This is a genomic window from Bacillus sp. SCT118 (genome assembly GCF_058566435.1).
In genome coordinates, this window is sequence record NZ_CP191225.1 from 807399 (window position 1) to 1038084 (window position 230686).

Consider the following 230686-nt stretch of genomic DNA (forward strand, 5'->3'; position numbering starts at 1 on the left):
GGAGCCATTTACTGATGGAATCGTTTCTGTTTTTTTGTCGGAGCCATGAATGGTTGTAAGCTGTCCGTAAAACTTCGGATCATCCGCACCCCAGCTGTCATCCTCTGGTTTTCTTCCCGCTCTGAGTGCGTCTTCCTGTCCATCAATTCCGTATTTGATAAAGCTGGAATCTTTTCCATGGATTTGATAACGAGGTCCGTTTGCCGGAACGATTGATCCTCCGTATAGAATGGCTTGAAGCTTGCCATAATCCAGGGTTAAATGAAAATAGTCAACCGTTTCGGCATTTTCCCGCTGAGCCATCACGTTTGCAGTCACGGCTTTAGGCATCCCAAATAAATGCAGGGTTTGGTCTATGATGTGGGAGCCGAGATCATATAGCGTACCAGTGGCAGTGCCTTCTTTTTCCCGCCACCGCGCTTGAATTTCAGGTCTGTAGCGGTCATAGGATACTTGATATGTATTGATATCTTCAAGGGATCCCTCAGAGATCAGCTTTTTAATCGTTAAAAAATCGTTATCCCAGCGTCGGTTATGATATACGCTTAATAATACGCCTTTTTCATCGGCAGCCCTTTTTAATGTTTCCCCCTCTTCGGCCGTTGCTGTCATTGGTTTTTCCATCACAACATGTTTTCCGGCCTGTATGCATGCCATAGCATGCTCGTAATGAAGGCCGCTCGGGGTGGTGACAATGACAAGCTCAATGGCAGGGTCATTTGTGATTTCCTCAAGCTCATGCACAACCTCAGCATCTGGAAAATCCCGATTCACTTCTTCTGTCCGTGATGTCATGATTTTGCTGATGTGATACTCATCCAGAACAGCCAGCAGCGGCCCGTGAAAAACAGAACCGGACAATCCGTATCCTAATATCCCAACCTTTATTGTATCCACTTTTCTTCTCCCCTTTAAAAGCGTTTTCATCAGAAGTATATACCCTCCTGATCAAATGGTAAAACCAAACTGATTCATTTTTTGCGGCGGCATGCTTAGACAACCGTTTGGACAATCAGTATAATGGGAATTAATATCATTAAACAGAGGTGTACGCATGGAAAAGCATAACGAACATAAAACATTAAACCATAAAAGCTCGAAAGAAAAAGAACAGATTACAAACCGGCTAAAGCGGATTGAGGGCCAGGTCAGAGGCATTCAAAACATGGTGGAAAACGACAGATATTGTGTAGATATTCTTGTGCAGATTTCAGCTGTTCAGGCGGCAATGAAAAATGTGGCACTTCATTTGCTTGAGGATCATGCCCATCATTGTGTAGCAGATGCCATCAAAAGCGGAGACGGGGAACAGGCCATTTCTGAGCTTTTGGACGTATTTAAAAAGTTCACAAAATCATAAAGCGTTTTTTTATTGTAATACCCTACGGGGGTATGGTAGGATGAAAACAGAAAGAATAAACAGGAGGAATTGATATGGAACAAAAAACATTGCAAGTTGAAGGAATGTCTTGTCAGCACTGCGTCAAAGCAGTAGAAACAAGCGTAGGAGAACTGGACGGCGTCAGTGCCGTTCATGTCAATCTGGAAGCGGGTAAAGTCGATGTTTCGTTTGATGCTGACAAAGTATCAGTCAAAGATATTGCGGATGCGATAGAAGATCAGGGCTATGATGTAGCCAAGTGATTCAAGGTATCGCGCCTTTAGGGAGGCGCGATATTTCTTTCATTTTTATATACCCCCCAGGTGTATATAAAGGAGTGAGTATGTTGAGTGAACAAAAGGAAATCGCGATGCAGGTCTCTGGTATGACCTGTGCGGCATGTGCTGCCAGAATTGAAAAAGGCCTGAAGCGGATGCCCGGTGTCACAGATGCAAATGTTAATCTGGCAACGGAAACATCAAATGTAATCTACGATCCTGCTGAAACAGGGACTGCAGCGATTCAAGAAAAAATAGAGAAGCTGGGCTATCACGTCGTTACAGAAAAAGCTGAATTCGATATTGAAGGCATGACCTGTGCAGCTTGCGCCAATCGGATTGAAAAGCGGCTTAACAAAATAGAAGGCGTCGCAAACGCTCCAGTAAACTTCGCTTTAGAAACAGTTACGGTCGAATACAATCCAAAAGAAGCGTCTGTCGGCGATTTGAAAGAAGCGGTAGATAAGCTTGGATATAAGCTAAAGTTGAAGGGTGAACAGGACAGTGAGGCTGCTGCTACTAAAAAGAAAGAAGAACGGAAGCAAACGGCGAGACTGATTTTTTCAGCTGTCCTGTCATTTCCATTGCTTTGGGCGATGGTGAGCCATTTTACATTTACATCATTCATTTGGGTACCGGATATATTTCTCAATCCGTGGATGCAATTTGCGCTGGCGACACCAGTCCAGTTTCTGATCGGCTGGCCGTTTTATGTGGGTGCGTATAAGGCGCTCAGAAATAAAAGCGCCAATATGGATGTATTGGTCGCCCTCGGTACGACGGCTGCTTACGCTTATAGTCTTTATCTTACTTTTCAAAGCCTTGGCTCTCACGGGCATACAGACGGCCTTTACTATGAAACAAGCGCGATTTTGCTGACGCTGATTTTATTAGGCAAGTTGTTTGAAACAAAAGCAAAAGGCCGTTCCTCGGATGCGATTAAAAAGCTGATGAAGCTTCAAGCGAAAACAGCGACTGTTGTAAGAGACGGACAGGAGCAAATCATCCCGATCGACGAAGTGCTTGTTAATGACATTGTTTACGTCAAACCTGGCGAACGAATTCCTGTCGACGGAGAAGTGGTTGAAGGCCGCTCAGCGGTTGACGAATCGATGATTACAGGAGAAAGTCTTCCTGTTGACAAAAATCCTGGTGACAGCGTGACAGGTTCAACCGTTAACGCAAACGGTTTCCTGAAAATTAAAGCTGTCAACGTCGGAAAGGATACTGCGCTTTCTCATATCATCAAAATTGTTGAGGAAGCACAAGGGTCAAAAGCGCCGATCCAGCGTCTCGCTGACCAGATTTCAGGCATTTTTGTGCCAATTGTATTGGGGATTGCCGTTCTCACTTTTCTCATTTGGTACCTTTGGGCGGCTCCTGGCGATTTTGCTGAAGCGATCAGCAAGTTCATTGCGGTTCTTGTCATTGCCTGTCCTTGCGCCCTCGGTCTTGCCACTCCGACGAGCATAATGGCTGGATCTGGACGCGCTGCTGAATTCGGGATTTTATTTAAAGGCGGCGAGCATTTAGAAAAAACACATCGTCTCGATACCATTGTTCTTGATAAAACCGGAACCGTGACAAATGGGAAGCCGCGTCTGACGGATGCCATTCCATTCGGCCGTTTTGAAGAAACAGATTTGCTTCAATTTGCAGCGGCAGCCGAAACGGGATCAGAGCATCCGCTTGGCGAAGCGATTATTGCTGGCGTGAAAGATAAAGGGCTTGAGATACCGAAGCTTACTCGCTTTGAAGCAAAAGTCGGCGCAGGCATTTTGGCTGAAGCCGGAGGAAAAAGCATTCTCGTCGGCACAAGAAAATTAATGGAGAGCGAACAGGTCGAGCATGGGGCTCTTCTCGCCAAAATGGAAGAGCTAGAGGCAGAAGGGAAAACAGTTATGCTTGTATCCATTGATGGAGAAGCAGCTGGGCTAGTAGCGGTTGCAGATACGATTAAGGACACGTCGCGGAAGGCTGTTGCCCGTCTGAAAGAGTTGGGCCTTGATGTCATCATGATGACAGGAGACAATCGCAGAACCGCAGAAGCCATCGCGAAGGAAGCGGGAATTGCGAATATCATTGCGGAAGTTCTTCCTGAACAAAAGGCGGCGGAAATTGTCCGCCTGCAAAAAGAAGGCCGCCAGACAGCAATGGTAGGCGACGGAATTAACGATGCGCCGGCGCTTGCCACAGCTGATATCGGCATGGCGATTGGAACTGGCACGGACATTGCCATGGAAACAGCAGACATTACACTGATTCGCGGCGATCTGAACAGTATTGCCGACGCAATCCGCATGAGCAGATTGACAATGAAAAACATTAAACAAAACCTATTCTGGGCGCTTGGCTATAACAGCCTCGGCATCCCAATCGCAGCACTTGGATTTTTAGCACCGTGGATAGCAGGAGCAGCAATGGCATTCAGCTCCGTTTCCGTTGTTCTGAATGCTCTTCGTCTTCAGAAAGTAAAATAAAAAACCGGCCATATGCCGGTTTTTGTTTTTTATTGACACTTTCTTGGAAAACAACATATAATAGGTATAACTTATATATGAGTATATGCTCATATATATTAAAATGAATGCAATACTCATTGATACGTCTTGAAGAGGGAACCCTAAATCGGAAGGTAAGGTGAGACTAGTGAAACAGGAATACGTTCTGGACGGTTTGGATTGCAGCAATTGTGCCCAAAAAATCGAAAATGGAGTCAACGGCATAAAAGGCATTGACGGATGCGCGGTAAATTTTGCGGCAAGCACCTTAACTGTCTCAGCCGATGGGAAAGAAGAGCAATGGGTTACGAACAAAGTAGAGAAAAAAGTGAAATCAATTGATCCGCATGTAACGGTTCGCCAAAAGCATATAAAGAAATCAGCTGATGATGGCTATCGTAATCGAATGGTCAATATGCTGATCAGAATGGCGGCGGCTGTCATTCTCGGCGCAGCGGCATATTTGGTTCATTCGGGAACCATTGAATTTTTCCTTTTCCTTGGTGCTTATTTGATTATCGGCGGTGATATTATGATCCGCGCAGTCAAAAACATCATCCGCGGTCAGGTGTTTGATGAGCATTTCTTAATGGCTCTTGCCACAATCGGCGCCTTTCTGATTCAGCAATACCCTGAGGGGGTCGCCGTTATGCTGTTTTATCAAATCGGTGAGCTTTTTCAAGGAGCCGCGGTCAGCCGTTCCAGAAAATCAATTAGTGCGTTAATGGACATACGGCCTGATTACGCCAATCTCAAAACAAAGAACGGCATCGAACAGGTTTCCCCGGAGGACGTTCAGACAGGAGACATCATTGTGGTTAATCCGGGAGAAAGCATACCCCTGGACGGTAAAGTCGTGCAAGGGTCAGCGATGGTTGATACATCTGCTTTAACAGGTGAGTCCGTTCCGAGAAAAGCTGCGGAAGGACAAGATGTAATGTCAGGCTTTATCAATCAAAACGGCGTTCTGCATATTGAAGTCACAAAGGGCTATCAGGAATCAGCAGTATCAAAAATATTAGACTTGGTTCAGAATGCGAGCAGCCGTAAAGCCCGGACAGAAAACTTTATCACGAAGTTTGCCAAGTATTATACACCTGCTGTTGTGATCATTGCGGTATTGCTGGCCTTTGTTCCGCCGCTTGTTCTTTCTGGCGCCGCGCTTTCTGATTGGGTGTACCGCGCGCTTATCTTTTTAGTGATCTCTTGTCCTTGTGCGCTTGTTGTCTCTATTCCGCTCGGTTTCTTCGGCGGAATCGGAGCGGCCTCAAAGGCCGGAGTGCTTGTAAAGGGAAGCAATTATTTAGAAGCCTTGAATCAAGTCAAATTTGCGGTGTTTGATAAAACGGGAACACTAACAAAAGGCAGCTTTGAAGTGACGGAAATCAAACCCGCGGAAGGTTTTACAAAGGATAGATTACTTGAAGCGGCGGCATACGCTGAGCTTCATTCACAGCATCCGATTGCTGAATCTGTGCGTAAAGCTTACGGGAAAATGCTTTCCTCCGATGAGGTAGAGTCATACGAAGAAATCTCCGGCCACGGCATTTTTGCAAAGGTAAATGGAACTGAGATCCTTGCTGGGAATAAAAAGCTCATGGAAAGAGAACAAATTGAGGATGTCCCGGATGAAAATGCTGGAACAATCGTACACGTTGCTGTTGATCAACGCTATGCCGGAGCAATCATCATAGCGGATGAAGTAAAGGAAGACGCAGCACAAGCGGTTGCTGATCTGAAATCGCTTGGAATCAAACAAACCGCTATGCTGACGGGTGATTCGAAACAAACGGGAGCAGCCGTCGGAAAACAGCTTGGGATTGGTGAGGTATATGCAGAGCTGCTGCCGCAAGATAAAGTCGCGCAGGTCGAAGCATTAGAAGCTAAGCTTTTGCCTAATGAAAAACTCATTTTTGTCGGTGACGGTATCAATGATACACCGGTGCTTGCCCGCGCAGATATAGGGATCGCGATGGGAGGCCTTGGCTCAGACGCCGCGGTAGAAGCCGCAGACATCGTGCTGATGACAGATCAGCCGTCAAAAATAGCGGAAGCGATTCGGATTGCGAAACGGACACGGCGAATCGTGTGGCAAAACATCGGCTTTGCTTTAGGTGTGAAAGCGATCTTTCTTATTCTTGGTGCATTTGGAATTGCAACCATGTGGGAAGCTGTTTTCTCTGATGTCGGCGTTACACTGCTTGCTGTGGCGAACGCCATGCGCGTCATGCGTCTCAAAAACAAATAAATTGTCGGAGAGAATTCATTTTTTCGGGGTTTTCTTATCGGCGCTTGTCTTGTTAAAATAAAGAAGTGGGTCAATTGCGATCCGCTTCTTTTTTAATTTTAAAACGATGAGGTGTCGGAGTGAAAAAGAAACAGCAGTCTTCTGCGAAATTCGCGGTCATCCTTACGGTTGTGGTTGTTGTATTGCTAGCAGCCATTGTCATCATTAATAACAAAACGGAACAAGGCAATGATGCGGTTTCCGGACAGCCGTCTATCAAAGGGCAGCCTGTGCTTGGCAAGGACGATGCACCGGTAACTGTAGTAGAATTCGGAGATTACAAATGTCCGTCTTGCAAGGTGTTTAACAGTGACATCTTTCCAAAAATACAAAAAGACTTTATTGATAAGGGCGATGTGAAATTTTCTTTCGTGAACGTCATGTTCCATGGAAAAGGTTCAAGATTAGCGGCTCTTGCATCTGAAGAAGTATGGAAGGAAGACCCTGACTCTTTCTGGGATTTCCATGAAAAGCTGTTCGAAAAACAGCCGGATACGGAACAGGAATGGGTAACCCCAGGCCTCCTCGGTGATCTTGCAAAAAGCACCACAAAGATAAAACCTGAGACACTCAAGGAAAATCTTGATAAGGAAACATTCGCTTCTCAAGTGGAAAAGGATTCTGACCTTAATCAAAAAATGAACATACAGGCAACACCGACGATTTACGTCAATGATAAAGTGATCAAAAATTTTGCGGATTATGATGAAATTAAAGAGACAATAGAAAAAGAGCTGAAAGGGAAGTAACGATATGAAAAATAGAATCGTATTTTTATATGCTTCCTGGGTTGTAGCTCTTATCGCTATGCTGGGCAGCCTGTATTTCAGTGAAATCAGAAAGTTTATTCCATGTGAACTGTGCTGGTACCAGCGTATTCTCATGTATCCGCTCGTCCTGATTTTAGGCATCGCCACCTTTCAAGGGGACACACGAGTGAAAAAATATGTGCTCCCTATGGCGATTATAGGGGCATTCATTTCGACCATGCATTACTTAGAGCAAAAAGTGCCCGGCTTTAGCGGCATTAAGCCGTGTGTAAGCGGCGTGCCGTGCTCGGGCCAATATATTAACTGGTTTGGTTTTATTACGATTCCATTCCTGGCCCTGATTGCTTTTATCCTGATTATCATTTTTATGTGCCTGCTGAAAGGCGAAAAATCTGAATAACAAAAAAAGCGCCCGCGTATGCCGGGCGCTTTTTTAATTTCGCAAACTCATGTCCATCAGCAATAGCCGTATTCCCTCTAAATTTATCTTTTTTTCTCATAAAAATGTTATTGATTTTACCCTTGAGCGATTATAAAATCTAGAGGTCGTCAGAAAATTTAACAAACATAAAAGGGAGTCATCAGAATGGCTTGGGAGCTGCTCAGTGTGATTGGCATCATTGCGTTTGCAGTCAGCGGCGCAATTGTTGCGATGGAAGAGGAATATGATATTTTAGGAGTTTATATATTAGGGATTGTCACCGCTTTTGGAGGAGGAGCGATCCGCAACTTGCTGATCGGTGTTCCGGTGTCAGCGCTATGGGAGCAGGGAGCGTACTTTCAAATCGCGCTTTTATCTATTACAATTGTGTTTCTGTTTCCGAAGCTGCTGCTGAAGCATTGGAATAAGTGGGGCAATTTATCAGATGCGATCGGCCTCGCTGCCTTTGCTATCCAAGGCGCACTGTATGCCGTCAAAATGGGCCATCCGCTTAGTGCCGTGATCGTGGCTGCTGTGCTGACGGGAAGCGGGGGCGGAATCATCCGTGACCTTCTTGCCGGGCGCAAACCGCTTGTGCTGAAGGCAGAAATTTATGCAGTCTGGGCGGCTCTCGGCGGTTTAATCGTCGGCTTGGGCTGGCTGGGAAACTCGTTCGGCTTATACGTTCTGTTTTTCGTGCTCGTTGTTTGCCGGGTTTGTTCCTATATGTTTAATTGGAAGCTGCCAAACCGTTCTTTTCGCTTAGATAGTCAGTAAAATAAAAGAAACCTCTCCGTCATGGAGAGGTTTCTTTTATGGTAGCCTGCCGGGATCAAATAAAAAGTCCTTTTCGAATGCTGACCGCGCAGAGCAAAGCTATTTGAAATTAATAGGTAGCCCAAAAGGTATAACTGATGGTTTTTTTAGTTCCTGTGTTAGTGAATTTGAATCTGTATTTTGTTTTGTAGCTTTTAGAAGCTTGTTTGTAACTTAAATTTGTAGAGCCTTTTTTCGTTGCATAAAAAGTTTTAACATTTTTCCAGCCTTTATTTGTCTTTTGTTGCAGAGTTGCTGTAATTTTCCCGCTGCCTGATCCGTTTGCTGTCATGTTGGCCCAAGTTCCTCGTCCCGGATAATAAATCTGAAATGTTGGCGAGTAAGTATAGTTTTTAAATGAGCCCGAATGGTAATGAGTACTCCATATTTGCCCTTTTTTAACCCAATCTTTAGCTTCCGCTTTGTTGTTTACTAGGTCAATTGCCGTAAAACTTGTTACGGCTACGACGAATGCCAGCAACATCATAGATAGCTTTTTCTTCACTGAGTATTTCCTCCTAACTAATTCTGATTCTTTCTTCATGTTTATATCATAAACCGAGAGAAATAATGTAACATCGTCCTATTCTCCCAAATGAAAAACTTCAATTTGTTGAAATATGTCGAAATTGGATGAAAAATGACTATTTTACTGCGACTATAGATACGATAGCAAGGATGTAGTTGCTTTATGGAAGATGACAATAACAGCCAGTTTAGTCATTCTTCACGTTAGATGAACAGACAAACACGGTAAAGCTCTGCGGTGTTTTTAAAATGAAAAAGAAATATTATATCGAAGATTGAATGGAATAAGGAATCGATACTGATGAAAGAGAAGATTCGCAACCTAAGAAAAGCACCTCCAACAGTGATCAATGTGAAATCATAAGAGAAAAAACCGATTTCGAGTTGAAATCGGTTTTTTCTGCATATAAATAACCCAAACCTTGATTGGTATTGGGTGAATGTGCTAAGATAAATTGTATTTGCCAGTTTCGTCATACATTCGATATATGTATCCAATTATACTTTACAGTATTTCATCTATGTTTGTCAACTATTTTCTGGAGGTGCCGTTCATGAATCAGCAGGATAAGGAATGGAAGGAAGAGCAGTCGAGAATAGATGAGGTGCTGCAGGAGCTCGAAAAAAAAGAGCGGTTTCTGGAAACGTCTGCGGGCGGGTTGAAGCATGATATCATCGGATTAAGAAAAAGCTTTTGGGAGGATGTTAAGGTTAATTTTGATGATGCCCATGAAGCGATTGAAACGATGGCAAGCATTAAGCAGCAGGCAGAGCTGCTGTCTGATCGGGAACACAATCATCGGCGCATGGATCAGCAGCTCAAACGAATTCATCAATTAAAAAAATCGCCTTATTTCGGCCGGATTGATTTTATTGAAAACGGCGAGGAGCAGGCAGAGCGAATTTATATCGGTTTAGCTTCCTGTTTGGATGAGAAGGAGGAACACTATCTGATTTATGACTGGAGGGCGCCGATATCAAGTTTGTACTACAATTATTCCCCAGGTAAAGCGGAGTACGAGGTGCCCGGTGAAACGATAGAAGGGGAAATGGTGCTGAAACGCCAGTTTATGATCAAAAACGGCACTCTCAAGGCGATGTTTAATACCGATATGACGATTGGTGATGAAATGCTGCAAGAGGTATTAAGCCATCACTCCGATACCCAAATGAAAAACATCGTGTCTACGATTCAGAAAGAACAAAATCAGATTATCCGTAATGAAAAAAGCAAGATCCTGATCGTGCAGGGAGCGGCTGGCAGCGGGAAAACATCGGCTGCGCTTCAGCGTGTCGCTTATTTGTTATACAGGCACCGTGGCGTCATTGATGCCGGACAAATCGTTTTGTTTTCTCCCAACTTCTTATTTAACAGCTATGTCTCCTCTGTTTTGCCGGAGTTAGGAGAAGAGAATATGGAGCAGGCGACGTTTCAGGAATATATCGAGCATCGTCTTGGCCGCAAGTTCAAATGTGAAAGCCCCTTTGATCAGCTCGAATATTGCCTGACCGAAACAAAGGGAGGCGATTTTCCAACAAGGCTTGCGGGAATCACATGGAAGGCGGGTTTATCCTTTCAGCAATTCATTAATGAATACGTCACACGGCTTTCCTCTGACGGGATGATTTTTAAAAATATTATATTCCGCGGACAAAAGCTGATCACAAAGGAGCAAATTCAATCCTATTTTTACTCATTGGATCAAAATCACTCCATTCCGAATCGGATGGAGCAAACCGCGAAGTGGCTGCTGAGTGAGCTTAACAAGCTTGAGAAAAAGGAACGGCGAAAGGATTGGGTCGTTCATGAAGCTGAGCTGCTTGACAAAGAGGACTACCTGGACGTGTACAAAAAACTGCAAGAAAGGAAACGGTTCAGCGAGAGTACGTTTAACGATTATCAAAGAGAGCAGCAGCTGCTTGCCGCCATCATTGTGAAAAAAGCTTTCAAACCGCTCAAGCAGGCAGTCAGGCTCCTTGCATTTCTTGATGTTTCACAGCTGTATTTGCAATTGTTTTCTGGCTGGGGAGGGAAATTTCAGCATGAGAAGATGGCCGCGATAGGTGAGCTGACCCGTTCGGCATTTACGGATAATAAATTGCTCTATGAGGACGCGGCACCGTTTCTTTATATGCAGGATCTGATTGAGGGCAGAAAGAAAAATACGAAGATCAAACATCTATTTATTGACGAAGCCCAGGACTATTCACCGTTTCAGATGGCTTACATGAGAAGCATTTTTCCGGCTGCCAGCATGACAGTGCTCGGTGATATCAATCAGTCCATCTACGCGCATACCATACACGGGGATCAGCGTATGGATGCGTGCTTTGAGGATGAGCCTGCTGAGTATGTTCGTTTAAAGAGAACATACAGATCAACAAGGCAGATTGTCGAGTTTACCAAAGCGATGCTTCAAGATGGAGCGGATATTGAGCCGTTTAATAGAACCGGGGAAATGCCGCTCGTTTTCAAAACTGAAGGACATGAGAGCCTTTGCCAAAAGCTCGCGCAAGAAATTGGACGGCTCAAGAAAAAAGGGCACGAAACAATAGCCGTCATCTGCAAGGCTGCGCAGCAATGCATACAGGCGCACGCCCACATGAGTGAATATACAGATGTTCGCCTGATTCATAAAGAAAATCAACCATTCCAAAAGGGTGTTTGCGTGATTCCGGTGTATTTAGCGAAGGGAATTGAATTTGACGCAGTGCTTGTCTATGATGCATCTGAAGAACACTATCATACAGAGCACGACCGCAGGCTTTTATATACTGCGTGCACCCGTGCGATGCACATGCTGGCGGTATTTTATACAGGTGCAGCCAGTCCGTTTGTAACAGCTGTGCCGTCTCGCTTATATCAGAATGCTGAATGAAGAGAAGGGAGTCCTTCTCTTTTTTTTATTTACATGAAGCATAGCCGTTTTATCATTAGGATTCTTAATAGTTATCATCATGTAAATATATTTTACTTAAGCCTAGTATTCCGGTAAAGTTCAATTAGATGCAATTTTCGATCAGTTTATAACTTTGTGAGGTGGATATGTTGCAACTTCAGGTAATGAACAGTCCGTTTAATCAGGAGCAGGCAGAGCTCCTTAACCGCCTTCTGCCGACCTTGACCGAATCCCAGAAAATCTGGCTGAGCGGATATTTATCCGCTCAATCTGTTTCCGCCCAAGAAACTGCGGGTGCGCCGGCGGCAGCTGTGTCTGCGGAAGCGGCGGCACCGGCCGTTTCAAAAGAAGTGACCGTTCTTTATGGTTCACAGACGGGAAACGCACAGGGGCTTGCAGAAAATGCCGGCAAGCAGCTTGAACAGAGCGGTTTTCAAGTGACCGTCTCATCCATGAGCGATTTTAAGCCGAATCAGCTGAAGAAGGTAAACAATCTTTTAATCGTCGTCAGTACGCATGGAGAAGGTGAGCCGCCTGATAACGCGCTGTCGTTTCACGAATTTCTGCACGGAAGACGGGCGCCTAAGCTTGAAGATCTGCGCTTTTCCGTTTTGGCGCTTGGTGACAGTTCGTACGAATTTTTCTGCCAGACAGGAAAAGAATTTGATCAGCGCTTAGAAGAACTCGGCGGAAAACGGATTTCTCCGCGCGTTGATTGCGATCTTGACTATGATGAACCGGCAGCCGAATGGCTTGAGGGTGTATTGAAAGGATTAAATGAAGCTGGGGGCGGAAGCGCCGCGCCTGCGCCGGCGGCTGTGTCTCAAACCGGTGAGTCTTCGTATTCCAGAACAAACCCGTTTCGGGCTGAAGTGTTAGAAAATTTAAATTTAAACGGCAGAGGATCAAATAAAGAAACACGCCATGTGGAGCTGTCTCTTGAAGGATCTGGCCTGACTTACGAGCCTGGTGACAGCCTCGGCGTCTATCCGGAAAACGATCCGGAACTTGTCGAGCTGCTCCTTAAGGAAATGAATTGGGACCCGGAAGAAATTGTGACGCTTAATAAGCAAGGTGATGTCCGTCCGCTGAAAGAAGCGCTGATTTCTCACTATGAGATTACCGTTCTCACAAAACCGCTTCTTGAACAGGCAGCCCAGCTGACAGGGAACGATGAGCTTAGAGAGCTTTTAGCCCCGGGAAATGAGGAGAATGTAAAAGCCTATATTGAAGGGCGCGATTTGCTTGATCTCGTCCGTGACTATGGCCCATTTAGTGTATCTGCGCAGGAGTTTGTCTCGATTTTGCGAAAAATGCCTGCCCGCCTTTATTCGATTGCAAGCAGTTTATCCGCAAATCCGGATGAAGTGCATGTAACAATCGGCGCAGTCCGCTACGATGCGCACGGCCGTGAACGAAAAGGCGTCTGCTCGATTTTGTGCGCGGAACGTCTGCAGCCGGGTGACACACTGCCGGTTTATGTACAGCACAATCAAAACTTTAAGCTTCCGAAAGACCCTGAAACACCGATTATCATGGTGGGCCCTGGGACAGGCGTCGCACCTTTCCGTTCCTTTATGCAGGAGCGTGAGGAGACGGGAGCGGAAGGAAAGGCATGGATGTTCTTTGGCGATCAGCACTTTGTCACGGATTTCCTTTACCAGACAGAGTGGCAGAATTGGCTCAAAGACGGTGTGCTGACAAAAATGGATGTGGCGTTCTCACGTGATACGGAAGAAAAAGTATATGTGCAGCACCGCATGCTTGAACATAGCGCAGAATTGTTTGATTGGCTTCAAGAAGGAGCGGCTGTTTACATTTGCGGAGATGAAAAGCATATGGCGCATGACGTCCATCACACATTACTTGAAATTATCGAAAAAGAAGGCAATATGAGCCGCGAAGAAGCGGAGGCTTATCTTGCCGATATGCAGCAGCAAAAACGCTATCAGCGTGATGTATATTGATTTGACTTGAAAGGAGTTTTTCAACATGGTGACCAAAATTCTAAAAGCACCGGACGGCTCTCCAAGTGATGTTGAACGCATTAAAAAAGAAAGTGATTATTTGCGCGGCACGCTGAAAGAAGTGATGCTCGATCGAATCAGTGCCGGAATTCCGGATGATGACAACCGCCTGATGAAACACCACGGCAGTTATTTGCAGGATGACCGCGACCTTCGAAATGAACGCCAAAAGCAGAAGCTTGAGCCCGCATATCAGTTCATGCTGCGCGTGCGTATGCCAGGGGGCGTCTCGACGCCTGAACAATGGCTTGTCATGGATGACCTGTCCCAGAAATACGGGAACGGCACATTAAAATTGACGACACGTGAAACGTTCCAAATGCACGGGATTCTGAAATGGAACATGAAGAAAACCATTCAGACGATCCACTCAGCACTTTTGGATACGATCGCAGCCTGCGGAGACGTAAACCGTAACGTCATGTGTGCATCAAACCCTTATCAATCTGAAATCCACTCAGAGGTATACGAGTGGTCTAAAAAATTAAGTGATGATCTGCTGCCGCGGACGAGAGCATATCATGAAATTTGGCTTGATGAGGAAAGAGTTGCCGGCACGCCGGAGGAAGAAGTCGAGCCAATGTACGGACCGCTCTATCTGCCGCGGAAGTTTAAAATCGGTATTGCCGTTCCGCCGTCTAATGATATTGACGTCTTTTCACAAGATCTCGGATTCATTGCGATTGTCGAGGATGGCAAGCTGATCGGTTTTAACGTGGCAATCGGCGGCGGTATGGGAATGACGCATGGCGATACTGCGACATATCCGCAATTAGCCAAGGTGATCGGATTCTGCCGGCCTGAGCAAATGTATGACGTTGCTGAAAAAACGATTACGATTCAGCGTGATTACGGCAACCGTTCTGTCCGTAAAAATGCGCGGTTCAAATACACAGTTGACCGCCTCGGTTTAGAAAACGTAAAAGAAGAATTGGAAAACCGTCTCGGCTGGAGCCTGGAAGCAGCGAAGCCGTATCATTTCGATCATAACGGCGACCGCTACGGCTGGGTGGAAGGCATCGAGGATAAATGGCATTTTACGCTGTTTGTCGAAGGCGGCCGTATAACGGATTACGATGATTATAAGCTGATGACGGGCTTGCGGGAAATCGCCAAAGTTCATACAGGTGAGTTCCGGCTGACAGCCAATCAAAACTTAATGATTGCGAACGTTTCAAGCGATAAAAAAGAAGAAATCAGTGCTTTAATTGAACAATACGGACTAACTGACGGCAAGCACCATTCAGCGCTCCGCCGCAGCTCGATGGCGTGCGTCGCTCTTCCGACCTGCGGATTGGCAATGGCTGAAGCAGAACGTTATTTGCCGACCCTGTTAGATAAGATTGAAGAGATTATTGACGAAAACGGCCTTCGTGATCAGGAAATCACCATTCGCATGACAGGGTGTCCGAACGGCTGTGCACGTCATGCACTCGGTGAGATCGGATTTATCGGAAAGGCGCCGGGCAAATATAATATGTATCTTGGCGCTGCGTTTGACGGAAGCCGTTTAAGCAAAATGTACCGTGAAAACATCGGTGAAGCAGACATTTTAAGCGAGCTGCGCATCCTTCTTTCCCGTTATGCGAAAGAACGCGAGGAAGGCGAGCATTTCGGTGACTTTGTCATCCGCGCGGGCATTATCAAAGCAACAACTGACGGTACGAATTTTCATGACTGAGAAAGAAAGACGAGAGACAGGGAGTAGCTTCCTGTCTCTTTTTTCTGTAATTTGCTCTGCTGCAAAAAAGTTCACTGTGAGCATATCATGAGAAAAAATACCCTAAAAAGGGTACTATAAAAGAAGACAAGTGTGGAGGAAACTCCTGCGAAACCACGTAGCGGATGCAAGGCCACCCTAGCTCAAGGGCTTTTAGACAAACAGATTTTTTGGCTCATCATGCCGACACACAACAGACGAAGGAGGTCATGCATTTGGACATATTTTTAGTTGTGCTCGTATTATTAACGATTATTGCGATTTCTAATATCGTGAACCGGTTTATTCCGTTTATTCCGGTGCCGCTGATTCAAGTGGCTCTTGGGATTCTTGCCGCCTCATTTCCACAGGGACTTCATTTTGAATTAAACACCGAATTGTTTTTTGTTCTGTTTATCGCGCCTCTGCTATTTAATGATGGAAAGAGGACACCGCGGGCAGAGCTTTGGAATTTAAGGGCTCCCATTTTATTGCTTGCACTCGGCCTTGTATTTGCGACTGTGATTGTAGGCGGCTACACGATTCACTGGATGATTCCTGCTATTCCGCTGGCAGCGGCCTTTGGACTTGCGGCCATTCTTTCACCGACTGATGTCGTCGCTGTCAGCGCATTATCAGGAAGAGTGAAAATGCCGAAAGGGATTCTTCGCCTGCTGGAAGGTGAGGGGCTGATGAATGACGCATCAGGTCTGGTGGCCTTTAAGTTTGCGATTGCAGCGGCAGTGACTGGTGCATTTTCATTAGCACAAGCGGCTGTCAGCTTTGTCTTTATTTCTCTCGGAGGCTTGCTGTGCGGGGTTGTCATTTCATTTTTGATTATTCGTTTTCGCCTACTTTTGCGCCGCCTTGGCATGCAGGATGTCACGATGCATATGCTGATTCAAATTCTGACGCCATTTGTGATTTATTTGGCAGCTGAAGAAATCGGCGTTTCCGGCATTTTAGCTGTTGTGGCTGGCGGTATTACCCATGCGGTTGAGCAGGATCGTCTGGAATCAACGATGATCAAGCTGCAAATCGTCTCCTCAAGTACGTGGAACATTATTTTATTTATTTTGAACGGCTTGGTCTTCGTTATTCTCGGCACGCAAATCCCTGATGTTATTTCTGTTATCTTTAACGACACTGCCATCAGCAACATGAAGGTGATCGGCTATATCCTAGTCATCACATTTACGTTAATGCTCCTCAGATTCCTGTGGGTGCTGTTCTTCTGGAACGGCAAATGGTTCTTTAATAAAGATCAGAACATCTATAAACCGGGTCTTCGTTCGACGCTGTTAATTTCGATTTCCGGTGTGCGTGGAGCAGTAACGCTTGCAGGTTCTTTTTCCATTCCGTATTTCCTGGAGGACGGCACGCCGTTTCCGGAAAGAAATCTGATTCTCTTTTTAGCAGCCGGCGTCATTTTATGCACGCTTGTCATTGCTACCGTTGTGCTGCCGATTCTGACTGAAAAAGAAGAAGAGGACGAGGAACGAAACAAGAAGCTGCTGACGGCGAGACGCAAATTGATCAAAACAGCCCTTCAAACGATTAAAGAGGACATGAATGAGACAAACAAAACGGCCTCTCTTGCGGTGATAGCTGAATACAATGAGAAAATGAAAAATCTTCGTTTTCAGCAATATACATCGTCTAATCGCATCAAAAAGCACGAGCGTAAAGTCCGTGCCCAAGGGGTTAAGGCAGAGCAAGAGGCGCTGATGAAAATGCTGGAGCGGGGAGACATCCCGGAAGAAACAGCAAATGTGCTGCAAGAACGATTTAACGAGTTGGAAATTTTGTATGCGAACCCGTTTAAAGTCGGATTATCAAAAACAAGGCTCAAGAGGCTGATGTATTGGATTTTCTTCGGTGAACATAAAAAGCCGGAGATGTCGATTTTAAATGAAGCGGGATTGATACGGGCAACAAGAGTGAAAACGGCAAAAGCAGCGATAGAATATCTGGAAAAACACAAGACGGAAGAGCATAAAGAAGTGTTTTTATCTGTCATTACATTCTATAAACAGTTAATTTTCAGGCTGGAGCACAGCCATCATGAGCTGAAATCAAGCGCCCATTTTGAAAATCAGAAGCTGGAAGTGAAGCTGAAGGCTGTACAGGCGATCAGAAATGAAATTCAAACACTTTTCGAGGAAAGAGAAATTTCCCGGGACATCTCCCATGAGCTTCGCCAATACATTAATGATGTCGAAGCCGCCATGCTTGAAGGCGGCGAATAAATGCAGCAAAAAAGCTGGCGTTAGAGCGCCAGCTTTTTTTATATTAAGGGCGATGAAATGCGACAGTGCTGCCATCCCGGTCGAACCAGCCTCTGAAGGCCCAGTTGATCCAGCCGCCATCGCCTTTGTTTGTAAAGGTTCCGTCTTCAAATACCCAAATGCCATACGTAATGCCGTCGTAAACGGCTGAGCCGTAAAATTGCACACCGTTCAAATGATCTTCATATTCCTGGCTTAAATTAAAGACCATGACGTTATATTTTTGGCCGGACGCGTAGAAGGAAGACTCCATGAGGTTTTTCACAAACCCATCCCTGTTCTGTGCGGATTTGATAGCATCAGCGATCTGGTTGGCAATTCCAAGTACATCCAGGTTGACGTTTAAACCTACATCAGCGGCAGTTGTTCCAGCAGTAGTTGTCTGCGACATCTTCGGAGCAGGATTTTCTTCAGCGGAAGCAAAGGACAAAGGGGCAATTGTCAAAGCGGCACCAAGAGCAAGTGTCATTGGGATACGAATACGTTTCAAGTTGTTTCCTCCTTTGTTTTCATTTGGTTACACTACACGCATACCCTGCTCAATGTATTTGTAATCTCAATATTGTTAAAATAGGAAAAAAATAGTGTTTGAATTTGCCTGTGCTGTGAAAAAAGAAGCAAAAAGAGGGTCTTAAGCGTATTATTGGTATCGGCTGAGAGGAATGTGAGATAATATAGACGCTTACATTTCAGTGAAAGGGTGGATGTTCAAGTGCCAACAAGTTTAAAAGATACTGTAAAGTTACATAACGGAGTTGAAATGCCTTGGTTCGGTCTGGGTGTTTTTAAAGTAGAAAATGGTAATGAAGCGACTGAATCAGTGAAAGCGGCAATTAAAAATGGCTATCGCAGTATTGATACAGCAGCGATCTACAAAAATGAAGAAGGCGTTGGCATCGGGATTAAAGAATCCGGTGTGGCAAGAGAAGAGCTCTTCATCACATCAAAAGTGTGGAATGAAGATCAAGGCTACGAAACAACGCTTGCTGCCTTTGAAAAAAGCCTGGAAAGATTGCAGCTTGATTACTTAGATTTATATTTGATCCATTGGCCTGGCAAAGATAAATATAAAGATACATGGCGTGCGCTTGAAAAGCTGTACAAGGACGGCAAAATCCGCGCGATCGGCGTCAGCAACTTCCAAGTACATCATTTAGAAGAGCTGTTGAAAGATGCTGAAATCAAACCGATGGTGAACCAAGTTGAATTTCACCCTCGCTTGACGCAAAAAGAATTAAGAGATTACTGCAAAGCGCAAGGCATTCAGCTGGAAGCGTGGTCTCCGCTCATGCAGGGACAGCTTTTGGATAACGAAGTACTGACACAGATTGCTGAAAAACACAATAAATCTGTGGCTCAAGTGATTTTGCGCTGGGATCTGCAGCATGAAGTTGTAACCATTCCAAAATCCATTAAAGAACACCGTATCATCGAAAACGCTGATATTTTTGATTTCGAATTGTCTCAAGAAGACATGGACAAAATTGACGCATTAAATAAAGATGAGCGTGTCGGCCCAAATCCTGATGAGCTTCTGTTTTAATCAAAAAACTCCCCGTTGCGGGGAGTTTTTTTAGTGCGTTTTTTTCTGTTGAATGAAAAACAGCATCAAAAAGGAAATGACAACAATACAGACGACCCACGCCCAGGCAAGGGTATTGTTGCCGGAATCCAATGCGACATATATCGCCGTCGGCAGTGTTTGCGTAACACCGGGGATGTTCCCTGCAAACATGAGTGTTGCGCCAAATTCTCCGAGCGCCCGCGCAAGGCTGAGGATGCTTCCGGTCAGCAATGAAGGATAGGCAAGCGGGACGGAGATATGGATAAACACTTTCCATCTGCTTGCGCCGTCTACCATTGCCGCACCTTGTATATCGGGGTCAATGTCAGCAAATCCGGTTTTGGCTGATTGATACATAAGCGGAAAGGCTACAACAGCCGAGGCGATCACAGCGGCCCACCAGGTGAAAATGACAGGCTGCCGGAAGATCCACTCGATGGCTTGTCCGATGAAGCTGTGCTTTCCGAAAATGACGATCAAAATAAAACCGACAACAGTAGGCGGAAGAACGAGCGGAAGCATAAAACATGTTTCGAGTGCCGTTTTTCCGAAAAATGATGCCCGTGACATCCATGCTCCAGCAAGTGTTCCGAGAATAATGACAACAATTCCGGCAACTGCCGCCACCTGAAAGGAAAGCACAACGGGTGTGAAAAATTCTGAAGCGCTTATGCTACTCGGCAGTAAAGCCATATTTCTCAAATACTTTCATTGCTTCATCAGATTGCAGGTATTCGTAAAATTCCTTCGCTTCCTTACGGTGTTTTGTATCTTTTACGATTCCTAACGGATAGACAATTGGGCTGTGTGTATCTGCTTTTGCCTCGTCAATAATGTTGACCTTTTTCGAGACCAGGGCATCTGTTTTATAAACAATACCTGCGTCTACATTGCCGGTTTCAACATAAGAAAGAACTTGGCGAACGTCTTTTCCATACACAATTTTATCCTTCACTTTGTCCCATAAAGACAGCTTTGTCAGTGATTCTTTCCCATAAGCTCCTGCCGGTACGGATTCCGGGGTGCCAAGGGCGATTTTTTCTGATTCAGCCAGATTGCTGAAGCTTGTCACAGGTGAATCTCCGTTTTTCGGTACGACCAGTACAATTTCATTACCGACTAAATCAGTGCTGTCTTTTTTTGCGATATCTCCATCATCCACCAGCTTTTTAAATTTATCCTCAGCAGCTGAGAAGAACAGATCTGCTCCTGCTCCTTGAGAAATCTGTTTTTGCAAGGCGCCGGATGAGCCATAGTTATCTTGGATGGTAATATTTTGATGCTCTTTTTCATAATTTTTTTGGATTTCCTCAAGTGCATCCTGCGCGCTGGCGGCAGCTGAGATGGTTAACGTTACTTTTTTCTCGCTGTCCGTTGAAGACTGGTTTGAAGAACAGCCTGCTGCAAGCAGAAAAGCGGTTAAGGCTGCGATGAAAATAGAATACTTCTTAAACATGATTGCACCCCTTATCATTAGATATAACTAATTATAACTGATTATGTTTGGTTTATGTGGGTTTTTTTACATTCGGCGAAAAGGTATAATAAAATAGGAGAGTGATGATGATGAATGAAACCTCTTCCTATACGATAGAAGAAGTTGCAGGTCTGCTGAAGGTATCAAAGCTGACCGTTTATGATTTGATTAAAAAAGGCGTGCTGCCTGCTTACCGTGTCGGAAGGCAGATGCGTGTGGATGAAGAAGATTTAAAGCAATATAAAACGAATATGAGAATGTCTCAGCCCATAGCTGCAACAGAAGCGCCGAAACAGGTGCAGGAGGCTGAGCCGGACGGCAGACCGAATGTCATGATCAGCGGACAGGACATTTCGATGGATCTCCTCAGCAAGCATTTGGAGAGTGCCATTCAGGAGACGCCGCTCCGTAAATACAAAGGAAGCTTAAACAGCCTGATTGATATGTATCAAGGCAAGTGTGACATTGTCAGCCTCCATTTGTACGATGCTGAAACGGGCCAGTATAACGCGCCTTATGTAAAACGGATTTTGACAGGTGAACCGTTTTGTCTCATCAATGTCGTTCTCCGCAAAGCAGGACTGTATGTGCAAAAAGGGAATCCGAAAAACATTCAAGGCTGGAAAGACTTGAAAAGAGCCGATATCCGGATCATCAACAGGGAAAAGGGTTCTGGCGCAAGGGTGCTCCTTGATGAACAGCTTGGCTTGCTTGGTGTGAATCCGGCTGATGTAAAGGGATATGGCGATATCGTGACTGATCATTATGCTGCCGCTTCACAAGTTTCAAGCGGACAGGCTGACGTGGGAATCGGGGCACAGCACGCGGCACATATGGGACGTGTTGATTTTATCCCGCTCATCGACGAACAATATGATATCGTTGTTTTGAAAAAACATGAGCAGCTGCTGAAAGCCGTGAAGGAGATTTTGAATTCTGAGGACTACAAGGCGAATTTGTCTCATTTAAACGGCTATGAAACGAAGCTGACTGGCAAGGTGATATTGGAAACGTAAAAAATCCCTCTTGATAGAGGGATTTTTTCATTCGGAAAACCTGAGCAGGTCACCATTTAAAATTTTATCAGAGAGAGAAAGCTCTTCGTTTGCTTTCTCCTTATAAGGGAGGCACGCATCCTGATCTTCCAGCACTTCACCTGTTTTTTGGCTATAGCACGTGTTCTTTGTGTATATATAATCGTTCGTAATAAAGCTGCCGTTTCGCAGAACGGCGAATGGGGTGCGGTCGCCCGACAGCAAATCATTGCCGAATTGGATATCGCCTTTTGTCTCAACGCCGAGCAAATGCATCAGCGTCGGCCTGACGTCGACCTGTCCCCCGGCATCAGGGATGGTTTCCGGCTTTTGATCGGTGATTCCCGGGATATGTATGATAAACGGCACCCGCTGGAGCTGAACGTTGTCATACGGTGTGATTTCGTCTTTCCCTAAAAACTCAGCCATTGCCTCGTTATGGGCTTCAGAAATGCCGTAATGATCTCCCATAAATACGATCATCGAATTTTCGTATAAGCCTTCGTCTTTCAGTTTTTGGATAAAATGCTTCAATGCTTCATCCTCATAGCGAACCGTGGTCACATAGCGGTTTAACAGATCACTGCTTGAATCGAATTCATCTATCAGCTGATCCTTTTCATCAATCTCAAACGGAAAATGATTCGTTAACGTGATAAAACTGCTGTAGAACGGCTGCGGCAGGCTTTTCAGCTTTTCGGCGGACTGCTCTAAAAATTCTTTGTCTTTTAAGCCCCAGCTTGTCGATGTCCCGGGAGTGACATGAAAATCATCAACATCAAAAAAGCGGTCAATGCCAAACGTATCGTACATGACATCTCTGTTCCAAAATGTTTTATGGTTAGCATGAAAGACGGCTGAATAATAATCGTGCTGTTTCAGCGATTTATACATCGTATGAAATTGATGGTCGCTTTTCGTGAAAAAGACGGCGCCGCTAAGGGAAGGATACAGTGAGTTAGCGACGATAAATTCTGAATCTGATGTTTTGCCTTGTTCTGTTTGCTGATAGAAATGATCAAAGGAATAGCTTTTTTTAATGAGATCATTCATAAATGGGGTAATTTCTTTTCCATTTACTTTTTCATTCAGAACAAAGCTTTGGGTCGACTCAAGTGTTACAAAGATGACATTGCGCCCCTTTGCAAGACCGAATTTGCTTTGATCAGGCTTGCTGTAATCAGCCTCTGTGTAGTTTTTAATGGCAGTTATACTGTCTTCATCGGCAAAAGCTTTCGCGCTGATATTAACAGTCTGAGAAATTGTATCGTAAATATGGAACTGAAACAGACCGATGCTTTTGACTAGCATTTCCCGGTCAAAAGAATGTGCCAAAAGCTTCGGCTGCTGTACTTCTGCAAGTGCCAGTGTGCATAAAAGCATGCCGCAGGAAGCTGCATAGTACCGTTTGATCGTGCGGGGAGCGGCTTTTGTCTGTGGGTGTTTGGTTTTTCTGGCGAACAGCAGCAGAAAAACCAAGTCCACAAACAGGGCGATAAACAGAGGATGGAACAGTTCTTTTACACTGCTGCCCATATCGCTCATGTTGCTGGCCTGAAATAAAACCGGAATGGTAATAAAATCGATATAAAAGCCGTAAAAAATCGTATTGGAGATCAAGATGACAGTCAGAACCAGATTGGCAATCAGCAAAAAGGCCCGCTGCTTGTTTCCTTTCAGAAGCAGGCCGATCCCGAATAAAGGAAGAATAAAGCTGAGCGGGTTGACCAGCAGCATTAGCTCCTCCAACAGAGTATCGATTTGCAAATCAAAGCCGAGTTTATATATCACATACGTTTTGATCCACATAAATAAGATCGAAAAACATAAAAACCGCTGATTGTGAAAAAAGGTTCCTTTCATCAATATGACTCCTCACGTTTTCTTGATCATCTGCATGAAATGCTTCTTAAGTAAAACCTACTAAAAACAGCCGGTTCAGACAAGTCTCAGCACTCATGTTTAAAACATGCGCCCATGAAACAGCATATAAAAGTAGTAACATGAAGCAAGGGTCAGGCCGGCTAGCACGAGCTGCTCAGAAAAACTGCCTGTCTTCATATATAATGGAAGCCGAACGCGGATCGTTGAAGGGAATAATAATTTGATTCCGTTCACCGTCCAAGCGTCAAGAATCAAGTGGCTCGCCATTCCGATCATCAGGCCGGCTGATATGTTTTTATCTGGAATGTATGTAGAAGTGATAAAAAACATGATGAGCATAAACAGTAAGCTGTGTGTAAAGGTACGATGGCCAAAAACGGAGCTGACCACTTTCGATAAAATAGGAAATTTTCTCCCAATTTTGCTTTGTGTGTGGCAGATATCGGGTATTAATGCTCCAACCGCGCCTGACGCAGCCATAAGCACTGGATCAAATCCATAATAATAAGCCGCTGCCGTACAAGAAGCGATGCCTCCCATGATGTGTGTTTTTCCTGTCATTTGCCGCTTCTCCTTTTATCTTTTGCAAAAAATCTCTGAATTACAAATATATCAAGAGAATGTATGTTTGATCAACAGGACTTTGGACGATAAAAAATATCCCGCATAATTTTTCAGGAAAGAGGCATCTTAAACATGTACCTATTTTTTAAAAGAGGTGATACGAATGGGTTTCTTTAATAAAGATAAAGGAAAACGTTCCGAAAAAGAAAAAAACGTAATCCAAGGAGCTCTTGAAGATGCTGGTTCAGCTCTAAAAGATGATCCGCTTCAAGAAGCTGTGCAAAAAAAGAAAAATAATCGATAACCACATGCGGATAGGGCTTGGCTCTATCCGTATTTTCCATCTGTTCCCTTTGACAGATCATCCTTTCTTTGATAACCTTCTGGGAGTAACTGAATAATTAAATCCTCACTCTTTCTCAGTGAGGTAGAGGTTGCGCGGATGATGAGTCACACATGCCAGGCTGACAGGGGCTGTTAAACATGTGTAAAAGGCATCAGCGCCGAAGTGTGGAGAAAGCCGATCCTTCTCTATGCTGGGACTGTATCTGAATAAGTGCAGGACTGCCGCGTGCTTTTTCGCGGAGGGCTATCCGGAGATCAAGGGTGTGTGTTTCTTTAAGCATGGACTTTTGTTCAGGCTTTTTTTGCGTTTATATGATCTCGGGGTCTGGTCCGTACAAAGAATCATGGAGGTACTGGAATGGAACAGACAAAAAAATGGGGTTTTTGGTTATTAACGGCGTTTGTCGTTGGAAATATGGTTGGATCAGGAATTTTCTCCTTGCCGAGCTCGCTTGCTTCAATTGCGAGTCCGTTTGGAGCTACGTCCGCCTGGCTTTTGACAGGTGCCGGCGTGCTGATGATTGCACTTGTGTTCGGACACTTGTCCATTCGCAAGCCTGAACTGACAGCGGGACCGCAAAGTTATGCAAGAGCGCTGTTTTCTGACCCGAAAAAAGGCAACGCTGCAGGTTTCACAATGGTGTGGGGCTACTGGGTGGCGAGCTGGATCAGTAACGTGGCAATCATCACAAGTCTCGCCGGTTACTTGACTTCGTTCTTCCCGATCTTGGTTGATAAACGTGAGATGTTTTCGATCGGCGGGCAAGAGGTGACACTCGGCCAATTACTGACGTTTGCCGTATGTACGATCTTGTTATGGGGAACGCACGCGATTCTTGTTGCCAGCATTAACGGCGCAAGTAAATTAAACTTTGTCACAACGCTTTCTAAAGTATTAGGTTTTGTCTTCTTTATCGTTGCCGGTTTGTTTGTGTTTCAAACGACATTATTCGGTCATTTTTATTTCCCGGTTCAAGGAGAAAACGGCACAAGCATTGGAATTGGCGGCCAGGTTCATAACGCCGCGATTTCTACACTGTGGGCGTTTGTCGGAATTGAATCCGCGGTGATCCTGTCCGGCCGTGCGCGCTCTCAGCGTGATGTGAAACGTGCGACAATTACCGGCTTGCTGATTGCCTTGAGCATATATATTATTGTGACTTTAATTACGATGGGTGTTCTGCCGCATGATAAGCTTGTCGGCTCTGAAAAACCATTTGTTGATGTACTCTATGCGATTGTTGGAAACGCGGGAAGCGTGATTATGGCGCTTTTGGCTATCCTTTGTTTATTCGGAACGATGCTCGGCTGGATTTTGCTTGGCTCTGAGGTGCCATACCAAGCCGCTAAAGCAGGAGATTTCCCGGCATTTTTTGCAAAAACGAATAAAAAGGGAAGTCCGGTCATTGCACTCATTATTACAAACGTCATGTCACAGGTCTTCATTTTCTCGGTTATTTCCCGGACAATAAGTGACGCATTTACATTTTTAACGACAGCGGCTACACTTGCATATTTAATTCCGTATCTGGTATCTGCAATCTACAGCTTGAAGCTAGTCATCAAAGGTGAAACGTATGACCAGCTGAAAGGCTCCCGTGTAAGAGACGGATTGATCGCGATACTGGCGTGTGCATACTCCGTGTTTGTTATCGTAACAGGCACAGCAGATTTAACGACATTTATCCTCGGCATCGGTTTATTCTTTGTCGGCTTGATCGTTTATCCATTTGTGAGTAAAAAGTTCCAGAAAGAAAAACAAGCATAATGAAAAGACACCTGATTTGCTCAGGTGTCTTTTTTATAAAATCACAATTTCTCCTGTTAGGAATCCGTTCGTTAACCTAGCTGACAGGAAAGCTGAAATCGAAAGAAAAACCTTAAGGCACAATCGAATATGCAAAAAACGTTTTTCAGTCTCTCCAGCATAAAAAAACTGATCGCGATGAGGAGGCAGCTTAATATGAATGGCTCAAAGAAAATATCTGATATGATTCAAATTGAGCCGTTCTTATAAATCAGTAAAAGAGCCGCGGGCAGGCGGCTCTTTTGTTTATTTAGTCAAGCTTTCCGTAATAAACTTCAGTTGGCCTTCTAATGAAATCGGGTCTGTGAAATAGAAGCCAATCGGATCCATCTTGTAGACATGGCCATTTTTAACGGCGTTCAGGTTCTTCCAAATGGAGCTGTCAAATACGCCGCCATCATCACCGCCTGATTGCCATGGACCCGCGAAAATGTAATCCCCGGCGAAGTCAGGGAGCTTCTCTAGTGAAATACTTGTATAACCTGGCCCCTGGTCAATGGCTTTTTCTTTTGTCAGCTTTGTAGCCTGCAGGCCGAGGTCTTTGTAAATAATGCTTCCGCCTCTTCCAAAGTCTTTACCGAATACGTAAATGTCTTTTCCGTTCGTTTGCATAATGGAAATGGTTTTGTCACCGACCGCTTTTTTGATTTTTATTTTAGCTGCCGCAACTTTTTTATCCCACTCAGCCAGCCATTTTTCAGCTTTATCTTCAGTTCCTGTCATTTTTGCAAATTCTTTCAGCTGTTCGATGTTGTCGAGCTTATCGTATTTTACTGCGACAGTCGGCGCAATTTTTTCAAGCTTTTTAATATCAGCGCCCTGTGTTGTCCAGACGATAATCAGGTCAGGGTTCAAATCAATGACCTTTTCAACCGAAGTGCCGTCTCCGATGTTTTCGACGCCGTCGGTTTTTCCTTTGTAGTAAGGGTTTTTAAATACATTCTCAGGCGCACCGACAACGTTGATGCCGAGTGTTTTGAAGTAGCCGTAATAGCCGTCTGCCATGACAACCACCCGTTTAGGATGCTTTGGGATTTTTACATTTCCGTTTTCAGCCTTGTATGTAAAGGTTTCTGCGCCTTTTGAATCAGAGGCAGAACCTTTGCTTTCTGAGTTATTCCCGCAGGCTGCCAGCGCTGCAATCAATAACAGGGCAAAAAACGCGGCTCCGAGTTTCTTGTATATATGTGTCATATCTCATACCTTCTTTCTAAAAAATAAATGAAAAAGAGAATCATTATCATCTGTGATTATACCACTGCAAGTGCCGGTTGACACGATATTTTTGCAAATGCATTTTCATTTTTGTTCAAAACACTCTATTAAATCAGCTGAAAAAAGTGATATACTGAAACAGCAATTGATAATCATTATCAGTAACAGAAAGGAAGTACGGCAGTTGAGTCAACATAAAAATATACAGACTGCATCAGAAGAAATCCAATGGACGTCAAGGACATATGGCGCGGTCATCGTCCTTATTGCAGGTCTATGCCTGCTTTGCCTTGGCGCATTTTTATCCATATCCCTCGGTGCAGCGGATATTCATTTGCGCACTGTATGGGACGCCATTTTTCATTATCAGCCGACAAAGACATCTCACCAAATTATACATGATCTTCGGCTGCCGAGAACGGCGGCTGCCGCGCTTGTAGGCGCATTGTTGGCAGTGTCGGGAGCAATCATGCAGGGGATGACGAGAAACCCATTGGCAGAGCCTTCGATTATGGGTGTGACATCAGGCTCTGCGTTTGCTGTTTCGATTGCGTTTGCCTTTTTTCCCGGGCTTTCTGCAATGGGGCTTGTGCTATGGTCCTTTGCGGGAGCGGGGTTGGGTGCATCGACGGTAATGGGCATCGGCATGTTTTCAAGGGGCGGACTTACGCCTGTAAAGCTTGCTCTGGCGGGTACGGCAGTTACTTATTTCTTTACCGGCATTTCAACTGCCATTGCAATCCGCTTTGATGTCGCTCAGGATATCAGCTTTTGGTACGCAGGCGGGGTAGCGGGTGTGAAATGGTCAGGGGTCCAGCTTTTGCTTATTGCAGGGGCTGTCGGTTTAACGCTCGCGTTTTTCATCGCCCGGTCTGTGACAGTGTTAAGTCTCGGTGACGATCTGGCAAAAGGGCTTGGACAATATACATCAGCGGTGAAACTGATTGGCATGCTTATTGTAGTGATTTTGACAGGAGCTGCGGTTTCCATAGCCGGCACCATCGCATTTATCGGGCTGATCATTCCGCATATTACCCGATTTTTGGTCGGTGTGGATTATAGGTGGATCATTCCTTGCTCGGCGGTGCTCGGTGCTGTTTTGCTTGTTTTTGCTGACATAGCGGCCAGACTCGTAAATGCGCCCTTTGAAACGCCTGTCGGCGCGCTGACTTCTCTTATCGGCGTTCCCTTTTTCTTTTATTTGGCACGTCGTGAAAGGAGAGGGCTGTAATGAAAACAAAAACAAACAAACCGCTCGTTGTAATGGCTGTGACCTTTTTGCTTATCGTGGTGGTCTTTTTTGTCAGTCTCAATTTGGGCGTTATCAAAATTGCACCGCTTAAAACGCTTCAGGTCTTTTTCGGCCAAGGAACGGCGCGTGATGAACTTGTCTTATTTGAGTTCAGGCTGCCCAGGATCATCCTTTCTTTGCTTGTTGGAGCAGGGATCTCCGTAGCTGGAGCCATTTTGCAAAGCGTGTCTCAAAATGAACTTGCCGAGCCTGGTATTCTCGGAATTAACGCCGGCGGTTCACTTGCTGTAGTGCTTTTTATATACTTTTTTCAAGGGTCAGCTTCAGATCTCAGCTTTTTCGGAACATTTATGCTGCCGTTCAGTGCTTTGGCAGGAGCAATCCTCGCTGCGTTTCTCATTTATATTCTGGCATGGAAAAAAGGCGTGACACCGATTCGGCTGATTTTAGTCGGCATAGGGGTGAATGCCGGATTCAATGCCCTGTTGCTGATTTTTCAGCTCAAGATGGACCCTCATGATTTTATGCAAGCCGCGGTTTGGATATCCGGCTCAATATGGGGGGCGAGCTGGAATATGATCTGGGCGATTCTCCCTTGGATTGTGATCTTGCTTCTGTTTACTTTATATAAGGCGCGCTATTTGAACATTATGCAGCTCGGAGACCAATTGGCGACCGGGCTGGGCACCGCTGTTGAAAGGGAAAGACGGATTCTTCTTCTGGCAGCGGTCACTCTTGCCGCTTCATGCGTGGCAGCTGCGGGGGGCATTGCGTTTCTCGGATTGATCGCGCCGCATGTGGCTAGAAGGCTGACCGGTCCACGTCACCAGACGCTGATACCGGTCTCCGCCTTCATCGGCTCATTCCTGTTTTTGCTTGCTGATACGCTGGCGAGAAATGTATTGGCACCATCAGAAATTCCGGTTGGACTTGTCATTTCCGTGCTAGGTGCGCCTTACTTTATTTATTTATTGATGAAAGCGAATTAGAGGAGGGGGCCGAATATGAATTCATTATCAACGGAACAGCTTGGAATCGGTTATGGCGACAGGGTGATTGTAGAGGATTTAAATATATCGATTCCTAAAGGGAAAATTACCACCTTAATTGGCCCGAACGGCTGCGGGAAATCAACGATTTTAAAAACAATGTCCAGAATTATGCGTTCACATGCAGGTGCCGTCTATTTAAACGGCAAAGCGATTCATAAAATGTCTACAAAGGACATTGCAAAAGATATGGCGATTCTTCCACAGACACCTGAAGCGCCGAGCGGCCTAACAGTGCACGAATTGGTGTCGTACGGCAGGTTTCCGCATCAATCAGGATTCGGCAGATTAAATGACGAAGACCGCCGGATTATCAAATGGGCGCTTGAAGAAACAGGCATGGCTGAATATGCTGAACGGCCGATTGAGGCATTGTCAGGCGGACAGCGTCAACGCGTGTGGATTGCCATGGCGCTTGCGCAAGGGACGGAACTGCTTCTGCTGGATGAACCTACAACGTATCTTGATCTTGCACATCAGCTTGAAATTCTGCAGCTGCTTGACAGACTCAACAAAGAGCAAGGGCGGACGATTTTAATGGTCATTCATGATCTTAACCATGCAGCTCGTTTTTCTCATTATATGATCGCGCTCAAAAAAGGCACGGTCATCAAGGAAGGAACTGCACTGGAGGTCATGACACCGGACATTTTGAAGCAGGTATTTCAGATTGATGCCGAAATTGTGACTGATCCCCGTACAAATAAACCTGTATGCTTGACATATGACTTGATTAAAAATGAAAAAGAGCTAGTTACTGTATGAAAAAATCCCGGTTTGAAGCCGGGATTTTTTTTATTCGGCTTTGAAAATACAATTTTTCTATTTGATTCCGTCATTTCAATAAAAAGATTGCAAGTCTTTTTGAATTAATAGATAATATTGGTTAGAATGTTTCGAAAATATTACATAGTTTACAGAAAGAGGAGATCGTTGTGTCCAAGAAGAAAAAATGGCTTATTGGCGGTGCGATATGTGCCGGTGTGCTTATATTGGCTGGGATCGGCGCTGGCGGTTTTTACTTTTTTACTCACATGAACCAAGTTGCCGTATCATCGGAGCCCTATGCTGAATCGGTAGCGGTATACATGGGAGGAGATTCAGAATCAGGCCAAACGTTTTCTGGAAAGGTTGAACCTGAGAAACAGCAGAAAGTATACATAGATTCAGAAAAAGGCAGCATTAAAAAAACATACGTCAAAGAAGGCGATCAGGTTAAAAAGGGCGATAAGCTTTTTGAGTATGAGGGCGAGGATCATTCTGATGAAGTGGAGCAAGCCAATTTGCAAATTGAAATGACAAATCTGCAAATCAACCGTTTGCAAAAATCAATAACGGAAACGGAAAAGAAGCTGAAAGCGGCAGGAAAAGAAGAGAAAACCCAGCTTCAAGATGAACTTGATCAGGCCCATTTCGATTTGAAAACAAGCCAGCTTGAACTGAAGCAGCATCAAAAAGAACTGGCTGGCCTGACGAAAAACAAAGGTTCCAATGTCATTACAAGCAAGCATGACGGAATCGTTCAAAGCGTCAATCAGGATATCGCTGACGGTGCAACAGGTGACCAGGCAACGGGCCCGTATATCCAGATTGTTTCGACGGGCAAATATCTGGTCAAAAGCCAAATCAATGAGCTGTTAATGGACACGATCAAAAAAGGCAGCAAAGTCAGGGTCACGCTGAAAACAGGCGGTGAGGGCGAGTGGAAAGGAAAGGTCACCTCGATCGGCAAGCTTCCAGCGGGAGCAGGCGAGGGTGAAGAATCAGAAAGCTTTGCTGATGAAGAAATGAATCCCCAGTCCTCTAACTATCCTTTCACCATTTTATTAGACAGCCATAAAGGTCTTGAAGTCGGCTATCATGTCAACATCGAAGTGATGAGTGACAATGCTGATGCGGATACGATCAAGCTGCCGTCCGACATGGTCATTCAGGATGACGGCGAACCGTACGTGTGGAAAGCTGATGAGAATCAGAAAGCGGTTAAGCAGCCTGTTGAAATCGGAGAGACTGATGAAAATGACATGGTGGAAATTAGGAGCGGCCTGACGCCGGAAGATTATGTGATCTATCCTGATCCCGCGGTCAAGGAAGGAAAGCAGGTTACAGTCAATGCTGACACTGAATAATATTTCGAAGTCGTACAAGCTGGGAAAAGAAGAAGTTCCAATCTTGAAACATATCAATCTGACTGTTCAGGCGGGGGAGTTTTTAGCTATTATGGGGCCTTCCGGTTCTGGAAAGTCAACGTTAATGAATATTATCGGCTGTTTGGACAGGCCAACCTCAGGAACCTATACGCTTGACCAGATCGATATATTGAAAGGGAAAGACGGAGCTTTAGCCGAAATTCGCAATGAATCAATCGGGTTTGTGTTTCAAACTTTCCATTTGCTGCCGCGTCTCACCGCGCTACAAAATGTCGAGCTGCCGATGATCTACAATAAAGTGAAGAAAAAAGAGAGAAGGCAACGGGCATATGAAGCGCTGGAAAAGGTCGGATTAAAAGACAGGGTCTCCTACAAACCGCCTAAGCTGTCCGGCGGCCAAAAGCAGCGGGTGGCGATAGCGAGGGCCCTTGTCAATCAGCCGAGGTTTATTTTAGCTGATGAACCGACCGGGGCGCTTGATACCAAATCAAGTGAACAAATTTTGTCACTGTTTTCCGAACTGCATCGGGAAGGCAAAACCATTATTATGATAACCCACGACCCGGACGTCGCCAAAAAAGCTGACAGAACCGTTTTTATCAGAGACGGAGAGCTGGTATTAGATGAGAGAGGGGATATCAGCCATGCTTGAACATATTCGAATCTCCTTTCAATCCATTTTTTCTCATAAATTAAGATCGATTCTGACAATGCTTGGCGTGATTATCGGCATAGCGGCAATCATCGCGATTGTTTCAATGCTGAAGGGCCAAAGTGAGCAATTAAAGCAAAGTATGATCGGCATGGGAAACAACGCCATCAACGTTGTCTACCAGCCGTCTGGCGGAGAAGAGGAGAGCGGCGGCCCTCAGGTGTCGTATGCGTCCGCGCCGCCTGTAGCGGAAGAAACAGTAAAGGCGATCAAATCCGATCCGATTGTCAAAGGATTATCCTTATATTACTTGTCAGAAGGCGCGAGCGTTTTTCATTTAACAAACGTTTCGTATCCCCAAGTGTATGGAGTGGACGATGATTACTTCGACATGTTTCCAATCCGAATAACCGAAGGGAGAAAGCTGACGGAAAACGATTTAAACAGCACACACCAAGTAGTGATGATCAATGAAGCTGTCAGAGATGAACTGTTTCCAGACGGAGAAGCTCTGCATAAAAACATTGAGATGAATGGTGTGCCGTTTAAGGTCGTCGGTGTTTTTAAAGAAAAAAATCAACAGGAAAGCATGTTTGAAGGCGACTATGCGAACCCGGTTTTGTACGTGCCGAAAAAAGTGTGGCCGCTTATTGAAGGGTTTGACGCGCCAACGCAGATTGCCGTGCAGGCTGATTCTTCTGAGCATATCCAAGAAGCGGGTGTAATGACTGCAGATCTTTTAAATCAGGGACTGTCAGAAGCTGAGCTGGAAAAAGCAGAGTACAGTGTAATGGATCTTCAGGAGATCGCGCAGGAAGTGGAGTCCTTTAATCAGTCATTTGCATTGCTGCTTGGCGGAATCGCCAGTATTTCACTTTTGGTGGGCGGTATCGGCGTCATGAACATTATGCTCGTTTCCGTAACGGAGCGCACGAGGGAAATCGGAATTAAGAAAGCGCTCGGTGCTAAGCGGCGTGTGATTTTATTTCAATTTTTAACCGAGGCTGTTGTGCTGACAAGCATTGGCGGAATACTCGGTGTGCTGGCGGGCTTCGGCATCGCCAAGCTGCTGACGGTCATTTTTCCGATGCCTTTTATCGTCTCCATTCCAGCTGTTGTCGGAGCACTCATCTTTTCAATGGCAGTCGGCATTATCTTCGGCTTGCTTCCGTCTATCAAGGCTTCGAAGCTTCAGCCTGTAGACGCGCTTCGCTATGAATAAAAAGAACGCATCCAATTGGAATGCGTTCTTTTTTTAGCTGGGAAGAGCCGAGTTGCATTTGTCTAAAATCAAAAAAACGGCTGCGACAATCATTTCTTCTGTGGTGGACAGCCAAATGTCGCTGATCAATTGGTCTGTTGTATGAGCAGTCATCCACAAAAACAGCAGCTGTACGATGCCGGCAAGGAGAATGAATAGACGTTTTCCTGTCTTGAAAAATGTAAAGCTATGTATCATCAGCCTTTCAAATGGTTCAAAGCATAATCCGAGAACAAGGAATACCACGGCAAAAAGCAGGACATGAGCTGCTGAGCGGTAGCTCGTTCCCGCTAAAGAAAACAATATATAGATGACAGCAAAATAGGTCAACACCACTGCTGCTGCGGCCAGCAAGTACTTTATGGAGAGCCGCAATAAGCGTTTTGAAGGGTTTTGATGTTTCACTGGTTCAGCTCCTTATGAAGGCTTGCAGAGAACGAGTGCTCTCTGCAAGCCGCAAGTCTTTTATTTACTGCATTTCTTTTTCACTACTGGGTGCTTTTCTTTTGAAAGCACATCAGTAAAGTCTTTGCCCAAGTCAAGGTGCGCTTGAACAAATTTTTCAGGAAGCATGGCAAGCCATTGGTTTAAAGATACATCAGCATAATGGTCGTCTTTGAAGATTTCTAAAAAGACAAGCGGTTCATCCCCGATATTTTCAACGTAATGACCCATTGCAAATGGTACATATCCGACATCACCGGCTTGGTAATTAAACGTTCTGGCATGGCCGTCAGATGCAAAAACGGTCATTCTAGCTTTACCGGAGATGTAGTATTGCCATTCGTGGGTATTCGGATGCCAGTGCAGTTCTCTCATGGCGCCGGGTTCTACTGTTACGAGCGCTGATGCGATGGTTTTAGACACTTTGAAGTTTGTCGAATCTGCAATGTATACTTTTCCTCCCTCAGATTCGATCGGCTCTTGTTCAAGAAGGCGGTAAGTAAATGGATAAGGCACTTCGCCATTCGGCCCTTCCACAATATCATCTTTTAAACTGCCAGGAAGTTGGTTTTCAAATATATATTTTTCTTTGCCTGGCAAATTCGCAATCTCTTCTTTTGTCACGCCAAAGTTCGCAGCAATGACTTCTTTTGGAGTGTGGGCAAGCCAATCTGTCAGCTGGAACGTGCTGTTTTCAGAGAATGATCCATCGTCAAACACGAGCAGGAACTCAGCTCCCTCATCCAGCGCTTGGATGGAGTGCGGCAGGCCTGACGGGAAGTACCAAAGGTCTCCTTCACCTACATCGTCAATAAAGCTGCGCCCTTTTTCATCTACAATTGTGACTCTTGCACTTCCGTAAATCATATAAGCCCATTCTGCTTCTTTATGCCAGTGAAGCTCGCGAATCGCGCCTGGCTTCAGCCGCATATTTACGGATGCAAGGTTTTCTGAAATCGGCAATTCACGTACTGTCACTTCACGGGCATATCCGCCTTTTTCTAATCGGTTATGAGTATCAGAGAACGAAAACTTCATATTGCTGACGGTGCCATGATCGGTTTCAGGCGGAACGAGCATATCAGGGTTTTGCCGGTCTCTTTCAATATTGCGCGGGATTTTTACCGTTGCTCCTTTGTCTCCTCTAATTGGCTGCGGAATGTCATTTTGTTTTTTCATGAAATGTTTCCTCCTTACATTTAAATGTGATAGCAGAAAGAGAAGGTGAAAGGCCTTTCGTTTTCCCTTCTGTTTTGTTAAGTGAAAAAAACCAGTGAAAAGTCAACTTCGATTGAAAAATTATTTTTTTGCATGATCTTTCAGTTCTGTCATTAGTTCTATTAGTTGATCAAACTTCTTTTCGAATCGGGTCAGCAGATACATTGCAATCAGCGCGGGAAACCCCAAATTGCCGATCTGTTTTACGACTTCCTCTATAAAAACCTGATCCATTGGAAAATACCTCCCTTCTTTTTCTGCAGTCATGTATGTAAGTGAAGGAAATCCGATAAAACGTAAACTGCTGCAAAGTATTTTGGAAGACACTAGTCGGAAAGTAGTAGTTTACTTTTTTTTGCTTTCCTTCATTTAATTTAGTAGGGAGGCGGTTTGATGGACTATCAAAGTCTTTTACGGTCAAAATGTAAGGAGATAATGAAGCATCCCATCGTGAAGCATTTTTTGAGCAATCCTCAGCATTACCGTTTGTTCAAAAACGTAATGGAAAGCCCTAACGAAAAAGATGCAAAATCATTGGACGAGCTATTTAAGCAGTTTTATAAAGAAATCCGCATCGTCAAGTATATGAATTCAATGATTCGCATCTTTTCTATTGATTTTGATAAGCGGGTTCGCAAAAATCAAAAACGGTATCCGCTGACGGTTGATCATCCGGAGGCAGGAGATCGGCTTCCTTCCGAAACAGGAAGCGATGCATTTGAAGAATTTTTAGACAGGCAGGATGATTTGAGCCAGCATGTTCAGGATTACCAGCTCTACCAAGCGATTCAGAAGCTGACTGACAAACAAAAAAGTGTGCTGACGAAAGTGTATCTTCACGGTGCCACGATGCAGGAGATTGCAGATTCATTAGGGGAGTCCCGACAAAACATCTCCAACATTCATAAAAAGGGGCTAGAGAATATCAGAAAGCAGCTAGCGGCGCAAACAAAGGGGGAAAAGTAAGCTGTGGACGGCCAGTTTGAACAAAAAAAGAGACAAAAAGACGAGACTTATGACATTGAGCACCTGATTGCATGCTTTTCACCGATGATCAGAAAAAAACTCAGCAATACGTCCTATCAAGAAAGAGAAGATTTAGAGCAAGAGCTGAAGATCAAAATGTTTGAAAAGGCTGATATGCTTTTGTGTCAGGATGTACCGGGGTTTTGGGAGTTTATTTTGTACATGGTAGATGAGAACTCATAATATTTTTCATATGAAAGGGAGCGCGTGTTTGCTCCTTTTTTGCTGTTTTGATTTGCCAAGCTCCAATGTATTCAAAAATGTACCATAAATAAACGATATAATGATAAGATGAAAAAAACAGTGACAGAAAGGAACATAAAAGTGGAAAATGCGTCAATTTTAATCGTAGACGATGAGAAAGCGATTGTGGACATGATCAAACGCGTTCTCGAAAAAGAAGGTTATCGAAATATACTGGATGCGGCAAGCGCAGAAGAAGCGATTCCCGTTGTGAAGGCCAATAAGGTTGACTTGATTGTGCTGGATGTCATGATGGGCGGAATGTCCGGTTTTGAAGCCTGCACATTGATCAGAGAGTATTCAGACGCTCCGATTTTTTTCCTGACGGCAAGATCATCCGACGCGGACAAATTATCGGGCTTTGCGGTTGGAGCTGATGACTATATCACAAAACCATTTAATCCGCTGGAATTAGCGGCGCGGATCAGAGCGCATCTCAAGCGTACATATCAATCGAAAGAAACGAGTTCAAATCAAACCTACACATATGATTATTTTACTTTTTCTCCGCAAAATGCCGAGCTGATCGTAGGCGGGGAAGCCGTTGCCTGTTCAGCCCAGCTTCTGCAGCTTTTGCAGTATTTTTGTGAACACCCTAACGTGGTGCTTTCCAAAGATCAAATATATGAAAAAGTATGGGGCTATCCTTCCTACGGTGACAACAACACCGTCATGGTTCATATTCGCAAGCTTAGGGAGAAGATTGAGCGCGATCCGAGCAATCCGGAGTATATTGTAACCGTTCGAGGTCTCGGCTATCGTTTTATCCCAAATCCTGAAGGCAAGCGGTCATGAGGTTAAGATGGAAGTTTTTGTTTCACTTTTTCGGCCAGATGCTGATTGTGATCCTGCTGCTTACGGTTATGCTTGTTGCGTCGTTTTTCTATTTAGACGCTCGTTTTAGCGATGCGGAATCCAATTCAGGGCTGACGAAGGCAACGACCGACACACTTGAGGCGTATCTCGATGTAAACGAAGACGGGACATGGGAAGTGGATAATTTCCTGAAGAAATCTGTTGATAAACAGCACGGCTGGATGCAAATCATTGATTCGGAAGGAAACACTGATTATTCCTACGGCGTGCCAAAAGACGTGCCGGGCACCTATACCAAGAAAGAGCTTTTGTCTATTTATAAAACCAAAAAGCTTCATAACTATAAACTGAATTATTGGGCCATCAATATTGAAGATAAGTCGTATCTTCTATTGTCCGGCTGGAAATCAAAAAGTGAACAGCTCCTGACTTCCGTTGAAAAGCGCGAACAAAAGATAGACTCACTAGCGCACTATAAGTCCAGTACCATCGACTATATTAAACGGAAAAAAGGCGCCATTTACCTGTTAGACAGCAATGGAAACATTCTCGACAGCATCAACAGCACAAAAAGCGAAAGAAAAACGATGAACCAGCTGGAGCTGCTTAAATACAGCTCTAAACCTTGGAATTATAAGCGGGAAATTTCCGTTAAGATCCTCAATAAAGACAGATGGATGGTCGCTACGGTGCCGAACCCAGTCTATGTAACCGATCAGGAGTTTAACAAATCATTCCTGAAGGTTGTATTAAAAGCGATGTTTCTCGTGATGGCCGTTTTGTTCATGTATATCATTTGGATGACCGTTTGGTATATGTTCCGATTCGGGCTGCCGATTTTTCACACGATTAGATGGCTGGTCAATCTGTCAAAAGGGAAGCTTGAGGAGCCCAGAAACCGGGAAGGCCGTCCTGTCAGCAAAAATAAAAAGGGAAAAATCAAACAGCCGTACCGCTTCTTCGGTGAGATATTTGAATCAATGGATCAGCTGACTGAAACGCTGAGAAGGGATAAAAGAAACAGAGAAAAAATCCAGGCGACAAGGGAAGAATGGATTGCCGGTTTGTCACATGACTTAAAAACACCGCTCAGCAGCATTTACGGCTACAGCATGATGCTCGAGTCGAAGCAGTATGACTGGTCGCCGGAAGAAGTGAAAGAAATGGGGCAGGTTGTCAGAGAAAAATCTGAATACATGTCCAAGCTGATTGAAGATTTAAATTTAACGTATCGGCTGAAAAATGATGCTCTTCCTATTGAGAGAAAGCTCACTAGCCTTATCCCGTTTTTTAAAAATGTCATTGAGGACTTTAAGAAAAATCCGTTTTCTGAAGGCTATGATATCTCGTTTGTATCCAAAGAAGAGCATATTGAATTTGCCCTTGATGAAGCGTGGTTCAGGCGCATATTAGAAAACCTCCTTGGGAATGCCGTGAAGCACAACGGCAAAGGAACAGAGGTTCAAGTCATTCTGGAGCAAACAAAAAATCATATTTCTTTAAAGGTGAAGGACAATGGGAAAGGAATGGATGAAGAAACGATCACCCATTTGTTTAACCGTTACTACAGAGGGACGAACACAAAAGATTCAACTGCCGGAACGGGTCTCGGGCTCGCGATTGCCAAGGAGCTTGTTCATCTGCATAACGGAACGATACATGTGAACAGCAGAATGAACATTGGAACAGTCATTACCATCCTTTTTAAAAAACAATAAACATCAAGTGGTTTGGACACCTCTTTGCCGGGAATAACAATATATAGACTGAAGCTAAAGAGGTGTAACACATGGATGCAGTATTGGAAGCAGACACTCGGGCAGTGATTGGAGAAGGCCCGTTATGGGATGAAGAAAACGGCCGCTTATATTGGGTTGATATCCTGGGGAGCGAGCTCCACATCTTTGACCCTGAAGAAAAAATCAACCGATCGATCAAATTCAAATCCTTTGTGACGGCGCTTGCGAAATATTCAAAGGATGAACTGATTATGACAATGAAGGACGGGTTTTACCTGTATCATCTTCGGGATCACAGCTTGGAAAAAATTAAACAGCCGAAGGACATGCATGAGAGCCTGAGATTTAATGATGCTAAATGTGACCCGTATGGAAGGCTTTGGGCGGGGACGACGAGCATGGAAGGCGAGCAAAAACAGGCGTCGCTGTACCGTTTGAATCTAGACGGCAGTCTTGTCAAAATCAAGGATCAAGTCTCTACCTCAAACGGTTTGGATTGGGATCGCGAGCGGAATTTGATGTATTACATCGACACGCCGACGCAGGAGATTGTGCGTTACAGCTATGATCCTCAAAGCGGAGATGTTTCGAATCCAGAACCTGTCTATCGTTTTGATCAGTCAGACGGATTGCCGGACGGCATGACAATTGACCAAAATGGTATGCTGTGGGTGGCGCTGTTTGGCGGCAGCCGCGTTGTTCACATTGACCCGTTTCAGAAAAAAGAAATCAATTCAATCAGCGTGCCGGCGAAATATGTCACGTGCTGCGCGTTCGGCGGCAGAGACTTAAAAACTCTTTACATTACAACGGCAACAGAACAAATGACAGAAAAAGAGAGATACGAGCAGCCTCACGCTGGAGGGTTGTTTTCAGCACAACTGGAAACAGGCGGATATCAGACGGTACCATTTGCTGGAGACGTATAAAAAAACGCATCCGATAGACGGATGCGTTTTTGCATGTTATAGAGAACGGATAATGCCGCCTTCCACACGCTGTGCAGTGCCGTTAATGGCGGATGCGGCGTCAGACGCGAGGAATACGATTGTGTTGGCGACTTCTTCTGCTGTCGCGTATCGCTGAATAAGCGAGGTTGGCTCATTGACCTTGAAATAGTCTTTGATAAATGTATCTGTATCCTGGCCGGCTGCTTGTGCGGCGCCTTCCATATAGGATGCCACGCCCTCTGTCCAAGTAGGTCCCGGGAGCACTGAGTTGACCGTCACATTTGTGCCTTTTGTCATTTCAGCCATTCCTCTTGAAAGGCTGATCAGCGCCGTTTTTGTCATTGAGTATGGAATCATCGTTGGGAGCGGTTTGACGCCTGCTTCACTTGCGATATTTAAAATACGGCCGCTGTTTTTAGCAAGCATTTTTGGAAGGAAGTGACGGCTTGTCCGAACGGCGCTCATCACGTTCACTTCGAAATATTGATTCCACTCTTCATCTGTCACATCTGCGAAGTCTTTTACCTCGAAGAAACCAAGGTTGTTGACAAGGATATCGATATCACCGATTTCATTTACTTTTTCGATAAAAGCCGCTGCTTCATCTGTTTTTGACAAATCGGCAGCAGCACCGTGCACTGTTCCATAGCCAGAAAGCTCTTCAATCGTACGATCGACAGTCTCCTGTTTGCGTCCGTTGACAATGACTGCCGCACCCTCTTGCAGAAAGCTTTTTGCGGCGGCTTTCCCGATACCGGACGTCGAGCCGGTGATTAAGACGAGTTTGTCTTTTAGCTGTAAATCCATAAGAATCATTCCTTTTGATAGATGATGGTATTAAGTATACAAGATCAAATTTAGTGTTTACGAGGATTTTGCTCCCATACATAATACGGGGAAAAGTCATTCAGGACGCATATACAAGCCTGTCAGTCATATAGTATAATTACTCCGAAAAAAGGATACGAATGTCAAATAGGTGCCGGTCCGTGAACAACAGCCGGCTTAATAGGGAAACCGGTAAAAGCCGGTGCGGTCCCGCCACTGTAATTGGCCAAGCGCCAAGAGCCAGGATACCTGCCTGTTTGATCAGCACGAAGTCTGCGAGGACAGATGATGTGTAAACAATAGGCTTTTTTGTGTTGTTTACAGCATCTTTACCGTCGTAGAGATGCTTTTTTTAATTCGTTTAGGAGGAAAGGTTTATGAAAAAACGAGCCGGGATATGGACTGCGCTCCTGTTGGCTGCTGTTATGCTGGCAGGCTGCGGCAATCCTGCGGATCAGAAGGATTCAAAGGCAAAACAAAAAACAGAAGCGTTCCCTGTCACCATTGATGACGCGTCAAACCAAGATGTAACCATCAAAAAAGAGCCAAAAAAGATTGTTTCATTAATGCCGAGCAACACAGAAATTACATACGCACTCGGCCTTGGTGACAAAGTGGTCGGTGTCACCACAAACGATACCTATCCAAAGGAAGTCAAAAAGGTTGAGAAAGTCGGAGATATGAATGTAAACGTTGAAAAAGTCATTTCTTTAAAACCAGATCTCGTTCTGGCCCATGAGTCTTCCATGTCAGCATCAGCGGATGCCATCAAACAGCTGAAGGACGCGGGCATTACAGTGCTGACTGTCAATGATGCACAATCATTCTCCGAGGTGTACAAATCAATCGAAATGATCGGAGAAGCTGCCGGGGCGGAGAAAAAAGCCGATCAGCTCGTGAAAAGCATGAAATCAGATCTAAAGGATATTCAAGAAAAAGCGAAAACCATTTCAAAAGACGAGGAGAAAAGCGTATTTATCGAGGTTTCTCCTGATCCTGACATTTATACAACCGGAAAAGATACGTTTATGAATGAAATGCTGAATGTCATCCATGCTAAAAACGCAGCTGCGGATCAGACAGGATGGGTGCAAATGACAGATGAGGCGATCGTAAAACTCAATCCTGATGCAATTGTTACAACGGACGGTGTGAAAGCGAAAGCTGTGGAAAAACGCGATGGCTGGAGCGAAATCAATGCTGTGAAACATCATCATGTATATGATGTGGACCCTGATCTTGTGACACGTTCCGGTCCCCGTCTGATCGAAGGGGTCGAAGAACTTGCGGAAAGCATTTACCCGGATACGTTTAAGGAATAATCGTTATGCCGCATATATCATTGGTTTCTCATTTTTAGCCGTGAGCATCATCTTAGGAATTTCTTGCGGCAGCCTGCATATTCCTATTCCCGCTGTTTTTCGTGTCTTTTGGCATCAAGGTTTCGGCGGCTCTATCGGTTCTGATGATCCGATGTACACTAATATTATGATGAATATCAGACTGCCGAGAGTTGTGCTGGCCGCCCTTGTGGGGGCGGCTCTTTCTATTGCAGGGGCCGCTTTTCAAGGATTATTGAAAAATCCACTTGCTGATCCCTATACGCTAGGTGTGTCATCCGGTGCTTCAGTCGGAGCTGTTGTAACTCTGTTCTTAGGTCTGCACCTTCCTGTCATTGGAGGGTTTACACTCCCGGTTGTGAGTGTAGCCGCTGCACTTGCCACGATGGCGGCAGTCCTTTTCTTCAGCCGCCTCGTTCATGCTTCAATGTCTGTTTCCACCCTCATTTTGACCGGTGTCATCACTAACTCTTTTTTGGGCGCATTTATTTCTCTTATCATCGCCTTGACAGGAGACAACCTGCTTCCGATTGTGCATTGGCTGCTTGGCAGCGTCTCAATGAGGGGCTGGAGCTATGTTATTTTGTTTCTCCCGTTTTTTCTTTTGGGAACCATTTTATTGATTATAAACGGAAGGGAACTGAACGTGATGACATATGGAGAAGATAAAGCAAAGCTTCTTGGAGTCAGCGTTCAACAGAGGAAGATGATGATTCTAATAGCCGGATCTCTTTTGACGGGGAGCGCTGTGGCAGTATCGGGTACGATTGGCTTTGTCGGCCTTGTGATTCCGCATATCACAAGGCTTTTGTGGGGAACGGACCATCGGCATTTACTGCCGCTGTCTGCCTTGCTTGGGGCAGGGTTTCTCGTTTTAGCCGATCTGCTTTCCAGAACCATCATTGAGCCGATTGAACTGCCGATCGGGATCATTACGTCCTTGGCGGGAGCGCCTGTGTTCGCTCTTATTTTAATTCGGCAGCACCGCGGGGGGAGAAACTTATGATGAAGGCAGAAGGGCTGTCGGGAGGATACGGCGACAGCCGCCTAATTAACAATGTCAGCTTAACAGTGGAGAAGGGAGAATTTCTCGGAATTCTCGGCCCTAATGGAAGCGGAAAAACCACGCTTTTGCACTTGCTGACAGGTACGCTGCCGGCCAAGGAAGGCAGCGTTTATCTGGCCGGAAAACTGCTGGCGGACTATAAACCGAAGGAACTGGCGCAAATCATGGCCGTCCTGCCGCAAAAAACGGATCAAGCCTTCACCTTTACCGTCGAAGAAACTGTAGCCTTTGGCAGATATCCATTCCAAACGGGGCTGTTCAGACAGCAGACTGAAAAGGATGAAGCCATTGTACAGGAAGCAATGGAGCAAACAGGAGTGGCCAATTTTGCGCAAAGGCCGATTCGCGAACTAAGCGGAGGGGAACAGCAGCGGGTGTATTTGGCACAAGCTTTGGCGCAGCAGCCGCGTATTTTATTTTTGGACGAGCCGACTAATTTTCTCGATCTGGCTTTTCAAAAAGACCTGCTGGATCTGATCAAACGCCTGACGAGAGAAAGCGGATTGGCAGCTGTCAGCGTTTTTCATGATCTGAATACCGCAAGCCTGTACTGTGATGAGCTCATGTTTATGAAAAACGGTACCGCCGGGCCTAAGCAAAAACCGGAATATGCTGTCACAGAACAAAGCATAAAGGCGGTGTACGATACAGATGTCACCGCCTTGGTTCATCAAAGCTCACCTAAACCGATGATTGTGATTCAGCCTGAAAAAGATAGCGTGAAGCGGCAGTCTATCCCATTTGAAGCATTGCTCCAAGCGGGGCGTGATGACATTCTTCTGCAAACGGAAATCCCGCTTCGAACATTGTCCTCGACGCCTATCGGTGCAGGGTTTTCGTGGAGCAGGACGCTGATCCATAAACGGCTGCCAGATCAGCCAGATCCGATAGAAGGACTTACGGCCTGTCTTTCAGAAAGCGGTTTTCAACTGAAGGAGACGTGTGCGATGGCTTCTTCAGAAAGACTTGACCGTTTCGTGTATCGAACTTATGAAGTCGGAGAGTTATCCGTTTTCATATGCGTTCAGACCGGCTTTTCGATTTGGATTTTGATTAACGGCTATGCGGCAGATCAATTCTTCATCAAGGCTCTTATGGCTGCCGAAGCAGAACGGACGAAAGTGCTGGGAGACGGAAGAGGCACAGGTGATATTCTCATCGCCGCGACTCAAACTCAGCAATCCGAAAACATAGAACAGCGGCTGAATCAATTGATAAAGAAAGGGACAGCTGAATGTGTAAAAGAGGCTGCTGAGTTGTTTGAATAAGTCTGTAAAGGAGATTCAGGGTATGAAACTATATACAAAAACAGGCGATAAGGGACAAACGGGCTTAGTCGGGGGCAGAACGGACAAGGACAGCCTACGCGTAGAAAGCTACGGCACGATTGACGAGCTTAACAGCTTTATCGGGCTTGCTTTGGCAGAGCTTTCCGGGCAGCCCGGCTTTGAAGATCTGACAGCCGAGCTGCTGACCATCCAGCATGAGCTGTTTGACTGCGGAGGCGATCTGGCAATCGTCACAGAAAGAAAAGACTATAAACTAACGGAAGAATCTGTTTCTTTTTTAGAAACGCGCATTGATGCCTATACAGCAGAAGCGCCGGAACTGAAGAAATTTATTCTACCAGGCGGATCAAGGGGTGCTTCGCTTCTCCATATCGCCCGCACCATTACAAGGAGGGCAGAACGAAGAGTGGTGGCGCTGATGAAATCGGAGGAGATTCATGAAACAGTGCTGCGTTATCTCAATCGTCTGTCCGATTATTTCTTTGCCGCCGCCCGGGTTGTGAATGCAAGAAGCGGTATTGGCGATGTAGAATATGAAAGAAGTGCCATTGTGTTTCGGGACCGAGACAGCAGTGAATCATAAAAAGTGAAAACGAAAGCCAGCGTGTCAAAATACATGCCGGCTTTTTTGTTTTTCACTCTGTCAATTTCCCATTATACGACAAAAAATGAACCTTATGAATTATTGACTGAAAAATGGAAAAATGAGATATTGTAATAAATAGATGTAAAAAATAGGCAGTGGGGGGCTCTGATGGATGGTGAATTTAATTGAAAGTGATAGCATCTGGAAGAGAAATTTCAATTATCTGTTTTTCTCAAGAATAGTCAAGATATCCGGCGATATGTTCGCATTTAATTCAATATTATGGTTTTTAATTTATGACGGCAAAGGTGCGATCGGCACTGCTTTATTGATTGCGGTCACTTTTTTGCCGGAAGCCGTTCTGGCGCCTGTGACGGGGCCTTTTATGAAACAGACCACGCTGAAATTTTGGATGTACTTTTCAGATCTGACAAGGGCGGCGATTGTTTTGATTATCCCTCTATGTCATTTTGCGGGCTTCTCTCCGCTGTGGTTTGTCATGACGCTTATGATTGTGCATTCAGCCACTGGAGCTGCCTACAATCCCGCCTCTATCGCTTTGATTCCTCAAATCGTCAATGAACAGGGCATTCAAAAAGCAAACGCTGTGCTGCAATCCTCCGCTCAAATTGTCCGGCTTGGGGCTGTCACATTATGCGGCGCTTTTCTTACATTTATCAGTCCTTCTTATACCATGCTTATCGCACTTGTGCTCTATTTGGTGTCAGGTTTTCTCGTTCTTTTTATTAAGTACACTGCGGTTGAATCTCAATCAGAGTCTGCGGTTGTTACACAGAGAGGCACATATATCGGAAGACTGAAACGCGGCTTTAGGCTCGTCAGAAAACACCAGATTTTATATCCGCTCGCCATTTACTGTATCTTTATGAATTTCGCGGCTGCCCCATGGGAAGCGCTCTCTGCCGTATACGTTGCGGAAGATTTAAACGGTCAGCCGATCGTATACTCGCTTTTAAAGGCCACCACCGCCGCGGGCGCGTTTTTATTAGGGTTTGTGCTGGCGAAAGTCAAGGTAAACAGGTACGGCTTGTTATTCGTCACTGCCGGCATTATTGAAGGATTTGCTTTCTTTATTACCGGGATGAATACCTTTTTGCCGCTCGTCTTTTTCGCTGCTTTTACCTTTGGCGCCGCAGTCAGTGCTGTTAATGTTCCTGAGTACACGATTATCCAGACGTCTGTGGATAGTGAGGATCAGCCGCAGGTTTACGCCGTTATACATATGATCTCAAATATTTCGATTCCTGCCGGAGCTGTCATTTGCGGGTATGCCGCTAATGCTTTCGGCTCAGGTAAAGTGATCGCTGTCGGCGGGATTGTAGAAATTATTGCGGGTATCGGAATCTTGCTGTTTACAAAACTGGCCAAAGCAGAAAGGTCCGACCTGATTAAAGAAAGGGAAGCAAGTGTTCATCTATAAAGGGTTTTGAAACGCCATGCCTCGTGCATGGCGTTTTTTTGTGCCGATGGGTCCGGTGCCAGATACGACTCCGGTCTTATATAAAAATCAATCTCTGATTCGTTTTGCATATCTTCCAACTTGTATAAGATGAAGACAAGGAAAACGAAAGGAGGATCTGCATGAAGATAAACAAGAAAACAATAGGCGGATTCTTATTAATTGTATTTGGGATCTCTGTCTTTTTTGGAGGAGGAAGCTTCGGCTTTATCATCCCGCTCGCCATCGGGAGCTTAATGACATACGCAGGAATCAAAAGGTTTGCCGCGGGAAAAACCATCACGGGAATCATCGTGGGCGGTATCGGAGCCATTATGCTCATCTGCTCACTTCCGTTTGTCGTCGGAATCGCATTGGCAGCCGCTATGGTGTATTACGGCTGGAAGCTGATGAAAAACGGATCAGCTGATAACGGTGTATCATCTTTTGATCCTGAACCGGCTTCTGCTGCCTACCAATCTCACTTTGATGACGAATGGGAAGAATTTTTGAAGAAAAAATAATATCAATATATTAGGAGGAATTAGGTATGGTATTAAAAAGAATCAGAGACATGTTTGTTGCGTCAGTTCATGAAGGACTTGATAAAATGGAGAATCCAAAGGTGATGCTGAATCAATATGTACGCGATATGGAAAGCGACATCGCAAAAGCAAAGCAAACAATTGTGAAACAGCACACGATTGCCTATCAATTTAAGAAAAAATATGAAGAAGCCGCTGAAGTGGCTGGCAAACGGAAAAATCAGGCACAGCTCGCATTTGACGCGGGTGAAGAAGAACTGGCGAAAAAGGCGCTGACTGAAATGAAGTATTTAGAAGGGAAGGCGGCTGAGCATAAAGCTTCCTATGAACAGGCAAACAGTCAGCTGGCTGATCTGAAAGAGCAGCTGGCTGCACTTGAAACAAAGCTTCAGGACGTAAAGGATAAAAAACAGGCGCTGATTGCGCGGGCAAATGCGGCGAAAGCTAAAGAGCATATGAATACGACATTTGACAAAATTGACAGTGAAAGCGCGTATCGTGAATTTTTACGTATTGAAAATCGTATTGAAGAAATGGAAATCCGCGCGAATTATTCAAAGTCAGCGGAAGCCGGCACAGAACTTACACGTAAAGAATTCGCAGACGATGTGGAAGCGGAGATTGAAAAAATGCGGACACTTTCACTGCAAAAATCAGACCAGACACAAGCGGCAAATGAATAAGCGGAACGGGGAAGGATTTGCGGTCAAGTCCTTCCCTTCCGCACGTATCAATTCGCAAGCTTTTCCTTTATAATAGAATGAATGAGAAGGATGAAACCGAATGAAAAAAATGCTTGGCAAACTGTTGATCACTGCCGGTATTCTGGTTTTTTTCGCCGTTGTCGTAAAAGATGTGTTTGCTGCAGGCCTAGGTTTCATAAATGGCACAGAAGCCGATTCAGCCAGCGCATCGCCGCGGGACATTGACAGCATGGTCATTGAGTCGGATAGCAAGGATGTCCGGATTATAGCGGAAGAACGAAGTGACATATCGGCAGGCATTTCAGGAGACTCAGGAAAGTTATTTGTTACTGAAAACAAAAGAAAACTGGAGCTGACCGTAAAGGAAAAAGAATTTCAATTTTTGAATGGGTTTAACCGTTCAACTCTTATCGTCAGGCTTCCGTATGATTATAAAGGTGATCTGGCAGTACGAACCTCAAGCGGCGACGTGTCTGTGGCCGGGAATGACCATCTTGCGCTTTCCGGGCTGAACGCAGTATCCGCGAGCGGAAATACGAGCGTGACGGACGTTCGCCTTCAAGACCTGAAAGTGAAGGCATCATCGGGGGATGTTTCCATTTCAAATACCGTCTCCAAAACAACCGGCATTGATTTAGCTTCAGGGGACGCAAATCTGGTTCATGTATCAGGCTCTCTTGATGTGAAAATGACTTCAGGAGATTTTAATGCTGTATTGAAAAAGGTAACCGGTCCCGTATCTGTCACGCTGACAAGCGGTGATGCTAATTTAAGCCTTCCCCAAAACGGCAGCTTTGCAGTCAGTGCTTTATCAGCAAGCGGTGACGTCAGTTCGCCGTATTCATTTGCTGATAAAGCACATAAAGAACAGCATCACATCACAGGCACGCAAGGAAGCGGCCGGCATCCAATCGACATCAAAACGGACAGCGGGGATCTAGCGATACGGTAGCACCAGGCAGAAGAAAGGAGGCGGACACCAGGAATGACAAAAAAACAGCTTCTCGGATTGATCATTGCTTTATTCGGCATCAGTATGTTTTTGCAAATTATCGGAATAGGCGATCTGCTGTTTTGGCCGCTCTTTTTTCTGATTGCCGGCTATTTCCTTAAAAAATATTCCCGTGATTGGCTTGGCTCCGTCATGTATATCTTTGCCGCGTTTCTATTTTTGAAAAACCTCTTCAGCATCACCTTTAATTTATTCGGCTATGCGTTTGCCGCATTTCTGATTTACGCCGGCTACAGGCTTATCAAAGGGAAGCCGATATTTGAACCGAATGAGAAACAGGTCACTCTCAATAAAAAAGAACATCATGAGCCGCCAAAAGATGTAAAACATCCCGACATGCGCAGCTTTTTTATCGGAGAGCTGCAAATGATGAAGCAGCCGTTTGACCTGAATGATTTAAATGTCTCTGGTTTTATCGGTGATATCAAAATCGATTTGTCTAAAGCGATGATTCCTGAGGGAGAAAGTACAATCGTCATTAGCGGAGTCATTGGAAACGTTGATATTTATGTACCATCGGACCTTGAAGTGGCTGTCAGCTCGGCTGTTTTTATAGGAGACATCAATCTGATCGGCTCGAAGAAAAGCGGATTAAGCACGAAGGTATATGCCGCGTCAACCGATTTCAGCGAGTCAAAGCGCCGGGTCAAAGTGTCCGTTTCCTTATTTATCGGTGATGTGGATGTGAAGTACGTATGAGAAAAAAAATGCTTGCCAGCCTCCAATGGCGCGCCATCCGCATGACAACGGGAATCAGCCTGCTCCTTTTTGTCTGCCTGATTTCCTTTATGATGTTTTACTATCGGCTCGATCCGCTTGTTTTGCTGTCATCGAGCTGGTTCGGAATTCCATTTATCCTGATTTTGCTGCTGATCAGCGTGACCGTCGGTTTCGCCTCAGGGTATATGTACGGCAATCGGTTGAAGACAAGGATTGATACATTAATTGAATCCATTTTAACCTTTGAAAACGGCAATTTCGCTTATCGGATACCGCCGCTCGGTGATGATGAAATCGGCCTGGCCGCCGATCAGCTGAACGAAATGGCGAAGCGCGTGGAGCTTCAAGTCGCATCCCTGCAGAAACTTTCCAATGAACGTGCGGAATGGCAGGCGCAAATGAAGAAGTCGGTTATCTCAGAAGAACGCCAGCGATTAGCCAGAGATCTTCATGATGCGGTCAGCCAGCAGCTCTTTGCAATATCGATGATGACATCAGCCGTGCTGGAACATGTCAAGGATGCTGATGACAAAACAGTCAAGCGGATCAGGATGGTCGAGCATATGGCAGGCGAAGCCCAAAATGAGATGAGGGCGTTGCTGCTCCATTTACGGCCTGTTACCCTTGAAGGAAAAGGGCTGAAGGAGGGTCTTACGGAGCTTTTGGACGAGTTCCGAAAAAAGCAGCCGATTGATATTGAGTGGGATATACAGGACACAGCGATATCCAAGGGTGTTGAAGACCATTTGTTCAGAATCGTGCAGGAGGCTCTTTCAAACGTATTTAGACATTCAAAAGCGTCAAAAGTAACCGTGATTCTGGGCATAAAGAACAGCCAGCTCCGTCTGAAGGTGATTGATAATGGAAAAGGCTTTAAAATGGACCAGGTAAAAGCATCCTCATACGGCTTGAATTCTATGAAAGAACGTGCAAGTGAAATCGGCGGGGTCGCCGAAGTGATTTCAGTAGAAGGAAAAGGCACCCAAATCGAAGTGAAGGTCCCGATTTTCCCGGAAGAAAAAGGAGAGAACGAACGTGATTCGAGTATTATTGATTGATGATCATGAAATGGTCAGAATGGGGCTCGCGGCTTTTTTGGAGGCGCAGCCCGATATTGAAGTCATCGGCGAAGCATCGGACGGCAGCGAAGGTGTTCGGCTTGCTGCGGAACTGTCGCCTGATGTCATTTTAATGGATCTTGTCATGGAGGGCATGGATGGCATTGAAGCTACAAAGCAAATTTGCCGGGAGCTTTCCGACCCGAAAATTATTGTGCTCACTAGCTTCATTGATGATGACAAAGTGTACCCGGTTATTGAAGCTGGCGCGCTCAGCTATCTGTTGAAAACCTCAAAAGCGGCAGAAATCGCCGATGCCATCCGCGCCGCAAGCAAGGGAGAGCCGAAGCTGGAGTCAAAAGTGGCGGGAAAAGTATTATCCAGGCTGCGCCACTCAGGTGAAAACGCGCTCCCGCATGAATCACTTACGAAACGGGAGCTCGAAATACTCTGCCTGATCGCAGAAGGAAAGACAAACAAAGAAATAGGCGAGGAACTGTTTATTACGATTAAAACAGTCAAAACACATATTACCAATATTTTATCAAAGCTGGATGTCAGTGACCGGACGCAGGCGGCGGTGTACGCACACCGAAATCATCTCGTAAATTAGGCGGCTGCTATTTGTTTGCGCCTTTCGTTCCGAAGTCTCTGACAATCACATTGACCCGGTAGTCTATTTCCGCATTGCTGAAATAATCATCATCCCATTTTCTTGAAATCTTTTTCCACTTTTGAGGATAATGAATTCTGACCTCGTTTCCCAGCCCGGTGACGTCCGCTTTGATCTCTTTCTGGAGTTTCCCTGTAATAAATGCTGTTACTGTATCGTGTACCCGTTTTTCAACTGTCTTTTCAATATTTTTGATATATGAATCCTTAAACGAATCTTCATTGGGATTCCAGTCTTCAGATAGACGCCCTTCAATATTGCGGGTGACAGTGAATTTGAACTTTCCGTCCTTATAGGCCGTCTTGATCTTCCGATTGCTCGAATATACTTCATAAGAAAAGAGATGGCCATCGCGCTTCAAGTCAATGACGCCTCCCTCGACAGTGCCTGAAAATAAGTTGATATTTTGAACCTCAATCGGGGTGAGATCCCGGTGCCATAATTTATTTTTTATAATAGTGGCTCCGTTTATTGCGAGCTTACCGTTTTCCTCACCGACATGAGGGATGAGGAATGAATCGTCAGAGGTTAAGTGTTCTGAAATCTCCCCCAATGTAACAGGCTCCATCATTCTGATCGTAACCTTATTATTCTCTGTCAGATCATAAATCACATTGGATGCGGGCTCGCCTTCATCATTCTTTTTAAATATATCCTTAGTTCGGCCGTCGGTGATAAAGACGTACGAACTCCTCCTTGTTCCGTTGTCTCTGACAAACTGGTTAATGATCGCATCCATTCCAATCTCATCCGCAATCACGCTCTTGGAAAGCAGAATGAGACGCAAATGCTGTGAAAACGTAGGGTTATGCTTTAATGCAGATGTTCTCATCATTTGATGGACAGTTTCACCCTTTGTGATAGAAAGCTGTGTCGGGTCAGAAGAAGTGCCCTCCTTGGAGCTGATTTTTTTCGGCACGAGAATTTGCTGTGTCAGCTCTAAATTGTCATCGTCAGGCTTGTCTAGCCCTACTCCGATCACTAAGCTTAATTCCTCGATATTCTCACTGTCCCAGCATCCGGACAGCAATAGGGTGCATATAAACATACATAAAATCCGGATTTTCATTTTGCTGTAATCCTCCTCTTGAGAGCTACAATGAAAAAGAGAATGAAGGGAAGCAGAAACAGGGAGACAAAAATATAGCCAAGATAATCGCTATACATCATGACTTGATTGGCGTCATCCGGCCAGAGAGAAAAATAAAAGACCGTTATGCCGATAATCACCATGCTTGTTTTAGTCGATAATCCGAATGTCTTCTTTAGCCCGTTAGCGGCAAAGTATCCGTAAATGACAAATGTGGTGAAAAACTGGATGATCCAGACCACCAGTAAAAACGATTCAAACCGTTCAATGAATATGCCTTTAAGCTCAAAGGACTGAAAGAGAGAAATAGTCGGCCAAATCAGCGTTTTCACCTCGGGAGCGGTCAAAGCTCCGACAACGATAATATACGTCAGGATATATAAGATAATCGGAATCAAAAATCCTAGAGACGCATATCTGAACGTGTATTTCTTTTTCTTCATATGTTCAGGGAGAAACAGCATTACTTCCATTCCTAAAAAAGAGATGGAAACGACGGTAAGGGAGTTTGCAATGGGGCCAAGGCCTTGGCCTAAAACAGGACGCAAATTATTGATATCAAAAATTTTAAAACTGATTCCGAATACAATCAGCAAAATAATAATGGTTACCGTTAAATAAAAGGGAAACAGCCGCGACACATCACTTAAACCTCCAATTATTAAATAAATACCGCAGCAAATAAACGTTAAAATAATGACTTGAATTGGGGTTCTCTCCAGCAGGAAAAACTTCACCATTTCAGCCATTGCCCGGGTCTCGAAGCTGGCTACGCCGAGGAAATAGCCGCAGATCAAAAGGCCAATGATGCTGCCGATCCATTTCCCAAGCCCTTCCTGCAAATACTCAAAGAGTGAAGGGTATTGATGTTTTTTCTGAATGAGCGTGTTTAAATAAATGAAGAAAATAAAAATGAAACCTTCTAATATCAGCGTGATCCAGCCGTCAGGCGTATTAGCCTTAGTGGTCAGCGCTCGCGGCAATGTTAAAAGTCCGGCCCCAAGCATTGTATTTGCAACAATAGAAATACCTTGAAAGGTATTAAGTTTCAGTGGAGTCTGTTTTTGGCTCATTTGGATTATTCGCCTCTTTTGGTTTGTTTTTAATGGGGAGACGGATAATGGAGTCACTCGTATTTTTCAGGCTGAAGAATCCATTCGGCGAAAAATACGGAGACCCAAAGCTCGTTTGTCTCGTTAAGTGCGTATATACGACAAGCATAAATAAAATAATCCCATACAGCCCTAGAATAGCGGCGGAAAACATCGAAATAAAACGCAGCACCCGAAAAGATAGACCCATTCCGTATTGAGGAACGGTAAAGGATGCCAGGGCAATGACACTGACGACAATGACCATAATCGAACTGACGAGATTCGCTTCTACAGCCGCCTGTCCGATGACTACGCCCCCGACGAGACCGATCGTCTGTCCGAGCGGATTGGGGAGACGCAGCCCGGCTTCCCTCAGCAGCTCGATGGTTACTTCCATCAGCAGGGCTTCAAATATCGGAGGGAACGGCACGTTTTCCCTGTTTGCCGAAATCGTGACGGCGAGCGCGGTTGGCAGCAGCCCTTGATGGAAGGAAACAAGTGCAATATAAATCGATGACAAAAACAAGGTGATAAAGATAGAAGCAAAGCGCAGCGACCGGATAAGAGATGCTGAAATCCAGCGTTCATAGTAGTCATCCGGGGACTGCATCAGGATGCCGAGAGAAACCGGCACCAGCAGCACAAATGGTGAACTGTCGACCAAAATTGCCACACGGCCGTTAAACAGGGCTGAAGATACTTTGTCAGGTCTTTCCGTATTTTGAATCTGCGGAAATGGTGAATATTTATTATCTTCAATGAGCTCCTCGAGCGTTCCGCTGTCCTGGATATCTTCCAGCTGGATATTTTTAAGCCGCGCCTTCACTTCTTTTATGACGGACTTTTTTGCTTTGCCTTCAATGTACATAATGGCTGCAGGCTTCAACTTGTTTTCGCCGATCATGATTTTTTTGGTGATCAATTTGGGATGAGAGGTTCTTTGTCTGATCAGAGCGAGATTTGTATCAATATCCTCTACAAACGCAACTTTTGGGCCGCGTACCACTTTTTCAGTTGTCGGCTCTGTCAGGCTTCTTGTTTTTTTCTTTCCTGTGGTCAGAATATAGGCTTTATCCAATCCGTTGATAAACACAGCACAATTGCCGTTGAGAATCGATTCAATCGTTTTTTTTGCGGTTTCAATAGGTCTTGCGTCAAGCTGGTCAAGGCGTTTTTTGACCTGGTCAAGCGTTAAGGTCTCCTCATCTTTAATCAAAGTTTTAATGGCTTCTGACACCTTATTCTCATCAGTCAGTTCACTGAAATAGAGATAGTAAAAAACCAGTCCGTTCGCAAGCATTTTTTTGTTTTTCACCAGATCATCGTTTTCTTTTAATTTTGGCAGCACCAATGCTAAATTATCGTGTATATATTCCTTAAACTCTGTTTGTTCCAATGAGGTCACCTCTTATCCAAAACCTTAGTAGAGGTTATCTTTTCCTGTTAAAAAAATGATATACTGTGTTAGAGTATTTCATGGAGTAAGTTTTTTTATGAAAGCGGAGGATACGAAGTGGCACAGGTAAGGCTAGCTGGAAAACAAGAAGAAATTGAACAGCTCATTAGATCATTTGAAAAGCATTATGATGTCTCTTATACATCAAAGGAGTACGGAAGGACGAATCCAAAATACAAATATTCAAAGGATTCCCGCGTATATCTTGAATTAAAATTAAAATCTGCCAAGATCGAAAAATAAAAAGGATTTTTTGTGTCATTGGCGAATTATGATCTATTGAAGCAACCGTTATGGAGGGATACATAAATGGAATACAGAATTGAACGAGACACCATGGGAGAAGTAAAAGTTCCTGCTGATAAATTTTGGGGCGCTCAAACACAGCGAAGCAAGGAGAACTTTAAGATCGGTTCTGAAAAAATGCCGATGCGTGTTGTGAAGGCGTTTGCAATCTTGAAACGAAGCACTGCTCTAGCTAATAAACGCCTCGGCAATCTGGATGCTGAAAAAGCAGAAGCGATTGCAGCGGTTTGTGATGATGTGCTCAAAGGCAAGTATGATGATAACTTCCCGCTTGTCGTATGGCAGACCGGAAGCGGCACACAAAGCAATATGAACATGAACGAAGTGGTAGCCAACCGTGCGACTGCTTTATTAAAAGAGAAGAACTCTGATCAAACGATTCATCCAAATGATGACGTGAACCGAAGCCAAAGCTCAAACGACACATTCCCGACTGCGATGCATGTTGCCGCTGTTTTGGCTGTTTACGAGCAGCTTGTGCCGGCGCTTGATCAGCTTCGCAATACACTGGATGAAAAAGCAAAAGCATACAATGATATTGTCAAAATCGGACGCACGCATCTTCAGGATGCTACGCCACTGACCCTCGGACAGGAAATCAGCGGATGGGTTCACATGCTGGACCGTTCGAAGGAAATGATTTTGGAAGCGACAGATAAAATGCGTGCGCTTGCAATTGGTGGAACGGCTGTCGGAACGGGTATCAACGCCCACCCAGAGTTTGGAGAGCTTGTCTCAGAAGAGATCACTAAGCTGACCGGCCAAACGTTCAGCAGTTCGCCGAATAAATTCCACGCGCTGACAAGCCATGACGAAATCACTTATGCGCATGGCGCATTAAAAGCGCTTGCGGCTGACTTGATGAAAATCGCGAACGATGTCAGATGGCTCGCCAGCGGACCTCGCTGCGGCATCGGGGAGATCGTCATTCCTGAAAATGAGCCGGGAAGCTCCATTATGCCTGGTAAAGTCAACCCGACACAAAGCGAAGCGTTAACAATGATCGCAGCGCAAATCATGGGTAACGATGCGACAATCGGCTTTGCGGCGAGTCAGGGGAACTTTGAACTGAACGTGTTTAAGCCTGTTATTATTTACAACTTCCTGCAATCTGTGCAGCTGCTCAGTGACGGCATGAATTCATTCCATGATAAATGTGCTGTCGGTATTGAGCCTAATAAAGAAACCATTCAGGAAAACCTGTCAAATTCATTAATGCTTGTTACGGCGCTGAACCCGCATATCGGTTATGAAAACGCGGCGAAAATCGCCAAGCTTGCCCATAAAGAGGGATTGACGCTCAAAGAAGCAGCTTTGAAGCTTGAATTGCTGACAGAGGAGCAATTTAACGAAATGGTTAAGCCGGAAGACATGGTAAAACCAAAGGCGTAATAGAAAGAAAAAACGGCTGCTTTTTAAGCAGCCGTTCTTCTAAATATGTTGCTGTTTTAATAAATATTTAAGCTGCTCCGCATCTTTGGCGAGAGCTTCAGACTCCGTCAGATTATGAATCATTCCTTTTATGATCGCCAGCTTCGGTGTTTTTTTCTTCATTTCTGCTTCAAGTATGTCCAAGCTCTCCGATAATTCAAGAGAGGAGTTTGTGTTTAAGCTGTTAATTTTGTCACGTAGGCTTTTCACAATCGATTCAGTCAGCGGGTCAGGCCGTCCGTGCGTAAGAGGCCCGAATAAAGAGCTCGCCTCTTCCAATGTGATGAAAGGCTTATCGTTTCGTTCAGACATGCCTTTTACCATATCATCAATTCGATTCATAATGATATCAGCTAATTGAGACGGCTTCACAGTGTACCCTAGCAAAATCATGCATTCCAGGTAAATCTGGCTGATGCCCTCTATTAAAAAACAAAGCTCTGCAGTGTACGGTTCCGCTTTTTTTCCATAGATGTTCAGCAGGCTGTCGATATGAAATTGAAGTGAGGACTGGCGGATTTTTTTTGCGCATTGCTCCACTTCTTCTGTGTAAGGCAGAGAACCCTCCTTCAACTGCATGCTGATAAAATCTTTGTGTTCAAGAATGTTTTCATAGAGGACGGTCAGCTGTTTACGGTAAGCCGTTCTGGGGCTGTCGCCCTTCGTTTTAATATTTAAAATTCGGGTAAACGTTTTATCATAATAGTAGTTCAGCATAGAGAGAAGAAGCGCTTCTTTCGAAGGAAAATAAATATAAAAAGCGCCTTTAGATATTTTGCATTCTTTTGCGATTTCCTGGACTGATGTTGAGTTGTATCCTTTTTGGGCAAATAGTTTTAAGGCTGTTTCAATAATCAGTTTTTCTTTTTCCTTCAATGGTTCCACCCTTTCGGAGCCCGGAGGCCTGCTAGGATATGACCATATAGTCACACCGTCTGTTATAAAATTAACCTTATTGTAACTTGTTTTTTTATCATGTATTATTTATATTATAAATTGAGATGACCGAATGGTCAAAGCTCAAGCGAAAGGGTGAATCTAGAATGAGAGAATTGGACGAAATGATCAGCCGCTTGCGAAACAGAGGAATCAAAGTGGAGAAAGTCAAATATCCGAAGCAGACCTTGTCAGAGAAAAAATGGGTTCATCAATGCAAACAGCCGCTCAAAACAAATTACAGAGATTTTAACGGCTATTCTTTCACATAAAAAAATAGACTGCAAAACATCTACAGTCTATTTTGGCACTGCTATGCGGTATGTTACACCCGTTTTGTCATTTTCAATTGAGATAGATGCCTTATGAAGAGTTAAAATTCGTTTTACGATGCTTAGACCAATGCCGAATTCGCCTTTCTTCCCTTTATTAAAAGGCTCATAGAGGCTGGAGAGCATCTCATCTTCAATATGCGGACCGTCATTTTTAATGGTGATCACGATATTTCGATCATCTTGTTTCATGCTGATTTCTATTTTTGTCTCAGCATAGCGGATTTGATTTTCCAGAATGTTTTCAAGGAGTTTGTTCCATTGCTCCGGATCGCCCGGCATCAAAATATCCTCTTCAACATCAATTTCCCACGATAGTTCTTTCCGCGCCCACTTCAATCGTTCGATGACTTCTTCTGTCACTTCCACAATACTGAACATGTCGTGCTGCACTTTTTGCTTCGCTAAATAATCCAGCTTCGTTAAATATAATAAATCCTTTATTTTTTTCTCCAGCTTAAGAGCTTCGCATTCAATAACATCTACAGTGTTTTCAAGGTCTCCTTTAGGAAAAATCCCGTCTTTAATTGATTGTGTATAGCCTCTGATGACCATGACCGGCGTTTTTAAATCATGAGAGATATTTTGCAATAGAGTTCTTTCTGTTTCATCCTTTTGCACAAGCTTTTGGCGCATCTCTTCGATGGTATGGCCCAATTTGCCGATTTCATCTTTCCGATCCACTTTTACTGGGTCATCCCAATCCTGTTCAGAAATCCGTTTGACGTGTTTTTCAAATGATACAAGAGGCCTTGATAAATACTTTGCAAGCCAAATAGCCGGAATCCAGCTTAATAAAATGACGACAGCTATAATAAACAGAAGTTGTTTGAACAAGGTATAGGCCAAATCGTCCCGATAAGAATCAAGTGCGTAAGAGAGCATCATCGCTGATTGTCCATTGACGGAAAGTCCCTTTTTAATGACAAAAAACACTTTCTCTCCATTGACGTCGGCGCTGTAACGTTTCTTTTTAGCTTCCTGCTTATCAGCCAGCTTGTACACCTTGTGGATAAATGAAGATGACAGAATGCTTAAATCCTTGTCTGAAGAAGCCTCTTCATTTTCAGGAAGGAGCACGTGCTGTACGGAGCGGACAGTTGTCGGCGCCGTCGCTTCCTCGCTGTAATAGCGCCTTTCAATCGAACCTGGCAGGCGGTACTCTGTCAGAACATGCTGCTCATTTTCAATCGTCGTATACGTTTCATTAGTGAAAAAATCTCGCAACGTGTTTGAAAATAACACAAGCAGTAAAATCGATATCGCTAACAGGATGCCGGATATGACAACCCATATCTGAAACGCGAGCGGCTTGTTTTTCATGATGACATCATCCTGTAGCCGAAACCGTAAATCGTCTCCACCTTCAATTCAGGCATCTTTCTGCGCAGTCTCCGGACGAGATCATCAACGACCCGGTCTGTTCCGAAGTAGTCATGCCCCCACACTTTTAGGAGGATATCCTCACGAGAGTACGGATGCCCTTTATGATGGATAAATAATAGCAGCAGATCAAATTCCTTTGACGTCAAATTGATGATATTCCCGTTTTCGTCATAGACCTCGCGGGCGTCTTCAGCGACCCGATACGAGGAGACGGCAATTTCATTTTTTTGTACAGGAGGAGCTTCCTTATATACGAGCTGCAGCAGCTTTTGCACACGGATAATCAGCTCCCGCGGCAGAAACGGCTTTGAAATGTAGTCATTGCTGCCAAGCTCTAAGCCAAGCACTCTGTCAATATCCGCATCTCGGGCGGAAATAAAAATGACCGGCACGTCAGGATCTTTCGCCTTGATTTCTTTTATTAATGTATAGCCGTCGGTATCCGGCAGCATGATATCGAGAATCCATAGGTGGGGAGACGGTGTCATGTTCTTTCTGGCGTCTTCACCTTTCGTAAAAGATGTAATGTTCCAGCCCTCATTCTCTAAATACTTCGTCAGCAGTTCATTCAGGTTATCCTCATCTTCAACTAGATAAATGGTGTATGACAAGGCTCTTCACATCCTTTCAACGTCATTATAAACTAGTTTTAACATACGGCAGGCAATTTTCATAATTTCACATATTCTTTTCATTTTTATCCCACAATGTTTGTTTATGATATGTATAAGGGAAGAAAGGAAGAGAAAAAGAGCGAGGAAGATGTAGGATGATCAAACATATTCTATTTTGGTGCTTTGCTTTTCTCCTCATTATTGGGACAATTGAACTTGTACATGCGATGAATATGTAACGATAAATGAATAACCGTTAAAGGAGTGGAAGAACATGGATTATCGACGTGATGGCCAAAACGATCAACATCAAACTGAACCTTCACATACAGAACAGCAGAATACAGAAAACCAGAAACTGATAGGACATTCTGAACAAGAATTGCTTGACGCGCCTGTGTCGTATGAAGCGGGACGGCAGGAAACGGCTTCTGCTTTAGAAATGGAAAAGCAAGAAACGGCTGTGAAAAAAGAAAAGAAACGGAGAGCCGCATGGCTGAGCCCGATTTTAGGCGGTATTATCGGCGGGGGCCTCATGCTTGGCATCGCGCCTTATCTGCCGTCAGACCAAAATCAGGCGACCGAGACCGCTTCCGCAAATAAACAGGTGCAGTCTGATAATTTTACAACGGCGCCGATAACGAACGCATCAAACATCGCTGATATGGTAGAGGATTTAGAGCCTACGATTGTCGGAATCTCAAATATCCAAACCTCTCAAAATAACACATTCGGCACGGGAGGAGGCTCTAGCTCAGAAAGTGAAAGCGGAACCGGGTCAGGTGTTATTTTCAAAAAAGACAGCAATAAAGCGTATATCATTACAAACAACCATGTCGTTGAAGGCGCGAACAAGCTGACTGTTACGCTATACAACGGAGAAACGGAAACTGCCAAGCTTGTCGGCAGCGATACCATTACTGATTTGGCAGTTTTGGAAATCAGCAGCAAGAACGTCAAAAAAGTGGCGAGCTTTGGTGATTCTTCACAGCTGCGCACGGGCGAAAAGGTAATCGCTATCGGTAACCCGCTCGGACAGCAGTTTTCCGGTACGGTGACACAAGGCATCATTAGCGGATTGAACCGGACAATTGATGTGGATACAACACAAGGGACGGTGGAAATGAACGTGCTGCAAACTGATGCAGCGATCAACCCGGGGAACAGCGGAGGCCCATTAATCAATGCAAGCGGCCAGGTCATCGGCATCAACAGCTTGAAGGTGAGCGAAAGCGGCGTGGAATCACTTGGATTTGCGATCCCAAGCAATGATGTCGAGCCGATTGTTGACCAGCTGCTGCAAAACGGGAAGGTGGACCGTCCGTTTTTAGGCGTGCAGATGATTGACATGTCACAAGTTCCTGAAACTTATCAGGAAAATACGCTGGGCCTGTTTGGAGATCAATTGGGCAAAGGTGTTTATGTAAAAGAAGTTCAAGCAAATTCACCGGCAGAAAAAGCAGGTATTAAATCTGAGGATGTCATTGTCAAACTAAACGGTAAAGACGTGGAAAGCAGTGCGGATATCCGTCAGATCCTTTACAAAGACTTAAAAGTCGGAGATAAAACAACAATCCAAGTGCTGCGAAAGGGAAAAACGAAAACGTTGAACGCGACACTGACCAAGCAGACAGAAAGCCGTTCAAGCTAAGAAAAAAACAAAAAGCTGAACCCAAATAGGGTTCAGCTTTTTTTATCCTAAGTAAGAGGAAAGCATCCACACTTGTTTTTCAACTTCTTCAATTAATCCGACAAACAAGTCCGCTGTCGCATTGTCTTGATTTTCTTCAGCCAGGCCGATCACGAATTTAGATTCGCTGCTGATTTGTTTGTAGTCGTTTACCAATGCTTGTACCATTTCTGAAGCTGATGTTTCGTTTCCACCGTCTGTGATAGATGCATGCTCAGTGTATTCTTTCACTGTGGCAACAGGCTGTCCGCCAATCGCCAGCAGGCGCTCAGCGATGGTATCGACTGTTTCAGCCGCATGGTCATAAAGTTCTTCAAATTTCTCGTGCAATGTAAAGAAATGAGGCCCTTTCACATACCAATGGAAACGGTGGAGCTTAGAGTATAAAAGAAACCAGTTTGATAATTGTGTGTTCATTGAATTCTCAACTAATGTTTGATTTGTTTTTGCGTTTTCAGTTTTCATAAGATAACGTCCTCCTTGTGATCTGTTGTTTTAATTATATCATATACTAAATAAAAATCAATACTAAATTATAATTATTATAATTTAGGTCATCTGAATAGCTTTTTCTTCAGGATAGACTCCCACGCAGACCAAGGAAAAAGCGATCGGAATAGCAGGGTGAGCCTGATGCCCTTTCCGATCGGGTATCGCAATTTCTTTATGTGCTGTTTTGTTGCCAATTGGTAAATGAGGTCGGCAACCTCTTGGGGATCTCCGCTTTCTTCTCCGTTTTTTTGAACGTAGGAAAGGATCTTTTTATAGTATTGATGATAGGCTGAATCGTCAGCAGGCACCGACATAAAATTTGATAATGACGTTGTCCAGATCGATGTCTTGTATGAGCCCGGCTCGATCAAAGCGGTTTCGATACCGAACGGAAGCAGCTCGATACGAAGGCTTTCAGAAAAACCTTCCAATGCATGCTTGGAAGAAACATATGGTGACAGCGCTGGGAATCCGGTCAGTCCGCTGATGCTGCTCACGTTTATAATCTTTGCGCCGCCATGCTTTCTTATGTAAGGCAGAACGGTTTTTGTCACATGGATCACACCGAAGACATTCGTTTCAAATTGTTGTCTGAAATGTTCCATCGGCACATCCTCGATAAATCCTCCATAAGCCGTTCCGGCATTGTTAACGAGTAAGTCGATCGGGGCGTAAGCACTAACGGCTTTTCCGAATGAGACTATAGATTGTTCATCGGTGACATCGAGAGCAGTAATGTGAATAGAATCAGACACATTGTGTGCTGCAGCCAATTCCCGAAGCTGTTCCGCTTTTTCAGGCTGTCTTGATGTGGCTATCACGAAAAATGATCGGGCAAGCTTTACAGCTGCCAGCAGACCGAAGCCGCTGGACGCTCCCGTTACGATTGCTATTTTTTTATTCATCCTATACCTCCTATTAAACTGCTACAGCTATTGTACAATCCTGAACAGGAAATGGCGTCTGTAAAAGAAATTTTTATACAACAATTCAGAATTGTTCTATAATAGAACGAAAGAAGGAAAGGGGTTTTGTGATATGGCGCTGCAAGGGGTAGGCCAAAGATGGGATCTTGATTCATTTTTTAAGGGCGGGAGCCAATCAGAAGAATTCAAAGGATATATTGAGAAGCTGTCACAAAGTCTGCGTGCATTTCAAGACAGGACTGATGCGTTTCAGGTGCCTGAATCGCCTGAAGAGGCTGAAGGGCTGACCGCGTTGCTTGATTTATTCGAACAGACATCCGTCAAGCTTCAGCAGGCCGGCGCTTTTGTTGCTTGCCTCCAGGCCCAGAATATCAATGATCAAAAGGCTATAGAGCATTGGGCACTCATGAACCGGCTTTCCGCAGATTTTCAATCGTCGCTCGTTACATTAGATCATAAACTTGTGGACATTGATCAAGACGTGTGGAATGAATTGTTAACAAAACCGGGATTGCGCGATGTATCTTACATATTAAATGAAAGAAGACAGAGGGTTGCCGAAAAGCTTAGCCCCGGTAAAGAAAAACTGATCGGAAACCTTGCGGTGGACGGATATCACGCTTGGAGTGACTTATACAATATGGTTGTCGGGAAAATGACGATCACGTATGAGGAAAACGGTGAAAACAAGCAATTGTCTGTCGGTCAGGCGGAGAATATGATGGACCATCAAGACCGTGCTGTCAGAAAAACAGTATATGAACGTTTCCGCCAAGCTTGGGAGAGCAAGCAGGATCTTTTCAGCAGCACGCTGAATCATTTGGCGGGATTCCGGCTTGAAACCTATAAAGCGCGCGGCTGGGAGAATGTCCTGAAGGAACCGCTGCAAATTAACAGGATGAAAAAAGAAACACTTGATACGATGTGGCAGGTCATCACTGAAAACAAGAAGCCGTTCGTTCAGTTTTTGAACCGGAAAGCATCCATGCTCGGCCTTGAAAAACTCAGTTGGTACGATGTCGAGGCACCGATCGGTTCTGACGGAAAGGTCTATTCATATGATGAAGCCGCAAATATCATTACCAGCCAGTTTTCAACGTTTGGCAAAAAGCTGTCCTCATTCACTGAAAAAGCGTTTCGGGACGGCTGGATTGAGGCGGAAGACAGGAGTGGAAAAAGAGTCGGCGGCTTTTGCACGAGCTTTCCAGACAGTGGGGAATCCCGGATTTTTATGACATTTTCGGGCAGCGCCTCAAATGTCTCTACTCTTGCGCATGAACTCGGGCACGCGTTCCATCAGGAAGCAATGCTCGACGTCAGGCCGTTAAACCGTTCCTACGCCATGAACGTTGCAGAAACAGCTTCAACGTTTGCAGAGATGATAGTGGCGGACGCGACTGTCCAGCAAGCCGAGACCAGGGAAGAAAAGATTGTTCTTCTGGAGGATAAAGTGCAAAGAAGTGTTGCGTTCTTCATGAACATTCACGCAAGATTTCTATTCGAAACGAGATTCTACGAGGAACGAAAGCGGGGAGTGGTACCGGCCAGCCGCTTGAATGAGCTGATGGAAGAGGCGCAAAGAGAGGCATACTGCAATGCGTTAGAAGAATATCATCCGCTTTTTTGGGCATCAAAACTTCACTTTCACATCACGAGGGTGCCGTTTTACAATTTCCCTTATACATTCGGCTACCTGTTTTCTCTTGGCATTTACGCGCTGGCGCTTGAAGAAAAAAACGCATTCGAAGAGAAGTATATGGCGCTATTGCGAGATACGGCTTCTATGACAGTGGAGGATTTGGCCATGAAGCATTTGGGGGCTGACATCACGAAGCGCGATTTCTGGGAGAATGCCATCAAGCTGGCTGTGCGTGACGCCGAAACCTTTTTGCAAATGACCGAATCTTAAAGAAAAGCCGTGGCGTTATATGCCCCGGCTTTTTCAATTCTTCTCTGAATGAGGATTTCATTCTCTGGATATACCTAAAATAAATGGAATCCTACAGGGGGGAAACATATGCATTTGGTCAGAGCAGCCGGGGCTGTATGTCTCGCAGTGGTTCTGATTGCGGGCTGCCGTCTCAATGAAGACCAGCAGCAGGCAGAAGGAGAAAATACAGCCGTCACCCAGCTGAAATCCGTTCCCTACAGCAATTTTTCGCTTCGTGTGAGCTACGGGGATGGTGAGCATAACCGTTATGAAGGAATCTATACAAAGAACGGGACTCAGGAAAAAGCGGAAATACAGGATAAGCTCTCTGGTGTCAATCAGGAGGGAGAAGAAGCATTGGATGAGATGAAAATGATTTTGAGCGAGCTTTCCGTGACAGACCAAATGGCTGAAACAGAAGTGATACAAAGTGTGCTGGCAGCATTTAATCTGGACAGTCATTATGATCATATCGATTTAAAATTGAAGCTGAAGGACGGCTCCATCAGAGAAATCAAGAAGTAATATTGTGATAAAAAACCCATAAACGTCAATTATGTCCATAAAACTAATTGAAAATGATTTTCAAAGTCAGTGTTTTCTGCTACAATGAGGGATATATGACCATATCAAATGGCTGAATATCGGAATCACTTGCATTGATGACAATTGACTTAAAAGCATGTATATAGAAAACGTGCAATACATAGTGCTGCTAAAAAGCCAGCAAAAAGGAGCGGTTATGGGTATGAGTGCAATTTCTACAGAAACGCTGAGCTTAGGATACGGGGATGCCGTTATTATTGATGAGTTGAATTTAACAATTCCCAAAGGTGAAATTACCGTATTTATTGGCAGCAATGGCTGCGGAAAATCGACACTTTTACGTTCATTAGCGCGCCTGATGAAGCCGAGAGGCGGTTCAGTACTGCTGGAAGGAAGAGCCATTGCCAAGCTTCCGACGAAGGAAGTCGCAAAAGAGCTCGCAATCCTGCCCCAAGGTCCTTCGGCTCCAGAGGGGCTGACGGTGCATCAGCTGGTGAAGCAAGGAAGATATCCTTACCAAAACTGGCTGAAGCAATGGTCAAAAGAGGATGAGGAAGCAGTTGAAAGAGCGCTTAAAGCAACAAAGCTTGAGGACATGGCTGACCGCGCCGTTGATTCTTTGTCAGGCGGACAGCGCCAGCGGGCTTGGATCGCGATGACGCTTGCCCAGGAAACGGATATCATCCTTCTTGACGAGCCGACGACGTATTTAGACATGACGCATCAAATTGAAATTCTTGATTTGCTGTTTGAGCTGAATGAAAAGGAAGACCGGACGATTGTTATGGTTCTCCATGACTTAAACTTGGCGTGCCGCTATGCGCATCATCTTGTGGCCATAAAAGACAAACGGATTTATGCAGAAGGCCGTCCGGAAGAGGTCATCACTTGTGATCTTGTGCAAAATGTGTTTTCTATGAACTGTCAGGTTACACAGGACCCGCTCTTTGGAACGCCTCTTTGCATTCCTCATGGCAGGGGCAGATGCATTGTCCAGGAAGCGGCTTTCACATCACATGGATAAATAACGCAGCGAAGGAGCTTTCAATTGAGAAAGCTCCTTGCTGTTTTTTCGAAAGGAAGATGGAAAATGGAACAAAAACTTCAGGAGCAGCTGGATGGATTGCTGGAGAAGTATACTGAGCTTCTGCTTGGTGAAACAAACGATGAGCTAAAAGAAGAAGTGAAGCAATGGATTTTGTACACCCATATAGCCAAAAGCATGCCTCCGCTCGCTAAGCATTGGAATGCGACATACCCCGACGCAAAGCAGGGCATTAAAGAGATCATTCAGCATATTAAGGAGTTAAATGAAGCGCATCGAAACAAACAATAGCCAAAAAGCAGTCTGTTCATTATAGCAGACTGCTTTTTTGTGATTCAGCCGTTTTATCTGGCGCAAAGGAATCCATAAAGGTTCTCAGCGCGCTGCTGATAAACGAATCTTTTCGAACAATAAACTCTGTTTTCATCTGGCTGAGAGCTTCAGGCAACGGGTACAATCGAATTGATCCTTCTGCTTCATGTTTCTGCACAACCGTTCTTGGCAGCAACGAGATGCCAAGACCTGCTGTAACCCCGCCGATAATTGCTTCAAGCGTCCCAAATTCCATAATGACCGGCTGTGTGACACCGACGGAGCGCAGCCATTTTTCAAGTGTTTCTCGATACGAGCAGCCTGTGCTGTATACGAGAATCGGCTTTGTGATGGCTTCCTCAACATCGGGCACGGAGGCAGCCGAAACAACTACTGGTTCTTCCTCAAATGCAGGATAGGATTCGAGCTCAGGATGATTGCATTCGCATCCGATAAACGCGCCGTCCAATTCATAACGAAGAACTTTATCAAGGAGAAATTGCGTATGTCCTGTTGTTAAAGACAACTGGACGTTTGGATGTTCTTCATAATAAGATGCCAGTAGCTTTGGTAGCCTTACCGCGGCTGTTGTCTGAGTGGAGCCGATCATAAGCGGCCCGCTTGGTTCTGCGGAGGATGAGAGCGCTTTAGACGCTTCATCAAGAAGGCCAATAATTTTATTTGCGTAGTCCAGCAGTAATTTTCCGCTTGCAGAAAGTGTCATGCCCCGATTATGGCGCAAAAACAGTGTGGTACCCAGTTCAGCTTCCAATTGCTGAATTCTGGCCGTGACATTCGATTGCACATAGCCAAGCCGCAGGGCTGCTTTCGTAATGGTCCCTTCAAGGGCTACCATTTGAAACACACGTAAATCTCCGCTTTCCATTTTGAACTCCTCCGTTCGTTTGCTATCAATCTGAGTGATATCTAGTATCTTTAACAATCATTATACGTAACATCAAAGCTGGATTACAATGGAATCAGAAATATACTTTAGTCAACAGCAAGGAGTGGCGGCAATGAATGTCTTGAACAAAATAGCTCTCGTAACGGGGGGCGGCACAGGAATCGGAAAAGCAGCCAGTATGGAATTGGCAAAGCGCGGGGCGATTGTGGCGGTGAATTATTCACGCTCGCAATCAGAAGCGGAGGAAACAGTGGAAATGATTCAAAAAGCTGGCGGGCAAGCCTTCGCCATCCAAGCAGATGTATCCAAAAACAGCGGCGTGCAGGAAATGATTCAAGCAATCGTGAACACACACGGCACGGTTGATATTTTAGTCAACAATGCCAGCATTACACGGCATATTCCAATGGATAATCTTGAGGCTGCGACAGAAGACGTCTGGGATGAGCTGTATGCCGTCAATGTGAAAGGGATGTTTTTCTGCGCGAGAGCAGTGGTTCCGTTCATGAAGAAAAGCAAGGCCGGGGCGATCGTAAACGTCGGCAGCATCGCAGGGGTAACTGGTGCGGGCTCATCTATGCCTTATGCAGTATCAAAATCGGCGGTGCACGGTTTAACGAAATCATTGGCCCACGCCTTAGCGCCTGAAATCAGAGTGAGCGGTGTAGCACCAGGAGCTGTGGCAACGAGATGGTGGGCTGGCCGGGAAGAAAAAATGAAAAGCATGATCGGCTCTTTGCCGCTGCAGTGTATTGCTGAACCAGATGATGTTGCCAAATTGATTTGTTCACTAATTGAACAGGAATCACTCACAGGCCAAATTATCACAATTGACAGCGGACAGACGCTGTAAAGAAAGGGATGCAGGGAGATGCCATTTGTACAGATTCATTTACGGTCGGGAAGAAGCGAAGCGTGGCTTCAAAAACTGAGCAGGACTATCCACCAATCGATGATTGAAGAAATCAATGTGCCGGAAGATGACTATTTCCAAGTCATCAGACAATATGAAAAAAGCGAATTTTTTTATGATCCATTTTATCTCCAAGTCGAGCGTACTGATGAACTGATATACATTCATTTTACACTGAAACAGTCAAGAACAACTGAACAGAAAAAAGCACTTTACCGCTCAATCGCGAGTCGGATTCATTCCGAGCTTGGTGTCAGAAAAGAAGATGTGTTTATCATGCTGGCCGGAAATCAGGCTGAGGATTGGTCTTTCGGAAATGGAAGAGCCCAGATGATTGAATAAAAACCCCCGCGGATTGATACCCGCGGGGTGCTCTATTAATGGGAAGGTGATTCAACGGCTTTTGCCGCTTTCTCTTTTTCTTGTTGGTCTTCCGTTTTCTTATTTGATAGCTTGATAGGTTTTAAGAACAAGGTGAATACGGCTCCGACTGCGATAAAGATCAGGCCCGTATAAAACACGCTGTGGAGCGAATCCATCAACGATGTTTTTAAAATCGGCACAATATGGGATGAGAAAGCCGCAGGGATTTGTTTGACTGCGTCCGGACTGAACAGTGATTGCAGCAGTCCTTGCGGATTTGTATCAATCATACCCTTTAGCTGGGCGGCAAACGAGCTTGCCTGTGCCGGAAGAGAGTCTAAATATGGCACCAATTTATCTGTTAATAGATTTCCTGATCTCGCATTCATTACGGCTCCCAGCATGGTAATGCCGAATGTTCCGCCGATAGAACGGAAGAATTGGCTGGATGAAGTGACAACTCCAAGCTCCTCCTTCGAAAAGCTTTCCTGTAAAGCCAATGTCAGAATCGGCATAACAAGACCCATTCCCAGACCAATAATCGCCATAAAAGATGTAGCGACAAGCTTGCTTGTATCGAGATCCAATGTCGTTAACAGCAGGAATCCGCCGGCCATAACCAGCATGCCTGTAATGATTTGCGGTTTAATCCCAATTTTATAAACAAGCTGTCCGCCGATGATACTTGTGATAATCATAGAAATCATCATCGGTGTCATAATTGTACCCGATTCAGACGCACTTACACCGACAATTCCCTGCATAAAGAAAGGAACAAACGTAATGGCGCCAAACATACCGATACTCATAAAGAAGCCGATCAAGTTTAGAAATGTAAATGTTCTGTTTTTAAATAAATACATTGGCAGGATTGGCTCTTTTGCTTTTGATTCTACGATGATAAAGCTGACAATGCCGATCAGTGCGAGAGCGAACAATCCAAGAATCTGCCATGAATCCCATGCATAATCTTTTCCGCCAAAGCTTAAGGCGAGCAGGAGGCTGACCACCCCGACAATCATTGTGAAAATACCAGCGATGTCGAAGTTGATCGGACCAGTCTGCTGGCGTCCCTGTAATCCTCTGGCAATAAAAATAACCGCAATAATTCCGACTGGCAGGTTAATATAGAAAACCCATTTCCAGTTTAACGAGTCTACAATCCAGCCGCCGATTTGCGGCCCAATCACTGAAGCCAGCCCGTAAATTGCGCCAAAGACACCTTGGAATTTAGCACGCTGTTTTCCTGTGAACAAGTCACCGATGACAATCATCGCCATCGGCATCATGATGCCTCCGCCGATTCCCTGCAGTCCACGGAAGATAATCAATTCTGTCATGTTGTTGGCCATTCCGCACAAAGCAGAAGCGGCCATAAAAATAATCAAACCTGATACATAGACAATGCGGCGTCCCAATAAATCAGCCAGTTTACCGGCAATTGGAACAATGGTTGTTGATGTTAACAAATATGCAGTTGTCAGCCAGGTCATCATGCTTAAACCGCCCAGATCACCGACAATTTTCGGCATGGCCGTTCCGACAATGGTACCGTCAAGGGCTGAAAAAAACATGGCAATAATTAAGCCTGTTATTAATAACGTTCGTTTTGATTGTTTGCCTTCTTTACTCATTTTCATCCATTTCCTCTTTTCATGTTTTGCTTTTCATCCGTTTCTGCTGCTGCTTGTGCGAGCTTTGCTGTAATATGCGCCGCCTGCAGCATCTCCTCCTCCGTCAAAAAGGAAAGATAGCGCGCCATAATGGCCTTTCTGCCTGCCAAAATCTCCTCGAACTTTCTGTCTCCTTCGTCAGTAAGACTGAGATCAATTACTCGCCTGTCTTTTGTGTTGTGTGTTCTGGCGATAAGATTTTTTTGTTCAAGGCGATCTGCCATCAGCGTCACTGCGCTTGGCTTCACCTCCATACGCTCGGCAATTTCAGAAATTTTGAGGCTGCCGTGTTTCTTTAGGCTGGCCAGCACAAACAGCTGCGCTGGGGTGACACCTTGTTTCTCCATGCTTTCCAGCATTTCAGGCTGTATCTTTTGAAAGAGCGCCTGAAGCGATAATTGGATATCGGACATTAACTGATCCGCACTCTTCATATTCAATTCCCCTCTGTTACATACACTGTATATATATTTTGATAACAAAATAGTTAATGCTTATTAAATATAAATAAGCGTAAATGAAAAGTCAACTGATTTTACACAAAAAAAAAGGATAGATGCCCGAAAGAACATCGTATCCTTTTACTGATATTGTTATTGCTGATAAGGAGACTGCTGCTGAATGGTCTGCTGGAATTTTTGATAGGACTGCTGCAGCTTTTGTGCATCCTCCGCTTCAACAGAATACCATCCATATTGGAACATGAGGTCATACAGTTTTCTTTGCGCTTTTTGTGACTCATCAAAAATGGATTGAATATCCTGATAAAGAGACTCGTGGCTGAATTCGTGCAAGGCAGTGCAATAAGCTGTTGTCATGTATTTTTCGGTTGTCAGCAGTTCGTTGACGAAATCTCTGTCATTCATTTCCGATGTTGTCGGTACAGGTGTCTGCGGGTTGCTGATTTTTTGATTTTGCTGATTCATTCTGGCGCCTCCTTATTGGATGTAGCCGGACTGCTGCTGGCCTGGCTGCAGATGCTTTAATATTCTTTGATAGTGATCATGATGCATGTGTCCGACGCGGTCGAGTTCTTGTTTTAACGTTTGATCCTGGCACTGCTGCGCCATGAAATGCGCTTTTTTCATCGCGAGCAAATTCCAGTTCAGCATGTCATTGAGATACAAATGATCCTTTGTCGAAATAACGGAAGGCGGCATTTGAGATTGCTGCTGATTATCCATTGTGATCCTCCTTTGGTTTCTGTTCATTTTATAGTTTCCTTCAGACTGGGAGTTATATACAGGTGTTTTGAAGATGACGGCGGGAGGGAGTCGGATGTTGAGACATGTGTTTTTATTCTTATCTCAAAATAAAACACTTACCAAGTTCGCAAAAGCATACGGAACGCGGCTTGGAGCACGAAGGTTTGTCGCAGGGGATACGATTGAATCGGCGGTTAAGACCGTCAAAAGGCTAAACAGATCCGGTTTGTGTGCAACAATTGATTATTTAGGCGAGTATGCAGCTTCGGAAAAAGAAGCGAACCAAGTCGCAGAGGAATGCAAGAAAGCCATTCAAGCCATTGCCGAACATCAATTGGATTCAGAGCTTTCACTTAAGCTGACCTCAATCGGGCTCGATCTTTCAGAAGAACTTGCTCTTACTCATTTGCGCGCCATTCTTTCCGTTGCGAAGCAATATGATGTTGCTGTGACCATTGATATGGAAGACTATTCCCATTATGAACAGACACTTTTTATTTACAGGCAATGCAAACAGGAATTTGAGAAGCTCGGCACGGTCATTCAGGCGTATCTGTACCGGGCGGCAGAAGATATCAGAAAGATGCGGGACTTAAAGCCGAATCTCAGACTTGTAAAAGGCGCTTATAAAGAATCTGCGGCTGTAGCGTTTCCTGACAAAAGAGGAACGGACCTTCATTTTCAGAGCTTAATAAAGCTGCAGTTGTTAAGCGGGAACTACACGGCAGTCGCCACACATGACGATGACATCATTGCATTTACGAAACAGCTCGTCGCCGAACATCAAATCCCCGCGTCGCAATTTGAGTTTCAAATGCTATACGGCATCAGGCCGGAGCGTCAGAAGGAACTCGCCAAGGAAGGCTACAGAATGCGTGTGTATGTCCCATATGGAACGGACTGGTTCAGCTACTTTATGAGAAGAATTGCCGAACGGCCTGCCAATGCAGCGTTTGTGTTAAAAGGAATTTTGAAAAAGTGAAAGCAGCCGCGGGAAGCAGCTGCATTATGATTGTTCCATGTTATGTTTTTTATACTGCTGATTTTGACTTGTCCGTTTTCCGCCGCCGTAATGCTGAGTCGGACCGGCATCTCCCTTTACGCTCGCCGCGCTGACTGCCGCTGAAGACGGATTTTTTTTCTCTCGTACCATTCCCTTCACCTCCGGGCTTAAGTTGCCCGACTTTTATAGGCTTCATACAAAAAAATAACAAATTAGCTATTGAAGTCGAACCGGAAATCTTTTAAGATGAAAGAAGAAACGGGTTTTATTTTTTTTGGTCAAAAAATGAATGACTATTCATTCAATGTTCAAGGGGGATATCTCATGCACAAACACATTCGGAAGGCAGCCGTTTTAGGATCGGGGGTAATGGGTTCCGGGATAGCGGCGCATTTGGCTAACATCGGAATTCCTGTCCTGCTGCTAGATATTGTGCCGAACGATTTGACAAAGGAAGAGGAAAAAAGGGGGCTGACGAAGGACAGTCCGGAGGTGCGCAGCAGGCTGAGCCGGCAGGCGGTGAAAAAACTGCTGAAACAAAAGCCCGCTCCCCTCACATCAGCGAAAAATACCTCCTATATTACACCTGGCAATCTGGAGGATGATGCAGAAAAACTGAAAGAAGCAGATTGGATTATTGAGGTCGTTGTCGAAAACCTTGAAGTCAAAAAGAAAATTTTCGCTCTTGTGGATGAACATCGAAAGACTGGAAGCATCGTTTCAAGCAACACATCCGGCATATCAGTGCAGGAAATGGCTGAAGGCCGGTCGGATGATTTTAAAGCCCATTTTCTCGGAACGCATTTTTTTAATCCCGCACGCTATTTAAAGCTGCTGGAGATCATCCCAATTAAGGAAACCGATCCTGATATTTTAAAGTTTATGACAGCTTTCGGAGAAAATGTCCTCGGGAAAGGCGTTGTTACAGCAAAGGACACACCGAACTTTATCGCAAACCGCATCGGGACGTACGGGCTTCTCGTGACAGTCCAAGAAATGCTGAAAGGCGGTTATCAGGTCGGGGAGGTTGATTCGATCACAGGACCGCTGATCGGCAGGCCGAAAAGCGCCACCTTTAGAACGCTTGATGTGGTCGGCCTCGATACATTCGCCCACGTTGCCCGAAATGTGTATGACAAAGCTGATGGCGATGAAAAAGAAGTGTTTCGCCTTCCAAGCTTCATGAACGATATGCTGGAAAAAGGGTGGATCGGAAGTAAGGCCGGCCAAGGCTTTTATAAAAAAGAAGGAAAAACGATTTATGAGCTTGACCCAGTGACGCTTACTTACGGCGAGCGGACAAAAATGAAATCACCGGCACTTGAAGCGGCAAAACAGGCAAAAGGGACAAAAGCCAAAATGAAAGCGCTTATTTATACGGATGACAGAGCGGGCAGATTGCTGTGGAATATCACTTCTCAAACCCTGCTTTACTCAGCCGAGCTGCTTGGCGAGATTGCCGATGATATTCATGCGATTGACCAAGCCATGAAGTGGGGATTCGGCTGGGAACTGGGACCTTTTGAAATGTGGGACGCCATCGGCCTCAAGCAGTCAGCGGAAAAGCTTGAGCAGCTTGGAGCAGATATGCCTGGCTGGATAAAAGAGATGCTGGATAAAGGAAATGAAACCTTCTACATCAAAGAGAACGGAACGGTATTTTATTATGACCGCGGCGAATACAGAGCCGTGAAAGAAAACAAAAAACGAATTCATTTACAAGCACTTAAAGAAACAAAAGGCGTGATTGCGAAAAACAGCGGAGCAAGCTTAATTGACCTTGGAGATGATGTGGCCCTTCTTGAATTTCATTCGAAAAGCAATGCGATTGGCCTTGATATCATTCAGATGATCCACAAAGGGTTAGAGGAAACAGAGCGGAATTATAAGGGGCTTGTCATCGGCAATCAAGGGAAAAATTTCTGCGTCGGCGCGAATCTTGCCATGATCTTAATGGAAGTCCAAGACGACAACTTTTTGGAAGTTGATTTCGTGATACGCCGTTTTCAGGAGACGATGATGAAGATCAAATACAGTGCGAAACCGGTCGTCGCCGCGCCATTTGGCATGACGCTCGGCGGAGGAACGGAAGTATGCCTGCCGGCGGCGCGCATTCAAGCGGCAAGCGAAGCCTATATGGGACTTGTGGAATCCGGTGTCGGCCTCATCCCTGGCGGAGGGGGTAACAAAGAGCTGTACATCAACCATCTTCGCCGCGGCCTTGATCCGATGAATGCGGCAATGAAAACATTTGAAACGATTGCGATGGTGAAAGTGTCCGCTTCCGCTCAAGAGGCTCGTGAGATGAACATCTTAAAAGAAACGGATCAGATCAGCGTGAATCAAGACCACCTGTTATACGATGCGAAGCAGCTGGCCGCATCTTTATACGATACCGGCTGGCGGCCGCCTGTAAAAGAAAAGGTCAAGGTGCCGGGAGAAACCGGTTATGCGGCACTCTTGCTTGGCGCTGAGCAGATGAAGCTGTCCGGCTATATATCTGAGCATGATTTCAAGATCGCGAAAAAACTCGCTTATGTCATTGCGGGCGGAAAAGTGCCGTTTGGTACAGAGGTAGATGAAGAGTATTTATTGGAGATCGAAAGAGAAGCGTTTTTGAGTTTGGCAGGAGAGGCAAAATCTCAAGCGAGAATGCAGCATATGCTTGTGAAAGGTAAACCTTTACGGAATTAGGAGGGAGCTTATGAAAGAGGCAGTCATTGTGTCAGGTGCAAGAACACCGGTTGGAAAAGCAAAAAAAGGATCGTTGGCCACCGTTCGCCCGGATGATTTGGGAGCGATTTGTGTAAAAGAGACACTGAAACGGGCAGGCGGCTACGAAGGCAATATTGACGATTTGATTATTGGCTGTGCAACGCCTGAAGCGGAGCAGGGGCTTAATATGGCGAGAAATATCGGTGCGCTCGCGGGCTTGCCGTACACGGTTCCAGCGATTACAGTTAACCGTTATTGCTCTTCAGGCCTTCAGTCTATTGCATATGCAGCAGAAAAAATTATGCTTGGCGCCTACGATACAGCGATCGCCGGCGGAGCAGAATCCATGTCGCAAGTTCCGATGATGGGGCATGTTACCCGTCCGAACCTTGCTTTGGCAGAAAAGGCACCGGAATATTATATGAGCATGGGGCACACAGCCGAGCAAGTCGCGAAAAAATACGGCGTCTCCCGTGAGGATCAAGACGCGTTTGCCGTTCGCAGCCACCAAAACGCCGCTAAAGCCCTTGCAGAAGGGAAATTTAAAGATGAGATTGTACCTGTCGAAGTGACGGTGAGAGAAATCGGAGAAGACCATAAGCCTATGGAAAAACAGTTTGTGTTTTCTCAGGATGAAGGTGTTCGCCCGCAAACGACTGCAGACATCTTATCGACATTGCGCCCGGCCTTTTCCGTTGACGGGACGGTGACTGCGGGCAATTCCTCGCAGACGAGTGACGGAGCGGCGGCTGTCATGCTGATGGACCGGGAAAAAGCCGATGCTCTTGGCCTGGCGCCGCTTGTGAAATTCCGGTCCTTTGCGGTAGGCGGCGTGCCGCCGGAAGTGATGGGAATCGGACCGGTGGAAGCGATTCCGCGCGCTTTGAAGCTTGCCGGACTTCAGCTGCAGGACATCGGCTTGTTTGAACTGAATGAAGCTTTTGCCTCACAAGCCATTCAAGTAATCAGGGAATTGGGAATTGATGAAGAAAAAGTGAATGTCAACGGGGGCGCAATCGCGCTTGGACACCCGCTTGGCTGTACGGGCACAAAGCTTACACTCTCACTCATCCATGAAATGAAACGGAGAAACGAGCAATTTGGAGTCGTGACCATGTGTATCGGCGGCGGGATGGGAGCGGCCGGTGTATTTGAATTATGCTAAAGGGGGAAAAACAAATGGCAAAAAAAGCGGCTGAAGTACAAAAAGGCGGCGGATTTTTAATCGAGGATGTCACATACGATCAAATGTATACACCGGAGGATTTCACTGACGAGCATAAAATGATTGCGAAAACAACAGAGGATTACATCGAGCAAGATGTTCTTCCTCATATAGATGATATCGAAAACCATCAATTCGAGCATTCTGTCAGACTGTTGAAGAAAGCGGGCGAACTAGGGCTGCTTGGCGCCGATGTGCCGGAAGAATACGGAGGGCTCGGCCTTGATAAAATCAGCTCGGCACTCATCACTGAGAAATTTTCGCGTGCGGGAAGCTTTTCTCTTTCTTATGGCGCGCATGTCGGTATCGGTTCCTTGCCGATCGTCTTTTTCGGATCAGAAGAACAAAAGAAAAAATATTTGCCTGGACTCGCTTCAGGCGAAAAGATCGCCGCTTATGCTCTGACTGAGCCTGGCTCTGGGTCTGATGCACTTGGAGCAAAAACAACAGCTGTGCTGAATGAAGCAGGAACCCATTATGTATTAACAGGGGAAAAACAGTGGATTACCAACTCTGCCTTTGCCGATGTATTTGTGGTTTACGCTAAGGTAGACGGCGACAAGTTTTCAGCCTTTATTGTAGAAAAAGAGTTCCCGGGTGTCTCGACGGGACCGGAAGAAAAGAAAATGGGAATCAAGGGATCATCGACAAGAACCCTCATTCTGGATCAAGCTGAAGTGCCAAAGGAAAACCTGCTCGGAGAAATCGGCAAAGGGCATGTCATCGCCTTTAATATTTTAAACATCGGCCGTTACAAACTGGCGGTTGGCACAATCGGCGCATCTAAACGCGTCATCGAGCTGTCTGCGGCATACGCAAATCAGCGCCGCCAATTTAAAACGCCGATTGCTGGTTTTTCATTGACACAGGAAAAAATCGGGACAATGGCCTCAAGGCTGTATGCGATGGAAAGCTCTGTATACAGAACCGTCGGGCTGTTTGAAGACAATATGAGCCAGTTCACGGCTGAAGATCTCAAGGACGGCCGGCAAATTGCCAAATCGATTGCGGAATACGCCATCGAATGCTCTCTGAATAAGGTATTCGGCTCTGAAACGCTTGATTATATCGTTGATGAAGGCGTGCAGATTCATGGAGGCTACGGCTTTATGCAGGAATACGAAGTAGAAAGGGCCTATAGGGATTCAAGGATCAATCGGATTTTTGAAGGCACAAACGAAATCAACCGGTTAATCGTGCCAAGCACCTTCCTGAAAAAAGCGCTTAAAGGCGAGCTGCCTTTATTCGAAAAAGCGCAGTCGCTGCAGGAAGAACTCATGATGCTTATGCCTGAAGAGCCTGGAAGCGGCGTCTTAGAGCAGGAGAAATATATCGTCAAGCAAGCCAAAAAAATTACGTTGTTTGCTGCCGGCCTAGCCGCGCAAAAATACGGAAAAGCGATCGATCGTGAGCAAGAAATTCTCGTGAACGTAGCGGATATCGTCAGCAATGTATACGCAATGGAATCAGCCGTGCTCAGAACGGAAAAGGCCATTGCCGCACAAGGCGCTGAAAAAGCAGCGCAAAAGGTGCTGTACACAGAAATTTTCGTTCAAGAGGCCTTTAACGAAATTGAAGCGCATGCGAAGGAATCCCTTATCGCAATGGAAGAAGGAGATTCACTCCGCATGATGCTTTCCGCTCTGCGCAAGCTGACACGCGTAACGCCTAAAAACGTGATTCAGAAAAAACGCGAGGCGGCGGCAGGCATTTTTGAGGCTGAGAAATATATTGTCTGATTGGCCATGAGCTCCGCATGCGCGGAGCTCTTTTTTAAGAAGCACTGTTTTAGGTTTTTAAAACAAACTGTGTTAAAATAACCTCGATTATTTTATTGAGGGGGAAGAAGATGTCGTTAACTTTTTACTGGTACCCTAAATGCGGAACGTGCCGCCAAGCAAAGAAGTGGCTTGAAGAGCATGGGAAAGAAATAAACGAAATACATATTGCTGAGCAGCCGCCAAGCAAAGAAGAATTAAAAGCGCTTTATGAAAAAAGCGGGCTGGATCTCAAGAAATTTTTCAACACGAGCGGCATGAAATACCGCGAGCTCAATCTCAAGGAAAAGCTGTATCACATGTCAGAGGACGAACAGCTCGAGCTGCTGGCTTCAGATGGTATGCTGATCAAACGCCCGCTTACAACAGACGGCGAAAAAGTGACTGTCGGATTTAAAGAAGACCAATTTGAAGAAAACTGGGCTTAATGTAAATTTTTTTTGAAAAGTGTGGTATCTTCTAATTATAGTGCTGTAAAAAATGGAGGGATTCAATTGAGCATACCAAAAGATTTGCGTTACTCAGGAGAACACGAGTGGGTAAAAGTTGAAGGAGAAAAAGCCAGAATCGGAATTACGCATTTTGCCCAGTCCGAATTAGGCGACATCGTGTTTGTCGAACTTCCTGAAGTGGGCGCTGAAATCAAAGCGGACGAGCCATTCGGCAGTGTTGAATCCGTTAAAACGGTATCTGAGCTTTATGCACCGATTAACGGAACGGTTGTGGAAGTAAACGAAGATCTTGATGACAGTCCGGAATTCGTCAACGAATCTCCGTACGAAAAAGCATGGATGATCGTCGTTGAGCCATCTGACGCTTCTGAAATTGAAAAACTGATGACAGCAGAGCAATACGAAGAGATGACACAAGAAGACTAAAACAGGATAGCCGTAAAAGCAATTGGACACGCTAACGTTATGGGAGGTGTCCAATATGGCTTTCGACAAACAAAAGCTCGATGTCACCAATGACGTGACAGGCCGCTTTCAAAATGGCCGGCTCTCGTTATATCATGATAATGAGATGATCGGCCAAATGACAAGCATGAATGAATATGAGCTTAAGTCCGGTTATTCCTTTGAAAATGAGAAATTTTATAAGACAGCCGATGTGGTCTCTGGAGACGACGCAAAATATGTAGATTGTGACTACGAAAACGGCTGGTGTTAATGTTGGCGGTGAATTTCACTGCCTTCTTTTACAATCTGAACGTTTCAAATTTGACGCGGCAGGTGAACAAGATGAAGATGGATGAGCTGGAAAAGGTTATGATTGTCGAGGGGAAATCAGATAAAGAGAAAATCGAAAGCGTCCTGAATGAGCCGGTGCGCATTATCTGCACAAACGGAACAATCAGCCAGCTGAGGCTTGAGGAATTGGCTGACGAGCTTTATGATAAAGACGTCTATATATTAGTTGATGCTGATGAATCAGGTGAGAAATTGAGAAAACAGCTGAAGCGTGAATTTAATGAAGCCTGCCATCTCCATATCGACAGAGCCTATAAGGAAGTAGCGGCTGCGCCCAGGCACCATGTCGCCTCTGTATTGCTGCGTGCGAATCTGAATGTCCATACTATTTTTCTTGAAAGAAAGTCCCGAGGTGTATAGCATGAAAGAACTCCAAGAACACGAACTTGACCACATTGAAGATGATGTGTACCTTCTATATTTATATACTCCGTTTTGCGGCACCTGCCAGCTTGCAAGCAAAATGCTGACAGTGGTGAAAGAAATGCTGCCTGATGTCGCCTTCTATCAAAACAATGTCAATTACTCTCCGACATTCGCAAAAGCGTATCAAATTGAAAGCGTCCCTTGTTTTCTGCTGTTTAAAGGCGGAAAGATGGTCGAAAGAGGATATGCATTTCATTCCGTTTCTTATTTATATGAGCTGATCAAACAAAAATCATCTTCCGCATCCCATTTATGACATATTTCTCAGCATATCCAATGAAATTGTCGTTCGTTTTATAAAGGGGTTCTTGCGACAAAGAGAGAAATGTGTATGTATGACCAACAAATAGGAGGTTGTACATATGGAGAAAGCGGAAGTTTTAGAAGATGAGTATCAGCATCTGTTTTTAAAACCCCTTTTGAATGCCTCAACATTGCTCATTACCTTCCAAGGAGAAGCAGAAGCCTTAACCGTCTCAATAAACGAACAGGGAGAAATGAAAAAAGTTTCCCCGCCCCAAACGTCCAACCTGACCTTTTACGGAAACCAAACGGAAATTATTGATTTATTGCACGGAGACATTTCCCTTCAGCACCTGATTCAGAGCGGAAGCCTCAAAGTAAAGGGATCATTCAGGGCCCTGTTAAAACTGGAAGCCATTCTCTGGCTGACAAATGGATTTTTTCAGAGGATTTTAAAAAATTAAAAAATAATAAATTATTATAATAGTAAAAGTTGACATCATTTATTTTATTGACATTTAATCATTCGCCGTGCTATTCTACATTAAGAATTTCCGGACGAAAAAGACTATATATTTCTCTTATCAAGAGAGGTGGAGGGAAGTGCCCTATGAAGCCCGGCAACCATCAACGCTGTTGAAATGGTGCCAATTCACACGAAGCGTTCAGCTTTGAAAGATGAGAGAAAGGCATTTTATATAAGCCTTTCTGCTCAAGTGTGCAGAAAGGCTTTTCTTTTGCAGAAAAAACCGGAAGATTTCTTAGAATAGTGTTAAGGCAGGTGATTGCTTTGATCAATCTTCAGGATGTTTCAAAAGTTTACAAATCGAAACATGGAGATGTCAATGCTGTCCAAAATGTCTCGCTTTCCATTAAAAAAGGTGAGATTTTTGGAATTATAGGATATAGCGGAGCTGGTAAGAGTTCCTTAATCCGTCTGCTGAACGGCCTTGAGAAACCAACCTCAGGAACCGTGGAAGTGGCGGGAACCAAGATTAACGAAGTAAATGGACGCGGTTTAAGAAAAGCACGCCATGAGATCAGTATGATTTTCCAGCATTTCAATTTGCTTTGGTCGCGGACTGTCAGAGATAATATCATGTTTCCTTTAGAAATTGCCGGGGTGAAAAAGAGCGAGCGGATCAAGCGCGCCAATGAACTGATTAAACTGGTAGGTTTAGAAGGAAAAGAAAAATCATATCCGTCCCAGCTGAGCGGCGGTCAGAAGCAGCGTGTCGGAATTGCCAGAGCGCTTGCAAACAATCCGAAGGTTCTCCTTTGTGACGAAGCGACATCAGCATTAGATCCGCAAACGACAGATTCAATTCTGGATCTATTGTCCGATATTAATGAAAGACTCGGTTTGACGATTGTGCTGATTACGCACGAAATGCATGTCATCCGTAAAATCTGCAACAGAGTCGCCGTCATGGAAAACGGCAAGGTGGTCGAAGAAGGCGAGGTTCTCGATGTCTTTAAAAATCCAAAGGAACAAATGACAAAACGATTTGTTCAACAGGTGACAGAGCCGGAAGAAACGAAAGAGACGCTTCAGCATCTTCTTGATGATACAGCATCAGGAAAAATGGTTCAGCTCACATTTGTCGGTGAGTCAGCTGAACAGCCTCTGATTACAGAGATGATCAGAAACTTCAATGTCAGCGTTAATATTCTGCAAGGGAAGATTTCGCAGACGAAGGATGGGGCTTACGGTTCACTGTTCATCCACATTGACGGAGACGAGGAAGAAGTGCAAAACGTGATCCGATTCATTAATGACAAACAGGTGAAAGCAGAGGTGATCACGAATGTTTGAAAAATACTTCCCGAACGTTGATTTAACTGAATTATGGAACGCGACATATGAAACACTTTATATGACGCTGATTTCTTTACTGTTTGCTTTTGTCATCGGGGTCATCCTCGGCTTGCTGCTCTTTCTGACGAGCAAAGGAAGCCTCTGGCAGAATAAAGCGGTCAACTCTGTGATTGCGGCCGTTGTTAACATATTCAGATCGATTCCATTCCTTATTTTAATTATTTTACTATTAGGTTTTACGAAATTTTTAGTCGGCACGATCTTAGGGCCAAACGCCGCATTGCCGGCGCTGGTAATCGGCTCGGCACCATTTTACGCGCGCCTTGTTGAAATCGCGCTACGTGAGGTGGATAAAGGTGTGATTGAAGCCGCTAAATCAATGGGCGCGAAAACGTCTACGATTATTTTCAAAGTGCTGATTCCGGAATCAATGCCTGCTCTTATTTCTGGCATTACGGTTACTGCCATCGCTTTGATCGGCTCAACGGCAATTGCCGGAGCCATTGGTTCAGGAGGCCTTGGAAACCTTGCGTACGTAGAAGGATATCAGTCTAATAACGCTGATGTTACCTTCGTTGCTACTGTGTTTATTTTAATCATCGTGTTTATTATTCAAATCATCGGTGATCTAATAACAAATATTATAGACAAACGATAAGGGAGGATTTACATTGAAAAAGCTATTTTTGGGTGCATTACTGCTTGTATTTGCAGGAGTTATGGCTGCCTGCGGTTCGAATAACGGCGCTGAATCCGGCAAGAAAGAAATTGTCGTTGCGGCAACGAAAACACCGCATGCGGAAATTTTAAAAGAAGCTGAACCATTGCTGAAAGAAAAAGGCTATACGCTGAAAGTGAAAGTGCTTAGTGATTACAAAATGTACAATAAAGCTTTAGCTGATAAAGAAGTGGACGCGAACTACTTCCAGCACATTCCTTACCTTGAGCAAGAAATGAAAGAAAACACAGATTACAAACTTGTGAATGCCGGTGCTGTTCACTTAGAGCCATTCGGTATTTACTCTAAAACATACAAATCGCTGAAAGACCTTCCAGACGGTGCGACAATCATTCTGACAAACAACGTTGCTGAACAAGGCCGTATGCTTGCAATGCTTGAAAACGCTGGATTAATCACTCTTGATTCTAAGGTGGAAACAGTTGACGCAACATTGAAAGACATTAAGAAAAACCCGAAAAACCTTGAATTCAAAAAAGTAGCGCCTGAATTAACGGCAAAAGCATATGAAAACAAAGAAGGAGACGCGGCCTTCATCAATGTAAACTATGCGATCCAAAATAAATTAAATCCTAAAAAAGATGCAATTGAAGTAGAATCAACGAAAAACAACCCATACGCTAACATCATCTCAGTAAGAAAAGGGGAAGAAGATTCTGCAAAAATCAAAGCGCTGATGGAAGTTCTTCACTCTAAAAAGATCAAAGACTTCATCGAGAAAAAATACGACGGAGCTGTGCTTCCTGTATCTGAATAAGACAGAAACCCCGGATGAGAAATCCGGGGTTCAATTATTGACAAAGCCCTAAAACGATATTCGTTTTAGGGCTTTGTCATCTTTTCAGCGTGATTGAAAACCCTTGAAGTCTAGGAAGGCCGAGCATTGGAGCGGAGCGAATGTTGTAATTCGTGAGCACCAACGCGCAGGTCTGACAACGAATGCGAGGGTTTGCTGACACGGTGAAACCCCGGATGAGAAATCCGGGGTTTTCTTCGCGTATTTTCCTAAAAGCTGTTCATAATAAAAAGGAATGTTAAACAGATGGAGGGATTTTCTTTGAATCAAGACAGAGGAAGCATGCAGGACGCGTTAAAACAATATAAACATGGTTTAGGCACATTTGAACAAAAGATGCCGCTGATGGGACGAAAATTTAACGAATTTACTGAACAGTGCTTTGCCGGGAATTCTCTGACTGAAAGAGAAAAACAGCTGATCGCCCTCGGAATTGCCATCAATGCTCAGGACGAATATTGCATGATCTATCATACAAAAGGCTGTCTCGATCAGGGAGCGACAGAAGAAAACATTCTCGAAGCCGTCAGTGTGGCAGCGGCATTTGGAGGCGGCGCAGCTTTCAGCCAAGGCGTGACAGTCGTTCAACAGTGCATTGAGGAATTCGGAAACACCACGCATTAAGAGAAGGAATATTCCGAAAAACCATTCTCATTTGAACTGAGTGGATGCTTTCGTCTCATCTGCTGCTATTTCAAGCCATATCCTTTTTGCGGCATCCAACGAAGCACTGATACAATAGAAAGCAAATATATGAAGGGATTGATTCATTATTTGCAGCAGCCAGGACAGACTGAACCTCGATTATACGTCAGAAATGGAAAAAGCGATGCAGCTGTCACATGGAATTGGATACGAGGAATACGGACGCCGGCTGGAAACAAGAATGAAAGTAGAGCGGCAGAGAGAGCTTGATTATCAAAAAAGCAAGCGGATTTCTGCGGGCGCTTATTGAGAAAATCAATCTTTTAAAAAAGGGTGGGAATCCACTCTTTTTCTTTTTCAATGGCTTTAATAAAGTGCCGATCTTTGTTAAACTTGAGGAATGTGCGAGGCACGATAAAAAGTTGTATTTACTTTTCATTTGTTATAAAATTAGAATGAGAATAAAATGAGAATAATGATTATATATTTTTGGAGGTATAGATATGGCTGCTTCAACATTAACGATCAAAGATCTTCACGTTGAAATCGAAGGAAAAGAGATCTTAAAGGGTGTAAACCTTGAAATAAAAGGTGGAGAATTCCACGCAGTAATGGGCCCGAACGGAACTGGTAAATCCACTTTATCAGCTGCTATTATGGGGCATCCTAAATATGAAGTAACAAAAGGCAGCATCACGCTTGACGGCAAAGATGTACTGGAGATGGAAGTGGACGAGCGTGCGCAGGCAGGCTTATTCCTTGCGATGCAGTACCCAAGTGAAATCAGCGGTGTGACAAATGCCGACTTCCTTCGCTCAGCAATCAACGCGCGCAGAGAAGAAGGCGATGAAATTTCTCTTATGAAATTCATCCGCAAAATGGACGAAAACATGGAGTTCCTTGAAATGGACCCTGAAATGGCTCAGCGCTATCTTAACGAAGGTTTCTCAGGCGGGGAGAAAAAACGCAACGAAATCCTTCAATTAATGATGATTGAACCGAAAATCGCCATCCTTGATGAAATCGACTCAGGTCTTGATATTGACGCTTTGAAAGTTGTATCTAAAGGAATCAACAAAATGCGCAGCGAAAACTTCGGCTGCCTGATGATCACTCACTATCAGCGCCTGTTAAACTACATCACTCCGGATGTTGTTCACGTTATGATGCAAGGCCGCGTTGTAAAATCCGGCGGTGCAGAGCTTGCACAGCGTCTTGAAGCAGAAGGTTATGACTGGATCAAACAAGAACTTGGCATTGAAGACGAAACTGTTGGCCAAGAAGCGTAAGCGTTAGGGGGATTAATATGACACTAGGTACAAAACTATCCGTAGATCAGGAGTATCTCAAAAGCTTTTCCGAAAAGCACCAAGAACCTGCCTGGCTGAAGAACCTGCGCTTACAGGCTCTTGAACAAGCTGAGGATCTGCCGATGCCGAAACCTGACAAAACAAAAATCACAAACTGGAACTTCACGAATTTCGCGAAGCATACAGTTGATAACGAACCGCTTTCTTCATTAGAAGATTTGACTGATGAAGTGAAAGCGCTGATCGACGTTGAAAACGAAGATAAAACATTATACGTACAGCGTGACCAGACGCCGGCACATCTTTCTCTTTCTCAAGAATTGAAAGACAAAGGCGTCATCTTCACTGATATTCTGACTGCTGCACGTGAGCACAGCGACTTGGTGGAGAAATACTTTATGAAGGATGGCGTGAAGGTTGACGAACATAAGTTAACTGCACTTCACGCGGCTCTTGTTAACGGAGGAGCATTCCTTTATGTTCCGAAAAATGTTCAGGTGGAGACGCCGGTTCAGGCTGTTTATGTCCACGAAAGCAATGATACAGCTCTATTCAACCACGTGCTGATTGTGGCTGAAGACCACAGCTCTGTAACATATGTAGAAAACTACATCAGCACTGTAAACCCGAAAGACGCTGTCTTCAATATTATCAGTGAGGTCATCACAGGTGATAATGCCAGCGTGACATACGGTGCGGTGGATAATCTGTCAAGCGGTGTGACAACTTATGTGAACCGCCGCGGTGCTGCGCGCGGACGCGACAGCAAAATCGAGTGGGCTCTTGGCCTGATGAACGACGGCGACACGATTTCCGAAAACACAACAAACCTTTACGGTGACGGCACATACGGCGATACGAAAACGGTTGTTGTCGGAAGAGGAGAGCAAACAGAAAACTTCACAACACAAATCATCCATTTCGGTAAAGCTTCTGAAGGCTATATCTTGAAGCACGGTGTGATGAAGGATTCCGCTTCTTCTATCTTTAACGGAATCGGCAAAATCGAACATGGCGCTTCTAAAGCGAATGCGGAGCAAGAATCACGCGTGCTGATGCTTAGCGAAAAAGCACGCGGAGACGCAAACCCTATTCTTTTAATTGACGAAGACGATGTAACTGCAGGACATGCGGCATCTGTCGGCCGTGTGGACCCTATTCAGCTTTACTACCTGATGAGCCGCGGAATTCCGAAAGAAGAAGCAGAACGCTTAGTCATTTACGGATTCCTTGCACCGGTAGTAAATGAACTTCCGATTGAAGGCGTTAAGAAACAATTAGTTTCTGTTATCGAAAGGAAAGTGAAGTAATGAATATCACAGATATTCGTGAACAGTTCCCGATCCTTCATCAGCAAGTGAACGGACATGATCTCGTTTATCTCGACAGCGCGGCGACTTCCCAGAAGCCGCGTGCTGTCATTGAAACACTGGATAAGTATTATAACCAATACAATTCCAATGTTCACCGGGGCGTCCATACACTTGGAACCAGAGCGACAGATGGTTATGAAGGAGCGCGTGAAAAAGTCCGCAAGTTTATTAACGCGAAGTCAATGGCTGAGATTATTTTCACAAAAGGCACGACCACATCACTGAATATGGTGGCGTTAAGCTATGCGCGCGCCAACCTGAAACCTGGTGATGAAGTGGTCATCACCTACATGGAGCATCATGCGAATATCATTCCGTGGCAGCAGGCTGTAAAAGCAACTGGCGCCACATTAAAATACATTCCGCTGCAGGAAGACGGAACGATTTCTTTAGAAGACGTCAGAGAAACGGTCACAAGCAACACAAAAATTGTTGCGGTGTCTCATGTATCTAATGTCCTCGGCACGGTCAACCCGATTAAAGAAATGGCGAAAATCGCTCATGACAATGGGGCTGTCATTGTGGTGGACGGTGCACAAAGCACACCTCACATGAAAATTGACGTGCAGGATCTCGATTGCGACTTCTTTGCGCTTTCTTCCCATAAAATGTGCGGACCTACCGGTGTTGGTGTGCTGTACGGAAAGAAAGCCCTGCTGGAAAACATGGAGCCTGCCGAATTCGGCGGTGAAATGATCGACTTTGTCGGGCTTTATGAATCAACTTGGAAAGAGCTTCCGTGGAAATTCGAAGCGGGTACGCCGATTATTGCAGGAGCAATCGGCCTCGGTGCCGCCATTGATTTTCTCGAAGAAATCGGTCTTGATGAGATTTCCCGCCATGAGCACAAGCTTGCAGCTTATGCGCTTGAACGCTTCCGCCAGCTTGACGGCGTAACGGTTTACGGGCCGGAAGAGCGTGCCGGGCTTGTCACATTTAACCTTGATGATGTTCATCCGCACGATGTGGCGACTGTGCTTGATGCGGAGGGAATCGCAGTCAGAGCCGGCCACCATTGTGCGCAGCCGCTGATGAAATGGCTGGATGTAACTGCTACTGCAAGAGCAAGCTTTTATCTGTATAATACAGAGGAAGAGATTGATAAGCTTGTGGAAGCTCTTCAAAAGACAAAGGAGTATTTTACAAATGTCTTTTAATGCAAACTTAGATACATTGTACAGACAGGTGATTATGGATCATTACAAAAACCCGCGAAATAAAGGGGTTTTGAATGACAGCATTGTCGTGGATATGAACAATCCGACATGCGGCGACCGCATCAGACTGACAATGAAGCTTGACGGAGACATCGTGGAAGATGCGAAATTTGAAGGGGAAGGCTGTTCCATTTCAATGGCATCCGCTTCGATGATGACTCAGGCGATTAAAGGGAAAGATATTGAAACTGCCCTTTCCATGTCTAAGATTTTCTCGGATATGATGCAAGGGAAAGAGTATGATGATTCTATAGATCTCGGGGATATTGAAGCCCTTCAAGGCGTTTCAAAATTCCCGGCCCGTATCAAATGTGCAACCCTGTCATGGAAAGCACTTGAAAAAGGAGTCGCGAAAGAAGAAGGCGGCAATTAAAAGGATTGGAGTGAAAATGGATGGCTAAAAAAATGCCTGATATTGGTGAATACAAGTATGGTTTTCACGACAAGGACGTTTCCATTTTCCGTTCAGAGCGCGGATTGACAAAAGAAATCGTAGAAGAAATTTCTCGCATGAAAGAAGAGCCTCAATGGATGCTTGACTTCCGCTTGAAATCACTTGAGCATTTCTACAATATGCCGATGCCTCAATGGGGCGGAGATTTAAACTCACTGAACTTTGACGAAATTACGTACTACGTAAAACCGTCTGAGCGTTCAGAGCGTTCTTGGGATGAAGTTCCTGAAGAAATTAAGCAAACATTCGACAAGCTCGGTATTCCTGAAGCTGAACAAAAATACCTTGCGGGTGTTTCTGCTCAGTACGAATCTGAGGTTGTATACCACAACATGAAAGAAGATCTTGAAGCGCAAGGTATCGTCTTTAAAGACACTGACAGCGCGCTGAAAGAGAATGAAGATATTTTCCGTGAGCACTGGGCAAAAGTAATCCCGCCGACTGATAACAAGTTTGCGGCGCTTAACTCAGCTGTTTGGTCCGGCGGATCTTTCATCTACGTGCCTAAAGGCGTGAAGGTTGAAACACCGCTTCAAGCTTACTTCCGTATCAACTCTGAGAACATGGGTCAGTTCGAACGTACACTGATCATTGTTGACGAAGAAGCAAGTGTTCATTATGTTGAAGGCTGTACTGCGCCTGTTTACACAACAAACTCACTTCACAGTGCGGTCGTTGAGATCATCGTGAAAAAAGGCGGCTACTGCCGTTATACAACGATCCAAAACTGGGCGAACAACGTTTACAACCTTGTAACAAAGCGTACAGTCTGTGAAGAAAACGCAACAATGGAATGGATCGACGGCAACATCGGTTCTAAGCTGACAATGAAATATCCGGCTTGTATCCTAAAAGGCGAAGGCGCGCGCGGTATGACGCTTTCTATCGCTCTTGCAGGTAAAGGCCAGCATCAGGATGCAGGTGCGAAAATGATTCACCTTGCACCAAACACATCATCTACAATCGTATCAAAATCGATTTCAAAACAGGGCGGAAAAGTAACGTACCGCGGAATCGTCCACTTCGGACGCAAAGCGGAAGGCGCCCGCTCTAACATCGAGTGCGATACGCTCATTATGGATAACAAATCAACTTCAGACACAATTCCTTACAATGAAATCTTAAATGATAACATTTCATTGGAGCACGAAGCGAAAGTGTCTAAAGTATCTGAAGAGCAGCTCTTCTACTTGATGAGCCGCGGTATTTCTGAAGAAGAAGCAACTGAAATGATCGTAATGGGCTTTATCGAGCCATTCACAAAAGAGCTTCCAATGGAATACGCAGTTGAAATGAACCGTTTGATTAAGTTCGAAATGGAAGGTTCTATTGGTTAATGATGAAAACTCCTTTGTTTATCAAGGGGTTTAGAGATAGTTTTTAAAATGGCCGGCGTGCCGAATTTGATTGTAGAAGACGAACTTTTGAAGTTCGTCTTCTTTTATTTTTCAGAGACATATCCACTGTTATTTTAATGGTTTTAATTCCTTATCGATTAGAATATTTCAGACCTGCGCCGGATAGGTTCAGTTTCTATATCACGCAATCATACAGTTGCTTATACTTGACATGCAACCAATGAGTTGCTTATACTCAATATATGAATTGGAACAAAGACGCTATATTCAAAGCACTCGGCGATTCGACTCGGCGGCTTATATTAGACGAATTATCTGAACGCAACGAGCTGACGTTGTATGAACTTACGATACGTCTTATTACAAAGTACGACCTTTCTATTACGCGACAGGCGATAGCTAAACACCTTTCTGTACTGGAGGATGCAGGACTCGTAACATCAAAACGAAAGGGAAAATATCGAGTACTTATATTCAACAACGAACCGCTTAAAAATTTGCTGAAAGGATGGATAGAGTAATTTTATAAAACCAGTACTGAGTTTCTTACAAATGTTGGTTTGTTTTGCTTGAAGCCGGATTGTTTGCACAGTACCATGCACCATAAATATCAAAGGAGGCAACAACAATATGAAAATCATTGTGACTAGTATATTCGTGCAAGATCAAGACAAGGCACTGAAGTTCTATACAGAAAAACTGGGGTTTGTAAAAAAGGAGGATGTTCCCATGGGGAAATTCAGGTGGATAACGCTTGTTTCTCCAGATGATCAAGACGGAACCGAGCTTTTACTCGAACCGAATGAACATCCTGCCGCTAAGGAGTATCAAAAGAAGATATTCTCCGAAGGCTTCCCGGCCACAATGTTTGGCGTTGCAGATATTCAAAAAGAGTACAACCGATTAAAGGAAAAAGGCGTGACGTTTACGATGGAACCGACAAAAATGGGCGAAGTCACAATAGCTGTCTTCGACGATACATGTGGTAACCTTATTCAAATTGTACAGAAGTAACCGATTCAGTCGCGTCCTTTTTGTATGCAGAAGAAAAACCGCTGGCCGAGGGCCCGCGGTTTTTTACTCTTCTTCTGTCTCCTGATTGATAATTTGCTTTACAGATGATCTGCTGTTATTTTCTCTGTTCATCTCTCGCAATTGAGTATAAGCCATATCGAATTCCTCTTTTGTCATCTGCTTTGCGGCTAATGCAGAGCATAATATAGCAAAAGCAATTGGCATTGTATCAATGTGAATGTCGATATGGACCTCTGAGTTGCCGCTGTTTTTGATAACAGATTCAGTAGTGGGTATCTCTTGAGTATGTCTGTTGAGAGGAATGATGTTTTCGTTCATTAGTCTTCTCCGTCTTGTGACTGCGCCTGTGCCTGATCCTGATCTGTATTCACGTTGACCACGACTTTTGCATTACCGCTGTTTTGGACTTTTGCGACTGCCGCATCGCGTCTGTTTTCTTCATTTTCATGACGATTTTCGCTCATGGTATCATCCTTTCTCTATTGATAGTGACAGGATATTCGATAGGAGAGTAAAGAGATTGGACGAACTTCGCGGTTTTTCCACATTAGGGCAAAAGGTCGAAGGAAAGCATTTGATTTGGTAAAATGAATAGACATTATAATAGAAAAGGTGTTTGCATATGAATTCGTATATCATCGTCGGCGCAGGGATTCTGGGTGCGTCGACGGCTTATCATCTCGCAAAATCAGGCGCTTGCGTTACTGTCATTGATCGGAAAGAGCCGGGACAAGCGACTGATGCGGCGGCGGGGATCGTCTGTCCATGGCTCTCGCAACGCCGTAATCAGGATTGGTACCAGCTTGCTAAGGGGGGAGCGCGGTACTATAAGGATTTAATCCATCAATTGGAAAAAGACGGTGAATCGGATACAGGATACAAACGTGTCGGTGCCATCAGCATTCATACTGACGCGTCTAAACTCGATAAAATGGAGGAGCGGGCGTATAAGAGACGGGAGGATGCGCCGGAGATCGGCGACATTACCCGCTTGTCCGCAAGTGAAACGAAAAAGCTGTTTCCGATTTTAGCTGATGACTATGAATCAGTTCATATCAGCGGTGCCGCCCGTGTGAACGGAAGAGCGCTGTGCCGGTCGCTTTTAAGCGCTGCAGAGAAACGCGGCGCAACGGTCATCAAAGGAAATGCATCTTTGCTTTTTGAAAACGGAACAGTCACCGGCGTGCAAACAGATACAAAGCAGATTGCGGCTGACGCGGTCATTGTGACGGCGGGAGCATGGGCCAATGAGATATTGAAGCCTCTCGGCATTCATTTTCAAGTGTCATTTCAAAAAGCGCAGATTATGCATTTTGAAATGACAGATGCAGATACAGGATCGTGGCCGGTTGTAATGCCGCCGAGTGATCAGTACATTCTTTCGTTTGATAACGGCAGAATTGTAGCCGGCGCCACACACGAAAACGATGCCGGTCTTGATGATCTTCGTGTGACAGCCGGAGGCCAGCACGAAGTATTGAGTAAAGCGTTAGCCGTTGCACCGGGTCTTGCTGATGCGGCTGCTGTTGAAACAAGAGTGGGCTTCAGGCCGTTTACACCGGGATTTCTGCCGGTCGTAGGGGCCGTGCCGAATGTTCAAGGCCTGTACGCTGCAAACGGTTTGGGTGCTTCTGGACTGACGATGGGGCCGTTCTTGGGTGCAGAGCTCGCAAAGCTAGTTCTCGGAAAGCAGACAGAATTAGACCTTAGTCCTTATCATCCAGCCGGAGCACTTGCATAATAAGTAAGAGCATAACAAACAAATATAATAAAGCTGTTCTAGCTTTTCTTTTCTGTATGTGTTAGCATTTATCTTTAATGAAAAAGAGGACGTGAACTGATTTTGATAAAAATTGATATACCCGCACCGAATGTCACCATCACTGAACGACAGCAGTCAGCTAATGATAACGAGCCGAAAATAAAGGCGATTTACGGCTTCATTGACTTTCACCAGATCCCAAGGGACAAAGGCGGCATTTTTATGTTTTACAACATTCATGACGAGCTGCTGTTTGTCGGTAAAGCTAGAAAGTTAAGACAGAGAATTAAGAAGCATTTCGAAGACACTGTTTCACCGATCAAACATCACAGAGATGAAGTATATAAAATTGAGGTATGTGTAGTTGATGATCCAATGGAAAGAGAGATTTACGAAACATATATCATCAATACACAGCAATCGAAGTACAATATAGACAAGGTATTTTTTAAATAAGACGTCAGTCTGCGGATTGAACAGCGAAGCCAGAGCTTAAGTCAAGTTCTGGCTTTTGATTTGGGCATTTTTTCGCTTATAGACCCTTTGTCTATCATTTGAATAAATTATTGAGAAATTTCAGAAAATAATGTTGACAATCCTACCCGCGGACTTTAATATAACAATATATAATGTTATATAACGTTATATAATAAAAACGGGGAGTGAAGGATTTGAGTCAGGCCACAGCAAAAGTAAATCGTGAGGTTCAAGCTTTCTTGCAGGATTTGAAAGGGAAAACCATTGATCATGTATTCTTTGTCGCATGCGGAGGGTCTTCTGCCATTATGTATCCGAGTAAGTATGTGTTTGACAGAGAGTCAAAATCAATAAACTCCGACCTCTACAGCGCCAACGAATTTATTCAGCGCAACCCTGTACAGCTTGGTGAAAAGTCTCTTGTTATTTTGTGCTCGCATTCGGGAAATACCCCGGAGACAGTCAAAGCTGCTGCGTTTGCAAGGGGCAAGGGCGCACTTACGATTGCGATGACGTTTAAACCGGAGTCTCCTTTAGCGCAGGAAGCGCAATATGTTGCCCAGTACGATTGGGGTGATGAGGCGCTTGCGATCAATACAAACTATGGCGTTTTGTATCAAATCGTTTTTGGAACCCTGCAAGTATTAGAAAACAATACGAAATTCCAACAAGCAATTGAAGGCTTAGATCAATTGCAGGCTGTATATGAAAAAGCCCTTAAGCAGGAAGCTGACAACGCCAAGCAATTTGCAAAAGCCCATGAAAAAGAAAGCATTATTTATACCATGGCAAGCGGTGCAAACTACGGTGTCGCTTACTCCTACAGCATCTGCATTCTCATGGAAATGCAATGGATTCATTCCCACGCCATTCATGCCGGAGAATATTTTCACGGACCGTTTGAAATTATTGATGAATCCGTGCCGTTTATCATCCTGCTCGGTTTAGATGAAACAAGACCTCTTGAAGAGCGGGCGCTTACCTTCTCGAAAAAGTATGGCAAAAAGCTCACTGTGCTTGATGCTGCATCTTACGACTTCACTGCAATTGACGATTCAGTTAAAGGCTATCTTGCTCCGCTCGTTCTCAATCGTGTGCTGAGAAGCTATGCAGACGAGCTGGCAGAGGCGAGAAATCATCCTTTATCTCATAGAAGATACATGTGGAAAGTTGAGTATTGATCTGAAAATGAGGAACCATTATGCATTAGACTATAATGTTATATAACATTATAGTCTAATGTCCAGAGGAGGCCAACCCTTTGAAGAAAATGTTGTTGTTCTTGATCATTGCAGCTGTCAGTATGTTCACCATTGCAGGCTGTTCGAGCCAAAGCAGTTCAGCGGACGGAAAGGTGATATTGAAATTTTTCCACAGATGGCCGAAGGAGCCGGAAAAAAGTTATTTTGAAGAGGTTGTTAAGGAATTTGAAAAAGAACACCCAGATATCGATATTCAAATTGAAGCCGTTTTAAATGACTCCTATAAAGATAAAATTAAGGTCATGCTGGGAACCACCAGCCCTCCTGACATTTACTTCTCTTGGAGCGATGAGTTTGCTTTTAAATTTATCAGAGGCAATAAAGCACTTGATCTCTCGTCCTACTACAAAAATGACATCGATTGGTCATCACAGCTCGTTCAATCGCAAATTACACCATTTACTTATGAAAACAAGCAATATGGCGTGCCGTGGCAAATGGACGCTAAATCATTCTTCTATAATAAAGACATTTTCCAAAAGCTGAATCTTGATCCCCCGAAGACGTGGGATGAATTAATCGATGTGTCAAAAAAGCTGAAAGAACATGGCTACACACCGATCAGCTTCGGAACAAAGGCGACTTGGACAATCTCGCACTATATCGGCACGCTTAATCAGCGGATGGTCGATGAAAAAACACGGGAAAAGGACTATAACGCCAAAACGGGTGAATTTACTGATGAAGGCTATGTAAAAGCCCTTGAAAAGCTTCAGGAGCTGATGCCTTATTTTAATAAACATGTAAACTCCGTCGACCACGAATATGTGAGACAGCAATTTAAGAGCGAAAAGTCGGCGATGATATATGCGGAAACAGCGGAAATCAAGCTGGTTGAACCGGTTAATCTCGGGATGTTCCCATTTCCTAAAATCAGCGGACAAAAAGGATCTTCAGAAGCGTTAACGGGAGCGCCGGAAGGCTTCATGATTTCCTCAAGAACAAAACATCCGAAGGAAGCGATGGAATTTTTGCAGTTCTTGACGTCGAAAAAAATGGGCGAAAAGCTCGTGAAAGATGTCGGGAAATACAGTGCAGTGCAAGGTACTGCTACTGAAGAAAATGCAACAGCCATACAGCGTGAAGCCGTTCAGCATATTGTTGATGCCAAATCAATGGTTCCATGGTTTGATATGGATGTCGATGTTGAAGTCGCAGATGCGTACCTAACGGGCGTCCAGCAAATGCTTGGCGGCGACATGACACCGCAGCAGGTGATGAAAGCCGTTCAAAAGGCAGCAAAGCAGGTGAGGGCGTCAGCTGAATAAATCAAAGAAAAGGTGAAGCTTCGCACCTTTTCTTTTTATAAAGGAGATGAGATACCCTTGGTCAATCAGAATAAAATAATCCCCTATTTGTTTTTGGTGCCCGCTCTCGTTTTTTTACTTTTCGTTTATATCCCGATTTTTGAGAATGTATTCCTCAGCCTGTTTCAGTGGAGCTCATTTTCTCCGGAAAAAACGTTTATCGGCTTAAAAAACTATGTTGAATTATTTCATGATCCTGTCTTTTATCAGGCACTTACCAATAATGTGCTTTATGCAGTGATCTCAATTGTATGCCAGGTATTTGGCGGTTTGATTTTGGCGGCGGTGCTTGAGGATAAGCTGGTCAGAAAATGGTCGCCGTTTTTTCGTACCGTTTTCTTTTTGCCGGTTGTCATCTCAATGACGGTGATCGCGCTTTTGTTTGATTTTATTTACAATCCGGAGACAGGGCTTTTGAATCAGCTGCTTCAGGCCATCGGTCTTGATCAGCTGACGAGGGCCTGGCTCGGGGATGACAGCACAGCTATGCTTTCTGTCATTTTTGTGTCCCAGTGGCAATCTGTCGGTTATATTGCGATGCTGTACATCGTGTCGATTCAAAAAATACCGGATGAACTGTATGAAGCGGCCCGGCTTGACGGCGCTGGTAAAATTCAGCAGTTTTTTCATATTACTGTTCCCCAGACGAAAGAGATGTCTTTTGTTGCGGTGGTCATGACGCTGACCGGGGCCTTTACGGTCTTTAATGAGCCGTACATTTTGACAGGCGGCGGGCCGGGAAACGCGTCAGAAGTCTTGAGCACGTTTTTATATAAAAGCGCCTTTACAAAGGATATGATGGGCTACGCCTCAGCGATTGCCACTGTCGTGTTAATCATTACGCTTGCATTATCGCTCATGCAAATGAAGTTCTTTAAAACCGGAAAGGAGGAGTAACTGATGCTGCCTCAGAAGAAGACAGATTCGTTCAGGTTGGAGCCTGTGCCTGACCAGCACATTGAGGTGAAAAGAAAGCCTAGACGAAAATGGTATATCGGAGAAACGTCTGTGTGGGTTTTTCTGTTTCTTTATCTGATTGCGATTGCCTATCCGCTTCTCTGGATGGTGTTGAGCGCCTTTAAAAACTCTGACGATATTTTTGAGCACAGCTGGTCGCTGCCGTCTTCGTGGCATCCGGAAAATTTTGTTTCCGCCTGGAACCAGGGGATTTCTTCTTATTTTATGAACAGTGTCATCGTTACGGCGCTGACGTGTGTGATCACTGTCTTTATCAGTGCATGGGCAGCGTATGGCCTTTCCCGGTTTGAGTTTAAAGGAAAAGGATTCTTTTTGGTACTATGTCTTGGCGGATTGATGCTGACGCCGCAGGTCAGTCTTGTGCCGCTTTATTCTATTATTCAGTCGCTTGGCCTGTACAATACGTATTGGGCGTTAATCCTGCCGTATGCGGCTTATCGGATCCCATTCACCATCATTTTGATCCGCTCTTATTTTCTTTCTATTTCCAAAGAATTGGAGGAGGCGGCCTATTTGGATGGGTGTACAAGTTTTGGAGTATTTTTCAGAATTTTCTTACCAATGAGCGTGCCGATTTTGGTGACATCCGGCATTTTGACGGCTTACCATACATGGAATGAGTTTATGTTTGCGATTATTTTCATAGATGATGAGAATTTGCGGACCATTCCAGCCGGGCTGATGCAGTTCAGAGACGCGCTGCAGACAGACTGGGGCGTCCTGCTGGCGGGGTTAACGATTTCAGCCGCGCCGATTATTATTCTATTTTTATTGATGCAGAAATATTTTGTCCGCGGGATTGCAAGCGGCAGTGTAAAAGGATAAAGGAGGAAGCGCTATGAAATTGATTGCGGTTGGAGATAATGTTGTAGATTACTACCAGGATCAAGAAACATTTTACCCGGGAGGAAATGCCTTAAACGTTGCTGTGCTTGCCAAGCGGCTCGGGCATGAGTCTTCCTATATCGGAATCGTCGGCAATGACGAAGCCGCGGCGCATCTGTTGAACGTTCTCAAGCTGGAGCAGGTTAATGCAGATTATATTCGCCAGGCGCACGGAGAAAACGGGATGGCGATTGTCACCCTTGATGAACAGGGGGACCGCATTTTTGTCAGATCAAATAAAGGCGGCATTCAGTCTCGGCTTCGCCTCGCGTTTCAGGAGAAAGATGTATCTTTTATCAGCGGGCATGATCTGCTGCATACGAGCGTGTACAGCAGGCTTGAGAACGATCTTCCGCAGCTGTGCGGGCTTGTCCCTGTCTCATTTGATTTTTCAACCAATCGGGAGGATGATTATTTGAGGAGGGTCTGTCCTTATGTGACGTATGCGTTTTTTTCAGGAAGCGATTTGAGTGAGTCGGAATGCGGTGAGCTTGCCAAAACAGCTCATGGGTACGGAGCCAAAATGGTTTGTATGACCCGAGGGGGCCAAGGAGCAATCCTGTCTGCGGGTGAGCGAGTCTATCATCAGCCGATTGTGGAAACTGATATAATAGATACACTTGGAGCGGGAGATTCTTTTATAGCAGGCTTTTTGACTGCCTTTTGCGTGAAGCAGGATATAACGTACGCTTTGCGCCAAGCCGCCGAAACGGCTGCGAAAACATGCGGTGTGTACGGTGCTTTCGGCTATGGCTATCCTTATCGCTTGGAGGACGGGGGAAGCAGTGAAAAAACGAGAATACTATAAGCAGTGTCTCGTTTTTTATGCCTGTTATGTGTAGGGGCTGTTGATGGTAAAAGTGACACGGTTTGTGTGCATCAAAAACAATGAGCAATAGATTGGCTGGTCGTTTGATGTAAAAGCCGTTTTATCAATTTCAAACAGCGCATCCCCGATATCACAATCCAGGTATTTGCTTTCCTCCTGTTGGGCATATACAACGTTTAATAGCTTCGTATTGTGCGTGGGTACAACTTTGTACTGCTGTTTCAAAATATCATGCATGGAGACGCCGTCAGCAATAAAGGTATCAATGCCGGGAAACAAATCAAGCGGATAATGCGTCACTTCAAAGGTGAGAGGCTGATCATCATTATATAAAATCCGTTTTAATTCAACGACAGGGCTCTCGGGATGGATTTGAAGCTTTTCAGCGATGGGTTTTGACGCTGGAATGATGTCATGGGACAGCACATGATGCTTCGGTTTTTTGCCGGTTGATTCCATAAATTCCGAGTAGCCGTTTACAGCGATCAGCTCTCGTTTTAATTTAGGGCTTTTAACGAACGTTCCCTTTCCCTGCTGCCTGATCAGATAGCCTTCTTCGACTAAATCGAGAATGGCTTTCCTGACGGTGATGCGGCTGACGTTATACTTGGTGCAAAGCTCGTTTTCGGTAGGCAGCTTGGCGGTTGGGGAATACACGCCCTTTTTGATGTCATCAGTGATGATTTGTTTTAGCTGAATGTATAAAGGTGTAGAACTTCCGTTGTTTAACAAAGAGTAGCCTCCTTTTAACCTATTATTTATATTATAATGTATTATGACGTTATAATACAAATTTACATTTTTTATTTTAGAAATATAGCAAAAATAGGAATCGATTACTCTAAAAATAACAGAAAGACCAAGTTGTTTCCAGTGACGAAATAACGGGTCAAAAGATAGGGGGACTTTTCTGATGGCTTCATTAACATTTGAACACATCAAAAAATCATATCACTTACAATTAACCGTGAAGGACTTTGATTTAGATGTAAAGGATAAGGAGCTTTTGGTGCTGGTGGGGCCGTCAGGATGCGGAAAATCAACAACGCTGCGGATGGTGGCTGGATTAGAAAGCATTTCTGAAGGAAATCTTCTTATTGATGGGGAGCGGGTCAATGATCTTCCGCCGAAAGAACGTGATATTGCGATGGTATTCCAGAACTATGCGCTTTATCCGCATATGACGGTTTTTGATAATATGGCGTTTGGATTAAAGCTCAGAAAGATGGCGAAACAGGAAATTGCCGAGCGGGTTCATGCGGCAGCCAGAATTTTAGAAATTGAACATTTGCTGAAGAGAAAACCAAAGGCGCTCTCCGGCGGGCAGCGGCAAAGGGTGGCGCTTGGCAGATCGATTGTGAGGGAGCCGAAGGTCTTTTTAATGGACGAGCCGCTTTCTAATCTGGATGCAAAACTAAGAGTGACGATGCGGACAGAAATCAGCAAGCTGCACCAGCGATTAGAGGCAACGATCATTTATGTCACGCATGACCAGACCGAAGCAATGACAATGGGAGATCGGATTGTCGTCATGAATGAAGGGGAAATTCAGCAAGTGGCGAAACCTCATGACATTTATCATTACCCGGCCAATTTGTTTGTCGCAGGCTTCATTGGCTCTCCCGGAATGAACTTTTTGAAAGGCATCATAGAACAGCAGCATGGCGAGCTGTTTTTCACAAATTCTTCGATCCGGCTTCATATTCCTGAAGAAAAAGCAAAGCGGCTGAAGGAAAAGGGATATGCCGGAGAACAGATGATTGCCGGTGTACGGCCGGAGCACATCACACAAATGACAGGAAATGACCAGTTGTTTGATTCAGTGTTTCAAGCGAAGGTGGAGGTGAATGAAAATCTGGGCTCGGAGCTCATAGTGCATGTCATGGCTGGGGACGAGCGGCTCAAGGTCCGCCTGGACGGAAACACGCGAATCGATGCAGGCGATTCAATCCAGCTCTCAGTGAAAATGGACCACGTCGTCTTTTTCGATGCGGAAACGGAAGAGGCTGTGTATTAGAAAAAGGTGCTCCTTAAAAGGAGCACCTTTTTCTTACGGCCAAATCTCGTCCGCCCATTCAGGGTGGTCGATAAATGGATTGCGGTTATGCTGATATTTTTCATAAATGATTTCATTTCTTTTCCGCTCGCGGTCGTCAACCGGATCCTGCTTATTCCATTCGAGCAGGACAGATTGTTTGCCATGATAAGGAGCTGAGCCGTTGCCTGTCTTATCATTAAGCTCAAGATCAGGATAGCCGTCATCACCCTCGTAACGGACAGCCATGTAAAACAGCATGCGGGCAACATCGCCTTTCACATCATCGCGGGGCTCCCATGAATCGCCGTCATAATAATTTCCGGGTGCCTTCGCATATTCAGTGCCGCCATTATCAAAATCCATATTTCCTCTGGCGCTGTTCACTTGAACATCAGCCGGGCGCAAATGATGAATATCAGTACCAGGTCCCTTGCTCGTACCAAAATCGCCATGGGATTTCGCCCAGACGTGCTCGCGGTTCCAATCGCCGACATTGCCGCCGTTCAGGTTTTTGGACCGCGATTCTTTCGTATAGAGCAGGATGACGTTATTCGGATTTCTCGGGTCTTCATCCGTTTCTTTCAGCGCGCTCCACACTTCGCTGTAGGACAGCATCGTGTGTCCGCTGATAATACGGTGCAGGGTGCTTTTTAGCGAGTCTCCTGTTTTACCTTCAGCCCCTTCATAATAGGTATCTGTGTCAGCATAGGGTGCAGCGGGGGCGGCTAATGAGAGAAGGCTTCCTGTTCCTGAAGGGGAAGACGCCAATCGGTCATTAAGGCTTAATGCGGTTTGCGCGCTTGCTGAAGCTGCCGGCGCAAGCCATCCGGAAATCAGTAATACACAGACGAGCGGCAGAAACCATGCTTTTTTTGTCATCACTTGCCCTCCTTTTATCAGATCATGTCTATTATCTAAAATTGAAATAAAGGATAGAAGTGTCATTTTGTATATTTTTCATTAAAATTGTAAATTAGTCCCTTTGGAGGAGACGGAAATCTCCTGTTCCCATATCTTTAGGTCCTGTTTTTTGCGAGCTGCCGGCATTTCCGTTTTCATCCGTACCGCAAACATCGCCTCTCCGGCAAGCTGAGCTTGTTCATATGAAAGGCATTTTGACCCTCTCTTTCGCTCTTGCTGGCTCTCTTCCTAACCGTGTTTTCTTTTGACCTTTACATCAAAATAGTTGTGACATGTAGGGTGAATCTGGTTGCTGGATAGATACTGTGACTAAAAAATAAACGTTTTTTTGGTTAATCTGTCAATGAACTATCATGTTCCTCCTTCTATAATGAAGTCACCATAGCGGCCAGAGGGGGGAGTACATGGAAAAGCAGAAGCTTTCAGTAAAAAACAGCATCACAGATTATATTGAATGGCTCGCCCAATACGGTGCGTCTGCGGATGGCGGCGTAACGAGGCTTTTATACACAAAAGAGTGGATGGACGCACAGCTTGCTGTGAAAACGGAAATGTCTTCTTTCGGGCTTGACACAAGATTCGACGATGTCGGCAATGTGTTTGGAAGGCTTTCGGGCACCCAGTCTCCGGATGAAGTCATTGTAACCGGTTCACATATCGATACTGTCATCAATGGGGGAAAATACGACGGCGCCTATGGTGTTCTGGCGGCAATGCTTGCGATAAAGCGGCTCAAAGAGACATATGGATCGCCGAAAAAAACACTCGAAGCGGTATCCTTATGTGAGGAGGAGGGCAGCCGTTTTCCAATGACCTACTGGGGATCAGGGAATATGACGGGTGTTTTTTCATTACAGGATGGAGCAGAGCCAAGAGACGAATCAGGAGTCTCGCTGCAACATGCGATGCATGAGAACGGTTTTGGCAAAGGTGTGTTTCAGGCAGCATATCGGACAGATATCAGCGCTTTTGTTGAGCTCCATATTGAACAGGGACAGACATTGGAAATGTCAGGACGGGATCTCGGGATTGTGACAAGCATTGCGGGGCAGAGGCGATATCTCGTCACGCTGGAGGGGGAATGCAATCATGCGGGAACCACCTCCATGAAATGGCGCAAGGACCCGCTCGCAGCCAGCAGCCGTATCATTCATGAGCTGCTGCTGCGGTCGGAGGAGCTGCCGGAGGAGCTCCGTCTGACATGCGGAAAAATAACGGCAGAGCCCAATGTAGCCAATGTCATACCGGGCCGCGTCCAGTTTTCAATCGATATTCGCCATCAGCATCAGCATGTGCTGGAGCAGTTTCATCAAGACATGGTTGCTTTGATCAATGGCATTTGCCATCAAAAAGGAATTCGCGCCGTGATTGATGAATATATGCGGATAGAGCCTGTGCCGATGGACGAAAGGCTGAAGGCTGCGGCTTTTGAAACAGCATTAGAAAACGGCTTCAGCTGTGAGGGAATGGTGAGCGGAGCAGGGCATGACGCGCAAATGATCGGAAGGCGCTATCCTGCTTGTATGCTGTTTGTGCCAAGCCGAGGCGGTGTCAGCCACTCACCGAAGGAATATACGTCAGCCAGACAGCTTGAGATCGGCGTCCGCGCACTGACTGATTTATTATACAAACTGGCTTACTGAAGGAGGAATGGCTGTGTCAGGCAGAAGAGAATTATGCACCCCGTTAAGAACGATTATGACGCCGGGGCCTGTTGAGGTTGATCCGCGTGTATTAAGAGTAATGAGCACCCCGGTTGTCGGCCAATTTGATCCGGCGTTTACAGGTATTATGAATGAAACGATGGAGATGCTTCGGGAGCTGTTCCAAACAAAAAACCACTGGGCATACCCGATTGACGGCACTTCACGGGCGGGAATTGAAGCAGTGCTGGCTAGTGTGATAGAGCCGGAAGATGATGTGCTCATTCCCATTTACGGCCGTTTCGGTTATTTGCTGACTGAAATCGCCGAGCGATATGGGGCAAATGTTCATATGCTTGAGAGCGAATGGGGAACGGTTTTTGACCCGGAGGACATCATACGGGAGATAAAAAAAGTGAAGCCGAAAATTGTGGCAATGGTGCATGGAGAAACATCGACAGGACGGATTCACCCGCTGAAAGCCATCGGCGAAGCCTGCCGCACCGAGGATGCATTGTTTATCGTCGATGCAGTCGCAACGATTGGGGGCTGCGAGGTTAAAGTCGATGAATGGAAGATTGACGCTGCCATCGGCGGAACGCAAAAATGTTTATCTGTGCCTTCAGGAATGGCGCCGATTACATATAATGAGCGGGTGGCGGACGTGATTGCAGCCCGCAAAAAGGTGGAGCGGGGGATTGCGACACAAGCTGACAGGGAAGCGCTTTTGGGAAATCGGCCGATCACAAGCAACTACTTTGATTTGAGCCAGCTTGAGGATTATTGGAGCGAAAGACGGCTCAATCATCATACAGAAGCGACGACGATGCTGTACGCCTTACGTGAGGGAGTCAGACTGGTGCTTGAAGAAGGTCTTGAGACACGTTTCGAGCGGCATCGGCACCATGAAGCCGCATTAGCAGCAGGGATAGAGGCAATGGGGCTAAGATTGTTTGGAGATGACAGCTGCAAAATGCCTGTTGTCACCTGTGTCGAAATTCCCGGCGGCATTGACGGCGAGTCTGTCCGTGACATGCTGCTGGCACAATTCGGGATTGAAATTGCCAGCTCATTCGGCCCGCTCGCAGGGAAGATCTGGAGAATCGGCACGATGGGGTACAGCTGCAGAAAAGAAAACGTGCTATTCGTGCTTGCCGGGTTAGAGGCTGTGCTTCTCAGACATAACGCAGGAATCGAAGCAGGAAAAGCGCTCCAAGCAGCGCTGGATGTGTATGAAAACGCTGGCCGCCAGGCAGCGGTGTAAAGAAAAGCTTGCGGAGTTCCGCAAGCTTTTTAACGATATGATTTCGTGTTTTCTCCAATCTGATTTTCTTCGTTTGACTCTTTTTACAAATCCTCTTTCTATGTGTTTTATTTTCTGACAAATCATGAGTCATTTTTTCTTCCATCGTCTATTCTTTATACAAGTTACCCATAAAACGCTGAATTAGTTGTTTTTTTCGAGAGGAGGATGCAGCATTGGGAAATTTTCACACGGTGTTAGACGCGCTTCTGGAAGACCAGGAGGGGGCTGTGCTGGCGACCATTGTTCAGGTTGAAGGCTCCGCATATCGAAAAGCAGGTGCTTCTATGCTCTTTAGGAAAAATGGCAAGCGGATTGGCTTGCTGAGCGGCGGGTGTGTGGAAGAAGATGTATTCCAAAGAATCAGTGCGCTGGGCGAACAGCTCACATCAGCGCTGATTCCCTACGACATGCGGTCGGAGGACGATCTTTCTTGGGGCATGGGAGCCGGGTGCAATGGCATTATTCATGTTCATGCAGAGCGAATCACTCTGGAAAAAAGGCGGCACTATGAGAAAGTGAGGGACTGCCTTCATTCAGGCAAAGCTGTCACTTCCGTTATAAAAATTGGATCCTCCCATTATTTATTTCTGACGGAGAACGGGCATTTTGGGAACTGGCCGGACGCGCCTCTGCAAGATATTCAACGTGCTGTTTCAACGCTTCATTTACCGCATTTCGATCCACCCACTAACATGTTTATTCAGCGAATTGAACCGAAGCCGCGTCTCATTCTGTTTGGAGCGGGACCGGATACTGTACCGCTGGCCAATTTGGCGGCTGACACAGGGTTTTCTGTTATCGTGACGGATTGGCGGCCCGCTTATTGTACATCCTCTCTTTTTCCAAAAGCGGATCAGCTGATCATCGCTTTTCCGGAACAAATGCTTAGCGAATTTCAATTTTTTCCGCATGATGCAGCTGTTGTGGCAACCCATCATTATGAGCACGATCAAACGATCATCAACTTCTTATTTTCTCAAAACCTCCATTATATTGGACTCTTGGGTTCGGCAAACCGCACGAAACGGCTACTGAACGGAAAACATCCTCCGTCTCACTTTTACAGTCCGGTCGGGCTGAAAATCGGTGCGGAAGGTCCCGAGGAAATTGCGGTAAGTGTAGTTGCAGAAATTATTCAAACAAGAAAACGGCTGGCGGTTGTATGAGAAACCCCTATCTGATCGGCGTGTTTCTCGCTGCCGGCAAAAGCAGAAGAATGGGTCAAAACAAGCTGGCTTTGCCGCTAAAAGGAGAAAACATCGGCTCACTTTCTTTGAAAACTGCTCTGTCGTCCCGCCTTGATCACGTGCTGGTCGTCGAGCTGACAGAACATGCTTCCCTTGAGTGGATAGGAGCGCCGTATCACGCTCCGCCTTTTCAAAAACGCTGGAGCCTGCACGTTTGCCAAGACGCAGAAAAGGGTCAGGGGCATTCAGTCAGCAGCGGGGTGAGAAAAGCAGAAAGCATGGGGGCGGACGGCGTTGTCATTTTGTTAGCCGACCAGCCTCAGCTTTCCGTCGATCATCTCAATGCCCTTATGGCACTGGCTCCTGAGTCATTTGCCGTGTCATCGTTTTTAGGGGCGTTCACCCCGCCAATCTACTTCTCGTCGGCTTGTTTTCCTTATGTAAAGGGGTTAACGGGAGATGAAGGGGCTCGCAGGCTCCTGAAAAGCGGACAGCTTGGAGCAGGAGCGGTTTTGGAGGCAAAGGATAGCGGCGAGTTGGACGATATTGATACACCCGAGGAATATGACATGGTAAGGAGGGCGATGGCTTGAACGGCCAAGTGACAAAAGCAAGGATGAATATTCAATTATGGAGGCCGGCAGCGCTTGATGAGGCCTATTCGCTTTTAGAGAAGCTTGCTCCGGATGTGTGTGCCGCATCGGGAAGCACGCTGCTTCAGCTTCTGTGGGACAAAGGAACTCTACCGAAACAGCACCTTGTCAGCCTTGAAGGGATTGACGAGATGCGAGGGATCAGCGCCAGTGACACCCACGTGTCGATCGGGGCGCTCACATCACTGAATGAATGCAGAAAGAACCCTTTGATCAAGAGCGCGCTTGGCTGTTTCAGTGACGCTGCTTCCGCTGTCGCTGCACCGGGGATTCGCAGCCGTGCCACGATTGGCGGCAACATAGCGAGTAAAATAGGTGATTTCATTCCGCTTCTGCTTGTGCTTAGTGCTGAGCTTATCGTATATCAAAAGGAGCTAATCAGGCTGCCGCTTAGCGCTTGGCTCAGTGAGGAAGACTTTAGAACGGCTATCGTCACGCGTGTCATCATCCCGCGGGCGGAGGGAGAGCGTGTATTTTATCACAAGCTTGGAAGGCGCCAGGCTTTTACAGGAGCGGCTGCTGTTGCAGCTGGACGTTTTTTGAAAGACGGCGGCATTCGCCTCGCCGCTGGCCATGCCGATATCACTCCTAGGAGATTATTGGACAGTGAAGCGAAATGGATGGCACCAGGGTGGGACTCGCATGAGCTGTACAAAATACTTATCCATGAGCTGCCGTTTTCCTCAGATGCTTTTATGTCAGCGGCATACAGAAAAAAAGCCGCTGCCAACGTCATCATGGCAGAGCTGATGGCTGAGGGAGGGGAATAAATGATCATCAACAAACCGTCAAAAGTCAGGCCGGATGGAAGGGGTAAGGTCACAGGGGAATTGAAATATATGACCGATCTCAGCTTTCCAGGAATGCTGTATGGCAAGGTGCTGAGAAGTGCTTATCCTCATGCAGAGATTGTGTCGGTTTGCACCATAAAAGCTGAGAAAATGGAAGGCGTGCAGGCCGTTGTCACACATAAAGACGTTCCCGGGTTAAACCGATTTGGCATTGTCATTCCTGATCAGCCGGTTTTATGTGAGGACAGGGTGCGGTATGTCGGGGATGCGATCGTCGCAGTTGCTGCAGAATCGGAGGAAATCGCGGAAGCGGCGCTGGAGCTGATTCACGTTGAATATAAAGAGCTGGAAGTCATGGATTCACCAGAAAAAGCGCTTCGGCCGAATGCGCAAAGACTGCATGAGGACGGGAATATCCTGCACCACGCATTTTTTTTAAACGGCGATGTGGAAGAAGGGTTTCAAGCATCTGACACAGTCCTTGAAGAAACCTATGAGCTGCCGCGGCAGATGCATACGTATATGGAAACGGAGGGAGGCGTAGCCGTTCCGGAAGACGACGGGGGTTTTACGATGTATGCAGGAACCCAGCACGGCTATAAAGACCGTTTCCAGCTTGCCCGTATTTTTGACATTCCTGAAGAGAAGATAAGGATTGTGTCAAGTCCGATGGGCGGCTCGTTCGGAGGGAAGGATGAGCTGAATATTCAGCCGTATGCCGCGCTTTTGTCACTGAAAAGCGGACGTCCTGTCAAAATCCATCAGACACGAAAGGAATCTGTACGTTCTGGCATTAAGCGCCATCCGATGAAGATTACGATAAAAACGGGTGCGGATCATTCGGGAAATCTATTGGCGCATGACGTGAAAATTGTGGCGGACACAGGCGCATATGCTACGCTCGGACCGGCTGTTCTTGATTTTTCTGTCGAGCATGCCGCGGGGCCGTACCGTATTCCGAATATCCGGACTGAAGGAATATCAGTATTTACGAACAACGGGGTGGCGGGGGAATTCCGAGGCTTTGGCGGCAATCAAATCACATTTGCACTCGAAACCCATCTCGATCGTCTCAGCGGCATGCTCGGCATCGACCCGCTGGAGCTGAGAAGAAAAAATATCAGAAAACCGCATGACTTGGGACCGCTTGAGCATCGAATTGCACCAACTGACGGAGCGGCGCAGGTGTTGAATGCCATATCTAAATCTCCCATTCTTACAAGAACAAGCCGGAACTGCGGGTATCTGCAAAGAGGCACGGGAGCGGCAATTACAATGCACGGCGGCGGGCTGGGATATGGCCGAATGGATGCGGCAGGAGGCCGTTTGTCCCTTTCGAGTGAAGGCAAAATCACAGCATCGTTCGGATTTGAAGAATGCGGACAGGGGATTCTAGCAGCGATTGAACATATTGTCATGGAGGAGCTGGGTTGTGCCGCAGAAGATATTTCCATTGTTATTGGGGATACCGCAAAAGTGCCGAAGTCAGGCTCCTCCACAGCATCCCGCGGCACAAGCATGGTGTGGCACGCGATCCAGCGTTTGAAGAAGCCGTTTCTAGCTCAGTTGAAAAAAAGGGCGGCAGAATGGAACGGCTGTTCAGCGGAAAACCTTATTCCCGGCGCTGCAGGCTTGCGTGACAAAAACACAAAGGCGCTCGTGGTGACGTATAAGGAGCTGGCTGAAAAAGGCCCTTTGGCAGAGGAAACGGCCTTTGACTTTCCAACAACGCCTGATCCTGTGGTGGGCGGCCATTTCCTCTACTCATTTGGAGCGGCTGCCGTTGAGGTGGAGGTAGATCTGTTAACAGGCGATGTCAAAGTGATAGATTGTGAGCATGCTATTGCGGCAGGTCCGGTTGTCAGTCCGCAGGGTTATCGAGGTCAAATTGAAGGCGGCGCTGCCATGGCACTCGGCTACACACTGATGGAGGAAGCCAAAATGACGGACGGCCGTTATGCCGCGGAAAATTTAGATCACTATTTGATCCCTGGAGTTAAAGACGTTCCTAACATGAAGGTGATCGCAATAGAAGAACTAATGAAGGGTGACGCATATGGACCGCGCGGTGTTGGCGAAATCGGAACGATCGCCATCACTCCGGCGATTGTAAAGGCAGTACATGATGCAGTCGGATGTTGGATTAATAAGCTGCCGATTTCAAGAGAAGAGCTGCTTGAAGCGATAGACAGAAAGGGGCTGAAGCAATGGACGTAAAAGAGGCCGGGCCATTTCCTGTAAAAAAGGAACAGTTCCGAATGACCGTGAATGGACAGGAGCGGGAGGTTGCTGCCGTTCCTACGACACATCTGAGTGACCTGCTTAGAAAGGAATTTCAGCTGACCGGGACAAAGGTGTCCTGCGGAATCGGCCGCTGCGGAGCCTGCTCTATTTTAATCGACGGAAAACTGGCCAATGCGTGTATGACCATGGCTTACCAAGTGGACGGCCACTCCATTACAACAATCGAGGGCGTACAAAAAGAGGAACTGGATATCTGCCAAACCGCTTTTCTGGAAGAAGGAGGCTTCCAATGCGGCTACTGTACCCCAGGAATGATAATTGCGCTTAAAGCTCTGTTTCGGGAAACCCCTCAACCTTCTGACGAAGATATAGAAGAAGGGCTGGCGGGGAATTTGTGCCGGTGTACCGGGTATGGCGGGATTATGCGGTCAGCTTGCAGGATTAGAAGAGAGTTGAACGGGGGTAGACGGGAGTCCGGCTTTTAAAAGCCGGACTTTTTTAGCCTCAGTCAGACAGCGCGGTCAAGACGCAGAAGCGCTGTGGGAAACATCACGATAAATCTCGTAGAACTTGATAGCTTCTGGATTAGAAAATGATTAGTGAATCCATAGCAAAGACGCCATAAAAACTTCTTATGGCGTCTGTCGGACAGGGAGGTGTTGGATACGGCGGAGGCAAGGAAAGTTAAACTTAATAATTAAAGATAGCTGCTCCAACAATGATCAACAAAATGAATAGCACCACGATCAAAGCGAAGGAGCTCCCGAAACCGTTTGAGTAACCAGAGTTTCCACTATATCCACCAGAATTGTAGAATCCCATAATGTCACCTCCTTTAGTGGAGATAGTATAAGATATGCCAAACGATCATTTTCGACATAGATTTAAGTCTAAAAAAGAAAAAATGAATATTTTGTCTAAAGGTGTAAGAGAGAACGCATTATCAAAACGATTAAAACCGCAGCAATTGTCTTCAAAGTATTTTTTTGAGAAGCTTCTAAGAGCTGACTTATTAGTTTGAAACCCCGATTTATAAATGAAAGGACTACAGGATGTTTTTCTCGTAGCAATTATCCTGAAAAATATTGGTGAATGTTTATTCAAGCTGTTGTTTCACTAAGCGTGGGATCACTGCAAGTACTGTCTTAGGATCAAAAGTTTATTGAAGTGCAAATAGAAACCCGCCTCACCGGCGGGCTTCCTTCTTAACTCCCCCTATACACCTGATATCCAAACGGCGACAGCAAGAGCGGGATATGATAATGTGCATCTGGATCTGAAAGCTGAAAACGGACGGTGACTATGGTTAAAAATGGCTGGTCGACCGTATTCACGTTTTTATTCGCAAAATAGTCTCCTGCATGAAATTCCATCACATACTCTCCGGACACCAGCTCTTCACCAGCCAGCAGAGGGACATTGGCTCTGCCGTCATTGTTAGTGTAAACCTCTTTCATAATACTTTCGCCCAGCCGCTTCAATTCAATTTTTACGTTCGCCGCTGGTTTGCCGCAGGTTAAATCTAAAATATGGGTTGTCAGCTTTCCCATCAGGCTTTCAGGCTCCGACATTTTTCAGCGGTTTTCTGTTTTTCTTTCTCGGCGTCTTCTCTTGTCACGGTAAAATGTTGGAAACCGTATGGCGGGCGCGGTTCGGTGTAGACTTTTCCTTGTGAGCCCGGGATTTCTACGACAACCGCATCCCACGTGTGATTTTGAGATTGGAAGCTGACATCAGTGAGCTGCGGGAACCTTGCTAATATTCTGCAGCCGATATGATAGATTAAGTTTTGGATTGAAGGGGTTTCGAGCTCGTGAAAAACGGTGCTTGCCAAGTCGCGGACTTGTTCAGCCGCGACGTAGCGGGCTGGATCAGAAGCGTATGCGTCATTTGTATTTTCATATTGCCAGCTGATGTTTAAATAGACAAACAGCGGGCGGTTGCCGTCTTCGGGAAGAGTCGTATATTCGTCCCGGATGAAGCCGACGAAGGAGTTGCCGCTCACCTTGACGAGCTGAAGATCCATGATTTCGCTGTATTGCTCTGTAATCGTTATGGTATTCCCGCTTCGTTCTGCTTTCAGCAAAGAGCGGCTTCGTTCATTACGCGATCTTCTGAAGACGAGGCGGCTTGTGCTGAGCTCTTTCTCCTCGTATGCAGGCATTGCTTCAAACGGAATGTCTTCGCCAGTCAGAGTGATCTTGTCCATATGAGAATAGGTATCTAAAAATCGGTGAGCTACATAGTGTAGGAACCCCTCGGTTGTCGTTCCTTCATAGGATGCGAGATGGCGCTGGATAAAGTTTTTCATTGAATCCGTTGCCACGACGAGAGTATTGTCTCCGTCTGTAAATGATGGCAGGAAGGCTTCTCCGCCAATTTCGCATGTCACATCAACGCCGACAACGGTATTGCTTCTCCCGGCAAAAGATGATTCTGGGATTTGCTTCACTCCAGTGAGCGGTTTTAAAAACGTTCGGTATGCAAATACATTTCCTTTGCCATAAGACATGGTTCTTTTCATTTGCGTCTCTCCTTTTTCAGTGATGATGTCAGCCAGACGAAAGCGGGCGATTCGGTAAATTTCTATAAGGGCCTGCTGGAACTCCGTTTCTCGTTCGCTCTCAAGCCTTGCCAGCAGGGCTTGGTGAATGTCCTGTTTCGTCTTTCCCTTCACCGCTAAAATAAAAGGAAAGCCGAAGCGATCATAATAGTGTTCATTCAGCATGAGAAACTCCTCGTATTCCTGCTGTTCTAATTTGCTGAGCCCCGCGTTCTGCTGCTCTCGTACCGAGTCATCGCTCATTGTTTTCTTTGTTCCGAGCCGGGGATGCTTTTTGATTAAATCAAGCTGTGTCTCGCGATCCGCGGCTTTTACTATGCCAGTCATTTTGCGGTGAAGATCAGAAAGGGACGAAAACGGCCGTAGTGCTGCGGATCTCTCCGCAATCCATGAAGAGTGTTCAAAAATAGAACCAAGTGTGCCTGTCAGTGTTTGTGTGTCCATTTGGTTCAGGTCATCCATTGTGAACATTGGCATCTTCCTTTACGTTTTTATGTCTGCGCCATTCGGCTGTTTGGTTTGAAAAAAAGCGTGCAGTGCAATGGCCGTCAAACTGCCGATCACAATTCCGCTTCCTGCCAAGACAGAGGCCGCGCCCGGAAGAGATGAAAACAACGCGGGAACTGTTGTAGCGCCAAGCCCCAAGCTGACGGAAGAGGCGATAATCAGCAAGTTGCCTTGCGAATCAAGGTCAACGCTGGATAGCATTTTGATCCCGTAAGAAATGACCATGCCGAACATGACGATCATTGCGCCGCCGAGAACTGGGGTGGGGATCACTGTTGTCAGGGCCGCTGCTTTTGGAACCAGCCCGATCGCGACCAGTATGATTCCTGTGATGGCGATGACGTTGACACTTTTCATCTTTGAGAGCTGAACGATGCCGACATTCTGCGAGAAAGCTGTATAGGGAAACGCGTTAAATAAGCCGCCCAGCAAAATCGCAAGGCCTTCTGCCCGGTAGCCCTTTTCCAGATCCTTCTCCGACAGCCTGCGGTTTGTGATATCAGCGAGGGCAAAATAAACGCCTGTCGATTCAACGAGGCTGACAATCGCAACGAGAAGCATCGTGACAACAGCCGGCAGCTCAAAGGTTGGCGGTCCGAAATAAAACAGAGACGGAACATGAAGCCAAGACGCCTCCAAGACCTCAGAAAAATTGACCTTTCCCATGAAATATGCAGCCGCTGTTCCTGCGATAAGACCGAGTAAAATCGCTATAGAGCGGATAAAGCCTTTAAAGAAATAAAACAGCAATAAGATAAAAGCTGTGACGCCAAACCCGAGGAGCACGTTGTCCAGTGAGCCGAATTCTTTGCTTCCTTCACCTCCGGCCAGGTTATTCATTGCCGTTGGAATCAGGCTGATGCCGATGATCATGACGACTGATCCGGTTACAACAGGCGGAAAAAAACGGACAAGCTTCCCGAAGAAGCCCGCGGCTAAGACGACAATCAGTCCTGCGGCGATAATGGCACCGTATATCGCTGGGACACCGTAAGTACTGCCGATGGAAATCATCGGGCCGACTGCGGTAAACGTGCATCCGAGCACAACGGGAAGGCCGATGCCGAAATATCGGTTTCTCCAGAGCTGCAAAAGAGTTGCCGCCCCGCACATAAACAAATCAATCGCGATTAAATACGTCAGCTGTCTCGCATTCAGCCCGATCGCCGCTCCGACGATCAGCGGAACGAGAATGGCTCCCGCATACATGGCAAGCATGTGCTGAAGCCCCAGCATCATCAGCTGTAAGGCATTGTGCTGTTCCTTCATCTTTTTTACACCTCTTTTTCTAATGCGAGTGTATGTTCTAATACCGGTAGTTCTGTTTGCTGTGCTGTTAATTCTTTTTTGTCGCGCAAGCTGAAAAATAGATTCAAAAAGATGGCGGTTAGGCTTCCAGTGATGGTGCCGTCACTGACCAGAATCCGGATCGGAGCGGGGAATTCAGCAAAAATCCCGGGGACCGTGCTGGCGCCGATGCCGAGTGCGATTGAGCATGCGATGGTCAGGAGGTGATATTGATTTTTGAGATCCGCTGCGCTGAGCATTTTGACGCCGGAGGCAATCACCATGCCGAACATGACGACGGTCGCGCCGCCAAGTACAGCAGCAGGAACGGCAGATGCAAGGGCGGCAATCTTCGGAATCAGTCCGAGACAGACAAGGATACAGCCTGCGGTAACGACGATGTTTCTTGTTTTCACTTTGGTCAGCTGCAATAAGCCGGCGTTTTGCGCAAAGGTATTATAAGGAAAGGCATTGAACAGCCCGCCGATGAGAATGGCGATTCCTTCCGCTCGATAGCCTTTGACGAGGTCTTTTTCAGTTAAAGATCTGCCGCATATCTTTCCGATTGCGTAAAAAACGCCGGTTGATTCCACAATTATGACGATTCCGACGATCAGCATCGTTAAGATCGGACCGATTTCAAACGTAGGGGCTCCGAAGTAAAAAGGCTTCGGGATTTGGAAGAACGGTGCTTCTGTAACAGAAGAAAAGCTGACTTTGCCCATGATCGCTGCAGCCGCTGTTCCGGCGGCGATTCCGATCAGAACGGACAGTGTTCGGGCAAATCCTTTGAGAAAGCGGTTGAGGACTAAAATCAGAACAAGAACACCGACAGAGAGAAGAAGGTTTTCGAGTGAACCGTATTCGGGGTTGGGGCTGCCGTTTATTTTTTCGCCGCCAGCCATATTTTTCACACCTGTCGGAACAAGTGAAAGGCCGATCAAGGTCACAACGGTACCTGTTACGACAGGAGGAAATAACACAGTCAGCTTGCCGAAAAAACGCGCAAATAAAAAGATGAATACACCGGCCGCGATGATGGAACCGTAAATCGCGTGAATGCCGTAATTGCTGCCGATTGCAATCATCGGTGTGACGGCCACAAATGAACTGCCAAGCATGACGGGAAGCCCGATGCCGATGTATGCTCCGCGCAAGGTTTGCAAAAGCGTCGCGACCCCGCACGTTAACAGGTCAATCGCCAATAGGTAGGACAGCTGTTCAGTTGTTACATTCAGCGCCCTGCCGACAAGCAGGGGCACCAAAATCGCACCTGCATACATGGCGAGCACATGCTGCAGGCTAAGCGTAAACACCTTAAACGATCTTTTTTTCACTATAGTCCCTCCCTGTATGTGAACTTTAGTAACATGATATCGTGCCGATCGAGGGGTGTCATTGGATACAGTAGCTGAAAAAGACAGGTGTGATTGCTGAAAGTGACGAAAAATGATTCGTTTTGTAAGAAAATGTAACAAACATTAGCTGATCAGCCGCTGCATACGTAAGGCAAGCCGCAAACGCATCGTTGTTTCAGGATCTTTTAAGCTTTTACCCAGAAGCTCTTCGCATTTTTCAAGGCGGTATATGACCGTATTGCGATGAACGTACAGACGCTTTGCCGTCTCTGAAATTTGGCAGTGTGTCTCTAAATAGACGGAAAGCGTATGAAGCAGGCTTTGATCCTCCTGCTGTTTTTCAGCGAGGCTCTGAAGCGTGGAGTTGTAAAATTTCTTCAAATCCTCAACCGGGAGCAAGCGCAGAAGCTCAGGCACATCTTTGGCGTGATACACCTGGATAAATGCGGTGCTTCTTGACAAATGCCCCGATTGCAGAGCATCAGAAGCTTCTGTGAAAGCGTCGGGAACATCAATGAGCTTTTGGCATATATTGCTGATGCCAAAGGACACGGTTCGTTTAAATTGAGCGCTGACCTGTGTTTGAAACTGTTCTAAAAAGCTGATCACCGAGGCGTGCATTTCACTCCAGCTGTCTGTCGCCTCGATTAGAATAATGCCGACATTTCCTTTCATAAAGAAGTGAGGCGGAAACGGGAAGGCTGATAGTTCACCTTCAAGAAATTCGAATACGCTGTCGGAAGCGAGCTGATTTTCTGTAAAACTGATTGATTCATCATTCCGATCGAGTTTGCCGGCAATGCACATGTATTTTTGATCCCAGCGCAGCTTGAATTCTTTCGCCCGGTTTTTGATTTCGTCATCTGAAGAAAAGGACCGCTCAATAAAATTGTTGAAAAACTCATTGCGGGCCCGCCGGCTGAACTGCTTCAGCGCATTTTCCTTCAGCAGTTCAAAGGAAATGACGTTGGCCGCTTGTTCAATCGTGAGGATCAATCCTTTGTCGCCTGCCTGCACCATGTCCGGTATCAGCAGGTAGCCGCAGTTTTTTTCGTGATTATAAATAGGCAGGACAGAATATGTTTTCTGATCTGAGATTGTAGAGAAACAAGTGAAAAATGGCCCGGATACGGTATTCAGGGTGCCTTTCAGCTTTTCGGTCTCAACTGAAATCTGATGAGACGCAGACAGCATTTTGGCATGCTGGTCAAGCAGCAGCACGGGAAGCTGAAGGAGGTCTGACACCTTTTTAAGGAGGGATTGCAGCCCCTTGCCGCTCATAATGTGGTTTGTGAATTTTTTGTGCGCGTAAATGGCTTGCTGCAGCTCGTTAGAACGCATATCGAGAATGTGGCTGAGTGTGGCATTTACAATATCGCCGAGGCGGATGTGTTCTGGAAGTTCAATGATCGGAAACGCATATGAATCGGCCAGTTCGATGATTTCCTTCGGGATATCTTCCAGATAGCGCTTTGTTTTAATGCCGAGGCCCGCGCAGCCGCGTTTTGCCATTTGCCGAATCAGTTCAGATAATTGATGCGGGTGATCCTTCAGGTGATAGGCGGTGGTGACGAGCAATTCATTCTTATGCAAAAAGTCTGCGATATCCGGAGCGTCCATCATATTGACATGCTGAACCTCTCTTTCCCCTCCTGCTTTTCCAGCGATTAAATTGGCGTTTTCAAAAGCCGGTATTTTCATCACATCAAAAATATTCATAGCGCATTCTCCTTTTCTATAAAAACATTGGTTAAGGTGAATAATTTTCAATAGGAATTCTAGCGGTTTTGCTGATGTAATACGATCATAGTAGCAGTAAACTGTTGAAAATAGAACTGGTTGTGTTACATAAACTGACATGAAAAATCGTCATCCTGACATGGGGGGATCAATATGGCTTACGATATGGTGATAAAAGGTGCGAAGGCAGTTACGCCAGATGGCGTTATAGAAGCTGAGATTGCAGTTCAAAACGGTGTCATTGCCGAGATAGGTTCTGACATTGAAGCAAGCGGGACGGAAATCATCCAGGCAGACGGGAAATACGTGTTTCCTGGTGTGATAGACTGCCATGTTCATTTTAATGAACCAGGCAGGGAGGATTGGGAGGGGTTTGAAACAGGTTCTCAAATGATGGCCGCAGGCGGTTGCACCACCTATTTTGATATGCCGCTCAACTGTATTCCATCAACCGTGACGGCAGAGCATCTTCTCGCAAAAGCTGAGCTAGGCAGGCAAAAATCTGCCGTGGATTTTGCGCTATGGGGCGGCCTTGTGCCAGGCCATATCGAGGACATCCGTCCGATGGCTGAAGCGGGAGCGATCGGGTTTAAAGCGTTTTTATCAAAGTCAGGCACTGATGAGTTCCGCTCTGTTGATGAACGGACATTGCTCAAAGGCATGGCAGAAATCGCGGCTGCAGGAAAAATCCTCGCTCTCCACGCGGAAAGCGACGCGATCACAAGCTACTTGCAGATGGTTTTGGCCAATAAAGGAAAGGTGGATGCGGATGCGTACGCCGCCTCCCGCCCGGAGGAAGCAGAAGTTGAAGCGGTGTATCGCACGATTCAGTATGCGAAGGTGACAGGCTGTCCGGTTCATTTTGTCCATATCAGCACGGCGAAAGCGGTCCGGCTGATCAGAGAGGCGAAACAGGAAGGTCTTGATGTTTCGGTTGAAACATGCCCGCATTATGTCTTGTTCAGCCATGACGATTTACGGCAAAGGGGCTCTGTCGCAAAATGCGCGCCTCCGCTCCGGTCACGGCAATCAAAAGAGACGCTGATCGAGACGCTCATTGCCGGGGATATTGACATGGTTTCCTCAGACCATTCCCCCTGCCGTCCATCCTTGAAACGGGAGGATAACATGTTTTTATCATGGGGCGGAATCAGCGGCGGGCAGTTCACTTTATTAGGAATGCTGGAACTGGCGCTTGAGCATCAGATTCCGTTTGAAACCATCGCAGAATGGACAGCGGCGGCCCCTGCAAAACGATTCGGCCTTCAGAAAAAAGGGCGGCTTGAGGCGGGGTGTGATGCAGATTTCGTGCTCGTCAGCATGGAGCCGTACACTGTTACAAGAGAATCGATGTTTGCAAAGCATAAAAAAAGCATTTACGAAGGACATACATTTCCCTGCAGCATTTCGGCCACTTACAGCAAAGGCCGGTGCGTGTACAATGACGGGGAAAAAGTCACTGAAATTGACGGAGCTCTGGTCGTTCCTTCGTAAGCCCGGCGGATTTTACCGCCGGGTTTTTTGATTTCCTCCGTTCTAGTTTTTAAAATCTCATCAACGTGGTATCTTTTTTAAAAGGAGGCGGAGGCAATGGAACATGTTAAATACATACTTAAGCAATCTTGGTCGCGCCATACGAGCTCTAAATGGACGGAAGAATGCCCGGCATGCGGCCAATGCGGCGTGACGGCATTGGTGATTCAAGACCATTTCGGCGGCACGATTTTCAAAACAAAAGTCGGTGAGAGCTGGCATTTTTATAACAGCATCATGGGTGTGATGTACGATTTTACGAGTGAGCAGTTTCAGGCGCCTATTGAATATCAGCATATTCCTTCCTCAAGAGAAGAGGCGTTTTTAGATACGAATGAGGAACAATATCAGCATCTTCGTTCTGCATTTTCCCGCCATATGTACAGCATTTCCGAGGAAACCTGAAAACACGTGTGATAAACTGGAAGAGAGGTGAATGAGTGTGATTTATATCGGACTGACGGGGTGGGGGGATCATGACAGCATCTATCCGCCGAAAACGGCCAGCCAGAAAAAATTGCAGGCCTATTCCTCCCATTTTCCGATCGTGGAATTAGACGCGAGCTTTTACGCGATTCAGCCGGCGCGCAATAATGAAAAGTGGGTGAAGGAAACGCCCGAAACCTTCCAATTTATCGTGAAAGCATATCAAGGCATGACAGGGCATCAGCGCGGCGAAATTCCCTTTGACTCAAAAGAGGAGATGTTTGATGCGTTTAAGGTGTCTTTAACGCCATATTTACATAGCAATAAGCTCGCCATGGTGCTGTTTCAATTTCCGCCGTGGTTTGACTGCAAGAAGGAGAATGTCGCCTATTTGAGATGGTGCAAGCACCAAATGGGAGATATTCCTTGTGCGCTTGAATTCAGAAACCGTTCCTGGTTCTCGCCGCCATTTTATGAGCAGACGCTTTCATTTATGAAAGCGGAAGGCTGGATTCACAGTGTCTGTGATGAACCGCAAATCGGAGAAGGCAGCGTTCCGACTGTGTTGCGCGCCACCGATGAAAACAAAACGCTCGTCAGGTTTCACGGACGCAACAAGCAGGGCTGGATGAAGCCTGATGGCGGGAAAAACTGGCGGGAGGTCAGGTACTTATACCGCTACAACCAACAGGAGCTGGAGGATTGGAAAAAGCACCTGAATGAATTGCAGCAGCAATGTAAGGATGTTTTTGTCCTGTTCAACAACAATTCCGGCGGTGACGCCGCGGATAATGGCAAGCAGATGCTTGAACTGCTTGATATCGAGTACAGCGGACTTGCTCCGAGACAGCTCGATTTATTTTAGAAAAGAGGTTTTTATTGATGTCGTTTGTGATTTTGGTCGTACTGGGATTAATCGCAGGTACGGTAGGAAGTCTGATCGGGCTTGGCGGCGGAATTGTCATTGTGCCGTCTCTGATGTTTTTAAGCACAGTGACGCAGCTGTTTCAGGATGTGACGCCGCAGGTTGCGATTGGAACTTCGCTTTTGGTCATTATTTTTACGGGCCTTTCTTCAACTTTGGCTTATATTAAATATAAAACCGTTGATTATAAGAGCGGGCTCATTTTCTTTATCGGTTCGGGTCCCGGCAGCATGATCGGGGCTTACGTGTCAAAGCTGTTCAATTCAAACTCGTTTTCCGTTTGGTTTGGCATTTTTATGATTCTGATTTCATTATCCTTAATGCTGAAAGCGAAAGCCCGGCCGGTCAATAAAGCGCACAAAGGAATTATCCGGACATTTCAGGATGATGCCGGTGAGCCTTATACGTACTCATATCAGGCCTCTGTCGGTATTGCCATTGCCTTTGTTGTCGGTTTTTTAGGCGGACTTTTCGGTATAGGCGGCGGATCACTGATGGTTCCGGCGATGATGCTGTTATTTCTGTTTCCGCCGAAGGTTGCGGTGGCAACGTCCATGTTTATTATTTTCCTGTCTTCTATGACAGGGTCTGTTTCACATATGATTTCCGGGCACGTCAATTGGCTTTACGCCCTCGCGCTTGTGCCCGGCGCTTGGTTCGGCGGAAAGCTTGGCGCCGCCATCAACAGAAAAATGCAGACGAAAACGATCGTTATGATCATGCGGATCGTATTGATTTTGATCGGCTGCCAGCTCATTTATGAAGGCATTTTCAGCTGAACGATTAGGGAGAGATATTATGAAGGAGAAGCTCCGCTTATATCATACAAATGATTTGCACAGCCATTTTGAAAACTGGCCGAAAATTGTAGATTATATCGAGCAGAAAAGAAAAGAGCATCAGTCATACGGCGAAGAGACGCTCGTTTTTGATATTGGCGATCATCTTGATCGTTTTCAATTCGTGACAGAGGCGACATTCGGAAAAGCGAATGTCGATCTCTTAAACCGCCTTCACATTGATGGAGCGGCGATCGGCAATAACGAAGGGATTACGCTTCCGCATGAAGAGCTTGCTGCCTTATATGATCATGCTGAATTTCCTGTCATCGTCTCTAACCTGTTTGATAAAAATGGAAACCGTCCGTCCTGGGCGGTGCCTTACCATATCAAATCATTGAAAAACGGTATGTCCATTGCTTTCTTAGGTGTAACTGTGCCGTATTATCCTGTTTATGACAAGCTGGGATGGACAGTAACGGATGCCCTTGAAAGCATAAAGGAAACCATTCAGGAAGTGAAAGGGCAGGCTGATATTATCGTTCTGCTGTCACATTTAGGCATTCTTGATGATCAAGCAGTGGCTGAAGCGGTACCTGAGATTGATGTAATCCTCGAATCACATACCCATCATTTGCTTGAAGATGGACAAGTGGTTAATGGGGTACTGCTGGCCAGCGCCGAGAAATACGGGCATTATGTCGGCTGTGTAGAAATCACGGTGGACAGCGTACAGCGAAGCATCATCAGCAAAACGGCTTCTGTGCAGAACATGGCGGAATGGACAGGAGAATCCGCAGAAACAAAAGCGTTTCTCAATGAAAAAGAACGTGAAGCCGAGGCGAAGCTGTCCGATGCCGTTGCAGAGCTTGCACAAGATGCTGAGGTGAAGTGGTTTGAAGAATCAGAGCTGCCTTTGCTTTTGGCGTACGCCTTAAAGGAATGGTGCGAGACGGACATCAGTATGGTCAATTCAGGTGTCATTCTCGGTCCGCTAAAAGCAGGTCCTGTGACAAAGCTGGATCTGCACCGCATCTGTCCGCATCCGATCAACCCGGTGGCTGTCCGCCTGACGGGAGAAGAATTGAAGGAAACCATTGTCCATGCCGCTTCCGAACAAGTGGAGCAGCTCCGGATCAAAGGACTCGGCTTCCGCGGAGAAGTGATGGGGAAAATGGTGTATGCCGGCGTTGAGGTAGAAACGAAACGGCTCGATGACGGGATCACCCACGTCACCCGGATCACACTGAACGGGGAAGATATTGAAAAACATAAACAATACTCCGTTGCGGTGCTTGATATGTTTACGCTCGGCAAACTGTTTCCGTTGATTCGCGACGCTGCAGAAAAAGAATATTTTATGCCGGAATTTTTGCGGGATCTGCTTGCTTGGAAGCTTGCGCAATAAGGCAGTCAGCCCACAACAAGCTGTGCCCTTCATCATAAAGTGATGAATGAAGGGAGTGGTTGACGTGGTAAATCTGACACCGATCATGATAGAAGGACAGCCTTTTACAGCTGTGACAGTGAAACTTCCAAAAACGAATTTTATGGCCGTCACCAATGATCACGGATACATTATGTGCGGCGCGCTAGATGTGGCGCTGCTGAATGAAAAATTAAAGGAGCGCGGCATTGTGGCGGGTCGCGCAGTTGGTGTCCGCACCATTGACCAGCTGTTAGACGCACCTTTAGAATCCATCACGTACGCCGCAGAAGATCTTGGCATCAAAGTCGGCATGAGCGGCAGAGAAGCGCTTTTAAAAATGGTGAGATAAAATAAATTGGCCCCGGCTATTACTATGTCCCCTCTTACAAGCATACATTGTGATATGTAAGGGGGGATTTTCTTGCCAAGATATCGCGGCCCTTTTCGCAAGAGAGGACCTTTGCCTTTCCGTTACGTGATGCTCCTGTCAGTTGTCTTTTTTATCCTGTCAACAACGGTCAGCCTTTGGATGATCAATGGCTCGATCAAACCTGTTTTAATGGACATCGGCGAGATGGAAACGAAGCGTATAGCGACAGAGGTGATCCAGGATTCGATTGAGGACTATATGTCTGACAGTGAAAATATGAAAGATATGTTTCAAATGAATTCTGATGAAAACGGAAACTTAACGACAATCGATTTTAATACACAGGTTGTAAACAGTGTGAAAACAAAAGTGACAAAGCAGCTTCAGGCTCATTTGAAAGAGATGGAAACCCATACCGGACACAGCGGCGCCAGTGAAAACATTATGATCAACATTCCGCTGGGACAGGTAACCGGCAACAGCCTTCTTGGAAACCTCGGGCCGAAAATCCCGGTCCGGTTCAATTTAATCGGTGACGCTTTTACAGATGTCAAAACTAAGATCAAGCCGTATGGCATAAATAACGCACTTATTGATATCAGCATCTTTGTCGAAATTAAAGTGAAGGTCATCATTCCATTTGCCAGCAAAACCGCTGTCGTCACAAATAATGTTCCTGTATCGATTAAAGCAGTGCAGGGCGAAGTGCCGCAGTTTTATAATGGAAGCGGCGGCTCGGGTGTCACGCCTTCTGTCCAGCTCCCGAGCAGCAAAGAAGAAGACGGTGCTGATTCAAAAAAAGAAAAAAGCAGCAAATAAGCCGCCTGTCGAAGAGGCGGCTTTTTGTTACTTCTTTTTTTGGTATTCATATCGCTCCCACGCCCTCAAATGCGGGTATGGATCAAATGACCATTCGGTTCTTCCGTTATCTTTGTACATGCCATAGTGCAGATGCGGCGGGAACTTCCCGGCGGTTCCCGGCGGGCCGTATCCGGAGCTGCCGACTGATCCGATCACTTGGCCAGGCTCAACGATTTGTCCTGTTTTAATCCCTTTGGCAAACCCATTGAGATGGGCAAAATAATGATACGTATTGTTAATGTCCCTGATGCCGATTCTCCATCCTCCGAAGCGGTTCCAGCCCTTCATTTCAACTACACCGTAACATGTGGATTTGACAGGAAGGCCGTAATGGGCAAAGATATCCGTACCTTCATGAATCCGCCTTCCTCCGAAGCCGCGGGCATCTCCCCACGTGCTTCGATAGCTGTAATCGGTTCTGATCGGAAGCGGGAATGCATGCTCGCCCAGATCAATATGGCCGTAGGCTTTAAACAGCTTCATGAATTCAGATATGATCCCCACTGTCTGATCACGCCGGTAATAATTCCAAAGCCCGATCCGGATGTTGTCTTCATCTGTGCCATACGACAGTAAGTATTGGCTGAACGTATACAAAATATCTTCATCGTTGCTGACCTCGGCTTTCCCGTCTCCATCGCCATCCATTCCGATTCCGTCAAACACTTTAATGCTTAACGGCGCATCATCTTTCGGATTCGGGTTTTCAGGCCCGCTCCAGATGTCATCGGGTATATAGATGCTGATGATTCCCGCCTTGTCAGGCAGATCTTTCCGGTTGCTCCGCACGTTTTCTTCGTACTGATCAACAGCGGCGAGCGCATACCAAGGGATCTGCGTCACAGCTTCGATTTTATGATATAATTCCATCCGTTTCGACAGCACTGGATCTGAAAGCTTTGTTCCAGACGCAGAAGGCTCAAATGCAAACAAAAGGAGAAGAAGAGCGGATAACAAAACTTTCACAAAATAATCTCCTTTCATATTGAATACACATAGTTTGCGGCAACCCGGCTTAAAAATGTCAGTAATCATCTTCCCTTGTCGAGAAATTTTTCCTATGTTAAAGTGTCTAAAGAAAAGACTTTCTTTAGTTAGAAAAACATTATTTTTGTTGCAGAACTAAAACCTGCACCTTTCTCGTTTTCAGAATGTTTCGTGTCAGAAATTGAGTATATTGGATATTGGAGATGATGGGAATTGGCAAAGAAAGACGAACACCTCAGAAAGCCCGAATGGCTTAAAATTAAATTAAATACAAATGAAAACTATACAGGGCTCAAAAAACTCATGCGGGAAAACAACCTTCATACCGTATGCGAAGAAGCAAAATGTCCGAATATTCATGAATGCTGGGCGGTCAGACGTACAGCGACATTTATGATTTTAGGTTCTGTTTGTACAAGAGCATGCCGTTTCTGTGCTGTCAAAACAGGCCTTCCAACTGAGCTTGACCTGCAAGAGCCGGAACGCGTAGCGGATTCAGTCGCGCTTATGAATTTGAAACACGCGGTCATTACGGCTGTTGCGCGTGACGATCAGAAAGATGGCGGGGCAGGCATTTTCGCGGAAACGGTCCGTGTGATCCGCAGAAAAAGCCCGTTCACAACAATTGAGGTACTGCCGTCTGATATGGGCGGAAACTACGATAACCTAAAAACCTTAATGGATACACGCCCAGACATCCTGAATCACAATATCGAAACGGTTCGCCGCCTGACGCCAAGAGTCCGCGCGCGTGCGACGTACGACCGTTCATTGGAATTTTTGCGCCGTGCGAAGGAAATGCAGCCTGACATTCCGACAAAATCAAGTATCATGATCGGACTCGGCGAAACAAAAGAAGAGATTATTGAAGTAATGGACGACCTTTTGGCGAACAACGTGGATATTATGGCAATCGGCCAATATCTGCAGCCGACGAAGAAACACTTGAAAGTCCAAAAATACTACCATCCTGATGAATTTGCAGAATTAAAAGAAATCGCGATGCAAAAAGGCTTCAGCCATTGTGAAGCCGGTCCGCTTGTCCGTTCCTCTTACCATGCGGATGAACAAGTAAACGAAGCATCTAAAAAGCGTCAAGCACAAGCATAATGCCAAAACGCCAGATCATCTGGCGTTTTTGTCATTCCTATCGATTTTCATGTCCTGACGCGTTTCTCCATTGGCATTTTCATTCTCTGAGACAGGGCTTCCTTGCGGGGAGGTTTTCATTTCTTGAATCGTCCCCGACATGATCTCTCTAATATCCCTTGAACCAGAGCCGAGATTGCTGTAATTTTCGACGGACTGCATATGGTTTGGATTATCGGAAATATACACGTGATAGTATCGCGGTATCACGGAAGCCGCTGTTTTTTTCACCTGATCGGCGGTCAGCTCCCGGTTTTTAGAATCGGTTTTGTATACGACAAGCGCTTCTCGGTCAGTCACCAATGTCGCAGCATCTTGAATATGGGGGAGCTGAACCGTTAAACTTGATATCATGTGAGCGGTTTCTTCCCGGTTCATCACCGGCGTTTTCTGCTGGTCTCCGTCAAATTGTTCTTTTTGATAGCGGACATAGCCAAATTGTTCGTTCTCATTATGCCTGTTAAAAGCCTCGTTGCGGTCCGACACATGAATGGGTTTGGTTTGATTCTGCGTCTGATTCCGGACATTTTGGGCATTATCCAATCCTGCGCCTCCGCACCCGGATAAAAGTCCAGTCAGCAGGCAGAAGCTGACAGCGGTTCGTTTCATTTATAAATCCCTCCTCATGTGTAGGGTAGCCAAATCGCATGATTTATTCTTTAGCAATTGATGGGGACGGGGCAATGAATTATGATAGGAATGAGTGAAAAAGAGGTGAGATTCATGATTCTTATTCAAAATGCCGAATTTGAATTGGTGCACAATTTCAAAGACGGCTTCAACGAAGAGGCTTTTAAAGCCCGCTACTCCGATATATTAAATAAATACGATTATATTGTGGGAGACTGGGGATACGGTCAGTTAAGGCTCAAGGGCTTCTTTGACGACCAGAATCAAAAGGCAACCTTCGAAACGAAAATCAGCACATTAGATGAATATATTTACGAATACTGCAATTTCGGCTGTGCGTATTTTGTCTTGAAACGGATCAGAAAATAAATATACACAAAGGGGATGCTGTCATGTATTTTGTTGACAGAAGCAAAATCGAGAAAACACTAGGATTCTTCGAGCACCAGCTGGCGCTATTTGACTCACAAACAGACTGGCAGTCTGAAATCGGGGGATTGGCACTTCAGCGTATAGGCCATCTGTTAATCGAATGCATTTTGGATACAGGCAATGACATGATTGACGGCTTTATTATGCGGGACCCGGGCAGCTATGACGACATTATGGATATACTTGTTGATGAGAAAGTTGTCACGGAAAAAGAGGGTGCTGAGCTCAAAAAATTGATCGCCTACCGCAAAACGTTGGTTCAACAGTATCTGCTCGCTGACAGCGGCGAGCTTTACAGGCTGATCAAGGCGCATCAAACAGCTCTTCAGGACTTCCCGAAACGGATCAGAAGCTATTTGGAAACAGAGCTAGGGCCTGTTTCCGCGTTTAAATAACAACTGGAAAGCCACAGGAGTGTTGGATATGAAAACATATAAAGGGTATTTAATTGATTTAGACGGAACGATGTACAATGGCACGGAAAAAATCGAGGAAGCGTGTGAATTTGTCAGAACGCTGAAAGATCGCGGCGTTCCTTATCTTTTCGTGACAAACAACTCTTCGCGCACACCGAAGCAGGTAGCGGACAAGCTCGTGTCTTTTGATATTCCGGCAACAGAAGAGCAGGTCTTCACGACCAGCATGGCAACTGCCCAGCACATTGCACAGCAGAAAAAAGACGCGTCTGTGTATGTGATTGGGGAGGAAGGAATCCGCCAGGCGATTGAAGAAAACGGCCTGACATTTGGCGGAGAAAACGCGGACTTTGTCGTTGTTGGCATCGATCGTTCCATTACATACGAAAAATTTGCTGTCGGCTGCCTGGCAATCAGAAATGGTGCCCGCTTTATTTCCACTAATGGAGATATTGCGATTCCGACTGAAAGAGGGCTTCTGCCGGGAAACGGTTCACTGACATCGGTGTTAACCGTATCTACAGGTGTACAGCCTGTATTTATCGGCAAGCCGGAATCAATTATTATGGAGCAGGCGATGCGCGTTCTCGGCACAGATGTGTCTGAAACACTCATGGTTGGCGACAACTACGCCACTGATATTATGGCCGGCATTAACGCGGGTATGGATACGCTGCTCGTTCACACAGGCGTAACGAAAAGAGAACATATGACAGACGATATGGAAAAACCGACTCACGCCATTGACTCTCTGACTGAATGGATTCCATACATTTGAAAAAAGGGCACCCAAAAAAGGTACCCTTACAGATTGATGACAAAATCCTAAAACGTTTTCGTTTTAGGATTTTGTCATCTTTTCAGCGTGATTGAAAACCTTTGAAGTCTAGGAAGGCCGAGCACCGGAGCACGGCGAATGTTGAAATTCGTGAGCACCGAAGCGCAGGCCTGACAACGAATGCGAGGGTTTGTCGACACGCTGAAAGGGCACCCTAAAAGGGTGCCCTTATTCTGTATGCCGCGCGCGGTGTGCAAGTCTGCTTGAAGCCGCGGCGGAAATCGCTCCGACGATGTCATCTAAAAAGGTATGGCATTCACCGGTTGATTTATCATTCAATCGTTTAAGGATTCCGGGTTTTTCTTTGTCGATGTAACCGTAGTTCGTAAACCCGATCGATCCGTAAATGTTCACAATGGAAAATGCCAGAACTTCATCTACTCCATATAGGCTTTCATCTATTTCCAGCATCGTTTGCAGCGGTTCAGACAGTTTTTTCTGCTCAGCAAGAACATCCAATTCAATGCCCGTTAAAATCGCGTTTTGCACCTCGCGTTTTGCGAGAACACGATTGACGTTCAGCGTGCATTCATCAATGGTTAAATCCGGATGATATTTTTTCTGCAGAAAAAAGACAAGCTCGGCAATGTCTGATACCTCAACGCCGCGCTCCTTCATCCGTGCTCTTGCTTTAGCTTCCATCTGACTGAATTGTTCGTTTTCTGACATCAGCTTCACCCAATCTTTTTTACTAGTTTATACAAAATGCTTGAGAAGTTTACGACTTTTTCTTGCGCCTTCTTCGGATTAAAATATGTATTCATAATTCCGGCTGTGTATGACTACGATGTGATGAGCCCTAATTCAACAGGCAGGTGATCATGGTGAAAGGTACAATAAAAGAAAAATACGGCATTCACATCAGGCAGCTTTCCATGTACCAGCACACATATCAATGCTTTCAGACGCCTAATTCATACTTTCTGATTGTTCCCGTTTCCCAATTCTCAGAAACAGAGCTGGCGGAGCTTTATTACATGAGTCAGTATTTACAAGAACAAAGTGACCCATACGTCTCGGTTTTTATCTTTACAAAAGAAGGTGAGCTGACATTTGAACATGAGGGAAAAACGTACGCTCTGCTGAAGGCGGCCCCCCCTTATTCAAACAGGGCGTTCTCCATTGGAGCGGAGCTGTCGGAATTTCACCGAAAAGGCCGAGGATATCCGTATGAGGTGAAGGCAGCCGGAAGAATCGGCCAGTGGAAGGATCTGTGGGGAAAACGAATTGATCAGCTGGAAGCATTTTGGCAGAGAAAGGTTCAGACCCCTCCGCATGAGCCATTCGATAAAAAAATGATCGAATCATTTTCATATTATTTAGGACTGTCAGAAAACGCGATACAATATTTAGTGGACACTGAGCTGGATGACAAGCCCCAAGCCGCTGATTCAGGAACGATATGCCATCAGCGGATGGAAAGGCATACATGGTCACCCGAATCACTGATCAGAATTCCGGCTGATTGGGTGTTTGACCATGCTTCCCGTGATTTGGCTGAATATATGAGGCATACGTTTTTGCATCACAGACAAGATTTTAATCAGCAGGGCTTTCTCTTTTTACAGGAATACGAGCAAGTCACACCGCTGTCTTCGTTTTCGAAACGCCTTTTATACAGCCGTCTGCTTTTCCCGCTTCATTATTTTGAAATCGTGGAAAGCTATTACATGTCATCAGAATCAGAAAAGCATTATTTTGAAGAACAGCTTGACTTCATTCTTAATGACTGTGGGCGTTATGAACAATTTCTCAATACAGCGCAGGAATTCATGAATATGCGGGCGCAGAAGCTGTTTGTTCCCCGCGTCAGCTGGCTCGGCAAAGGCAGCTCAGGGTGAGGAGAAAATCTGACAAAAATAATTAGAAAATAAAGAATCTTGTCATATCAATGCATTAAGCGTTTACATTCACAAAATTCAGCCTAGTGCTGTCTTGTCAAAACAGGAGCGGGCTTATATAATGTTTGTAACTTATATGTCTGTGTTGAGTTAACAATTGTCTTTTTCAAGAGGACAATCAAAAGAAAGGTGGAGTTTTTTTGAAAGCGATTCGTGTAGGGCTTTTAGGTTTAGGTACCGTCGGAAGCGGTGTCGTTAAAATTATTCAAGACCATCAGGATAAGCTTATGCATCAGGTCGGCTGTCCGGTTACGATAAAAAAAGTGCTTGTAAAAGATATAGAGAAAAAGAGAGAAGTAGATTTGCCGAAGGAAGTGCTCACGACAGAAGTGTATGATGTCATTGATGATCCAGATGTTGATGTCGTCATCGAGGTGATCGGCGGCGTTGAACAGACAAAACAATATTTGGTCGACGCGCTGAGATCGAAAAAGCATGTTGTCACAGCAAACAAGGACTTAATGGCTGTGTACGGCTCCGAGCTGCTTGCCGAAGCAAAGGAAAATGGATGCGATATCTACTTTGAAGCCAGTGTTGCCGGCGGGATTCCGATTCTGCGCACGTTAGAGGAAGGCCTCTCATCAGATCGAATTACAAAAATGATGGGAATTGTGAACGGCACAACAAACTTTATCTTAACAAAAATGATCAAAGAGAAAAGCCCATACGAGGAAGTGCTCAAGGAAGCGCAGGATCTCGGTTTTGCCGAAGCTGATCCGACTTCTGACGTGGAAGGGCTTGACGCCGCACGGAAAATGGCGATATTGGCGCGCCTCGGCTTCTCGATGAACGTGGATCTGGAAGACGTCAAAGTAAAGGGGATCTCCCAAATTACAGACGAGGACATCAGCTTCAGCAAACGCCTCGGCTATACAATGAAGCTGATCGGGATTGCTCAGCGTGACGGCAGCAAAATCGAGGTCAGCGTACAGCCGACACTGCTTCCTGACCACCATCCGCTTTCTGCTGTTCATAATGAGTTTAACGCCGTTTATGTATACGGCGAGGCTGTCGGTGAGACGATGTTCTACGGGCCGGGAGCCGGAAGCATGCCGACAGCGACATCCGTTGTTTCTGACCTCGTCGCTGTCATGAAAAATATGCGCCTTGGTGTAACAGGCAACAGCTTTGTCGGACCGCAATATGAGAAAAACATGAAATCGCCGTCTGACATTTATGCACAGCAGTTTTTAAGAATTCATGTAAAAGATGAGGTTGGTTCATTCTCGAAAATTACATCTGTGTTCTCAGAGCGGGGCGTGAGCTTTGAAAAAATCCTTCAGCTGCCAATTAAAGGCCATGATGAGTTAGCTGAAATCGTAATTGTCACACATCATACATCAGAAGCTGATTTCAGTGATATTCTGCAAAACCTAAATGATTTGGAAGTCGTTCAAGAAGTCAAAAGCACATATCGTGTAGAAGGGAACGGTTGGAGCTAATGTGGAAAGGACTTATCCATCAATATAAAGAATTTTTACCTGTAACAGATCAAACACCGGCGCTGACTTTACATGAAGGAAACACACCTCTTATTCACCTGCCGAAGCTGTCTGAGCAGCTCGGAATTGAGCTTCATGTCAAAACGGAAGGCGTCAATCCTACGGGATCATTTAAAGATCGCGGAATGGTTATGGCTGTGGCAAAGGCAAAAGAAGAAGGCAATGACACGATTATGTGCGCGTCAACAGGTAACACTTCCGCTGCTGCGGCAGCATATGCAGCCCGTGCTAACATGAAATGCATTGTCATCATCCCGAACGGAAAAATTGCATTTGGAAAACTCGCTCAAGCTGTCATGTACGGAGCCGAGATTATCGCAATTGACGGAAACTTTGACGATGCGCTTAAAATTGTCCGTTCCATCTGTGAGAAATCACCGATTGCCCTGGTCAACTCAGTCAACCCTTACCGCATTGAAGGCCAAAAAACTGCTGCCTTCGAAGTGTGCGAACAGCTGGGGGAAGCGCCTGATGTTTTAGCGATCCCGGTCGGAAACGCGGGAAATATCACTGCGTACTGGAAGGGCTTCAAGGAATATCATGAGAAAAACGGCACAGGCCTTCCGAAAATGCGCGGCTTTGAAGCTGAGGGTGCGGCGGCAATCGTGCGCAATGAAGTGATTGAAAATCCTGAAACAATAGCGACAGCCATTCGTATCGGAAACCCGGCAAGCTGGGACAAAGCTGTAAAGGCAGCCGAGGAATCCAACGGGAAAATTGACGAAGTCACTGATGATGAAATCCTTCACGCATATCAGCTGATCGCCCGTGTAGAAGGCGTGTTTGCAGAACCAGGTTCTTGCGCGTCTATCGCAGGAGTGCTGAAACAGGTGAAATCCGGAGAAATTCCGAAAGGCAGCAAGGTCGTAGCTGTGTTAACAGGAAACGGACTGAAAGATCCGAATACAGCGGTCGACATTTCAGAAATCAAGCCTGTCACATTGCCGACTGATGAAGACAGCATCCTTGAATATGTAAAAGGAGCGGCCCGTGTATGAACGAAGCCGACATGCTGTTCTCTGTCACTGTTCCCGGAAGCACAGCTAACCTAGGCCCCGGCTTTGATTCAGTCGGAATGGCGCTCAGCAGATATTTGAAGCTGACCGTCTTTGAAAGCGACAAATGGTCTTTTGAGGCTGAAACAGAAACAGTCGCCGGAATTCCGGCGGGTACAGATAACCTGATCTATCAAGTGGCTAAACGGACCGCAGATTTGTACGGAAAAGAAATGCCTCCTGTCCATGTGAAGGTGTGGAGCGACATCCCGCTTGCACGCGGCCTTGGCAGCAGCGCCGCGGCGATTGTAGCGGCCATTGAACTGGCTGATGAATTATGCGGCTTAAAGCTGTCTGAAGCGGACAAGCTGCATTTAGCCAGTCTAGAAGAAGGACACCCGGACAATGCTGGCGCTTCTCTCGTCGGCGGACTTGTGATCGGCCTGCATGAGGATGACGAGACCCAAATGATCCGCGTCCCGAATGCTGACATTGACGTAGTCGTTGTCATTCCTTTTTACGAAGTGCTGACAAGAGACGCGAGAGACGTGCTTCCGAAGGAGTTTCCATATGCCGATGCCGTAAAAGCAAGTGCTGTCAGCAATATCCTCATTGCTGCGATCATGTCCAAGGACTGGCCGCTTGTCGGGAAAATCATGAAGAAGGATATGTTCCATCAGCCGTACCGGGCGATGCTTGTGCCTGAGCTGTCAAAAGTAGAGCACGTCGCCGAGATGAAGGGCGCATATGGAACGGCTCTCAGCGGAGCAGGCCCGACGATTCTTGTCATGACCGAAAAAGGAAAGGGAGAAGAGCTAAAAGAACAGCTCGCGCTTCATTTCCCTCATTGTGAAGTAGACGCTTTGACCGTTCCGAAAGAGGGAAGTATAATAGAGCGAAATCCTTTATATCAAGTAAAAAGTGTATAAATCATGCCAAGCGTTCCTCAGCGTCAGCGGAGGGCGCTTTTTTTTGCTGAAGATAAAGGAGTTTTTATTTAGAAAAACGAAATACATGTAAAAAGGAGGAGATGAATATGAAAAAGCTGATAACCGCAGACGACATCACTGCGATTGTCTCTGTGACCGATCCTCAATACGCCCCAGACGGCACCCGTGCCGCATATGTAAAATCACAAGTGAATCAAGAGAAAGATTCGTATACATCAAATATATGGATCTATGAAACGAAAACGGGCGGGTCTGTTCCTTGGACACATGGAGAAAAGCGAAGCACCGACCCAAGATGGTCTCCGGACGGGCGCACGCTTGCCTTTATTTCTGATCGAGAAGGCGATGCGGCACAGCTGTATATGATGAGCGCTGAAGGCGGAGAAGCGAGAAAACTGACTGATATCCCGTATGGCGTGTCAAAGCCAATATGGTCCCCGGATGGCGAATCGATTCTGGTCACTGTCAGTTTGGGAGAGGGAGAAAGCATTGATGACCGAGAAAAAACGGAGCAGGACAGCTATGAACCTGTTGAAGTGCAAAGCCTCTCCTACAAACGGGACGGCAAAGGGCTGACGAGAGGTGCGTATGCCCAGCTTGTGCTTGTCAGCGTAAAGTCGGGTGAGATGAAGGAGCTGACAAGTCACAAAGCTGATCATGGTGATCCTGCTTTTTCTCCTGACGGCAAATGGCTTGTTTTCTCAGCTAATTTAACTGAAACAGATGATGCCAGCAAGCCGCATGATGTTTACATGATGTCACTGGAGTCTGGAGATTTTAAGCAGGTTACACCTCATCGCGGCTCATTCGGATCAAGCTCATTTTCACCAGACGGAAGGTATCTTGCTTTGCTTGGAAATGAAAAGGAATATCAGAATGCAACGCTCGAAAAGGCATGGCTTTATGATATTGAACATGACCGCCTCACATGTCTGACTGAAATGCTAGACGTACACTTAGCGGATGCACTGATTGGTGATTCATTGATCGGTGGTGCCGAACAGCGCCCGGTTTGGACAAAGGACAGCCAAGGGTTTTATGTCATCGGCACAGATCAAGGCAGTACGGGCATCTATTATATTTCGATTGAAGGCCTTGTGTATCCGATTCGTCTGGAAAAAGAGTACATCAATAGCTTTTCTCTTTCACCTGATGAACAGCACTTTATTGCCAGTGTGACAAAGCCGGACAGACCGAGTGAGCTCTACAGTATCCCGCTTGGACAGGAAGAGAAACAGCTGACTGGCGCGAATGACAAGTTTGTCAGTGAGCATACGATATCAATACCTGAAGAGATCCAATATGCTACAGAAGACGGCGTGACGGTGAACGGCTGGCTGATGAAGCCTGCACAAATGGAAGGTCAGACAACATATCCACTTATTCTCAACATACACGGCGGTCCGCATATGATGTACGGGCATACATATTTTCATGAGTTTCAGGTGCTGGCGGCGAAAGGATACGCGGTCGTTTATATCAATCCGAGAGGAAGCCACGGCTACGGACAGGAATTTGTGAATGCGGTCAGAGGAGATTATGGAGGAAAGGATTATGACGATGTGATGCAAGCTGTGGATGAGGCTATCAAACGAGATCCGCATATTGATCCTAAGCGGCTCGGTGTCACAGGCGGAAGCTACGGAGGTTTTATGACCAACTGGATCGTCGGGCAGACGAACCGCTTTAAAGCTGCCGTCACCCAGCGCTCGATATCAAATTGGATCAGCTTTCACGGCGTCAGTGATATCGGCTTTTTCTTTACAGACTGGCAGCTTGGGCATGACATGTTTGAGGACACAGAAATGCTCTGGGACCGGTCTCCTTTAAAATACGCAGCAAACGTGGAGACACCGCTTTTGATTCTGCATGGCGAGCGGGATGACCGCTGCCCGATCGAGCAGGCGGAGCAGCTGTTTATCGCTCTGAAAAAAATGGGCAAGGAAACCATGCTTGTCCGTTTTCCGAATGCATCGCACAATTTATCACGCACCGGACACCCAAGACAGCGGATCAAGCGCCTGAATTATATCAGCTCATGGTTTGATCAACATCTCTAATAAAAAAGCCAGGCTGATCAAATATCAGCCTGGCTGCTTTATTAAAAAACTTGTTCTACTTCAACGACACCCGGCACTTCTTCTAGAAGAGCGCGCTCAATTCCGGCTTTCAGCGTAATTGTTGAACTTGGGCAGCTGCCGCATGCGCCTAGAAGACGAAGCTTAACGATACCTTCATCTACGTCTACAAGCTCACAGTCACCGCCGTCACGAAGTAAAAACGGACGAAGTTTGTCCAGTACTTCCTGCACCTGTTCTTTCATTTCAACTTCAGTCATGACATTCGCTCCTTTCGTCGTCATAAAACCATTATATTCAGTGTAACAATAAAAATCTATTGTTTGGTTTGCAAAGTTGCTCTCCCTATTATAGCACATTCAGACTTCAACACAAAAACGGTTTTTTTCTATAAAAACGTCCTTTGGCTCTGTATACTTAAAAGAAAAGACTTACATAGGAGAAGGGGGCGTTTACAAGTGATGAAACCAGTCATGCTCAGCGTATACGGGGCAGAAACCGTTTGTGCGAGCTGTGTAAATATGCCGACAGCCAAGGATACATACGAGTGGCTTGAGGCTGCGCTGAAAAGAAAATATCCAAATCAGCCTTTTGAGATGCAGTACATCGATATTCATGAGCCGCTTGACAATGAACATGCGAAAGAGCTTGCGGAAAAAATCAGAAATGACGAGTATTTTTATCCGCTTGTGCTCGTAGAAGACAAAATTGTCGGTGAAGGCAATCCAAAATTAAAAGACGTTTATGAGGAAATGGAGAAGCATGGGTATACAGAAAACCGCTGACTTGATCAGCGGTTCTTCTCTATCATTAACCGTTATGGTGTTTATACATCCACAGCAAGCCGGATTTCAGCATACGCGGAACACGGCCGATCAGCGGACGGTCAGCAACAAGCCCGAAGCCGGCTTTTTTTCCGAGTGAACCGAGGACGCCTTTCAGCTTAAACTGAGGCATTGATTCAGGCAGGGCTTCTCCATTCCAGCGTTTTTGCAAGATTTGGACAATCTGCTCTGCTTGAGCCTCTGCCAGTTGGGCGCTCGGTGCATGAGGAAGGCTGGCGCAATCGCCGACAACGTACAGATGTTCATCACCTGGAAGATTGTGATGAGGCGTTAATACAATACGCCCTTGTGCGTCCTTCTCCACATCTAAGTCTCTGACGACTTTGTTTGGCTGGATGCCGGCTGTCCACACGATGGCGTCTGCAGAAATCGGATCATCGTGGTTATACACAACACCTTCTTCTACTTTTGTGATATTTGCCCTGTTAATAATGCGGACACCGTGCTCTTCGAACCATTTTTGCACATATTTGCTTAAACGCTCGGGAAAGCTTGATAAAATGAGATTACCGCGGTCGAACAAAATAATGTTCAGGTCATCACGGCTTTCTCTCAATTCACTTGCAAGCTCAACGCCGCTTAAGCCCGCTCCGACAATGGCGACGGTGGCATTAGCGCTCAGATTATTCAGCTTTTGGTAGGTTTCGCGGGACTGATCGATGGTTTGAATACTGTAGGTGAATTCAGGCGCTCCCGGCACGTTGTGATATTTATCCTCACAGCCGAGCCCGATTACGGCGTCATCGTAAGAAATCGGTTCACGATCTTGGAACAGCACTTGTTTTTGTACAATATCAATTGATGTGATATCACCGTATTGGACATCCAGGCGAGGGTGCTCTGGGAATGACACTCTGATATGATGGTCAGAAATTGTGCCTGCGGCAAGGGCATAATATTCTGTTTTCAAGCAGTGATAAGGATTTCTGTCAATTAACGTGATTGAAACATCATCAGGCAGCTGGTTTGGCAATAAGCGATGAAGAACACGCATGTTCCCGTAACCTCCGCCGATCAAGACCAATTTTTTCATTTGAATTCCCCTTTAATCCGAAGAGTATGATAGACACATTGAAGAAAATACGAACTATGTAAAATAACATCTAGAATTATATCGAATTTGATCTAAAATCACAATAATAGTTTCAAAATAACCTACAATTTAGCCTGAAAACACAAATTAGTAAAACGTTATTTGAGAAATAATATGTTACGATAATAAATTTTGAATCATCCGTTGTCTTTGACGAATAGTGAAAAATTCGCGATAATGGACATATGTGAGGTGAAACCGCATGAATCCAATGATTGAATTTTGTGTCAGCAATCTGGCTCACGGCTCTCAGGAAGCCCGGGCGATTTTGGAGAAGGATCCCAACCTTGATGTCCTTGAATATGGCTGCTTAAGCTACTGCGGGACATGCATGGAATCGCTTTTCGCTCTGGTAAACGGAGAAGTCGTCATGGGTGAAACGCCTGCCGAGCTTGTTGAGAATATATATACCTTTATTGAAGAAAATCCAATGTTTTAAAGAAAAGGGCCTGGACAGGCCCTTTTTTTATTTTGCCGTACAAAAGAACTAAAAAAATGTGTAGACATCAAAAAATATTATTGTTATCGTATAAAAGATATTTTTTTAAATAAAATTTAAGAGGTGTACGAGTATTCATGAATGTTCTGTGGGGGCTGCTGGGCGCAGTTGCGATCATTGCTATCGCGTTTTTATTTTCAGAAAAGAAAAGCAATATTAAGATAAGAACCGTCATCGTTGGTTTATGCACACAGGTGGCGTTTGGATACATCGTGTTGAAATGGGAAGCGGGACGCGCTGTTTTTTTATGGTTTTCAAGCCGTGTACAGCTTCTGATTGACTATGCGAATGAAGGCATCAGTTTTATTTTTGGACCGCTTCTAAAGGTCGGAGACAGTCCGGCATTTGCATTAAGTGTACTGCCCGTTATCATTTTCTTCTCAGCACTGATTGCAGTTTTATATCATTTGAAAATCATGCAGCTCGTTTTCCGTGTCATTGGCGGCGGATTGTCGAAGCTCCTTGGAACAAGCAAAACGGAATCTCTGGCGGCTGCTGCCAATATTTTTGTAGGACAATCAGAATCTCCGTTAGTGATCAAACCCCTGATTGCGGGGCTGACGCGCTCTGAGTTGTTTACGATTATGACGAGCGGTCTATCGGCAGTTGCGGGATCTACCTTGTTTGGGTACGCGCTACTCGGTATTCCGATTGAATACTTGCTGGCGGCCAGCTTTATGGCTGCTCCAGCTGGACTAGTCTTTGGTAAATTGATTATACCCGAAACGGAAAAAACGCAAACCGTAAAAAGCGATTTCAAAATGGATGAAGGTGAAGGCGCAGCCAATGTCATTGACGCAGCTGCAAAGGGAGCGTCAACAGGACTGCAAATTGCGTTAAACGTTGGGGCGATGCTGCTTGCGTTTGTTGCGTTAATCGCTGTAGTAAACGGTATTCTCGGCGGGGCTTTCGGCTTGTTCGGTTTAAAAGGCGTAACATTAGAATCCATTCTCGGCTATGTGTTTTCTCCTATCGCCTTTTTGATTGGCGTGCCCTGGCATGAAGCATTGCAGGCGGGAAGCTATATCGGCCAGAAATTGGTGCTGAATGAGTTTGTCGCTTATTCTAACTTCGGTCCGCACATCGGCGAGTTTTCTAAGAAAACTGCTACCATTATCAGTTTCGCGTTATGCGGATTCGCCAATTTTTCATCAATTGCGATTATGCTTGGTACGCTTGGCGGTTTAGCACCCAGCCGCCGTTCAGATATCGCACGTCTCGGCCTGAAGGCTGTTCTTGCAGGAACATTAGCCAATCTGCTCAGCGCAGCCATTGCCGGCATGTTTATATAAACGATAAAAGCTCCTTGCGTCAGTGCAAGGAGCTTTTATGTATGAAAAACGGGGGATAATTGTATTGTGTCCGCTTATAATAGCTTTTATACTAAGAAAAAGAAAAAAAGTTGGAGGCACCTATGAACTCATTTCGATTTACCAAAATGCACGGCCTGGGAAACAGTTATATTTATGTGAATCAATTTGAAGAACAGCTTCCAGAAGAAAAACTGTCAGAGATTGCAATTCAGGTTTCTTCTGTTTATACAGGGATCGGATCCGACGGAATGATCCTGATATGCCCATCAGACCAAGCGCCTGTTAAAATGCGGATTTTTAATAATGACGGGTCTGAAGGGAAAAACTGCGGCAACGGCCTGCGCTGCGTCGCAAAATACGCATATGAGCATAAGCTGGTTGAGGAAACATCTTTTCTGATTGAAACTCTCTCCGGGCTTGTGAAAGCGGAGGTTCAAGTCGAAAACGGAAAAGTGAATGTGGTCACTGTCGATATGGGCGAACCGCGCTTGACAAAATCCGAGCTCCCGATGCTTGACGGCGGGGAAGAGCGCACAATCAATGAAACGATGGCATTTGGTGAAGTAGAACTAACAGGCACTGCCGTTTCAATGGGAAATCCGCATATCGTTTTTCCGATCGCAGACATTGAACAGGCACCCTTAACGACACTGGGGCCGGTGATTGAGAAAGATCCGAGATTTCCGGAAGGCATCAATGTGGAATTCGTTGAAACTGTGAATGAACAAGAATTGCATTTCCGCGTCTGGGAACGGGGATCAGGGATTACTCAGGCATGCGGGACAGGAGCATGTGCAGCGGCGGTCGCATCTGTATTAAACGGCGTATCAAAGCGAAATCAAGACATCACGGTGCATTTAGCAGGCGGGGATTTGGTGATAAACTGGAAAGATAACGGCCATGTAATGATGACAGGGCCGGCTGAAACCGTTTGTGAGGGTGTCTATTTCTTGTAAAACACCTTGTTTGAGAATTGGGACGATCATGTTTATAATAAAAGACAGCAACCGGTTTTTAAAAGGAGGTTCACAATGATGAGCAACCCGGTAACAATTACAGAAGCAGCAGCTTTGCATATAAAAGATATGATGAAAGAGCATGAAGAAGAAAACGCGTTTCTGCGTGTAGGCGTCAAAGGCGGCGGCTGCAGCGGACTTTCTTACGGCATGGGCTTTGAGCATGAAAAGAGTGAATCAGACAGTGTGTTTGATCAGCACGGCATCACTGTTCTAGTTGACAAAGAAAGCCTTGACATCATGAACGGCACCGTGATTGATTATAAACAATCCATGCTCGGCGGCGGCTTCACCATCGACAATCCAAACGCCATCGCTTCATGCGGATGCGGTTCTTCGTTCAGAACAGCAACGAATGCAGGCAAGCCTGAAGAGTGCTAAGCACTAAAAACGGATAGCAACTATTACTGACGCTTTTCTTAGCGATAGATCATCGTTAAGGGAGGCGTTTTTATTATGGGGAAATGATGCAGAGAGTTCCGGGAACTTCGGCAAGAGAAAATCCGCATTGCTGTTTGATTTTTGTTGTAAATACATCAAAATTACGCTATATTTAATGCGGAGTATATTTTGTTGCATCTACAACAAAAAAGTTAGGGAGTTGATGATGAAGAAGGTTTTTGGAATGGTAACAAGGTCAGTATCTGTCCGTGTTTAAATATATTAAAAAGGGACACAAGACAATTGAATTTTTAATAAAGGGGCTGAATCCGAACAATGAGTGTAAAAATGAAAAAATGCAGCCGGGAAGATTTACAAACACTCCAACAATTGAGTATTGAAACATTCAATGACACTTTTAAAGAACAGAACTCACCTGAAAATATGAAATCCTATTTAGAAAGCGCATTTAACACTGAGCAACTGGAAAAAGAGTTATCCAATATGTCTTCGCAATTCTTTTTTGTTTACTTTGATCATGAAATCGCTGGATATGTAAAGGTCAATATCGATGATGCTCAGTCTGAAGAAATGGGTGCTGAATCACTTGAAATCAAGAGAATTTATATAAAGAACAGCTTTCAAAAACATGGGCTTGGCAAACATCTGTTGAATAAAGCTATAGAAATTGCGCTGGAACGTAATAAAAAGAACATTTGGCTAGGTGTGTGGGAAAAAAATGAAAATGCCATTGCCTTTTATAAGAAAATGGGGTTTGTTCAGACCGGCGCCCACTCTTTTTATATGGGTGATGAAGAACAAACGGATTTAATCATGGCTAAAACACTCATATAATATTTTTCGAAGGGTGGATGATGATGTATATTCCAAAATATTTTAAAGTCACAAATGCTGAAGACATTTGGAATTTTGTTCAAGAAAACTCCTTTGGTACGATTGTCACAACAGAACAAGGAAAACCAATTGCCACACATTTGCCGTTAGGATTCAATAAAAAAGACGATCATTACTATATTACGGGGCATTTCGCTTATGGAAATCCTCAGTGGAGAACGTTTGAAGCCTGTGAAGATGTGCTTGTGATGTTTCAGGGACCGCACGCTTATATTTCTTCTTCCTGGTATTCACGCGAAAATGTTCCGACGTGGAATTATCAGGCTGTCCACATGTATGGAAAAGCAAGTATGTTAGAGAAAGATGAATTAGCAGAAGAATTAACAATCATGCTGGAGAAATACGAAAAGCATCGTGACAATCCTGTATTATGGGATAAGCTTTCTCCAAAACTCTTAGAAAGTGAATTGAAAGGCATCGTTGGATTTAAGATTAAGGTGGAAGACATTCAAGCGGCATATAAATTAAGCCAGAACCGAAATGAAACGGATTATATGAACATCATTGAACAGTTGCAAAATGAAGAAAATCCAAATGCAAAACAAATGGCAGAACTGATGGAAAATAAATTCAAAAAGCAAATATAAGCTTACTTTGCTGAAGAAGTAGCAGAAAACGCCAACTCAAGCGGAGAACCGCTGACTTGGCGTTTTTTTATGATTAATATTTATCCCCATTAAAAATGGAATTCTTCACAATCACATAATCCACATTGCGGATGGCGTCAAGCTTTGTTCCGCCTGCATAAGAAATAGAAGATTGAAGATCCTGCTCCATTTCAATCAGTGTATCCTTGATTGAGCCTTTATGCGCCACGTGCATTTTTTTGCCTTCGACATTTTTCTTTTCGCCTTTTTGGAATTCAGAGGCTGAGCCGAAGTACTCTTTGTAAAGCTTTCCGTCTTTTTCGATCGTTTGGCCTGGCGATTCTTCGTGTCCGGCAAATAGTGAACCGATCATGACCATCGTTGCGCCGAATCGGATTGATTTTGCGATGTCGCCATGGGTGCGGATGCCGCCATCCGCGATAATCGGTTTGCTGGCTGCTTTGGCACACCAGCGCAGCGCAGCTAATTGCCAGCCGCCTGTGCCGAAGCCGGTTTTGATTTTCGTAATACATACTTTTCCCGGTCCAATGCCGACTTTAGTGGCATCCGCACCCGCATTTTCAAGTTCTCTGACCGCTTCCGGCGTTCCGACATTGCCAGCAATAACAAAGCTGTCCGGCAAATGTTTTTTAAGGTGCTGGATCATTTCAATGACAGCATTTGAGTGCCCGTGAGCAATGTCAATTGTCACGTATTCAGGAGTCAGATTTTCTTCTGCCAGCTGGCGGACAAATTCATACTCCTCCTCTTTGACGCCCACGCTGATAGAAGAGAATAAGCCGCGTGCGTTCATATCTTTAATAAAATTAATTCGTGTCTCAGGCTCAAATCTGTGCATCACATAAAAGTAGCCATTTTCGGCTAATGAAATCGCTAGTTTTTCATCTATAATCGTCTGCATATTGGCAGGGACGACGGGTAATTTAAATGTACGTCCGCCTAAACGTACGGATGTATCACATTCTGAACGGCTATTTACAATGCATTTTGCAGGAATTAGCTGAATATCTTCGTAATCAAATACGTTTTCCATGTTTTTCACTCCTAAAAACGAATATTTAAAATGATATTATATGAAATGTTCGCCTTCTATAATGTACTCTGTTTTATTTAGGATGTCAAACATTATGATTTCCTGGCAGGTATGGTGCAAGTGCCGAAGCTTGTCATGCAGGGTGAGTTTAGGTATCATAGTTTTAACGAATGGTCTTAGAGAGCGGATCAAAACGCGAATGATATACGTTCAGCAAAGCTTGGTCGTTCAGCACCAGGCTTTCTTTATGGCATGGACATGGGAAAGGAGCGAATAAGATGGCCCAAAACGAAGAAAAAACACCGAAGTCCCAAAAGATTCAGGACCGTATTATTATGGCAATGATCTGGGTAGTCGCAGCCCTTGTGATTGCGCTGGTTGTAGGAACTGCATTGAATTATATAAATATCTTCAAATAAAAAAGGAGCTGTGTCGCAGACACAAGCTCCTTTTTTATTATTTATTTTCAAAAAGACTTGTTGAGTGAAGAGGCTGTACGCGGGCTTTCGGGTCCATGTAAGCCTTGGCGTTGTTCACTGCTGTCGGTGCCTCACCGAAGCCGCTGGCAATCAGGTTGACTTTTCCTTCGTATGTACAAATGTCACCTGCTGCAAAGAAGCCTTCGATATTTGTTTCCATTGTTGATTTCACGACAATGGAATTTTTCTCGATGTCCAGACCCCAGTTTTTGATCGGTCCAAGAGATGAAACGAAACCGTAGTTGACGATTAAGTCATCAATTTCTAAAATCTCTTTGCGGTCGCCTTTCACTTCTTCAAGCACTAGCTGTTCGATTTTGTCTTCGCCGATCAGCTCCGCAGGGACGAATGGTGTCAGGACATTAACCTTCGACGCATGAAGGTTTTCCACACTGTGCTCGTGCGCACGGAACTTGTCACGGCGGTGAATGATCGATACTTCTTTTGCGATTGGCTCAAGCATAAGCGCCCAGTCAACCGCGGAATCTCCACCGCCTAGGATCGCAACGCGTCTGCCGGCGAATTTTTGCAGATCATCAACGAAGTAATGGAGGTTTTTGCCTTCATACTGCTCGGCATTTTCAAGTTCCAGCTTTCTCGGTTTGAATGCGCCGTTTCCTGCAGTGATGATGACCGTTTTAGAGTAGTGGGTTTCTTCATTTGTTACAAGCTTAAACACGCCATCCGCTTGTTTCTCAACAGATTCAACCGCTTGCTCCAGACAAATGGTTTGGTCGAATTTCGCCATTTGCTCTTTTAGGTTATTGATAAGCTCTTGCGCGCGGATTTTCGGGAATCCCGCTACATCATATATATACTTCTCAGGGTATAGGGCGCTAAGCTGTCCGCCGAGCTGAGGCAGGCTTTCGATAATTTTGACGCTTGCCTGTCTCATTCCGCCGTAAAAAGCAGTGAATAAGCCGACCGGTCCCCCGCCTATAATTGTAATATCATAAACCTTTGTATCCTCTCGCATACGAAAATTGCCTCCTAAATGAAAATTGTTATTAATTATACCATATTGCCGTTCAAATTGACGAGTCAGCAGAAAAAATCGTAAGGATCTAACGTGCCCATCCGTTCTTGAAAATATTTCCGCAGGCCGCTACGATAATAACCAAATGAAATGATCTTTTTCTGAATGTTTCTTGGGCCAGCCGGATAAACATGATAATAGTGCTATGGGTAAGGACTTCACAAAAAACTTTTCAATATATTTCATAAAATCCCGCCAATTAGCTGAAGCTAACACAAATGATGATTTTATTATGGGTCTAACAAAAGCAAAAAAAGAGAAGGTGGATGTGATGGCATTGAATAAGCCCAAAATCGTGATTTTAGGTGCAGGATATGGCGGATTGATGACGGTGACGAGGCTGACGAAATATGTCGGTCCGAATGATGCTGACATTACGCTTGTAAATAAACACAATTATCATTATGAAACGACATGGATGCATGAAGCGAGCGCGGGTACGCTCCATCATGACCGCTGCCGTTATCAGATAAAAGGTGTAATCAACCAGTCACGGGTGAATTTTGTACAGGATACCGTAAAGGCAATCAAAATTGATGAGAAAAAAGTTGTGCTTGCGAATGGAGAACTGCAGTACGATTATTTAGTCATCGGGCTCGGCGCCGTGCCTGAAACATTCGGCATTAAAGGCTTGAAAGAATATGCGTTTCCGATCGCCAACATCAACACGTCGCGCCTGCTGCGGGAACATATTGAGCTGCAGTTTGCGACTTACAATACGGAAGCGGAAAAACGGCCGGACAGGTTAACGATCGTTGTTGGCGGTGCCGGATTTACGGGAATTGAATTTCTTGGCGAGCTGGCTGCTCGCGTGCCGGAGCTCTGTAAGGAGTATGACGTTGACAGAAGTCTTGTCCGCATTATTTGTGTGGAAGCAGCGCCGACCGTTTTGCCGGGCTTTGATCCGGAACTTGTTGATTACGCCGTACATTATCTTGAGGAAAACGGAGTTGAGTTCAAGATCGGCACGGCTGTACAAGAATGTACACCAGAAGGAGTCAGAGTCGGCAAAAAAGATGAGGAACCAGAGCAGATCAAATCGCAAACCGTTGTATGGGCGGCAGGTGTCCGCGGCCATCCGATTGTAGAGGAAGCCGGTTTTGAAAATATGCGCGGCCGGGTCAAAGTCAACCCTGATCTCCGCGCCCCGGGACATGACAATGTCTTTATTCTCGGCGACAGCTCGCTGTTTATGAATGAAGATACAGAGCGTCCGTATCCGCCGACTGCGCAAATTGCAATGCAGCAGGGCATAACGGTCGCTAAAAACCTTGGCAGGCTTATTAAAGGCGGAGAGCTTGAGGAATTCAAGCCGGACATTAAGGGAACAGTGGCTTCTCTTGGCGAGCATAACGCGGTTGGGGTTGTTTATGGCAGAAAGCTGAAAGGCACGCCGGCTTCGTTTATGAAAAAAGTCATTGATAACCGCTCGCTGTTTATGATTGGCGGACTCGGACTGACACTGAAAAAAGGCAAGTTCAAGTTTTTCTAAAAACCCGCGGAAGCGGGTTTTCTTTATTAAAAAACGCCAAAATAAAAAGAGAATGAGAGGAAAATAAGTATGTTTCCGCTTACATCAAAAGATTTGTCACATGATCTGACTTTATTGTTGACAGCTTGATATGGTATATTATCAGAAAATTAAGAAAAAGGGTGATGATTAGATGAAAACTGCAACGACAACCGCTTCACATGCATGCCCATTTTGTTCAGGGAAAGGATATTTTCAATTGATTCTCGGCGGTTCAGAGACTTGTCCGTCTTGCCAGGGGACAGGAAAAGACAGTCATTCTTTTTCCAGCCGTTGACTTTATTTCAGCCCCCGCGTTACACTAAAAACAACGCAGGGGGGTGGAATAGGTTGATTAGTCTGCCAGTCGTAATCATCTCAATTGTTTTGTTTTTTGTCTTGTTTTTTGGAATCGGTTTCTTATTAAACATGCTGCTGAGAATGTCTTGGATTATGGCTGTGATTTATCCGATTGTAGTCCTTTTCATTATCAGCAAAGAAAAGCTGATCAGCTATGTCCAGTCGCCGGGAGAATCCTTTGCCAGCCTGTTTCATCGTGTCTTATCATTAGCGGCTGCCGATGTGCTGATTTTAGCCAGCGGTTTGGCCGGCGCCATCGTGTCCGGTATAGCGATCAACATGCTCAGAAAAAGAGGATATCAAATGTTTTAAATGCCGCTTTCTTCTAAAGAAAGCTTTTTTTATGTGTTCAACTCATTCATCATTTTGAATAATGCTCTCTCCACTTGGGAACAATGATTCGGAGGAGAGGTGAATGATGTTGAATATGATCAGACGTTTGCTGATGACCTGTTTATTTCTGCTTGCATTTGGCACGACATTTTTATCAGTGTCAGGAATTGAAGCGAAGGACTTGTCAAAATGGGTGCAGGAACATCAGGAAAAGCACTTGAAGCATGCAGGACTGACATTAAAAGCATTGCAGCAGAAACAAACACAAACCACGTCCGCGGCTGAGGATAAAACAAAACCGTTAGAAGAGGCATTTGATTGGGATGAATATCCAGTCCAAAGAGTAACAGCAACAGGCTACACAGCAGGAGCTGAGTCGACGGGCAAAAATCCCGGTGATCCATTATACGGGCTTACATATTCAGGTGTGAAAGTGAAACGGGATTTATATTCCACGGTTGCTGCTGACCCGTCCGTTTTCCCGATCGGAACAATTTTATTCATTCCGAACTACGGTCTCGGAGTTGTGGCCGACACAGGATCAGCTATTAAGGGAAACCGCCTTGATCTGTACTTTGAGACAGTCAAAGATGTATACAATGAATGGGGCAAAAAAACCCTTGATGTATATGTGATTAAAAAGGGAACGGGAAAGATTACCGAGGATGAGCTTGAGAAGCTCAATGAAACAAAATCTTTGCAAGTGTTCAGAAATCAATATAAAACTGTGAAAGAATAAAACGCTCCAGCGAAAGCAGGAGCGTTTTTTTACATGAAAAAGTAAGCGAGTACCAATGTCAGTAAAATACCTGTGAGGCCTCCGAAAAAGACTTCGATCGGCTGATGTCCGAGAAGCTCTTTCAGCTTTTTTTGCTTTTCTTTCTCTGCAGCCTTAGGGAAGTCCTTCGCTTCATTTACGAAACGGTTAAAATCAATGACAAGCTTATTAATGACTGTTGCCTGCTCACCGGCGTGACGTCTGACGCCAGTTGCGTCAAACATGGTGATGACGGCGAAAATGGCGGAAACCGCAAAGAGTGAGGAGTCTAATCCATGCTCCAAGGCTACGCCTGTAGAAAGCGCAGTGACCGCTGCGGAGTGAGAGCTCGGCATGCCGCCTGTGCTTGTGACCAGCGACCAGTCCAGTTTTCTGGACACGATAAACTGTATGGGCACTTTGATGACCTGAGCAAAAATAATTGCGGCCAGGCTTGATAATAAAGGAAAATTCGTTAAAAGTTCCATCGGCGACATCCTTTCTATTTGAAAAATCCTTCGTGTTTCAAAAGAAAAAAGCAAGTCTTAGACTGTTGTTTGTTAAAATAAGTATAGTGGAAAGAATGTTTTTCCTATTATACCATTGTTCATTACAAATACCCATTACGTTAGGAGTGTAAGCCTCATGTTTTATGCGGTTCAACAATCAGAGCATACAGAAACCCTTGTGGTCGGGCTTTTTCAAAAAAGCCAGCTGACAGGAAAAGCGTTGGAAATTGATGAAATGCTCGAAGGCCATCTGACACTGCTTTTAAAAGAGGGTGATGTCTCTGCGAAACCGAATCAAGTATCAAAAGTATTCCCTCCATCTTCTGCGGGTATGAAACGGATTTATTTCGTTGGTCTGGGGAGAGAAGCAAATTATTCGTTTGAACAGGCGAAGGAACGTTTTGCTCATGTTTTTCAAGCCATTCATAAAGATCGAAAACAAGAAACTGCTGTTCTGCTTGATACGTTTATTTCGGAAGACGTGCCTCCAGCCGATGCCGCTCATGCTTTAGCAGAGAGCTGCCTGCTTGCTTCCTATGAGGTGCAGGATTATAAGCACAAATCAAATGAGCCTGACAAACAAATTGAAGCCGTGTATGTTGTAACAGATGAAGATACACAGGAAGTGCAGGCGGGGCTTCGCGTCGGCCAGGCATACGGACAAGGGACAAATTCGGCTAGAACGCTTGTGAATATGCCGGGAAACATGCTGACAGCGACTGACCTCGCTTCGTATGCTGAGGAGCTTGCGGCGAAATATGATTTTGAGTGTGAGATACTGGAGAAATCAGAGATGGAAGAGCTCGGTATGGGCGGAATACTTGCGGTAAACCAAGGCTCCACCGAACCGCCGAAAATGATTGTGTTGAAATATCAGGGCAAAAAGGAATGGGAAGACGTCGTCGGACTAGTCGGGAAAGGAATTACCTTTGACACAGGCGGCTACTCCATTAAAACGAAATCTGGAATTGTCGGCATGAAATCAGATATGGGAGGAGCAGCTGCGGTTCTCGGGGCTATGGAAACGATCGGAGAGCTTCGTCCTGAGCAAAACGTGCTGTGCGTTATTCCATCAACCGATAATATGATCTCCGGCGGGGCCATGAAGCCGGATGACGTGATCGTATCTTTAAGCGGAAAAACAATAGAAATCCTTAATACGGATGCTGAAGGAAGGCTAGTGCTTGCAGATGGCATTACATACGCGAAACAGCATGGCGCGTCAGTTCTTGTCGATGTAGCTACGCTTACCGGCGGCGTCGTTGTAGCTTTAGGAACAGAAACAACCGGTGCAATGACAAATGATCAAAGCTTTTACCAGCAGGTAGCTGATGCTGCACAAGAGTGCGGCGAGGCGATCTGGCAGCTGCCGATCACAGAGAAGGATAAAAAACGCGTGAAAAGCAGCCAAATGGCGGATCTCAACAATTCACCGGGACGCGAGGGACATGCGATTATGGCAGGAACGTTTCTTGGTGAATTCGCTGAGTCAACACCTTGGGTTCACCTTGATATTGCAGGCACAGCGACTGCCAATAAAGCAACCTGCTTCGGGCCGGCCGGGGCTACTGGCGTTATGGCAAGAACACTGGCTACACTTGCGGAGCGATTTACATTGGAAGAAGATAAAAACGAGTAATCAAAATCCCTGCTGTACGATGCGGCAGGGATTTTTTTCTTCCAAAATCTTTAGTTGACTAAAGTGGAACGGTTATGATACGATACGTTCGTACTTTATTTATCTACTACATTAGCAAGCTAAAGGATTTTTGGAGGGGTATCATCATGAATGCAGTCGTCATCGCAGTCCTGCTTATGCTTGTATTAAGCCTGCTGCGTGTCAATATTGTTATCGCATTAATTATAGGCGCCTTGGCCGGCGGGTTAACAGGCGGGCTCGGTCTTGGCGAAACGGTTAAAGCTTTCACAGACGGTCTCGGCGGAAATGCCACCGTTGCAGTCAGCTACGCTATGCTTGGCGCGTTTGCCGCCGCTTTGACGAAAACGGGTCTTCCGGACGCAATGGTGGAAGCCTCCGTTAAATTAATCGGAAATAAAGAAGATTCTCGAAAAAAAGCACTTTCTAAGGTGCTGATTGTGCTGATTATTTTAATTGTATCTTGTTTTTCGCAAAACGTCGTTCCGGTTCACATCGCGTTTATCCCGGTGCTGATTCCGCCGCTTTTGAAAATCTTTAATGAACTTGAAATGGACCGCCGTCTGATCGCGTGTGTAATTACATTTGGCTTAACGGCTCCTTATATTTTGCTTCCGGTCGGTTTCGGCCAAATCTTCCAGGGAATGCTGAAGGACAATATGGCGGATGCGGGGTTAAACGTTCCGCTTGCTGATATTCCGTACGCACTGATTATTCCAGTTGCAGGTATGGTTGTCGGCCTTATTTTATCAGTGATCGTATACCGTAAACCGAAACAATATGAAACAAAAGACATTTCAGGTGCAGAAGCATCGCCATATACGAGAAAAAGCATTGGTATCGCGGTTCTAGCCATTGTCGTGTCACTCGGCGTCCAGCTTTACTTATCTCAGACTTTGGGAGTAGAAGGAATGATTATGGGGGCGCTCGCTGGTCTGATTGTTCTGTTTGTCAGCGGTGTGATGAAGCGTGATGAAGCGGACTCACTGATTACTGATGGAATGGTTTTAATGGCCTTTATCGGCTTTGTCATGCTTGTTGCAGCCGGGTTTTCAAACGTGTTGACGAAAACCGGAGATGTCGAGTCACTGGTCAAAACGTCAGCTGGTTTTATCGGACACAGTCAGTCATTAGGTGCATTGCTGATGCTCATTGTCGGCTTATTAATTACAATGGGGATCGGATCTTCTTTTGCGACGATTCCTGTTATCACAACCATTTTCGTGCCTCTATGCATGCAGCTTGGATTCAGCCCGATGGCAACGATTGCGATTATCGGAGCTGCTGCTGCCCTCGGCGATGCCGGTTCACCTGCCAGTGACAGTACGCTTGGGCCGACTTCAGGTTTGAGTGCGGACGGCCAGCATCACCACATTTGGGATACTTGTGTGCCGACATTTATATTTTATAATATTCCGCTTGTCATCTTTGGCTGGATTGCAGCGCTTGTTTTATAGGAAAAAGGCTCCCCTTTACTGGGGAGCCTTTTCTCGTTATGATAAAAAAACCGTCCAATAGAACGGTTTTACATGGACGATATGCGATTTCTGTTAAAGCCGGTTGCTTTATGAATAGAGCGGTAGATTGCTGGTGCGATAAACGACAGTATCACAGCCAGCGCTGTATCTTTTACCATAAACCAAATCATAAAGCCCCAAGCCGTCCCGTAGCTCACTGGCGTATGAATCCACAGCTTCAGTGCAAGATACATATAGGTAGTGCCGATGAGATACATGATCGCCGTTCCGATAAGTGAAGCAATGAGAAATCGAATTTTACTTGGCTGAATGTTTCGTTCTAAAAACCATCCCGCTGCAAATGCTGCCGGGATGTATGAGATAATAAACCCGCCGCTTTTCCCTGCAAACGGTGCGAAGCCTGCTGAAAATTGAGCAAACACAGGCGCTCCGGCCAATCCCACAAGTGCATATACAATCATGGCAATCGCTGCTCGTTTGCTGCCAAGAAGCAAAGCTGCCAAGAGACAGAAAAACGGCTGCATCGAAAGCGGAATGCCGGCTACTTGTAAAAAGGGTGCTACTGACGTAATGTTGGCCCCGACAGCCATAAGTGCAGCGAACATGCCAATCAGCGCCATATCTCCCGCACGAAGTTTACGTTGTTTCATCGTTGTTCCCCCTTAGGTTGACATACACAATCATAGAGTAATAAAGAACAAAAAGATTGTCAACATAATTTAAAATGAGGTTAACAAAAAGGAGGGCTCCATATGTATTTCGGAAAAACAAAACAGTCCGATCAATCTGGAAGAGTGCCGCCAAACCAAAACGTCACCACTTCATTTCCTGTGCTTCATACCGGAGATGTCCCATATTACGAAGATATGACGAAATGGAATCTTCAAGTATACGGTTTGGTTGACCATCCGATGCTGTTAAGCTTTGAAGATGTCAAAGCCTTTCCACGGTATGAATCGAAAAATGACATTCATTGCGTCACGGGATGGTCAAGGCTTGATAATGTGTGGCAAGGCGTGCGGGCTTGTGATATAGCGGAAAAAGCGGGTGTAAAAGAAGAAGCGGGCTACGTCATTTTACATTCTGAAGAGGGCTGGACGACCAATCTGCCGCTTGATGATTTCTTAGCGGAAACTTCCCTTCTGGCTTATGCGCATAATGGCGAACCTTTAACCCCTGAACACGGCTTTCCGCTGCGGGGTGTATTTCCGCATCTATATTTTTGGAAAAGCGCCAAGTGGCTGCGCGGCATCCAATTTACGAAAGAAAATCACCCTGGCTTTTGGGAGCGGAATGGCTATCACATGAGAGGCGATCCTTGGCAAAATCAAAGGTTTGCATGGGATTAAGGTTCTATTTCAAATAGGACAATCCGCATCATTTATTAGGTTTTTACTTCCATATTGATAGTCTGCAGGTACCTTATTTGATCAAGGTGCCTTTTTTATTCGGGAAAAAGTTGACTTTCTTTGGAAGAAAACCTATTATTTGAGGTGTCTAGTTGATAGTGAAAATCATTATCATACATTGCGGTTTAGTTTAAGGAGAGGAATGTCGTACTGCATGAAAGAGCAAACAACAGACCGGACAAATGGCGGGACATCAAACGCATTTACGATTCCTGGTACGGAAGTGCGTATGATGTCTTCACGCAATGAAAACCGTACCTATCACATTTTTATCTCGAAACCTAGTACGCCGCCACCACCCGCTGGTTATCCTGTGATTTATCTGCTGGATGCCAATTCTGTCTTCGGAACGATGACGGAAGCCGTTCGAATACAGGGATGCCGACCCGAAAAAACCGGGGTGATCCCTGCAGTGATCGTCGGCATTGGCTATGAGACAGCGGAGCCGTTCTCCTCAGCGCGCCACCGGGATTTTACAATGCCAACAGCCCAATCGAAGCTGCCGGAAAGGCCCGACGGCAGAGAATGGCCGGAGCATGGCGGAGCGGAGGGCTTTTTCAGATTTATTGAAGAGGATTTAAAACCGGAGATAGAACGAGATTACCAGATTGATAAAAAAAGACAAACAATCTTTGGCCATTCGCTCGGAGGGCTTTTCGTGCTGCAGGTGCTGCTAACAAAGCCCGATGCGTTTCAAACATATGTCGCGGGAAGTCCGTCCATTCATTGGAATAAACCGTTTATTCTCGAGAAAACGGACGATTTCGTCTCTCTCACCAAGAAAAACAATCAGCCTATCAATATCCTTCTTGCCGCAGGAGAATTGGAGCAGCATCATAAAAGCCGGATGAATGATAATGCAAGGGAGCTTTATGAGCGGCTGGCCGTTTTATCTGAACAAGGCATACGGGCAGAATTTTGCGAGTTTTCAGGAGAAGGACATATTTCAGTTCTTCCAGTTTTGGTCAGCCGGGCGCTGCGTTTTGCGCTTCACCCTGACGGACCGCATCTATCAATGGGCTGAGACATACTCAGCCTTGCCTTTAAAAAATATTTGTCACTGAAATTATATTTGACTGTCACATGACATTTGGATATGATTATTTTTATAATTGATAATGATAATCATTATCAATAGATTGCGTTTTTCAAGGCGCAGCAGTCTTTTTCGCTGGATGTCTGTTCGGCATTTAGAGCGAAGAAAGGAATTGATGATATGAATGCAAAGGGTATAGAGGGAAAAATTGCTTTTATAACAGGGGCTGCCCAAGGAATAGGCGAAGCTGTTGCGCGGACGCTTGCCAGTCAAGGCGCACATATTGCGGCAGTTGATTATAATCCTGAAAAGCTGGATAAGGTTGTGAGCAGCCTCAAAGCAGAAGGCCGCCATGCAGAAGCTTTTCCTGCGGATGTGAGAGACAGCGCGGCGATTGACGAGATCACGGCGCGCATTGAACGTGAAATGGGGCCGATTGATATTTTAGTGAATGTAGCGGGTGTCCTTCGCCCGGGACTGATCCATTCACTTAGCGATGAGGAATGGGAGGCGACGTTCTCAGTGAATTCGACTGGCGTATTTAACGCCTCGCGTTCAGTCAGCAAATATATGATGGACCGAAGATCAGGTTCGATTGTAACAGTTGGATCGAATGCTGCCGGTGTACCAAGAACATCTATGGCGGCATATGCATCTTCAAAGGCTGCGGCTGTGATGTTTACGAAATGCCTTGGCCTTGAGCTTGCAGAATACAATATTCGCTGCAACATTGTATCTCCCGGATCAACGGAAACAGACATGCAGTGGTCATTATGGGCCGACGAGAATGGAGCGGAGCAAGTCATAAAAGGATCACTTGAGACATTTAAAACAGGGATCCCGCTCAAAAAACTAGCCAAGCCTTCGGATATTGCGGATGCGGTGCTCTTTTTGGTTTCTGGCCAGGCAGGGCATATTACGATGCATAATTTAGTCGTAGATGGCGGCGCGACCTTAGGCGTGTAACTGAATTTAAAGGAGGTTCATGAGAATGTTGGATCAAAACGTTATAACAGAAACAAAAGCGGAGCATTTGCTTCATGAATATCAGCCGGGCGCCTTTTTCTTAGCGTCTCCTCATCGTGTACTGTTAGCGAAAGGCATATGTGAAATCGTACCGGAGGCAGACGGGCAAAACCAAATAGAAACCCTTTCTGGCCGAATTGCAGAGACGTTGCGTCAGGCAAAACAATCAGGGCAAAGCCGGCCGCTTGTTGTCGGGGCCGTTCCTTTTGATCAAGTAAAAGCAGCGCGGCTCGTTGTACCTGAGGAAGTGCGCTGGTCAGGACCGCTTCAATTTGATCATGAGGAAAAGGAACAGCAGGCTGGGCATACATACCACATAAAGCCTGTTCCTGAACCTGAGGATTATAAAAATGGTGTTGAACAAGGGCTGACACGCATTGCCGATGGAACACTCAGCAAAATCGTCCTATCCAGATCGCTGCATTTGACATCGCCTGAACCGATTCAGACGGATGAATTGCTTCGCCATCTGGCTCAGCATAACACGCATGGCTACACGTTTGCCGCAGACGTGTCCAGCCAGGAGGAAACGTCTCCCCGCCGAACATTGCTCGGAGCAAGTCCGGAGCTTCTCGTTTCAAGGATGGGAACACAGGTCGTTTCCAATCCATTAGCCGGCTCAAGGCCGCGCAGTAATGATCCTGTTGAAGACCAGCGCCGGGCAGCTGAATTGCTTTCTTCCGCAAAGGATCTTCATGAGCACGCGGTTGTCGCTGACGCGGTTGCGGCAGCGCTGAGACCTTTCTGCCGGACGCTGGAGGTTCCGGAGAAGCCTTCACTGATCAAAACGGAAACGATGTGGCACCTGTCCAGCGTGATTAAGGGAGAGCTTTCCGATCCGTCTGTAACTGCACTTGAATTGGCGGCGGCGCTCCACCCGACGCCAGCAGTCTGCGGAACACCGACTGATCTTGCAAGAGAAGCGATTCTCAGCATTGAACCATTTGACCGCGGTTTCTTTACCGGCATGGTCGGCTGGTGTGACGATGCCGGTGACGGAGAATGGATCGTGACCATCCGTTGTGCAGAGGCAGAAGAACGCTCACTCCGCCTGTATGCTGGAGCTGGTGTTGTGGCCGGTTCAAAGCCCGAGGACGAGCTTCAGGAGACGTCCGCAAAGTTTCGGACAATGCTGCGGGCAATGGGCGTGGATCACATATGAACAGAATGAATTGCTGGAGGGATACAACATGCTGAAAGGATTTACGCCTTGGCCTGATGAGTTAGCTGAGACCTATCGAAAGAACGGCTGCTGGGCCGGTGAAACGTTTGGAGATTTGTTAAGGGACCGAGCAGCCAAATATGGTGATCGCATTGCCATTACATGCGGAAACACCCATTGGAGCTATCGAGAGCTTGACACAAGGGCTGATCGCCTGGCTGCCGGATTTCAAAAGCTCGGCATTCAACAGATGGATCGTGTTGTGGTGCAGCTGCCAAATATCAAAGAGTTTTTTGAAGTCATTTTCGCGCTTTTCCGTCTGGGGGCGCTTCCAGTCTTCGCACTGCCTTCTCATCGAAGCAGTGAAATTACATATTTTTGCGAGTTTGCTGAAGCGGCTGCATATATCATTCCCGACGCATATTCCGGTTTTGACTACCGTTCGCTTGCCAGACAGGTTCAAAGCAAGCTGCCGACTTTGAAAAACATCATTGTCGCAGGTGAGGCAGAGGAATTTTTGCCGCTCGAGGATTTGCATACAGAACCTGTAAAACTGCCTGAAGTCAAATCTTGGGATGTGGCGTTCCTCCAGCTTTCTGGCGGGAGCACCGGGCTATCGAAACTGATTCCGAGGACCCACGATGACTACATATACAGCCTGAAGCGGAGTGTGGAGGTCTGCTGGCTCGACCACAGCACGGTGTACTTGGCCGCGCTGCCGATGGCACACAATTATCCGCTGAGCTCACCTGGCGTTCTCGGCGTATTATACGCTGGAGGAAGAGTGGTATTATCTCCTTCTCCAAGTCCAGATGACGCATTTCCTTTGATTGCACGCGAAAAGGTCACGATAACCGCTCTTGTTCCGCCTCTTGCGATGGTATGGATGGATGCGGCATCCTCACGCCGTGACGATTTATCCAGCCTTCAAGTGTTGCAGGTCGGCGGTGCCAAGTTTAGTGCTGAAGCCGCGCGCAGGGTAAAAGCTGTTTTCGGCTGCACGCTGCAGCAGGTGTTCGGAATGGCAGAGGGTCTCGTCAATTATACGAGATTGGATGATCCTGAGGAGATCATTGTCAACACCCAAGGAAGACCGATGTCCCCATATGATGAAGTGCGTGTTTGGGATGATCATGATCGCGACGTAAAACCTGGTGAAACAGGCCATCTGCTGACGCGGGGACCGTATACAATTCGAGGTTACTATAAGGCAGAAGAGCATAACGCCGCTTCATTTACTGAGGACGGTTTTTACCGTACGGGTGATATCGTCAGGCTGACACGAGACGGCTATATTGTCGTTGAAGGCCGGGCGAAGGATCAAATTAACCGTGGAGGAGAAAAGGTTGCGGCTGAAGAGGTAGAAAATCATCTGCTGGCGCATCCAGCTGTCCATGATGCGGCAATGGTCTCCATGCCTGACCAGTTTCTTGGTGAGAGATCTTGTGTGTTCATTATTCCCAGGGATGAAGCCCCAAAAGCCACAGAGCTCAAAGCATTTTTGAGAGAGCGCGGACTGGCGGCATATAAAATCCCTGATCGAGTTGAATTTGTCGAATCCTTTCCGCAGACAGGGGTAGGAAAGGTAAGCAAAAAGGCTCTTCGTGAAGCTATTTCCGAGAAACTTCTTGCAGGGTCAAAAAAATAAAACAACAATTTGAGAGGAAGTGTTCAAATGGCTATACCTGCCATTCAGCCGTATCAAATGCCGACAGCATCTGATATGCCGCAAAACAAAGTATCATGGGTGCCTGATCCGAATCGGGCTGTCTTGTTAATACACGATATGCAAAACTATTTTGTCGATGCTTTCACAGCGGGAGCGTCTCCGGTAATAGAGCTTTCAGCGAATATACGAAAGCTGAAGAATCAATGTGTTCAGCTTGGGATTCCTGTTGTCTATACCGCACAGCCGGGAAGCCAAAATCCGGCTGACCGGGCGCTGCTGACTGACTTTTGGGGCCCGGGATTAAACAGCGGTCCTTATGAGGAGAAAATTATAACCGAGCTGGCACCAGAGGATGATGATCTTGTGCTGACAAAATGGAGATACAGCGCGTTTAAGAGAACGAATCTGCTTGAAATGATGCGCAAAGAGGGACGCGATCAGCTGATCATTACAGGAATTTACGCCCATATCGGCTGTCTTGTTACAGCATGTGAAGCATTTATGGAGGATATTAAAGCCTTTTTTGTGGGAGATGCAGTTGCTGATTTTTCATTAGAAAAACATCAAATGGCGCTGGACTATGCAGCTGGACGCTGTGCGTTTACCGTGATGACTGACAGTCTTCTTGATCAGCTGCAGAATGCGCCGGCAGACGTTCAAAAAACGTCAGCAAACACTGGCAAAAAGAAGGTGTTTACATGTGAGAATATCCGTAAACAAATTGCTGAGCTTCTACAAGAAACACCGGAAGACATCACAGATCAAGAGGATTTGCTCGATCGCGGTCTTGATTCGGTAAGGATCATGACATTGGTGGAACAATGGCGCCGTGAAGGGGCAGAGGTGACTTTCGTAGAATTGGCTGAACGCCCAACGATCGAAGAATGGCAGAAATTGCTCACAACCCGCAGCCAGCAAGTGCTGCCAAGCGCGGATTATTTATAAAAGGAGGGTAAACAAACGGATGCCTGATACAAAAGATCTTCAATATTCTTTGACCGGGGCGCAAACTGGCATATGGTTTGCTCAGCAGCTTGATCCGGACAATCCAATCTACAATACAGCGGAATATATAGAAATCAATGGACCAATCAATATTGCTCTTTTTGAAGAAGCTTTGCGGCACGTGATCAAGGAAGCGGAATCGCTGCATGTCCGCTTCGGTGAAAATATGGACGGGCCTTGGCAGATGATAAACCCGTCTCCGGATGTACAGCTGCACGTCATTGACGTCAGCTCTGTGCCTGATCCGGAAAAAACAGCATTAAACTGGATGAAAGCTGATTTAGCAAAGCCGGTTGATTTAGGGCATGACCCTTTGTTTAATGAAGCTCTGTTTATTGCCGGGCCTGATCGTTTCTTTTGGTATCAGCGCATTCACCATATAGCGATCGACGGCTTCGGTTTTTCCCTGATAGCCCAGCGTGTGGCAAGTATATATACTGCGCTTATAAAAGGACAAACAGCTAAAGGCCGTTCCTTTGGGTCTCTCCAGGCCATTTTGGAGGAGGATACAGATTATCGCGGATCAGAGCAGTATGAGAAGGATCGTCAATTCTGGCTGGACCGTTTTGCAGATGCACCTGAAGTTGTGAGCTTGGCTGATCGGGCGCCAAGAACATCTAACAGTTTTCTTCGTCATACGGCATATCTGCCTCCGTCTGATGTAAACGCGTTAAAAGAAGCGGCGCGCTATTTCTCAAGAAGCTGGCATGAAGTCATGATTGCGGTGTCAGCTGTTTATGTGCACCGTATGACCGGCTCTGAGGATGTTGTGCTCGGCCTGCCCATGATGGGTCGGATAGGGTCTGCATCACTGAATGTACCGGCTATGGTGATGAACCTTCTCCCGCTCCGGCTGACGGTAAGCTCTTCGATGAGCTTTTCTGAACTGATTCAGCAAATTTCCCGGGAAATCCGCAGTATTCGGCGACATCATAAGTATCGCCATGAAGAGCTTCGGCGCGATCTGAAATTGATAGGAGAAAATCATAGATTATTTGGCCCTCAAATCAATCTTATGCCGTTTGATTACGGTCTCGACTTTGCCGGCGCCCGGGGCACAACGCATAATCTTTCAGCCGGTCCTGTTGATGATCTATCAATCAATGTATATGACAGAACAGACGGCAGCGGGCTGCGAATTGATGTTGATGCGAATCCCGAGGTATACAGTGAGTCTGATATTAAGCTTCATCAGCGGCGTATCCTGCAGCTGCTGCAAACGGCTTCTGCCGGAGAGGACATGCTGATTGGGCACATGGAGCTTCTGTTGCCAGAGGAGAAAGAAAAAGTCATTTCTAAATGGAATGAGACGGCAAAATCCGAGAAGCTGGTCAGCCTTCAGGACATGTTCGAAAAGCAGGCAGTTCTTACGCCAGAACGTATCGCTCTCATGTGTGATGACATTCAAGTCAACTATCATAAGCTCAATGAAGAGGCAAACCGCCTCGCGCGTCTGTTGATCGAAAAAGGGATTGGTCCGGAGCAATTTGTCGCTTTGGCGCTGCCGCGTTCCCCTGAGATGGTGGCCTCAATGCTTGGTGTGCTCAAGACTGGTGCGGCGTATCTCCCCCTTGATCCGGAGTTTCCAGCCGACCGTATTTCTTACATGCTGGAGGATGCGAAACCTTCATGCATCATAACGACTGAGGAAATAGCAGCCAGTCTGCCTGATGACCTGGCTGTACCGGAGCTTGTGCTTGATCAGGCTGTTACACAGGAGATTATAAAACGCTATTCGCCTGACAATCCGAATGTATCGGTTTCTCTTGACCATCCTGCGTATATCATCTATACATCAGGATCAACAGGAAGACCGAAGGGAGTCGTTGTGACACAGAAAAGCTTAAGCAATTTTCTGCTGTCCATGCAGGAGGCATTTTCTCTAGGAGAAGAAGACAGGCTGTTGGCTGTGACGACTGTCGCTTTTGATATTTCAGCATTGGAGTTATATCTTCCGCTGATTAGCGGAGCGCAAATCGTGATCGCAAAGAAAGAAACGATCCGTGAGCCGCAGGCATTAGGTCAAATGATTGAAAATTTCGATATTAACATCATGCAGGCGACACCGACACTGTGGCACGCTTTGGTAACGAGTGAACCTGAGAAACTTCGGGGGCTTAGAGTGCTTGTAGGAGGCGAGGCGCTGCCGAGCGGTCTTTTGCAGGCGCTTCAAGACCTTCATTGTTCAGTCACGAACTTATACGGTCCCACTGAAACAACGATTTGGTCTGCAGCAGCTTTTCTTGAAGAAGGGCTGAAGGGCGTTCCTCCGATTGGGAAACCGATTTGGAACACGCAGGTGTATGTGCTTGATAATGGATTGCAGCCGGTGCCGCCGGGCGTTGTCGGAGAGCTTTATATTGCAGGCACCGGCTTGGCCAGAGGTTATTTCCATCGCCCTGATTTAACGGCGGAGCGCTTCGTTGCAGATCCATACGGACCGCCGGGAACTAGGATGTATCGGACCGGAGACCAGGCCCGCTGGCGCGCCGATGGGTCTTTGGATTATATCGGGCGGGCGGATCATCAAATCAAAATTCGCGGATTCCGAATTGAACTTGGAGAAATTGATGCCGTGCTTGCCAATCATCCGCACATTGAACAGGCCGCGGTTGTCGTGCGGGAAGATCAGCCGGGAGACAAACGATTGGCGGCTTATGTAGTCGCTGATGCTGCTATTGATACTGCAGAGCTTCGTCGTTATATGGGGGCTGGTCTTCCTGATTATATGGTACCGGCAGCGTTTGTGGAGATGGACGAGCTGCCGTTAACACCTAATGGCAAGCTTGACCGGAAAGCACTGCCGGCACCAGACTTCAGCACATCTGTCAGTGATCGGGCCCCGCGGACTCCTCAGGAAGAGATATTGTGTGACTTGTTTGCAGAGGTTCTCGGTTTGGCACGCGTCGGTATCGATGACAGTTTCTTCGAGCTTGGGGGCCATTCTCTTCTTGCAGCCCGTCTGATGAGCCGCGTTCGCGAGGTAATGGGAGCCGAACTTGGTATCGCCAAGCTCTTTGACGAACCGACAGTAGCCGGACTCGCTGCCCATCTTGATCTGGCGCAGAGTGCACGTCCCGCTTTGCAGAGAGCTGAGCGGCCTGAAAAGATCCCGCTATCATTTGCCCAGCGCCGGCTATGGTTCCTGCATTGTCTGGAAGGACCGAGTCCTACTTATAATATTCCGGTTGCTGTCCGTTTGTCGGGTGAGTTGGATCAAGGATTGCTGAAAGCGGCACTTTATGACCTCGTCTGCCGTCATGAAAGCCTTCGGACGATCTTCCCTGAATCACAGGGGACATCCTATCAGCATATTTTAGATGTCGATCAAGCCCATCCTGAGTTACATGTTACTGAAATTGCTGAGAAGGAGCTTTCTGATCGGCTTGCCGAAGCTGTACGCTACAGCTTTGATCTTGCAGCTGAACCTGCTTTTCGTGCCGAGCTTTTTGTGATCGGTCCTGACGAGTACGTGCTGCTTCTTCTCGTCCATCATATTGTCGGGGACGGCTGGTCCTTAACACCGCTGACCCGAGACCTTGGGACGGCTTATGCAGCTCGCTGCCACGGACGATCTCCCGAATGGGCGCCTCTTGCTGTGCAGTATGCAGACTATGCGCTTTGGCAGCAAGAACTGCTTGGAAACGAGGATGATCCAAATAGCTTGATTGCCGGACAGCTTGCTTTCTGGAAAGAAACCTTGAAAAACCTGCCTGATCAGCTTGAACTGCCAACCGATTATTCACGTCCGGCTGAGCCGAGTCATGATGGAGATACGATTCATTTTCGTATTGAGCCCGAGCTTCACAAGCGATTGCAGGAGCTAGCTCGCGCAAATAGGGTGAGCCTGTTTATGGTGCTTCAATCCGGTCTCGCCGCTTTATTGACAAGGCTCGGGGCGGGCACCGACATTCCGATCGGCAGTCCGATCGCGGGACGGAATGATGATGCGCTGGGCGATCTTGTAGGGCTGTTCATTAATACATTGGTGCTCAGAACTGATACGTCCGGTGACCCAAGCTTTCGCGAGCTTCTAGACAGAGTACGGGAAGTGAATCTGGCCGCCTATGACAATCAGGATCTGCCGTTTGAGAGACTAGTAGAGGTACTCAATCCGGCTCGTTCGCGTGCGACGCATCCTTTATTCCAAATCATGCTTGCGTTCCAAAACACACCGGACGCTGAACTGCATCTTCCTGATATGGAGAGCAGCCTGCGAATCAACAGTGTCGGTTCTGCCAAGTTTGATTTGACGCTGGAAATCAGTGAAGATCGCCTTGCTGACGGGACACCAAACGGAATGGAAGGACTGCTTGAATACAGCACTGATCTTTTCAAGCGGGAAACTGCTCAGGCTCTTGCTGACCGATTGATGCGCCTGTTGGAGGCTGCCGAGTCTGATCCTGACGAGCAAATCGGAAATCTGGATATTCTTGCGCCAGAGGAACGCAACAGCATGGTGACAGATTGGCAAAGTGTATCTGAAAAGATTCCGCACGCAAGTTTGCCAGAGCAGTTTGAGAAGCAGGCTGCTTTACGTCCTGATGCTATTGCCGTTGTATATGAAGATCAGGCACTGAGCTATGCAGAGCTGAATGAAAGAGCAAACCGGCTTGCCCGAATGCTGATTAGTGAAGGTGTCGGGCCGGAGCAATTTGTGGCATTGGCACTGCCCCGATCGTTGGAAATGGCTGTCGGCCTATTGGCGGTGCTAAAAGCCGGGGCAGCTTATCTCCCTCTTGATCCGGATTATCCGGCTGATCGAATTGCTTTTATGCTAAAAGATGCACAGCCTGCGTTTATCATGACGAACACTAAAGCTGCAAATCACATTCCGCTAGTTGAAAACGTGCCGAAAATCGTGCTGGATGATCCCGAGCTGGCAGAGAAACTAAACACGTACCCTGCAGAGAATCCAAAAAATAAGGATAGGACTCAGCCGCTTTCGCCTTTGAATACGGCATATGTCATTTATACATCCGGCTCAACTGGTGTTCCAAAAGGTGTGATGATTCCTCACCAAAATGTAACACGTTTATTTGCAGCGACCGAGCACTGGTTCCGTTTCAGCTCAGACGATATCTGGACCATGTTCCACTCCTATGCGTTTGATTTTTCGGTGTGGGAGATCTGGGGTCCTCTGCTGCATGGCGGACGTCTTGTGATCGTACCTCACCACGTCAGCAGATCGCCAGAAGCGTTTTTGCGCCTGCTTGTCAAAGAGGGGGTGACTGTTCTGAACCAGACACCGTCTGCTTTCTATCAGTTTATGCAGGCGGAACGGGAACAGCCGGATCTCGGACAGGCACTCAGTCTGCGCTATGTCATTTTTGGCGGAGAAGCGCTTGAACTCAGCCGTTTAGAGGATTGGTACAACCGCCACCCTGAAAATAGACCGCAGCTTATCAATATGTATGGTATTACAGAAACGACGGTGCATGTGAGCTATATCGAATTAGACCGAAGCATGGCAGCTTTACGGGCAAACAGCTTGATCGGCTGCGGCATTCCCGATCTTGGTGTATACGTGCTGGATGAACGCCTGCAGCCGGTACCGCCGGGTGTTGCCGGAGAGCTGTATGTATCAGGAGCGGGGTTAGCACGAGGTTATCTAGGCCGGCCTGGTTTAACATCTGAACGCTTCATAGCTGATCCGTTCGGTCCTCCAGGCACCCGGATGTACCGCACTGGGGATGTGGCCCGCCTCCGCGCTGACGGTTCTCTCGACTATGTCGGCCGTGCAGACCATCAAGTGAAAATTCGGGGATTCCGGATTGAATTAGGAGAAATTGAAGCCGCACTCGTTCAGCATCCGCAGCTTGAAGATGCGGCAGTGATCGTTCGTGAGGATCAGCCGGGAGATAAACGGTTGGCAGCTTATGTCATCCCTTCGGAAGAAACATTTGATACGGCGGAACTGCGCAAATATGCTGCGGAGAGACTGCCGGATTACATGGTGCCTGCTGCCTTTGTGACGATGAAAGAATTGCCGCTGACACCGAATGGAAAGCTTGATCGTAAAGCACTGCCCGCTCCGGATTTCGCAGTGACAGGACGAGGGCCGAGAACGCCGCAGGAAGAAATTCTCTGTGACCTCTTTATGGAGGTGCTTCACTTGCCGCGTGTCGGCATTGATGACCGTTTCTTTGATTTAGGCGGACATTCCTTGCTTGCTGTACAGCTCATGAGCCGCATTCGTGAAGCGCTCGGCGTTGAACTCAGCATCGGCAACTTGTTCGAAGCACCTACTGTAGCTGGGCTCGCTGAAAGACTTGAAATGGGATCAAGCCAAAGCGCTCTTGACGTTCTGCTGCCGCTCCGAACAAGCGGAGACAAGCCTCCTTTATTTTGTGTTCATCCGGCAGGGGGACTCAGCTGGTGCTATGCCGGTTTGATGACGAATATAGGAACGGATTATCCGATCTATGGCTTGCAGGCACGGGGAATCGGGCAGCGTGAGGAGCTTCCGAAAACACTTGATGACATGGCTGCCGATTACATTAAACAAATCCGAACGGTCCAGCCAAAAGGCCCGTACCATCTGCTGGGCTGGTCCCTGGGCGGGAATGTCGTTCAAGCGATGGCCACCCAGCTGCAAAATCAAGGAGAAGAAGTTTCCCTATTGGTGATGCTGGATGCCTATCCGAACCACTTCCTTCCTATAAAAGAGGCACCGGATGATGAGGAAGCGCTTATTGCCCTTCTGGCGTTAGGCGGGTACGATCCAGACAGCTTAGGGGACAAACCGCTAGATTTTGAAGCGGCGATTGAGATTCTTCGCCGAGACGGCAGTGCGCTTGCGAGCTTGGATGAAACGGTCATTTTAAATTTGAAGAATACGTATGTCAATTCTGTCGGCATTTTAGGCTCCTATAAGCCGAAAACCTTCCGTGGAAATGTTTTGTTTTTCAGATCAACAATCATTCCTGAATGGTTTGATCCGATTGAACCTGACTCGTGGAAGCCTTATATTAACGGACAGATTGAACAAATCGACATCGACTGCCGTCATAAAGATTTATGTCAGCCGGAACCTCTGGCTCAAATCGGCAAGGTTCTCGCTGTCAAATTGGAAGAGTTGAATAAATAAGGGAGGAGAAATAGAATGGCAAATCCTTTTGAAAATGCGGATGGCACGTATTTGGTGCTGATCAATGAAGAAGGCCAATATTCCCTATGGCCCGGTTTTATAGATGTGCCGAGCGGCTGGACAGTCGTTCATGAGGAAAAAGGGCGTGAAGCTTGTTTGGACTATATCCAATCGCATTGGAGCGATATGAGGCCAAACAGCCTAAAGACTGTTGAAAATGTGTAATCGTATCAAAAAGAGACTGCTAGCCGCAGTCTCTTCAGCGTGTCGATAAAACCTCGCATTCGTTGTCAAGTCTGCGCGTTGGTGCTCACGAATTAGAACATTCGCTCCGTTCCAATGCTCATCTTTCCTAGAGTTCAAGGGTTTTCAATCACGCTGAAAACATGACAAAATCCTAAAAACGCTTTAGGATTTTGTCAACAATCTTCCGAAGAGACTGCTCGCTGCAGTCTCTTTTTCTATCTTACGCAGACGTTTGGGTATGATCACAATCCCTGACCGGGTTTCCGTTTTCATCGGTACACCAAGATTGGGATAAAAACGCTAAAAACACAGCGGCCCACTGATCTGCAAACTGAATCAGAATACCCCCGTCATGCCAAGAGCCGTTGTCTTTTTTCCAGCGGGTATCCATTGCATTCCCTTGATTCATATGGATATTGTGCATTCCGTTGGTCGGGGTAAAGCCGAATATTTTATCTGCAGCCTGTTCAGGTCCGAATTTTGAACCGAATATATAAACCGGCGCTTTCTCATCTTGTGCTTTCTTCATATAGGTTTCAATAAAATCATTTAAATCATTATCAGGTCCCGTGATTTCATGAGGCAAAGGCTTCATTTCCCGCGGGTCAAACAAATTGCCCCGCACATAATCCAGTGCCACTTCACGGTTTGCTTCATTGATCCTTGTATATCCATACGGCATGTTCGGAAGGATGGTAATTGAGCCCGAATCAAACTGATCGTCAGCCAAATACAAAACTTCAGATTCCTCAGAACTGGACATCACATTGATGGCGCACCTGTAATACGTATTCTCTTCACCGAGCATTTTGACTTGGAAATGAGGACTGTCATCATCTGTTTCCCGCTTCATGTCTAAGACTATGCCTTTTAACACGCCATATTGCTGAACAGCCATATGAATCCTCCTTTATGATCAACTTCATAGTCATAATTCGTGAAATGGTCTCTTTTTTCCTTTTAAAAAATAAAAAAGCCTGCAGAAATCTTTCTGCAAGCTCATTGTGAATTAAGCACCCGCCACAGATGATTCATCCTGTAAAGCTTTCTCGGCAGGAACATACTCATAGCCTAGATCTCTTGCTACAGCTTCATAGGTCACGTGTCCGTTTGCGGTGTTTAAACCCGCTCTCAGTGCCGCATTGTCTGCGAGCGCTTTTACTGCCCCTTTGTTCGCGATTTGCAGTGCGTATGGAACAGTAACGTTAGTCAGGGCGATTGTTGACGTACGAGGGACTGCGCCCGGCATGTTCGCTACAGCATAATGCACAACCCCGTGTTTTTCATATGTTGGCTGATCATGTGTTGTGATATGGTCGACAGTTTCGACGATGCCGCCTTGGTCGATCGCTACATCAACAATGACTGAACCAGGTTTCATTTGTTTTACCATTTCCTCAGTGACAAGAGTCGGAGCTTTAGCACCCGGAATTAATACCGCGCAAATGAGGAGATCCGCTTCCGCCACAGCATCAGCAATATTGACCGGATTAGAAATTAACGTTTTAATCTGATGGCCGAAGATGTCATCCAGCTGGCGCAAGCGGTCTGCGTTTAAGTCAATGATCGTCACATCTGCACCGAGGCCGACAGCCATTTTCGCCGCGTTTGTCCCGACAACGCCGCCGCCGATAATCGTTACTTTTCCGCGAGAAACGCCCGGCACTCCGGCAAGCAGAATGCCTTTTCCGCCTTTAGGCTTTTCTAAGAATTGAGCGCCGATTTGCGCTGCCATTCTGCCCGCAACCTCTGACATTGGCGTCAGAAGAGGCAATGTCCGGCCTTCACTGACCGTTTCATATGCGATGGCAGTTACTCCTTTATCCTTCAAGGCCTGTGCAAGCTCAGGCTCAGCTGCTAAATGAAGGTACGTAAACAGCACAAGTCCTTTGCGGAAATAAACATATTCTTCCGGCAGCGGTTCTTTTACCTTCATGACCATTTCGGCGTCCCAGACCTGTTTCGGATCAGCAATGATTTCCGCTCCTGCTGACTCATAGGCTTCATTTTCAAATCCGCTTCCAAGGCCCGCGCCTGTCTCAACCAGCACCCGGTGGCCGTTTGAAATGAGCTGAGAAACGCCCCCGGGTGTTAATGCGACACGGTTTTCATTGTTTTTTATCTCTTTAGGAACCCCTATGATCATATCTGTCTCCTCCTGTATCTGTGATATTTTTAGTGTAGCTTGATATTTTGGAAAATTCTTTGTTTGATTAAGAAAATAAAAAAACATGGATTTGTGAAATTTCACAAATCCATGTGCCGAAGTTTGATATCTAAATAGATGGTGAATTTTTGATTCACATTTTTCAAATCAATTTCAGCGATCTGGCTGATCCGCTTGAGTCGGTAATTCAACGTATTAACGTGTATATTTAACAGCTTGGAAGCGGTATTCACGTTGCTGTCCGCTTCAATAAAGCGCTCTAGCGTCTCTACCAGATTTGACTGGTGATCCCGGTCATATTGTTCCAGTTTGGAAAGCGAGTAATTATAATGGCCCGCCTGTTTCCGTTTTTCATTTAAGACATCTAAGTATTGATAAATGCCTAACTCGGAAAAGCTGAAAAGATGTTTGGTCTCTTCAGCGAACCGTTCCTTCGTTTTTAAGACGGACAATGCTTCCTGATAGGAGCGGGAGACAAAAGAAATAGAGTTGTATATTCCGCCAAAAGCGATAGAAACGTCTTCTATTTTATACCGCTCCTTCAGCTGTTTTTGCGTACTGAAAGCAAACTGTTTTAAATCTTGAAAAGGATGATCTGTTTTGGGTGAGGTTAATATAATAAGTTCATTGGAATCTACGGTCGCCAGCAGCACGTAAACCTGCTGGGTCGTTTCCTGTAAATATTGCAGCTGCTGTTCGATTTTTTCAGTCAGCTCGCCATTTATGCGGATGATCATAACGGAAAACTCTGAAGGAGCGGCCATTCCAAGCTTATGGAACCCATCCGCCATATCATCCTCCTGATGGATGTGTCCGGTCAGCATTTTCCAGAAAAATTCTTGGCTGCGTTCTTCATTTTTCGTTTTTCTGATTTGAAGTTTGAGAAGCTTATTTCTCACTGCTTTTGCTGCCATTTGCAATGTCAGCAGATCTTCATCGGACAATGTTTTTTGGATCTCAAGCGCCCATATGAAGCCAAGCACTTGCTTGTTTTTCCAAATCGAAATAGCGACGCGATTGCTCAGCCCAACTTCATCAATTTGCTTGACTCTGATCGGCTGGTCCGTTTTTAAGAGAGCTGGAATTGTCCCGTCTTTCCACAACTTGTTAATCACCTTCTCCGGTACCCTTCTGCCAATAATGGTAGACGTCCGGGCAGGGTCTGTGCAGTCGCTGTGTGTACTGTAGGCAAGCAGCTTGTGGTTAACATCCTCTATGGTGATCGGGCACCGCAGAACGTCGCTGATATGATCAGCCACATCTTCAAGTCTGTCAAAACTATATTTAAACGGATCATTCGGCATGGTCATAAATCTCCCTACTTGCTTGATTTCTCTTTGACATCTCATCCCCTTCCTTTTATTATGATTGTTGTTGTTTGTGAAAATCAACAACAAAGAACAGAAGCAAAAAAACAATTTCATGAGAGAAACGTTCTATATACATTTGGCGGTGTAATCGCCTCTTTGCAGGACAGTTGTATGCCTCATATAATACGACAGCTTATCCTATTAATCTTCTAAGAAAGTCATCGGAGGCGAGACTAATTAAGGAAAGAAAAAATTGAACCTTTCAGAAATGGTGCTGTAGCATCAAATTTTCTGAAAGGTTTTTTTTGGGAGTTGGGGAGTTATTTGGGTCTTTTGGATTATTCGGAGAATGAAGAGAAGATTAAGAAAATAAACCTATTTACTTTACATTATATGTCATTTTTAAGTGATTCGGGGTAAACCATTGGACTCATTTTGTAAAATTAAAACATATTTGTTTGACTATGCCGAAAAACTGTTTTTATAATAATGACGTTCTAAAAATAAGTGAATTAGCCCATATTTAGGCTGATGGCACAGGAGGTAATGAGGAATATGGCAGGATTAATTCGTGTCACACCCGAAGAGCTAAGAGCGATGGCGAAGCAATATGGCGTTGAAAGCCAAGAAGTATTAAATCAGGTTGATCGTTTAAACCGAATGATCTCTGATTTGAAAAGCATGTGGGAAGGTGCTTCAAGCGAAGCGTTCGCAGATCAATACGAGCAGCTCAAACCTTCATTTATCAAAATGTCAGATTTGCTTCAAGATGTGAATCAGCAGCTTGATCAAACAGCAAATACACTTGAGTCTACTGACCAAGACATCGCAAATCAAATCCGCGGATAACAGTATGAAAGGGAAGGAGCGCCTGATTCAAAAGAAGACGGCGCTCTTTCTATGTAAGGGTGATCCTAAATGTATATTGATATTACAATAGATTTGAAACATTATAACGGCAGTGTCTTTGATCTCAGATTGTCAGATTACCACCCGGTGAAAAAAGTAATTGATATTGCTTGGCAGGCCCAAAGCGTATCTATGCCTCCGCGCGAAGGGCACTGGATCAGAGTGGTGAACAAGGATAAGGTGTTTTCCGGAGAATGCAAGCTGTCTGATTGCGGCATTACAAACGGAGACCGGCTTGAAATATTATGAAAGGATCTGGTTGAATGTCAGGTAAACAAAAATCATATTTAGAAAACCAATTAGAAGCTGTTGCCGAGAAAACAGATGCCGGCTATACATTTACCTTTCAACGGGAAAAAATAAAGCTTCTCGACGGTCTTGAAGCTAACGTGATCAAAGATATAAATCCATTTTTTTATAAAGAAATCGATGTGACGGATGATGAAGTAATCATCACAATCCAACCTCCCTCCTCCTATAAAGCATTCCGCTTCATGAAAGCTAAGGATAAAAAAAGTAAATGGCAGTTTGCCTATCAGCTTGTTCAAGCCGTACAGCAGCACAATCTGTCGAGGCTGAATTTGATTGTCGCTCCTGAAAACATTGTATTCGATAAAGGGCTTACGCCTTATTTTCTCCATTATGGAGTAAAAGAAAGCATTCCTCCTTACGAGCGTGATGAGGAAAGAGTATGGCAGGAGCTGAAAGCGGCAGCGGCTTTGGCAGTTGACGGCGCTTTTGCGTTTGAAGACTACCTGAAATTCAATGAAACGCTGACGTTCTCCGCAGAGGCAAAGGCGATATTAGATGCGGAATCCTATGATGATTTGCTCGAGCTGATTCAAACCCATATTGATGAGCTCGAAGCCAAAGCAAAAACATACATACATATCCCGAGAAAGAAGTGGAACATCCAGCGATATATCGGCCTGGGGCTCATTGTTTTGCTTGTACCGGCACTTATTTATTCGATGTACGCCTTATTTTTCGCGCAGCCAAAGCACCAGGCGATAGTGGACAGCAACCGTGCGTTCTTAAACAAGCAGTACAGTGAAGTCATCAGCACACTGTCCAAGTATGATGCGGAAAGCCTGCCTGAATCGGTGCAGTATCAGCTGGCGACGTCCTATGTTGAGGTCGAAAACCTGGGGAGTGCAAAAACCAAAAATATAGAAAATAACTTAGTCACCCTTCAATCAGACCCTCAGCATTTCTTGTATTGGATTGATTATGGTCGAGGAGAATACAAAGAAGCGATCAGTATCGGCCGTAAGCTTGAATACAATGATTATATTTACTTTGCCCTAGCTAAATATAAACAGCAGCTTTTATCTGAGGATACAAATGATGAAGATATACAAAAAGAACTTGACTCAGTAAATAGTGAGCTTGAAAAAGCCCAAAAAGAACGTCAAGAAAATAAACAGTCTAATTCTGAAACATCGTTAGTCGATACAAGCGAAGAACAGACACAAACAGACGAAGAAAAACAACAAGCAGAAGAGAAAGCGGCAGAAGAAAAAGCCGCAGCCGAGGAAAAAGCCAAAAAAGAAGAACAGAAGAAAAAAGAAGACGAGAAAAAAGAAACAGAAAAGAAAGATGAGAAAAAAGATGACAAATAACGTGAGACATGAAGCACAGGTCATCGCATGCTGCCATTCGGCCGTAAGGGGGTTCGCCATTTGAGTCTATTATGGGTTTTTTACCAAAATAACGTTCAAAAATTAAATCTTTCTAACCTCCCGTCGTCTCATCCGGTGACCATAGGGCCTGATGTGAAGGATTCCGTTACGATCAGCTCCATTCCATTTAATAGCGGAGTGATTTCTCTTAAAAGAAAGGAATCCGGCGGCCAATACGAAGTTTTCCTGGGAAATGATTGTCTCGGCACGATTGAGGCGGATACATCATTTACTCTCCAAACGGATCAGCAGAATATACGCTTGATATTGACGGGCAGTGAACCTGAGAAATCCGTTTATTTTACGGGAAATCGGGATGAAATTGTATGTTCCTCAGAAAAAACGAATGCAGATATTTATCTGAATCCGCAAGATTTTGCATTTGCAGAACAAAGCACGTTTTCTATGCTTCGTTCAGGCGGTCACTGGTCGGTCCGCCCTGAAAGCGGAACGATCTTCTTGAACGGAGAGAAGATCAACGCCAATACGCCGCTCAAGCCGGGGGATGAAATATTCTGGAACTTCACGCAAATGAGGGTGACGGAACAAGACCTTTTAGAAATTGTTCATTATGCCCATTTTGAAACAGCGTTAACAGAAACGGTCAAACCGAGTACAGAGATGCAGAAAAAATATCCGCAGTACAGAAGAACGCCGCGGATGGTATACGATCTGCCGGATGACCGCGTTTCTTTCAGTTTCCCCTCTCAGGAGAGCGATCAAACCAACAGAGGGCTGTGGCTCGTCATCCTGCCTCCGCTTGTGATGCTGATCGTGATGGGCGTAGTTGCCATCATCCAGCCGCGCGGTATATTTATACTCGTTTCTTTGGCGATGTTTATGATGACTCTCATTACCTCGACAGTGCAATATTTCCGGGATAAAAACCAGCGGAAAAAACGCGAGGAAAAACGGGAGCGTGTATATAAGCTTTACTTAGACAATAAGCGGAAAGAGCTTCAGGCACTTGCTGAAAAGCAAAAGCAGGTTCTTGAATTTCACTTTCCTTCATTTGAACAAATGAAATACTTAACAAGTGAAATCAGTGACCGGATCTGGGAAAAATCACTTGAAAGCAAGGATTATCTCCAGCTGCGGCTTGGGACGGGAACAGTTCCGTCAAGCTATGAAATCAATATGAGCGGCGGAGACTTGGCGAATCGTGATATCGATGACCTCATGGAGAAATCGCAGCACATGCAGCGCGTCTATAAAGATATCAGCAATGCGCCGGTGACGGTCGATTTGGCAGAAGGTCCGATGGGGCTTGTCGGTAAATCACAAATTGTGAAAAATGAGATTCACCAGCTAATCGGACAGCTGTCGTTCTTTAACAGCTATCACGATTTGCGTTTTGTATTTATTTTTCATGAAGAAGAGTATAAAGACTGGGAGTGGATGAAGTGGCTTCCGCAATTTCAAATGCCCCATATTTATGCAAAAGGATTTATTTATAATGAGCAAACGCGAGATCAGCTCCTGTCTTCACTTTACGAATTGATCAGAGAGCGTGATCTCGAAGATGACAAAGAAAAACTGCAGTTCAAACCGCATTTTGTATTTGTCATCACGAATCAGCAGCTGATCTCTGAGCATGTCATTCTCGAATATTTAGAAGGACAGCATGAGCATCTGGGCATCTCGACAATTGTCGCAGCGGAAACAAAGGAAAGCTTGTCGGAAAACATTACAACTCTTGTCCGCTACATCAATGAGCATGAAGGCGACATTTTAATACAAAAGAAAAAAGCGGTAAGAATTCCGTTCCGTCTCGATCATCATCAGCGTGAGGACAACGAACGGTTCTCACGCACGCTGCGGACGCTGAACCACCAGGTCGGCATTACGAATTCCATTCCGGAAACGGTATCGTTCCTGGAGCTTTTTCATGCAAAGGAAGTAAAAGAAATCGACATTCAGCAAAGGTGGCTGACAAGTGAATCGTCGAAGTCGCTGTCAGTGCCGATCGGCTATAAAGGGAAAGATGACATTGTGTATCTGAACCTTCACGAAAAAGCACACGGTCCGCACGGCTTGCTTGCGGGGACAACGGGATCAGGGAAAAGTGAATTTCTCCAGACTTACATCTTGTCACTTGCCGTGCATTTTCATCCGCACGAAGCGGCTTTCTTATTAATTGACTATAAAGGCGGAGGAATGGCGCAGCCGTTCCGCAACATTCCCCACCTCCTCGGCACGATCACAAATATTGAAGGAAGCAAAAACTTCAGTATGCGTGCGCTTGCTTCCATTAAAAGCGAGCTGAAAAAAAGGCAGCGCCTGTTTGACCAGTATCAAGTCAATCACATCAATGACTATACAAAGCTGTACAAGCAGGGGAAAGCAGAAGTGGCGATGCCTCACTTGTTCTTAATTTCTGATGAGTTTGCCGAGCTGAAAAGCGAGGAGCCTGATTTTATCAGGGAGCTTGTCAGTGCCGCGCGTATCGGACGAAGCCTCGGCGTTCATTTGATTTTGGCGACACAGAAGCCAGGCGGCATCATCGACGACCAGATCTGGAGTAACTCGCGCTTTAAAGTAGCGCTCAAGGTCCAGGATGCCACCGACAGTAAAGAAATTTTGAAAAACAGCGATGCCGCAAACATTACCGTAACAGGCCGCGGCTATTTGCAGGTCGGAAACAATGAAGTGTATGAGCTGTTCCAATCTGCATGGAGCGGGGCGCCTTACTTAGAAGAAGTCTACGGTACCGAGGATGAAATCGCGATTGTTACAGATACGGGTCTGATCCCGCTTTCTGAGGTTGATACCGAAGATAACGCGAAAAAAGACGTTCAAACCGAAATCGAAGCTGTAGTTGACGAAATTGAACGCATCCAAGATGAAATGGGAATCGAGAAGCTGCCAAGCCCTTGGCTGCCGCCGCTTGCGGAACGTATTCCGCGCACTCTTTTCCCTTCAGACGAAAAAGACCATTTCCACTTTGCGTATGTCGATGAACCTGATCTGCAAAGACAGGCGCCAATTGCTTATAAGATGATGGAAGATGGAAATATCGGCATCTTCGGCTCTTCGGGCTACGGAAAATCGATTACAGCCGCAACGTTCCTGATGAGCTTTGCGGACGTATACACACCTGAAGAGCTTCATGTCTATATCTTTGATTTCGGAAACGGAACGCTGCTGCCATTAGCGAAGCTCCCGCATACCGCGGATTACTTCCTGATGGACCAGTCAAGGAAAATTGAAAAGTTCATGATTCGCATCAAAGAAGAAATTGACCGCCGTAAACGTTTGTTCCGGGAAAAAGAAATCAGCCACATCAAAATGTACAATGCGCTGAGCGAAGAAGAGCTTCCGTTCATTTTTATCACCATTGACAACTTTGACATTGTCAAGGATGAGATGCATGAGCTTGAATCGGAATTTGTCCAGCTTTCCAGAGACGGACAAAGCTTGGGTATCTACTTTATGCTGACAGCAACGCGGGTGAATGCTGTCCGCCAGTCATTGTTAAATAACTTGAAAACAAAGGTTGTCCATTATCTCATGGATCAATCAGAAGGATATTCCATTTACGGCCGTCCGAAATTCAATCTTGAGCCGATTCCGGGACGCGTCATCATTCAAAAGGAAGAGCTTTATTTCGCGCAAATGTTCCTGCCTGTTGACGCTGATGATGATATCGGCATGTTCAACGAGCTGAAATCAGACGTACAGAAACTTCAAGAGCGATTTGCTTCAATGGAGCAGCCGGCACCGATTCCGATGCTGCCTGAGAGCTTGTCGACGAGAGAATTTTCTATCCGCTTCAAGCTGGAACGCAAGCCTTTATCTGTACCGATCGGGCTTCATGAAGAAACAGTCAGCCCAGTCTATTTTGATTTAGGCAAGCATAAGCACTGCCTGATTTTAGGCCAGACTCAGCGCGGGAAAACAAACGTCTTAAAAGTAATGCTCGAACATCTGATTGATGATGAAACTGAAATGATCGGCCTGTTTGACTCGATTGACCGCGGCTTATCTCATTATGCGAAGGAATCAGATGTTTCATATTTGGAAACGAAAGAAGATATTGAGCAGTGGATTGAAACAGCAGAAGACATTTTCAAAACAAGAGAGGCCATGTATGTAGAAGCCGTCCGCCAAGGAGACGCGCAAAATCTGCGATTCTCACAAGTGGTGCTGATGATTGACGGGATAACGAGATTCCAGCAGACGATTGATACGAGAATACAAGACCGTCTCGCTAACTTCATGAAATCATACGCTCATCTTGGGTTCAGCTTTATCCCGAGCGGAAATCACAGCGAATTCTCAAAAGGCTATGACTCCTTGACGACTGAGATGAAGCAAATCCGCCACGCGATTCTGCTGATGAAAAAATCTGAGCAAAATGTCATTCCTCTCCCGTACCAAAGACAGGAGCCTGAGATTCAGCCGGGCTTCGGATATGTTGTGGAAAACGGGAAGGAGCAAAAAGTTCAAATTCCTTTATGTTCTGCTGAAAGGGAGAGTGCTAGATGACAGAACAACGAAAAAGCTTGATCAAGTTAATATCCGCCGTCATCATCATTTTGCTGCTGCCGGTGTTGTTTTTCCGATTTATCGGAGACGACCCAACGAAAAAAGCAGTCAATTCCACCCGGCAAATCGCGGTGGTGAATGAAGACACAGGCGTATTGAGTGATGAGGTAAAGTCTGATGAAGAGGACAAATCCGCCCAGTTCGGCAAGGAAGTAGCGGCCGTTCTGGGTGAACGTCCTGATTATTCGTGGACGGTCGTAAACCGAAGCGCGGCCGAGACCGGTCTCGCTTCAAAGAAATACGATGCGATCGTCTACATTCCCTCAGACTTCTCAAAAAACATTTTGAGCTATGACAAAGACCATCCTCAAAAAGCAACGCTCGAATTCAGCATTCAAGATAACCTGAATGCGGTTAACAAAGAAAAAGTTCAGCGTGAGCTTGAGGATGCCCAAAAGACAATGAACAAAAAAATGTCGGCCTTATACTGGAATTTTGTTTCACAAAAAGTGGACAACGTCAGAGGAGAATTTGACAAGATCGTCAATAAAGAATCTGAATTCCAGAATGTCATGTACAACTTTTACAAACCAAGCTCTAATGATTTAGCAGGTGAAATCAAACAGCAAAAAGACTTAATCGATGAGCTGAAGAAATCAATGAATGAAGCGCAAGGCACGACAAAAGAAAAAGCTTCTACAGCGGAGGAAGCCAAAAACACGCTGAAAGAATTCATTGATACAGTTGAAAGATACAAAGAATATCAAGAAAATCAGAAAAAGCTGCTTTTGGCAGCCCAAGATTCAACACAGCAGCAAATCCGGACAGGTCTGGATGCCATCCAAGCACAGCAAAAGGCGAATCAGTTCAGCGAACGCATGAGCGGGTTGGCAACTGGGATCAGCCAAGCGAAGACACAGCTCGGACAAACCAGTAATGTGCTGGCAAACGCCCAGCAAATTAGGGAAGGGCAAGTGTCCCAGCAGGAACTTGGCATGGCAAAAATCCAAAGTAATTTAATCGAACAATATCAGGCCGCATCAAGACAGGCTGCACTAAATCAGGTGTATGAATTGCTTGTCCCGGCACGTCAGGCATTGACAGTTGCGAAAGGGGACGACCCAGTCATAGACGATGGTTCTGACAACAATGATAAAGATAAAGACCCTAAAGAAGAAGATCCTGAAGAACTCAAAATTGATCTTGAAAAACAGCGTGAAGAACTGAAAAATATCGCTGCTGATATTCAGGATATTTCAGACAATCTGAAGGAGCCTGAAAAAGAGGACCCAACACCGGAGGACCCGGGTACTGAACCAGACGATCCGTCCACTGATAATCCAGAAAAACCTGATGACGGGGGCAGTACAAATCCCGATGATACACAGGGCGACACAGGGAACGACAATAACAGCAGTGATACCGGTAATGACGGACAAACGGACGGCAGTACTCACGATCAAGACCAGCAGAAGGGAACAGACGGTCAGGAGCAGAACGGCGATGCCTCTGATGGTGCGTCCGACAGCGGACAAACCGAAACGGGCACATCTACCGAACAGACTGCATCTTCTGATTCAGCCCTTCAATTTATCAAGCTGGCAAATGAAGGCGGAACCGGAGATTCAGGAGATACCGGTAGCGGCGGAGATACGACGGAGCCTGGGGACCAAGATCAACCAGGAAACGATGACATTTCTGATATCGCCAAAGCAAAAGAACAGCTCAGCAAAGCGTCAGAACGAATTAAGCAAATCGAAGAAGAGCTGAAGGAAAAAGAAAATACACATAATGAAGCACTGAAGAAGAAGCTTCAAGAATTGAAAGAGCAAATGGACGGTCTAAATGATGAAATAGATGATCTCAAAGACCAAGTGAAAACACTCGATGATAATCTCAAAAGACTCGAAGCGAAACGGAAGCGGGAGTTTGAAGGGATTTACAGTGCGATTCGCGAGCTTGAAAATAAAGATCAGCTTCAGTTTTCAGGAGAAATCAATACAGAAAGCATCTCCGCTTTAATGAGATACTATAAATATCTATCTGTTTATGATTCTGTATTATCCGGTACGATTGACAGTGCTGCAAAAGCCGGCGCTATTGACGGCCAGCAGGGCAACGTCAAATCAGTCCTGGCTCTCTCACCTGAAGAATCAGCCAGCTGGGAAGCTCTCAAGAACAACACGATGCAAACTGATGAAGACATTAACAGCTTCATCGACGGAATGACCAAGTTTGCGGATGACTACAGCGGCTTTATCCGTGACTCTCAAGCAGGTGTTCTCGACGAACTGACGAAAATCTCTGAAAGTGCCGCAAAAGCGTCAGAACAGCTTGTAACGGGCGCAACACAGGAATCTGCGACGTTCAGCAACGATGGGCTGTCTGGCACCATGGCACTGAGTGTCCAAGATACGGTCGGCCAGGAAGTGCTGCAAATGTCAGACATGATGGGTTCATTGTCTGATCGCCAGTCAGGCATCATTGATTACACAACCAACATGCAGCAAAGCGTCAATGATGTTCAAGCGAAAGCCGACACCTTAAACAACAACTGGGGGAAAAATGTCGCCTCCACGAAACTCGTGCGCAATGACGTATACGGCATACTCGGAAATACATTAGTAGACGGGCAAAACAATGGCTATGTATATGATTACTTGGCGAATCCGCTTAAAATCAGCGGAGAGGTTCCGGAAGAAAAAATTCAGACGGTACCTCCGGTTGTCATCCTTGTCATTGTGTTGATCAGCAGTCTGTTAATCGGCTATTTCAGCTCGTATTACCAAAACGCACCGCTTCTCGTCAAAGGAGCGTTATTCGGAATTCTGAATATCCTTGTCGGACTTATGATTAGCTTGTTCGGTTTGAATATTTATTCACTGCCGGACGATCAGACGATTAAGTGGTCGGTGTTTACGATTCTATTGCTGGTCGCAAGCTCTGCCTTCATCCGGACGGCATTCAGATTCGGATCAATCCCTGGCTGGGTTGCTTCAGCGGCAATGATTCTATTCTATGTCGCACCGCTTATTGATTTGATCATGCCGAACTTTACATTTGAAGATCCGGTTTCGAAAGTATATATCGACATCCAGTACGGTACTGGGCACTTGTTTACAATGGGAATAACAGTTCTGCTGATCATTACGGTGATTGCCGCGGCTCTGCCGCTGATTATCCGGCTGATGGCTGAACACACAGCAGAAAGCGATGAAACGTATGAAGCGTAATCGCAGCATGGAAAAGGGGATCATGATTTGTATGCTCTCCTTTTCCCTTTTCATACCCTCTGCCGCTGCTGCCCAAACTGAAGAAAATACAGATGTCGCGCCAAACCAGTATGAGAAAAAAGACATCGAAATCGATACGAATTATTTACATGAAGATACCTACTATGAAGAAAAAACAGAACTGCCTGAGGAACAGAAGGATATCACTTTTGATAAACCGAAGGACAAGGACGCCGAGCTGATAAAAGATTTGTTTACATCAACAAATGCCGAGGATTCCAACACGATTGCGGCCCAGTCGAAACAGCTTGGAATTACTTTTGCTGAAAAACCAATGACAAAGACATCATCAACGGAAACAGAAGATGAACAAGAAACATCATCATTGCTGCTGCCGATGATCTATGTCGTACTGATCCTGCTCGGAATTGCAGGCATCGTGTTCCTCATCCCAAAAGTCACAGCGCAGGAAAACAAGAAGGCGTAGGCCGCGTGCTTGTGTTGTGTAAAAGCGGTGCCGTACAATAATAACGGAAAAGGAGGTTTCCAATGGAACTTTATATCATCACCGGAGCTTCAAAAGGGCTGGGTCAAGCCATTGCATTACAGGCTTTAGAAAAGGGGCATGAAGTCCACGCCTTATCCAGAACGAAAACGGATGTCTCTCACAAAAAACTAACGCAGCATCAAATAGACCTCATCAATCTTGAAGAAGCTGAACAGCAATTTGAAACATTGCTCTCATCCATCGATCCAGATCGTTATTCTGGTATTACCCTTATTAATAACGCCGGAATGGTAACGCCGATCAAACGTGCCGGCGAAGCGTCTCTTGACGAGCTTCAGCGCCATTATCAGCTGAACCTGACTGCGCCCGTGCTTTTGAGTCAGCTGTTTACAAAACGGTTTGCTTCATACAGCGGCAAAAAGACGGTTGTCAACATTACTTCAGGAGCCGCCAAAAATCCATATAAGGGATGGAGCGCGTATTGCAGTTCAAAAGCCGGGCTCGACATGTTTACGAGGACATTCGGATTTGAACAGGAGGATGAAGAGCTGCCGGTGAACATGATTTCGTTCTCACCTGGAGTGATGGACACTGAGATGCAGGCCGTCATCCGTTCTTCATCGAAAAAGGATTTCCACCACATTGAACGATTCCGGAAATTAAATGAAACAGGAAGCCTTCGCAGTCCGGACTTTATTGCCGGCACGCTGCTTTCTTTACTAGAAAAAGGGACGGAAAACGGCCGCATTTATGATATTAAAGAGTTTTTGTAGAGCAGATATTTTCTGCTCTTTTTTTATACAAAAGGCTACAGCCAGCGCATTTTATTGAACAGCCGCATATACTGACTGAAACGCTGCTTTTAGGGTATAACAATGATGATAAGAAGATCAAAATGATGTGACATAAGAATTGAGTTTCTCTGCAAATTATGTTAGGATTCTAAAAATATCTAAAGGAGGGGTTTCCATGAGAAAGGTTACATTAATGGATGTTTTCACCCATCCAATTGCACAAAAATATCTTCAGCGTTCCGGCGTGGCACATGCGATTGCCTGCGCTTATCATGCATACAGGCTGTCTGTGAAGGCTGACATTAATCCTGATTTAGCAGCAAAAGCGGCACTGCTTCATGACATCGGCCATTATGAATGGTATACAGACGGAAAGTGGGATTATGAGAAATATAAAAGAAATGACATTCATGCCATTAAAGGGGCGGAACGGGCGCATAAGCTTCTGATTCGGCTTGGCGAGGAACCGAAAGCGGCAAAAGAGATTGCACTAGCTATTTTGCTTCATACAGATTCCTATTTGCCTGAAGGCGAATTAGATAAAAACACGCTGCAGCAGATTGTCAAAAAAGCGGACGAACTGGATGAAGAGCCGGGCGGCCACCATCATTACCGCCAAATTGATCCTTCAACCGCACGAAAAAAAATAGAAAAGCTGGACCAATTAATCGACCAAGCCCAGGCATCCGTGATAAAGCCTGTATAAGTACGGAACAGCGCCAGCTTTCTTCGCTGTCTCCGCTTCATCGATACTTCCTTTACACCCGCTTCCAAACGTATTCTCCTAAAATCTCCGCACCCCTTTGTTTTATCAGGTAAGCCTGTGTCATTATCCATAAGCGCGGCATAAGCTGAGATAAAACACACAAAGGGGATAAAAGTATGGTCAACCAAGGTAGTCCGCAACTGGTCTCTTTAGTCGATCCTTATGTCTATCAGACCATTAAAAAGCTCATCGGCTCAAGGTTCGTTATACAGACAGTACGAGATACGGTCAGAGGCAGACTGATCGATGTAAAACCTGACCATATCACAATTGAAGGAGCCCGAAATTCTGTTTGTTTGATCAGAATCCAGCACATGATTTCCGTCACCCCAGATTACAGTGAGCGGGTCTAACAGTGCTTGCGCATGAAAAATAGGCGTACAACAGGACGTCCTATTTTTCAGTTAAGCGCTGTAAAAATGTACTATGATACATTGTTCCGTCAAGGTCAAAACCGGCAAATTCCTGATAGTTACCATCTGAAAAACAGAAAGTGACGCCGTACACTGTATAGCAGGAACGGATTGAAGCATGCTGTCGGACACGAAAATGATAACCGTCTGAATCTTTTACATAAAGCCGGGATTTCCCGGTAAATGGGGCACAGAGGTGTGCTGCCTTACCAAAACATTCGAATCCGGCAATTTTGCCGTCTTGGTCGATATCCAGCAGGATACAATCATTGACCTTAAGCTCCTCAGACCGCATATTCCTGTTCTTTTCCGGAGGATGAACATAGATATAAGCCAGTTCTGAATCTGTATCGTATGTCACGGCCTTCATCACCAACACTCCTTTCATTATATTAAGAGTTCTGATATGAGTTCATTTTTGTTACAATGATGGGGTATAAGTTCTTTTATCTGACAGACAAAGAAAAACTAGGAGGAACAAAGCTTGTTGAAATCAAAAGTCCATTTTTGGACATTGCAGATTTTATTTGTTTTGCTGATTATTTATGTAGCAACAAAAGTTTCATTTGTATTTCAGCCGTTTATTGTTTTTATCTCGACATTGTTTTTCCCGATGCTGATTGCGGGAATTTTGTATTTCATATTTAATCCGGTTGTCCGCCTGCTTGAGAAAAAAATTCCGCGGACATTATCCATTCTATTGATCTATTTACTGTTTATCGGTTTGCTTGCCTTTATTTCAGCGTCAGTCGGACCTATCATCACCTCACAGGTGACAGGGCTGTTTAACAACCTTCCTGATTATATAAAACAGATTCAGGCGCTGACAAAGGATTTGTCCCATTCTCAATGGTTTACCTGGATGATGAACCAGGATTATGTATCGATATCAAAAATTGAACAGTCATTGACAAGTTTTCTCCAAAACCTGCCGCAAAATATCACGTCCAGTTTATCTGCGGTGTTTGGCGTCGTGACAAACATCACGCTTGTTATTATTACTGTTCCATTTATCCTTTTTTACATGCTGAAAGACGGACACCGCTTTCCGCATTTGGCAGTAAAAATTCTTCCGGCTTCTTATCGGACAGAAGGCTTAAAGATTTTTAAAGATTTATCCGATACGCTTGCGGCATACTTCCAGGGTCAGCTGTTAATCTGTCTTTTTGTCGGGACAGCGTGTTTTATCGGCTATTTAATTGCCGGACTGCCGTATGCCCTGATTCTCGGGATTGTCATGGCGATTACCAATATCATTCCCTATGTCGGGCCTTTTCTCGGTGCCGCACCGGCTGTCATTGTCGGTTTTATGGACTCGCCGGCCAAAGCGCTGTTTGCGATTATTGTGGTCGTCATCGTTCAGCAGCTGGACGGAAACCTGCTGTCTCCTCTTGTGATCGGAAAGCGGCTGAATACCCATCCGCTTACGATTATTTTGCTGTTAATCGGAGCGGGAAGCTTCGGCGGAATTCTCGGCATGATTTTAGCGGTGCCGGTTTATGCGGTAGTGAAGGCGTTCTTCCTGAATATTGTCCGCTTGATCAAGCTGCGCCAGCGGTCACGACTCGAGGAAAACGCAAAGCCAGCTGAATAGGCGGGCACCATTAGCGGCTCTTTGCATATGATGCTGTAAATCAATGCGGAGGTGGGGAAATGCCTGCAATTGTGGGGCCGATTTATATCATGTCAGTTACGGGTAATGCCGCGGCAAGCTTTGGAGACGTATTTGCGATTTCGCCCAAAAGCGTCGCTCATTCAGGGGCGGGGTCAGGCGCATTTCAGCTTGGTGATTTTGTGAAGATTAACAACCAAACGAGTAAAACTCTCTTCAAAGATGCCGATATCACTGATGAAACAGTTTCGTTTAACGGGTAACAGCCTTTTCACAAGAGGCTGTTGCTTTTTTATTGTATAATATGGGTAGTCTTTGAATAGAGAGGTCATGTTATGAAAATCAGAAAAGCAAATATCAATACGCAAACCGGAATGATCACGGACGTGTATCTGCATGAAAACAGAAAAGAACTGCGCACGCTTGTAGCGGTACCGCAGCTGGAGTGGAGCACGATCATTTCCTATGAAGAAGATAAAGCAACTCTGCCTGAACGGCTGGAAGCGTCGTTGCGCCGGCATACAGAGGAAACCCCTGCTGGTGAGCTGGCCAAAAAAATCATTCATTGGGTAACAGAAATGTAAGCGGCGCTTGAAAGTTTAGCTCCTGCCTGATCAGGTGATAATGAAGACAAACAAGACGGGAGGACAGGCTTTTGAGTGAAGATAAAATGGATCTCTATTTGCAGCAAGGAATGTATGGGCCTTTGGAGACAAAGCCTGACGAGCGCCATTTGTTTTTAGGTTCTTTAAGAGAAAGAGTCGTTTTGGCACTGACGAAGGGACAGGTGCTTAGAAGCAAACCGTATAAAGAGGCAGAGCACGAGCTGGAAAACAGCCATAACGTCACCCTTTTGATTAATGGAAAGCTTCAGTACCAGTCTTACTCTCCTTATATCCAAATGGCGAACCGGTACGGAGTGCCCTTCAAGATTGTATCTGATCTTCAGTTTCATACGCCTTTAGGCCTCGTCATTGCGGCTGACATCGCTGTGAATCGTGAATTGATATATATTCAGGACGACATTTATAATCGGTCAGTGCTGAAATCTTAAGAGACAAACGGACCGTTTGTCTTTTTGTTCATGGCAATTCACTTACAACTGGAGATAAGATATAATGTTCTCATACTGATGGCGGGGAGGCCGGCTATGAAAAAAGCACTTATTTGTATTGATTATACGAATGATTTTGTGGCGAGTGACGGAAAATTGACCTGCGGGGAGCCCGGCAGAATGATTGAAGAGGCGATCGTCAATTTAACTGAAGAATTCATCACAAACGGTGATTACGTCGTATTAGCAGTAGATTCTCATGATGAAGGGGATCAATATCACCCTGAAACCCGTCTTTTTCCTCCGCATAATATAAAAGGCACGGAAGGAAAAGATCTGTACGGAAAGCTTTTGCCTCTATATCAGAAACATGAACATGAACCTAATGTTTACTACATGGAAAAAACGAGATATTCTGCTTTTGCGGGAACTGATTTAGAGCTCAAACTCAGAGAGCGGCAGATTGGCGAACTGCATCTTGCCGGTGTCTGCACAGATATTTGTGTGTTGCATACAGCTGTTGACGCATACAACAAAGGTTTTCGGATTGTTGTGCATAAACAAGCTGTTGCCAGCTTTAATCAGGAGGGGCACGCATGGGCTCTTTCCCATTTTGCAAACAGCATCGGAGCGCAAGTGGCAGAGTAAGGAAGGGGAAAAACAGTGTTAGAGTACGGATTTAAAGATGACAGCCTGTCATTACATACAGACCTTTATCAGATCAATATGGCGGAAACGTACTGGAGAGACGGCATTCATGAAAAGAAAGCGATTTTTGAGCTGTTTTTCAGAAGGCTTCCGTTTGAAAATGGCTATGCCGTATTTGCGGGCTTGGAAAAAGCCATTGAATACTTGGAAAATTTCAAGTTTACGGATAGCGATTTGAGTTATTTACAGGATGAACTCGGGTATCATGAAGATTTTATTGAATATTTGCGCGGCTTATCTTTTACAGGTTCACTTTACTCCATGAAAGAAGGAGAACTCGTTTTTAACAATGAGCCGATTATGAGGGTGGAGGCACCCCTGGTAGAAGCTCAGCTGATTGAAACGGCTTTGCTCAACATTGTGAACTATCAAACATTAATCGCAACAAAGGCTGCCCGGATTAAAGGCGTCATTGGTGATGAAGTTGCGCTTGAATTCGGAACAAGACGGGCGCACGAAATGGATGCGGCCATGTGGGGAGCGAGAGCAGCCTTAATCGGCGGCTTTAGCGCGACAAGCAATGTAAGAGCCGGAAAGCGCTTTAATATCCCGGTTTCCGGCACACATGCGCATGCGCTTGTGCAGGCTTACCGCGATGAATATACAGCTTTCAAAAAATACGCGGAAACACATAAGGACTGCGTCTTCTTAGTTGACACGTATGACACGCTTCGTTCAGGCATGCCTAACGCGATTAGGGTTGCCAAGGAATTCGGCGACCGCATTAATTTCATTGGCATCCGTCTGGACAGCGGCGATTTGGCGTACCTGTCAAAAAAAGCCCGGAAAATGCTTGATGAAGCAGGATTTACAGACGCGAAGGTGATTGCTTCAAGCGATTTGGATGAGCACACTATTATGAATTTAAAGGCTCAGGGAGCGCGCATTGATGTCTGGGGTGTCGGTACGAAGCTGATCACTGCCTATGACCAGCCGGCTCTCGGCGCAGTTTATAAACTCGTTGCCATTGAAGAAGACGGGAAAATGGTCGACACGATCAAAATTTCGTCCAATCCTGAAAAAGTGACGACGCCGGGCAGAAAGAAAGTCTACCGCATTATTAATCAGTCCAACCATCATTCTGAAGGCGACTATATTGCGCTTTATGATGAGCAGGTGAATGATCAGAAGCGGCTCAGAATGTTTCACCCGGTTCATACATTCATCAGCAAATTTGTCACGAATTTTTATGCGAAGGATCTTCATGAGCTGATTTTTGAGAAGGGTATTCTTTGCTACCAAAACCCTGAGATTTCAGACATACAGCAGTATGTGCAGGATAACCTCAGCCTGCTTTGGGAGGAATATAAGAGAATCAGCAAGCCGGAGGAATACCCGGTTGATTTAAGCGAGGACTGCTGGAGCAATAAAATGCAGCGGATCCACGAAGTGAAAAGCAGAATTGAAGAAGAGCTTGAGGAAGAATAAAGAAAAACTGGCCTTTCGTTCGCGAAGGGCCAGTTTTCTTTATGTATATATTATTTTTCATGTTTAGACAATTTTCGTCAAATTATTTGATATACTTAGGGGTGAAAGCCGCGCGTATTGTAAGGGGGATAAATCAATGAGGGTGTTTGTTGCAAGACAGCCTATTTTTAATAGAAAAGAACAGGTTGTTGCTTATGAACTGCTGTATAGAGAAAGCGAAGAGAACGTGTATAGCGCTAAAGACGGCGATCAGGCAACAACAGATTTGGTGATCAACAGCTTTTTAAACATCGGAATTGAGAAGCTGACGGAAGGGAAACGCTGTTTTGTTAATTTTACGGAAAGCCTGATGTTTTCGAATCTTCCCACCTCCTTCAATCCGAAACAGCTTGTCATTGAAATCCTTGAAGATATACCGATCACGCCGGCCCTCATTTCTAGATGCAAAGAATTGAAAAAAATGGGGTATATGCTGGCGCTTGATGATTTTTATGCAATAAACCCGCAAGATGAGGACTTACTGGAAAAACTCATGAGCTATATTGATATATTGAAAATTGATTTTCTCAAAACAACACGAATGGAACGCAGAACAATTTTGCAAACCTACGGCTGTCGCGGCCTGATTTTTTTAGCGGAAAAAGTAGAGACCCGAAAAGAATATAAACAGGCGGTCCAAGACGGCTTTCAATTATTCCAAGGCTACTTTTTCAGCGAGCCGCGCATCATCAGCGGGCATGACCTATCGACTCATTTCTATTCTTACTATGAACTGCTTAACGAACTGAGCAAAGAGCAGCCTAACATAAAGCGTGTGACAGAGTACATAGAGCGGGATTTATCACTGTCCTATCAAATTTTAAAATTTTTAAACTCATCCCACAGCCGTTTGAGCCAGAAAATTGAAAGCATTCAACAGGCCATTATGCTGCTGGGATTTAATGAAATCAAACGGTGGATATATATTCTTTCCTTTAAGGATTTAAGCAGGAAAGGGCATTCCAGCAAGCACGAAATCATTAAGATTTCTTTGATAAGAGCAAAGCTTTGCGAACTGCTGGCGAGAAAGACATCCCGGCCGCAGCCTGCTTCTTATATGCTAATCGGAATGTTTTCTCTCATAGACACCCTCCTGCATAGAGAAATAGAGGAAATTGTTCAAGAGTTGCCTTTAAAAGATGAAGTCGGGCAAGCATTATTAGGCCATCAAAACGACTACTACCAAATGCTTGAGCTTGTGAAATTAATTGAAAGCAACAACTGGGACACTTGCTCGGAATTAGGCAATCAACTCGACAAAGAAGAAGCGTATGAATGTTATCTTGAGGCTCTGGAATGGTGTCATAATCTTATGGACGCAAAATGATTGCGGTCCTCTGACCACCGCAAAGCAAGAATCATTCGGCTTTGCGTTCCGATAAGGCTGATGTAGATGCCGTCGGGATTAAAGACCGTATCCACTTCATGCCGGACGCCCATTTGTTTGATCAGGCGCCTTATGGTTTGTTTATCGGACTGCTCGGCTGCGGTCAGAATGCGGCGCGAGAGCTCCCGCGAGCCCGCAATGCGGCCGAGAACGAGCTGGGCATCCGCAAATATCCCCGCGGCCTGCTTCGCTGAACGGATAAAGGTATCAATATTGTTGGCAGGAGCGGGCGGACGGCGTACCTCATACGGATACACGTAAAACCAGGGATAACGATATCTCATGGGAGCACCTCACACAAAAGGGATGTTTCTATATGTATAGATCCCTAATTGCCGAATATGACAAAGCGAAAAGGCCACAACTTTAGCGTTGCGGTCTTTTTCGGTGTTTGTCGGTCAGGAAACGCCAAGAATCGCATATTCAATTTTGAAAATACGGTATGAAGGACTATAGTCTTACTTAGTGAAAATGCGAAACACGTTAAAATCAAGGGAATTAAGAATCTTTCTCAATTTGAGCAGAAATGTAAGCTCTTGCACATAGAAAAATAGTCCCGTTCTTGTTGTGATCCCTTTGAGTATAAGGACCTATTGATGTTTGCGGTGTCACGCAGGACTTTTTTGCATACTTTTCGGTGAAAAATGAGCCGAAAGCAGATACACTATTAGTAACAGATCAAATACCTAGGACTCGTTCACCATACACAATTCATTGATCTTTCAAAAAAAGGAGTGTGGAAACGATGGAAAAGAAACTTGAAGAAGTAAAACAATTGTTATTCCGACTCGAACTTGATATTAAAGAAACGACAGATTCATTACGAAACATTAACAAAAGCATTGATCAACTCGATAAATACAATTATGCAATGAAAATTTCGTGAAAAAGACTTGGAAACAAGTCTTTTTTTTCGTTCTACCGATACAATAAATGGATAAAGTATTATATGATTGTTAAAAAACGAAAAACCTGCTGTCCTTTAAATGTCCCATTTAGTAAAATGGAATGGGAGGGGGGAAGTCGTTATTGAGCAGATATGTTTAGATTCTGTCCGGATCAAGGAGAAAATGAAGGAGATTGTAAGCCAAAAAATAATGAATCAGGACTTGGAACGATATCTTCAGAATTTTATTGAGTCTAAGGATACGTTTGAGTTTGCCGATTTGGCTCTTCATCATTATTTAGCTTTTAACGGTCAGGACCAAAAAGCAATCGAATTGCTAGCTGCCGGAATTGAATTGCTTATACTCTCATTCGATATTTATGATGACTTAGAGGATCAAGATAATGGAAGTGCTGTCTGGATGAAGATTGACTCGTCAATCGCTTTAAATGCAGTTACAGCTCTTTACACCCTAAGTATACAAGTGATGTGTCAAGCTAGTCATGAACCAGAATTTACACAAGAGATATTGAATTTTGCGTTACAATCAATTCAAGGCCAGCATGATGATATTGTGAATGCGCCGCAAACTGAAGAAGCCTGTCTTGAAATGATCAAAAATAAATCAGGAGCGCTAACGGCATTGCCCTGTGTAATGGGAGTAATGTTGGCAACAGGCAAATACCATCCCATTGTAGCTTCTTATTCTTATGAACTTGGGATTATTGCACAAATCGAAAATGATTACCAAGGTTTATATTATTTAAATAACGATTTTATTCAGAAGAAAAACACATTGGCATACTTATACTTAAATAAACGTTTTAATGCAGCTTCTGCAGAAATCTTGAGTTGGTATGAAAATGCTGAGTTGTTCTTATCATTGAATCCCAAACAAATAAAAGAAAAATTAACTGAGGCAGGCGTAGTGCAATATTTACTTGTAATGAAACACTTGTCATTACAAAAACTAAAGAAAGAAATTGCTAGATTAGAATTGCAAGAGAATAAAATAAAAAAATTAATAACAGGAATCATAAAATAAAGGAGGATTTATATGCAGGAAATAGTCGGATACTTAGTAAAAAATCCAGAAGTTTTAGATGAGGTCATGGAAGGCAGAGCCTCTTTATTAAATATAGATAAGGATCAATTGAAAAGTATAGTTGATGCCTTTAGAGGGCTGCAAATTTATACTAATGGTAATTGGGTTCCTTCGTGAGGCTTTAATAAATGAAGGCATGGTACAACAAAGTTTCAATTTTTTTGATTTTAGTTAGTTTAGTCTATGTAACTTATTTAACGTATATAAGTTCGAGTAAACTTTTAGTTGGTGCAGCAGTAGCTGAAAATCAAGACAATGAAGTTGTAATAACAAATATTGAGGAATTTTCTACGGCTTATTACTCAGGCATACAAAAAGGGGACGTCATCAAAAGTATTAATAATCATAAAGTTAAGCGTCCTCTTGAAGTTCAAAAATATAATTCAAACCATGTGAGTTCAATAGTCGTCGAGAGAGATGGAGAAAAGGTTAAAATTAAGCCTGATTTAATGAATGATGGGAATTTTACTACTTTTGTGATCCCATTAATATTTTATATAGCCTGTCTATTTTGTTGTTTCTTCATTCTAAAAATAAATGAATCGAAAAAACTACTCTCTGCTTTGATTTTAATCATTTTCTTGTTATCTGCTTCTTTAGCATACTTAAGTGCGGGTGGATCTGCAAAGGGAGATTGGTTAAGCAGATGTATAATGGTATTCACTTTAACATCTGTAATGTTTAACTATCTTCTTTTCTTGTATCAGTATTTTAAAGAACTTGGCACTGTGTTATTTAACAAAAAAGTTTTTATATTATATGCAATTCCAGTACTAAATCTAGTTTTTGAATTGTTGCGAACTCAACTTTTCTTTAGACATTATGTGCCTAAAATAAATTTACTTTCGTTCTTTATTTCATTTATAATCGTGAGCGTATATTTTGGATCTATTTTAATTAAAAGTAAGGATACTGAACAAGCACATATTATAAAAGTTCTTACCATAATTAATATCTTATCTTTTTCGCCGTTTTTGTTTTTATATATAATACCTTATGTATTCTTAAGCACTGATGGGATTTCTTCTTTTGTAGCTGCTTCATTTATGTTCCTAATACCATTCTCTTTGGTTTATCAATTTATGACAAATAAAATTTATAATGTGGATTTTATTTTAAGCAGGTTAAAATATTATGGAGTATTAGCATTAACGCCCACAATTATTTTAGTTACGGTATTCGAGTTAATAGGAAATCCAGCTGGAGATTTCTATTATTTCAGACTGGCGATTCTTATGTATATTATTATGGTGGCGGTCTTTTATTATAAGGAAGTACTTGATTTCAAATTTAGATTAAAAAGAGTTTCGGAAAAATTTAATTATCAAGACAGTATATATAAATTTACGCAGCTGATTAGAGATTCAACTTCTTTGATCCAAGTATTTGAGGAACTGAAAACTACAATACTTGAGGTTTCGCTTGTAAGCCGAGCCCATATTTATGAGGTTTCAGTTGATGGAAGTATTAAACTCTATGAAGAACTTAATCAAAATTCATTTGAAAAAGTCTATCAAAAAGAATTTAGAAAAGTAACATCCGAAATAGGGAAAATCGTTGAATTTAATAAAGGTTTTGTCATGAAAATAGGTGAACGCGGTGGTAAATCATTTGTGATCCTTTGTTTATCTAAAATGAATACGCCTCGTCTCACACTCGAAGAACTTTCTTGGCTGAAAACTTTGGCTTTTTATACAAACGTATCGATCGAAAACGTCATGAAAATTGAAGAACTGATGAGTCATTTAGAAGAAATAAAACAACAAGAATCCAACCCCGTATGGCTCAAAAAACTCATGTATACGATCGAGGAAAAACAACGCTCGGATCTCGCCCGCGATCTCCACGATTCGGTTCTTCAGGATTTGATCTCCTTAAAACGCCAGTGTGAGCTGTTTTTGGGTGATTTTAAGAAGGGTGATAATCCGTGCCGTGAAGAGGTGCAGGACAAGCTTGTACAGATGAATGAGCAGATGTCTGATGTGATTTCGATGACGAGGGAGACGTGTCATGAGCTGCGGCCGCAGCTTCTGTATGATCTTGGATTGGTGAAGGCGCTGTCGAAGCTGGTGGCGCAGCAGCAGGAGCGGGTTCCGTTTCATATCCGTTTAAATACTGGGAGATTTACGGCTTCCCTTGATCTGGATTCGCAGCTGAATTTGTACCGGATCATTCAAGAGTTTCTGTCTAATGCGGTTAAGCACTCTCAGGCGACGGATGTGCTGATTATGCTCATCAGTATTCAAAACAAAATCGTTCTTCATTATGAGGATGATGGCGTAGGGTTTGATCAGGAAAAGAATACTGAGCATTCCATGAGCATGGGGCTTTCTGGCATTAAGGAGAGAGTCAGGGCTTTAGATGGGCGCCTTCGGATTGAAACAAGTGAAGGAAAGGGCTTTAAGGCTGATATTGAAATCGAATTGTAATGGATTTATAACGGAAACGACTTGGCACAGGCCAAGTCTTTTTTATAAAATGGAAAAGAGTGAGTAAAAGGGAGGAAAACATGAAAAAGATACTAGTGATTGATGACCATCCGGCTGTCATGGAAGGCACCAAGACAATTTTGGAAACGGATTCGAATCTGTCTGTTGATTGTCTCAGTCCTGAACCGAGCGAACAGTTTATCAAGCAGCATGATTTCTCGTCATATGATCTCATTTGAATGGATCTGAATTTAGGCGGCGAGGTCAATGGGATGGAGCTTTCTAAACAGATTTTACAAGAGAATCCTCATTGTAAAATTATCGTGTATACCGGTTATGAGGTCGAGGATTATTTCGAGGAAGCGATTCGTGCGGGTCTGCACGGTGCCATCAGCAAAACGGAATCTAAAGAAAAGATCACCCAATACATATACCACGTACTCAACGGAGAAATTTTAGTCGATTTTGCTTACTTTAAACAGCTGATGACTCAGCAAAAAACAAAGCCGGCTCCTTCCTCTCAAAAAGAACAAGATGTGCTCACACCTAGAGAATGCCTGATTCTTCAAGAAGTTGAAAAGGGATTTACAAACCAAGAAATCGCAGATGCCCTTCATTTAAGCAAGCGGTCCATTGAATACAGCTTGACATCGATTTTCAATAAGCTGAATGTCGGTTCCCGGACGGAAGCGGTTTTGATTGCGAAATCAGACGGTGTACTTTAAATTAGGGGGGTGTAATGATGGATACGAAACACACATTGCTTGAAGCGCTTGGTATTGAGATTGTTGAAAACACAGCGGAACGATGCATTGCGGTTATGCCGGTGGATCATCGGACGGTGCAGCCGTTCGGATATTTGCATGGGGGCGCTTCAGTGGCCCTAGCAGAAACCGCAGCGAGCGCAGGTGCACAGAACCTGATTGATCATTCAACACAAGCTTGTGTCGGTTTGGAGATTAACGCCAACCATTTAAAATCTGTAAAGGAAGGAACGGTAAAGGCGGTAGCCGAGCCCGTTCATATCGGCAGAACGACGATTGTCTATCACATTCACATATATGACGAGCAAGAGAGGCTGATCTGTATATCCAGATGCACACTGGCTGTCATCAAGAAATAAAAAAACAGCCGGAACTCTGCCTGTCCGGCTGCTTATTTTTATAAATAAGAATCCTCTTTTCGTTTAATCACAAAGTTTCTGATTCCGTTATAGTCATCCTGTACGCTTCTCTCATCAAGCTTGACGCCGGAGTTATACGCAGCACGGCAGATCAAGTGCCCGCCGATAGGCGATGTAATAAAGATAAAGAGAATCCCAAGCAGGATTTTAGCGGAGAGCTCCCCCGTCACAAACCACAAATAGAAGAAGACACCGAGCAGAATCATATTGACACCTAATGTTGAGCCTTTAGAAGCAGCATGAGCGCGTGTAAACACATCGGGAAGGCGAAGTACGCCAAATGAAGCAATGAGGCATACAAGAGCGCCCAGCAATATGAATACAGCCACAACGACTTTAGCGGTTTCGATCATTTTCGATAATCTCTCCTTTCTCCAGGAACTTGGAAAATGCGATCGTTCCGATAAACGATAAAATCCCCAGCAGCAAAATAATATCCAAAAACGCACTTGTTTTCAGCAAAATGGAGACAAGCGCCGTGATTGCGATCAGATTGATGCCGATTGCATCCAGAGCCACGACCCGGTCAGGCACAGTCGGCCCTTTAATGACACGAATGACATACAAAAAGGTAGACACTGCCATAATGCCGAGTGCGATTTGCAGGATCAGCGTAAACATCACCGGCTCACCTCCTGTATGGCTTTTTCAAATGACTCCCGAATATCAAAAATCGCTTTTTCCGCATCCTCGATATCCATTGCATGAATATAAAGTATTGTTCTGTCATCTGAAATATCCATCACCAAGGTTCCCGGCGTTAATGTAATGAGCAGAGAAAGCAGGGTGATTTCCCAGTCCTTCGTCAGTTCAGTTTTAAAAGCAAAAATACCCGGTCTGATATTCAATTTTGGAGATAAGACTGATTTCATCACACTGACATTGGCAAGGTACAGTTCCTTTATAAAAATGAAACAGAGCTTGATGATAGAAATCAATTTCCATAGATAAAACTGGCGAGTGAAAAAGCGCCGGAAGAAAAAGAGAGAGAGCATTCCCAGAATATAGCCTGTAATGAATCCTGCGGCGCTTGGACTGTTGCTTAAGAACATCCAGCAAAAAGCGAGAAACACATTTAATAAAATTTGAAATGCCATGCGATCTACTCCTTCAGAACAGCTTCGATATATTTTTCCGGATTCAGCAGCGTCTCGGCCGCTTGATCAACGTAAGGCGACACCCATTCTGTACCCAACCCGAAGAGAAGAGACAGCAAGAGAAAAATAGCTGCCGGATAAAGAAGTCCTTTAGCTGTTCGATGATTTGGTTTTGGCGTTTCTTTTTCTTCGCCCCAAAACGCATGTATAAAGATCCTCAGCACAGAGTACAGTACGAGCAGACTCGAAAGCAGAATCAGCATGGATATCGTAAATTCACCTTCTGCGAAGCCGCCCTCTGCAATTTTAAATTTGCCGACAAATCCGCTCAGTGGCGGAATGCCTGCAAGAGAAATAGCAGAAATGAAAAACATCCATCCAAGAACAGGATAGCGTTTGATCAGCCCGCCCATTTTATGCAGGTTCGCAGTTCCAGTCAATGCGATCAGCGTACCCGCCAGCATAAACAAAGCGCCTTTAATCAGCATATCGTGAATCAGATAGTAGATCGCGCCCTGAATGGATGCGGGTGTGTGTACTGCCACACCGAACAAAATCACGCCGACAGCGGTAATAATGTTATAGATCACAATTTTCATGACATTCGAATAAGCGAGTGAACCGATCACACCAAAAATCACAGTCAGCGCCGCCAGCCAAATCATCAGCTGATGGGTAAAGGCTGTATCGTGAATAAAAATCAATGTGAAAACCCTCGCAATCGCATATAACCCGATTTTTGTCAGCAAAGCGCCGAACAACGCGGAGATTGCTGCCGGTGGCGCGTAATAAGAGCCTGGAAGCCAAAAGTAGAGGGGGAAGATTCCGCCCTTCATGCCAAATACCAAAAGCAGCAGGACACCAATCACAGTGATCAGCCCGGTTTGTCCTGTTTCGCTGATTTTCACGCTAAGATCCGCCATATTTAACGTACCGGTTACAGCGTATAAAAAGCCGACCCCTATGACAAACAGGGCAGACGATACGATATTAAACACAATATATTTAAGGGATTCCCGCAGCTGAATTTTTGTGCCGCCTAATACAATCAGCATATAGGAAGCAATAAGCAGAAGCTCAAAAAATACGTACATATTAAATAAATCGCCTGTTAAAAACGCTCCGCTGACGCCGGCAAGCAAGAACTGAACGCCGGAGTAGTAAAAGGAGCGCTCCCGTTTTTCACCGATAGAACGGAAAGAATAAAGCCCAACCAATAAACCGATGATCGCTGTTGTGAGAACGAGAAGGCTGGCGAATTGGTCTGCGGCAAGCACAATGCCGTACGGCGCTTTCCATCCGCCTAAGCTGAGTATCTGGATACCTTTTGTGAAGACAGTCTGTACAAGTATGCCGCTAATCACAATCCCGATGGCCGATGCCGCCGTGCTGAAGATTCTCATGAGCATAAGATTCTTCGTCATGAAAATCAGAAGAATAGCCGACAAAAGCGGGATCAGGATTGGCAAAATAACAAAATTATTCATGTTGATCATTTCCCCTCATTTGATCCATATCATCCGATTTCAATTCCTGATAAGCGCGAAAGGCCATGACGAGGATGAATGATGTAACGCCAAAAGAAATGACAATTGCGGTCAAAATCAGGGCTTGCGGAAGCGGATCGACAAATGATTTGGCATGCTCGCTCAAAATCGGAGCGGCGCCTTTCTTTAATCCTCCCATAGTCAAAAGCATTAAATGGACGCCATGGCTTAACAGTGCTGTTCCGATAATGACGCGAAGCAGGCTTTTAGACAGCAGCAAATACGTAGCAGCCATAAAAATAATACCGGCTAATACAGCCATTAAGATTTCCATTATTCTTCCTCTCCAATCGTTTGAATAATGGTCATCGTTATGCCTACGACAACAAGATAAACGCCTAAATCAAATATCGTCGCTGTGGCGAGCTCCGTTTTCCCAAGGATCGGCAGCTGAAAGTATCCGAATGTGTGGGTTAAAAAAGGAGCTCCGAAGACAAAGGAGCCAACGCCTGTTAATACAGCGAGCAGAAGGCCGGCTCCCGCGACATAAATGAAATTGACCGGCAAAAGGGAACGCACGGTTTTTAAATCATATGCCAGAAGCAAGAGAACGATGGAAGAGGACGTGATCAGTCCGCCGACAAAGCCTCCTCCGGGCGCGTTATGCCCTGATAAAAATAAATAGAAAGAGAAAAGCAAAATGATAAAGGATACAAGCTTTGTCGCGGTTTGAAGAATCAAATCATTTGTTTTTTGTTCATTCACCGCTTTTCCCCTCCTCTTTTACTTTTGTTTTAATCATGCTGTAAATGCCGAGAGCGGCTATCGTTAATACCGTAATTTCAAACATTGTATCAAATCCCCTGAAATCAACAAGAATGACATTGACGACATTATCTCCTCCGCCGAGATCGTGGCTGTGTTTGACAAAGAAGGACGCAATGCTGTCTTTTGTCCGCTGGCTTGAGGATGCGATACCGAGCAGAGTAACGATAATACCGACGCCTAAAGAAATGATAAAATTCGTCATCCGGAACGTTCTCGTTTTTGTTTTCAGCCTCAGTTTCGGCAAATGGTAGAAGCAAAGCAGAAACAGTGCCACAGAAATCGTTTCAATGACGAGCTGAGTCAATGCCAAGTCCGGCGCTCTGAAAATGACAAAAAACAATGCAAGTGTATAACCGACAACACCGAGTGCAATGATCGCCGTTAGTCTTGACCTAGCAAAAACAGTCGCCACTGTGGCGCTGATCATGACAAGCGTCAAAATGATTTCGTATACGCCGATTTTAGCCATGCCTTCCGTTTTAAATGAAAATCCGCCTTCAATGGCAAAAGCTCCGCCTATCAGAATGATGAAACCAGCGAAGATATACAGCAAATAATCTCTTAAAAACCCGGTCATATATTGTTTTGTGACCCGGTAAGAGCCTTTCTCCATCAGAGTCAAAAGCTTATCGTATAACCGGTTGAGTGTGAGTTTCGAAGGAAACAGTTTATAGATTCCCTTCCACTTATTCAGCGACAAATAACCAATTGTTCCGATCACAACAATACCCGCAGTCATGAGCAATTCCGTTGTAACCCCATGCCACTGTGAAATGTGAACGTGGAATTTCTCATGGCCGTCCAGCAGTGTCGGATAGATTGAGTTCATCGCAGGCTCTATCAGGCTGTACGACAATATATTCGGGAAAAAGAAGAGACTGACAGCCAAAGCGACAAGAATGACCGGTGGTACGAGCATGCCGACAGGCGCTTCGTGAGCCTGTTTTTCAAGCTGTTCAGGCTGGTAACTTCCTCTGAATGTTTTAAACAGCAATTTCATGCTGTAGATAAACGTAAATACACTTCCGATCCAGGCGAGAACAGGGAACAGAACGCCCCATGTCTGCACGTTGAACAGGTCGAAATGTGTCACGCGAAGCATGCTTGTGAAAAACATTTCTTTACTCAAAAATCCGTTAAACGGCGGTAGGCCGGCCATTGAAAATGTCCCGATTAAGGAAATGGTAAATGTAATCGGCATAATCGCCATCAGGCCGCCTAGCTTCCGGATATTCCGTGTGCCTGTTTCGTGATCGATAATCCCGACTGCCATAAACAAGCTTCCTTTAAAAGTAGCGTGGTTGATTAAATGGAAAATGGCAGCCATAGCGGCAACTGTATAATATTCTGTATGGCCGTAATGAAGGGCCGCAGCACTGACTCCGAGCATGGAGATGATCATGCCGAGCTGGCTGACGGTTGAAAACGCCAAAATCGATTTTAAATCAGTTTGTTTCACGGCATGGAATGAACCCCAAACCATCGTAAAGAGGCCAACGAGGGACACGATCCAAAACCACTGAGCTGAAAAGGCGAAAATAGGACTGAATCTCGCAATCACATAAATGCCGGCTTTTACCATAGTGGCTGAATGGAGATAAGCGCTGACAGGCGTCGGAGCTTCCATCGCGTCAGGGAGCCAGATGTAAAAAGGAAATTGCGCTGATTTCGTAAAAGCCCCTAATAAAATGAGAATCATAGCCGGGATAAACAATTCGTGGCCGGCAATTAATTGAACCTGATGAACCATCTCTCTAATACTGAAGGAATCCGTTATCAAATAAAGGAGAATAAATCCGCCGAGCATGCACAGCCCGCCGCTGACCGTAATCAAAAGTGATTTGGCTGCGCCATAGCGCGACTTTTCCCGCTTATACCAATAGCCGATCAGCAAAAAGGATGAAAGGCTTGTAAGCTCCCAGAACATGTAGAGAACCATGACATTGTCTACTAGAACGACGCCGAGCATGGCGCCCATGAACATCAATAAGTAGACATAAAAGGGCCCAAGCTGTTCTTTTTCTTTCGATAAATAAAAAATGCTGTAAAGAGTGACTAAAGAGCCAATGCCTGTGATCAGTAAGGCGAATAATAACCCGAGGCCGTCTATATAAACGGTAAAGTTAATGCCGAGTGACGGAATCCACTCTAATACCGATCGAAGTGTTTCTCCAGATTGTGTCATCCTGATCATTGGGAGAAAGTATATAAACAGCAAGACGGGCAGGATCAACACAAACCAGCCCGTATGCACTCTTTTTGCGTATTTTGCCAAGAAGGGAATGATAAAAGCAAATAAAAAAGGCGATAAAATAGCAAGATGTAAGAGCTGCAAAGATAAGACCTCCTTTTCTCGTTCTCAATTGAAAAATGCGCTATGTATGAAATATACGGTCAAACGACCTAGTCCAAATTATATCGCACTTTTCTGCAAGCTGCCACGCTTCGAACTGCTGTAATGGGTTTTTATGAGTTCTTTTGACCTCAAAATAAGTCTAACAAAAAAGAGGTTATTTGTATATTTAAAATCAATCCTGATCAAGCTGAAGGAAAGGAGCTGGTCATGTGAAAAGAAAAGTCGTGATGTGCTCAGGTTTATTCTGCTCAGTATTTGCAGGGGCATTCATGTTGAATCAATATGACGGGCGCAGCGGTGTGGCGGCTAGTGATGAGTGGGAGCTGTATTTACTGGAGCACCACCTGTCAGCCAGAATGAGTGAGACGGAATCAAAGGATCTGCCGTTTGGTCCCCGAGAGTATATTCGGATTGTGAATAAATAAAAAAAGAGTTCCGCATAAAACGGAACTCTTTCTGTTTATGAAGTGAAAAAACGAAGCAGCACTGTCGCGCAAATAACTGTGCCTGCACCGCCGAGACGGGTTGAAATTTGGGCAAACGGCATAAGGCCCATTCTTCCTGATGCCGATAAAATGGCAACATCACCCGTTCCGCCGAGGCCGCTGTGGCAGCAGGTAACGATTGCGGATTCAACCGGGTACATGTTCATCAGCTTGCCTACGAAATATCCAGAACCAATCATCGCGATAACAACTGAAATACAAATGATGACAAACGGAATAGAAATCACAGACGCTACGTCATCCAACGGAATAAAGAGGATGCCGAGACCGACCATCAGCGGCCATGTAAAGCTTGAAGAAATAAACTTATAAAGCTGGTAAGCGCCTTCTTCCATTTTTTTCGGAAGAATATTCGCATACTTGACAGCCGCAGCTGAAATAATCATTAAGATCGCGCCCGGGATGAAGATGAATTTCTCCAATAACCCGCCAAAAATAAAGAATGTACACGCGAGCAGAACTCCTGCTCCCATTAGTTTAAAATCAATTTTTGCTTCGGCTTCTTTTTGATTGAAAATCTCATTTGCTTTTTTAGATTTTACGAGACGTCCGTTCCCATTTAGATCTGGACGCTTATCGCCAAGCTTTTTCATTAAGGCTGCACATATGATAGCAAAAACGTTTCCTATAATTGCGGCTGGAACCAGCTGAGACACAAATACATCAGCGGATGAGCCCAGTATTTGTGAATAGGCGATTGAAAGCGGCAAAATTCCTTCACCTATTCCCCCGGCAATAATTGGGACAACAACAAAGAAAAAGGAATCATAGGCACTATAGCCAAAAATAAATCCGACAAGGATGCCGGCTGTAACGGCCGCGATCGTTCCTGCAACCAGTGGAACGAACATTCTGATAAACCCCTGTATTAAAACAATTCTGTTCATACCGAGGATACTTCCCACAACAAGGCAAGCGATATAGAAATAAAGGAAGTTAGACGTTTTCATCAAGTTGGTTACAGCGTCTAAAGATGTTGAATTCAGTACATTGTAAAAGACTAAAAATGAAGGAACAAACAAAGATAAAATAGCAGGGCCGCCAATATCCTTCAATATCGGTATGCGTTGGCCTATGTCTCCGAGAAACACACCAAGAATCATAATGATGGCAAACCCGCCAAGCATATTTGCCGGCAGCTCATTGTAATAGGCTGCAAGAATAATAATAACAGCTAATACTGTGTATAATGGCAGAGGAATCACACCGATTTCCCAAGACCAGATTTTTTGAAACAGGTTTTTCCCCTGTGAGTCTTTTTGCTCAGGTGATATTGTCCCCGTTTTTGGAATTGCTCCCATGTCATACACCCCCATGTATTGTTTGTTACAGTCTACAAGAAAGCGTTAACACTTCATATTTTTTTAAGTTAAAAAACTAATAAACAATTAAAATAAGGGGGTCTTTTGGATTAGAAAAAAATCCCTGAGAATCGTCTTCCCAGGGGAGAATGTTTTATCTTTTTCCTTTAATATAAGGCACGCCATTGGCTTTTGGCGCATCTGCCCGCCCGATAAAGCCCGTTAAAGCGAGAATCGTTAAGACATAAGGAGCCATCAGCATATACACATTTGGTATGTCTTTAAAAAGAGGGAGCAGCGATCCAATGATGCTTAAGCTTTGGGCGAATCCGAAAAACAGGGCGGCCCCCAGTGCTCCGATCGGATGCCATTTTCCGAATACAAGCGCTGCCAGGGCGATAAAGCCTTGCCCGGAGATGGTAGAGTGCGTGAAATCAAGCGCAATTGTGGAGGCATATACGCCGCCGCCGAGACTGCCGAACAATCCGCTGATCATCACGCCGATGTAGCGCATTTTATATACGTTGATTCCCATCGTATCGGCCGCCATCGGATGCTCTCCGACAGAACGGATACGAAGGCCGAACGGCGTTTTGAACAAGATAAACCAGGAAATAAAGGCAAGTGCTATTGCAAGAATAGACGTATAATAGACATCCGAAAAGAAGATCTTTCCCAAGACGGGAATATCGCCCAAACCGGGGATTTTTGTCTTATAAAAAGGCTCTGGAATTTTGTCTGTCTGCGCTTTGCCGTAGATCAGTTTGACGATAAATAAAGTTGCCCCAAGCGCCAGCATGTTAATGGCGACACCGCTGACTGTCTGGTCGGCGCGAAACGAAATCGCCGCTGCCGCGTGAATAAGTGAAAACAGGGCGCCTGCTGCCATGGCGGCAAGGAGCGAAAGCCAAGGTGCGGCGGCACCTAATTCCGGACCAAAAAATAAATTAAATAACACGCTGGTGAACGCCCCGATAATCATGAGGCCTTCTAGACCGATATTTACCACACCTGATCTCTCGGAAAACACGCCGCCGAGAGCAGTTAAAATAAGCGGGGCCGCATAGACGAGTGTGGCAGGGACAATGATAGATAAAATCTGCACAATGTCCACTTAGTTCGCCCCCTTTTTCTTCAATTTGCCCATGACGAAACGAATCGCATAGCTTGAAGCCACAAACAGAATAATAATGGCAATCACAATATCAACGACCTCTGATGGAACGCCTGATTCAATCGGCATATTTAATGCGCCGATTTTCAGCCCGCCAAGCAGGCATGCAGCCAGTACAATGCCGACGGCTGTGTTTCCCCCGAGAAGAGCGACAGCGATACCGTCAAAGCCTACGCCGGTAAATGCGCCTTTCACTGCTGCGTATTCAAATGTTCCTAGGCCCTCCATGGCTCCGGCAAGGCCTGCAAAAGCGCCGGAGATAAGCATGGAGGTCATGATATTCTTCCGCACGCTCATGCCGGCATACTGGGAAGCGTGCTGGTTAAACCCGACCGCCCGGAGCTCAAATCCCTTTGTAGTTTTGTTGATGATAAACCACATGATAACTGCTCCGAGAAGGGCAACGATGATTCCCAAATGCAGCCGTGAGTAATCGGTGATCTGTTCAAGAAAAGGAGAGCGGAGGGAGGCGGATTCGTGAATTTTCCCCGTCTTGTCCTGATGATCTGTCAAAACGTTTGAAATGATGTAATTGGTCATGTGCAGCGCGATATAATTCATCATAATGGTGACAATGACTTCATGAACGTAAAATCGCGCTTTCAAAATGCCGGGAATTAACCCCCATAATCCTCCTGCAGCTGCCGCTGTAATCAATGCGAGCGGCAAGTGAATATATGCCGGTCCGTCAAACGCCGTACCGACCCAAACCGCTACTGTCCAGCCGACGAGCAGCTGGCCCTCGACGCCGATATTAAAGAGTCCGGTTCGGAATGCAAAGGCGACAGCCAATCCGGATAAAATATAAGGCGTAATTTGCCGGATTGTTTCTCCGACATAATAGATTTCTCCGAATATCCCATTCCACAAAGCCGAATATCCGCTGGCCACACTGTAGCCGCTCACAAGCATAATCAACGCGCCGGCCGCAAGACCAAGGATGATTGCGATGAGCGGCACGAGTAAATGAGAGAGTCGTTTAACCATTTGCTTTCCCCGCTTCCTTTTGTGTGCTTCCGGCCATCAAGAGACCAAGCTCCTGTTCAGTGGTGTCCTGCGGATTAACGCTGGCGATAATGCGTCCTTCAAAAATAACGGCGATTCTGTCACTGAGATTCATAATTTCTTCAAGCTCAAACGAGAGGAGAAGAACGGCCTTCCCGGCATCACGCTGCTCAATGAGCTTTTTATGGACAAATTCAATGGCTCCGACATCAAGGCCGCGAGTCGGTTGGGCGGCGATTAATAAATCAGGATTTCGGTCTACTTCCCGCCCGATAATCGCTTTTTGCTGGTTTCCGCCTGACAATGCCCGCGCGTGTGTATATTCATCCGGCGTTCTGACGTCGTACTCAGTGATCAGGCTGCGTGCTTTTTTGTACATTTCGCCTTTATGTAAAACGCCCAATGCTGAATACGGCTTTTTGTAATAGCTTTGCAGCAGGATATTCTCTCCGATTGGAAAATCAAGGACGAGACCGTGTTTATGGCGATCCTGAGGAATATGCCCGATCCCGGATTCAGTGATTTTTCTTGGCGTCAGGTTTTGGATCTGTTTTCCGTTTAAGGTGATTGTTCCTGAATCTGTTTTGCGGAGTCCTGTCACCGCTTCGATCAGCTCTGATTGCCCGTTTCCGTCGACGCCGGCTATGCCGACTATTTCTCCCGCTTTGACAGAAAGAGACAAATCTCTGACTGTCTCTATTCCGCGGGTATCTTTTACAGTTATGCCGTCAATCGCAAGCACTTCCGCTCCCGGCTGAGCAGCTCTCTTTTCGGTTTTGAACGATACCTCACGGCCGACCATTAGACTGGCGAGTTCGTCTTGGTTTGTATCACGGACATCAAGGGTTTTGATGCCTTTTCCTTTACGGATAACCGTAACGCGGTCACAAATCTCCATAATCTCTTTCAGCTTATGGGTGATTAAGATGATGGACTTCCCTTCTTTGACCAGGTTCTTCATAATTTGCATCAGTTCCTTAATTTCATGAGGCGTCAAAACAGCCGTCGGTTCATCAAAAATCAGAATGTCGGCACCGCGGTAGAGGGTTTTTAATATTTCTGCGCGCTGCTGCATTCCGACTGATATGTCAGCTGCTTTTGCTTCAGGATGGATCTGCAGGCCGTATCGATCGGAAATGTCCTGCACCTCTTGGCCAGCACGCTTCCGGTCAATTCTGCCAAACTTCTTTGGCTCTTTCCCGAGAATAATATTTTCAGCAACTGTAAAGGTGTCAACAAGCATAAAGTGCTGGTGTACCATTCCAATTCCAAGGTCATTCGCTTTGTTCGGGCTGTTGATGTGCACCTTCTCGCCGCGCACCCGAATTTCACCCCGCTCCGGCTGATACAGTCCGAAAAGGACATTCATCAACGTTGATTTCCCCGCCCCGTTTTCACCGAGCAACGCGTGTATTTCGCCTTTTTTGACTTGAAGATTGATATTATCATTGGCGACGATACCAGGAAACTCTTTACGGATATTGAGCATTTCAATGACATATTCCATTGATTGACCGCTCCTTTTTTCAAAATAAAAGAAAAACAAGGGATAAGGGCTCGACCTCCTTATCCCTGCGATTCTTATTCAGCTTTGAAGGTTTTCAGCTCTTTCTCGGTTGCCGGGACTTCCAATCCGTCGATGATTTTTTTCTTCCATTTATCGACCGCTTTGATCACATCATCCGATAGATTTTGTTTAGATGGAGAAATGCCGACTCCGTCTTGATCAAGCCCGTAGGTAAGTGTTTCGCCGCCCGGGAACTTTCCGTCGCTCGCTTTTTTCGTTACATCTTCAACGACTGTATCTACTTTTTTCACCATGGAAGTGAGGGTGACGTTATCATCTGTTCCTTCTACCTGGCCTTCTGCGTATTGGTCTTTATCGACACCTATGACCCAGACATCGCGTTTTGGATCTTCTTTTTTCAGGTTTTTCGCTTCAGTAAAGACGCCTGTGCCAGTGGCGCCCGCAGAGTGATAAATAACATCTACGCCTGATTTATACATGCTTTCGGCGGTTGCTTTACCGACATCGGCTTTATCGAACCCCCCTGCGTATTTCACTTCTACAACGGCTTTAGGGTTAACTGCTTGCACGCCGGCACGGAAGCCGACCTCGAATTTTTTGATTAACTCTGATTCCATGCCGCCTACAAAGCCGATTTTTCCTGATTTGCTTGATAGGGCTGCGGCCACTCCGACGAGAAATGAGCCTTCCTGCTCTTTAAACGTAATACTTGCGACGTTGTCTTTATCGACAACAGCATCTATAATCGCAAAGTTTGTATTTTTGCGCTGGTCAGCAATTTCGCTGATTGAATCCTCCATTAAGTAGCCGACGCCGTAAATTAAGTCAAAATTCTCACGCGCCAATTTATTTAAGTTCGTTGTATAGTCTGCATCTGATTTGGATTGAAGGTAGTCGTAACCGTTTTTGCCTTTTTTCAGCCCATTCTCTTTCCCAAAGGCTTGGATGCCTTCCCAGGCTGATTGGTTGAAGGATTTGTCATCCACTCCGCCTACGTCAGTAACCATCGCCACACTGAATTTGTTTTTGCCTTCGCCTGAGCCGCTGCTTTTTTCGCTGTTTCCGCATGCTCCTAATATGGTGCCTGCTGCGATCACAAGTGACATCGCCAATCCGATTTTTCGTTTATTCAAGATATAACCCCCCAGAAAAATTTGGTTCAAAGCTGATCCGGCCAGTCATGTGATGGGCTGTCCTGAACAATTTCTTATAATCGATAAAATTTTCTGATAATAACAAATGGAATGCGCTGAGACAGTTCTATTCTTCCCTGAATAAGCGTGGTGTGAGTATTTCCTTCGAAAGGCGGGGAAGAGAAGGATGCGGAAGGCGTTCCGGGCGGAAAACCGTGACATCGTTTTCTGAAGTAAGACTTATGACTTAGTTTTTCGGGATCAACTTACCAATCATAATTTATCATTTAACTAATAAGAAATAAATAGAATTTCGCATAATTTTTTTAAAAAGTATCTATTTTTAGAATTGTTTGCTTAAAAATGTTGAAAGGCCCTTTGTTATTCTTGTATAACTTAACAACAATAGAATCAAGCATCTTGGCAAGAGATATGACAGGAAAAACGCACTGCTCAAAACAAGCAGTGCGTTTTCTTATAGATATTGCTTTATTCCGTTAAGGTTACTGTTGTTGACATTGTACTGAAACACAGGTCTTCCGATCGTTCCGTACGCCATTTCTACATTCAGAACCTGTATATCTTCAAGAAACTTTAAGTATTTTCGTATGGATACTTGAGAGATTTCTGTGTGCTTTGCCAAGTCTTCTGTCGTAAAAGATTCATTTTCAAATGACTGGATACTGGACCAGATCAGCTTCAGCGTGCTTTTTGTCAGGCCTTTAGGAAGCTGCACTTTTTCTGTTGCTTCTTTCTTTTGAAAAAGCTCGGCGTCCAGTTCTTTTTGGCTCATGTTGCGATGGGTTGAATACACCTTTTGTTTTCGTCTGTAATCAGACAGAGCCGTTTGGAATCGTTCAAATTCAAATGGTTTGATTAAATAATCAACAGCTCCGTACCGAAGTGTTTTCTTGATCACGTCAAGCTCGCTGGCCGCTGAGATGACAATCACGTCAACCGCTTCATTTTGGGCTCTCAATTCCGTCAGCAGTTCCAGCCCGTTTTTTCCCGGCATATAAATATCAAGCAAAATGAGGTCGATATGATGCTCGCCTAAAATATGCAGAGCGCTTTGAAAGGAAGAAGCGATGCCTTTCAGCTGAAAGCCATCTATTTGGCTTAAGTATCGTTTATTTAATTCACCCACCATGGGGTCATCTTCAACTATTAGTACATTAATCATGATTTTCCTCCTTCGGTTCGTACGGGATGCGAATACTGAATGTCGTTCCTTCATTCTTTTCGCTTGTGAGGATCATTTGGCCTTTTAAATTTTCGATGCTTTGCTGTGTGAAATAAAGGCCGAACCCCCGGTTTTTGCCCTTTGTTGAATAGCCTTGTTCAAATACTTTGGCTTGGTCTTCTTCGGACATACCTGCTCCAGTATCTGTAATTTCAATATCAAGTATGCTGTCATGGAAGCGCATGGACATGGTGATTTGTTTTTTCGGCATATCGGCAACGGCGTCTAAGCCATTGTTGATGAGATTTCCGATGATTGTAATGAGCTCATGGATGACAGAAGGGTCTGCCGCGTTCGGGATGACACCGTTGCATTCAATATCAAGATTTGCGCCCTGCTCACGTATAAAGCTTTGCTTTCCGAGCAGAAAACCGGCCAGTACGGAGCTTTTGACATCATTTATAATTTCACTTGTTTCTGATTTTTGCTGTATGGCTATATCTTTAATATAATCTCCAAGATCATCATACTCTTTCAGCTGGACGAGACCTAATATCACATGCAGTTTGTTCATAAATTCATGAGACTGCGCTCTCAGTGCGTTTGCATACATTTTAACACCGGAAAGCTGTTCAGCTAAATGTTTTACCTCGGTCTTGTCGCGGAAAGTTGCAATCGCTCCGACAGTTTGTCCTTTCAGCTGGATAGGAACTTCATTAAACACAAGCTCCAGCCCGTTAATGCGGACGTCTCTGTCTTGAAGAGGTTTTTTGGTCTCAATGACCTTTTTCAAGCGGCTTTTCGGCAAGATGTCATCTACATCCTGATCAATGGGATTTGTGTTGATGCCCATTTTGACGAATAGGCGTTTTGCTTCCGCGTTGGCAAGTTTAATTTTGCCATGTTCATCGACAGCGAGTATTCCTTCCTTCGTCGATTCCAGCATCGCGCTCCGTTCTTCAAGCAGAGTCGCAATTTCATAAGGTTCAAGTCCGTACATGATATTTTTCACTGTACGGGCGACGATAACGGCTCCGATCACACCGACGAAGATGCTGACGCAAATAATAAAGTAAAGCGGCCGTAAGCTATGGCTGATCACTTCATCAATTTCATTTACGGTGATGCCGACCGCGACTGCACCGACTTGTTTTCCATTCTCCGCGTAGACAGGGACGAACGCTCTCTGCGATTTCCCGAGCGTGCCAGAGGCTGTGCTGATATGGACATGCCCTTTTAATACCTCGGACTCATCACCGCCTCTGAATTTTTTTCCGATTTTGCTCGGGTCAGGATGAGTTTTGCGGATACCGTTCATATCCATGACGACAACAAATTCCGTGCCGGTAATTTTCTGAACCCGCTTTGTGTAGCTCTGCAGTTCCTTTTGTTTTTTTCCGCTTTCTAAAGCAGCGGCTGTCATCGGCGCCTCAGCTACCATTTCAGCAGTCTGCAGCGCAGTGGCCTTTTCCTGATCTCTAATTCGTTTGGTGGTTTGGGCACCGACTGTAAAAAACGTAATGAGCAATGCGATTAATACAACGATACAAACAAATATGGTGAGTCTGGTTTGCAGTTTTAATGTTTTTTTCATATAAAACTTCCTTACGTTTTATGATTCCTGCGTACTACTTTACTCTCAAAATGCTGCTTTGTGAAGATTTGGGACCGTAATTCGTAAAAAGGAGAAAAAATGGAATAATTTATCTTGTCAATGTGTTTTAAGTCCTCCATAATAAATGAGGTAGATTATAGAAAGGGACTTTTTTATATGAAAAATACTTATTTGACAGGATATTTTCCGCTGATTGCGATCCTGCTTTTTAGTTCGTCCTTATCCATCTCAACTTCACTTTATGCGTTGAAGATGCTGTCTTCATTTGGAATGTATGATGGAATGCTCGATTATTTTTCAGAGAAAGGAATCAGGCTTGCGTTATTTGCTGCCTTTGCACTTTTATATTTTATGGTTCTGTCCGCTCTGAAATTAATTGCAAATACCGTGACCGAGCTGTCATTGCTGTTTTTTGCTAATGATCCGGAAGGGAACAACCTGAAAAAACTCAGAATGGGTTCCATGATTTATTTGGGCGGCGGGATTTTATCATTTGTGCTCTTGCAAAATGTCATTTGGATTGTGATCTGGTTTGCGGTCGTCACGCTCGCTTACTTTGTGTTTACCGTATACCGGATTTATTCGACGCTTTCTCTCATGTCATTAGTTGGATTCATTCTATTGGAACTGCTGTTTTGGTTTACCTTTGTTATCGGTATTCTGTTCATATTTATCAAGCTTTATAATAGCATAATGGCTAGCTTACCTGTGTAAGCTAGCCATTTCAGCGTTTGGTGGTCAGATTTGCGCTTCGTGCTCTATACGCAATGAAACGGCGGCTAGATTCTCAGGTTTCCGCCGTTTCACATCCAATGCTCGCTCTTCATCGACTTCAAAAGTTTTCAATCACGCTGAAAAGATGACAAAATCCTAAAACGAAGCCGTTTTAGGATTTTGTCAACAATCTGTGATGGCTAGCTTCCTAGCCATTTTTTATTTACGGTAAAAATCTTTTTTTAATAGAAGGGGAGGGGAGCATACATTCATTTTTTTTGCCAAACCACTTATAGCGGTTGTTGGCAATGAAAGAATAGACCATATCTCTGACAGGCTTCGGCACTGCGAAAAACAGGACGAAGAGCCGCCATGGGCCTCGCAGATGCCTGAAAACCTTAATGGCTGCAGTTGACTTTGTGTACACTTGGCCGTCTTCAATAAAGACAAAGCTGTCAAACCGATCAGTCGGAAGCCCGCTTTTTTTCAGCAGGCTCTGTCCTGTTTCCGACTGCAACGATGTGAAAGAAATCAATCCGTCCGGATCACGTTTAATGATAAACTGCACGGCGCCATTGCATAAATTGCAGACACCATCAAACAGCAAAACGCGATTTGGTATTTGTTCTGAAGTCACCCCATATCCCCTCCGATCCTTTAATAAGCCGCTTGCAGCGTTCCTTTCCAGATGGAAAGCTGAGGGCTGATGCTGTGAAGATATTCAACGCTGGTCGGTGTATCCTTTCCGACCCAGACACCCATTGTATACGTATCAGTCAGGCCGACAAACCACATATCGTGATAATCATTTGATGTTCCGGTTTTACCGCCGATGTAAGGCGCATGGAAATATGCTTTTTTCCCTGTTCCGCTTTTCACAACGGAAGACATCAGTTTTTTCAGCTGCATGTTCGTGCGGACGCTGAATATTTGAGTCGCTTTATCATTCCATTTATAAAGCGTTTTTCCTTTAAGGTCTGTCACCTTTGTAATCGCATGGCTCGGCGTATAGCTTCCGCTGTTTCCGAATGTCGTATAAGCCTTTGTCATCTCAAGAGGCGTCATGCCGTTTGTAAATCCGCCAAGCGCTGCCGGAAGAAGATAGTCACTGTCGACAAGTTTGGCAAAATGATACGGCTCAATATAACTGAATGCCTTTTGGATGCCGACGCGGTCGAGCATTCTAATAGCCGGGGTATTATATGAATTTTTAAACGCCGTATCAAGCGTCACTGTGCCGTAAGTGCGGTTATTGTAGTTTTGCGGACAGTAGTCTTTGCTGCAAAACTTGCTGGCATCAATGGTGCTGCTTGTTGTCGCGCCGGTCTGTTCAATATAAGGGCCGTAATCAAGAAGCGGCTTAATGGATGACCCCGGCTGCCTGTACGCCTGGTAGGCCCGGTTAAAGTCATATTTTTGATAGTTTTTCCCGCCGGATAGAGCGATGATTTGATGCGTCTGGTGATTAATCACAGCCGCTCCGCCCTGTACGTCCGCATACGGGAGCTTGGAATTCATTTGTGCCACAACTTGATTTTGCATGTACGGATCAAGTGCAGTATAAATTTTCACTCCGTCTTTCATCAGCGTGCTGACTCTTGCGGACAGCTCGTTCTCGATCTTTTCTTTTTGTTTTCCTGATGCTTTTTGAAGGCGTTTATCAAAGCCTTCTGATTCAGACACCAGCTGAGTGAATTCATCATTGACGTAGGAAACGTAGTCAGGATATTTGTCTTCTCTTTTTTCAACATCCAGTTTGATTTTTTGTTTTACGGCTTTTTTCAGCTCTTTGTCCGTAATGACCCCGGCATCTTTTAGCCCTTTAAGCAAACGTTCTTGACGGCTTTTCGTGTAGTCAAAATGCTTGAGAGGATCATATAATGTAGGGTTATTAGGTATAGCACAGATAAAAGCCATTTCTCCCAGTGTGAGAGATTTCAGCGGTTTGCTGAAATAGAATTCAGCCGCTGAACCGACGCCATAAACACCATTGTTAAAATAAATGGTATTTAAGTAAGCTTCAAGAATTTCATTTTTCGTATATTTTTTCTCCAGCTGATAGGAATACGCGAGCTCTGTCAGCTTGCGGCTGAAGGAGCGTTCGTGGCTCAAATACAAGTTTCTTGAAAGCTGCTGTGTGATGGTGCTGGCGCCCTGGTCAATTTTCTTGTCTTTTACGTTAGAAACAGTAGCCCGCACCATTCCCATAAAGTCAAAGCCTTTATGCTCGTAAAAATGGCGGTCCTCAGATGTTAAGAAAATCTGTTTGACTTCCTCGGGAATCTTGTTAAATGGAACGAGCACACGGTTTTCGTGGTCGCTGACGATTTCCGAGACAAGGGAGCCGTCCCTGTCATACATGTAGCTGTTCTGAACAAGGCTGATATCTTTCAGATTAATATTTTTATCAAGCACCTGATCCAGGGACTTCATTTGTTTTACTTCTTTTCCGGAAGCGATAACTGTAAATGCAAACAATGGGATTATGCAAAGGAGCAAAATCCATCCGATTATTTTTCGTAACATGGTCACTCTCTTTTCTCCTAAATTCTAGCCATATCGTACCATTCTTTTGAGATTACGAGAAGGTTAAATTTAGAAGATTCCTCAGTTTTTTCTCGGAATCAGCTTGCTTTGGCATAAGAATCTTTCCGAAGTTTCTGCATGATCCAAAGCATGCAGGCGCCGGCGAAAAAGAGAAACGCCGTGACGTAAAAGGTGGCCGAAATGGCAAAATGGCTCGATATGATTCCGCCGAGCAGAGGCCCGAGCACGTTTCCTAAAAAGCGAAAGCTGACATTGTAGCCGAGAACTTCACCTTGAATGCTGCCTGGAGCCTGAACGCGGATCGCTGCCGTAATGCATGGCAGCAAACCGCCCATCGCCATTCCGAATAAAAATCTGAAAACAAGGAGCACGCTGAGTGAGGACGCGAGCGCCTGCGGAATAAAAAAGAAAGAGGCGGCGAGCAAAAGTCCGATTAAAATGCGGCGGTGGCCGTAGCGGTCGCCCAGATCACCCCATTTTCTAGCCAGCAGCAAACTTCCGAGCCCCGTTGCTGAGAATGCCATGCCGGAGAAAAAGGCAAGATTGACAGGTCCGTGCAGCTCATTTACATATAAAGCGAGCAGGGGCTGAATACTGAAATTGCCTGTTTGAATCAGCATGGTTAACAGCATCATGACCCACAGCGCCGGCTGGTGAAAAATATAGGAGAGCACTTCTTTTCTCGAGTATGACGTACGTTTGGCTGTTTTCTCGGCAAGAGGCTTTTCTTTGACACCAAATAACACGAGAAGAACAGACGAGAAAATCACAAAGGATGTGATAAAAAAGGTATACGTAAAGCCGAAACGATCAGCAAGCATGCCTCCCAAAAGCGGGCCGAACAAGCTTCCGGACACTTGCCCCATTTGCAGCGTGCCAAGTGTTTTGCCGGCTGAGCTCTTCGGAGTCTGTGCCGAAATCATCGCAAGAGATGTCGGGATGAATCCGGTTACAAGGCCCATTGCCATACGCAGAAAAAACAATTGGTACACCGATGTAACAAAGCCCATGAAGAAAATGCTGAGGGCAATGCCCGTTCCGGTTGCCATAAGGATTTTCTTGTATCCGCGTTTGTCTCCGAACCGTCCCCAAAACGGGGATACCAAAAACGCCATGAGAAATGTAATGCCGAACACATAGCCGCTCCACCTTTGCACAAAGCCGTTTGAAAAAGAGCTGAGCGTCTCAATGTATAAGGAGAGAAAAGGAACGATCATCGTTGTGCTAGCGGAGACAAAAAAGTTCGCCAGCCACACAATGACAAAGTTTTTCTTACGGATAGAAATAACATCACCTTCTTATTATTTCGGGTTCCTTACTAATTATAAAGAAACGATTCACAATTTAAAAGAAACGAAGCGGCTGGGAAAATTCATTATTTTTAGAAAATGAAGAAATGTCGAGAAGGGGAATTGATATACTATAAAGATAGCATTTTCTGATCGGAGGAAAGGCAGGTGTAAAAAGGTGACGACAAACAGCTTACTCATTATTGATTTCGAATTTACAATGCCCGATGGAAAGTACAGTCCTCAAAACTTCTTCCCGGAAATCATTGAAGCCGGAATTGTAAAGTCGATTGATGATGAAGTGGTTGAGACGTTTTCTAGCTATGTTAGACCGAAAAAGTTCCCGAAACTTACGAAACGCTGCAAATCATTTTTAAAAATAACCCAAAAACAGGTAGACGAAGGAATGAGATTCGAGGATCTCATCCGTAAACTAAACGAGCTGGATCCTGAGAAAAACAGCACAATTATTACGTGGGGAAACATGGATATGAAAGTGCTGAAGCAAAACTGTATGTTTAACCATATCCCTTTCCCGTTTAAGGGAGAAATGAGAGATTTATCGCTTGAATACAAAAACTTTTTTGGAGACCGGACATTGACGGGTTTATGGAAAGCTGCCGAAGAGTATGGAGATTCCGGAACCGGCACCCATCATAAAGCGCTTGATGATGCCCTCACAGCATATAAACTTTTTAAGCTTGTTGAGCAGGATAAGCAGTATCTCGAAAAGCCAAAACCGCCCACAATCGGCGAAAGAATCGATTTAACCGAACTGTTGAAGCGCGCGACGTAAAAAACCCAATCTTTTGTCAGACTGGGTTATGGCCGGTTAAAATATTCTTTTTCTAAGATGTCCAGATTATGAAGGGAGCGTTTTGCCCACTCCGAACCATCCTCATTCAATTTGGCTCTCAGCTGTGCTGTCGCCTCCCGCAGAGATTCGGTATAATCCGGCACTTCACCGTCATAAGGCTTCACCATATGGTGGGGGATGTTGGTCTGTTCACCATATGCGAGCGCTTTTCTCTCATGAAAAAATGGCACATCCGCCTGTTTTGGATGATGAAGGTCTCCTTGAGCGGGATGGGTAAGAACCGCTTTCACTTTCACTAAATAGTGCTGCGGCCTGCAAGCCGTGATTTCTCCTATGTATACACCTGTTTTGTAAAATCCTTTAACGATAGAGCCTGTCTCAAACGTGCTCATCTGTCATCACCTCGCATTTATTCTATTAAAGTTCCAATCGATTTGCTAGTGAGGAAGATCAGCGGGAAGCTTAATGGTCACCGTAGTGCCTTTTTGGAAGCTGCTGTTAAATGAAATGGTCCCGTGATGATGTTCAATAATGGAAAAGGTTACGGTGAGGCCGAGTCCCGTTCCGTTCGTTTTTAAGGAATAATAAGGTTCGCCGAGTTTTTGCATTTGATGGTCTGTCATCCCGACCCCATTGTCTGTGATGTTAATCATGATCGTATGGCCGTTTCTTTTGGCTGATATGTGGATCATTCCCTTCCCGTGAGGAACCGCTTCAATACTGTTTTTCATCAGGTTGATGACAGCCTGCTTCAGCTTTGTTGCGTCTCCGTATATCAAAAGGTCCGGTTCTGTTTCAGCCTCGACGGTTACTGACTTGTAATTGGCGTACGACACCATAAGGGAGCTTGTCTCTTTAATAAGGCCAGATAGGTCAAAAACTTCTTTTTCGTATAATTGCTGTTTGGCCATATCGAGATAGTTTGTAATAATGCCTTGCGCCCGGTCAAGCTCTGACAGTACAAGCTTTTTGTAATCCGCACTCGACTTGTTTTGTAGGGTTTCGTCATTAAAAAGCAGCTGGACAAACCCGCGGACAACTGTCAGCGGATTCCTGACTTCATGAGCGACGCTCGCTGCCAGTTCACTCACAATCGTCATTTTTTCAGAGTGGATAAGCTGTGAACGCAGGGCGATATTTTCGGCGATGCTTTCGATAATATAGATGCTTAATAGAAGAACACTGGAGCGGAAAAGCCCTGAGACTGCCGCCTCGTAAATGAAATTTCCTGATTTTTGAAAATTTAAAATATTCAAGGCAGAAAGAATCCAGCTTGAGGCGAAAAATAGGAAAATCTCCACGCAGCTGATCAATAAAGACAGCAGCAGTTTTTTCGCTTTGGACATGAATGGCCATTTTTTCTGAAATAAGATTGGGATAATGATAAGAAAAGGCAGCAAAGTGAAAACAAACATTGCGGAAGGTTCGTAAAAAAGCAGTTCAAAACATAGGACAGATGCGGCGACCGTAAGTCCGGAAGCGGTACTAATGTAAAATAAACAAATGATAACGGGAATCATCTGAAGGCCGTATTGTATGTAGTCCATTTCATGAATCGGGAAAATAATGCATAAAACGGAGGCGCCGCAGGCGAAGAGCGTGACCAAACCGCTGTTTATTTTTGGCACAAGAATCGCAGGTTTTCCAAGCCAAAACACTTGGTAAAGAAGAATAGGAAACAAAATAAAGCAGATGTGCAGAAGATAGTCTTTTAGAATTTCCATTCGTGTGAAATCCTTTCGTATAAAATATGAATCTATTATAACACTAAATATTAGAAGTAAAATATAAAATTCCTTTATTAAGAACGCCTTTACAAATGAAGACGTAAAGGCGTTTAACAGCTATATTTACGATAATGCGGCTTTGATGCGGCGCAGGCCGTCCTGCAGGGTTGCAAGAGAGCATCCTGCGTTCAGGCGCATAAATCCTTCTCCGCCAGGCCCGTATTTCGTCCCGGGCTCTAAAATAACTTTTCCTTTTTTCAGCATTCTTTGCTGAAGCTCTGCATCGGACAAGCCGTAAGCGCTGAAGTCGAGCCAAATCAAGTATGATGCGTCCGGCTTCATCATTTTGACCTTTGGCAGCTCGGTGCTCAAAAAGGCTTCCGCTTCGTTCATGTTTTTCTCAATGTAAGAGATCAATTCATCGAGCCACGGTCCGCCTTTTGAATACGCGGCTTCGATTGCAGTGACGGCAAATGCGTTCAGTCCGCCTAAACCATTTCGCTGAAGGCTTGCGGAAAACTTGGCGCGCTTCAGGCGATCTGGAATGATGATTGCTGAAGCCTGCAATCCGGCGATATTAAATGTTTTGCTTGGAGCAGCACATGTCACGGAAATATCAGCGAAATCGTCAGAGAGCGAAGCGAACGGCGTGTGTTTGTGTCCGTACAGCATTAAATCGGAATGGATTTCATCCGATACAACTGTGACGCCATGCTCAAGGCACAATTCACCTAGCTTCCATAAATCTTCCCGGCTCCATGAACGCCCAGAAGGGTTATGAGGATTGCATAAAATAAACAATGTAACGCTTGGGTCACTAAGCTTCGTCTCCAAATCTTCAAAATCCATTGCATATGCGCCGTCTTTTTCTAGCAGCGGATTATGTAAAATGTGCCGGCCGTTTTTCTCCACCATATGGTAAAAAGGCGTATAAACTGGAGGCTGAACAACTACTTGATCGCCAGGCTCCGTAAAAGCTTGTACCGCCATGCTCAAAGCCGTTACAACGCCGGGGCTGAATGTGATGCTTTCCGGATTCACCTTCCAGCCGTGCCTGTTTTGCATCCATCCGCACACAGCATCCTTCGTTTTTTGATCTGGAGTTGTATAACCAAAAATACCGTGGTCAAGACGCTCTTTTAACGCTTCAGTTATCGCTTCCGGGGCGCGAAAATCCATATCCGCCACCCACATCGGGAGTGCGTCTGTCACGCCAAATAAGTCGCCTGTTTTGTCCCATTTGACAGATTGGGTGCCAAGGCGTTCTTCTCGTTTATCAAAGTTCATTCTGTTACCCCCTCATGTATGTTTATTCTTCTAAGCTTCACTATGATAAGATAGAACTGCAAATTTTATTATAAGCGGTGATGAATATGGAAGAAAGTCAAGCGGTCAGGGAAATGATTAAGATCATTGCCAAATGGGACCCGTTTAAATATGGAGAAGAGTTTTACGAAACGGAGGCTGTTGATGTCGTGCAGGCAGTCTATGATGAAGACGATCCTGACGTGCTGGCGAAAAGCATTCAGCAAATATTTGAAACTTCTTTTGAACAAACGCTGCCGATCGACAGCTGCCGGGAAGTGGCTGGCCAGCTTTTATTCATTAAAAACAGCAGCTCCTGCACGCCTTAAAAAAACCGGTTCAGCACCGGTTTTTTTGTTATTTGATAAAATCAGCAATGTGTTCAGAAATAAGTTCAGGCCGTTCTTCAGGCACCAGATGTCCGGTCTGGCCAAGTGAGTACAGCACGGAATTAGGCAAATCTGCGTGCAGCCGTTTACCGATCTCCATTGGGACAATTCGATCCTCCTCGCCCCAAATCAATAGAGCAGGCTTGTTCATTTTCTTCAATTGCTCGGGTTCTAAATCTCCTTCTCTGTGGCGGATAAACCTTGTCATGGCTTTGAAAATCTGCTCGTCCTGAAACGGTCTGCCATAGCCGTCAATCATCTCCTCATCAATCAGCGATTTGTCATGCACCACATTTAATAAATTTTTCATCACGCCTTCTTTCGAGAGCCAGCGTTTGATGTAAAGATGAAAATACGGGATATGGGTCCCGAAAATGATCGTCGGGTGTGAACGTTTTAAATACCCTGAACTGCAAAGCAGCACAATCTTTGAAAAAAGCTCAGGCTTTTGGAGAGCAGCAGACAGCGATATCTGCCCGCCCATAGAATGCCCGACAAGCACAGCCTGTTTCACTTGCAAGTGCTCCAAAATCCCAATGACAAGCTTAGCAAGGTTTTGATAGGTATAGATAAACGTTCTTGATTTTTCAGATTGGCCGAAAGGAGGCAAATCAAGCGCGATGATGTCGTACTTGTCCCGAAGGAGAGGAATTACTTTTCTGAAGCTGAATGCAGATGATAAAAAACCGTGTACGCAGACCAGCGTTTGTCTGCCGGGATTTTGATAATGTTCGTAGTATACGTTGACTCCATCGACCGTAAACCGCCTTATTGGTGAAACCGCCTCCATTCTGTGTCACTCCCTTTTTTTGATGGTTGTATTATGCCCTGAAATTGTCAATTCTAGCGGAAGTTTCTCCTCGTTTTTTCTTAGCATTCGTCAAAAAACGTGATATAATGTCATGAGATTTCTTGACATTGCAAAGGTGTGAATCAAATGAAATTGACAGAAAAAGAAACAGAAATATTAGAAATTTTAGACGAAAACAGCCGCGCCGATTTAGAAACAATCGCAAAGATGGCGGGCATCCCTGTAAATGAAGTAAAAACAATTATTGACAAACTGGAGAAAGAAAAGGTTATTATCGATTATTCCGCTATGATTGATTGGCGAAAAGTAGACGGACATGAGGGCGTTACGGCCATGATCGACGTCAAAGTAACACCGAAGCGGGGCGTCGGTTTTGATGAAGTGGCGGAACGGATTTACCGATTCCAAGAGGTTGAATCAGTTTACCTGATGTCAGGCGTATACGATTTGTCTGTCGTGATTCGCGGCAATTCGATGTCTGACGTAGCGCGTTTTGTTTCGGATAAACTGTCCACACTTGATTCAGTTGTATCTACGACAACTCATTTTATCCTGAAAAAATACAAGCATGACGGCAAAGTGTTTGAAACAGGAGACGACGACAAAAGAATCGTGGTGTCCCCGTAAATGACTTCGTATTTATCTGACTATGTACAACAAATAAAGCCGTCCGGCATCCGCAAATTCTTTGATTTGGCGGCAACGATGGAAGGCGTCATTTCTTTAGGCGTCGGCGAGCCTGATTTTGTTACCGCGTGGAATGTCCGCGAAGCAAGCATTCTCTCTCTTGAACAAGGATATACGTCATACACGGCCAATGCGGGTTTATACTCATTGCGGGAGGAAATCAGCCGTTATTTGAGCAACAGGTTTGACCTTAGCTACTCGCCAGATAATGAGCTGATTGTGACAGTGGGGGCAAGTCAGGCTTTGGATATTGCGATCCGCGCCATTGTGAATCCAGGTGAGGAGGTCATCATTCCTGAGCCGTGTTTTGTGGCGTACGATGCGCTTGTTTCTTTGGCAGGCGGTATCCCGGTTCACGTTCATACAACGGCAGACAAAGGATTTAAAGCAACGGCTGCTGATTTTGAAGCGGCAGTCACTGAAAAAACAAAGGCCATTCTCATCTGCTCACCATCGAATCCGACAGGTTCGGTTTATTCGAAGGAAGAGCTGAATGAGATTGCTGAGTTTGCCAAAAAACATGATGTCATCGTTTTAGCCGACGAGATCTACGCAGAGCTGACATATGATGAGGAATTTACAAGTATAGCGGCATTACCGGGAATGAAGGAACGGACGGTAGTCATCTCAGGCTTTTCAAAAGCATTTGCAATGACGGGCTGGAGGCTCGGTTTTGCTGCGGCACCATCCTTGCTTCGGGATGCAATGCTTAAAATTCATCAGTATGCGATGATGTGCGCGCCCGCAATGGCGCAGTTTGCCGCCCTTGAAGGCCTGAAGAACGGCATGGAAGACGTAGAAAAAATGAAAAAAAGCTATCGAAGAAGACGGAATCTGTTTGTAGAATCGCTCAATGAAATCGGTCTCAGCTGTCATCATCCGGGCGGCGCTTTCTATGCTTTTCCATCTATTAAAAGCACGGGAATGAGCTCAGAACAGTTTGCTGAGGAGCTACTTACGCAGGAAAAAGTGGCAGTTGTTCCTGGAAGTGTGTTTGGTCCGAGCGGTGAGGGATATATCCGTTGTTCATACGCAACCTCGATTGAACAGCTTCAAGAAGCGTTAGTCAGAATGAAACGCTTCCTGCACAAAACAACATAAAAAAAGATACGAACCTTTTGTTCGCATCCAATAAAAGGGGGGAATACTAGAAAGCCTTTGGTATTTTTCAGTTTACCCCCTTTTTGCTGTGCATAAACCTGATTTTTTATAAAAAAGTTTTCTTTGCGGAAATAAGACATGTATGATATAATTTTAAATTGCGTATAAACAGATATATAATTTAACTTAGGAGTTGTTATGAATGGCAGCAAAATTTGAAGTGGGCAGTGTTTACACTGGTAAAGTTACAGGATTACAAGCGTATGGTGCGTTTGTTGCATTAGATGAAGAAACTCAAGGTTTAGTACACATTTCTGAAGTGACTCACGGTTTCGTAAAAGATATCAACGAGCACCTTTCAGTTGGCGACGAAGTACAAGTAAAGGTACTTGCTGTTGATGAAGAAAAAGGCAAAATCAGCCTTTCAATTCGTGCGACACAAGCTGCGCCTGAGAAAAAAGAAAGCAAACCAAGAAAACCTAAAGCTGCTCACGTAAGCGAAGAAGCTTCTACACCACAAGGTTTCAACACATTAAAAGATAAGCTTGAAGAGTGGATCGAAATGTCCAACCGCAAAGACCTTATCAAAAAATAAGCATGAAAAAAAGCACCGGACAGGAATGTTCGGTGCTTTTGATTTCATGCAAAAACCTATTTCAGCGTGATAGATATCCTATCGCATTTCAGGATTTGCTGCTTCTTCACGTGATCTTTCCTCGTTTGGCTTAAATAGCAGACCGAGGTTGATTAAGCCGGCGATTCCGACAAGTCCGTAAATGATTCGGGAAAGAGCTGACCCTTGGCCGCCGAAGATAGCCGCTACTAAGTCAAATTGGAAAAATCCGATCAGTCCCCAGTTAATGGCGCCAATGATGGTTAATACAAGACAAATTCTTTGAATGGTACTCATGTTTTGCAACCTCCTCCATGAATTATTAAAACAGTTATAGATTGTGACATATTGGAGAATCTATACATGCATTCTCCATATGAGGGAAGCTGGCCTGCCCTCGCTTATATCAGCTTCTTTCCCAGCATCCTGCAAAATAAAACCATCTGGTATGCTGATCGGTGAGAGCTAATTGCTTTACATGTGGTGAGGACATTCTGCATAATAAAAAATCTAAGGAGGAGATGTCATGCAAAACTTTACATACTGGAATCCGACCAAATTAATTTTCGGGCGCGGCGAAGTGGAAAGACTTCCGGAGGAACTCAAACCTTACGGAAAAAACGTATTGCTTGTGTACGGAGGCGGCAGCATTAAACGCAGCGGCTTATATGATCAAGTGATTGAACAGCTGAATAAAGCCGGAGCGACCGTGCATGAATTAGCAGGTGTGGAACCGAATCCGCGAGTGTCGACTGTTAATAAAGGTGTTGCCATCTGTAAAGAACACAACATTGATTTCTTGCTGGCTGTCGGAGGCGGAAGCGTAATCGACTGTACAAAAGCGATTGCCGCAGGAGCAAAGTATGATGGTGATGCGTGGGATATCGTTACGAAAAAACATCAGCCAAAAGATGCTTTACCATTCGGAACAGTATTGACTCTCGCTGCGACTGGTTCAGAAATGAACTCAGGATCTGTTATTACAAACTGGGAAACAAAAGAAAAATACGGCTGGGGCAGCCCGCTCGTATTCCCTAAATTCTCGATTCTTGATCCGGTGAATACATTCACCGTACCTAAAAACCACACGATCTACGGGATGGTTGACATGATGAGCCACGTATTCGAACAATACTTCCATCATGTATCAAACACGCCGTATCAGGACCGCATGTGTGAATCACTTCTGCGTACAGTCATTGAAACAGCGCCTAAGCTGATTAATGATCTCGAAAATTACGAATTGCGTGAGACAATCCTGTACACAGGAACAATCGCATTAAACGGCATGCTTTCTATGGGGGCAAGAGGGGATTGGGCTACTCATAATATTGAACATGCAGTATCAGCCGTTTATGATATTCCGCATGCCGGCGGACTGGCAATTTTGTTCCCGAACTGGATGAGACACACATTGTCTGAAAACCCTGCCCGCATGAAACAGCTTGCAGTTCGCGTGTTTGATGTTGAAGAAGCAGGTAAAACAGATGAAGAAATCGCACTTGAAGGTATCGATAAGCTGTCCGCATTCTGGACAAGCCTTGGTGCTCCGAACCGTCTTGCTGATTATGATATTAATGATGAGCAGCTTGACACAATTGCTGACAAGGCAATGGCTAACGGTACATTCGGCCAATTTAAAGCACTCAACAAAGAAGATGTGCTGTCAATTTTGAAAGCATCTCTATAAAAAAAGGGGAAATAGCCGTTTGGCTGCTTCCCTTTTTCTTTTTGTCAACTTATGTTACAATGGAAAATCTGTTTTTTACCAGCATCATTTGGAGGTTTTACTATGGAAAATTTCACTTATTATAATCCGACAAAGCTGATTTTTGGAAAAGGTCAGCTTGAACAATTAAGAAAAGAATTCAAACGATACGGCAAGAATGTACTGCTTGTTTACGGGGGCGGCAGCATTAAACGCAACGGCCTTTATGATCAAGTCACAGGCATTTTAAAAGAAGAGGGCGCTGTTGTTCATGAGCTGTCAGGTGTAGAGCCGAACCCGCGTCTTGCAACAGTGGAAAAAGGCATAGGACTTTGCAGAGAGCATGACATTGATTTTCTGCTTGCTGTAGGCGGAGGCAGTGTGATTGACTGTACAAAGGCAATCGCAGCGGGCGTCAAATACGATGGCGACGCTTGGGATATTTTCAGCAAAAAAGTAACAGCGGAGGATGCGCTGCCGTTTGGCACTGTTTTAACTCTTGCTGCAACAGGGTCTGAAATGAACCCTGATTCCGTGATTACAAACTGGGAAACAAACGAGAAATTTGTATGGGGCAGCAATGTCACTCATCCGCGTTTCTCTATTTTAGACCCTGAAAATACGTTCACCGTTCCAGAAAATCAAACAGTATACGGCATGGTTGACATGATGAGCCACGTATTCGAACAATACTTCCATAATGTTGAAAACACGCCGCTTCAGGATAGAATGTGCTTTGCTGTTTTGCAGACGGTCATCGAAACAGCTCCTAAGCTTCTTGAAGATCTGGAAAACTACGAACTTCGTGAAACGATTTTGTATGCTGGTACTATTGCTTTAAACGGCACGCTCCAAATGGGATACTTCGGTGACTGGGCTTCTCATACAATGGAACACGCTGTTTCAGCTGTATATGATATTCCGCACGCGGGCGGTTTGGCAATACTGTTCCCAAACTGGATGAGATACACGCTTGATACAAATGTAGGCCGTTTTAAAAACCTTATGCTCAACATGTTTGACATTGATACTGAAGGCAAAACAGATAAAGAAATTGCGCTTGAAGGAATCGATATACTGTCTGCGTTCTGGACAAGCCTCGGTGCACCTTCCCGTCTTGCTGATTACAATATTGGAGAAGAAAAGCTTGAGCTGATTGCTGATATCGCAGCCAAGGAAATGGAACACGGCGGCTTCGGCAACTTCCAAAAACTGAACAAAGATGACGTGCTTGCCATCCTTCGCGCGTCTCTATAAACTCAAAGGGCGGAATCCAGTCATTCCGCCCTTTCTTCTTGACTTGATTTCACAGATAAGTTCATATAAAGTGAAAGATGAAAACATTATACCGTTATGGAGGGACAAGCAATGACGCATGTACGCTTTGACTACTCAAAAGCGTTGACTTTCTTCAACGAACATGAACTTACATATCTGCGGGACTTTGTAAAAACAGCACACCATAATATCCATGAAAAAACAGGCGCGGGCAGCGATTTTCTAGGCTGGGTGGACCTCCCTGAACATTATGATAAAGAAGAATTCGCGCGCATCAAAAAAAGTGCGGAAAAAATCAAATCTGACTCTGATGTCTTGCTTGTTGTCGGCATTGGCGGTTCTTATCTTGGAGCGCGGGCAGCGATTGAAGCGCTGAATCACGCGTTTTATAACACTTTGCCAAAAGCAAAACGCGGCAATCCGCAAGTCATTTTTATCGGGAACAACATCAGTTCATCTTATATGAGAGACGTCATGGATCTTCTTGAAGATGTTGACTTCTCTATTAATGTGATTTCTAAATCAGGTACGACAACTGAACCTGCAATCGCTTTCCGTATTTTCCGCAAGCTTCTTGAAGAGAAATACGGTAAAGAAGAAGCGAAAGCGCGGATTTATGCAACAACTGATAAAGAGCGCGGCGCATTAAAAACGCTTTCTAACGAAGAAGGCTTCGAATCATTCGTTATTCCTGACGATGTCGGCGGCCGTTATTCAGTTTTAACAGCTGTAGGTCTCTTGCCGATTGCTGTCAGCGGCGTCAACATTGATGACATGATGAAAGGCGCCCTGGATGCGAGCAAAGATTTTGCAACATCTGAACTGGAAGATAACCCAGCATACCAATATGCGGTTGTTCGCAATGTCCTTTATAATAAGGGCAAAACAATTGAAATGCTCATCAACTACGAACCGGCGCTTCAATACTTTGCGGAATGGTGGAAGCAGCTGTTCGGAGAAAGCGAAGGGAAAGATGAGAAGGGCATTTATCCTTCTTCAGCGAACTATTCTACAGACCTTCATTCTTTAGGCCAGTATGTACAAGAAGGCCGCAGAGATTTATTCGAAACGGTCCTGAACGTAGAGAAACCTAAACATGAACTGACAATTGAGGAAGCGGATAACGATCTTGACGGCTTGAACTATTTAGCCGGTAAAACTGTTGATTTCGTTAACAAAAAAGCATTCCAAGGTACAATGCTTGCCCATACAGACGGAAATGTTCCGAACTTAATCGTTAACATTCCTGAGCTGAATGCATATACTTTTGGATACCTTGTATATTTCTTCGAAAAAGCCTGCGCGATGAGCGGTTACCTCCTTGGCGTCAATCCGTTTGACCAGCCTGGTGTAGAAGCGTATAAAGTCAATATGTTTGCGTTACTCGGCAAACCTGGCTTTGAAGAGAAAAAAGCAGAGCTTGAAAAACGTCTGGAAGATTAATGTGAGAAAGCTGACTGGCATTTGCCGGTCGGCTTTTTATAAAATCCGAAAGGTGCTGATGTTCATGAAACAATTGGTTAAACATCTCATCATTGCCGGTTTTTCTGCAGCTATTTTAAGTTTCCTTATCTCCTTTGATGCCGTGTATACAGAGTTTTCTTCAAGCTTTGGCGGCACGCTGTCACATGTTTTCATCGACGCCTTTCTTCTCATTGGTTTGCCGCTTGCCCTTTTTACCGATGCGGTACATCGGATTTTGCATTTAAAACGAACCCATACTCTTTTCACTAAATTAGGACTCTATGCAACGGTTGTTTATGTGTCTTGGGATTCAGCTGCATGGCTTGCAGCAGCAATGGCTGTTTACTTCTTAATTGAATGCGCTTTCTTTTCTGTTGGACGCGCGAAAGAAACAACGATTTCCATGTAGTGCGCCTCTGAATGAAGTCTTGTTCGGCGGGACAGGATAAGTGAAAAAAGGGGCATTCTGATGATACCAATACCTTCCGCGATAGATGGGCAGTATTTTCTGCTTCAAGAACTGGAACAAGTGATGAAGCCGCTCGGTTATGTGATAAACGGCGGCTGGGAATACGATCATGGCTACTTTGATTATAAAATTGATGATAGAGACGGCTATTTATTTTTAAGAATTCCCGTCAATGCGGTACAGGGCAGTCTCGATGAACGAGGAGCGGCCGTCCGGATCGGAACGCCATTTATGCTGAGACAGGTGTTTCAGGCGGATGTTGACGATCACGCCGAGGGAGGGCCTTTCCAATCACTGTTTAATCAATTTTCCGAACCGGAAAGGCGGGACGCGGAAATTGATCCGGCATTTTTGGATATCGGAGCCTCTCTCGTGAAAGAATTGGAGGATGTTCTGTTACACTAGATGGCAAGGAATTGGTCTGTTTCGAGCACCTTGTATGTAAGAGGAGGGGAAATCATCGGCCCCTCCTCTTTTTGTACGCCTATAATTGTTGTGTTGTGATCAAGGAAATAGAGAACACAGGTTTTGTAAGCCGCTCCCTTTAGTTCGTCAGGAACAGCAAGAAGCTCCACATGCTGATCAAGTGTCAGCTTGATTCCGTTCTGCTGTTTAGACGGCCGTAACTTGACTTGGTAATGCTGCAGCATCGCCCGGCTGATAAATTCTGAAGTTCCGATGATTTGGTTTGCACCTGCCCGCTCCGCATTGGTGACAAAACGGTCAGTCAAAATCTCGACGATGCAGTAAGCAAGGGGATTAAGCCCTTTAACAGATAAAAGAGTCAGCACTGACAGCATATCAGCATCAGTTTCACTTTTATACTGATCGGCAGTAATCATCACTGATTCCGCTTCAGTAATATTGGCCCGTTTCAGTGTCCCATCATCGGCAGCGTGCCCGCGTATGAAATGAACGTTTTCAATAAGCGGGCCTTCTGTCAAGGATTCATCGATTAGTACGACTGTTTTGGAAGGGGCGGCAAGCTGAAGGTCCTTCAAAAGCCGGTTTGTTTTTTCATTCCACCCGATCAGAATGATGTGGTCCCGGCCTTTGTAAGCAACTTTTCCTTCGATGTAGCGATGCTGTCTGCTGAATGCGGCCGCTGATAACGTAGCGAAATATGCTGTGACAAAGCTTGCTCCGCTCAAAATCAGCAGTATTCCGGCTGCCTGTCCCAGCGGCGTGTGCGGCACATAGTCTCCATAACCGACTGTCGAAACCGTTACGACAGCCCACCAAATGCCTTCGAATACCGAAGTGAACTGCTTAGGCTCAAGTATATAAATAATTTGGCCGAACAAAAGAATCAGACATAAAATAATAACCCCGATTCGGATAAATAACGGCCACCTGAGCCATGAAATAAATATCCGATTTGATTTCATTCTTTTTCTCCTTCTTCAGATACTGAGATGGATAAAATCTGTTTAATAATTGTATTTAATTTCTCATTTAGCTTTTCCTGGCCGTACTTATCTCGGGCCTGCTTCATTAACTCGGCTGTATCATCATCAAGCTGAATAAGCGGTTCATCAATTTCCGATTCATTATAAAGCTGGATAAACGCGTCCAGTCCTTCATTCATTCGGTCGATTGCTGTGCTCAGCTGTTCCCTTTCCTCACTCGTCACTTTCATAGCTTCCATCACACCCGTGCTTTTTTCTAACAGTATGTCCCACTTTCGGTGATGTTTTTCAAAAAATGTACAAAACATATAAAACCGGATTTCTCCATAAACTAAAACAAAAAGGATGAAAAAGATGACGATCTTTCAAAGAACGATCGTGGTTTTGATCGGTACGCAGCTGGCGGCATCCGCGGTGATTTTGTTTATTTTCGATTTGAATTCATATAATCACTTTTCCGGCAGCTTCTCCTGGCTTCATTTTCTGAAAGAACTGGCCGGCAGTTTCGCCTTTTATTTGTTTTCAGCAGGCCTGTTCTTTTTGCTGATTGGATTGTGTGCTCCAAGCCGGAAGAAAAAGCGCATTTCTGTACACGGGAAAGAAAACTCATTAAAATAATGTAATAGAGAAATGATCATGGAAAAAGGATGATGAAAAAATGCTGTTTATATTTTTAACAATAGCCGCATTGGGATTGTCGTTTTGGGCACAATTTAAAGTAAAGAGCAACTTTGAAAAATATTCAAAAGTGGAAGCTTCAAGCGGACGTACAGGGGCAGAAACCGCAAGACGGATTTTAGATATAAACGGTCTTTACGACGTGCCGGTCGAACCGGTAAGAGGCACTTTAACAGACCATTACGACCCGACAAGACGGGTGGTGCGTTTATCTGAGCCGGTCTATTACGGCCGCTCAATTTCCGCCATATCCGTAGCTTCCCATGAAGTCGGACATGCCTTGCAGCATCAGGAGTCATATGGTGCGCTTGTGCTGAGACATAAAATCTTCCCAGTCGTAAATTTTGCATCCGGTGTAGCTCCTTTGCTTTTCTTAGGAGGCATGCTTCTCGGCAGCCTGAATCTGATCGGGCTTGGCATCATACTGTTTTCAGCGGCTGTCTTTTTTCAGCTGATTACATTGCCTGTCGAATTCAATGCAAGTTCACGTGCGAAGCAGATTATTGTGTCAGAAGGATTCATCCGAAACAATGAAGAAAATGGGGTAAATAAAGTGCTGAGCGCTGCTGCCTTAACGTATGTGGCCGCCGCCCTGGTATCCCTGTTTGAACTACTTCGTTTTGTGATGATTTTCTTAAACGGTCGTGATGAGAATTAACGTTAAGGAGGTGGCCCCTTACCATTTATGGTAAGGGCTTTTTTTGCTTATTTTACAACTGATCGCCATTTTTGTTTTGATTGGCATTACGGCTGTTTTCGTTGCAGCGGAATTTGCGATCGTCAAAATCAGAGGTTCAAAAATCAATCAGCTCATCGAAAGCGGTGACAGCCGAGCGCTAGCCGCACATAAAATCATCTCCAATCTTGACGAGTATTTATCAGCCTGCCAGCTCGGGATTACGATTACTGCCCTCGGCCTTGGATGGCTTGGTGAACCTACATTTGAACGTTTTCTTCATCCCTTATTTACAATGACAGGCATGCCGGAACCGTTTAACCACATTGTCACATTTGTAGTTGCATTTATCATCGTCACTTTTTTGCATGTGGTGATGGGGGAGCTTGCCCCGAAAACGGTTTCTATTCAAAAAGCTGAAGCTGTAAGCTTATGGATTGCAAAGCCGCTGATCTGGTTTTATAAAATCACGTACCCGTTTATTAAAGCATTAAACGGCTCTGCAAGTTTTCTTGTGAATTTGTTTGGCTTTCATTCAGTGAAGGAGCATGAGGTTGTCATCAGCGAGGAGGAACTGAGGCTGATCCTTTCAGAAAGCTATGAAAAGGGAGAAATCAATCAGTCTGAATTCCGCTATGTAAATAAGATTTTTGAATTTGACAACCGGGTAGCGAGAGAGATTATGATTCCGCGGACAGAAATTGCGGTTATCTCTCTGGAGCAGTCGCTTGAAGAGGCAATTCATCTTATTATTAATGAACGGTATACACGCTACCCTGTCATCAAAGATGACAAGGATCATATTTTAGGGATCATCAACAGCAAAGACATGTTTAAAGCTTATTTTCTCGGCCAGCCGATAAAGCTGAATCAAATCATGAGGCCTGTTATCAGAGTCATTGAAAGCATTCCTGTTCAGCAGCTTTTAATCCGCATGCAGAAGGAGCGGATTCACATGGCGATTCTCGTAGATGAATACGGGGGAACGGCGGGGCTTGTCACTGTAGAGGATATTATCGAGGAAATCGTCGGGGAAATCCGCGATGAGTATGATCAGGATGAAACACCGCACATCCTGAAAAAGGGCGAGCACCATTATGTGATGGATGGAAAAGCGCTAATAGACGAAGTGAATGACCTGCTCGACATTGCGATTGAAAATGAAGAAATTGATACGATTGCAGGCTGGCTTCTAACGCAAAAAATGGAGCTGAAAGCAGGAGATGTGATACACGCGGAGGGCTGTGAATTTAAAATCCTCGACGCCGAAGATCATCATATCCGTTTTGTAGAAATAAAAAAAACCGATTTTTGATAAAAAACAGCCGGGGAACGAACGGCTGTTTTTTGTGTCATCAAGTCATTTCTTAAAAAGCAATGCTGTGAA

Annotated in this window: 233 protein-coding genes, 3 pseudogenes and 3 riboswitches (1 of these 239 running past the window's edge); of the genes and pseudogenes, 160 read left to right on the forward strand and 76 right to left on the reverse strand. The window is 45.2% G+C overall.

The genetic code is table 11. From position 1 onward, the window contains the following. A protein-coding gene (gene iolW / locus ACQVGT_RS04015; protein WP_015384641.1) for a scyllo-inositol 2-dehydrogenase crosses the window boundary here: on the reverse strand, positions 1–927 show its 5' portion. The gene continues 150 nt to the left of window position 1, outside the view; 927 of the gene's 1077 nt are visible here — the first part of the coding sequence; its start codon is at positions 925–927; its stop codon lies off the left edge, out of view. 127 nt (positions 928–1054) lie between these two features. Between iolW and csoR the strand changes: the two genes are divergently transcribed. The 7 genes from csoR to ACQVGT_RS04050 all read left to right on the forward strand — a co-directional run bounded on the left by csoR (position 1055) and on the right by ACQVGT_RS04050 (position 8415). Then, a complete protein-coding gene (gene csoR, locus ACQVGT_RS04020; RefSeq protein WP_015384640.1) occupies positions 1055–1360 on the forward strand; it encodes a copper-sensing transcriptional repressor CsoR in 306 nt (101 codons plus the stop codon). Positions 1361–1434: 74 nt separating this feature from the next. Next, positions 1435–1644: a copper chaperone CopZ gene (copZ, locus tag ACQVGT_RS04025; RefSeq protein WP_003244260.1), complete on the forward strand. Its 210-nt coding sequence runs from the start codon at positions 1435–1437 to the stop codon at positions 1642–1644. A gap of 83 nt (positions 1645–1727) precedes the next feature. Continuing rightward, the gene (gene copA / locus ACQVGT_RS04030) at positions 1728–4139 is read left to right on the forward strand and encodes a copper-exporting P-type ATPase CopA (protein WP_015483692.1); all 2412 of its coding nucleotides are present in this window, start codon (positions 1728–1730) and stop codon (positions 4137–4139) included. Positions 4140–4299: 160 nt separating this feature from the next. Continuing rightward, on the forward strand, positions 4300–6408 hold the full coding sequence (locus ACQVGT_RS04035; RefSeq protein ID WP_144052045.1) for a heavy metal translocating P-type ATPase: 2109 nt from the start codon (positions 4300–4302) through the stop codon (positions 6406–6408). A gap of 119 nt (positions 6409–6527) precedes the next feature. Next, positions 6528–7196 (forward strand): disulfide bond formation protein BdbD, encoded by a 669-nt coding sequence (bdbD, locus tag ACQVGT_RS04040; RefSeq protein ID WP_003228414.1) that lies wholly within the window; start codon positions 6528–6530, stop codon positions 7194–7196. A gap of 4 nt (positions 7197–7200) precedes the next feature. Beyond that, entirely contained in the window at positions 7201–7617 is a 417-nt protein-coding gene (locus ACQVGT_RS04045) for a disulfide oxidoreductase (RefSeq protein WP_015384637.1), read from the forward strand. Between the two features lie 186 nt (positions 7618–7803). Beyond that, the gene (locus ACQVGT_RS04050) at positions 7804–8415 is read left to right on the forward strand and encodes a trimeric intracellular cation channel family protein (RefSeq protein ID WP_003228419.1); all 612 of its coding nucleotides are present in this window, start codon (positions 7804–7806) and stop codon (positions 8413–8415) included. A gap of 109 nt (positions 8416–8524) precedes the next feature. On the opposite strand, the gene ACQVGT_RS04055 is transcribed toward ACQVGT_RS04050, so the two are convergent. Next, complete coding sequence (locus ACQVGT_RS04055) at positions 8525–8959, reverse strand: hypothetical protein (RefSeq protein WP_014477979.1); 435 nt, start codon at positions 8957–8959, stop codon at positions 8525–8527. Positions 8960–9536: 577 nt separating this feature from the next. Here ACQVGT_RS04055 and helD point away from each other — a divergent pair. The 4 genes from helD to ACQVGT_RS04075 all read left to right on the forward strand — a co-directional run bounded on the left by helD (position 9537) and on the right by ACQVGT_RS04075 (position 17857). After that, on the forward strand, positions 9537–11861 hold the full coding sequence (helD, locus tag ACQVGT_RS04060; protein ID WP_015483691.1) for a DNA helicase IV: 2325 nt from the start codon (positions 9537–9539) through the stop codon (positions 11859–11861). A 170-nt stretch (positions 11862–12031) separates the two neighbouring features. Continuing rightward, on the forward strand, positions 12032–13849 hold the full coding sequence (locus ACQVGT_RS04065) for an assimilatory sulfite reductase (NADPH) flavoprotein subunit (protein ID WP_015483690.1): 1818 nt from the start codon (positions 12032–12034) through the stop codon (positions 13847–13849). Positions 13850–13874: 25 nt separating this feature from the next. Beyond that, positions 13875–15590 (forward strand): assimilatory sulfite reductase (NADPH) hemoprotein subunit, encoded by a 1716-nt coding sequence (gene cysI, locus ACQVGT_RS04070; protein ID WP_015384634.1) that lies wholly within the window; start codon positions 13875–13877, stop codon positions 15588–15590. 254 nt (positions 15591–15844) lie between these two features. Further along, on the forward strand, positions 15845–17857 hold the full coding sequence (locus tag ACQVGT_RS04075; RefSeq protein ID WP_015483688.1) for a Na+/H+ antiporter: 2013 nt from the start codon (positions 15845–15847) through the stop codon (positions 17855–17857). Positions 17858–17900: 43 nt separating this feature from the next. Here the strand turns inward: ACQVGT_RS04075 and yvgO are convergent, their stop codons facing one another. Next, positions 17901–18386: a stress response protein YvgO gene (gene yvgO / locus ACQVGT_RS04080; RefSeq protein WP_003243913.1), complete on the reverse strand. Its 486-nt coding sequence runs from the start codon at positions 18384–18386 to the stop codon at positions 17901–17903. A gap of 222 nt (positions 18387–18608) precedes the next feature. On the opposite strand from yvgO, the gene pgoN reads away from it, so the two are divergent. Next, entirely contained in the window at positions 18609–19439 is an 831-nt protein-coding gene (gene pgoN, locus ACQVGT_RS04085; RefSeq protein ID WP_015483687.1) for a glyoxal/methylglyoxal reductase, read from the forward strand. A gap of 30 nt (positions 19440–19469) precedes the next feature. On the opposite strand, the gene modB is transcribed toward pgoN, so the two are convergent. Continuing rightward, positions 19470–20162: a molybdate ABC transporter permease subunit gene (gene modB, locus ACQVGT_RS04090; protein ID WP_129134058.1), complete on the reverse strand. Its 693-nt coding sequence runs from the start codon at positions 20160–20162 to the stop codon at positions 19470–19472. Then, positions 20134–20916, reverse strand: coding sequence for a molybdate ABC transporter substrate-binding protein (gene modA / locus ACQVGT_RS04095; protein WP_003228438.1), 783 nt, complete (start codon positions 20914–20916; stop codon positions 20134–20136). The genes modB and modA overlap by 29 nt, the downstream gene beginning before the upstream one ends. Positions 20917–21026: 110 nt before the next feature. Between modA and ACQVGT_RS04100 the strand changes: the two genes are divergently transcribed. Then, positions 21027–21953, forward strand: a complete 927-nt coding sequence (locus ACQVGT_RS04100) for a substrate-binding domain-containing protein (RefSeq protein WP_015483685.1) — start codon at positions 21027–21029, stop codon at positions 21951–21953. A gap of 27 nt (positions 21954–21980) precedes the next feature. On the opposite strand, the gene ACQVGT_RS04105 is transcribed toward ACQVGT_RS04100, so the two are convergent. Continuing rightward, entirely contained in the window at positions 21981–23834 is a 1854-nt protein-coding gene (locus ACQVGT_RS04105; RefSeq protein ID WP_015384629.1) for an LTA synthase family protein, read from the reverse strand. A gap of 99 nt (positions 23835–23933) precedes the next feature. Then, positions 23934–24416 (reverse strand): metal-dependent hydrolase, encoded by a 483-nt coding sequence (locus ACQVGT_RS04110; RefSeq protein WP_003228444.1) that lies wholly within the window; start codon positions 24414–24416, stop codon positions 23934–23936. A gap of 166 nt (positions 24417–24582) precedes the next feature. Here ACQVGT_RS04110 and sspJ point away from each other — a divergent pair, with 166 nt between their 5' ends. Further along, positions 24583–24723: a small acid-soluble spore protein SspJ gene (sspJ, locus tag ACQVGT_RS04115; protein WP_003221612.1), complete on the forward strand. Its 141-nt coding sequence runs from the start codon at positions 24583–24585 to the stop codon at positions 24721–24723. A 116-nt stretch (positions 24724–24839) separates the two neighbouring features. Beyond that, positions 24840–25019: riboswitch (Lysine riboswitch) on the forward strand. A 103-nt stretch (positions 25020–25122) separates the two neighbouring features. After that, on the forward strand, positions 25123–26532 hold the full coding sequence (locus ACQVGT_RS04120) for an amino acid permease (protein ID WP_015384628.1): 1410 nt from the start codon (positions 25123–25125) through the stop codon (positions 26530–26532). Between the two features lie 285 nt (positions 26533–26817). Here the strand turns inward: ACQVGT_RS04120 and ACQVGT_RS04125 are convergent, their stop codons facing one another. Continuing rightward, the gene (locus ACQVGT_RS04125) at positions 26818–27765 is read right to left on the reverse strand and encodes an iron-hydroxamate ABC transporter substrate-binding protein (protein WP_015384626.1); all 948 of its coding nucleotides are present in this window, start codon (positions 27763–27765) and stop codon (positions 26818–26820) included. Between the two features lie 205 nt (positions 27766–27970). Here ACQVGT_RS04125 and ACQVGT_RS04130 point away from each other — a divergent pair, with 205 nt between their 5' ends. From ACQVGT_RS04130 to ACQVGT_RS04155, 6 genes are all read left to right on the forward strand, one after another. After that, entirely contained in the window at positions 27971–29017 is a 1047-nt protein-coding gene (locus ACQVGT_RS04130; RefSeq protein ID WP_041520063.1) for a FecCD family ABC transporter permease, read from the forward strand. Further along, positions 29017–30027: a FecCD family ABC transporter permease gene (locus tag ACQVGT_RS04135; RefSeq protein ID WP_015384625.1), complete on the forward strand. Its 1011-nt coding sequence runs from the start codon at positions 29017–29019 to the stop codon at positions 30025–30027. The genes ACQVGT_RS04130 and ACQVGT_RS04135 overlap by 1 nt, the downstream gene beginning before the upstream one ends. 15 nt (positions 30028–30042) lie before the next feature. Beyond that, positions 30043–30852: an ABC transporter ATP-binding protein gene (locus ACQVGT_RS04140; protein WP_003243882.1), complete on the forward strand. Its 810-nt coding sequence runs from the start codon at positions 30043–30045 to the stop codon at positions 30850–30852. A gap of 170 nt (positions 30853–31022) precedes the next feature. Further along, positions 31023–32216 carry an efflux RND transporter periplasmic adaptor subunit gene (locus tag ACQVGT_RS04145; RefSeq protein ID WP_015384624.1) on the forward strand — a complete coding sequence of 398 codons (1194 nt, stop codon included), beginning with the start codon at positions 31023–31025 and terminating at the stop codon, positions 32214–32216. Then, on the forward strand, positions 32200–32889 hold the full coding sequence (locus ACQVGT_RS04150; RefSeq protein WP_014480848.1) for an ABC transporter ATP-binding protein: 690 nt from the start codon (positions 32200–32202) through the stop codon (positions 32887–32889). Before ACQVGT_RS04145 ends, ACQVGT_RS04150 begins: the two co-directional genes overlap by 17 nt. Continuing rightward, positions 32882–34111, forward strand: coding sequence for an ABC transporter permease (locus tag ACQVGT_RS04155; protein ID WP_015483682.1), 1230 nt, complete (start codon positions 32882–32884; stop codon positions 34109–34111). The genes ACQVGT_RS04150 and ACQVGT_RS04155 overlap by 8 nt, the downstream gene beginning before the upstream one ends. A gap of 33 nt (positions 34112–34144) precedes the next feature. On the opposite strand, the gene rsiO is transcribed toward ACQVGT_RS04155, so the two are convergent. The 3 genes from rsiO to ACQVGT_RS04170 all read right to left on the reverse strand — a co-directional run bounded on the left by rsiO (position 34145) and on the right by ACQVGT_RS04170 (position 36046). Continuing rightward, positions 34145–34555: an acid stress-sensitive anti sigma factor RsiO gene (gene rsiO, locus ACQVGT_RS04160; RefSeq protein WP_003243579.1), complete on the reverse strand. Its 411-nt coding sequence runs from the start codon at positions 34553–34555 to the stop codon at positions 34145–34147. A gap of 60 nt (positions 34556–34615) precedes the next feature. Beyond that, positions 34616–35773 carry an oxalate decarboxylase gene (gene oxdC, locus ACQVGT_RS04165; protein ID WP_015384622.1) on the reverse strand — a complete coding sequence of 386 codons (1158 nt, stop codon included), beginning with the start codon at positions 35771–35773 and terminating at the stop codon, positions 34616–34618. Positions 35774–35893: 120 nt separating this feature from the next. Beyond that, positions 35894–36046, reverse strand: a complete 153-nt coding sequence (locus ACQVGT_RS04170) for a YvrJ family protein (RefSeq protein ID WP_003244090.1) — start codon at positions 36044–36046, stop codon at positions 35894–35896. Between the two features lie 201 nt (positions 36047–36247). On the opposite strand from ACQVGT_RS04170, the gene sigO reads away from it, so the two are divergent. The 5 genes from sigO (at position 36248) to ACQVGT_RS04195 (ending at position 40565) form a co-directional block, all read left to right on the forward strand. Further along, positions 36248–36778, forward strand: coding sequence for an RNA polymerase sigma factor SigO (gene sigO, locus ACQVGT_RS04175; protein ID WP_080030749.1), 531 nt, complete (start codon positions 36248–36250; stop codon positions 36776–36778). 3 nt (positions 36779–36781) lie between these two features. Beyond that, on the forward strand, positions 36782–37021 hold the full coding sequence (rsoA, locus tag ACQVGT_RS04180; protein WP_015384620.1) for a sigma-O factor regulator RsoA: 240 nt from the start codon (positions 36782–36784) through the stop codon (positions 37019–37021). A 141-nt stretch (positions 37022–37162) separates the two neighbouring features. Continuing rightward, positions 37163–37876, forward strand: a complete 714-nt coding sequence (yvrH, locus tag ACQVGT_RS04185) for a two-component system response regulator YvrH (protein WP_003243545.1) — start codon at positions 37163–37165, stop codon at positions 37874–37876. Further along, positions 37873–39615 carry a two-component system sensor histidine kinase YvrG gene (gene yvrG / locus ACQVGT_RS04190; protein WP_015384619.1) on the forward strand — a complete coding sequence of 581 codons (1743 nt, stop codon included), beginning with the start codon at positions 37873–37875 and terminating at the stop codon, positions 39613–39615. The genes yvrH and yvrG overlap by 4 nt, the downstream gene beginning before the upstream one ends. Positions 39616–39686: 71 nt before the next feature. Beyond that, complete coding sequence (locus tag ACQVGT_RS04195; protein ID WP_015384618.1) at positions 39687–40565, forward strand: SMP-30/gluconolactonase/LRE family protein; 879 nt, start codon at positions 39687–39689, stop codon at positions 40563–40565. Between the two features lie 36 nt (positions 40566–40601). Here the strand turns inward: ACQVGT_RS04195 and ACQVGT_RS04200 are convergent, their stop codons facing one another. After that, positions 40602–41393 (reverse strand): SDR family NAD(P)-dependent oxidoreductase, encoded by a 792-nt coding sequence (locus ACQVGT_RS04200; protein ID WP_015384617.1) that lies wholly within the window; start codon positions 41391–41393, stop codon positions 40602–40604. 153 nt (positions 41394–41546) lie between these two features. Beyond that, a riboswitch (cobalamin riboswitch) is annotated at positions 41547–41685 on the forward strand. Between the two features lie 106 nt (positions 41686–41791). Here ACQVGT_RS04200 and ACQVGT_RS04205 point away from each other — a divergent pair. From ACQVGT_RS04205 to liaR, 11 genes are all read left to right on the forward strand, one after another. Next, positions 41792–42736 carry an ABC transporter substrate-binding protein gene (locus ACQVGT_RS04205; RefSeq protein WP_015384616.1) on the forward strand — a complete coding sequence of 315 codons (945 nt, stop codon included), beginning with the start codon at positions 41792–41794 and terminating at the stop codon, positions 42734–42736. Beyond that, positions 42699–43760 (forward strand): FecCD family ABC transporter permease, encoded by a 1062-nt coding sequence (locus ACQVGT_RS04210; RefSeq protein ID WP_015483679.1) that lies wholly within the window; start codon positions 42699–42701, stop codon positions 43758–43760. Before ACQVGT_RS04205 ends, ACQVGT_RS04210 begins: the two co-directional genes overlap by 38 nt. Further along, positions 43760–45088: an ABC transporter ATP-binding protein gene (locus ACQVGT_RS04215; protein WP_080030748.1), complete on the forward strand. Its 1329-nt coding sequence runs from the start codon at positions 43760–43762 to the stop codon at positions 45086–45088. The genes ACQVGT_RS04210 and ACQVGT_RS04215 overlap by 1 nt, the downstream gene beginning before the upstream one ends. A 22-nt stretch (positions 45089–45110) precedes the next feature. After that, entirely contained in the window at positions 45111–45692 is a 582-nt protein-coding gene (locus ACQVGT_RS04220; protein WP_015384613.1) for a cob(I)yrinic acid a,c-diamide adenosyltransferase, read from the forward strand. 175 nt (positions 45693–45867) lie between these two features. Further along, positions 45868–47136: an MFS transporter gene (locus tag ACQVGT_RS04225; protein WP_003244338.1), complete on the forward strand. Its 1269-nt coding sequence runs from the start codon at positions 45868–45870 to the stop codon at positions 47134–47136. 161 nt (positions 47137–47297) lie between these two features. Then, entirely contained in the window at positions 47298–47678 is a 381-nt protein-coding gene (gene liaI, locus ACQVGT_RS04230; RefSeq protein WP_003243447.1) for a cell envelope stress-induced membrane anchor protein LiaI, read from the forward strand. 26 nt (positions 47679–47704) lie between these two features. Further along, positions 47705–48382: a stress responsive protein LiaH gene (gene liaH / locus ACQVGT_RS04235; RefSeq protein ID WP_003228506.1), complete on the forward strand. Its 678-nt coding sequence runs from the start codon at positions 47705–47707 to the stop codon at positions 48380–48382. 100 nt (positions 48383–48482) lie between these two features. After that, positions 48483–49355 carry a LiaG family protein gene (gene liaG, locus ACQVGT_RS04240; protein ID WP_015384610.1) on the forward strand — a complete coding sequence of 291 codons (873 nt, stop codon included), beginning with the start codon at positions 48483–48485 and terminating at the stop codon, positions 49353–49355. Positions 49356–49388: 33 nt separating this feature from the next. Beyond that, the gene (liaF, locus tag ACQVGT_RS04245; RefSeq protein ID WP_015384609.1) at positions 49389–50114 is read left to right on the forward strand and encodes a cell wall-active antibiotics response protein LiaF; all 726 of its coding nucleotides are present in this window, start codon (positions 49389–49391) and stop codon (positions 50112–50114) included. After that, complete coding sequence (liaS, locus tag ACQVGT_RS04250) at positions 50111–51193, forward strand: two-component system sensor histidine kinase LiaS (protein WP_003244464.1); 1083 nt, start codon at positions 50111–50113, stop codon at positions 51191–51193. The genes liaF and liaS overlap by 4 nt, the downstream gene beginning before the upstream one ends. Continuing rightward, complete coding sequence (gene liaR, locus ACQVGT_RS04255; protein WP_015384608.1) at positions 51171–51806, forward strand: two-component system response regulator LiaR; 636 nt, start codon at positions 51171–51173, stop codon at positions 51804–51806. Before liaS ends, liaR begins: the two co-directional genes overlap by 23 nt. 7 nt (positions 51807–51813) lie before the next feature. On the opposite strand, the gene gerAC is transcribed toward liaR, so the two are convergent. The 3 genes from gerAC to gerAA are packed head-to-tail and all read right to left on the reverse strand — an operon-like array spanning position 51814 to position 55446. Further along, a complete protein-coding gene (gerAC, locus tag ACQVGT_RS04260; protein ID WP_015384607.1) occupies positions 51814–52935 on the reverse strand; it encodes a spore germination receptor protein GerAC in 1122 nt (373 codons plus the stop codon). Continuing rightward, positions 52932–54029, reverse strand: coding sequence for a spore germination receptor protein GerAB (gerAB, locus tag ACQVGT_RS04265; RefSeq protein WP_015483678.1), 1098 nt, complete (start codon positions 54027–54029; stop codon positions 52932–52934). Before gerAB ends, gerAC begins: the two co-directional genes overlap by 4 nt. Then, a complete protein-coding gene (gene gerAA, locus ACQVGT_RS04270; RefSeq protein WP_015483677.1) occupies positions 53998–55446 on the reverse strand; it encodes a spore germination receptor protein GerAA in 1449 nt (482 codons plus the stop codon). The genes gerAB and gerAA overlap by 32 nt, the downstream gene beginning before the upstream one ends. Before the next feature lie 117 nt (positions 55447–55563). Here gerAA and ACQVGT_RS04275 point away from each other — a divergent pair, with 117 nt between their 5' ends. Further along, on the forward strand, positions 55564–55749 hold the full coding sequence (locus ACQVGT_RS04275) for a YvzF family protein (protein WP_003221676.1): 186 nt from the start codon (positions 55564–55566) through the stop codon (positions 55747–55749). A 66-nt stretch (positions 55750–55815) separates the two neighbouring features. Continuing rightward, on the forward strand, positions 55816–57204 hold the full coding sequence (fumC, locus tag ACQVGT_RS04280; protein WP_003228523.1) for a class II fumarate hydratase: 1389 nt from the start codon (positions 55816–55818) through the stop codon (positions 57202–57204). 39 nt (positions 57205–57243) lie between these two features. Here the strand turns inward: fumC and ACQVGT_RS04285 are convergent, their stop codons facing one another. Beyond that, positions 57244–58119 carry a TetR/AcrR family transcriptional regulator gene (locus ACQVGT_RS04285; protein ID WP_003243192.1) on the reverse strand — a complete coding sequence of 292 codons (876 nt, stop codon included), beginning with the start codon at positions 58117–58119 and terminating at the stop codon, positions 57244–57246. A 167-nt stretch (positions 58120–58286) separates the two neighbouring features. Between ACQVGT_RS04285 and spxO the strand changes: the two genes are divergently transcribed. Next, complete coding sequence (gene spxO / locus ACQVGT_RS04290; protein WP_003221681.1) at positions 58287–58451, forward strand: anti-adapter protein SpxO; 165 nt, start codon at positions 58287–58289, stop codon at positions 58449–58451. A gap of 27 nt (positions 58452–58478) precedes the next feature. Here spxO and cssS read toward each other — a convergent pair whose 3' ends face one another. Next, positions 58479–59834, reverse strand: a complete 1356-nt coding sequence (gene cssS, locus ACQVGT_RS04295) for a two-component system sensor histidine kinase CssS (RefSeq protein ID WP_003228527.1) — start codon at positions 59832–59834, stop codon at positions 58479–58481. After that, positions 59831–60508, reverse strand: a complete 678-nt coding sequence (gene cssR, locus ACQVGT_RS04300; RefSeq protein ID WP_015384604.1) for a two-component system response regulator CssR — start codon at positions 60506–60508, stop codon at positions 59831–59833. Before cssR ends, cssS begins: the two co-directional genes overlap by 4 nt. A gap of 277 nt (positions 60509–60785) precedes the next feature. Between cssR and htrB the strand changes: the two genes are divergently transcribed. Then, entirely contained in the window at positions 60786–62162 is a 1377-nt protein-coding gene (gene htrB, locus ACQVGT_RS04305) for a serine protease Do-like protein HtrB (RefSeq protein WP_015483676.1), read from the forward strand. A 42-nt stretch (positions 62163–62204) separates the two neighbouring features. Here htrB and mrgA read toward each other — a convergent pair whose 3' ends face one another. Both mrgA and ACQVGT_RS04315 read right to left on the reverse strand, forming a co-directional pair. Then, positions 62205–62666 carry a metalloregulation DNA-binding stress protein MgrA gene (mrgA, locus tag ACQVGT_RS04310; protein WP_014477938.1) on the reverse strand — a complete coding sequence of 154 codons (462 nt, stop codon included), beginning with the start codon at positions 62664–62666 and terminating at the stop codon, positions 62205–62207. Between the two features lie 89 nt (positions 62667–62755). Continuing rightward, positions 62756–63598 (reverse strand): oxidoreductase, encoded by an 843-nt coding sequence (locus ACQVGT_RS04315; RefSeq protein WP_015384602.1) that lies wholly within the window; start codon positions 63596–63598, stop codon positions 62756–62758. 133 nt (positions 63599–63731) lie between these two features. Here ACQVGT_RS04315 and ACQVGT_RS04320 point away from each other — a divergent pair, with 133 nt between their 5' ends. From ACQVGT_RS04320 to ACQVGT_RS04335, 4 genes are all read left to right on the forward strand, one after another. Then, a complete protein-coding gene (locus tag ACQVGT_RS04320) occupies positions 63732–65528 on the forward strand; it encodes a M3 family oligoendopeptidase (RefSeq protein ID WP_015483675.1) in 1797 nt (598 codons plus the stop codon). 108 nt (positions 65529–65636) lie between these two features. Next, positions 65637–66074, forward strand: a complete 438-nt coding sequence (locus ACQVGT_RS04325) for a YusW family protein (protein WP_015384600.1) — start codon at positions 65637–65639, stop codon at positions 66072–66074. 217 nt (positions 66075–66291) lie between these two features. Beyond that, complete coding sequence (locus tag ACQVGT_RS04330; protein WP_010886609.1) at positions 66292–67119, forward strand: ABC transporter ATP-binding protein; 828 nt, start codon at positions 66292–66294, stop codon at positions 67117–67119. 24 nt (positions 67120–67143) lie between these two features. Further along, a complete protein-coding gene (locus ACQVGT_RS04335; protein ID WP_003228549.1) occupies positions 67144–67431 on the forward strand; it encodes a YusU family protein in 288 nt (95 codons plus the stop codon). 19 nt (positions 67432–67450) lie between these two features. Here the strand turns inward: ACQVGT_RS04335 and ACQVGT_RS04340 are convergent, their stop codons facing one another. Further along, entirely contained in the window at positions 67451–68338 is an 888-nt protein-coding gene (locus tag ACQVGT_RS04340) for a LysR family transcriptional regulator (RefSeq protein ID WP_015384599.1), read from the reverse strand. A 133-nt stretch (positions 68339–68471) separates the two neighbouring features. Here ACQVGT_RS04340 and ACQVGT_RS04345 point away from each other — a divergent pair, with 133 nt between their 5' ends. Continuing rightward, positions 68472–69212 (forward strand): SDR family NAD(P)-dependent oxidoreductase, encoded by a 741-nt coding sequence (locus tag ACQVGT_RS04345; protein ID WP_015483673.1) that lies wholly within the window; start codon positions 68472–68474, stop codon positions 69210–69212. A gap of 18 nt (positions 69213–69230) precedes the next feature. After that, a complete protein-coding gene (locus tag ACQVGT_RS04350) occupies positions 69231–69614 on the forward strand; it encodes a tautomerase family protein (protein ID WP_015483672.1) in 384 nt (127 codons plus the stop codon). Between the two features lie 35 nt (positions 69615–69649). Here ACQVGT_RS04350 and mdtP read toward each other — a convergent pair whose 3' ends face one another. The 4 genes from mdtP to ACQVGT_RS04370 form a co-directional block, all read right to left on the reverse strand. Next, entirely contained in the window at positions 69650–71275 is a 1626-nt protein-coding gene (gene mdtP / locus ACQVGT_RS04355; RefSeq protein ID WP_015384597.1) for a multidrug efflux MFS transporter MdtP, read from the reverse strand. Then, positions 71272–71742 carry a MarR family transcriptional regulator MdtR gene (gene mdtR / locus ACQVGT_RS04360; RefSeq protein ID WP_014665318.1) on the reverse strand — a complete coding sequence of 157 codons (471 nt, stop codon included), beginning with the start codon at positions 71740–71742 and terminating at the stop codon, positions 71272–71274. Before mdtR ends, mdtP begins: the two co-directional genes overlap by 4 nt. Positions 71743–71901: 159 nt before the next feature. Continuing rightward, a complete protein-coding gene (locus tag ACQVGT_RS04365; RefSeq protein ID WP_003222766.1) occupies positions 71902–72234 on the reverse strand; it encodes a spore coat protein in 333 nt (110 codons plus the stop codon). Between the two features lie 12 nt (positions 72235–72246). Then, positions 72247–72492 (reverse strand): hypothetical protein, encoded by a 246-nt coding sequence (locus tag ACQVGT_RS04370; RefSeq protein WP_003228567.1) that lies wholly within the window; start codon positions 72490–72492, stop codon positions 72247–72249. Positions 72493–72586: 94 nt separating this feature from the next. Here ACQVGT_RS04370 and ACQVGT_RS04375 point away from each other — a divergent pair, with 94 nt between their 5' ends. Beyond that, positions 72587–73495 carry a proline dehydrogenase family protein gene (locus ACQVGT_RS04375; RefSeq protein WP_015384595.1) on the forward strand — a complete coding sequence of 303 codons (909 nt, stop codon included), beginning with the start codon at positions 72587–72589 and terminating at the stop codon, positions 73493–73495. Positions 73496–73519: 24 nt separating this feature from the next. On the opposite strand, the gene ACQVGT_RS04380 is transcribed toward ACQVGT_RS04375, so the two are convergent. Beyond that, positions 73520–73666, reverse strand: coding sequence for a YuzL family protein (locus ACQVGT_RS04380; protein ID WP_003240817.1), 147 nt, complete (start codon positions 73664–73666; stop codon positions 73520–73522). A 174-nt stretch (positions 73667–73840) separates the two neighbouring features. On the opposite strand from ACQVGT_RS04380, the gene ACQVGT_RS04385 reads away from it, so the two are divergent. The 21 genes from ACQVGT_RS04385 (at position 73841) to glxB (ending at position 91878) form a co-directional block, all read left to right on the forward strand. Further along, positions 73841–76210 carry a 3-hydroxyacyl-CoA dehydrogenase/enoyl-CoA hydratase family protein gene (locus ACQVGT_RS04385; RefSeq protein WP_015483671.1) on the forward strand — a complete coding sequence of 790 codons (2370 nt, stop codon included), beginning with the start codon at positions 73841–73843 and terminating at the stop codon, positions 76208–76210. 10 nt (positions 76211–76220) lie between these two features. Further along, positions 76221–77396, forward strand: coding sequence for an acetyl-CoA C-acetyltransferase (locus tag ACQVGT_RS04390; RefSeq protein ID WP_015384592.1), 1176 nt, complete (start codon positions 76221–76223; stop codon positions 77394–77396). A 14-nt stretch (positions 77397–77410) separates the two neighbouring features. Next, entirely contained in the window at positions 77411–79195 is a 1785-nt protein-coding gene (gene fadE / locus ACQVGT_RS04395; protein ID WP_015483670.1) for an acyl-CoA dehydrogenase FadE, read from the forward strand. Positions 79196–79305: 110 nt separating this feature from the next. Beyond that, entirely contained in the window at positions 79306–79662 is a 357-nt protein-coding gene (locus tag ACQVGT_RS04400) for an arsenate reductase family protein (RefSeq protein ID WP_015384590.1), read from the forward strand. A 66-nt stretch (positions 79663–79728) separates the two neighbouring features. Beyond that, the gene (gene gcvH, locus ACQVGT_RS04405) at positions 79729–80112 is read left to right on the forward strand and encodes a glycine cleavage system protein GcvH (RefSeq protein ID WP_003222781.1); all 384 of its coding nucleotides are present in this window, start codon (positions 79729–79731) and stop codon (positions 80110–80112) included. Positions 80113–80167: 55 nt separating this feature from the next. Beyond that, positions 80168–80404: a YusG family protein gene (locus tag ACQVGT_RS04410; protein WP_003228581.1), complete on the forward strand. Its 237-nt coding sequence runs from the start codon at positions 80168–80170 to the stop codon at positions 80402–80404. A gap of 77 nt (positions 80405–80481) precedes the next feature. Then, complete coding sequence (locus tag ACQVGT_RS04415) at positions 80482–80844, forward strand: toprim domain-containing protein (protein ID WP_015483668.1); 363 nt, start codon at positions 80482–80484, stop codon at positions 80842–80844. Between the two features lies 1 nt (position 80845). Beyond that, complete coding sequence (locus ACQVGT_RS04420; protein ID WP_003228585.1) at positions 80846–81166, forward strand: thioredoxin family protein; 321 nt, start codon at positions 80846–80848, stop codon at positions 81164–81166. Positions 81167–81272: 106 nt separating this feature from the next. Then, positions 81273–81617 (forward strand): SCP2 sterol-binding domain-containing protein, encoded by a 345-nt coding sequence (locus ACQVGT_RS04425; protein WP_003228587.1) that lies wholly within the window; start codon positions 81273–81275, stop codon positions 81615–81617. Between the two features lie 114 nt (positions 81618–81731). Next, positions 81732–81838: riboswitch (SAM riboswitch) on the forward strand. 105 nt (positions 81839–81943) lie between these two features. After that, positions 81944–82969 carry a methionine ABC transporter ATP-binding protein MetN gene (gene metN, locus ACQVGT_RS04430; protein WP_003242531.1) on the forward strand — a complete coding sequence of 342 codons (1026 nt, stop codon included), beginning with the start codon at positions 81944–81946 and terminating at the stop codon, positions 82967–82969. Further along, entirely contained in the window at positions 82962–83630 is a 669-nt protein-coding gene (gene metP / locus ACQVGT_RS04435) for a methionine ABC transporter permease MetP (protein ID WP_003228593.1), read from the forward strand. The genes metN and metP overlap by 8 nt, the downstream gene beginning before the upstream one ends. 13 nt (positions 83631–83643) lie before the next feature. After that, positions 83644–84468, forward strand: coding sequence for a methionine ABC transporter substrate-binding lipoprotein MetQ (gene metQ / locus ACQVGT_RS04440; RefSeq protein ID WP_015483667.1), 825 nt, complete (start codon positions 83644–83646; stop codon positions 84466–84468). A 285-nt stretch (positions 84469–84753) separates the two neighbouring features. Further along, a complete protein-coding gene (locus ACQVGT_RS04445; RefSeq protein WP_014477920.1) occupies positions 84754–85131 on the forward strand; it encodes a carboxymuconolactone decarboxylase family protein in 378 nt (125 codons plus the stop codon). Positions 85132–85324: 193 nt separating this feature from the next. Continuing rightward, complete coding sequence (locus ACQVGT_RS04450; RefSeq protein WP_014665305.1) at positions 85325–85462, forward strand: YuzK family famiily protein; 138 nt, start codon at positions 85325–85327, stop codon at positions 85460–85462. A gap of 193 nt (positions 85463–85655) precedes the next feature. Further along, positions 85656–86441, forward strand: coding sequence for a Fe-S cluster assembly ATPase SufC (gene sufC, locus ACQVGT_RS04455; RefSeq protein ID WP_003151872.1), 786 nt, complete (start codon positions 85656–85658; stop codon positions 86439–86441). A gap of 17 nt (positions 86442–86458) precedes the next feature. Beyond that, positions 86459–87772, forward strand: a complete 1314-nt coding sequence (sufD, locus tag ACQVGT_RS04460) for a Fe-S cluster assembly protein SufD (RefSeq protein ID WP_014477917.1) — start codon at positions 86459–86461, stop codon at positions 87770–87772. Continuing rightward, positions 87772–88992 carry a cysteine desulfurase SufS gene (gene sufS, locus ACQVGT_RS04465; RefSeq protein WP_003228604.1) on the forward strand — a complete coding sequence of 407 codons (1221 nt, stop codon included), beginning with the start codon at positions 87772–87774 and terminating at the stop codon, positions 88990–88992. The genes sufD and sufS overlap by 1 nt, the downstream gene beginning before the upstream one ends. Beyond that, on the forward strand, positions 88982–89425 hold the full coding sequence (gene sufU, locus ACQVGT_RS04470) for a Fe-S cluster assembly sulfur transfer protein SufU (RefSeq protein WP_003222809.1): 444 nt from the start codon (positions 88982–88984) through the stop codon (positions 89423–89425). Before sufS ends, sufU begins: the two co-directional genes overlap by 11 nt. Before the next feature lie 20 nt (positions 89426–89445). Then, complete coding sequence (sufB, locus tag ACQVGT_RS04475; RefSeq protein ID WP_003228608.1) at positions 89446–90843, forward strand: Fe-S cluster assembly protein SufB; 1398 nt, start codon at positions 89446–89448, stop codon at positions 90841–90843. 263 nt (positions 90844–91106) lie between these two features. Beyond that, positions 91107–91385 carry an ArsR/SmtB family transcription factor gene (locus tag ACQVGT_RS04480; RefSeq protein ID WP_015251274.1) on the forward strand — a complete coding sequence of 93 codons (279 nt, stop codon included), beginning with the start codon at positions 91107–91109 and terminating at the stop codon, positions 91383–91385. 109 nt (positions 91386–91494) lie between these two features. Further along, positions 91495–91878 carry a methylglyoxalase gene (gene glxB, locus ACQVGT_RS04485; RefSeq protein WP_003240869.1) on the forward strand — a complete coding sequence of 128 codons (384 nt, stop codon included), beginning with the start codon at positions 91495–91497 and terminating at the stop codon, positions 91876–91878. A 63-nt stretch (positions 91879–91941) separates the two neighbouring features. Here glxB and ACQVGT_RS04490 read toward each other — a convergent pair whose 3' ends face one another. Continuing rightward, positions 91942–92217 (reverse strand): hypothetical protein, encoded by a 276-nt coding sequence (locus tag ACQVGT_RS04490; RefSeq protein ID WP_003243521.1) that lies wholly within the window; start codon positions 92215–92217, stop codon positions 91942–91944. Continuing rightward, positions 92217–92363: an acid-soluble spore protein SspG gene (gene sspG / locus ACQVGT_RS04495; protein ID WP_015384584.1), complete on the reverse strand. Its 147-nt coding sequence runs from the start codon at positions 92361–92363 to the stop codon at positions 92217–92219. Before sspG ends, ACQVGT_RS04490 begins: the two co-directional genes overlap by 1 nt. A 158-nt stretch (positions 92364–92521) precedes the next feature. Between sspG and ACQVGT_RS04500 the strand changes: the two genes are divergently transcribed. The 7 genes from ACQVGT_RS04500 to frlD all read left to right on the forward strand — a co-directional run bounded on the left by ACQVGT_RS04500 (position 92522) and on the right by frlD (position 99378). After that, positions 92522–93640: an NAD(P)/FAD-dependent oxidoreductase gene (locus tag ACQVGT_RS04500; RefSeq protein ID WP_015384583.1), complete on the forward strand. Its 1119-nt coding sequence runs from the start codon at positions 92522–92524 to the stop codon at positions 93638–93640. A gap of 102 nt (positions 93641–93742) precedes the next feature. Next, on the forward strand, positions 93743–94117 hold the full coding sequence (locus tag ACQVGT_RS04505; RefSeq protein WP_015384582.1) for a nucleotide excision repair endonuclease: 375 nt from the start codon (positions 93743–93745) through the stop codon (positions 94115–94117). A gap of 215 nt (positions 94118–94332) precedes the next feature. After that, positions 94333–95319, forward strand: a complete 987-nt coding sequence (gene frlB / locus ACQVGT_RS04510; protein ID WP_015251278.1) for a fructosamine deglycase FrlB — start codon at positions 94333–94335, stop codon at positions 95317–95319. A gap of 80 nt (positions 95320–95399) precedes the next feature. After that, on the forward strand, positions 95400–96668 hold the full coding sequence (locus tag ACQVGT_RS04515; protein ID WP_015483664.1) for an ABC transporter substrate-binding protein: 1269 nt from the start codon (positions 95400–95402) through the stop codon (positions 96666–96668). A gap of 57 nt (positions 96669–96725) precedes the next feature. Then, positions 96726–97604, forward strand: coding sequence for a carbohydrate ABC transporter permease (locus ACQVGT_RS04520; RefSeq protein ID WP_014477910.1), 879 nt, complete (start codon positions 96726–96728; stop codon positions 97602–97604). 3 nt (positions 97605–97607) lie between these two features. Continuing rightward, the gene (locus ACQVGT_RS04525) at positions 97608–98510 is read left to right on the forward strand and encodes a carbohydrate ABC transporter permease (RefSeq protein ID WP_015384578.1); all 903 of its coding nucleotides are present in this window, start codon (positions 97608–97610) and stop codon (positions 98508–98510) included. A gap of 13 nt (positions 98511–98523) precedes the next feature. Further along, positions 98524–99378 carry a fructosamine kinase FrlD gene (gene frlD, locus ACQVGT_RS04530; protein ID WP_015384577.1) on the forward strand — a complete coding sequence of 285 codons (855 nt, stop codon included), beginning with the start codon at positions 98524–98526 and terminating at the stop codon, positions 99376–99378. A 24-nt stretch (positions 99379–99402) separates the two neighbouring features. Here frlD and frlR read toward each other — a convergent pair whose 3' ends face one another. Next, positions 99403–100131 carry a transcriptional regulator FrlR gene (gene frlR, locus ACQVGT_RS04535; protein WP_014480777.1) on the reverse strand — a complete coding sequence of 243 codons (729 nt, stop codon included), beginning with the start codon at positions 100129–100131 and terminating at the stop codon, positions 99403–99405. A 181-nt stretch (positions 100132–100312) separates the two neighbouring features. Between frlR and ACQVGT_RS04540 the strand changes: the two genes are divergently transcribed. Then, positions 100313–101416, forward strand: a complete 1104-nt coding sequence (locus tag ACQVGT_RS04540; RefSeq protein ID WP_015384575.1) for an ABC transporter ATP-binding protein — start codon at positions 100313–100315, stop codon at positions 101414–101416. A 33-nt stretch (positions 101417–101449) separates the two neighbouring features. Here the strand turns inward: ACQVGT_RS04540 and ACQVGT_RS04545 are convergent, their stop codons facing one another. Both ACQVGT_RS04545 and ACQVGT_RS04550 read right to left on the reverse strand, forming a co-directional pair. Beyond that, positions 101450–102316, reverse strand: a complete 867-nt coding sequence (locus tag ACQVGT_RS04545; protein ID WP_015483662.1) for an endonuclease I family protein — start codon at positions 102314–102316, stop codon at positions 101450–101452. Positions 102317–102397: 81 nt separating this feature from the next. Next, positions 102398–102518 (reverse strand): annotated as a pseudogene (locus ACQVGT_RS04550) (hypothetical protein); the annotation flags it as partial. 244 nt (positions 102519–102762) lie between these two features. Between ACQVGT_RS04550 and allC the strand changes: the two are divergent. From allC to pucE, 7 genes are all read left to right on the forward strand, one after another. Beyond that, positions 102763–104001, forward strand: a complete 1239-nt coding sequence (allC, locus tag ACQVGT_RS04555; protein ID WP_015384573.1) for an allantoate deiminase — start codon at positions 102763–102765, stop codon at positions 103999–104001. A 13-nt stretch (positions 104002–104014) separates the two neighbouring features. Beyond that, positions 104015–105265, forward strand: coding sequence for a (S)-ureidoglycine--glyoxylate transaminase (pucG, locus tag ACQVGT_RS04560; RefSeq protein ID WP_015483661.1), 1251 nt, complete (start codon positions 104015–104017; stop codon positions 105263–105265). A 215-nt stretch (positions 105266–105480) separates the two neighbouring features. Beyond that, positions 105481–106473 carry an XdhC family protein gene (locus ACQVGT_RS04565; RefSeq protein ID WP_015483660.1) on the forward strand — a complete coding sequence of 331 codons (993 nt, stop codon included), beginning with the start codon at positions 105481–105483 and terminating at the stop codon, positions 106471–106473. Continuing rightward, positions 106470–107087, forward strand: a complete 618-nt coding sequence (pucB, locus tag ACQVGT_RS04570; RefSeq protein ID WP_015384570.1) for a xanthine dehydrogenase accessory protein PucB — start codon at positions 106470–106472, stop codon at positions 107085–107087. The genes ACQVGT_RS04565 and pucB overlap by 4 nt, the downstream gene beginning before the upstream one ends. Beyond that, positions 107084–107917, forward strand: coding sequence for a xanthine dehydrogenase subunit C (gene pucC, locus ACQVGT_RS04575; RefSeq protein WP_015384569.1), 834 nt, complete (start codon positions 107084–107086; stop codon positions 107915–107917). Before pucB ends, pucC begins: the two co-directional genes overlap by 4 nt. After that, the gene (pucD, locus tag ACQVGT_RS04580) at positions 107918–110155 is read left to right on the forward strand and encodes a xanthine dehydrogenase subunit D (protein ID WP_015384568.1); all 2238 of its coding nucleotides are present in this window, start codon (positions 107918–107920) and stop codon (positions 110153–110155) included. Continuing rightward, the gene (gene pucE, locus ACQVGT_RS04585) at positions 110146–110667 is read left to right on the forward strand and encodes a xanthine dehydrogenase subunit E (protein WP_015483659.1); all 522 of its coding nucleotides are present in this window, start codon (positions 110146–110148) and stop codon (positions 110665–110667) included. The genes pucD and pucE overlap by 10 nt, the downstream gene beginning before the upstream one ends. Positions 110668–110872: 205 nt before the next feature. Here the strand turns inward: pucE and yuzJ are convergent, their stop codons facing one another. The 6 genes from yuzJ to pucR all read right to left on the reverse strand — a co-directional run bounded on the left by yuzJ (position 110873) and on the right by pucR (position 117616). After that, entirely contained in the window at positions 110873–111004 is a 132-nt protein-coding gene (gene yuzJ, locus ACQVGT_RS04590; protein WP_009968115.1) for a YhzE/YjcZ family sporulation protein YuzJ, read from the reverse strand. Between the two features lie 383 nt (positions 111005–111387). Beyond that, positions 111388–111732, reverse strand: coding sequence for a hydroxyisourate hydrolase (gene uraH / locus ACQVGT_RS04595; protein ID WP_015384566.1), 345 nt, complete (start codon positions 111730–111732; stop codon positions 111388–111390). After that, complete coding sequence (gene pucL, locus ACQVGT_RS04600) at positions 111732–113216, reverse strand: factor-independent urate hydroxylase (protein ID WP_015384565.1); 1485 nt, start codon at positions 113214–113216, stop codon at positions 111732–111734. Before pucL ends, uraH begins: the two co-directional genes overlap by 1 nt. A gap of 12 nt (positions 113217–113228) precedes the next feature. Beyond that, positions 113229–114521, reverse strand: a complete 1293-nt coding sequence (pucK, locus tag ACQVGT_RS04605; protein WP_015384564.1) for a uric acid permease PucK — start codon at positions 114519–114521, stop codon at positions 113229–113231. A 5-nt stretch (positions 114522–114526) separates the two neighbouring features. Further along, positions 114527–115876 carry a uric acid permease PucJ gene (gene pucJ / locus ACQVGT_RS04610; protein WP_015384563.1) on the reverse strand — a complete coding sequence of 450 codons (1350 nt, stop codon included), beginning with the start codon at positions 115874–115876 and terminating at the stop codon, positions 114527–114529. Positions 115877–116020: 144 nt separating this feature from the next. Next, the gene (gene pucR / locus ACQVGT_RS04615; protein WP_014477890.1) at positions 116021–117616 is read right to left on the reverse strand and encodes a purine catabolism transcriptional regulator PucR; all 1596 of its coding nucleotides are present in this window, start codon (positions 117614–117616) and stop codon (positions 116021–116023) included. A gap of 174 nt (positions 117617–117790) precedes the next feature. On the opposite strand from pucR, the gene ACQVGT_RS04620 reads away from it, so the two are divergent. The 7 genes from ACQVGT_RS04620 to yunB all read left to right on the forward strand — a co-directional run bounded on the left by ACQVGT_RS04620 (position 117791) and on the right by yunB (position 123918). Next, positions 117791–119131: an allantoinase gene (locus ACQVGT_RS04620; protein ID WP_015483655.1), complete on the forward strand. Its 1341-nt coding sequence runs from the start codon at positions 117791–117793 to the stop codon at positions 119129–119131. Positions 119132–119227: 96 nt separating this feature from the next. After that, positions 119228–119575, forward strand: a complete 348-nt coding sequence (locus tag ACQVGT_RS04625; RefSeq protein ID WP_015483654.1) for a YunG family protein — start codon at positions 119228–119230, stop codon at positions 119573–119575. Between the two features lie 37 nt (positions 119576–119612). Beyond that, positions 119613–120461 carry a DUF72 domain-containing protein gene (locus ACQVGT_RS04630; protein WP_003243895.1) on the forward strand — a complete coding sequence of 283 codons (849 nt, stop codon included), beginning with the start codon at positions 119613–119615 and terminating at the stop codon, positions 120459–120461. Between the two features lie 17 nt (positions 120462–120478). After that, positions 120479–121300 (forward strand): sulfite exporter TauE/SafE family protein, encoded by an 822-nt coding sequence (locus ACQVGT_RS04635; protein ID WP_015384560.1) that lies wholly within the window; start codon positions 120479–120481, stop codon positions 121298–121300. A gap of 19 nt (positions 121301–121319) precedes the next feature. Then, positions 121320–122708, forward strand: coding sequence for a bifunctional metallophosphatase/5'-nucleotidase (locus ACQVGT_RS04640; RefSeq protein WP_015483653.1), 1389 nt, complete (start codon positions 121320–121322; stop codon positions 122706–122708). Between the two features lie 64 nt (positions 122709–122772). Further along, complete coding sequence (locus tag ACQVGT_RS04645; RefSeq protein WP_015384558.1) at positions 122773–123078, forward strand: YunC family protein; 306 nt, start codon at positions 122773–122775, stop codon at positions 123076–123078. Positions 123079–123150: 72 nt separating this feature from the next. Beyond that, on the forward strand, positions 123151–123918 hold the full coding sequence (gene yunB / locus ACQVGT_RS04650; RefSeq protein WP_015483652.1) for a sporulation protein YunB: 768 nt from the start codon (positions 123151–123153) through the stop codon (positions 123916–123918). A gap of 27 nt (positions 123919–123945) precedes the next feature. On the opposite strand, the gene lytH is transcribed toward yunB, so the two are convergent. Next, positions 123946–124926, reverse strand: a complete 981-nt coding sequence (gene lytH, locus ACQVGT_RS04655) for an L-Ala--D-Glu endopeptidase (protein ID WP_015483651.1) — start codon at positions 124924–124926, stop codon at positions 123946–123948. A 234-nt stretch (positions 124927–125160) separates the two neighbouring features. On the opposite strand from lytH, the gene lipA reads away from it, so the two are divergent. Further along, positions 125161–126057: a lipoyl synthase gene (lipA, locus tag ACQVGT_RS04660; protein WP_015384555.1), complete on the forward strand. Its 897-nt coding sequence runs from the start codon at positions 125161–125163 to the stop codon at positions 126055–126057. 15 nt (positions 126058–126072) lie between these two features. Here lipA and ACQVGT_RS04665 read toward each other — a convergent pair whose 3' ends face one another. Next, positions 126073–126705, reverse strand: coding sequence for a YhcN/YlaJ family sporulation lipoprotein (locus ACQVGT_RS04665; RefSeq protein WP_015384554.1), 633 nt, complete (start codon positions 126703–126705; stop codon positions 126073–126075). A gap of 114 nt (positions 126706–126819) precedes the next feature. On the opposite strand from ACQVGT_RS04665, the gene ACQVGT_RS04670 reads away from it, so the two are divergent. The 3 genes from ACQVGT_RS04670 to nucF are packed head-to-tail and all read left to right on the forward strand — an operon-like array spanning position 126820 to position 128352. Continuing rightward, positions 126820–127095, forward strand: coding sequence for a YutD family protein (locus ACQVGT_RS04670; protein ID WP_003228682.1), 276 nt, complete (start codon positions 126820–126822; stop codon positions 127093–127095). 23 nt (positions 127096–127118) lie between these two features. After that, positions 127119–127553, forward strand: coding sequence for a DUF86 domain-containing protein (locus tag ACQVGT_RS04675; protein WP_015384552.1), 435 nt, complete (start codon positions 127119–127121; stop codon positions 127551–127553). Positions 127554–127581: 28 nt separating this feature from the next. Next, positions 127582–128352, forward strand: coding sequence for a 5' nucleotidase NucF (nucF, locus tag ACQVGT_RS04680; protein WP_003243196.1), 771 nt, complete (start codon positions 127582–127584; stop codon positions 128350–128352). Between the two features lie 228 nt (positions 128353–128580). On the opposite strand, the gene ACQVGT_RS04685 is transcribed toward nucF, so the two are convergent. Next, positions 128581–129081: a phosphatidylglycerophosphatase A family protein gene (locus tag ACQVGT_RS04685; protein WP_003243814.1), complete on the reverse strand. Its 501-nt coding sequence runs from the start codon at positions 129079–129081 to the stop codon at positions 128581–128583. A 152-nt stretch (positions 129082–129233) separates the two neighbouring features. Between ACQVGT_RS04685 and cotNH the strand changes: the two genes are divergently transcribed. The 5 genes from cotNH (at position 129234) to ACQVGT_RS04710 (ending at position 135820) form a co-directional block, all read left to right on the forward strand. Further along, positions 129234–130253, forward strand: a complete 1020-nt coding sequence (gene cotNH / locus ACQVGT_RS04690; protein ID WP_015483650.1) for a spore coat-associated protein CotNH — start codon at positions 129234–129236, stop codon at positions 130251–130253. Between the two features lie 200 nt (positions 130254–130453). Beyond that, positions 130454–131755: a homoserine dehydrogenase gene (locus ACQVGT_RS04695; protein ID WP_014477878.1), complete on the forward strand. Its 1302-nt coding sequence runs from the start codon at positions 130454–130456 to the stop codon at positions 131753–131755. After that, positions 131755–132813 (forward strand): threonine synthase, encoded by a 1059-nt coding sequence (gene thrC, locus ACQVGT_RS04700; RefSeq protein ID WP_003228697.1) that lies wholly within the window; start codon positions 131755–131757, stop codon positions 132811–132813. The genes ACQVGT_RS04695 and thrC overlap by 1 nt, the downstream gene beginning before the upstream one ends. Beyond that, positions 132810–133739, forward strand: coding sequence for a homoserine kinase (thrB, locus tag ACQVGT_RS04705; protein ID WP_003228699.1), 930 nt, complete (start codon positions 132810–132812; stop codon positions 133737–133739). Before thrC ends, thrB begins: the two co-directional genes overlap by 4 nt. 107 nt (positions 133740–133846) lie before the next feature. Next, positions 133847–135820, forward strand: a complete 1974-nt coding sequence (locus tag ACQVGT_RS04710; RefSeq protein ID WP_015483649.1) for a S9 family peptidase — start codon at positions 133847–133849, stop codon at positions 135818–135820. 41 nt (positions 135821–135861) lie between these two features. On the opposite strand, the gene ACQVGT_RS04715 is transcribed toward ACQVGT_RS04710, so the two are convergent. Next, the gene (locus ACQVGT_RS04715) at positions 135862–136197 is read right to left on the reverse strand and encodes a NifU family protein (RefSeq protein WP_010886606.1); all 336 of its coding nucleotides are present in this window, start codon (positions 136195–136197) and stop codon (positions 135862–135864) included. Between the two features lie 99 nt (positions 136198–136296). Between ACQVGT_RS04715 and ACQVGT_RS04720 the strand changes: the two genes are divergently transcribed. Then, a complete protein-coding gene (locus ACQVGT_RS04720) occupies positions 136297–136623 on the forward strand; it encodes a YuzD family protein (RefSeq protein WP_015483648.1) in 327 nt (108 codons plus the stop codon). Positions 136624–136648: 25 nt separating this feature from the next. On the opposite strand, the gene ACQVGT_RS04725 is transcribed toward ACQVGT_RS04720, so the two are convergent. After that, positions 136649–137716 carry an NAD(P)/FAD-dependent oxidoreductase gene (locus ACQVGT_RS04725; RefSeq protein WP_003228707.1) on the reverse strand — a complete coding sequence of 356 codons (1068 nt, stop codon included), beginning with the start codon at positions 137714–137716 and terminating at the stop codon, positions 136649–136651. 262 nt (positions 137717–137978) lie between these two features. Between ACQVGT_RS04725 and ACQVGT_RS04730 the strand changes: the two genes are divergently transcribed. From ACQVGT_RS04730 to paiB, 6 genes are all read left to right on the forward strand, one after another. Continuing rightward, positions 137979–138215, forward strand: coding sequence for a YuzB family protein (locus ACQVGT_RS04730; protein ID WP_003222913.1), 237 nt, complete (start codon positions 137979–137981; stop codon positions 138213–138215). Between the two features lie 137 nt (positions 138216–138352). Then, positions 138353–139567 (forward strand): NupC/NupG family nucleoside CNT transporter, encoded by a 1215-nt coding sequence (locus tag ACQVGT_RS04735; protein ID WP_003228710.1) that lies wholly within the window; start codon positions 138353–138355, stop codon positions 139565–139567. Positions 139568–139689: 122 nt separating this feature from the next. Further along, positions 139690–140544: a diaminopimelate epimerase gene (gene dapF, locus ACQVGT_RS04740; protein ID WP_015483647.1), complete on the forward strand. Its 855-nt coding sequence runs from the start codon at positions 139690–139692 to the stop codon at positions 140542–140544. Positions 140545–140622: 78 nt separating this feature from the next. After that, a complete protein-coding gene (locus tag ACQVGT_RS04745; protein WP_003244166.1) occupies positions 140623–140985 on the forward strand; it encodes a HesB/IscA family protein in 363 nt (120 codons plus the stop codon). Positions 140986–141321: 336 nt separating this feature from the next. Next, positions 141322–141840, forward strand: a complete 519-nt coding sequence (gene paiA, locus ACQVGT_RS04750; protein ID WP_015384547.1) for a spermidine/spermine N(1)-acetyltransferase — start codon at positions 141322–141324, stop codon at positions 141838–141840. 23 nt (positions 141841–141863) lie between these two features. Continuing rightward, positions 141864–142487: a protease synthase/sporulation negative transcriptional regulator PaiB gene (gene paiB / locus ACQVGT_RS04755; protein WP_015483646.1), complete on the forward strand. Its 624-nt coding sequence runs from the start codon at positions 141864–141866 to the stop codon at positions 142485–142487. A 73-nt stretch (positions 142488–142560) separates the two neighbouring features. On the opposite strand, the gene guaC is transcribed toward paiB, so the two are convergent. Beyond that, entirely contained in the window at positions 142561–143541 is a 981-nt protein-coding gene (gene guaC, locus ACQVGT_RS04760; protein WP_015483645.1) for a GMP reductase, read from the reverse strand. A 278-nt stretch (positions 143542–143819) separates the two neighbouring features. Here guaC and ACQVGT_RS04765 point away from each other — a divergent pair, with 278 nt between their 5' ends. Further along, positions 143820–143960: a hypothetical protein gene (locus ACQVGT_RS04765; protein ID WP_003228723.1), complete on the forward strand. Its 141-nt coding sequence runs from the start codon at positions 143820–143822 to the stop codon at positions 143958–143960. 37 nt (positions 143961–143997) lie between these two features. Here ACQVGT_RS04765 and yumC read toward each other — a convergent pair whose 3' ends face one another. Next, the gene (gene yumC / locus ACQVGT_RS04770; RefSeq protein ID WP_003220618.1) at positions 143998–144996 is read right to left on the reverse strand and encodes a ferredoxin--NADP reductase 2; all 999 of its coding nucleotides are present in this window, start codon (positions 144994–144996) and stop codon (positions 143998–144000) included. Between the two features lie 331 nt (positions 144997–145327). Between yumC and ACQVGT_RS04775 the strand changes: the two genes are divergently transcribed. The 4 genes from ACQVGT_RS04775 (at position 145328) to spsC (ending at position 147998) form a co-directional block, all read left to right on the forward strand. Beyond that, positions 145328–146548 (forward strand): NAD(P)/FAD-dependent oxidoreductase, encoded by a 1221-nt coding sequence (locus ACQVGT_RS04775; protein WP_041518259.1) that lies wholly within the window; start codon positions 145328–145330, stop codon positions 146546–146548. A 172-nt stretch (positions 146549–146720) separates the two neighbouring features. Next, positions 146721–146864: a YuiA family protein gene (locus tag ACQVGT_RS04780; RefSeq protein WP_003243733.1), complete on the forward strand. Its 144-nt coding sequence runs from the start codon at positions 146721–146723 to the stop codon at positions 146862–146864. 53 nt (positions 146865–146917) lie between these two features. Further along, positions 146918–147238, forward strand: a complete 321-nt coding sequence (locus ACQVGT_RS04785; RefSeq protein ID WP_015384543.1) for a YuiB family protein — start codon at positions 146918–146920, stop codon at positions 147236–147238. Positions 147239–147341: 103 nt separating this feature from the next. After that, positions 147342–147998 carry a stationary phase survival protein SpsC gene (spsC, locus tag ACQVGT_RS04790; RefSeq protein WP_072175151.1) on the forward strand — a complete coding sequence of 219 codons (657 nt, stop codon included), beginning with the start codon at positions 147342–147344 and terminating at the stop codon, positions 147996–147998. A gap of 29 nt (positions 147999–148027) precedes the next feature. Here spsC and ACQVGT_RS04795 read toward each other — a convergent pair whose 3' ends face one another. After that, on the reverse strand, positions 148028–148504 hold the full coding sequence (locus ACQVGT_RS04795; RefSeq protein WP_003244337.1) for a divergent PAP2 family protein: 477 nt from the start codon (positions 148502–148504) through the stop codon (positions 148028–148030). 157 nt (positions 148505–148661) lie between these two features. Here ACQVGT_RS04795 and ACQVGT_RS04800 point away from each other — a divergent pair, with 157 nt between their 5' ends. After that, positions 148662–150164, forward strand: a complete 1503-nt coding sequence (locus tag ACQVGT_RS04800; RefSeq protein WP_015384541.1) for a leucyl aminopeptidase — start codon at positions 148662–148664, stop codon at positions 150162–150164. Between the two features lie 146 nt (positions 150165–150310). Then, positions 150311–151639, forward strand: a complete 1329-nt coding sequence (locus tag ACQVGT_RS04805) for a Na+/H+ antiporter family protein (RefSeq protein ID WP_003228736.1) — start codon at positions 150311–150313, stop codon at positions 151637–151639. Between the two features lie 68 nt (positions 151640–151707). On the opposite strand, the gene ACQVGT_RS04810 is transcribed toward ACQVGT_RS04805, so the two are convergent. Then, positions 151708–152310 (reverse strand): biotin transporter BioY, encoded by a 603-nt coding sequence (locus ACQVGT_RS04810; protein WP_015483642.1) that lies wholly within the window; start codon positions 152308–152310, stop codon positions 151708–151710. 102 nt (positions 152311–152412) lie between these two features. On the opposite strand from ACQVGT_RS04810, the gene ACQVGT_RS04815 reads away from it, so the two are divergent. From ACQVGT_RS04815 to ACQVGT_RS04850, 8 genes are all read left to right on the forward strand, one after another. Further along, positions 152413–153009, forward strand: coding sequence for a sulfite oxidase-like oxidoreductase (locus ACQVGT_RS04815; protein ID WP_015384538.1), 597 nt, complete (start codon positions 152413–152415; stop codon positions 153007–153009). A gap of 214 nt (positions 153010–153223) precedes the next feature. After that, positions 153224–154093, forward strand: a complete 870-nt coding sequence (gene besA, locus ACQVGT_RS04820; protein ID WP_015384537.1) for a ferri-bacillibactin esterase BesA — start codon at positions 153224–153226, stop codon at positions 154091–154093. 192 nt (positions 154094–154285) lie between these two features. Beyond that, positions 154286–155071 (forward strand): 2,3-dihydro-2,3-dihydroxybenzoate dehydrogenase, encoded by a 786-nt coding sequence (locus tag ACQVGT_RS04825; protein ID WP_015384536.1) that lies wholly within the window; start codon positions 154286–154288, stop codon positions 155069–155071. A gap of 25 nt (positions 155072–155096) precedes the next feature. Then, positions 155097–156293, forward strand: coding sequence for an isochorismate synthase DhbC (dhbC, locus tag ACQVGT_RS04830; RefSeq protein ID WP_015483641.1), 1197 nt, complete (start codon positions 155097–155099; stop codon positions 156291–156293). A 28-nt stretch (positions 156294–156321) separates the two neighbouring features. Beyond that, the gene (locus tag ACQVGT_RS04835; protein WP_015384534.1) at positions 156322–157941 is read left to right on the forward strand and encodes a (2,3-dihydroxybenzoyl)adenylate synthase; all 1620 of its coding nucleotides are present in this window, start codon (positions 156322–156324) and stop codon (positions 157939–157941) included. Between the two features lie 27 nt (positions 157942–157968). Then, the gene (locus ACQVGT_RS04840; RefSeq protein WP_015384533.1) at positions 157969–158907 is read left to right on the forward strand and encodes an isochorismatase; all 939 of its coding nucleotides are present in this window, start codon (positions 157969–157971) and stop codon (positions 158905–158907) included. A 19-nt stretch (positions 158908–158926) separates the two neighbouring features. Next, positions 158927–166057, forward strand: coding sequence for a non-ribosomal peptide synthetase DhbF (gene dhbF / locus ACQVGT_RS04845; RefSeq protein WP_015384532.1), 7131 nt, complete (start codon positions 158927–158929; stop codon positions 166055–166057). Positions 166058–166072: 15 nt separating this feature from the next. Beyond that, entirely contained in the window at positions 166073–166282 is a 210-nt protein-coding gene (locus ACQVGT_RS04850; RefSeq protein WP_015384531.1) for an MbtH family protein, read from the forward strand. Between the two features lie 241 nt (positions 166283–166523). On the opposite strand, the gene ACQVGT_RS04855 is transcribed toward ACQVGT_RS04850, so the two are convergent. From ACQVGT_RS04855 to adeR, 3 genes are all read right to left on the reverse strand, one after another. Beyond that, on the reverse strand, positions 166524–167201 hold the full coding sequence (locus ACQVGT_RS04855; protein WP_003228755.1) for a YukJ family protein: 678 nt from the start codon (positions 167199–167201) through the stop codon (positions 166524–166526). A gap of 111 nt (positions 167202–167312) precedes the next feature. Next, entirely contained in the window at positions 167313–168449 is a 1137-nt protein-coding gene (gene ald / locus ACQVGT_RS04860) for an alanine dehydrogenase (RefSeq protein ID WP_014480718.1), read from the reverse strand. A gap of 101 nt (positions 168450–168550) precedes the next feature. Then, complete coding sequence (adeR, locus tag ACQVGT_RS04865; RefSeq protein ID WP_046340264.1) at positions 168551–169819, reverse strand: sporulation transcriptional activator AdeR; 1269 nt, start codon at positions 169817–169819, stop codon at positions 168551–168553. A 516-nt stretch (positions 169820–170335) separates the two neighbouring features. Between adeR and ACQVGT_RS04870 the strand changes: the two genes are divergently transcribed. From ACQVGT_RS04870 to ACQVGT_RS04910, 9 genes are all read left to right on the forward strand, one after another. Then, positions 170336–170629 carry a WXG100 family type VII secretion target gene (locus tag ACQVGT_RS04870; RefSeq protein ID WP_003220661.1) on the forward strand — a complete coding sequence of 98 codons (294 nt, stop codon included), beginning with the start codon at positions 170336–170338 and terminating at the stop codon, positions 170627–170629. A 69-nt stretch (positions 170630–170698) separates the two neighbouring features. Beyond that, on the forward strand, positions 170699–170938 hold the full coding sequence (gene yukD, locus ACQVGT_RS04875) for an ESX secretion system protein YukD (protein WP_003228763.1): 240 nt from the start codon (positions 170699–170701) through the stop codon (positions 170936–170938). Positions 170939–170952: 14 nt separating this feature from the next. Continuing rightward, positions 170953–172311, forward strand: a complete 1359-nt coding sequence (gene essB / locus ACQVGT_RS04880) for a type VII secretion protein EssB (RefSeq protein WP_015384529.1) — start codon at positions 170953–170955, stop codon at positions 172309–172311. Positions 172312–172371: 60 nt separating this feature from the next. Continuing rightward, complete coding sequence (essC, locus tag ACQVGT_RS04885) at positions 172372–176859, forward strand: type VII secretion protein EssC (protein WP_041518030.1); 4488 nt, start codon at positions 172372–172374, stop codon at positions 176857–176859. After that, positions 176856–180092 (forward strand): type VII secretion protein EsaA, encoded by a 3237-nt coding sequence (gene esaA / locus ACQVGT_RS04890; RefSeq protein ID WP_015384527.1) that lies wholly within the window; start codon positions 176856–176858, stop codon positions 180090–180092. The genes essC and esaA overlap by 4 nt, the downstream gene beginning before the upstream one ends. Before the next feature lie 31 nt (positions 180093–180123). Then, positions 180124–180579, forward strand: a complete 456-nt coding sequence (gene essA / locus ACQVGT_RS04895) for a type VII secretion protein EssA (RefSeq protein WP_010886603.1) — start codon at positions 180124–180126, stop codon at positions 180577–180579. A gap of 62 nt (positions 180580–180641) precedes the next feature. After that, entirely contained in the window at positions 180642–181373 is a 732-nt protein-coding gene (locus ACQVGT_RS04900) for a (S)-benzoin forming benzil reductase (RefSeq protein ID WP_014477842.1), read from the forward strand. A gap of 196 nt (positions 181374–181569) precedes the next feature. Continuing rightward, positions 181570–182100: an HD domain-containing protein gene (locus ACQVGT_RS04905; protein WP_003244444.1), complete on the forward strand. Its 531-nt coding sequence runs from the start codon at positions 181570–181572 to the stop codon at positions 182098–182100. Between the two features lie 176 nt (positions 182101–182276). Next, positions 182277–182513, forward strand: coding sequence for a YuzF family protein (locus tag ACQVGT_RS04910; RefSeq protein ID WP_003220677.1), 237 nt, complete (start codon positions 182277–182279; stop codon positions 182511–182513). A gap of 40 nt (positions 182514–182553) precedes the next feature. On the opposite strand, the gene ACQVGT_RS04915 is transcribed toward ACQVGT_RS04910, so the two are convergent. Further along, a complete protein-coding gene (locus ACQVGT_RS04915; RefSeq protein WP_015483637.1) occupies positions 182554–182943 on the reverse strand; it encodes a DUF2283 domain-containing protein in 390 nt (129 codons plus the stop codon). A gap of 114 nt (positions 182944–183057) precedes the next feature. Between ACQVGT_RS04915 and ACQVGT_RS04920 the strand changes: the two genes are divergently transcribed. The 7 genes from ACQVGT_RS04920 to pdeH all read left to right on the forward strand — a co-directional run bounded on the left by ACQVGT_RS04920 (position 183058) and on the right by pdeH (position 188741). Next, on the forward strand, positions 183058–184167 hold the full coding sequence (locus ACQVGT_RS04920; protein ID WP_015483636.1) for an AI-2E family transporter: 1110 nt from the start codon (positions 183058–183060) through the stop codon (positions 184165–184167). A 59-nt stretch (positions 184168–184226) separates the two neighbouring features. Further along, complete coding sequence (locus ACQVGT_RS04925) at positions 184227–184448, forward strand: spore germination protein (protein ID WP_015384524.1); 222 nt, start codon at positions 184227–184229, stop codon at positions 184446–184448. Between the two features lie 72 nt (positions 184449–184520). Beyond that, positions 184521–184769: a YueH family protein gene (locus tag ACQVGT_RS04930; RefSeq protein ID WP_003228783.1), complete on the forward strand. Its 249-nt coding sequence runs from the start codon at positions 184521–184523 to the stop codon at positions 184767–184769. Between the two features lie 71 nt (positions 184770–184840). Next, entirely contained in the window at positions 184841–185239 is a 399-nt protein-coding gene (locus ACQVGT_RS04935) for a YueI family protein (protein WP_015483635.1), read from the forward strand. 96 nt (positions 185240–185335) lie between these two features. Beyond that, complete coding sequence (locus tag ACQVGT_RS04940) at positions 185336–185887, forward strand: cysteine hydrolase family protein (RefSeq protein WP_014477836.1); 552 nt, start codon at positions 185336–185338, stop codon at positions 185885–185887. A gap of 15 nt (positions 185888–185902) precedes the next feature. Then, on the forward strand, positions 185903–187375 hold the full coding sequence (locus tag ACQVGT_RS04945; protein WP_003228788.1) for a nicotinate phosphoribosyltransferase: 1473 nt from the start codon (positions 185903–185905) through the stop codon (positions 187373–187375). A 136-nt stretch (positions 187376–187511) separates the two neighbouring features. Next, positions 187512–188741: a cyclic di-GMP phosphodiesterase gene (gene pdeH / locus ACQVGT_RS04950; RefSeq protein ID WP_003243525.1), complete on the forward strand. Its 1230-nt coding sequence runs from the start codon at positions 187512–187514 to the stop codon at positions 188739–188741. Here the strand turns inward: pdeH and ACQVGT_RS04955 are convergent. Continuing rightward, positions 188717–189085, reverse strand: a complete 369-nt coding sequence (locus ACQVGT_RS04955; RefSeq protein ID WP_015483634.1) for a YuzC family spore coat inner layer protein — start codon at positions 189083–189085, stop codon at positions 188717–188719. The two genes, pdeH and ACQVGT_RS04955, sit on opposite strands and share 25 nt — an antisense overlap. Before the next feature lie 177 nt (positions 189086–189262). Beyond that, positions 189263–189325, reverse strand: a pseudogene (locus ACQVGT_RS04960) (hypothetical protein); the annotation flags it as partial. 221 nt (positions 189326–189546) lie between these two features. Here ACQVGT_RS04960 and degQ point away from each other — a divergent pair. The 6 genes and pseudogenes from degQ (at position 189547) to ACQVGT_RS04990 (ending at position 194344) form a co-directional block, all read left to right on the forward strand. Beyond that, positions 189547–189687 (forward strand): degradation enzyme regulation protein DegQ, encoded by a 141-nt coding sequence (gene degQ, locus ACQVGT_RS04965; protein ID WP_003220708.1) that lies wholly within the window; start codon positions 189547–189549, stop codon positions 189685–189687. A gap of 184 nt (positions 189688–189871) precedes the next feature. Further along, a complete protein-coding gene (locus tag ACQVGT_RS04970; RefSeq protein WP_015483633.1) occupies positions 189872–190732 on the forward strand; it encodes a polyprenyl synthetase family protein in 861 nt (286 codons plus the stop codon). 12 nt (positions 190733–190744) lie between these two features. Further along, on the forward strand, positions 190745–190909 hold the full coding sequence (comX, locus tag ACQVGT_RS04975) for a competence pheromone ComX (protein ID WP_015384519.1): 165 nt from the start codon (positions 190745–190747) through the stop codon (positions 190907–190909). An 11-nt stretch (positions 190910–190920) separates the two neighbouring features. Further along, entirely contained in the window at positions 190921–193221 is a 2301-nt protein-coding gene (locus tag ACQVGT_RS04980; protein WP_046340263.1) for a histidine kinase, read from the forward strand. 80 nt (positions 193222–193301) lie between these two features. After that, positions 193302–193946, forward strand: a pseudogene (gene comA, locus ACQVGT_RS04985) (two-component system response regulator ComA). Between the two features lie 17 nt (positions 193947–193963). After that, positions 193964–194344, forward strand: a complete 381-nt coding sequence (locus ACQVGT_RS04990) for a hotdog fold thioesterase (protein ID WP_015483631.1) — start codon at positions 193964–193966, stop codon at positions 194342–194344. 38 nt (positions 194345–194382) lie between these two features. Here the strand turns inward: ACQVGT_RS04990 and mnhG are convergent, their stop codons facing one another. Genes mnhG through ACQVGT_RS05025 form a run of 7 tightly spaced genes read right to left on the reverse strand, consistent with a single transcriptional unit; the run spans position 194383 to position 200151 of the window. Then, positions 194383–194757 (reverse strand): monovalent cation/H(+) antiporter subunit G, encoded by a 375-nt coding sequence (mnhG, locus tag ACQVGT_RS04995; protein ID WP_014477830.1) that lies wholly within the window; start codon positions 194755–194757, stop codon positions 194383–194385. Continuing rightward, entirely contained in the window at positions 194741–195025 is a 285-nt protein-coding gene (locus ACQVGT_RS05000; protein WP_003228814.1) for a Na(+)/H(+) antiporter subunit F1, read from the reverse strand. Before ACQVGT_RS05000 ends, mnhG begins: the two co-directional genes overlap by 17 nt. Beyond that, positions 195025–195501 (reverse strand): Na+/H+ antiporter subunit E, encoded by a 477-nt coding sequence (locus tag ACQVGT_RS05005; RefSeq protein ID WP_003228815.1) that lies wholly within the window; start codon positions 195499–195501, stop codon positions 195025–195027. The genes ACQVGT_RS05000 and ACQVGT_RS05005 overlap by 1 nt, the downstream gene beginning before the upstream one ends. 5 nt (positions 195502–195506) lie before the next feature. Then, a complete protein-coding gene (locus tag ACQVGT_RS05010) occupies positions 195507–196988 on the reverse strand; it encodes a Na+/H+ antiporter subunit D (RefSeq protein WP_015384516.1) in 1482 nt (493 codons plus the stop codon). Further along, the gene (locus tag ACQVGT_RS05015) at positions 196981–197322 is read right to left on the reverse strand and encodes a Na(+)/H(+) antiporter subunit C (protein ID WP_003220730.1); all 342 of its coding nucleotides are present in this window, start codon (positions 197320–197322) and stop codon (positions 196981–196983) included. The genes ACQVGT_RS05010 and ACQVGT_RS05015 overlap by 8 nt, the downstream gene beginning before the upstream one ends. Continuing rightward, positions 197322–197753, reverse strand: coding sequence for a Na(+)/H(+) antiporter subunit B (locus ACQVGT_RS05020; RefSeq protein WP_003228819.1), 432 nt, complete (start codon positions 197751–197753; stop codon positions 197322–197324). Before ACQVGT_RS05020 ends, ACQVGT_RS05015 begins: the two co-directional genes overlap by 1 nt. Further along, positions 197746–200151 carry a Na+/H+ antiporter subunit A gene (locus ACQVGT_RS05025; protein WP_015384515.1) on the reverse strand — a complete coding sequence of 802 codons (2406 nt, stop codon included), beginning with the start codon at positions 200149–200151 and terminating at the stop codon, positions 197746–197748. The genes ACQVGT_RS05020 and ACQVGT_RS05025 overlap by 8 nt, the downstream gene beginning before the upstream one ends. Before the next feature lie 230 nt (positions 200152–200381). On the opposite strand from ACQVGT_RS05025, the gene ACQVGT_RS05030 reads away from it, so the two are divergent. Continuing rightward, a complete protein-coding gene (locus tag ACQVGT_RS05030; protein ID WP_015483630.1) occupies positions 200382–200597 on the forward strand; it encodes a hypothetical protein in 216 nt (71 codons plus the stop codon). A gap of 35 nt (positions 200598–200632) precedes the next feature. Here ACQVGT_RS05030 and maeN read toward each other — a convergent pair whose 3' ends face one another. The 7 genes from maeN to maeL all read right to left on the reverse strand — a co-directional run bounded on the left by maeN (position 200633) and on the right by maeL (position 209596). After that, positions 200633–201979: a sodium/malate symporter MaeN gene (gene maeN / locus ACQVGT_RS05035; protein WP_015483629.1), complete on the reverse strand. Its 1347-nt coding sequence runs from the start codon at positions 201977–201979 to the stop codon at positions 200633–200635. A 154-nt stretch (positions 201980–202133) separates the two neighbouring features. Continuing rightward, positions 202134–203093 carry a guanosine ABC transporter permease NupQ gene (gene nupQ, locus ACQVGT_RS05040; RefSeq protein ID WP_015384512.1) on the reverse strand — a complete coding sequence of 320 codons (960 nt, stop codon included), beginning with the start codon at positions 203091–203093 and terminating at the stop codon, positions 202134–202136. Beyond that, a complete protein-coding gene (gene nupP, locus ACQVGT_RS05045; RefSeq protein ID WP_015483628.1) occupies positions 203094–204140 on the reverse strand; it encodes a guanosine ABC transporter permease NupP in 1047 nt (348 codons plus the stop codon). Continuing rightward, complete coding sequence (gene nupO / locus ACQVGT_RS05050) at positions 204133–205665, reverse strand: guanosine ABC transporter ATP-binding protein NupO (RefSeq protein WP_015483627.1); 1533 nt, start codon at positions 205663–205665, stop codon at positions 204133–204135. The genes nupP and nupO overlap by 8 nt, the downstream gene beginning before the upstream one ends. A gap of 74 nt (positions 205666–205739) precedes the next feature. Beyond that, the gene (gene nupN / locus ACQVGT_RS05055; protein ID WP_015384509.1) at positions 205740–206819 is read right to left on the reverse strand and encodes a guanosine ABC transporter substrate-binding protein NupN; all 1080 of its coding nucleotides are present in this window, start codon (positions 206817–206819) and stop codon (positions 205740–205742) included. 475 nt (positions 206820–207294) lie between these two features. Next, positions 207295–208002 carry a two-component system response regulator MaeM gene (gene maeM, locus ACQVGT_RS05060; RefSeq protein ID WP_014477821.1) on the reverse strand — a complete coding sequence of 236 codons (708 nt, stop codon included), beginning with the start codon at positions 208000–208002 and terminating at the stop codon, positions 207295–207297. Then, entirely contained in the window at positions 207995–209596 is a 1602-nt protein-coding gene (gene maeL / locus ACQVGT_RS05065; RefSeq protein WP_015384507.1) for a two-component system sensor histidine kinase MaeL, read from the reverse strand. Before maeL ends, maeM begins: the two co-directional genes overlap by 8 nt. A gap of 177 nt (positions 209597–209773) precedes the next feature. On the opposite strand from maeL, the gene ACQVGT_RS05070 reads away from it, so the two are divergent. Next, positions 209774–210331: a YufK family protein gene (locus ACQVGT_RS05070; protein WP_003228837.1), complete on the forward strand. Its 558-nt coding sequence runs from the start codon at positions 209774–209776 to the stop codon at positions 210329–210331. A gap of 223 nt (positions 210332–210554) precedes the next feature. Here the strand turns inward: ACQVGT_RS05070 and ACQVGT_RS05075 are convergent, their stop codons facing one another. From ACQVGT_RS05075 to ACQVGT_RS05085, 3 genes are all read right to left on the reverse strand, one after another. Continuing rightward, positions 210555–210968 carry a thiol-disulfide oxidoreductase DCC family protein gene (locus ACQVGT_RS05075; RefSeq protein WP_015384506.1) on the reverse strand — a complete coding sequence of 138 codons (414 nt, stop codon included), beginning with the start codon at positions 210966–210968 and terminating at the stop codon, positions 210555–210557. Between the two features lie 20 nt (positions 210969–210988). After that, positions 210989–212863, reverse strand: coding sequence for a transglycosylase domain-containing protein (locus tag ACQVGT_RS05080; RefSeq protein ID WP_080341613.1), 1875 nt, complete (start codon positions 212861–212863; stop codon positions 210989–210991). A gap of 92 nt (positions 212864–212955) precedes the next feature. Further along, positions 212956–214164 (reverse strand): multidrug efflux MFS transporter, encoded by a 1209-nt coding sequence (locus tag ACQVGT_RS05085; RefSeq protein ID WP_396121714.1) that lies wholly within the window; start codon positions 214162–214164, stop codon positions 212956–212958. Here ACQVGT_RS05085 and ACQVGT_RS05090 point away from each other — a divergent pair. Together ACQVGT_RS05090 and kapD are read left to right on the forward strand one after the other, a co-directional pair. Continuing rightward, complete coding sequence (locus ACQVGT_RS05090) at positions 214067–214270, forward strand: hypothetical protein (RefSeq protein ID WP_003243502.1); 204 nt, start codon at positions 214067–214069, stop codon at positions 214268–214270. The genes ACQVGT_RS05085 and ACQVGT_RS05090 overlap by 98 nt on opposite strands. 75 nt (positions 214271–214345) lie before the next feature. After that, positions 214346–214963, forward strand: a complete 618-nt coding sequence (gene kapD, locus ACQVGT_RS05095) for a 3'-5' exonuclease KapD (RefSeq protein WP_015384503.1) — start codon at positions 214346–214348, stop codon at positions 214961–214963. A gap of 26 nt (positions 214964–214989) precedes the next feature. Here the strand turns inward: kapD and kapB are convergent, their stop codons facing one another. The 3 genes from kapB to patB all read right to left on the reverse strand — a co-directional run bounded on the left by kapB (position 214990) and on the right by patB (position 217998). Further along, positions 214990–215376, reverse strand: a complete 387-nt coding sequence (kapB, locus tag ACQVGT_RS05100; RefSeq protein ID WP_015384502.1) for a kinase-associated lipoprotein KapB — start codon at positions 215374–215376, stop codon at positions 214990–214992. Between the two features lie 45 nt (positions 215377–215421). Further along, entirely contained in the window at positions 215422–216708 is a 1287-nt protein-coding gene (gene kinB / locus ACQVGT_RS05105) for a sporulation sensor histidine kinase KinB (protein ID WP_015384501.1), read from the reverse strand. A 126-nt stretch (positions 216709–216834) separates the two neighbouring features. Continuing rightward, positions 216835–217998: a cystathionine beta-lyase PatB gene (gene patB / locus ACQVGT_RS05110; protein WP_015483624.1), complete on the reverse strand. Its 1164-nt coding sequence runs from the start codon at positions 217996–217998 to the stop codon at positions 216835–216837. Between the two features lie 86 nt (positions 217999–218084). Between patB and ACQVGT_RS05115 the strand changes: the two genes are divergently transcribed. Beyond that, positions 218085–218345, forward strand: coding sequence for a YugE family protein (locus ACQVGT_RS05115; RefSeq protein WP_014480684.1), 261 nt, complete (start codon positions 218085–218087; stop codon positions 218343–218345). 28 nt (positions 218346–218373) lie between these two features. On the opposite strand, the gene ACQVGT_RS05120 is transcribed toward ACQVGT_RS05115, so the two are convergent. Then, on the reverse strand, positions 218374–219195 hold the full coding sequence (locus ACQVGT_RS05120) for an alpha/beta fold hydrolase (RefSeq protein WP_015384498.1): 822 nt from the start codon (positions 219193–219195) through the stop codon (positions 218374–218376). Between the two features lie 147 nt (positions 219196–219342). Between ACQVGT_RS05120 and ACQVGT_RS05125 the strand changes: the two genes are divergently transcribed. The 3 genes from ACQVGT_RS05125 (at position 219343) to yugI (ending at position 221599) form a co-directional block, all read left to right on the forward strand. Next, positions 219343–219843 carry an Lrp/AsnC family transcriptional regulator gene (locus tag ACQVGT_RS05125; RefSeq protein WP_009968070.1) on the forward strand — a complete coding sequence of 167 codons (501 nt, stop codon included), beginning with the start codon at positions 219343–219345 and terminating at the stop codon, positions 219841–219843. After that, on the forward strand, positions 219844–221004 hold the full coding sequence (locus ACQVGT_RS05130; protein WP_003228862.1) for an aminotransferase: 1161 nt from the start codon (positions 219844–219846) through the stop codon (positions 221002–221004). A gap of 202 nt (positions 221005–221206) precedes the next feature. Then, on the forward strand, positions 221207–221599 hold the full coding sequence (gene yugI, locus ACQVGT_RS05135; protein ID WP_014477809.1) for a S1 domain-containing post-transcriptional regulator GSP13: 393 nt from the start codon (positions 221207–221209) through the stop codon (positions 221597–221599). 78 nt (positions 221600–221677) lie between these two features. Here yugI and ACQVGT_RS05140 read toward each other — a convergent pair whose 3' ends face one another. After that, the gene (locus tag ACQVGT_RS05140) at positions 221678–221914 is read right to left on the reverse strand and encodes a DUF378 domain-containing protein (protein ID WP_003220771.1); all 237 of its coding nucleotides are present in this window, start codon (positions 221912–221914) and stop codon (positions 221678–221680) included. A gap of 229 nt (positions 221915–222143) precedes the next feature. On the opposite strand from ACQVGT_RS05140, the gene ACQVGT_RS05145 reads away from it, so the two are divergent. The 5 genes from ACQVGT_RS05145 to ACQVGT_RS05165 all read left to right on the forward strand — a co-directional run bounded on the left by ACQVGT_RS05145 (position 222144) and on the right by ACQVGT_RS05165 (position 226941). Beyond that, complete coding sequence (locus ACQVGT_RS05145) at positions 222144–223307, forward strand: iron-containing alcohol dehydrogenase (protein ID WP_015384497.1); 1164 nt, start codon at positions 222144–222146, stop codon at positions 223305–223307. Between the two features lie 102 nt (positions 223308–223409). Beyond that, entirely contained in the window at positions 223410–224582 is a 1173-nt protein-coding gene (locus ACQVGT_RS05150; RefSeq protein WP_015384496.1) for an iron-containing alcohol dehydrogenase, read from the forward strand. A 111-nt stretch (positions 224583–224693) separates the two neighbouring features. After that, positions 224694–226046, forward strand: a complete 1353-nt coding sequence (locus ACQVGT_RS05155; protein ID WP_003243401.1) for a glucose-6-phosphate isomerase — start codon at positions 224694–224696, stop codon at positions 226044–226046. A gap of 58 nt (positions 226047–226104) precedes the next feature. Then, entirely contained in the window at positions 226105–226476 is a 372-nt protein-coding gene (locus ACQVGT_RS05160) for a hypothetical protein (protein ID WP_080030745.1), read from the forward strand. Positions 226477–226536: 60 nt separating this feature from the next. Next, entirely contained in the window at positions 226537–226941 is a 405-nt protein-coding gene (locus tag ACQVGT_RS05165; RefSeq protein WP_015384494.1) for a YugN-like family protein, read from the forward strand. Here the strand turns inward: ACQVGT_RS05165 and kbfO are convergent. Both kbfO and mstX read right to left on the reverse strand, forming a co-directional pair. After that, the gene (gene kbfO, locus ACQVGT_RS05170) at positions 226938–227924 is read right to left on the reverse strand and encodes a potassium channel protein KbfO (protein WP_015384493.1); all 987 of its coding nucleotides are present in this window, start codon (positions 227922–227924) and stop codon (positions 226938–226940) included. The two genes, ACQVGT_RS05165 and kbfO, sit on opposite strands and share 4 nt — an antisense overlap. Continuing rightward, positions 227921–228253: a biofilm formation protein MstX gene (gene mstX, locus ACQVGT_RS05175; RefSeq protein WP_015384492.1), complete on the reverse strand. Its 333-nt coding sequence runs from the start codon at positions 228251–228253 to the stop codon at positions 227921–227923. The genes kbfO and mstX overlap by 4 nt, the downstream gene beginning before the upstream one ends. 46 nt (positions 228254–228299) lie before the next feature. Here mstX and ACQVGT_RS05180 point away from each other — a divergent pair, with 46 nt between their 5' ends. From ACQVGT_RS05180 to ACQVGT_RS05190, 3 genes are read left to right on the forward strand one after another with little or no spacing between them, the layout of a single operon-like run. Beyond that, positions 228300–228563, forward strand: coding sequence for a YuzI family membrane protein (locus tag ACQVGT_RS05180; RefSeq protein WP_015483620.1), 264 nt, complete (start codon positions 228300–228302; stop codon positions 228561–228563). Between the two features lie 40 nt (positions 228564–228603). Further along, positions 228604–229281: a zinc metallopeptidase gene (locus ACQVGT_RS05185; protein ID WP_003228889.1), complete on the forward strand. Its 678-nt coding sequence runs from the start codon at positions 228604–228606 to the stop codon at positions 229279–229281. 43 nt (positions 229282–229324) lie between these two features. Then, the gene (locus tag ACQVGT_RS05190) at positions 229325–230614 is read left to right on the forward strand and encodes a hemolysin family protein (RefSeq protein ID WP_015384490.1); all 1290 of its coding nucleotides are present in this window, start codon (positions 229325–229327) and stop codon (positions 230612–230614) included. Positions 230615–230686 lie beyond the last annotated feature (72 nt).

What these genes read in the sequence shown, in the direction of transcription:
- csoR (WP_015384640.1), top strand. Translation starts at nt 1,055, where the DNA reads ATGGAAAAGCATAACGAACATAAAACATTAAACCATAAAAGCTCGAAA.
- copZ (WP_003244260.1), top strand. Translation starts at nt 1,435, where the DNA reads ATGGAACAAAAAACATTGCAAGTTGAAGGAATGTCTTGTCAGCACTGC.
- ACQVGT_RS04045 (WP_015384637.1), top strand. Translation starts at nt 7,201, where the DNA reads ATGAAAAATAGAATCGTATTTTTATATGCTTCCTGGGTTGTAGCTCTT.
- ACQVGT_RS04050 (WP_003228419.1), top strand. Translation starts at nt 7,804, where the DNA reads ATGGCTTGGGAGCTGCTCAGTGTGATTGGCATCATTGCGTTTGCAGTC.
- helD (WP_015483691.1), top strand. Translation starts at nt 9,537, where the DNA reads ATGAATCAGCAGGATAAGGAATGGAAGGAAGAGCAGTCGAGAATAGAT.
- cysI (WP_015384634.1), top strand. Translation starts at nt 13,875, where the DNA reads ATGGTGACCAAAATTCTAAAAGCACCGGACGGCTCTCCAAGTGATGTT.
- modA (WP_003228438.1), bottom strand. Translation starts at nt 20,916, where the DNA reads ATGTTTAAGAAGTATTCTATTTTCATCGCAGCCTTAACCGCTTTTCTG.
- ACQVGT_RS04100 (WP_015483685.1), top strand. Translation starts at nt 21,027, where the DNA reads ATGAATGAAACCTCTTCCTATACGATAGAAGAAGTTGCAGGTCTGCTG.
- ACQVGT_RS04105 (WP_015384629.1), bottom strand. Translation starts at nt 23,834, where the DNA reads ATGAAAGGAACCTTTTTTCACAATCAGCGGTTTTTATGTTTTTCGATC.
- ACQVGT_RS04110 (WP_003228444.1), bottom strand. Translation starts at nt 24,416, where the DNA reads ATGACAGGAAAAACACACATCATGGGAGGCATCGCTTCTTGTACGGCA.
- sspJ (WP_003221612.1), top strand. Translation starts at nt 24,583, where the DNA reads ATGGGTTTCTTTAATAAAGATAAAGGAAAACGTTCCGAAAAAGAAAAA.
- ACQVGT_RS04120 (WP_015384628.1), top strand. Translation starts at nt 25,123, where the DNA reads ATGGAACAGACAAAAAAATGGGGTTTTTGGTTATTAACGGCGTTTGTC.
- ACQVGT_RS04125 (WP_015384626.1), bottom strand. Translation starts at nt 27,765, where the DNA reads ATGACACATATATACAAGAAACTCGGAGCCGCGTTTTTTGCCCTGTTA.
- ACQVGT_RS04135 (WP_015384625.1), top strand. Translation starts at nt 29,017, where the DNA reads ATGAAAACAAAAACAAACAAACCGCTCGTTGTAATGGCTGTGACCTTT.
- ACQVGT_RS04140 (WP_003243882.1), top strand. Translation starts at nt 30,043, where the DNA reads ATGAATTCATTATCAACGGAACAGCTTGGAATCGGTTATGGCGACAGG.
- ACQVGT_RS04150 (WP_014480848.1), top strand. Translation starts at nt 32,200, where the DNA reads ATGCTGACACTGAATAATATTTCGAAGTCGTACAAGCTGGGAAAAGAA.
- ACQVGT_RS04155 (WP_015483682.1), top strand. Translation starts at nt 32,882, where the DNA reads ATGCTTGAACATATTCGAATCTCCTTTCAATCCATTTTTTCTCATAAA.
- oxdC (WP_015384622.1), bottom strand. Translation starts at nt 35,773, where the DNA reads ATGAAAAAACAAAATGACATTCCGCAGCCAATTAGAGGAGACAAAGGA.
- ACQVGT_RS04170 (WP_003244090.1), bottom strand. Translation starts at nt 36,046, where the DNA reads ATGGATCAGGTTTTTATAGAGGAAGTCGTAAAACAGATCGGCAATTTG.
- sigO (WP_080030749.1), top strand. Translation starts at nt 36,248, where the DNA reads ATGAAGCATCCCATCGTGAAGCATTTTTTGAGCAATCCTCAGCATTAC.
- yvrG (WP_015384619.1), top strand. Translation starts at nt 37,873, where the DNA reads ATGAGGTTAAGATGGAAGTTTTTGTTTCACTTTTTCGGCCAGATGCTG.
- ACQVGT_RS04195 (WP_015384618.1), top strand. Translation starts at nt 39,687, where the DNA reads ATGGATGCAGTATTGGAAGCAGACACTCGGGCAGTGATTGGAGAAGGC.
- ACQVGT_RS04200 (WP_015384617.1), bottom strand. Translation starts at nt 41,393, where the DNA reads ATGGATTTACAGCTAAAAGACAAACTCGTCTTAATCACCGGCTCGACG.
- ACQVGT_RS04205 (WP_015384616.1), top strand. Translation starts at nt 41,792, where the DNA reads ATGAAAAAACGAGCCGGGATATGGACTGCGCTCCTGTTGGCTGCTGTT.
- ACQVGT_RS04215 (WP_080030748.1), top strand. Translation starts at nt 43,760, where the DNA reads ATGAAGGCAGAAGGGCTGTCGGGAGGATACGGCGACAGCCGCCTAATT.
- ACQVGT_RS04220 (WP_015384613.1), top strand. Translation starts at nt 45,111, where the DNA reads ATGAAACTATATACAAAAACAGGCGATAAGGGACAAACGGGCTTAGTC.
- ACQVGT_RS04225 (WP_003244338.1), top strand. Translation starts at nt 45,868, where the DNA reads ATGGTGAATTTAATTGAAAGTGATAGCATCTGGAAGAGAAATTTCAAT.
- liaI (WP_003243447.1), top strand. Translation starts at nt 47,298, where the DNA reads ATGAAGATAAACAAGAAAACAATAGGCGGATTCTTATTAATTGTATTT.
- liaH (WP_003228506.1), top strand. Translation starts at nt 47,705, where the DNA reads ATGGTATTAAAAAGAATCAGAGACATGTTTGTTGCGTCAGTTCATGAA.
- liaG (WP_015384610.1), top strand. Translation starts at nt 48,483, where the DNA reads ATGAAAAAAATGCTTGGCAAACTGTTGATCACTGCCGGTATTCTGGTT.
- liaF (WP_015384609.1), top strand. Translation starts at nt 49,389, where the DNA reads ATGACAAAAAAACAGCTTCTCGGATTGATCATTGCTTTATTCGGCATC.
- liaS (WP_003244464.1), top strand. Translation starts at nt 50,111, where the DNA reads ATGAGAAAAAAAATGCTTGCCAGCCTCCAATGGCGCGCCATCCGCATG.
- gerAC (WP_015384607.1), bottom strand. Translation starts at nt 52,935, where the DNA reads ATGAAAATCCGGATTTTATGTATGTTTATATGCACCCTATTGCTGTCC.
- gerAB (WP_015483678.1), bottom strand. Translation starts at nt 54,029, where the DNA reads ATGAGCCAAAAACAGACTCCACTGAAACTTAATACCTTTCAAGGTATT.
- fumC (WP_003228523.1), top strand. Translation starts at nt 55,816, where the DNA reads ATGGAATACAGAATTGAACGAGACACCATGGGAGAAGTAAAAGTTCCT.
- spxO (WP_003221681.1), top strand. Translation starts at nt 58,287, where the DNA reads ATGAGAGAATTGGACGAAATGATCAGCCGCTTGCGAAACAGAGGAATC.
- cssS (WP_003228527.1), bottom strand. Translation starts at nt 59,834, where the DNA reads ATGAAAAACAAGCCGCTCGCGTTTCAGATATGGGTTGTCATATCCGGC.
- htrB (WP_015483676.1), top strand. Translation starts at nt 60,786, where the DNA reads ATGGATTATCGACGTGATGGCCAAAACGATCAACATCAAACTGAACCT.
- mrgA (WP_014477938.1), bottom strand. Translation starts at nt 62,666, where the DNA reads ATGAAAACTGAAAACGCAAAAACAAATCAAACATTAGTTGAGAATTCA.
- ACQVGT_RS04315 (WP_015384602.1), bottom strand. Translation starts at nt 63,598, where the DNA reads ATGAATAAAAAAATAGCAATCGTAACGGGAGCGTCCAGCGGCTTCGGT.
- ACQVGT_RS04320 (WP_015483675.1), top strand. Translation starts at nt 63,732, where the DNA reads ATGGCGCTGCAAGGGGTAGGCCAAAGATGGGATCTTGATTCATTTTTT.
- ACQVGT_RS04325 (WP_015384600.1), top strand. Translation starts at nt 65,637, where the DNA reads ATGCATTTGGTCAGAGCAGCCGGGGCTGTATGTCTCGCAGTGGTTCTG.
- ACQVGT_RS04330 (WP_010886609.1), top strand. Translation starts at nt 66,292, where the DNA reads ATGGGTATGAGTGCAATTTCTACAGAAACGCTGAGCTTAGGATACGGG.
- ACQVGT_RS04340 (WP_015384599.1), bottom strand. Translation starts at nt 68,338, where the DNA reads ATGGAAAGCGGAGATTTACGTGTGTTTCAAATGGTAGCCCTTGAAGGG.
- ACQVGT_RS04345 (WP_015483673.1), top strand. Translation starts at nt 68,472, where the DNA reads ATGAATGTCTTGAACAAAATAGCTCTCGTAACGGGGGGCGGCACAGGA.
- ACQVGT_RS04350 (WP_015483672.1), top strand. Translation starts at nt 69,231, where the DNA reads ATGCCATTTGTACAGATTCATTTACGGTCGGGAAGAAGCGAAGCGTGG.
- mdtP (WP_015384597.1), bottom strand. Translation starts at nt 71,275, where the DNA reads ATGAAAATGAGTAAAGAAGGCAAACAATCAAAACGAACGTTATTAATA.
- mdtR (WP_014665318.1), bottom strand. Translation starts at nt 71,742, where the DNA reads ATGAAGAGTGCGGATCAGTTAATGTCCGATATCCAATTATCGCTTCAG.
- ACQVGT_RS04365 (WP_003222766.1), bottom strand. Translation starts at nt 72,234, where the DNA reads ATGAATCAGCAAAATCAAAAAATCAGCAACCCGCAGACACCTGTACCG.
- ACQVGT_RS04370 (WP_003228567.1), bottom strand. Translation starts at nt 72,492, where the DNA reads ATGGATAATCAGCAGCAATCTCAAATGCCGCCTTCCGTTATTTCGACA.
- ACQVGT_RS04375 (WP_015384595.1), top strand. Translation starts at nt 72,587, where the DNA reads ATGTTGAGACATGTGTTTTTATTCTTATCTCAAAATAAAACACTTACC.
- ACQVGT_RS04380 (WP_003240817.1), bottom strand. Translation starts at nt 73,666, where the DNA reads ATGGTACGAGAGAAAAAAAATCCGTCTTCAGCGGCAGTCAGCGCGGCG.
- ACQVGT_RS04385 (WP_015483671.1), top strand. Translation starts at nt 73,841, where the DNA reads ATGCACAAACACATTCGGAAGGCAGCCGTTTTAGGATCGGGGGTAATG.
- ACQVGT_RS04390 (WP_015384592.1), top strand. Translation starts at nt 76,221, where the DNA reads ATGAAAGAGGCAGTCATTGTGTCAGGTGCAAGAACACCGGTTGGAAAA.
- fadE (WP_015483670.1), top strand. Translation starts at nt 77,411, where the DNA reads ATGGCAAAAAAAGCGGCTGAAGTACAAAAAGGCGGCGGATTTTTAATC.
- ACQVGT_RS04400 (WP_015384590.1), top strand. Translation starts at nt 79,306, where the DNA reads ATGTCGTTAACTTTTTACTGGTACCCTAAATGCGGAACGTGCCGCCAA.
- ACQVGT_RS04410 (WP_003228581.1), top strand. Translation starts at nt 80,168, where the DNA reads ATGGCTTTCGACAAACAAAAGCTCGATGTCACCAATGACGTGACAGGC.
- ACQVGT_RS04415 (WP_015483668.1), top strand. Translation starts at nt 80,482, where the DNA reads ATGGATGAGCTGGAAAAGGTTATGATTGTCGAGGGGAAATCAGATAAA.
- ACQVGT_RS04420 (WP_003228585.1), top strand. Translation starts at nt 80,846, where the DNA reads ATGAAAGAACTCCAAGAACACGAACTTGACCACATTGAAGATGATGTG.
- ACQVGT_RS04425 (WP_003228587.1), top strand. Translation starts at nt 81,273, where the DNA reads ATGGAGAAAGCGGAAGTTTTAGAAGATGAGTATCAGCATCTGTTTTTA.
- metP (WP_003228593.1), top strand. Translation starts at nt 82,962, where the DNA reads ATGTTTGAAAAATACTTCCCGAACGTTGATTTAACTGAATTATGGAAC.
- ACQVGT_RS04445 (WP_014477920.1), top strand. Translation starts at nt 84,754, where the DNA reads ATGGAGGGATTTTCTTTGAATCAAGACAGAGGAAGCATGCAGGACGCG.
- ACQVGT_RS04450 (WP_014665305.1), top strand. Translation starts at nt 85,325, where the DNA reads ATGGAAAAAGCGATGCAGCTGTCACATGGAATTGGATACGAGGAATAC.
- sufC (WP_003151872.1), top strand. Translation starts at nt 85,656, where the DNA reads ATGGCTGCTTCAACATTAACGATCAAAGATCTTCACGTTGAAATCGAA.
- sufD (WP_014477917.1), top strand. Translation starts at nt 86,459, where the DNA reads ATGACACTAGGTACAAAACTATCCGTAGATCAGGAGTATCTCAAAAGC.
- sufS (WP_003228604.1), top strand. Translation starts at nt 87,772, where the DNA reads ATGAATATCACAGATATTCGTGAACAGTTCCCGATCCTTCATCAGCAA.
- sufU (WP_003222809.1), top strand. Translation starts at nt 88,982, where the DNA reads ATGTCTTTTAATGCAAACTTAGATACATTGTACAGACAGGTGATTATG.
- sufB (WP_003228608.1), top strand. Translation starts at nt 89,446, where the DNA reads ATGGCTAAAAAAATGCCTGATATTGGTGAATACAAGTATGGTTTTCAC.
- ACQVGT_RS04480 (WP_015251274.1), top strand. Translation starts at nt 91,107, where the DNA reads ATGAATTGGAACAAAGACGCTATATTCAAAGCACTCGGCGATTCGACT.
- glxB (WP_003240869.1), top strand. Translation starts at nt 91,495, where the DNA reads ATGAAAATCATTGTGACTAGTATATTCGTGCAAGATCAAGACAAGGCA.
- ACQVGT_RS04490 (WP_003243521.1), bottom strand. Translation starts at nt 92,217, where the DNA reads ATGAACGAAAACATCATTCCTCTCAACAGACATACTCAAGAGATACCC.
- sspG (WP_015384584.1), bottom strand. Translation starts at nt 92,363, where the DNA reads ATGAGCGAAAATCGTCATGAAAATGAAGAAAACAGACGCGATGCGGCA.
- ACQVGT_RS04500 (WP_015384583.1), top strand. Translation starts at nt 92,522, where the DNA reads ATGAATTCGTATATCATCGTCGGCGCAGGGATTCTGGGTGCGTCGACG.
- ACQVGT_RS04525 (WP_015384578.1), top strand. Translation starts at nt 97,608, where the DNA reads ATGCTGCCTCAGAAGAAGACAGATTCGTTCAGGTTGGAGCCTGTGCCT.
- frlD (WP_015384577.1), top strand. Translation starts at nt 98,524, where the DNA reads ATGAAATTGATTGCGGTTGGAGATAATGTTGTAGATTACTACCAGGAT.
- ACQVGT_RS04540 (WP_015384575.1), top strand. Translation starts at nt 100,313, where the DNA reads ATGGCTTCATTAACATTTGAACACATCAAAAAATCATATCACTTACAA.
- ACQVGT_RS04545 (WP_015483662.1), bottom strand. Translation starts at nt 102,316, where the DNA reads ATGACAAAAAAAGCATGGTTTCTGCCGCTCGTCTGTGTATTACTGATT.
- allC (WP_015384573.1), top strand. Translation starts at nt 102,763, where the DNA reads ATGGAAAAGCAGAAGCTTTCAGTAAAAAACAGCATCACAGATTATATT.
- pucB (WP_015384570.1), top strand. Translation starts at nt 106,470, where the DNA reads ATGAGAAACCCCTATCTGATCGGCGTGTTTCTCGCTGCCGGCAAAAGC.
- pucD (WP_015384568.1), top strand. Translation starts at nt 107,918, where the DNA reads ATGATCATCAACAAACCGTCAAAAGTCAGGCCGGATGGAAGGGGTAAG.
- pucE (WP_015483659.1), top strand. Translation starts at nt 110,146, where the DNA reads ATGGACGTAAAAGAGGCCGGGCCATTTCCTGTAAAAAAGGAACAGTTC.
- yuzJ (WP_009968115.1), bottom strand. Translation starts at nt 111,004, where the DNA reads ATGGGATTCTACAATTCTGGTGGATATAGTGGAAACTCTGGTTACTCA.
- uraH (WP_015384566.1), bottom strand. Translation starts at nt 111,732, where the DNA reads ATGGGAAAGCTGACAACCCATATTTTAGATTTAACCTGCGGCAAACCA.
- pucL (WP_015384565.1), bottom strand. Translation starts at nt 113,216, where the DNA reads ATGTTCACAATGGATGACCTGAACCAAATGGACACACAAACACTGACA.
- pucK (WP_015384564.1), bottom strand. Translation starts at nt 114,521, where the DNA reads ATGAAGGAACAGCACAATGCCTTACAGCTGATGATGCTGGGGCTTCAG.
- pucR (WP_014477890.1), bottom strand. Translation starts at nt 117,616, where the DNA reads ATGAATATTTTTGATGTGATGAAAATACCGGCTTTTGAAAACGCCAAT.
- ACQVGT_RS04620 (WP_015483655.1), top strand. Translation starts at nt 117,791, where the DNA reads ATGGCTTACGATATGGTGATAAAAGGTGCGAAGGCAGTTACGCCAGAT.
- ACQVGT_RS04625 (WP_015483654.1), top strand. Translation starts at nt 119,228, where the DNA reads ATGGAACATGTTAAATACATACTTAAGCAATCTTGGTCGCGCCATACG.
- ACQVGT_RS04635 (WP_015384560.1), top strand. Translation starts at nt 120,479, where the DNA reads ATGTCGTTTGTGATTTTGGTCGTACTGGGATTAATCGCAGGTACGGTA.
- ACQVGT_RS04640 (WP_015483653.1), top strand. Translation starts at nt 121,320, where the DNA reads ATGAAGGAGAAGCTCCGCTTATATCATACAAATGATTTGCACAGCCAT.
- ACQVGT_RS04665 (WP_015384554.1), bottom strand. Translation starts at nt 126,705, where the DNA reads ATGAAACGAACCGCTGTCAGCTTCTGCCTGCTGACTGGACTTTTATCC.
- ACQVGT_RS04670 (WP_003228682.1), top strand. Translation starts at nt 126,820, where the DNA reads ATGATTCTTATTCAAAATGCCGAATTTGAATTGGTGCACAATTTCAAA.
- ACQVGT_RS04675 (WP_015384552.1), top strand. Translation starts at nt 127,119, where the DNA reads ATGTATTTTGTTGACAGAAGCAAAATCGAGAAAACACTAGGATTCTTC.
- nucF (WP_003243196.1), top strand. Translation starts at nt 127,582, where the DNA reads ATGAAAACATATAAAGGGTATTTAATTGATTTAGACGGAACGATGTAC.
- ACQVGT_RS04685 (WP_003243814.1), bottom strand. Translation starts at nt 129,081, where the DNA reads ATGTCAGAAAACGAACAATTCAGTCAGATGGAAGCTAAAGCAAGAGCA.
- cotNH (WP_015483650.1), top strand. Translation starts at nt 129,234, where the DNA reads ATGGTGAAAGGTACAATAAAAGAAAAATACGGCATTCACATCAGGCAG.
- thrC (WP_003228697.1), top strand. Translation starts at nt 131,755, where the DNA reads ATGTGGAAAGGACTTATCCATCAATATAAAGAATTTTTACCTGTAACA.
- thrB (WP_003228699.1), top strand. Translation starts at nt 132,810, where the DNA reads ATGAACGAAGCCGACATGCTGTTCTCTGTCACTGTTCCCGGAAGCACA.
- ACQVGT_RS04710 (WP_015483649.1), top strand. Translation starts at nt 133,847, where the DNA reads ATGAAAAAGCTGATAACCGCAGACGACATCACTGCGATTGTCTCTGTG.
- ACQVGT_RS04715 (WP_010886606.1), bottom strand. Translation starts at nt 136,197, where the DNA reads ATGTGCTATAATAGGGAGAGCAACTTTGCAAACCAAACAATAGATTTT.
- ACQVGT_RS04725 (WP_003228707.1), bottom strand. Translation starts at nt 137,716, where the DNA reads ATGAAAAAATTGGTCTTGATCGGCGGAGGTTACGGGAACATGCGTGTT.
- ACQVGT_RS04730 (WP_003222913.1), top strand. Translation starts at nt 137,979, where the DNA reads ATGAATCCAATGATTGAATTTTGTGTCAGCAATCTGGCTCACGGCTCT.
- ACQVGT_RS04735 (WP_003228710.1), top strand. Translation starts at nt 138,353, where the DNA reads ATGAATGTTCTGTGGGGGCTGCTGGGCGCAGTTGCGATCATTGCTATC.
- dapF (WP_015483647.1), top strand. Translation starts at nt 139,690, where the DNA reads ATGAACTCATTTCGATTTACCAAAATGCACGGCCTGGGAAACAGTTAT.
- ACQVGT_RS04745 (WP_003244166.1), top strand. Translation starts at nt 140,623, where the DNA reads ATGAGCAACCCGGTAACAATTACAGAAGCAGCAGCTTTGCATATAAAA.
- paiA (WP_015384547.1), top strand. Translation starts at nt 141,322, where the DNA reads ATGAGTGTAAAAATGAAAAAATGCAGCCGGGAAGATTTACAAACACTC.
- paiB (WP_015483646.1), top strand. Translation starts at nt 141,864, where the DNA reads ATGTATATTCCAAAATATTTTAAAGTCACAAATGCTGAAGACATTTGG.
- guaC (WP_015483645.1), bottom strand. Translation starts at nt 143,541, where the DNA reads ATGGAAAACGTATTTGATTACGAAGATATTCAGCTAATTCCTGCAAAA.
- ACQVGT_RS04765 (WP_003228723.1), top strand. Translation starts at nt 143,820, where the DNA reads ATGGCCCAAAACGAAGAAAAAACACCGAAGTCCCAAAAGATTCAGGAC.
- yumC (WP_003220618.1), bottom strand. Translation starts at nt 144,996, where the DNA reads ATGCGAGAGGATACAAAGGTTTATGATATTACAATTATAGGCGGGGGA.
- ACQVGT_RS04775 (WP_041518259.1), top strand. Translation starts at nt 145,328, where the DNA reads ATGGCATTGAATAAGCCCAAAATCGTGATTTTAGGTGCAGGATATGGC.
- ACQVGT_RS04780 (WP_003243733.1), top strand. Translation starts at nt 146,721, where the DNA reads ATGAAAACTGCAACGACAACCGCTTCACATGCATGCCCATTTTGTTCA.
- spsC (WP_072175151.1), top strand. Translation starts at nt 147,342, where the DNA reads ATGATGTTGAATATGATCAGACGTTTGCTGATGACCTGTTTATTTCTG.
- ACQVGT_RS04795 (WP_003244337.1), bottom strand. Translation starts at nt 148,504, where the DNA reads ATGGAACTTTTAACGAATTTTCCTTTATTATCAAGCCTGGCCGCAATT.
- ACQVGT_RS04800 (WP_015384541.1), top strand. Translation starts at nt 148,662, where the DNA reads ATGTTTTATGCGGTTCAACAATCAGAGCATACAGAAACCCTTGTGGTC.
- ACQVGT_RS04805 (WP_003228736.1), top strand. Translation starts at nt 150,311, where the DNA reads ATGAATGCAGTCGTCATCGCAGTCCTGCTTATGCTTGTATTAAGCCTG.
- ACQVGT_RS04810 (WP_015483642.1), bottom strand. Translation starts at nt 152,310, where the DNA reads ATGAAACAACGTAAACTTCGTGCGGGAGATATGGCGCTGATTGGCATG.
- ACQVGT_RS04815 (WP_015384538.1), top strand. Translation starts at nt 152,413, where the DNA reads ATGTATTTCGGAAAAACAAAACAGTCCGATCAATCTGGAAGAGTGCCG.
- besA (WP_015384537.1), top strand. Translation starts at nt 153,224, where the DNA reads ATGAAAGAGCAAACAACAGACCGGACAAATGGCGGGACATCAAACGCA.
- ACQVGT_RS04825 (WP_015384536.1), top strand. Translation starts at nt 154,286, where the DNA reads ATGAATGCAAAGGGTATAGAGGGAAAAATTGCTTTTATAACAGGGGCT.
- dhbC (WP_015483641.1), top strand. Translation starts at nt 155,097, where the DNA reads ATGTTGGATCAAAACGTTATAACAGAAACAAAAGCGGAGCATTTGCTT.
- ACQVGT_RS04835 (WP_015384534.1), top strand. Translation starts at nt 156,322, where the DNA reads ATGCTGAAAGGATTTACGCCTTGGCCTGATGAGTTAGCTGAGACCTAT.
- ACQVGT_RS04840 (WP_015384533.1), top strand. Translation starts at nt 157,969, where the DNA reads ATGGCTATACCTGCCATTCAGCCGTATCAAATGCCGACAGCATCTGAT.
- dhbF (WP_015384532.1), top strand. Translation starts at nt 158,927, where the DNA reads ATGCCTGATACAAAAGATCTTCAATATTCTTTGACCGGGGCGCAAACT.
- ACQVGT_RS04850 (WP_015384531.1), top strand. Translation starts at nt 166,073, where the DNA reads ATGGCAAATCCTTTTGAAAATGCGGATGGCACGTATTTGGTGCTGATC.
- ACQVGT_RS04855 (WP_003228755.1), bottom strand. Translation starts at nt 167,201, where the DNA reads ATGGCTGTTCAGCAATATGGCGTGTTAAAAGGCATAGTCTTAGACATG.
- ald (WP_014480718.1), bottom strand. Translation starts at nt 168,449, where the DNA reads ATGATCATAGGGGTTCCTAAAGAGATAAAAAACAATGAAAACCGTGTC.
- adeR (WP_046340264.1), bottom strand. Translation starts at nt 169,819, where the DNA reads ATGAGATGTCAAAGAGAAATCAAGCAAGTAGGGAGATTTATGACCATG.
- ACQVGT_RS04870 (WP_003220661.1), top strand. Translation starts at nt 170,336, where the DNA reads ATGGCAGGATTAATTCGTGTCACACCCGAAGAGCTAAGAGCGATGGCG.
- yukD (WP_003228763.1), top strand. Translation starts at nt 170,699, where the DNA reads ATGTATATTGATATTACAATAGATTTGAAACATTATAACGGCAGTGTC.
- essB (WP_015384529.1), top strand. Translation starts at nt 170,953, where the DNA reads ATGTCAGGTAAACAAAAATCATATTTAGAAAACCAATTAGAAGCTGTT.
- esaA (WP_015384527.1), top strand. Translation starts at nt 176,856, where the DNA reads ATGACAGAACAACGAAAAAGCTTGATCAAGTTAATATCCGCCGTCATC.
- essA (WP_010886603.1), top strand. Translation starts at nt 180,124, where the DNA reads ATGCTCTCCTTTTCCCTTTTCATACCCTCTGCCGCTGCTGCCCAAACT.
- ACQVGT_RS04900 (WP_014477842.1), top strand. Translation starts at nt 180,642, where the DNA reads ATGGAACTTTATATCATCACCGGAGCTTCAAAAGGGCTGGGTCAAGCC.
- ACQVGT_RS04905 (WP_003244444.1), top strand. Translation starts at nt 181,570, where the DNA reads ATGAGAAAGGTTACATTAATGGATGTTTTCACCCATCCAATTGCACAA.
- ACQVGT_RS04910 (WP_003220677.1), top strand. Translation starts at nt 182,277, where the DNA reads ATGGTCAACCAAGGTAGTCCGCAACTGGTCTCTTTAGTCGATCCTTAT.
- ACQVGT_RS04915 (WP_015483637.1), bottom strand. Translation starts at nt 182,943, where the DNA reads ATGAAGGCCGTGACATACGATACAGATTCAGAACTGGCTTATATCTAT.
- ACQVGT_RS04925 (WP_015384524.1), top strand. Translation starts at nt 184,227, where the DNA reads ATGCCTGCAATTGTGGGGCCGATTTATATCATGTCAGTTACGGGTAAT.
- ACQVGT_RS04930 (WP_003228783.1), top strand. Translation starts at nt 184,521, where the DNA reads ATGAAAATCAGAAAAGCAAATATCAATACGCAAACCGGAATGATCACG.
- ACQVGT_RS04940 (WP_014477836.1), top strand. Translation starts at nt 185,336, where the DNA reads ATGAAAAAAGCACTTATTTGTATTGATTATACGAATGATTTTGTGGCG.
- pdeH (WP_003243525.1), top strand. Translation starts at nt 187,512, where the DNA reads ATGAGGGTGTTTGTTGCAAGACAGCCTATTTTTAATAGAAAAGAACAG.
- ACQVGT_RS04955 (WP_015483634.1), bottom strand. Translation starts at nt 189,085, where the DNA reads ATGAGATATCGTTATCCCTGGTTTTACGTGTATCCGTATGAGGTACGC.
- degQ (WP_003220708.1), top strand. Translation starts at nt 189,547, where the DNA reads ATGGAAAAGAAACTTGAAGAAGTAAAACAATTGTTATTCCGACTCGAA.
- ACQVGT_RS04970 (WP_015483633.1), top strand. Translation starts at nt 189,872, where the DNA reads ATGAAGGAGATTGTAAGCCAAAAAATAATGAATCAGGACTTGGAACGA.
- comX (WP_015384519.1), top strand. Translation starts at nt 190,745, where the DNA reads ATGCAGGAAATAGTCGGATACTTAGTAAAAAATCCAGAAGTTTTAGAT.
- ACQVGT_RS04980 (WP_046340263.1), top strand. Translation starts at nt 190,921, where the DNA reads ATGAAGGCATGGTACAACAAAGTTTCAATTTTTTTGATTTTAGTTAGT.
- ACQVGT_RS04990 (WP_015483631.1), top strand. Translation starts at nt 193,964, where the DNA reads ATGGATACGAAACACACATTGCTTGAAGCGCTTGGTATTGAGATTGTT.
- mnhG (WP_014477830.1), bottom strand. Translation starts at nt 194,757, where the DNA reads ATGATCGAAACCGCTAAAGTCGTTGTGGCTGTATTCATATTGCTGGGC.
- ACQVGT_RS05000 (WP_003228814.1), bottom strand. Translation starts at nt 195,025, where the DNA reads ATGTTTACGCTGATCCTGCAAATCGCACTCGGCATTATGGCAGTGTCT.
- ACQVGT_RS05005 (WP_003228815.1), bottom strand. Translation starts at nt 195,501, where the DNA reads ATGGCATTTCAAATTTTATTAAATGTGTTTCTCGCTTTTTGCTGGATG.
- ACQVGT_RS05010 (WP_015384516.1), bottom strand. Translation starts at nt 196,988, where the DNA reads ATGAATAATTTTGTTATTTTGCCAATCCTGATCCCGCTTTTGTCGGCT.
- ACQVGT_RS05015 (WP_003220730.1), bottom strand. Translation starts at nt 197,322, where the DNA reads ATGGAAATCTTAATGGCTGTATTAGCCGGTATTATTTTTATGGCTGCT.
- maeN (WP_015483629.1), bottom strand. Translation starts at nt 201,979, where the DNA reads ATGGGAGCAATTCCAAAAACGGGGACAATATCACCTGAGCAAAAAGAC.
- nupP (WP_015483628.1), bottom strand. Translation starts at nt 204,140, where the DNA reads ATGGTTAAACGACTCTCTCATTTACTCGTGCCGCTCATCGCAATCATC.
- nupO (WP_015483627.1), bottom strand. Translation starts at nt 205,665, where the DNA reads ATGGAATATGTCATTGAAATGCTCAATATCCGTAAAGAGTTTCCTGGT.
- maeM (WP_014477821.1), bottom strand. Translation starts at nt 208,002, where the DNA reads ATGATTAATGTACTAATAGTTGAAGATGACCCCATGGTGGGTGAATTA.
- maeL (WP_015384507.1), bottom strand. Translation starts at nt 209,596, where the DNA reads ATGAAAAAAACATTAAAACTGCAAACCAGACTCACCATATTTGTTTGT.
- ACQVGT_RS05070 (WP_003228837.1), top strand. Translation starts at nt 209,774, where the DNA reads ATGAAAAATACTTATTTGACAGGATATTTTCCGCTGATTGCGATCCTG.
- ACQVGT_RS05090 (WP_003243502.1), top strand. Translation starts at nt 214,067, where the DNA reads ATGTATAAGGAGAGAAAAGGAACGATCATCGTTGTGCTAGCGGAGACA.
- kapB (WP_015384502.1), bottom strand. Translation starts at nt 215,376, where the DNA reads ATGAGCACGTTTGAGACAGGCTCTATCGTTAAAGGATTTTACAAAACA.
- kinB (WP_015384501.1), bottom strand. Translation starts at nt 216,708, where the DNA reads ATGGAAATTCTAAAAGACTATCTTCTGCACATCTGCTTTATTTTGTTT.
- patB (WP_015483624.1), bottom strand. Translation starts at nt 217,998, where the DNA reads ATGAACTTTGATAAACGAGAAGAACGCCTTGGCACCCAATCTGTCAAA.
- ACQVGT_RS05115 (WP_014480684.1), top strand. Translation starts at nt 218,085, where the DNA reads ATGGAAGAAAGTCAAGCGGTCAGGGAAATGATTAAGATCATTGCCAAA.
- ACQVGT_RS05120 (WP_015384498.1), bottom strand. Translation starts at nt 219,195, where the DNA reads ATGGAGGCGGTTTCACCAATAAGGCGGTTTACGGTCGATGGAGTCAAC.
- ACQVGT_RS05125 (WP_009968070.1), top strand. Translation starts at nt 219,343, where the DNA reads ATGAAATTGACAGAAAAAGAAACAGAAATATTAGAAATTTTAGACGAA.
- ACQVGT_RS05130 (WP_003228862.1), top strand. Translation starts at nt 219,844, where the DNA reads ATGACTTCGTATTTATCTGACTATGTACAACAAATAAAGCCGTCCGGC.
- yugI (WP_014477809.1), top strand. Translation starts at nt 221,207, where the DNA reads ATGGCAGCAAAATTTGAAGTGGGCAGTGTTTACACTGGTAAAGTTACA.
- ACQVGT_RS05140 (WP_003220771.1), bottom strand. Translation starts at nt 221,914, where the DNA reads ATGAGTACCATTCAAAGAATTTGTCTTGTATTAACCATCATTGGCGCC.
- ACQVGT_RS05145 (WP_015384497.1), top strand. Translation starts at nt 222,144, where the DNA reads ATGCAAAACTTTACATACTGGAATCCGACCAAATTAATTTTCGGGCGC.
- ACQVGT_RS05150 (WP_015384496.1), top strand. Translation starts at nt 223,410, where the DNA reads ATGGAAAATTTCACTTATTATAATCCGACAAAGCTGATTTTTGGAAAA.
- ACQVGT_RS05155 (WP_003243401.1), top strand. Translation starts at nt 224,694, where the DNA reads ATGACGCATGTACGCTTTGACTACTCAAAAGCGTTGACTTTCTTCAAC.
- ACQVGT_RS05160 (WP_080030745.1), top strand. Translation starts at nt 226,105, where the DNA reads ATGTTCATGAAACAATTGGTTAAACATCTCATCATTGCCGGTTTTTCT.
- ACQVGT_RS05165 (WP_015384494.1), top strand. Translation starts at nt 226,537, where the DNA reads ATGATACCAATACCTTCCGCGATAGATGGGCAGTATTTTCTGCTTCAA.
- kbfO (WP_015384493.1), bottom strand. Translation starts at nt 227,924, where the DNA reads ATGAAATCAAATCGGATATTTATTTCATGGCTCAGGTGGCCGTTATTT.
- mstX (WP_015384492.1), bottom strand. Translation starts at nt 228,253, where the DNA reads ATGTTTTGTACATTTTTTGAAAAACATCACCGAAAGTGGGACATACTG.
- ACQVGT_RS05180 (WP_015483620.1), top strand. Translation starts at nt 228,300, where the DNA reads ATGACGATCTTTCAAAGAACGATCGTGGTTTTGATCGGTACGCAGCTG.
- ACQVGT_RS05185 (WP_003228889.1), top strand. Translation starts at nt 228,604, where the DNA reads ATGCTGTTTATATTTTTAACAATAGCCGCATTGGGATTGTCGTTTTGG.